Below are 162,784 nucleotides of genomic sequence, written 5' to 3' on the forward strand. Positions count from 1 at the left end.
AGACTCAAGTCATTCAATAGCCCAGCTTGCGACGCATCTGCTATTTTGGAACAAAGAGGAGCTGAATAAATTTAACGGCATAAAGAATCCGGATTTCAGTGGAAATAATGAAGAAACGTTTTCCAATCCCGATGAAACAAAATGGAAAGCGGCCATAAAAGAACTGGATGAGGTGTTAACAGGATGGGAAAAAGCAGTTACTGAAGCTGATGAGGCCAAGCTGCAGAAATGGTATAATATTATTGCGCATATCGGAACGCACAATGCTTATCACACAGGTCAAATTATTTATATAAGAAAACAACAGGGCTCATGGAATCCGGAAAAAGGGGTAAAATAGTGCTTTTGTAATTTTTCTCCTGACCGATTTTAATCTGTCAACTAATAGGGAATTAATGTCTGGTTATTATATTTGTTGTGCTAAACCTGAAAAGCAGAAAAAATAAGCCCGGGCCTTATTGCAGTCACAAACGTTCAAATTTCATTCTTCTGCCTCAATGGTTCAAACAAAAAAATAAAAACTAAACTTAGTTTATGAAACATTTAGCCCTATTACTGGTTGCTTTTTCAGCATCTGTTTGTCTTTTTACATCCTGTACCAAAACAACTACTCCTCCGGATGATAAGCATCTGACCAAGAAAGAAATTTTGGTTCAAAAACCCTGGCAGGTTGATGAACTTATTCACAACATTGGCGGTATAAACACGCAGTACATCCGCGGTGGAATAAATACGACAGGCATCGATTATAATCTGCTTCGTTTTGTTTTTAAAGCAGATGGTACAGGAAGTCACACAGACCAGTTCGGAAACACTTATTCCCTCACCTGGAAGTTTTTGACAGCTGCAGAGCAGGATCTGGAATTGACCGTTAACTTACCTACAACCACAACCTATCAGTGGAATCTTGTTGAAATTGCTGATAGTACACTTCACGCGACAGTAAAGATTAAGGATAAGTCCGGAGATATATTGGAGTCGTTTCGTATGACACAAGTGAAATAGAAGATAAAAAAGTAAAAATAAAAAAGACGTGCGGTTAAATATCACACGTCTTTTTTATTTCCCATTCGGATAGCCTGCTACCCCGGAAACTTAATGCTCGCTCCCAGCTGCACACCCCTGTTTGCACGCGTTCTGTGATCGTCCAAAGTAATGTCTGTAAGACCTATACCATATCTTACATAAAAGCCCAGCATTCTGTTGGCATCAATACCCATTCCTAAATTCAAAGCTACGTCAGCAGAAGAATAACCATCTTTAATGCCGATCTTATCGCCATCTGCATATTTGAGATTCGCGCCAACATTGAATCCCAGTTGTGGTCCGAATTCAAAATAAAATTGTTTCACGGGGTGAACCTGGAACATAAACGGAATTTGTATATAATCAAGCGCAATCGTTCTTTGATCCCCGTTAATGGTATAGTATCGTTGTCCCATACCTGCGTAAAGTATTTCGGGTTGAATGCTCCAGAACCTGTCAAGCCTTTTATTGAGAAAAACGCCCGCATGCCCTGTTACCCGGTTGTTTCCGCTTAAATTGCTGAGATCAGTAAAACTCATGCCCCCTTTAATGCCAAATTCTTGTGCTTTTGCAGTGTTTCCCAACAAAAAGAAACAAATAACAGCCACACTTAAAAACAAATGTTTCATAGATGATTTTTAATTCTGATTGCGCCTTAGGCAAACGGTGTGCCAGTTTGTCTACCTGTGTTGGTTATTTTTCGCACTTAATCATTATATTAAGGCATGAAAAAGCTTTTTGTATGTGCCGTGCTTTTATGTTTATCCTGCTGTAAAAACTTCGCACAACAATCCTCTGCCCGCTTTCATGTGCTGGCTATTGCTGAAAACGGAGGACATCATATAGAATATTCGAAAGCCGCTAAGATCTGGTTGAATAAGTTGGCTGCCGACAGCAGTTTTTCAATCGATTACCTGGAAAATGCGAATAGTATTGATGAGGACTTTCTGGCTAAATATCAGCTGTTTATCCAGTTGGACTATCCTCCGTATGGATGGCCTGCAAAAGCCGTTACTGCTTTCCAGGATTATATCGAAAAAGGAAAGGGCGGATGGATCGGATTTCATCATGCTTCGCTGTTGGGTGAATTTGACGGATATCCCATGTGGCAATGGTTTTCAGCATTTATGGGCGGCATTCGCTGGAAGAATTACATTGAAGGTTTTGCCAAAGCGACTGTAAATGTGGAAGACAGAAATCACCCCTGTATAAAGGATCTTCCCACTTCTTTCCCGATTGAAAAAGATGAATGGTACACCTATGATAAAAGTCCCCGCCAAAACGTGCATGTAATTGCCAGCGTGGATGAGAAAAGTTACCAACCAACCTCGGATATTGTGATGGGAGATCATCCGGTAATTTGGACAAACGAACGTGTTAAGGCCCGGAATATCTATATTTTTATGGGGCATTCCCCCGACTTGTTTAATAATGCAGCCTATACAACACTTTTTAAAAATGCGATTTTCTGGGCTGCAACAAAATAACGCTTATGGATGAGTATGATTTTAGCGGCGAATGGATTGGATATTATACGCTGTACTATGAAAACAACATATCTAAGGACTACGCCTTTAAAATAAATATGCAGCTGCAGGATGGTGTGTTAAAAGGCACTTGCGTTGATGATGAAAGCATCATTGTTTTTGACGAGCCCGCAACAATTGACGGCTTTATCGAAGACAATTTTATCAGCTTCATTAAAAAATATCCTTACGCATGGGCCATGGATGAAAATGGCAAGCCGCTGAAATTTAAAGATGTAGCCTCTTATGAAATTCATTATGCGGGCAATTTTGAGAACGGAATATTTTCCGGCTATTGGGAGCTGAGTATTGAGGAAGCAAATGAAAACGGGGAAATAAGCAATATCGATTCGCAGGGGACATGGCAAATGCGAAAAGTATAATACTGGTGCTTCTATTTCAGTAAAAGGATCGTATTACGCCGAGTGGCGCCAACAGGTTGGCGGGTGAAGATCCTCTCTTCGCAATGGTCTTAATGTTTTTGCAACAGTGCCAATAGCTTTCTGTCTAACTTATAACCATTCCAGTCTTCGTACGCAACATCTGCACGGCCTGAATTCAATATACCGAAATCACCAATAAAGTTCCAGATGGCAAAGCCAATGTTGTTTGAGGAAAGAATATCCAGTACATCGCCGAACCAGGCAATAAACACATCGTGCGGTGTTTTATTCCAGCAACCGCATTCTCCGCAATGAACGCCCACGCCTTTATTGGCAAGATCTATCCACGGCTGATAATACTTTTCAAGCATGGAACGTTGCAAGTATTGATCGCCAACCTGTCCCGGCCATTTTGGTTCCGGCAAATGCTCGGGATCTTTGTTGGCCCACGGTGCCTTATAGTGAGAGATTGCATGCGGATAATAACCACGGCAACTCTGCGCAATGGGTAAGTCTGTTATCTCGGTTATCACGGAATTGCCGACGTTGTTTCCATCAGCAATAACAAGGTGATCGGGATTTTCCTTCCGGATTGCCTCCAATGCTCCTTTGGCAACCTTTCTATATACATCGCCTGGTACGGCGCTGGATCTTGAATGTTGATCATTCATATCCTCACGCATACTTGGCTCATTCACCAGGTCGAAACTGATCTTCTTTGAAGAAACGTTTTTGTACTTTTTTGCCCACATGTTCCAATGGAAATAAAAAGCTTTTTGTGCTTCCTCGTCTTTCCACAAATTATATGGCTCATAAAAGCCCGCGTTAATACAATAACCAGGAGCACGATGCAGGTTAAGGCTAACATGAATGTTGTGCTTGTGCGCCAGCATAACAACATTGTCTATTTCATCAATTGCTTTTGGATTGATCTTGTAGACTTCTTCCGGAGTGATATTGCGTGAACGGTCAAAATCCAGGTAATAAGGATATGCAATTGGAAGCCTTACAAAGTCAAAACCCCAGTCGTTCATCCATTTAAAATGATCGTCAGTTGTGGGTTGTTTGGTGGGAACACCATTTGGGTTGAAAAAGTCAAGTAAATTAAAACCCTTCCATTTAGGAAGTTTGTTTGAGGTCAAAGGAGAAGGTGTGGCTAATACTTTTGCTGACAAGCCAAGGCCGGCTGCTGCCAGGCTCGTGTTCCTGATAAAGGTTCTTCGTTGCATGAACAGTTTGGTTGTATGGTTTCAAAAGCAATCATTAAACAGTTTGCGTTTGGCAAACATGTTTGCATTAGCTAAATATAACTAAAACTCCGTGGTTAAAGCTAAATTTAAGCTTATAAACAGATCGTTAGCATAAAATTTCGGGGTGATATTGTAAGTTTATAGAAAGGAGGTGAATCGTGAATAGTCAATAGTCAAAGGTTGAGATTTGCGCCAGGTATTTAAGCTTTCACATTGATTCATCAGACGTGAATCTGTGTAATAAAATTTCCGGGTGGTTATTGTAAGTTTATAGAAAGGAGGTGAATGAGGAAAAAGTAAATGGTGAATCCTGAATCAATGTCGTTTCCTTAAGAGTCTACAAAAAGCAAAACAAGCCTGAATCAGGTACTTCGTAAATCGTACTTGATCAATCTTAGTGTTTCTTACGGAAACGGTATTGAATCGTGAATAGTCATTCGATGTCATTTTCAAATAGAGCGTTTAAATGGCCGATTGTATTTGTTGCGATGATGAGCGTTGAACTTCACGTCGACGCCAGGAGGCATCTCCCGGTATTCAACATGTTGGTGTTTAGGAAACCTATCCTGTCATACCAATGACAGATTTTATAACAGGTGCAATTTTTCCCGTAGGGAATTAAGCTCAATAGAAATGATTGAATCGAGTGTCTCATAGTCCGTTAGGGATTTAACCAAATAAAATGGGTTAATGTCCTACGAACAATAAGGATCTCATATTTTGAGACTTCTATTGAGCTTAAAGCCCTACGGGCTACCAGCAGAAGCGTACTGTCATTTCTTTGATTGTGGCAAGTCAAATTCTCAAATGGAAGTGACGATGTGGGTGCGGCTTCTGGTTATCTTGTTACACATTTTTATTGTTGAAGCATACTCCTTGCGAACACAGTATCAATTCTTCTAACCTAAATCAGATATATATGAAAACGATAGATGCTATTACTAAACCAGTATTATTTGCCCTTCTGTTAACGCTAAGTTTTGTTGCATTGCATGCCCAGGATTCTACAAAAAAGAAGCCTTCCAAAGAAGATATGGTGAAAGAGCTGATCCAAAAGAAAGAATATGTTTTTATCGCACAAATGGCTTTGCCGATGAGCGGCGGATCAAGACAATTGACGACTTATTATGATTTTAAAGTGTATGGAGATACGTTGAAAAGCGATTTGCCTTATTTCGGCCGTTCCTTTTCTGCGCCAATTGATCCAAGCAAGATTGGGATAAATTTTACAACTACAGACTTTGATTACGTTGTTGCCGACCGCAAAAAAGGTGGCTGGGATATTACTATTACTCCACGCAATAATTCAGACTGGAGACAATTTCTCTTAACAGTTTTTACCAACGGATCAGCATCGATGCAGGCGTCGAGCAATAACCGGCAACCAATTTCTTTTAATGGCTATATAGAGGCGAGGAAGGCGAAGAAATAATTAGAGAAGGAATATGGTCGTCTTAAATTGACGGATATTTATTACATTCATCCAAACTAAACCACAGATGCTATTAAGGCTAAAAAGCGTTCTAAAAAAACTTTTGCCAATCGTATTGATTGTTTGTGTAGTTTCAAATGCCCTGGGAGTATTTTTTAAGTTAGGCCATCACGCCGGCGCAGAATTTTTGCTTTTACTCAGTTTGTATTTGTTCTACTTTGCACTAATACTTCTGATCATCAGGGTGTTTAAAATAATATAAGATAGAAGGGCCGGACTTGCCTTCCCGGATGTCCGGCCTTCTTAGCATTTAATTTTCTTCCAACAGCCTTTCTGTAATTTGTTTTGAAGTATTGGCGCCCATTTTTCTTAGCTCTTCAACACGATTGATGATATTTCCCCTGCCGGTTGATAATTGCTTAAAAGCAGTGTCATAAGCACCTGAAGCCTCGTTCAACTTCCTTCCTACTATTTCCAGGTTATCAATAAAACCAACAAACTTATCGTATAACGCCCCAGCTTTGTCGGCGACACTTAACGCATGCCTGTTTTGTTGCTCCACCTTCCACAGGTCAGCTACGATACGTAATACTGCAAATAAGTTGGTAGGACTTACCAACAGTATTTTTTTGTCGTATGCATATTTCCAAAGGGATATGTCGGATTTAACTGCTTCCAGAAATGCGGGCTCAATAGGAATAAATAGCAACACATAATCCAATGCCTGGGCATAACGTGGATAATTCTTTTTAGAAAGTCCGTCAATATGGTTCCGTAATGATCTTATATGCTGCTGAAGAAACTGCTGCTGCCCATCAACCTCTTCACAAGAGAGATATTGTTCCCATGCCACAAGCGACACTTTTGAATCAATGATCACTTTGCGGTTGTCAGGATAAAGAATGGTAATATCAGGTTGCAAACCTTTGCCCGTTTCATCTTTGATAATGTTGCCGGAATTGTCTTTAATAAATTCCTGCACAAAATATTCACGGCCTTTTGTTAATCCGCTGTTCTCCAGTAAACTTTCCAATATCATCTCGCCCCAATTGCCCTGCATTTTTGTGTTGCCTTTCAAAGCTGTTGTAAGATTGTTGGCTTCGAGGCTCACCTGTTGGCTCATTTCAATTAAGCGCTGTACTTCTTTGCCTAGTGAAAACCGTTCTTTGCTTTCTTTGTCATACGTTTCTTCCACTTTTTGCTTGAATTCTACTAATTGACTTTTCAGCGGAGTAATGAGCGCATTCATCTTCTCTTCATTCAGTTGCGTGAATTTCTCGGTTTTCTCTTCCAGAATATTTTGCGCCAGATTTTTGAACTCGAACTTGAAATGTTCCCCAAGTTGCTCTATTTCTTTTTTCTGGTTTTCCAGTTTTTCCTCGGCTGATCTGAATTTTTCTTTAAACATAGCTAACTGGCTCTGCAGCACCTGGTTCTCCATTTGAAACCTTTTGAGGGACTTATGTTCTTCTTCAAGTAACTGACTGCGGCTTTCTGCTTTTGAAACCTGCTGAATCAATAATTCTTTCTCGTTCTGAAGTGATTTGCTTTGAGCTTCAGCCTGTTCTGCAATACCAGTCTGTTGTTGAAGTCTTTCATTCAACACAGATAATTGCTTTATAAATGATGGTCGTTGAAAAAGCCAGGTAAGTAAAACGCCCATAATTAATGCCGCAATGGCAACCGTAACGGTGATTATCATGTCCATATTTCCTCCGGTTTTGTTGTAAACGGCTAAAATGTCATTATATTTTGATGGCATGTTAGTTGTGCTAAAAAATAAAAGCGGGTTGAAAATATGCACATGAGTGCCAAATTTCTTCCAGTCTTAAATAGTATATTATGGAAGCACAAAACAAACGTTTTTCAGAATTGATAAAGGGCGAAAAGCCAGTACTGGTTGATTTTACGGCTGAATGGTGCGGACCTTGTAAAACAATGGCTCCGGTCTTAAAAGATGTGAAACAGCAACTTGGCGAAGCGATCACGATCATCAAAGTTGATGTGGACAAGAATCCGCAAGTAGCGTCCTTTTACAAGATTCAGGGTGTGCCCACATTTATCTTATTTAAGAACGGCGAGATCAAGTGGCGGCAGAGCGGTGCAATGAGCCAGGCACAATTGAAGCAGGCGCTGCAACATTTTTCGTAAAAAGTGAGGGTTGAGGTATCAGGCGTCAGGTACCAGGTTTGAGGTATAAGGTGTAAAATGTAACTTACAGAATCAGTCAGTGTCTAACATTTGCACATTTACATATCCGCACATTCGCACATTAAGATATTCGCAAATTTTCAATTGTCACCTTTCAATTTTCCATTAACCCTGCGTCTCCATTTCCAAACTTCAACCCAAATAACAGAGATAAATGCAACCAACAGGCATATGCCCAGTTGTTGGATGTTGAGTTGCTGCACATGAAAAAAGTTTGCAACCGGAGGAACGTACAGTATGATTGCCGTTAGAAGAATGGTGATTAAAAGAATAATCCGCAGTAGTGCATTCCTGTTGGCAAAACTGCTGACGACTGAATAATAAAAGGATCTGTTAACCAGTGTGAGCCAGATATTCGCAAACAATAAAGTAGTAAATACCATTGCCCTCGTTTCATTTTCTTCGTGCCCCTGGTTTACGCTCAGCTGGTAAACAAACAATACCCCTGCTGTAATTGCAAGCCCTTGAATAAGGCTCAGCCCCATTTCCTTCAATGAGAGAAAGGTTGTTGTAAATGAACGCGGAGGTTGCTGCATTACATTCTTTTCGATTGGCTCATTCTCATAAACAATAGAACAGGTTGGTCCCATAATTACTTCCAGGAAAATAACATGCACTGGTGTAAATATATTTGGATACAGCCATCCAAAAAACAGCGGTAATGATACAGTGAGGATGATGGGAATGTGAATGGAAATGATGTATTGAACTGCACGTTTCAGGTTCGAATATATTTTCCTGCCCATAGCGATCGCATCAATCATTTTTGAAAGATCATCATCTGCCAAAACCAGTGCCGCTGCACCTTTCGCTATTTCAGTTCCCTTCTTTCCCATAGCTATACCAATGTGTGCTGCTTTTAAAGCGGGTCCGTCATTAACACCATCACCGGTCATTGCTACAATTTCATTTTGATCCTTAAGCGCATTAATAATTCGCAGCTTAGCTTCAGGAAACATGCGCGTAAAAATATTAACACGTTTAACTTCCTCTTTTAATTTCTTCTCGTCCATTTCCAACAGCGCTTCTCCATTCAAAATATTTTCCGGGCCACGCAGTCCTGCTTGTGCTGCAATGGCCGTGGTGGTAAATTCGTTATCTCCGGTAATTATTTTTACTTTAATGCCTGCATCATAAAACTGATTAAACACATCCGAAATATTCTTTTTAGGAGGATCATAAAATGCAACCATGCCAAGAAAGTGAAATGGCAGCGTTTGTTGTTTTGCCGGAAACTTGTCTTCCGGATAATCACTTAATGCAACGCCCAGGATCCGGTAGCCTTTCAGTGCTAATTCATTAATAATCTTTTTGATGCTTTTCTGCTCTTCTGGCATAAGATTACTAACAGCAAGGATTGCCTCCGGTGCACCTTTGGCGGCAATGATTCTTTTTCCTTTTGCATTTCGAAATACGTGCGTCATCATCGGTGGTCGGCCATCCAGCGGAAATTCGTGCACCAGCTGAAATGATTTTCGTTCATCAATGTCCGCGAAAGATTCATACACTTTGTGCAGCGCCTTTTCCATCGGGTCAAACGGAACCGGTTCGCTTGCCCACATTGCGACTGTAATTAGGTTTTTTGCTTCTTCAGATTGCCAGTCGTTTTTAAAATAGGTACGTTGTTGCGGCCAAACATGAATGGCTTCCAGTTCCATCCGGTTTTCTGTAATTGTTCCGGTTTTATCTGTGCAGATAACGGTCGCACTTCCCAGTGTTTCAACGGTTCTGATCTGTTTTACGATAATTCCCCTGCGCATTAACCGCCATGCTCCCAATGCCATAAATGTTGTAAAGGCGACAGGAATTTCTTCGGGGAGAATGGACATTGCCAGTGTCAGACCTTTCAGGAAACTATCCAGGATCTGCTTCGAACGGAGATAATTAACCAGCCAGACCAGGACAAAAATGGCGACACCTGCAATGGCCATCCTGGTTACGAAGCTTTTTATCTGTAACTGAAGCGGCGTATCTTCTTCTTTAATGCCGAGCAAAGACTGTCCAAGCTTATTTAATTCTGTTTGCCTGCCAATAGCTGTTACCCTGCATATAGCCATACCCGTTACCACCGCCGTTCCCTGGAATACTTTGCTTTCTTCTCCATTGTTTGATTTTATTACAGCAAATGCTTCACCCGTAAGAATGGATTCATTCACGGAGAAATCCGAAGAGAATACAACCTCGCCATCAGCAGGTATTGATCCTCCTTCTTCAACCAACATAAGGTCATTGAGCACAAGTTCTTCAAGCGCAATTTTTTTGATCAGGCCATTGCGGATAACTTTTACCTGGGGTTGGTTAAGGGTTTCCAGTGCTGCCAATGCTTTCCGGCTTCTGTTGTCCTGGTAGAATTCAATTCCCGAAACAACAATAATGGCCGCAAGCATAAAATAAGCTTCGCCGGTTTCGTGCAGCAAAAAGTAAATTATTGTTGTTGCAATTAACAACAACAGCATCGGTTCTTTTAATGTGTTGATCAGGGCTATCAACCAGTTACTTTCCTTTTCATGCTTCCATTCATTGCTCCCGTTTAATTTCCGGGAAGCAATAACTTCTTCTGTCGTTAAGCCTTTTAAACCTTCGGGAATATTCATCTTCGAATGAGATTATATAATAAAAAGTACTGCGTTTATACCATTTCAACAACTTCCGGCTTCTTATCCGTGTATTTAACGCGTGGCAACCTGAATGCAGGCATAAATGCAATCAAAATTAGAACAGATGACATCAGGAATGCATCCTGTATTGCATATTGTTCAGCCAGCGGCGCAGTATAATTTTTTGTGGTTGTGTAGTAGTTAAATAAATATTGATGCATAATCCCGCTAAGTGCAATGCCGGCAGAGCCGCTCAATTGTTGGGTAAGACTGTACATGGAAGAAGCCTGCGTAGCCTGATGTGGCAATACGGAGCTCATAGCGGTAGATGTAATTGGTGACACAAGCAGGCCCAATCCGCAACCTCTGACTGCCATGGTTAGTAAAATAAACCAGGCCAACGGCTCATTGATCCTGGAAAAGAGAAACATGGATAATGTGAGAATGCCCAGTCCTATCAGTACTTCTCTTCTTGGTCCAAACTTGTCTGACCATGCACCTGCCATCGGTGTAAAGATGGCCATGACAATAGAGTTGGGGAGAATCATTAAACCTGATTGCGTTTCTGAATAATTAAGCAAGCCCTGTAACAAAAAGGGCACGAGAAATAGCCCGCTATACAGTGCGATAGAGCGAACCATAGTTATAAGCATACAGTTGACGAATGTTTTGCTTGCGAAAATATTGAGATCAAAAAGCGGATCCTTACTTTTCCTACATGTTCTTATAAATAAGATCAGCACAACAACCGACAAAATAAAGGTTCCCCACACATAAGGGGATAATGCACCCAAATCGGCTGCCTTTGCCAATGCATATTGAATCAACAGAATGAACAAAGTGAACAGGATAAACCCTGACAAATGAAAATGGATAATTTTTCCTTTTCGCTTTTTTAGAAATCTTAATGAAATAGCTGCTATGATAATAGTTGCAATGCCGATCGGGAGGTTTACCATAAAAATAGAGGGCCATCCGAAGTATTGGGTAAGAATGCCGCCAAGTGTAGGGCCTAAAGCCGGACCCGTTATAGCACCCAATGACCACCAGCCCATTATTGCTCCTCTTTCTTTTTTAGGAAAGACGAGTGTAAGAATGGCCATGGCTGTTGGAGTAATTGCTCCGCCGCCAAACGCCTGGATGGCCCTCGATATAATAAGCATTTCAAGGCTGCGCGATAAGCCGCACAACAAAGAACCTATTACAAAAACAGTGAGACTTGCCAGGTACAACCGGTAAAACCCAAAATTTTGTTTTAGCCAATTGGTGAGTGGCATAAACACGCAAAACCCCAGCATGTAAGAAGTGATTACCCATTCTATATCATCTAAGCCACAATTAAATTCTCTCCGCATTACTGGTAGAGACACATTCACAATACTACTATCAATGCCGGCCATAAAAGTGCCAAGCATTAATGGTAATAGTATGGCGAACTTGTGTTTAACTACCATGCATCTTTTAGATGTTGTAAGTTTTACGTTTTACGTTATACGTTTCCCACCACGAAGGAAGCACAGACTTTATTCAATTCTTCGTGCTCCTTGCTGCCTTCGGGCCTTCGTGGCATACATAGCAACAACACTGTGTTTCGTTGTGTCGTGCTGTCTCTGTGTTTCAATCCTTTGTGCTCCTTTGCGCCTTTGCGTCTTTGTGGCAAAAAATCCGTGTTTCTATGTGTCACCCTGCCTCCGTGGTTACAAATCAATTTTCACACCAAGCACCTTCAGGAAAGCAGCAATAAAAGAAGGATGTCCCGGCCATGCAGGAGAAGTAACAAGATTACCATCCGTTACACTTTCAGATGGTGCTACTGAAACATAAGTGCCACCGGCAAGCTCAACTTCTGGTCCAACTGCGGGATAAGATGTTAACTTTCGTCCGTTTAGGACTTTGGCAGCAGCAAGGATTTGAGGGGCGTGGCAAATGGCTGCGAGGGGTTTGTTGTTGCTGGCAAAATATTGTACGATTTCGAGGACACGTTTGTTGAGACGCAGGTATTCAGGAGCTCTTCCGCCTGCAATTACCAATCCTTCATAATCGGCTTCTTTCACATCATCAAAAGTATAAGTGAGTTGAAAGTGATGGCCGGGCTTTTCTGAATAGGTTTGATCTCCTTCAAAATCATGGATCGCGGTTTTTACGGTGTCGCCTTTCTTTTTATCAGGACAAACAGCGTGTACTTCAAAGCCTACCATTTGTAGCATCTGGAAAGGAACCATTGTTTCGTAATCTTCAGCAAAATCGCCTGTAAGAAAGAGAATTTTTTTCATACTTCTATTTTTGTAGTTATCGAATGAAAGTAATGAAGGGAAGGTTAAAGTTAACTTGTTTAGACGGAAAACTCAACTCAGTTGACAATTGACATTTGAAAATTGACAATGATATGAGCGAAAAATAATCTGCGCCAATTTGTTTAGAGTTTTATTGCAGCTGGTGTAAGTTTGCAACCGCATCGTCACCTCGACGACAGGAGAGGTCTCCCGAATAATTGATCTGATCGTGAGATTTTATATGCATTTGATATTGATAGGTCTTGACTAAACGACATTACATTTTCAATTGTCAATTTTCAATTCTCAATTGAAAAAAATGTCAATTTTCAACTCTCCATTAAAAAAAAGAGCGCCGTTATTAAATAACAGCGCTTGCTCTAAACCAAAACCAATCTGTAAAACTATTTCACTACATCAGCTTTAAATCCGGCCTTTTGAAGTATACTAAGAATATCTTTCTCATGTACTCCTTCACTTTCTATAGTCAATAATTTAGCGGGATTTTGCGTATCCACTTTCCAGTTGCCGGCTCCTGCCGCTTCGTCCAAAAATGGGGTTGCTTTTTCTACGCAACCACTGCAATTAATATTTGTTTTGAATGTTATTGTTTTCATCGTCTTTCGTTTTTTGTGCGGGTTACCGCTCCGTTTAGTTATACAAATTTCGCTTATAGTGATCCCAGTTGCTTTATACAATTCTCCTATTCTGTTATACAATTTACAGGTTAGAGTTTTTTAGCTTTAAGCAGGAGGCTGTTTGCTACAACACTCACCGAGCTCATCGCCATGGCTGCACCTGCAATCATTGGATTTAACAGGAAGCCGTTAACCGGGTAAAGTATTCCCGCCGCGATGGGGATGCCAATTACATTATAAATGAACGCCCAGAACAAATTTTGCTTGATGCTTTGTACGGTCTGTCCGGACAAGCGAATGGCTTTATTTATTTTGGTAAGATCTGAAGATATGATCGTCATAGCCGCCACATCCATTGCAATGTCACTGCCTTTGCCCATTGCTATGCTCACATCAGCCTGCGCAAGCGCATTACTATCATTAATGCCATCACCAACCATGGCGACGGTGTGTCCTTTATGTTGAAGTTCTTTAATAAAAGACGCTTTGTCTGCAGGTAAAACTTCGGCTTTAAAATGTTGAATGCCTGCTTGCTCTGCAATTGCCTTTGCTGTTGCATGATTATCACCGGTAAGCATATACACTTCAATCCCGTTGTTTTGTAATTCTTTCACGGCTTCAGTAGATGACGTTTTTATTTTATCAGCGATAGCAACAATCGCCAGTGCCTCTTTTTCATTTGCAAAAAAGATCACGGTTTTTGCTTCCTTCAACCACAATTGTTCCGCTATAAGAAAATCATCATCTATCTGTATCTTATTTTTTCTAAGCAATTTTTTGTTACCTGCATAAAACTGCGCTCCGTTTACAACGGCTGTAGCCCCGTATCCGGTTACACTTTCAAAATTTGATACGTTGACTGTGGTATCAATATCAAGATGTTTTACTACTGCCTCGGCTAAAGGATGCTCTGATTGTTTTTCAACAGAAGAAAAGATCACAGCATTTGAATCATCATTGCGAAGCCACTTTATATCAGTAACAGCAGGTTTGCCTTCAGTGATCGTACCTGTTTTGTCCAATACGATCACGTCAACCTTTCTGGCGAGCTGCAAACTTTCCGCGTTTTTAATCAGTATTCCATTTTCTGCGCCCTTTCCTACTCCGACCATGATTGCAGTTGGTGTCGCGAGGCCGAGTGCACAAGGACAGGCAATCACCAATACAGTAACCATTGCAAGCAGTCCCTGCGTAAGACCATTTTCTCCGCCCAGCGTAATCCATGCAATAAAAGTCAATACTGCAATAATGATAACTATGGGGACAAAAATGCCGGCGATCTTGTCCACCAGCTTTTGAACCGGTGCCTTACTGCCCTGAGCGTCCTGCACCATTTTTATGATGTGTGCCAGCAATGTATCCGCGCCTACTTTTTCCGCACGGAACTGGAAACTATTCTTCTGATTGATCGTTCCGGCAAATACCTGCGATCCGGTAGTTTTTTCAACCGGCATTGATTCTCCGCTGATCATACTTTCATCTATAAAGGAGCTGCCACTTGCAACTACGCCATCAACAGGAATTTTATCACCCGGTTTTATCAGGATAATATCATCTTTCTTAACCTGGGCTATTGGTATTTCCATATGGTGAGAACCATGGTGAATAACCGTTACCGTTGTTGGTTGCAATCCCATTAATTTTTTTATTGCGGACGAAGTATTTCCTTTAGCTTTTTCTTCCAGCACTTTACCAAGAAGAATAAATGAAATCACCACAGCTGCTGCTTCAAAATAAACATGAGCGTGCAAACCGCGGCTATGCCAGTATTCAGGGAATAATGTATTAAAAACGCTGAACAAATAGGCCACGCCTGTGCTTAAAGCAACAAGTGTATCCATATTAGCTGAGCGGTGCTTAAGTTGCTTCCAGGCATTCACAAAAAAATGCCTTCCGAAAATCAGGATCACCGGCGTGGATAATATCCACGTAATGTAATTGGCGTAGGGTATGTTCATAAAGAACATACTTATCACAACAACAGGCAGCGTTAATGCAATAGCACCAATTGTTTTTTTCTTAAGTGTTGAGAAGCTTTTTTGCTGCAGGGTTTCTAACTCTTTTACTGCATCTGCACTTTCTTCAATCACAAGGTCATAACCGATGGATTGAATAGCTGCTTTCAGCTTTTCCGGCGTAACAATAGTAGGAATATAAGTAACCATTGCACTTGCGTTTGCATAGTTCACTGCGGCATCCACAACGCCTTCCTGGCTTTTTAAAATCGATTCGGTACTGTTTGCGCAGGATGCACAGGTCATGTGCAATACGGGAAAATTTTTCTTAACTGAGGGAACATCGTAGCCTAGATCCTTAATAGCAGAAACGGCGTCTGCAATAACTTCCGGCGTTTCCGCCGTAATTACTGCACGCTGGTTGTTTAATTCAACTTTATGAGAAGTAATTCCTTTAACTTTTGCGAGTCCTTTGTCTATGATCAGGGCACAGTGCTCACTTTCTGCGCCTTCAATCGGTATATATACTTCCGTTGCCATATTAATTAATGTTTGTTCTATGGCAAAGTTCCGAAAGCATATGGGCGGAACTGTTATACAATTATGGGAAAGGGTTACAACATTTTATGCCCGTGAGTCAAGAATACGGATCAATCTCGACGTCGTCTTATTACACTTCGTCAAGGGATTTCCGTTTGTTTTCTTTTATGTTGCGGAAATGTGTGGGTGTAAATCCTGTCACTTTTTTAAATTGACTGCTTAAATGTGCTACGCTGCTGTAGCCCATTTTATAGGCTATTTCAGAGAGCGTTAACTCATTATAAACGATGAGCTCTTTTACACGTTCAATTTTTTGCGCAATGAAATATTTTTCTATGGTAGTTCCTTCTACTTCGGAAAAAAGTGTACTTAAATAGTTGTACTCGTAATGGAGTTCTGCTGAAATTTGTGTGGAAAGATTAAATGGCTTGTCTTCTTCGGAATAATGTACCAGCTTGACAATCACATTTTTGATCTTTTCAATTATCCGGCTTTTTTTGTCGTCTATCACTTCAAAGCCGAGATGCTTTAGTTCATCACTTATTTTGATAAGTTTTTCATTTGATGGAACTTGCTTTACTTCTACTTCCCCAAGATCAACCGTTATGGGTTCAATGCCATTGTGCGCTAATACTTCTTTCACCGCCGTTTTACAACGGTTACAAACCATATTTTTTATATATAACTTCATGAATTTGCACTTGTTTTTACAAATCTATTCAGAATAATCAAACCATCCTTAACTACAGGTTGTTGTATATAAAATCAATAAATATATTACGTAAATCGCGAACATTCTCTTCTTAATTTTATGGTAATAAGCGCGATTAACCTTCTTTTCATTTCATAAAATGCTCATAATTCCTTTACTTTTGCAAATTGCTCTTTTCTGAACGGTTGATGTTTATTCATGGTTTTTTTGGAGAGACGTCACAAACAAATTATAACATCGAATGGCTTTACCGCACCTGGTTAAATACATATATAACAACGGAACTGATGAAGTAATACGCAGAGGGAAAAAAATACACGCGATCGGTAATGTTGAATTGGTTGAATTTGATGATCTTGTAGGCTCCGTTACGCTTCGGGTTAAAGATGATGCTTACTCTACCTACTATAAAGTTTACATAAGCAAATTTAAAGATCCCAAGACGCTGTCTGTGCGTTGCGGTTGTCCCTACAACCTGGGAGAAATATGCCGTCATGAGGCCGCAGCTCTTTTCCAATTACAGGAAATGCTCGATAAGAATTTATTGGGTGATAAAGAGCTCGAATACGATCAAAAACATACTGTAATAAAAATGAAACAGTTGGATCTTAAAATGATCAAACTGTTGACGGCTCAAAATGCACTGGCTGAAGCTGAAAACTATTTACGCAGTAATAAAGCAAATATCATTTCAGCCAAAGATGAGCGGGTGAATGCTGAACTGGAATATGAAGGTGAAATGTTCAGATTGCTCATTCAAAAAAATGAAGAGCGGAATTTTGATACGAGCTGTACCTGTCATTCAGATAGCAAACATCCCTTGTGTGTACACAAAGCAATTCTGCTGCTTCAGCTCTTGAACAGCTTTGGCCCGAATTATTTTGATACTATCCGCAACTGGGATAAAGAAAAAGATAAGCTACTTGGCCTGTATGGTTACTCGCTGGGTGATGATATTGAAGGGAAGTTTGAATTTACATACACCGACGGAAAGCCATTCCTGCGCGTACTCGATCCTACGATAAAACGTGTGGCACCTCCTTCACAGCCTTTACGACCCAAAACGATTATTGAGCCGGATGTAATGGTTGCTGAAACTGAGGTGCAGAAAATACAATACAAAGCTGGTATCGTGATCAGCTATAATGCGCATCAGTATCCTTATGTGCAGCTTGATCTGATACAGGGCGAGGCAAATGAGGACAATACTGGCTACGTTGGTAAGGTTGAAAAACTGGACCTGGCGAAATTTATCAATACTGAGATTTTCAATGAAGATGATAAGGGTGTTGTGCAGCAGTTGCGTAAGCTTTTGCCAGGGGAAGTGAGCAGGTATCTCAACAGGAATTCACCTTTTAGTGGTATCTGGGAAAATATTATCCAGCAACATGATGATGAACTTCCTGAAGAAACACGTCATCTCATCATCGAATATCTTCAGCCCAAATACAAAAAGATTTTTGCAGATATAACTGAAAGCAATTTTGTTTTCTTTTTACCGCAGCGAAAAGCTTTTCAAACTGCGAACCTGCAAAAAATTCAGATAGCAAAGGATTTCATCATACCTGAATTTTCGGTTTATTATACTGAAGGCAACTATGAAATAAAATGTAATGTTCGTTTGCCTGAAGGAGTTTATAGTGTTGGTGATAATGAAATTTCATCTTCACTGATCTATCGGTTCCAGGATACGGTTTATTTATGGCAAAGACCCGAGGATATTGCGGTTATTGAGAAATTTCTCCCCAGTGGAAAATTGATCATCAGCCAGCATGAATGGAATAAGCAGCTGGTTGATTTTATATTACCGCTTACCAAAGAGTATAACGTTCAGTTTGTAAATGTAGAACGTGAAGAAGTAAAAGATACAAAACCGGAAGTAAAGCTTCTTTTAAAAGAGAAGGGCGACTACTTGTTGCTACAACCGGTGTTTAATTATAACGGATACGATATACGGCCGACTGATAAGGAAAAAATCATTCTTCCTTTGATGGATAAGCTTTTGATCGTACACCGCAACACGCAGGCGGAAAATGACCTGTTTGATAAATTATCTAACCTGCATTCCCATTTCATCAGAACAGAGGAGGGCAATACACTTGCCTTAAAAGGTTCTGAAGTACTAAAGAATAATTGGTTCTTCCTGTTTGTTGATGCTGTTAAAGACATGAACATTCCGGTTTTTGGTTTTGAGTCGCTGAAAAACTTCCGCTTTAACACAGCCAAGCCATCAACGAAAATTTACATCAGCAGCCATACTGATTGGTTTGATGCCAAGATCGATATTCATTTCGGCGAACAGAAAGTGACTGTTGCTGATGTGAAAAAAGCGTTGGCTAATAAGCAGCAGTTCGTCCAGTTGCAGGATGGAACACTGGGTATTTTACCTGAAGAGTGGATTAAAAAATACTCGCTGTTGTTCCGCGTGGGTGAAGGAAAAGCATCTCACATCAAGCTGAGCAAATATCATTACAGTGTAATAGAGGAGTTGTATAATCAGCGTGATGAAGAGGAATTGTTCTTCCAGCTGGAGGCTAAGTATGAAAATCTGAAAAACTTCCAGTCAATCCAGGAAATAAGTGCACCGCAACATTTAAAAAATGTATTACGTCCTTACCAGGAGTCTGGCTTCCAGTGGCTGAATTATTTAAGCGGAGTACACTGGGGCGGTATTCTTGCAGATGATATGGGTTTGGGTAAAACGATCCAGGCGTTATCCTTCCTTTATCATTTGAAAGATGTAAATAAAACTTTGAAGGCGCTGGTTGTTTGTCCAACCACGCTGATGTATAACTGGGAAAATGAAATTAAGAAGTTTGCGCCCGGGTTGAAATATTACATTCACCATGGGGGTAGCAGGACTGCTGAATTGATTGTTCACCAGAACATAGATGTCATTATTACAACGTATGGCACGCTGCGTAGTGACATTAAACAATTTGTTGAAGTAGAGTTTGATTATGTTGTACTGGATGAAAGCCAGGCAATTAAAAACCCGGCAAGCAAGGTTACAAAGGCTGCGTGTTTGCTGAAGTCAAAAAACAAACTTTGTTTAAGTGGTACGCCGTTGCAGAACAACACATTTGATATTTATGCACAGATGAATTTCTTAAATCCGGGCATGCTCGGATCAATGGAATTCTTTAAGCAGGAGTTCGCTGTTCCGATCGACAAATTCGGAGAGAAAGAACAAAAGGAACATTTGCGCAAGCTGTTGTTCCCATTCATACTCCGCCGTACCAAAGAGCAGGTGGCGCAAGATCTTCCTGAAAAATCTGAGATGATCCTGTTCTGCGAAATGAGCAAGGAACAGAGAGATATTTATGACGCATTCCGAAACGATTACCGTGATAAGATCTTAGGCGTTGTGGATTCCCAGGGCGTTCAAAAATCTCAGCTCACCATTTTGCAGGGCTTAATGAAATTGCGACAGATCTGTGATAGTCCTGCCATCATGAAAGATGACGAGCAGTATCCAAATGCATCAGTTAAGCTGGAAGAGCTGGGAAGAGAGATCACGGAAAACATCAGTGATCACAAGGCACTCGTATTCTCTCAATTCCTTGGTATGCTTGGCCTGATAAAAGAAAAGCTGAAAGAGCTGGGCGTTGATTACGAATATTTTGATGGAAGCACTTCCGCTCCGGACAGAGAAAAAGCGATTCAGCGTTTCCAGAACGACGAGAATTGTCGCGTTTTTCTCATCTCACTTAAGGCGGGTGGTGTGGGTCTTAACCTTACGGCCGCCGACTATGTGTACATAGTTGATCCGTGGTGGAACCCAGCCGTTGAACAGCAAGCGATTGACCGTACACACCGTATTGGCCAGACAAAAAACATTTTTGCCTACCGCATGATCTGTAAGGATACTGTAGAAGACAAGATCCTGCAATTACAAGAGAAGAAACGTATGCTCGCCGCCGATCTCATTACCGATGATACCGGCTTTGTTAAGAGCCTTACCAGGGAAGATATTGAGTATCTGTTTAGTTAAGATGAGTGGGAAGTTTTACGTGGTACGTTTTACGTTGATCGAAGCGAAACCAAGGACAATTTTAGTTTCCAGAAGGAGTAATTCTAAAAAATTATAAAGTTTTTAAAGGTGCGAGATGATTATCCCGCACCTTTTATTTTATTATAGCCATTATTGTAAAAATAAGTAACTATCAAGCAGACATCATATTATTCCTGCCAGACCTTGCTTATGTCTGATCATTTCTTCGATTGATTGTTCCTTCGAATCAATAAACGTAAAACGTATCACGTAAAACTTACAACGTGCACTAAACAAAGCTTCCCCCCAATTGTTATCACTACAGTAACTTGCCGTTATAATTCGTTTGTCACACTGGTCAATAGTACTTCTGCGTGGTTTGTTGATAATATATTTCACTTCTCTGCTATGTGAAAATTTGAGTTGTTTATTGAAAAACGAATGTTATGAAAAAGTGGAGTTTTTCTAATGGTAACAGCATTTCTATAAGTCTCACATATATGAGTTTAATATGCATGTTTGCATTTACATCATGCGCTACTTCCGGGCCTGCATTTGACGGACCTAATAATGCAAAAAATATCCGGGCAACGGTTTATTTAGATGATAATTCGACTGTTTTTGGTTATCTGTCTTTTTCAAAAAAAAGCAATGCGCTTAACGTACGGATTCCGCAGCAACGAAAAACAATTTCAGTTCCGCTAACAGAAGTGCAGGGCTACAATATGGACGATAATTATTATGCGTATAAACTATTACATCCATCCGGAAAAAACAGGTTAAATAATGATCAGAAATCCTTCAGATCATTTGTAAAACGGCTCACTCCTGAACATTATTTTTTGCAGATATATGAGTACCAGGAAGCAGTTGTTGAGCAGAAAAGTAGACTGACAAAAAACATGATGCACTACTATGTTTCGTTGCCCAATGGAACTAATCCCGACGAAATTTGGGATTTGGAAGGGGAACAGTTCTTCCCCGACTTTCAATCGAAGATGGCGGGCATAGTAAACGAATGCCCTGAACTGGTTCTCAAAATTCAACAAAAGGAAATAGGTTACTATCCCAGGAAAATAAGTTTTAAGAGCAATAATAAATTAAAAGTATTGATGAATATTGCAAATTATTATCAGCAATTCATTGAAAAGAATGAACAGGCAGCGCTATAATTTTCTCCCCGAAAGACCATCCTTACATTCCCGTTGTTTCCCTGAAAGCCTGACAAGAACCGGTGACGTTTCACTTGAAAATTGCATGACACACCTCTCTGATATTTTGGCTCGCAGGCCTAAGGATATTCGATTATAATGTATATATCACTTCTTATAAATTCTACCGCTTAATTATTGAAGCTCACCGCTATTTCAATTACAGTATAGCAGAAAACCGGGAATTTGTCTAGTCAATTCAAGTGAACACCGATTATATTGTTTTAAGTTTAAACTTAATAATAGCTTCATCCATCAAAACAAGCTGTCTGGAGGACTCGACCCGAGGACATTTAAAAAAAGGACGGATGAAAAAAAGCTCTTCGCTCTTACTTCTTTTACTTTTTAGCAGTTTTATCCATGTAATGGCTCAGAGTGGATCTATTAAGGGCGTTTTGAAAGACACAACAGTAAAACAATCGTTGAAGGGCGCAACAGTGAGCGTTTTGGAAAAGACAGATTCCTCAGTTGTCATTTATGGGTTGGCAGAAGATAACGGCATTTTCCTGCTAAAAAATATTCCCGCAGGCCCACATATACTCAGCGTCAGTTTTCAGGGATATGAAACGCATTATAAACAGGTGAACATAGTTGCAGATTCAACTGTAAGTGCGGGTACAATTTATCTTCAGATGGCCGCAAATAATCTTGGTAATGTAACGGTAGAGGCGCCGCCAATTGTAGTAAAAAAAGATACTGTTGAATTTAATGCGTCCATGTTCAAAACAAAGCCTAATGCAAATGCAGAGGACTTGCTAAAAAAGCTGCCCGGTGTTGATGTTGGAACTGATGGAACCGTTAAGGCGCAGGGTGAACAGGTGCAGCGGATTCTTGTGGACGGGAAACGTTTTTTTGGTGATGATCCTAAAATGGCAACCAAAAATCTTCCTCCGGATGTTATTGACAAAATACAGGTTTTTGACGACCTGAGCGATCAAAGCAAGTTCACGGGATTTGACGATGGTAACCGTGTTAAGACCATCAACATTACTACAAAGAAGAACATGCGCAAAGGTTATTTCGGACGCGCAATTGCAGGCGTGGGCAATAAGGGATTGTATGACGAGGCTTTGAATCTTAGCCGGTTTCACGGTGATCAGCAGATCACAATTATCGGGCAGGCAAATAACACCAACAACCAAAACTTTACAACTCAGGATATTCTTGGTGCATCCGGTGGTGGTGGCAGAGGTTATGGCGGAGGTGGAAATAGTGGAGGAGGTGGTCGTGGTGGCGGCGGTGGAATACAACCTACGACCAACAATAACGGGATAACAAAAACTTTTGCCGGCGGGATTAATTACCGGGATGCATGGGGAAAGAATACTGACTTCTCCGGAAGTTATTTCTATAACAACATGCAGGTGCAGAAAGACCAGAACAGTGCAACTGAAAATCTGTACCCTGGAAAGCCCTCGCAGTTTGAGGATAAAGATCAGGCATCAAATAACAGGAACATCAATAACCGGCTTAATCTGAATCTTGAGACAAATTTTGACTCATCCAATTCAATGATCATAAGACCAAATGTAAGCTGGCAGCAATCTGATAATAGTGCACAATCCGTTTCGAATAAGGTTATGAGTGATAAAACGACACCAATAAATAGCTCAGTCGCCAATAGTAACTCATCGCGCAATGGCTATAACGGTAGTGCTGATGTGTTGTTCAGGCATAAATTCAAAAAGAAAGCACGGACTGTGTCGTTTGATTTGAATTTTGGTGGCAGTTCAAATGACGGAAGTGGCAGTAACTATTCATTGAACAAATTTTTTCTGCCAACCGGAGATTCTATAAATACGATCAATCAACAGTATGTAGGTAAATCAAATAGTCAGGGCTTCAGTTCAACAGTCTCCTACACCGAGCCGGTTACCAGGAACTCATTGCTGGAGTTGAATTACAACTATTCGTATAACAAAAACACATCCGACAAAACAACTTACGATTATAATCCCGATGAGCAGAAATATAGCATTATAGACAGCCTGCTGACCAATGCGTACGAAAACACTTATCATTCAAACAGGCTTACATTGAATTATCGCATTCAAAGCCAGAAAATGAATTTAAGCTTTGGATCAGGCGTGCAGTTTGGAGATCTTACAAGCATTAATCGTACAAAAAATCTTGACTTAACACAGCATTACACAAATATTTATCCAACAGCTAATTTCAACTACAGGTTCTCTAAAACATCTAACCTGAGGTTTAATTATTCAGGCAGAACAGCACAGCCGAATGTTCAGCAGTTACAACCTGTAATAGACAATAGTGATCCGATGAACATTCAAGTGGGTAATCCGTTGCTGAAGCAATCATTTACCAATTCGTTCAGATTATTGTATACATCATTTGACAATGTGAAGTTCAGAAATATGTTTGCTTCCGTTAATGCCAGCTTTATTGGCAACGCGATTGTAAATGCAACAATTACTGATTTGAAAACCGGTGTAGATACGTTAATACCGGTGAATATGAACGGCTCATACAATCTGTCTGCTTTTTTCAATTATGGGTTCCAATTGAAAAATCCTAAATCCAATCTCAATTTCACCACAAATTTCAGCGACTCAAGAAGCGTTGGGCTTGTGCGTACATTGGACAGCGTGGGCGTAGCATTGAATAAGCAAAATATCACTACGAATTATACGATCGGAGAATCTATCAAATGGACCACCAATCTGAAAGATAATTTCGATATGAATTTTGTAACGACTCCAACTTATAACATCGCTAAATACTCGATTCAGCCTTCTCAGAACGCCAATTATTTTTCACTCATTCTGGGCGTTGAGCCAACATATTATACCAAGAGTGGATGGGTATTGTCATCTAACTTTAATTATACTTATTACGGTGGCCGCGCAACAGGTTACAATACAAGTGTGCCATTATGGAACGCTTCTGTTGCCAAACAATTATTTAAAAAGAAACAAGGTGAGATCAAATTCACTGTATTTGATCTGTTAAACCAGAATGTAAGCGTAACCCGTAATATAACTGACAACTACGTACAGGACGTCCATACCAAGGTGCTGACAAGATATGCCTTGTTAACCTTTACCTATAACCTCCGCAGTTTTTCCGGAGCTGCTCCGCAGCAAAGAAACAGAATGGGCCCACCCTTCATGCGTGATGGCGGACCTGGCGGAAGACCACCGGGAGGAGGTATGATGATGCCACCGCCACCGCCGGGACAGTAAGCTGTGAGCTATTAGCTATCAGCTTTTAGCCAGCAATATGCCGCCGGGTTGTTTCAAAACCATTTTTAATAGGTAATAGTATTTCTCGTTGAGCATATTAGTTACCTGTTTTTTTTCAGGCGAGACGTTATTTGCGTGTTAAAGAAATAAGGACGGGATTCACCTGCGTATTTCGTACTTCGTAAATCGTACTTCCTAAATCGTACTTCTTTTCGAACCAACTTCTGCAGCAATTTGTTGATTATTTGTACCTTTTGCATGTAAATGCCATTAGAAAGGAGATGGGCTAACACGAATTATGAAAAAGTACCTGACCGGATTTTTCTACTCCATGCCTGTGCAAATGTTGTTTCTTCATTTTAAACGCTACCAGGTATTCCTGGTATTCTGGTACATTCTATTCGCAACAGTTGGTGGCGCATTCTTACAACCTTACGGAGCAAATTCACTATTCCTTGCGCCGGAATATCTTAGCCGCGTAAGTGCTGTAAGTACGGCCATTGTTGGTTTTGCTACGGGAATTTTTGTAATGAGCTGGAACATTACCACCTTTATTCTGCATAGCAGGCATTTTAAATTTCTTGCAACAACATCTCAGCCTTTTCTAAAATATTGTATAAACAATGCAGTCATTCCAATTGCATTTTTAATATACTATTTAATAGTTGCGTACAACTATACCAATAACCAGGAATTAATAGCCTTCGGCGAGTTTGCGGTTCTTTTTAGTGGCTTCACTGTGGGTTTTTTGTTTTCTGTCATTATTGCATTCAGTTATTTCTTCGGGACCGACAGAACCATTTATCATCAATACGCAAGTTTTATTGATACGGCCAACATGAGGTACGCGCTGGCAATTAAAGACAATCCGCTGCCGGCAGAAAAAAACGAAATGCGCATTGATTGGTTCTTTAGTGCGAAACTGCATTTACGTAAGCCAAGGGATGTAAGGCACTACAGTCAGCCGTTTCTTGATGCGATCTTTAAGCGCCATCACCTTGCAGCTGTCTTTGCAATTCTTCTGGCATTTATAATTCTGATAAGCATTGGCTTTTTGTCTGACAATCCTGTTTTCCAGGTGCCCGCGGCGGCCAGTATCATGGTGTTTTTTGCCATCCTTATTGCGTTTGCAGGTGCTGTGGCACTGTTTCTCAGGGGATGGAGTTTTCCTGCATTGCTTATTTTTTATGTGGTGATAAACTGGCTTTATCTTGAAGATATCATAGACCTGAGAAATAAAGCTTATGGACTGGATTATAAAAACAAAAAAGAAAGACCGGTATATGAACGTGAGCAAATTCTTGCTTTAGCGTCAGAAAAAAATGTAAATGATGATAAAGCATACTATGAACAGGTGTTAAACAATTGGAAAGCAAAACAACAGGAAGACAGTCCTGTTGCTGTTGTCATTAACGTGAGTGGCGGAGGAATAAGAAGTGCAGCGTTTACCATGAATGTGCTGCAACGCCTCGATAGTTTGACAAATGGAGAGTTGATGAACCATACAGTGCTTATTACAGGAGCTTCCGGCGGAATGTTAGGTGCTGCATATTTTCGTGAACTGTATCATGAAAAAATGATGGGTAAATCTATTGATCTGCGTGATAAATCTTATGTCGAAAATGTTTCCAGGGACTTGCTGAATCCTTTGTTCTCATCATTTGTTTCCCGCGATCTGGTTGGTCCTGCAAAAAAATTTAAGGTCAACGGTTATGAATATGTAAAAGACAGAGCTTACGCTTTCGAGCAGAAGCTTGATCAGAACACTGGGGGAATATTGAACAAGAAATTGTCTGATTACCTGCAACCTGAAGCGAGTGGACAGATACCGCTGATTTTTTTCAATTCAGTTGTAAGCCGTGATGCCCGTAAAGTAATTATTGCAACACACCCAGCCAGGTTTCTCATGCAGAACCATTCTGATACGGCAAACCTTGTAGCTAACGATCCGGATGCGCTGGATTTTACATCTATGTTTGCCAAACAAAACGCGGGTAACCTGCGTGTGCTTTCGGCATTGCGGATGAATGCAACGTTCCCCTATGCGCTGCCTAATGTATGGCTTCCAACGGATCCGATTATTGATGTTATGGATGCCGGGCTGCGCGATAATTTTGGACAGGAATCATCCATGCGTTTTTTGAATGTATTTGAAAACTGGTTTGAAAAGAATACAAGCAAAGTGCTGTTAATTCAGATTAGGGACAGGAGACTTGGCGATTGGGACAGGCCGTTCGATGCAAACAGCATTATGGGATTTGTAACAAAACCTTTGATGATGTTTCAAAACAACTGGCAACGCTTACAGGATTATTACCAGGGAGACCAGCTTCAATATTTCTACAATGGTTACGGCTCCAACTTTCATCGCATCAGCTTTCAATATGTTCCGCGCCGCAAAGATGCATCTGCATCCATTAGCTTCCACCTGACTGCAAGTGAAAAGGTAGATGTTGCTGCCGCTGTTGAAAATACTTATAACCAGGAGTCTTTTAACACGGTAGTGGGATTAATGAAGTGAGAAAAATTAAAAGTCCGCTTTTAACCAGCATTCTTCATAATTAGCTAAACTATAAAAGCAAAAGACTCACCCTGGGACGCTGTTCTTATGGGTAGCGTGGTGAGTACTGTTATGCAATGTTACATGTTTTTATTTTATATGTAATAGATATTTTGTTAATGAGATAAATTATTTTTTCAATTCTTCTCCGGCTGCTTCATCAATAAACCAATGCAATTCTCCCGGTTCTGGTTTTATCACCTGTGAGGGATAAACCTCGGGCCTGAATTCGCCCTCGATTACATTGTGCAGTACATGCGCCTTGTTTGCGCCTGTAACAAGAAATGCCACGGCTGCCGATTGGTTAACCACGGGTGCCGTCAGTGTTACACGAAACATATCCTGGGAATCAAGCCACAAACTGGTGGTCCATTTTTTTTGTTCATGAATAACATCTGTTTTTCCGGGGAACAGCGATAATGTATGACCGTCATCGCCCATGCCTAACAGAACAACATCAAAAGTGTGCGTTGAGTTGTGAAAATAGTCCGCAAGTATTTGTTCATATTCAATTGCAGATTCTTCATGCGGGATGTCTGTGCGCATGATATGGATATGTTCTTTAGGAACAGGGACATGATCGAGTAATGTATCAAATGCCATTTTTGCGTTGTTTCTTTCATCCGTAAAAGGCACATACCGTTCATCACCCCAGAATATATGCAGCTTGCTCCAGTCTATTTTGTTCTTATATGCATCACTTGCAAGTAACTCGTGTAATTTCTTAGGCGTGCTTCCGCCGGATAACGCAATGGTAAATTTATCCTGGTTTTTTAACGTATTGCTGATACGGTCTACCAACCAGTCGGCTACCTGTCTGCTAAGGTCTTCCGTGTTTTTTGAAATATGAAACTGCATAATGTTATTCTTTTCTTGTTACAAGATTACTTCTTTTTTAGCGTTTCGCCTTGACGTGTTGCGTTCAAAAATGCGTGTGACTGTTGGAGACACGCCTTTTACACTTTACATTTGCTGCAATGAATGAGCCAAATAAAAAACTAATCATCATAACAGCACCTTCCGGGGCTGGCAAAACCTCCATCACAAGATATTTACTTGCGAAATATTCAAACCTGTCCTTTTCTATTTCTGCCGCAACGCGTTTACCTCGGGGTGACGAGAAGAATGGTGTGGAATATTATTTTCTTTCTGTTGAAGAGTTCCAGGATAAAATACAAGAGAATGCTTTTGTTGAATGGGAAATGGTCTATGAAGGAAAATATTATGGTACTTTGAAAAGCGAGCTGGAAAGAATTTGGAGTCATGGTAAAACGCCTATGCTGGATATTGATGTAAAAGGGGCCATTCACGTTCAGCAACAGTTTCCGCATACTTCTCTATCTATCTTCATCGAACCGCCATCTGTAGATGAACTACGCAAGCGCCTCGACAGTCGCGGTACAGAAACCGCCGAAAGTCTTCAGACAAGGGTAAATAAGGCCTCTTACGAAATCTCATTCAAATATCATTTCGACAAAATCATCCTCAACGACAATCTCGATAAAGCCTGCAAGGAAACGGAAGAGGCGATTATGGAGTTTTTGAAGGGGTGAGGGGTGAAGGATAAGGCGTAAGGTATCAGGTATCAGGTATCAGGTTTCAGGCGATTTAAATTCAAAAGTAAAAAGTCTCAAAATTCAAAAACAAAGGTTTTGGCACCACACTTCGTCCACTAGCAACGTACATTAAGCATTATGCATAATAGGATTCTGCTGCACCTAAACATCGTACACCGTACATCTAACACCATTCATAAATAGCAGCCTGTTGCACCTGGGTACTTCGTACTTCGTACCTCGTACTTGATAACACCATCTGGCCGCTCACATCGTACACCGTACCCGCCCGAACGTACCGTCGGTGCGGGCGGGCATCTAACATCGTACATATTCATTATCTTTATCTTCAACCAATCCTCACTCCTCATGTCGTTTCAAAACAGAACGGTTTTTATTACAGGCGCCAGCCGCGGTATAGGTAAAGCGATAGGTTTAAGGCTTGCCGGTGAAGGCGCAAATATTGTGATTGCGGCAAAAAGTGTGAGTGAAGATTCCAGGCTCGGAGGAACCATTTACTCCGCGGCGGAAGAAATGGAAAAGGCCGGTGGAAAGGCGCTGCCTGTGCAGGTGGATATCCGCGATGAGGCTCAAATAGAGACGGCAGTGCAACAAGCCGCTGATGAATTTGGAGGAATAGACATACTGATCAATAACGCATCGGCAATCAATCTTTCCGGCACAGAAAAGCTGGAGACCAGGAAGTTTGATCTTATGCATGATATAAATGTTCGTGGTACTTTTCTCGTCACAAAACATTGCATACCTTATCTGAAAAAATCGCCGGGGGCCCATATATTAACACTTTCGCCGCCGGTTAATCTGAATCCCAAATGGCTTGGTCCGCATGTTGCCTATACACTAAGTAAATATAACATGACGATGATGGCAATGGGCTGGGCGCAGGAATTTGCACAGCACGGAATTGCATCGAACAGTTTATGGCCGAAAACAACCATTGATACTGCAGCAGTAAGAAACTTACTTGGTGGCGAGGCGCTTGCAAAAATGAGCCGCACCACAGATATCCTTGCTGATGCGGCTTATTATATTCTAAATAAAAAAAATCTTCAATACACCGGCCGTTCTTTTATTGATGAAGAAGTGCTTACTGCAGAAGGCATCACCAATTTTGACAAATACGCCGTAACCCCCGGCGGCAAGCTCTACACCGATCTCTTTCTATAGCATCTTTCCTCTTACTCTCTTACGATCTTACTGTCTTTCATCGCTGATGTCTGATTTTTTGATCGCTGATCTCTTCATCTGCGAGAACACAACCAATCATAGACAGCACTTATTCTTACTATCTTACTGTCTTACGATCTTACTGTCTTTCATCGCTGATGTCTGATTTTTTGATCGCTGATCTGTTCATGCGCGGTAACACAACCAATCATAGACAGCACTTATTCTTACTGTCTTACTATCTTACTGTCTTACTATCTTACTGTCTTTCATCGCTGATGTCTGATTTTTTGATCGCTGACCTGTTCATCTGCGAGAACACAACCAATCATAGACAGCACTTATTCTTACTATCTTACTGTCTTACGATCTTACTGTCTTTCATCGCTGATGTCTGATTTTTTGATCGCTGATCTGTTCATGCGCGAGAACACAACCAATCATAGACAGCACTTATTCTTACTGTCTTACTGTCTTACGATCTTACTGTCTTTCATCGCTGATGTCTGATTTTTTGATCGCTGATCTGTTCATGCGCGGTAACACAACCAATCATAGACAGCACTTCTTCTTACTATCTTACTCTCTTACGATCTTACTGTCTTTCATCGCTGATCTGTTCAACTGCGAGAACACAACCAATCATAGACAGCACTTCTTCTTACTATCTTACTGTCTTACGATCTTACGGTCTTACTGTCTTCTACGGCTGTATCAACTCAAAACAGTCCTTTATAATCTCAATATGATACTCATCATCAGCTTCGCGCGGCTCACCATCAATGTGAAACGGCGCATGTTTTAAGTTCCTGATCGTAAGCGAAGGTGTTTGAAAATAAAGCACGTTCTTTTGGGTAATATCGTCAACCAGTTGTTGAAGCTTGTTATTGCCCCTGATCTGTCTGAGAATAGCGAAAGGCAGCCTCGCCTTATTCATTTTTTGTACAACAACGATATCCAGCATGCCATCATTCAGATCAGCCAAAGGCGCTATGGTAAAGTTGTTACCAAATTGGTTGCCATTGGCAATGCTGATAAAAAATGCATCGGTAAAAAAGGAAAAGTTATCCAGTATAATTTCAAATTGATAAGGCTGCGCCTTAAAAAAGTTCAACAAACTTTGCTGCGTATAAGTGAGTAGGCCGCGGGAGGCTTTCATTGAAAAGTCGTGTGCCACCTTTGCGTCAAAGCCCAGGCCGCTTAGCATACACGAAAATTCATTATTGATAAGAAAGGCATCAACCATTTTTGATTTGCCTTTAAATATCAGCTCAAGTGCCTGCTGGGGTTTTTTAGGTATTCCTGCAGCAAAGGCAAGTCCGTTACCGCTACCGACAGGGATAATCCCAAAACGCACTTTCGTTTTGCGTAATGTGTTCAATACCTGGTTGACCGTGCCATCGCCACCAACAATAATCACATCAGTAATGCCTTCTTCATGAATCTTTTCTTTCAAAAAATCGTAGTTACCCACTGAATTCGTGGGAACGATGTCAAAATGTATTTTTTGCCCTTTACAGGTTTCTTCAATTTCTTTTTTAATGAGTTCCTTCTTCGATGTGCCTGACACCGGGTTAATAAGAAAGACAAACTTTCGTCCCACGCTAATAACATCAGCTTGTTTTCCCTTGTTGGGTTGCAATTTTTTTGGTGCCACTACCAGTTTACTTTTATCTTGATCTGCAACTACGTTCTCCATACTGCTACTGTTTTTCAATTTAAGTAATTTATAGATGATTGATAAATTTTTAGCCGGGCGCATTAATAGCCAATATCATTCCATTGTTTTGTGGCTGCAAGATGGACAATTATATCAGGATGACCTGCAACTTTATAAACTTCTTAACGATAATTTTAATTGCTTCAAATAATTATATATGCATGCAATTAATATGTGTGTATATTTCGTGCTTACCGATTTTTTGTTAAAAAAATGATGGTGTGGCACCTTTTTTGTTGAAAGAAAAATGTTCCCCGTTTTAAATATTTCGGTATCTGAAAAATCCTTCAACCTAAGGAATCCTTGAAAGGCAATGAAGCACATTTTGTTTAACGATTAGCTATTCGTTTGGCGCCATATTTTGTGTTTCCAACGGAAATTTGTGTCAATTCATCGGATGTTTTTGTTATATACAAACTCTTCCCCTATTTTTATGTCTGAAATACAAATTTCAGATACGCTAACGTACCCAGGTATTTCTCCTATGATCCTCCACCTTATCCAATTCCATTGATTTCATTTTTATTGGTTTTGCACAGGTAGAATTATTGTTCCGCCCACATACAATTTTTTGATGTGTTCATTTTGAATGCATCGGAAACTGTACTGGCAATATCATGTAATGATTCATTGGCAGGTTTATTATAGCAAGAGTTTTCTGTGTTGAAAAATGCAGCTGATCTTACTATGCCATGATTGCACACGTAATTCGTCCTATTTCTCTGTCATACAAATTCTTAGTCTGCTAAGAAAAAAGGGGAACGCAACTCCAGTATTTTTTGCACTGCATAACACCGGTGCGTAACCAAATATTGGAACATTATGAGGGGAGCTATACATTTCGCATGTACAATAGTGCTGATGTTCGTTGCGTCGGCTGCGTACACTAAACCTTTAACCGCTACTGCAACACCTGTAAATGGTATTTGCGCGTCTGACGGGCAAATTATCGTAAACGCAGAAAACACATCCGGCACTACTTTATACGAACTTGTAGCACCTGCACCGCTGGGCGTTGCAGCAAGCAAAAACAATATATTCACCAATCTTCCCGCAGGAACTTACACCGTAAAAGTTTATGACGCACAACATGCTACCTCCGCAACAGCTTTTGTTATCAGCAATATAATTGTATCCACTCAATATAAACAGCTATCCGGCCTGACTGTTACCCCCGGAATAACACTTAACAGCGCAGTAGCAGGCGCTAATGGACTTTGTGGGCCAGAAGGAACAATGCTTGTTAACGCTGCTAATGGCAGAAGTCCCATTACATACAAGCTCGCAAAGGGAACTGATACCGTTACATTAACTGGCAACAGTGGAGAGAATGTATTATTTAAGAATGTTTCCAAAGGCAATTATATAGTCACTGCTACAGATGCATGTGGTACATCACTTACCAGTACACCGGTTAAATTAACTAATGACTATGATTTATCGGCCGCAGGAATTGCAGGCGTGTCATTGCAAAATGCGCCGGTTATACCGGATCGAGTTGCAGGTGCACCAGATTCGCTGGCAATAAGAAACTTACGTTCTGCAGGTGTTATCGTTCTGAAAGATGCAGCAGGAAACACGGTTGGTTATGATTCACTTACATTACCTTACAAAATTGAGTTTACCACGAACGGCACTACATCCTCAAGTGGTTGGATTACTACCGGTGCAGATATAGCAAAGGTTGGTAAATATGTTCCCGGTGCTCAGGCATCATATGTAGTTGTGGTTAAGAATCCTTGTACAGGCCACGAATTTCGTTCTGCACCGGTAACCATTACAGGCCAGGTTTTTGGCGTGGCTGGCTCTAACGGCTTGTCTGATATGTGTAGCCCGGCTTCGCTTTACGCTTCTTACAACTCATCAAACAATCTCGCTCCATATTTTCCCGTTGCTATCCAGGTAAAAGACGCAAATACAGGAAAAACCTATTCTTTTACATGGACCAGCGGCAGCATGACTTTTCCGGGACTTCCGCTTGTGGAAGGCCATAAATATGAGTTTGCTTTTGAGGATGCGGCAGGGTTTAAAATGAACTATTCGCTTACTTATAAGAATACCTATTCCCAACTCACTTTTTTTGCTACAGATGCATGTGAACCCGGAAAAGTGAGAATCGGTGTAAAAGGTTTGTTTGGAAGTGGCCCCTGGCCGGTGAAAATATCAATTACTTCTGCTCCGTCAACCCTTACTCCGTTACCTAAACCGGTAGAAATAACATCGCCCGGAACAAACGTAAACCTGCGCTTTATGTTATGGGATAATCTTCCTGAAGGAAGTTATTCCTTTCTCGTGGAATATGGCGATGGAAACAATGGCATCTGTAGGATTGAAAATCATAATGGAGAAAAAATGGCTGGTGTTACCGCTTCTCTGGTTGTCGATTCTCTGAGTTTTCAACATGTTTCCTGCGACATCTTTAACATCATTGGTTCCGCAACGGCAAAAAGAAAAGATGGTTCCGTATTTAACTATGGAACCGGTGATGAGGCACTGGTAGCGAAAATTATCTCCGGTCCGGAAGGTACTGTTGGCCTTACTTCGACCGTTGCCAGTGCCGCATCCCCGTTATTCTCTTTCCGCAATGTGCCTGCAGGAGATTATGTTATCGGTATTTTCCTGAACGTTAATGCAGATTGTGCTTCTGGTTCAGATGTGAAAACTGTTTCTCTTCCTCATTACGAACCACTCTCTTTTAAAGCAGGCGGTATTGTGTGTAAGGGCAGTACTACCGGCATATTGGGAATTGAGGCAAAAGGTGCAGGCCCTTATAAGTACGGTGTTAAAGGCGTTAATGATGCGGATTACACATGGCAGACGGATAATCTGTTCTACAATATGCCAGCAGGCATTTATTCTGTAAAAGTGCGCAACGAATGTTCTGAAATTACGCAGGATGCTACTGTTTATGATGCATCAACACTGCAATTGCTGAATGCTTCTGCGACAGCTATTTGTAGAGGCGATTCATTGCAGATAGCTACAAAAGCAGTTGGTCCTGTTGCCAAAATAACCTGGATATACAACAACATGCCATTGACAACCGGCCTGAACATTTCCGGCGACACCCTTATCGTGCCCACGTTTGACAGCAGCTTGCATGCAGGCTGGTACAAAGTAACCCTTGAGTCGATAGCAGGTTGTTTTGTTAGTGATAGCGTTAAAATTGTGGCCAATGATACCGTTGGACTTACCGTGTCAGCTGAGCCATTGCATATCTGTGGTTCTGGTTCCCTGGATCTGAGCAGTGCGGAGGTAATTAAGAATGCAGTAAATGCAAGCGGATACACATTCTATTCAGATGCTGCCACTACAAAAACATTATCCGGTTATAATGCAATTACTGTTGCGGGAACATATTACGTGAAGGCAACGAGCAGCCAGGGTTGTGTAGTTGTAAGGCCGGTTACTGTTGTTAAAGATGCATCATGCAATGCGACAGATTTCAATACATGGAAAACGGTTAAAGATGCAAATGGCAATAACACGGCAGAAGCGGGCGAGTTGTTAACCTATAATATCTATGTAAGAAATACCGGAAGAGAAACGCTGAAAACTGTTACCATTACAGACAAAGTTCCTGCCCATACAACTTATGTAGATGGTGGTGCTGGAAATGGAACAGGTGGCAGAGGAACTTACAGTCTTACTGCTAACACAGTATCATTCACTGCAACAAATATTCCGTCAAATAGTGATCCCATTGAATTCAGCTTCCAGGTAAAAGTGGATGAGAACATTGCAGGCGTAAACACCATTTCGAATCAAGCTACCGTAACCGCGGATAATATTGATAAACCTACCTGCAGCGCTGAATCTGCAGATTGTAAGGGCGACAGTACTGTAATCGAAACTGCGCGTGTGAATCCCGGTGTATTCAACGCATGGAAAGCAGTTGCCGATGCCAGCGCAAACGGAAAGGCTGAAGCAGGCGAAGTATTAACATATACCATTCACGTTAAGAATACTGGCTTATCAACTATTTCAAGTGTTATCGTAAAAGATACCGTTCCACAGCATACTACTTATGTAAGCAGGAGCGGTGGTACGTACAATGATCAGGATAAATCAGTCGTGTTTAGCTGGAACGATCTTAAAGCTGGCGCTGATACATCTGTAAGCTTCCAGGTGAAAGTGGATGATCAGTTATCACATGTAACCCAAATAGCAAACCTTGCATTTGTAACGGGTGATAACGTAACCACGCCTACATGTACAACAGATGATCCATCCTGCACAGGCGATACTACATATATTCCGGTAGCAGGCACCACCGATATTAAAGTAGTAAAAACATCAGACAAAAACACTGTAACGGCTATTGGTGCAAACTATACTTATACAATCAAAGTAACCAACAAAAGTGACTATGTAGCACACAATGTAGTAGTGGTTGATACGCTGTCTCCAATGATCTCTTATGTTACCGCCACTGTAACGGTTGGTAAGATTTCAGGTTATGATATTATTTCACGCTCATTCAACTGGGAGATAGATGTAATGCAGGCCGGCGATGAAGCCACACTTACTTTAACAGTGCGTGCGGATAAAGCAGGCGTTGTAATAAACAAAGCTTATGCATCCAGCGATGAGCCGGATACAAATCCTGCCGACAATATTTCAGTAGATGAAAAAGACATCACTGTACTAAAAATTCCAAATGTTATTACGCCCAACGGTGACGGCTTTAACGACAAGTTCGTGATAAAGAACCTTGAAGCATACAAAGAAAACGAGTTGGTGATCTTTAATCGCTGGAATAACATCGTGTACAACAAAAAGAACTACACACAGGATTGGACAGGACAGAACCTGAATGCCGGTACCTACTTCTATATACTTAAAGTAAAAGATGCAGACAATAAATGGCACTCATATAATGGCTATGTAATGCTCATGCTGAATAAATAAATAAACCTGCAGGTGCTGGGTTTCTACCCGGCGCCTGCTTCCCCTGGCATAAAACATAAAAGCAAACTATGAATCGAATTGTACCAATACTCTTAATTGCCCTGGGCGCACTTCAGGCAAATGCGCAGCAGGACGCACAGTTTAGCCAGTATATGTTTAACGGGCTTTACATTAATCCGGCTTATGCAGGTTACCGCGAGCAGTGGAACGTAAATATGTTTTATCGCCGCCAGTGGGCCGGTTTTCCGGGTGCACCAAAAACTTTTTCAATTGCAGCAGATGGAACGGCTAATGATAACCGTATGGGGATTGGCATTCAGGTAATGAATGACAAGATCGGTGCACAAAATAATACGTCTTTTTACGGCAGCTATGCCTACCGTATACCAATGGACGATTTTGGTAGCAAAACGCTGGCAATAGGTTTTGGTGCCGGCTTTATTCAGCAACGCCTGGATGTGGGTGTGCTTGATCCTGCACAACAAGGTGATCCTATGTTAATCAATGCAAAGAAAACAGCCTTCATGCCTGATGCAAGAATGGGTATTTTTTATAACAGCGACCGCTTTTATGCTGGTCTTTCTGCAGACAACCTTACAACCAATCTATTTCAGAAATCTGACGCTCTTAAAAACTATCTACCCTTAAAGCCTCACATGTATTTTACTGTCGGCGGCCTGGTGCCATTGTCTGATGAATTACAACTCAAGCCTTCTGTGTTGGTAAAGGAAGACCTGGCCGGGCCGACGAGTGTGGACATTAATGCCTTTCTGTTGATTGAGCAAAAATTATGGATTGGTGGTTCTTATCGCAGTGCCATGTTCAATAAAAGCAACATCGATAAATCACTGACTAAGTCAGGGGCAATTGTAGGTATGATAGAAGTATTTGTGAACGATAAATTAAGGCTTGGATATGCTTATGATCAAACAGTAAATGGCACCGCAGCCAACAACTATACAACACATGAAATATCACTGAGCTACTTCTTTGCCAATCCAAAAGCAAGGATGTTGTCGCCAAGATATTTCTAGAATAAATCAACAAAATTTTGCGGATGAAAGGAAGTGATCGTAGTGAAGATAAAGCTTTCATCCAACCCAACATTGAATCTATGAATAAGCAAATCAACTTAGCAAAAATATGGCTGCCGATCATGCTGGTTTTCGTTGTATTCAATACAACTAACGCGCAGTATGTATTGAAAGAAGCGATGATGCAGGCTTCGTTGTTTAACTATGCACAGGCTAAACCGCTTTATGAAAAAGCTTATAAGAAGAAGCCCACAATAGAAGCCGCACGCGGCCTGGCGGAAGCATACAGGATGATGAATGATTACGAATTTGCGGAGTCCTGGTATACAAAAGTTGTTGCATATCCTGATCATACGCCGGATGATGAACTATACTTTGCTCAAATGCTGATGAATAACAGCAAGTATAGCGAAGCAAAAACCCAGCTGAATAATTATCTTTCAAAAAAAGCAGGAGACACCAAAGCTGTAAATATGCGTGCCGGCTGCGATTCTGCTTTAGTCTGGATGAAAAATCCTGTAAGAGGAACGCTTGCAAATTTGCAGGAAATAAATTCTAAGTACTCAGATTGGGGAACAACAATTTATAACAATAAAATAATTTTTGCGTCTGACAGGCCTTATGACTCATTAAGATCTGCTCCTTTCTTTGGTTCATCCAACATAAAGCGCAAATCATACGGTTGGACGGGCAACAGTTACCTTCATCTTTACGAAAGCAATGGAAAGGACAGTAGCTCCGTTCGTTTGTTAAACAGGAATATTAATGGAGATTTTCACAGTGCAACTGCAAGTTACAGTGCCGACGGCAGAAGTATGTTTTATGCAGCAACTGTTCTTGAAAAGAAAGGCAGAAGTTTTATAGGTAAAGAAAATCCGTACACGCTAAATGTGGAAATCCGTGAGACCGATCTTGATACCGCAACGGGAAGATGGCGCCAGCCTTATGCTTTTCCTTATAATGAAGTATTCAATTATTCTGTGGGAGATCCATATATAACTGCAGACGGGCAAACATTATACTTCGTAGCTGATTTTGGAAAACGCGGAGTGGGAGGCACTGATATTTATTACAGTAGGCGTGATGCAACTGGCAAATGGATGGAGCCAGTGAATATGGGTTCGCAGATTAATACAGAAGGGGATGAACGCACTCCGTTTTTTGATAAATCCGGAAACCTGTATTTCGCCAGCAATGGCAGACCGGGTATGGGCGGGTTGGATTTATTCGTTGCTGCTCCTGCTGATACTAATTGGATAATAAAGAATCTTGGTGTGCCGGTTAATAGTCCGCAGGATGATTTTGCTCCTTACAAAGAAGAAGATCAAACGTTGTTTTTCTCCTCTAATCGTTTGCAGGGTAAAGGCGACGACGATATTTACCGTTTTGAAATTACTAAAATACCTGTGTTTTCACTAACCGGAAAAGTTCTCGACAAGAAGACAAACGAGCCGATTACAAATAGTATAGTCACACTTTTCAATAATGAAACATCAACACCGCTGAAAGTTGTTACAAATAGTGATGGTGATTTTTCCTTTAAACTGGACAGCGCAAGCGATTATGCGCTTAGCGGTGTAAAAACAGGATATGCTTCAATAACTGCAATACCTGTAACAACAAAGGGTTTAAACGTTACTACCAATATTAAAAGGGATATTTATCTGGAGAGAGCTGAAGTGAACAAGCCTGTAAAACTGGAGAATATTTACTTCGATCTTGACAAATGGAATATCCGTTCCGATGCTGCACCAGAGTTGGATAAGATTGTGAAGTTGCTAAATGATAATCCAACATGGAAAATTGAGATGTCTTCACATACAGATTCACGCGCGAGCGATAAGTATAATCTGCAATTATCACAACGTCGCGCAGAGTCTACTGTTAAGTATTTGGAAAGTCGTGGTATTGCAGCAGACAGATTGACGGCAAAAGGTTACGGCGAAACAAGACTGGTGAACAAATGCGCGAACGGTGTAGCATGCAGTGAAGAAGAACATCAGCTAAACCGCAGAACTGAATTTACTATTCTTGATAAGTAAACTTTTTAACGAACCTGTTATTGAAACAGGAGCTTGAATATGGATTACCACATGTGATGATGGTAAGTACCCCCAATGTCATCGGGCAACTTTTCGCGGTTGCCCTTTGCTTTTTTCATTAGCGATCTGCGAATGTGTTTTTTGAGTTTCCTGCAAATTTTAATCTGCAAGCAACTTATCAGCGTTTGTCTACAACATTTTCTTTTCCGCGTTGTTAATCAAAAGGATAAATTGATTGGCAAGTACAATATCAGGCAAACTCAACCCACGAAAGGCTTTTATCAGCGTGATGACATGTAAATAACGTTGTAAATCAGGAACAAAAATTGTTATCTTTATTAGAACTGCAGACAACTGCGAAAGGGTAAGTCACGTACCCTTTATTTTACTCCCCCAATGGCTTTAATATCCTCATGTAAGCCGGCTAATTCATTTTAAACCCGAAACAGTAACAAAATGAAACGAGTGTCCTTATTTCTGTACTGTATGATTGCTGTACAGGTATTGTTTGCCCAAACGGGAATACTTAATCCTGCTGATCCGATTGTTGAGTATGATCCGGCTCATCCGCCTGCAATTCCTCCAAGCGGAACAATGGCAAAGTGGGTAAAAACTACCACAGTTAGCTGGAATACATCATCTTTCAAATGCTATTTTTACAAAGGCGTTGCCTTCCGTTTAAAATTTCCAAAGACATATTCCACCGTTGCCGATGGAAAGAAATATCCGGTATTTGTATTCTTTCATGGCGTTGGTGAATTAGGAACTATTTACAATAACGATTATCAGCTTTACCACGGCGGCCAGATCTTTATGAATGCGGTTGATAATGGTAAGTTTGATGGGTTTCTATTATATCCTCAAACACAAAATGAAACATGGACATTTGAACTGGGTGTAGTTAATGAGATCATTCAAAATTACCTGGTTCCGCAAGTGAAGGCTGATCCATTCCGCATAAGCGTTGATGGCTTATCAGCCGGTGGCAAGGCGTCCTGGAAAATGCTTACTGCTTACACAAAAACTGTTGCGGCATGTTTGCCTATCAGTGCAGCCCTTTCTCAAACAGATATCAAAAATAACGCGAGCAAATTTAAGTTTACGCCAACCTGGCAATTTCAGGGAGAGATTGACGACGACCCGAAGCTGGCAACTACAAACGCAGAAGCACAGTCCATCCTTGATTCTGGTGGAAATTTTAAGCTGTCGGTTTACATCGGTGTAGGTCACAATGCGTGGTATAAAGCATGGGCGGAGCCTGACTTTTGTCCTTTTATGTTGAGGGCTTATAAATCCAATCCCTGGGCGGTAGGCGGAAGAACCGAGTTCTGCCAGTCTGATGCGATTAATGTAACCATCGGCGTTACGCCGGGTTTTAATAAATATGAATGGACAAAAAATGACGTAGCTATACCTAATGCTACTTCCAATACAATTCAGGCCACATCCGTCGGAACATATAAGTGCAGAATACTAAGCGGAAGTACATGGTCCGATTGGTCCCGCATACCGCTTGTGATTAAATATAAAACGGCTACTACGCCACCTGTCATAAAATTGGCGCCAAATACCAGCGGTGTATTGCCTGTTTTGGATGGAAGCGCAGGCGTGATGCTTCAAACAGACCCAAACTATGCTACTTATGCATGGCAAAAAAATGGCACAGGTACAGTGCTTTCAACAACTAACCAATATACCGCAACAACCCCCGGAAATTATACGGTTACGGTTACTGAGCAGTTTGGCTGCGGAACCGGTAAGTCTGCACCATTTAATGTAATTGACGGCACCGCTCCCAATGCCCCTGATGCACCTACAAATGTTGTAGCAACAGGATTAAGTACTACATCAATCAAACTTACATGGAATCAGACATCCAATCCTGCATATAACGAAACAGGATTCGAAATTTACCAGGCAACCAAGTCGAGTGGGCCTTACAGTTTAATAAAGCTTACAGCTTCAAACGCTGCAAACTATACCGTCAATTCTTTAAATGCAGGAACTGCGTATTATTACATTTTAAGAGCGATTAACACCAATTCAGCTGCGCCGCCCACAAATCCTGTCATGGGTAAAACAGTGCGTGACTCAATTGCTCCTACTGCTCCGTCAAACTTAAGAGTAACTTCTTTCTCCCAAACACAAGTAAGTCTTGCATGGTCCAAGTCAACAGATGATATAGGCGTAACCCGTTACGATATATATGTTAACGGAGTAAAATCATATGCTACAACAGATACCACATTTTCAATCTTTTCACTTACTGCAGGAAATGTTTACAACTTTATCGTTAAGGCTGTTGACCAGGCCGGGAATGTATCATTACCCAGCAACCAGGCGACCGCCATTACTTATTTGCGTGGGTTAACCTATAAGTACTATGAAGGATCATGGAGTAATTTGCCAGATTTTAAGGCGCTTACATTTAATAAAACGGGTGTAGTTAAAAATATAGATATTAGTCCCAGGGCAGTATCCACCAACTTCGGATTTTTATTCGAGGGTTTCTTAAAGATCCCGGTTAATGGATCATACACCTTCCGCCTGAATTCTGATGATGGCAGTAACTTTTATTTTAACCAGGCGTACAGCACCAAGAACAAACCATTAATTAATAACGACGGAGTGCACAATATTACCCTCAATAAGGATACTACTGTTACATTAACAGCGGGCATTTATCCTGTTGCAATTGCCTACTTCCAGAAAAGCGGTTCGTTCGGTTGCAAATTATCATGGAAAATGGCTCAAACAAACGGGGCCTTTACAATTATACCTGACAGCGCTTATACAGATGGATATGTTGTAAATGGTAATCCGCCGGTGGCGCCGTCGGACCTGACAGCAATAGGGGTACTTTCAAATGAAATTGACCTTAAGTGGACAGATAACAGCAATAATGAGCAGGCATTCGAAATATGGCGCTCTACATCTCCTGACGGAACCTTTGCCAAAGTAGGCCAGGCACCTGCAAATGCAACAAGCTATGCCGATACTGCAGGCTTAAAAGTGTCTACAACTTATTATTACCGGGTAAAAGCGATAGGGGCGTTTGGTGAATCTGTATTTAATGACGATGCCACTTCTTCGCTGAAATATGCTTATTATGAAGGCTCGTTTACATCCTTGCCAAACTTCTCGGTACTTACGCCAATCAAGACGGGATCTATAGGCACTTTCGACCTTTCCTTTAAACAGTCAAATGTAAACTATGCTGCAAAATTTGACGGCGTGATTGATATTCCTACAGCGGGATCGTACACTTTCTATCTCTCAAGTGATGATGGATCTAAGTTATACCTCGATGACATTAACAATGGTGTGGTTGTGGATAATGATGGAATTCATGATGCAAGCGTAGAAAAGTCAGGAACAAAAACACTTACTGCGGGAATTCACAAGATAAGGGTTACTTATTTTGAAGCTGCTTCGCCGGACGTGTTACTTGTTTCTTACCAGGGTCCGGGAATTAGCAAACAGGCAATTCCTGCAAGCGTGCTCCGGGCAGACCCGGTTAGCGCAACAACAACAGCAGAAAACGTACGGACAATTGATGTGAATTTTACTACGACCAGTAGTACAACACCTGCGCCTTGGAATAACCTGAAAGGTATCACTGCTGCCGGTAGTGTGTTTTCTAATCTGAAAGACGAATTGGGAGCAAGCAGCGGAGTTAACCTGAAACTTGTTGAAAAGTGGACCGGCACCCTTACCTTGGGAGCTGTTGCAAGTGGCAAAGGTATTTATCCGGATGAGGTTATTAAATCTTTCTACTATGATTCCACATCACAGCCAAAGCATGTACAGTTAACGGGCCTGTCTTCATCCAAAAAATATGATCTGATATTCTTTATTAGCAGGGCTGGAAATGCTACATCAACAGACAACAGAATAACCACTTTTACGGTTAGAGGAACTACTGTTAAGCTGAGTGGATCTCCGTCAAATATTTCGAATACTGTTCAGATCAATAACATTTCTCCGGACAGTAACGGTGTAATAGAGATAACAGCCTTGAAAGATCCTGGCTCAATGTACACCCAGATCAATGCTATGGTCATAAAAGTGCATGGCAACGATGGTACATTGTATGCTCCGTCGAACCTAACCGCAACAAGCATAGCAAAAGATAAAATAAAACTTGACTGGCAGATAACAGCGTTGGATACTACCAATTTTGAAATATGGAGATCCACTTCTTCAGCTGGAACATACACGAAGATTGCGACGGTAGCGCCATTTACGACTACGTTTACAGATGCCGGGTTGGCTGTAAACAGCGTGTTCTTCTACAAGGTTAGAGCGGCTAAAAACGGACTGTTCTCGCCATTCAGCAACTTTGCCGGAGCAGCTACGGTTGCATACCAGGTTAACATCAACTTTAATGATGGTTCTGCAAGCAGCCCCGCACAACCGGGATGGAATAATACCAATCAGCCTCCTGAGCCAGGTCAAAGCTTAAATAACCTGATGGATGAACAAGGGGCCAATACCGGCATATCAATGGTCATTGTTGATAATTTTAGTGGCGGTAATGCTTTTGGCGCAGTAACCGGTAATAATTCGGGTATATATCCGGATAATGTAATGAAGAGCTTCTATTACCTTGACTTTACCGATACTGCCGTGTTTAAATTCACCAAGCTAAACCAGAGCATGATCTATAATCTGGTATTCTTTGCAAGTACAACATTCGATCCGAACACGCAAACCGCTTACAAGGTGGGTAACCAGACAGTTTTCGCTCCCGCATGGCAAAATACAAGCGTTACGCAGCAAATCAACAATGTGCAGCCTAACTCGTCAGGTGAAATATCTGTAACAGTTTATTCCACAACGGGATACGGATATTTGAATGCGATGACTTTACAGGCTGTTCCGTCAGTTGCTGCAGGCAACAGGCTTGCCAGGAAGTTAACAAGAGGTAACAATTCGGTTGAGGCCCTGGGAACAAATAACCTGGTTCCTTTAACTGAATCTCAGGTGAGCGTTTATCCAAATCCGTTCATAAATGACGTAAATCTTCGCCTGAGCATCCAAAAACCGGTTGCTGAGCTAACGGTTCAGGTAACTGATATGAATGGAAATATCATACACACCCAGAAGTTCAGCAATGTACCCGCAGGTGTTTGGAAACAATCCCTGGGATTGAAAGGTCGCAAATTAAGCAGTGGCATGTATATGGTTAGAATTAGCGACGGTACTTCCGCTAAGCCGGTTGTTCTAAAGATTGTAAAATAACCTATTAAGCAAGGGTCGCATAAAGCCGGGATCGTAATTGGTCCCGGCTTTTTTAATAAAAGTTGCAGGCATTTGTTTTTTGCATTAAAAAACAGCGTCTAATATTACCGCAAGATTGTTACATTCGGGTTTGCTTAAAACAATCTGACTATGAGTCTTCCCGGACAGCGATTTTTAGCCCTGGACGTTTTCAGAGGCATGACTATTTGCCTGATGATCATTGTAAACACCCCTGGTAACGAAGCTACTACATATGCACCTCTTCTACATGCATCATGGCATGGCTTTACACCAACAGATCTGGTATTTCCGTCTTTTATGTTTGCCGTGGGTAATGCATTGAGCTTTGTTATGCGCAAATGGGAGTTTATGAGTACCTCAAAAGTTGTAGGGAAGATCCTCAAGCGTTCCGCGCTTATTTTTCTGTTAGGTTTTTTAATGTACTGGTTCCCCTTCTTCAAGTATAATGAGCAGCACCAGCTAGTACTGTCACCTTTTAGCGAAACCAGGGTATTTGGCGTGCTTCAGCGCATTGCGATAGCTTACATGCTGGCGGCATTGATGCTGTACTTTTTTAAAACAAGAGCCACTGTAATAATTACTGCTATTATTTTACTCCTGTACAAGCCTGTACTTATGATGTTTGGCGATCTTACCTTAACGGGGAACGCCGTATTAAAGCTGGATACCTGGCTGCTGGGGGTAAAGCATCTTTACATGGGTGAAGGCTTGCCGTTTGATCCCGAAGGGTTACTGAGCACTCTTCCTTCGATAGGCAACGTTGTTGCCGGATTTGTAGCCGGAAAATACATTCAGGAACGCGGAAAGACTTATGAGGGCCTGGCTAAGCTGATGATAGCCGGATTTGGTCTGTTTATCGTCGCCTACTGGTGGAATCTGGGATTTCCCATCAACAAAAAGCTATGGACCAGCACTTTCGTTTTGCATACAGTGGGGCTGGACTGCATGATTTTGGCCTGCATTATCTATGTTGTTGATTTTCTTGGCAGAACGAAAGGAACATACTTTTTCCAGGTTTTTGGAAAAAATCCTTTGTTCATCTATCTGCTGAGCGAGATCGGCGTAATTATACTCTGGATGATTCCTGTAAATGGTGTTCCATTGTTCCAGTGGTTATATAAAAATATTTTCGAATATGCGGGCGCTTACTTTGGCTCCTTCCTCTTTGCAGTTTCCTGGATGTTATTCTGCTGGCTGGTCGGTTTAATACTTGATAAGAGAAAGATTTATGTAAGAGTTTAATATATAACGCTTTAATTAAATGTTGCGCCAATTTCGTCCATAACATAATATTCATTCGCGTTTTTATTGCGCACCCGTTGCAAATGCGTACTTTTGCGGCTTATCAACAGCTCCAGGCTGTAAGCTAAATTTTATGAATATTCGCAACATAGCAATTATTGCACACGTTGACCATGGAAAAACCACACTGGTCGACCGTATTTTGCAGGCAACAAAAGTCTTCAGAGATAACCAGGAAACAGGTGAGTTAATAATGGATAATAACGACCTGGAGAGAGAACGCGGTATCACCATATTTTCAAAAAATGCAGCAGTTGAATATAACGGTGTGAAAATTAACGTAATTGACACTCCGGGCCACGCCGATTTTGGTGGAGAGGTGGAAAGGGTGCTGAAAATGGCTGATGGCGTTATTCTTTTGGTAGATGCTTTTGAAGGTCCAATGCCCCAAACGCGTTTTGTGCTTCAAAAAGCGCTTCATCTTAACCTGAAGCCAATAGTAGTTATCAATAAGGTAGATAAACCAAACTGCCGTCCTGATGAAGTGCACGATGCGGTATTTGAGCTTTTCTTTAACCTCGATGCAACTGAAGAACAACTGAACTTCCCTACCTACTACGGTAGCGGTAAGAACGGCTGGTTTAATGACAGTCTTACTCCAACTGAAGATATTCTTCCCCTGATGGACGGTATATTGAAATATGTGCCGTCGCCGGTTGTAACAGAAGGTAACCTGCAGTTGCAGATCACCTCATTGGATTACTCTTCTTTCCTTGGCCGTATAGCCATCGGAAAAGTAACAAGAGGCACCATTAAAGAAAATATGCCTATCTCCCTGATGCAGACAGACGGTTCTATTAAGAAATCAAGGGTAAGAGAGCTGTACGTTTTTGAAGGAATGGGCAAAAAGAAAGTATCTGAAGTTGTTGCCGGAGATCTTTGTGCAGTTGTAGGTCTGGAAGATTTCAACATTGGTGATACAATCGCCGATTTTGAAAATCCTGAGGCGCTGCCTGTAATAAGTGTGGATGAACCAACCATGAATATGATGTTCAGCATCAACAACTCTCCTTTCTTTGGTAAGGACGGTAAATTCGTTACATCCCGTCACCTGCGCGACAGGCTGATGAAGGAAACGGAGAAAAACCTGGCTTTGCGTGTTGTTGATACTGATAGTGCAGATAGTTTCCTTGTTTATGGACGTGGCATTCTTCATTTAGGTGTATTGATCGAAACCATGCGTCGTGAAGGATACGAATTAACCGTAGGACAACCCCAGGTTATTGTGAAAGAAATTAACGGAGTTAAATCTGAACCATACGAAACACTGGTTGTAGATGTTCCGCAGGAATACGCAAGTAAAGTAATTGACCTGGTTACCAGACGTAAAGGTGAAATGCACGTGATGGAAACAAAAGGTGAAATGCAGCACCTGGAGTTTGAAATCCCTTCACGCGGTTTGATAGGCATGCGTACGCAAATGCTTACCCAAACAGCAGGTGAAGCAGTAATGGCGCACCGCTTTTTAGATTATAAACCATGGAAAGGCCCGATTCCGGGAAGAAACAACGGTGTATTGATCGTTAAAGAAGCCGGTACGACGACAGGTTACTCTTTGGATAAATTACAGGATAGAGGATTCTTCTTTGTAGATCCGGGAGAAGAAGTTTACAAGGGAATGATCATTGGTGAAAACAACAAACCGGGCGACCTGGTGGTTAATCCGAATGAAGGAAAAAAATTAACCAACATGCGTGCGAGCGGTAGTGATGCTGCAACAAGCATTGCACCAAAAACACTGATGACGCTGGAAGAATGTATGGAGTATATTCAGTTTGATGAGTGTATTGAGGTTACTCCGAACTTTATCCGTATGCGTAAAACAATTCTTGATGAGGAAGAACGCAAGCGCCAGCAAAAACGTTTGAGTGCTGAGGCTGTATAAAAGCCCCTTACAATATGCAAAAAGGCGCAACTAAATGTTGCGCTTTTTTTATAAAAGATATCGCCGTTAAATTTTGTTTTAAAAAAGTAGCACTTTCCGGTAACGAATTGCATTATATTTTGTTATTTTATTTGTGTATATTTTCTTGCTTTTGTGAATCATGATCCGAACCTTATGGTAACTAGCTCAACCAGCATGTTAGGCGAAGCTTATAATGCAGTTAAACTAACCTTTAGAATTTTATATGCCAATAGAACCATTTGTGAGATTATTTATTCCTAACCTTTTGAAGCGCTTCTGTTTGATCGTTATCCTGTTGGGCTCCGGGCTGTTTTCTTTTTGTCAGTCAAGTGAAATAAATAGAATAAAAGAACAACTGCCATTAATAGAGGATAGCACCAGATATGCAGACGCCATCAACCGGCTTTCAACAATCTATTATATTACCAATCTCGACAGTTGCTACTATCTGGCCTCCGATGCTTACCGGCTATCACTGAAGCTGAAATACAAAAAGGGAATGGCGGATGCCATGAATAACCTTGGCATTTATTATTCTCTTAGAACAAATACTTACCTGGCTACAAAATACTACAACCAGTCGCTTCAGATTTATAAACAGCTCAACGACCAGGAAAACATTGCCCAGCTTACACTAAATATTGGTTTGGAATTTTACTCAAGGGGTAAAACTGATGTTGCCGAGGAATACATGTGCCAGGCATTTGATATGGGCAGCCGCCTTAAAAACGATTCCATACAATCTATAATTATTGCCAACCTGCTTTATTACAGCAAAGGACTCTCAAAAGATTCCATAAAAACATTGATGAGCCAGGGCAAGGCTATCGCCACCAAATACAACGACAAGCGTGTGCTTGTGGAATACGCGATGATCCGATCGATGTATCTCCTGAATGAAGGAAGGAATGATTCTGCCGTGGATGTATTGAAATCCGTAGAGAAGGAAAGCATAGAAGAGCGATATAATTTCGAGCTTGTTGGCATTTACACGCTATTGGGACAAGCGTTAGCTGGAAAGAATCCCGAAAAATCTGTCGATTACTATAAATCTGCACTTACAATTGCCCGCGATAACGATTTTATTGATTTGTACCTGACCAGCGCGGAAACCTTGTATAAAATTTACACGCAAAATGAGGATTACCATGCTGCAGGCACTTATGCAGAAATAATTGCAAGTGCACTTAAAGAATACCGGCGCATGGTTGAGCAGAGCAGTGTAACGTATTTTGAATATGCAGATACTAAGCAACAGTTAGAAGCACAAAAAAAAGAAAGCCGTTACCGTGGGGTAGCAAACATATTGTTGTCAATCTTTATTGCAGCGGTAATCGTGTTGCTCGCTATATTATACAGGTCTTACCAAACCAACAAAAGATTTACGGTTGCATTAAAATCATTAAACAATCGCATCTACCGTAAAAACAGGCAACTGGAAGAAAACAACAGGTTTAAAGACAGGCTTATTTCCCTGCTTGCGCATGACTTCAGGCAGCCGTTTGTTTCCCTTACAAGCCTGATTACCGTACTACGTGACCATGAAGCGTTAACCAAGCAGGAAATGGAAAAAGTGCTTGAGTCTATCGAAAATTCATCGCGGTCGTCCGTAGAAATATTTGAGAATATCCTGTCCTGGATTAAGAAGCAGCTTTCTGGTTTTGTTTATGATCCTGTTGAACTAAATCTGAAGGACATGATTGATGAGGCCACTACGCCCTTTGACATGTTGATGAAAGAAAAAAATGTAGTACTGATAAACAACATAAATCACAATACTGTTGCGTTTGCAGATAAAGAGATGCTGCAGTTCATCAACAGGAACCTCATTCACAATGCCATAAAATTCTCTAAACCGGATAGCGAAATTCATGTCAATGCTACGAGGAATGAAAAAGAACTTATCGTGTCCATAAGAGATTTCGGTGCCGGAATGACGAAAGAGAAATTGGATAGCCTCTTTAATTTCTTCACTACAAAAACTTATAGCAACAATACCGAAAAGGGCGCCGGTGTTGCATTGATCATCTGTAAAGACTTCCTGGACAAAATGCAGGGCAGCATGTGGGCACAAAGCGAACTGGGTAAAGGCAGTACCTTCTATTTTTCATTTCCCGTTAAAGTAAACAAGCATGCAGTGGTCCAGTAAGGCTAACTGGTCGTGTATTCAACTCATCGATATTTCTTCGAACCTTCATCACGCGCTATTTTGTATCTTTGCAACCTGTTGGCCGCGGCAGTGGCAGTGTACCGGCAATATTGCCTTATTAACCGGGATTTAATAAAATATGCTGATGAAAAAGAGGTGGTTGAAATACGTATTATTTTTTGCAGTTCTATTAATGGCAGCAAGTGCAGTAAATGCCCAGTGTTCCATTTGTACAAAAACAGCATCCCAACTGGGAGAAAAGCCAGCAGCGGCCTTAAATTCAGGCATCCTTTACCTCATGTTCATGCCGATGGCTATTTGTATATTCATTGGTTATAGGTGGTATAAAGCTAATCGCTAACAGTTCGTTCCGCACTTAATTAATCCCCGGAAACATCACAACTGTCTCTGCAATTTGTTGCAAGAGTAAGTATGCATAATTGTTCATTGCTCATATTGTGGAAATTTCTGTACCATGTGGTTTTAAATATTCATGTACGCTCTTTTTCTTAACTCATCTGTGTATCTTTTTATTTAGCAGTATGTAATTTTTCTGTTATGGAATCTCTCCGTTTGTGTGTCCCATTGTAAAACAAACATATGGCAGAAATTCAACCAAACAACGGCCAAAAAAAGAAAGGAACAAAAGGCAAGAAACTTTCAACAAGGGTCGATCTTACTCCAATGGTAGACCTGGGTTTTCTCCTTATTACGTTCTTTATATTCACTACAACGCTGTCGTCTCAAACCGCTATGAAATTGGTAATCCCGGATGACAGGGGGATTGTTGACAGAACCCCTGTTCCGGAGGGAAAAACACTCAATTTATTACTCTCCGCAAAAGACAGAATCTATTATTACGAAGGAGAAAATGTGTCGCAGATGCAAGACGCCGACTATTCCCGCGACGGTTTACGCCAGATAATTCTTGCAAAAAAGAAAACGGTTGCAGCGCATTACGGTAATGACGCCGAAACAATTGTATTAATTAAACCTACCGATGAAGCCAGCTACAAAAATATTATTGACGCCCTTGATGAAATGAAAATTAACGACGTAAAAAAGTTTGTTCTTATGGATGCAACTGATAATGAAAGAGCGGTCGTTAGTAAGAAACAAACGTTGTAACATGCTTAAATATTGGAGAATTTAATTATCTGTGAAATTAGAATTGGCATCAATTTTGAATTTAATAGAAACGTAGCTGATGAAAAGCTACTTCTACAAATGTCATTTTTCATTGGGGGTATAAATAAGGCCTTGTAATTTCTTACGAGGCCATTTTTTTTGCTTCAATATTCTTTTCCTCTTCAGGTTAAAGTCATTTATTTTTAGCACCTGATTTTTTTCTGATATCTTAATTCCTGCATACTTACATCAATAAATGTGAACCGATGAAAAAAATTGTTTTTATCCTTGCTGCCGCGGTTGCCCTGGCAAGTTGTAAAAGCGGCGGAGAAAAATCCGGCGCTAGTGAGCCAAATGCCGGATTGGCCACTTTGTTGGATCAATACTATGAGGAAAGCTTGCAATTATTTCCCATCAATGCTACCTACCAGGGGGATAAAAGATACAATGATCTATTGCCGGCTGAATTCACTGACAGCTATCGGGCAAAACTGAAAGATTTCTATAAAAAATACCTGGACGGTCTTGCTAAGTTCGACAGGGCCGGGCTGAATGAAAACGACCAGGCGAGCTACGATATTCTTAAGCATGATGCAGAAATAGCGCTCGAAGGTTTGTCTTTCAACGATAATTACATTCCCTTCAACCAGTTTTACGGAACAACGCTCACAATGGGGCAGTTGGGGAGCGGCGACGGCGCCCAGCCGTTTAAAACCGTTGAAGACTATGATAAATGGCTCAAACGTGCAACTGCTTTCAACGCTTGGGCAGATAGCGCAATTCTTTATTTTAGAAAAGGAATGGCTGCAAACTTTGTATTGCCCAAATCCATTGTGGTTAAAATAATTCCGCAAATGACAGCAATGGTCATTGCAGATCCCACAAAAAGTCTTTTTTACGGTCCTGTTTCAAAATTCCCTTCAACATTCAGTGACGCAGATAAAAAACGTCTTACGGATTCCTTTGCTGCAGTTATAAAAACGCAATTGGTTCCGTCTTATAAAAAGCTTGGAGACTTTTTGCAAACCGAATACCTGCCAAAAGCACGTACAACTTCAGGTGTATCGGCATTGCCTGACGGGAAAAAATATTATGAATATCTTGTTCGCCAGCAAACCACTACCAACAAAACTCCTGAAGAGATCTATAATACCGGTCTGGCTGAAGTAAAACGCATACGTGGTATTATGGATAGCGTAAAAAATGCTGTGAACTTTAAAGGAGATCTGCCTGCATTCTTTGAATACATGCGTACCAATAAAATATTCATGCCGTATAAATCACCGGAGGAAGTATTGAATGCTTTCCGTGCAATACAGGCGAAAATTCAACCGCATCTTTCTGAGATGTTCAATAAAACACCTAAGACAAAATTTGAGATCAGGCAGACAGAAGCATTCAGAGCAGAAAGCGCCAGCGCAGAATACAACCAGGGAACACCCGATGGAAGCAGGCCAGGCATCTTCTACATTCCTATTCTTGATGCAACAAAATTCAACATCACAAGTGGTATGGAAAGCCTGTTTTTGCATGAAGCAATACCAGGCCATCATTACCAGATCTCCTTGCAGCAGGAAGATACATCATTGCCAAAATTCCGCAGATTTGGCGCTCATAATGCTTATGTGGAAGGCTGGGCATTGTATTGTGAAAGCCTTGGAAAAGAACTCGGACTTTATAAAGATCCTTATCAATACATGGGCGCATTGGGCGATGAAATTCACCGGGCAATTCGTCTTGTTGTAGATGTTGCCATTCACACAAAAGGCATGACCCGCGAAGAAGCGATTAAATACATGATGGATAATGAAGCGATAAGCGAACAGGGCGCCACTGCTGAAATAGAACGTTATATGGTTATTCCCGGACAGGCATTGGGTTACAAGATCGGTGCATTGAAAATACGCGAACTAAGGAACAAATATCAGCAGCAATTGGGAAGTAAATTTAATCTTGCCGCCTTTCATGACGAGTTTCTGTCAAGCGGAAGTATGCCGCTCGATCTCGTAGAAAAAAGAATGGATGTATGGGCCGCAAAACAAAAATAAAATGAGAAGACAAACCTGGGCTACCAACGCCGGATGTATTTAGAACAATGAAAATAAATACTTCCGGTTTTTTTATCGCTGATTGCTGATCTGTTGATCGCTGATTTCCCCAGCTACCCGAATAGCGCGTTCTTGCCAACAATGAGCAAGTTACACCTGAACAAATCAGAGATCAATAAATCAGCGATCAGTGTTACTTCAATTATCGTTTTACTACCCGGTTGTAAACGTAAAACGTATAACCTACAACTTATAACTCACTACATACTACCTTTGCCTTCCATGCGAATAGCCGTTATAAAACAGACCGGAGAAAGTGAAGATGTCAGCTATCAGAATTATGTGGCCGATATCATTGTTTCCATACAGCAGAAACATGGATACAAGCTTTTGAATTATTCTTCTCTCAATAAAAAGGAAGCACTTCCGGAGAACGCCATCGTTATGTTTGAGTGTGATCAGCAATCACAGATAACGTTACAATGGTGGTATGAAATAAGCCTTCCTTCCATTGTGAAAAAAACGGGAATAGATCTGCTCATTCACCTCAATGGCTGTTTAAGTCTTTCTGTAAAACAGCCGCAAATACTTTTTATTCCCGCTATTGATCTGCTTCTGCAACCGGCAGAAAAAAAAGCATTACCTCAACAGATTTACAGTAAAAAGAAGTTGAGGGATTTTGTTGAAAAAGCGGTTTCAGTAATAGTGTATTCCGAATTTGCAAGGAACATTGTAATGGAACATGCTGCGCCCGACACGCGTGTACATGTTCTGATACCATCTGCGTCAGCAGCATTTAAACCTGTAGAATGGGAAGAAAAGGAACAAGTCAAACATAAGCTGACGGAGGAAAACGAGTATTTTATTGCAATGAAGAAAATGAATAATGAAGAGGAGCTGATACTGTTATTGAAGGCTTTTTCAGTATTTAAAAAATGGCAGCAAAGCAGTATGAAACTTCTGCTTCAGTCAGGCGAATTGTTGGAAACAGATACCTGGAAAGAAAAGCTGGCCTCTTATAAATACCGTAAGGATGTGAAGGTGCTGAATGCTTATGACGGCGAGCTTTCTACAAACCTCGCATGTTCTTACGCAGGTATCCATTTGTCATCTCATGATGGGCATGTACAACCACTTGTGGAGGCAATGCAATGCGAAATTCCTGTTATAACTAATCCCTTAAATAGCTTTAAAGAAATTGCCGGAGAAAGTGCGCTTTACCAGGAAAATGATGATGCAGAAGTATTAGGTCATAACCTTGTGCGCATGTACAAAAATGAACAAATGCGCAATATGCTTATTTATAATGCCAGGCTTATGATAACGCATTATAATTACAATTCAGCCGTAAATGATATGACAAATATTATAGAAGCTTCATCAGGGCAAAAGTTGTAGGCGCGTTATAAATTGTTTCAAATAAGCAAGAGTATTAAGACGGCTTAGCTATGTGAAAAAATTATCATGCAAAAAAAGACGAAGACCCGGCCCTTAAGGTTAATGTCATTTAGTTCGGAGCATTTAAAGCTCCAGCGGAGCTTCCTGTTGTTTGTAAAGCCATTACAGGATTAATTAACCTATCTGTAAACTTTTTTGGGACGAGACATTACAGATAGGATGGTCCTATGGAGCAAGACCAATGAGTATGCTTAACTAATGACATTGTTCTTAAGATGATAACAAAAATGCTGCAACCCTGAGATTGGGTACTTAATACCTCGTAAATCGTACTTAAGAAAGCGGTATTGTTTTAACTGCTTACATTTGCATCCTTGTAAACGATATTTATAAAATTGAAATATGCATACTTCAACCATTACAATTGACGTACATTTAGATAAAGACAAAGTACCTGATCAGATTACCTGGAAAGCTACTGATAGCACGGCCGAAGAAGGACAAAAAGCAAGAGCAATGATGCTGGCTTTTTGGGACGGAGCTGATAAAAGTGCTTTACGTATTGACCTGTGGACCAAAGAAATGATGGTGGATGAAATGGCTGATTTTTTCTACCAGACCTTCATGACGATGGCCGATACCTACAACCGCGCAACACAACACCAGGAGCTTGTTGACGATATGAAGAAATTTGCCAAAGATTTTTATGCCAAGTTCCGTGAGCAGCAGCAAAAAGATCAGAAAGGAAACTGGTAATACAAGCCTCTGATAGAAGATCGGCTGAAAAGCAGCGGTTTTTACGTTCGTGACTAAAAAGATAAAGTATTCCTGAGCCAACAAATAATTTGTTTGTATATGAGTTTAGAACAACAAGTAATGACGGAAATGAAAGAAGCCATGAAAGCAAAAGATGAGGCTTCTTTGCGTTCATTGCGCGCAATAAAGGCCGAAATTATTAAGGCCAAAACAGAACCCGGTGCGAATGGAACGGTAACAGAAGAAGGTGAACTAAAGTTGTTGCAGAAGATGGTGAAGCAACGCCGCGATTCCCTGGAAATCTATCAACAGCAGAATCGTGCGGATCTTGCCCAGAAAGAACAGGAGGAGATATCTGTTATTGAAAAGTTTTTGCCGAAACAACTAAGTGAAGCGGAGTTAAAAGAAGCACTCGGCAAAATTATCGCCGAAGTTGGCGCCAGCTCTCCTGCAGATATGGGGAAAGTGATGGGAGCTGCAACAAAGCAACTTTCCGGGCAGGCGGATGGCAAAGCAATATCCGCAGCCGTTAAGGAGTTATTAAGCAAATAGCCCTTTCAAAATACTGATAACAGGCAACGGGAATTATATGGTAATAGATGTAATATGCGTAATTATATTATTGATGGCCATATTTAAAGGGTATACGCGCGGCTTTATTGTCGCTGTTTTTTCCTTTGTGGCCATTATTATAGGTCTGGCTGCAGCACTGAAACTTTCAGTAGTGGTAAGTGGCTGGCTTCAGCAGCATACATCTGTGGGCATATCCTGGTTGCCTTTTCTTTCATTCATTATTGTGATGATCGGAGTTATACTGATCATTCGCTGGGCCGCAGCGCTCATACAGGCGAGTGTGGAAACACTTATGCTTGGATGGCTCAATCGGCTGGGCGGCATTATTTTATACATTGCACTTTATATAACCGTGTTGAGCGTGCTGCTGTTCTACCTTACCCAAATGAACATTATAAAAGCAGATACGGTAGCATCGTCGAAATTATACAGCCTGATTGAACCTGTTGGACCAAAAGCGATAGATGCTTTTGGCAAGGTAATACCCCTGTTCAAAGATTTATTTGTACAGTTAGAGCAGTTTTTTGGACGAATTGCCCAAAAACACGGTTAACAGGAGTTAGATTTTTGCAATAAATCAGGTAATTTTACTATATAAGGCGGGCGAATTAATTGTTAATGAATGATTGATAAGGTTTTTTCGTCTGAATTGCGTTTATTTGTACCTAATGAATGGCTTAAAAGCCAAAGAATGTCCGATGAATTACGAGATTAAACAACAAGATAAATTCAGGTATATAGAAGAAGGTGAAGGCGAGCCCCTGGTATTGCTTCATGGACTTTTTGGTGCTTTAAGCAATTTTAAAGACCTGGTTGACCATTTCAGGCACCAATATAAAGTGGTGGTTCCGATGCTCCCATTGTTTGATCTGGATATATTTCATACAACGGTGGGCGGTCTGGAGAAATATGTGCAGAAGTTTATTGAAATGCGTGACTACAGGGATATCAATCTCCTGGGAAACTCTCTGGGCGGGCACGTAGCGTTGGTTCACATTCTTAAACATCCGGAACGCATTAAATCTCTTATTCTTACGGGAAGCTCCGGTTTGTTTGAAAACGGTATGGGGGATAGCTATCCAAAGCGTGGGGACTATGAATACATTCGCAAGAAAGTAGAGGTGACTTTCCATGATCCGGCAATGGCGACAAAGGACCTAGTTGATGAAGTATTTGAAATAACCAACAACAGGTTAAAAGTAATTAAGATCATTTCGCTCGCAAAAAGCGCAATCCGCAATAATCTCGGGGAAGAGTTAAGCCAGATCAAGCAGCCGACGTTGTTGATCTGGGGAAATAACGATACTGTTACTCCGCCATTTGTTGCGAAAGAGTTTAATAAATTAATTCCTCATAGCGAGTTGTACTTCATTGATAATTGCGGGCATGCACCAATGATGGAAGTTCCGGGTGAATTTAATCACATACTTGACCAATTTTTGCGCAAACAAAGGCAACCCGCTGCAACAGTTGCATAAATTTTGTTGTCTATTAAGTACAAGATTGTACAGATATGTTAGTACAGGAACTGATATATTCGACTTTTCCTTCAATTAGTTTTGAAGACACTGCCGGTTTTGCACTTCAATTAATGGATGAATACGAAGTGCAGCACCTGCCTGTGGTAAATGATGAAAAATATATAGGTCTCATTAGCAAAGATGAATTACTTGATGTAGACGAAAATTCCCCTGTTTCAGCATCAGCAGCTCATCTCATTAAAGTTTCCGTTCCCGCACGGGAACATTTTCTTACCGCAGTAAGAATTTGCAACGAGCAAAACCTTTCACTTGTCCCCATAATTAACGAGCAACTGGAATTACAGGGCTTGATTACTCCCAATGACCTCGTAAGAGCTACTGCTATTTTTAATAGCGTGGATGCCAGAGGCGGTTTCATTGTTCTTGAAATGGACAAAGCCAATTATTCTTTTGGCGAACTGAACAAACTGGTAGAAACCAATGATGCCAACATTGTGCAGTTAAATACTTACACAGACAACGTTTCCGGTGCTTTTATCGTTTCTATTAAGATAAATAAGTTTGAAGTGTCTGATATTGTAGCTACCTTCCAACGGTACGACTACACTATAAAATACTATTTCGGTGAAGAACTCTATGAAAATGAACTCAAAGAGAATTACGACCTTTTAATGAATTATCTTAAAATGTAATGCTTTTCTTCACTTACAGGTGTTTTTAAGTTAAAATTTTTGCGTAGCAATATGCAAAGCATACTTTTACAATCACTACCAACTGTAAGTACTGATGAATTATTTTTATCGGCAGATAATTTTATGGCTCTGTCTGTGTATAGGAATTTGTGCGTCTGCCCAAAAAGATTCTGCATTTAACATACAGGACTTACATCCCGTAACCCTGAGCGAAAGCGATACTTCTATCGTGATGGTGGGTGATATACAGATCAATGGTAATAAAAGAACCAAACCTTACATTATTCTTCGCGAAGTTCCTTTTAAACAAGGCGATTATCTTACAAAGGGCCAGTTAGCGGGCAAGCTTGTATTGGCGCGGCAACAAGTGATGAACACCAGCCTTTTTGTTGATGTTTTTGTGTATGTAGCCTCTATACAGGGCGAAATAGTTTTTGTAAACGTCCTGGTAAAAGAACGATGGTATCTTTTCCCTCTTCCCTATTTTAAATTGATCGACCGCAACTTCAACCAATGGTGGGTAGAACAAAAACGGAGTTTTGACCGTGTTGATTACGGCATCAAATTCATGCAAAACAACCTGAGCGGGCGCAATGACAATCTCCAGGTTTGGTTGATCACAGGCTACAATCAGCAGATTGCACTTCGATACGAACAGCCGTTTGCTGACAAATCCCTTAAAAGAGGTTTTAATATTGGAGTAGCATATTCGCGTCAACATGAATTAAACTACAAATCAGATTATAACAAGCAGGTATTCTTTAAAGACGAAGAAAACTTTGTACGAACGTACAGGCGTATTGACTTAAGCTACCTGTACCGGCCGGCTATCAAAACAAGACACAGTTTCCGCCTGGCTTATATTTCGGAAAGTGTATCGGATTCCATCGCCCATCTTAATCCCGATTATTTCGGCAAAGGCAGGGTTAAGGTAAGCTACCCTGAACTCAGTTATTCACTTCAGTATTTTAATGTTGATTATAACGCATACCCCAACCGGGGTTTCATGGGCGACTTTACGATCACAAAGCGTGGCTTCACTCCGGAGATGAATATGTGGAACCTGGAAGGGCATGCTATTTACACTTACCCGGTGTTTAAAAAGACACAGGTGCAGGGACAGGCCGCGTTTAGTATCAGGGCTCCATTTGATCAGCCTTACTACAATACCCAGCTTTTTGGATATGGTGCGCTTTATATGCGTGGTCTGGAGTACTACGTGGTTGATGGTGTTATAGGCGGCATGTTAAGAGGCACATTAAGGCAGGATGTACTTTCATTCAAGATCAAGACTTCTGCGAAGTCAAAAACCCATAGCGTAATACCCTTCCGTTTTTTACTCAAAACATATGGCGACCTTGGATACGCTTATACGCGTGATGCAGGGACAAGCATGCTTTCAAACAAACTTTTACATACCTACGGATTTGGACTTGATATTGTGACTGTCTACGATATTGTGTTGAAATTTGAGTATAGTTTCAATCAGTTGGGAGATAAAGCACTGTTCTTCCACACCAGGTCAGATTTTTAATGCCGGTTCAGCCAAATTGCAATTGGTTATCTTTGTATCTTACAAATACGCAAGCCGTAAAGTGCTGGAGATCCGGATCCAATAATAATTAAAGATGAAAGTAGCTATATATAGTCGCGGATTAGATGATGATCAGCAGACACAATTGCTGGTATTGTTACAGGAACTGTCCAGGCAGAAAATTACTGTTTACCTTTTTAGTGTTTTGGCCGAAAGCTATCCGCAATTGTTTCAATACGATTTTGACCTTCATGTATTCGCGGGTGCATACGATCTGGATGAATCAGTTGATTGCCTGATCAGTCTCGGCGGTGATGGGACCATTCTTGACGCCACCACGCTGGTTAGAAATAAGAACATCCCCATTCTCGGAATTAACTTCGGAAGACTCGGTTTTCTTGCCAGCATTGGTAAGGAAGAACTGACTTCTGCAGTAGACTCGCTGGTGAACAGCACTTTTGTGATCGACAGAAGAACCTTAGTTCATTTGGATGCGAACGTGCCTCTTTTTGGTGAAACGCCTTTTGCCCTCAATGAATTCGCCATTCATAAAAGAGACATTTCGCCGATGATAAAAGTTCACACATATTTAAACGGCGAGTTTTTAAATACATATTGGGCTGATGGGTTAATAGTATCCACGCCAACAGGCTCTACAGGATATAGCATGAGTTGTAACGGCCCCATCCTGTTTCCTGAATCCTCCAGCTTTTTAATAACTCCGGTGGCTCCTCATAATCTTAACGCCCGACCCATAATTGTGGCCGACAATAACGTTATTTCTTTCGAAGTCGAAGGACGCTTCGACCAGTTTATTTGCGCGCTGGATGCAAGACGCGAAATAGTGGATAAGACCATTCAGCTGGCCATCAAAAAGGAAGACTTTACCATCAGTCTCATACGGCTTAACGAGAATAGTTTCCTTTCTACGCTGCGAACTAAACTCACATGGGGATTGGATAAGCGAAATTAATTTTTTGCGCACACAAGAAATTATCTTGATTTTCGTTATTAGAACATTACTTACATTGCATTATGTTTAAAAAACTACTTTTTATCCTTTGTCTTCTGTTAACCACAGCCTCCCTTAGGGCTCAATTGTACGAGAGTTTTGTACAGGAAGGCGAATTCGGAGTGGCTGTAGGAACCGCCCATTATTTTGGCGATTTGAACACAAGGGCAGCTATAAACAGACCTAAATTCTCTGCAGGTGCTTTCTTCCGCAAACAAATCAGCAACTATATAGGCGTTAAAGTGGCGGCAAACTATGCAAGACTGGGTTATTCCGATGTATATAGTCAAAATGAAACTCAAAAACGCCGTAACCTCAGCTTCAATACCAATATCTGGGAATTTGCTGTAAGCGGTGACTTTAATTTCTTCAAGTTTATGCCCGGCGTAGAAGGATATAATTATACACCTTATGTGTCTCTTGGTGTAGGTGTTTTTTCTTATGACCCTTTTGCGTACCTGGACGGCAAAAAATATTTTCTTCGCCCATTGGGTACAGAAGGACAGGGATCTGCAGCTTATCCTAACAGAAAACAATACGGAACAATGGCGCTGTGCATTCCTTTATCATTCGGTTTCAAATACAGCATTAATGAGAATACCAACGTTTTTGCTGAAATCGGGTACCGCTTTACAAATACCGATTATATAGACGATGTTAGTACCACGTACGCTGGCCAGGAAGCTTTTATCATTCCTTCTACCGGTACTGTGAACCTTCCCGACGGATCTGTGAATCCTGCATATCTTTTACAGGACAGAAGTTACGAGACTGGTTCCCCAATAGGTGTTAAGGACAGGCAACGCGGAAACAGTTCGCAAAAAGACGGTTATGCCATTTTCCAGGTAGGCGTTTCTTTCAACATCACTTCTTACCGTTGTCCAAAAGTTAAGTAGTCGCTCCATAATTTAAATATGTCAAAAGCCGTAATGTTTACGGCTTTTGTCGTTTCAATAACTTCATAAATATGCTTTTAAAATTCAAACATTAATAGAGCGTTTTTTTAATTCCCAACATTATTGAGCAACCGCCATCAAGAATAAATTAAAATTTTGTGGAGAAACCCATCGTGTTCTCATTTTGTTACCTTTGTTGTTACGCATTAATGCGGAATTTTTTATATGTCGGACTTGAAAGAGCAAATTGATAAAAACCGTATACCTCGTCACATAGCCATAATAATGGATGGAAATGGCAGATGGGCAAAAGAAAAGGGACACGACCGGTTATATGGTCATTACCAGGGCGTTGAGAGTGTACGCAATATAGTGGAAGGAGCAGCAGAAATTGGTGTAGAATACCTTACATTATATGCTTTTAGCACAGAAAACTGGGATCGCCCGGAATACGAGGTTGTAGGTTTGATGGAGCTACTGGTTAACACGATCAGGAAGGAAATGCCTGTATTGCAGAAAAACAATATCCGCATGCATGTGATAGGTAATATTAAGATGATGCCCGAACATGCACAACAGGAATTAAAAGATGCTTTGGATGAAACTGCAGCTAACACCGGCCTTAACCTCGTACTCGCTCTTAGCTACAGCAGCCGCTGGGAACTTACCGAGGCGGTAAAAAACATTGCTTTAGCAGTTAAAGATGGTCATTTAAATCCGTCCGACATAACACAGGATACTTTGCAACAATATCTCACAACACATAATTTCCCCGATCCTGAATTAATGATCCGTACAAGCGGGGAACATAGAATAAGCAATTTTTTGCTTTATCAACTGGCCTACGCAGAATTGTATTTCACCAATACAAGATGGCCGGATTTTAGAAAAGAAAGCCTTTATGAAGCAATTATTGATTTCCAGGGCCGTGAACGGCGTTTTGGTAAAATAAGTGAACAATTGCAATCCGAAGCAGAAGTTCAATAAAAACAAGGGCTTTTAACAAACACTTTTAAATATTCCCGTTAATTTGCCGCACTTAAAATCAATTTACTAATGCTGCTGGAGAAATTTTGTCTCCTTGTAAGCACAGTAGCCCGGTATTAAAACAGCTTTTAATGTATAAACTGTGTAAAATTCTTGTACTTGCGAGTATAGCTAGCTTTGTTAGTTCTGCTGTATCCGCACAAGTACCCGGAAACCAATCTGACACCACTATCACTTCTATTAACGCAGACCTCCTAAATATTTTTAACCAAAAAGTTCCCAAAAAATACAAGATTGCAAAAGTTGTAGTTACGGGTAATAAATATTTTGATCAGGCTTTATTGCTTTCTGTAGCCGGACTACACAACGGCGACGAAATAGTAATACCGGGCGGTGATAACTTTTCAAAAGCAATTAATAAACTCTGGTCACAAAACTATTTTAGTGATGTAGAAATTTATTTAACCAGGCTTGAAGGGAATAATATTGATGTAGAAATTGCGGTTACCGAAAGACCAAGACTTGCAAAATATTATTTTAAAGGAGTTAAGAAAGGCGACCAGGAAGAACTGACAAAAAAAACCGGGTTGGTTTTAGGAAGGGTTGTTACGGAAAACATGAAGCGCACTGCCATTGATGGTATTGAAAAATACTATTATGAAAAAGGTTTTCGTGCAGTAAAAGTGCGTATTGACGAAAAAAGAGATACAACTTCAGCCAACTCTCTTGTGCTGAATTTCATGATCGATAAAGGAAGTAAAGTAAGGATCAACAATATCAATTTCGGTGGCAATACTGTAAACGAACAAAAGCTTAAAGCACAAATGAAGGGTACAAAAGAAATGTCCCGCCTTACATTGTTCCCAACTGATGACAAAGGTGGTTTGTTCGATCCGAAACACTACACGTTTCAGCAATACATTAAGGATAACGGCTATCTGACTTTTACCAAAACAAGAAGGGTGCTCGATCCATATATCAGGCTTAAGTTCTTTAGCTCAGCAAAATTCGACGATAAAAAATACGAAGAAGATAAAGAGAAGATCATTCAGTATTACAACTCTCTCGGTTACCGTGATGCCAATATTGAAAAAGACATGAAGTATTACAATTCCAAAGGCAACATGAACATTGACCTGAAGGTTAATGAGGGAGATAAATACTACTTCGGTAACATTACGTGGAGAGGAAATACAAAATATTCTGATTCTATTTTAACGGCGATACTTAATATCAAGAAAGGCGATATCTATAACCTGGATATCCTTAATAAGAAACTTGGTAAAAGTGTTACGCCGGAAGGTGGTGATATCAGCGGCCTTTATATGGATGATGGCTATCTTTTCTTCCAGACAAATCCCGTTGAAACGCGCGTCTATAATGACACCATCGATTACGAGATCCGTATGATGGAAGGTCCGCAGGCAACTATTAAGCACGTTACAATCAGTGGTAACGAAAAAACAAAAGAGTATGTTATCCGTCGTGAATTGAGAACAATGCCGGGTGAAAAATTCAGCCGTACAGATCTAATCCGTTCTCAGCGCGAACTGGCCAATCTTGGTTATTTCAACCAGGAGAAAATAAATCCGAACGTTGTTCCTGATCAGGCAGATGGAACGGTGGACATTAACTGGAGCCTTGAAGAAAAATCAAGCGATCAGTTGGAGCTCAGTGCCGGTTTCGGTGGTGGTATTGGGTTAACGGGTACACTGGGTGTTACATTCAATAACTTTTCCATTAGAAATATTCTTCACAAAGAAGCATGGGATCCGTTGCCAATGGGTGATGGTCAGAAACTGAGTGTGCGTGTACAAAGTAACGGACGTGCATATCGTTCGTACAACCTGTCCTTTACTGAACCATGGCTGGGTGGTAAGAGAAGAAACTCGTTGTCATTTAATATATATGACACTAAATTCTCAAACGCTTACGATCCTGTTACACGTACGTACACAAGGGTGAATGCCAATAACTCTTACTTTAAAACAACCGGTGCTTCAATCGGTTTGGGTAAGCAGTTGAAATGGCCTGATGACTATTTCTCCTTAACCTTTGCACTTAGTTATGTAAGGTATCACCTACACAACTATGTAATTGATTATACATTAAAACTTCCTGACGGCAGTATATTTAATAACGGTTATTCAAATAACCTGAGCTTGAAGGTTGCACTGCAACGTTCTTCAATCAGCTCTCCGATCTTCCCGACCAGTGGATCTAACTTCCTGGCAAGTTTGCAGTTAACTCCGCCTTATTCACTGATGGATCCATCGTTGACCAAGTCTGCGAATCCTTACCAATGGATCGAATACCATAAATGGAAGTTCACCGGTGAATGGTACGTACCAATTGGTAAACCTGGTGGGCCTGAAAGAAACAAGCAACTTGTGTTGAAGGCTGCGGCCAAATACGGCTTCCTGGGCAGGTACAACCCCGATCTGCAGGTTTCACCATTCGAGCGCTTCCAGGTGGGTGACGCAGGTATAAGTAACAGCTACGCATTATTAGGATACGACATCATTGCGCATAGAGGATATCCTGTGTACCAGACTTCAGATCCTACAGTAAACCCGGATCAAAGCGGTGCGTCTCAATACTTCACCATGTTTAACAAATACACGGTTGAGTTGCGTTATCCATTAAGCCTTAACCCAAGCAGTACCATTTATGGTCTTACGTTCTTCGAAGCTGCGAATGGTTGGTACTCATTTAAAGATTATAACCCGTTCAGGTTACGTCGGTCCGTGGGTGTTGGTATGCGTTTCTTCCTGCCAATGTTTGGTTTGCTTGGATTTGACTACGGTATCGGTTTAGACAGGATCACTCCTGGCGGAAGCCTTAAGGATGCTGCCAAGTTTACCTTCATGTTAGGCTTCGAACCCGAATAATATATTACCTTTCCAAAAACTATTGTATGAAACGTATAGTGTTTTTAATAGCAATGGCAACATTTGCTACCCTTAGCGTAAACGCACAGAAATATGCCATTATAGATACAAGGTATATTTTAGATAAAATGCCTGAATACAAGGATGCGGAAAAGAAGCTGCAAATGGTGAGTGAACAGTGGCAGAAAGAAATTGATCAGAAACAGGCAGACCTGGATAAAATGTATAAAGACTATGATGCTGAGCAATTTATGCTCAGTGATGAGTTGAAAAAGAAGCGTGAAGACGAACTTTTTAACAGAGAAAAAGAGGTGAGGGATCTGCAGAAAAAACGTTTTGGTTACGAAGGTGATCTGTTCAAAGAAAGACAAAAACTGGTAAAGCCCGTTCAGGATAAAGTTTACAACGCAGTTCAAAAAATAGCCGCGGCACGTGCATATGATTTTGTGCTTGACAAGAGTGAAGGAATTACGGTTATATTTGCCGATCCCAAACTGGACAAGAGCCAGGACGTGTTAAACGAATTGGGTATAAAAGCAACAAATTAAATTAAACTCAAATAGACAATCAACAAAACAAAAACACAATCACTACAACAATGAAAAAGGTTTTCTTTTCTATGCTGTTGCTGGCAGCTCTGTTTGTAACAGGAACTTCAGCAAAAGCTCAATCCTCACCCGTGAAAATCGGCGTTTTTGATATCGAAATGATGGTAAGAGCAATGCCGGGTGCGGCTAAGGTTGACACTTTGGTGGCATTATACGAGAGAGACTCGTTACAGGCGGAATATCAATTCTACTACAAAGAATTTCAGCGTTTAGATAGCACATGGAAGGCTGATTCAGCTACCAACAAACCAAAAACCGTATTGGACCTGGTTGCTCAGCAGCGTCAACAGGTGGGAATGAACATTGCTTACTGGCAACAGATCGCTCAACAGAAATCTGAGCAAAAAAGAGCAGTTTTGTCTCAACCAATGACAGAACAGGTAATCAATGCTTATAAAAAAGTGCTTGATACAAGAAAATACGCTTTGGTATTGAAACCAGGAAGCTACGAAGTTGGTGTATCTACTATTGAAAACGTGTTCCAATACGTGGCAAAAGAGCTGAAGATTAAACTGCCTGATGAATTAGGCGGAGATCTGCAGGAAGAAAGCAAAGCTGCACCTGCAGCCGGTGGCGCAGCAAAACAGCCTGCAGGCGGTGCAAAAACCAAATAAATAAAACTTAATATTATAAAAACCACGCAATAGCATTGCGTGGTTTTTTATTTTTGCGCCCTGAATAAGCGCTTGGAGAGTAATTTGCCAGGAACGGTGTCTAAACAAAGTTAAAAGTTGATTGTAAATTTTATTAAAAGTCGTTGAAGCGCGCGAATTTCCTATATTCACAAATCAAGATTTAAACTCACAAAGAGAAACAACAAACAAACAACACAATCACAAGTACAATGAAAAAGGTTTTCTTTTCTATGCTGTTGCTGGCAGCGCTGTTTGTAACAGGAACATCAGCAAAAGCTCAATCTTCACCAGTGAGAATTGGCGTTTTTGATATTGATATGATGGTGAGAGCTATGCCTGGTGCGCCACATGTTGATACTTTGGTTGCGCTTTACGAAAGAGATTCTTTGCAAGCTGAATATCAGTTTTATTACAGGGAATTTCAACGTTTGGACAGCACTTTCAAGGGCGACTCTGCAGCAGGAAAACCAAAAAGTGTTTTGGACCTGGTAGCACAACAGCGCCAGCAGGTGGGAATGAATATTGCTTACTGGCAGCAGATCGCACAACAAAAATCTGAGCAAAAAAGAGCAGTATTGTCTCAGTCTATGTACGAGCAGGTAGTAAACGCTTACAAGAAAGTTCTTGATGCAAGAAAATATACACTGGTATTAAAACCAGGAGCATATGAAGTGGGCCTTTCAACCATAGAAAACGTGTTTCAGTATGTAGCAAAAGAATTGAAGATAAAACTGCCTGACGAACTTGGTGGCGATCTTCAGGACGAAAAACCAGCAACTGGCGGAAGCACAGGAGCCGGAGCAGCGAAACCAGCAACCGGTGCAAAACCTAAATAAATTACATCTGTTAATTATAAAAACCACGCAAAACACACTGCGTGGTTTTTTATTTTTGAAGAATGGAAAAAGGACCAATAGGCGTATTTGATTCGGGCTACGGCGGCCTGACTGTTTTAAAGGAGATTGTGCATCTGCTGCCACAGTATGATTATATTTATTTGGGTGACAATGCGAGGGCTCCATACGGACCACGTTCTTTTGAAACTGTTTATCAGTACACGCTCCAGTGTGTAAAATGGTTTTTTAAACAAGGCTGTCCTTTGGTTGTATTGGCTTGCAACACGGCCTCCGCGAAGGCTTTGCGGACCATTCAGCAAAATGATCTCGCCAAAATAGATCCCTCTAAGAGAGTGCTCGGGGTTATCAGACCTACAACTGAAATTATTGGACAATATTCTCCCGCAAAAAAAGTCGGGATCATGGCGACTAACGGTACGGTTCAATCAAAGTCTTACCAGATTGAAATTGAAAAGTTTTATCCGGACTTAGAAGTTTATCAGCAGGCTTGCCCTGTTTTGGTTCCATTGATTGAAAACGGAGAATATGATAACTCCGGAACAGATTTTTTCATAAAAAAATATACCAATGCCCTAATGATGCAGGATAAAAACATCGATACTGTTTTGCTTGCCTGCACACATTATCCGCTGATAAAAGAAAAAATACAGGCTTCATTGCCTGACAATGTCCAGGTAATCGCGCAGGGGTCAATTGTCGCTAATAGCTTGCTGGATTATTTGCAGCGCCATCCTGAAATGGAAGAACGACTTACTAAAAACAACGCTCTCAATTTTTATACAACAGACTCCACAGATGACTTTGACCAAAACGGCAGCGTTTTCTTTGGACAAACGGTGCGTTCGAAACATCTGGATCTGAATTCAATTAGCTGCTAGCCAATATTACTTCTTTAAGACGAACTATGTTGCTTCAAGTACGATCTACGAAGTACGAAGTACTCAAACTTAAGCATCTTCATTTTACTCTACATCTTTTGAAAATGAGATGAATTATCTATAAATGCTGCCGGATTATCTTATTAATAAAAAGCCCCGGCGAGATTTTTTCGCAAGGTCTGCAAGCTTAAATAAAAGGTCGGTTGCTAGTATTTTACTGTTACGCTCAAGTGCATTGTACATCTTACATCAAACACTATACATCTTACATCAAACACTATACTAAGTACATTAAACATCGTACACCGTACACCGTACATCTAAAATCGTACATCTAAAATCGTACATCGTACATACACCTCAAAGTTCTCCAATCTTCTTATACATCTCTCTAAAGCAATCCCAGGGCGTATTGGTACCTGCGTTTGCAGATTGCTGATTTTTGTTTCTGCCATAAAAGCCATCAAGAAAAGATTCAGCACCGGACCATACGGTCTGCATCATTCCTTTGTATCTGTCTTTCATTTCGCGTGTTGCCTGCTTCCTGAAATTCGCCATGTCCTCGGTTTGCAGCACAGCCAATTCAGGTTTGCGCCAGGGGCATGTAACTACGTTCAATCCTTTCATTGCAAAATAAACAGGCGTTTTGTCTACTCTTTCATAATGCCAGTCGCAGATCATTACATCCTTCGGTATCATATCAACTGCCCGGTGTGTATTGTTATAACTGGCTTCCCACATACCCATACCGGTAGTTTTACCATCCAATAGTCTGTCGCCCCAAATCCAGAGCTGCCTGTTCTTTTGCGCAAGATGATCGCGGATCTTGCGTACTTCTCCTGCAAAAAGTTCGGCTTTATCTCTTCCCTGGCAACGCGGACATTTGTCGTCACCAATGTAAAACACTTCATCCATACCTGCATGAAAGGCATTTGTTTCAAATGCATCGCACATTTCATCTACCACATCAAACACTACTTTATGAACTTCAGGATGCAACGGGCAGTAACTCTTGCAATACAAACCATCTGCATTCGGCCATTCATATTTTTCCGGCATTTTTACCAGCGGCGTTTCATCATACTGCGGATAAACCGCCAGCAGTTTGCCGGTGTGATTTGCCCAGGATTGGTGCCCCAGTAAATTCACCTGAGGTATAATTTGTATGTTGTTCTTTTTTGCGGCAGCAACAAGCTTTTTAATGTCAGCTTTGGATAAGCCAGCAGTATCCCGCAATTCAGGGTGACTTTCAAATTGATAATTATAATCAACTCTAAGAATAAGCACATTGACCTTTCTGGGGCCGAGCTCTTCATTAATGAATTTCACAAAATCATCCACCCCTTTTGGTGTTGGTGCAGCAATACAAAATCCACGTACCGGCATGACGGAGTCCAGTGAATTTTGAGCATTTGCAAAAAGAACGTTGAACATTAATGCTAACAGAAGAATGGCTTTTATTGGTTTCATAAGCAATAATTTATATAGTAGTGCGAAAAAAGCCGTAATTGTAACCACCGGAAATTTATAACAGTTAATTTCGGCCCCGTAAAACAAATTGATCGTTGAATTTAATTGTTTTACAGATTATTATCCCTTTTGCAGCCTTAAATTCCAGCGTTAAGGGCATAAAAAGTTCATTTTTTTGAGATTGGAATAAATTTTTTTTCTACCTTTGCCGTCCTTTCACCGGGTGGCAGTATGGTGACTGTAACCTGTATGTTGAAATTTATTTTGGGTTAGTAAAAAAATTATAGCAATGAAACGTACATTTCAACCACATAATCGTCGCCGTAAAAGCGTTCATGGTTTTCGTAAGCGTATGGAAACCGCTAATGGCCGTAAGGTATTAGCCAGCCGCAGAGCGAAAGGCCGTCATAAGCTGACAGTTTCTGACGAGAGAAAATTAAAATAAGCGTTTGATCCCGATAGCGTAGCTGTCGGGATTACAAATAAATTATTAAAGCCTCACCAAACTTTGGTGAGGCTTTTTACTTTTGAATATGCCTTTATCAAATTCATACGGACGGGAAGAGAAGCTAAAAAGTCGAAAACAAATAGATCTCCTTTTTGCAAAAGGGAAGTCTGTTAATCAGTTTCCGGTTAAGCTTATTTACCTGGAAGTTCCCGACGAAATGGATTTTCCGGTAAAGGCCGGTGTAATTGCTCCCTCAAGATTGTTTAAAAAGGCCGTCCAGCGAAACAGGGTTAAAAGGTTGCTTCGCGAAGCTTACAGAACCGAAAAGGCCCCACTAATTGAGTATGCCCAAAATCAAAATCGTAAACTGATTTTGTTTTTACTGTTTGTTGACCGTCAGATTCCTTCTTACGCACTCGTCAAAGAAAAGATTAGCATGGCTATTCCACGATTGATTAAGGAGTTGGAGAAAACTAAAATAACAGCAGCAAATGAAAATTCTTAAGCAAATACTGAGCTTTCCGTTCATACTGCTGATAAAGTTTTACCAGTACGTGATCTCTCCAGCGTTAGGGCCAAAGTGCAGGTTCACGCCAAGTTGTTCGCAATATGCCCTGGAAGCATTAAAGAAATATGGCTTATTTAAAGGAGGCTGGCTGGCTATAAAAAGAATATCCCGTTGTCACCCGGGCGGAGGAAGCGGCTATGATCCGGTGCCGTAGAAAAGTCAAAAGTAAAAATTCAAAAGTCAAAAGCGGCGGGAGCGTGAATTGTCCAAATCATGCAGTAAAAGCCAGCAAGGTAACATACTTTGAATGCATGCCAAGGTCCATTACGTTGCTGACTTTATGTGAGAGATATTAAAAGAAAGCCTTTGTGCCTCTTTCTGTCTTCGAGCCGTTGTGGCAAAACCCCTTGTTTCTTTAATGTCGCACATGCCACCGTGGTTCTTCCTTATTTCTTTTTTTCAGGCGTAGCCGAAGCATCCGCTGGTTTAGTCATCGCATCCAGCTTATCAATTTTTTCCCTAACTTCTTTTATGCTATAGAAGCGGTAAACCTCAGGTGTTTTACCTTCTTTCGCTTCAACAGAGGTCATGCGGTGATAAGGTCCTACAATAAAAGCATCCAGGTTATCCGTGATCTTCACGGCCTGGTTGGGCAGGATAAAAAAGTTATGGTTCGCTGCGCTAACATTTTGATTGCTGACTAGCAACTTCAGTGAATCAAGGTTCTTCTTTACATCCTCTTGCGTAAATTCAGTCTTTCTGTCTTCAACCGCTCCGTAGTTCTGCAAGCCACCTACAACTGTATCGTTTTTCGCATTCACTATGTAATAACCGTTTGTAGGAAATTCTACTGAGCCTTCTCCAGCCTGCGATTTAACTGAGTAAACCACTTTATCGCCGGAGTTTACATCGAAGGTTTGTTCTTCGTGTCCGCTGCTTTCATCAACAGTGATGCTTTTCGCTTCTTTGTTGATCTTAGCTGTACCCTTTGAAAGAACAAGCACTTTCTTGATGTTTTCTTTGCAGGATGCAAGTGAAACGATGGCAAGTATGCCGAATGCTATTTTTTTCATGTTAAAGATTTAGTCAAATAAAAAATCCCGCACACCAATCTGGGGCGGGATTGAAGGTAAGACATTACTAAAAATGAACCATTGAATTATTTAGCTTTTGCATAATGCTCAGCAACCTTGTTCCAGTTGATCACATTCCAGATAGCCGCTAAATAATCAGGTCTTTTGTTTTGATATTTTAAGTAGTAAGCGTGCTCCCACACATCGATACCCAGGATAGGAGTGCCTTTTACTTCTGCTACATCCATTAAAGGATTGTCCTGGTTAGGTGTAGAAGTAACTTCAAGTTTGCCGTCTTTTACAATTAACCAGGCCCATCCACTACCGAAACGCGTGGCACCGGCTGTATTGATTTTTGTTTTCAGCTCATCAAAAGATCCGAAAGTGCTGTTGATAGCGTCTGCAAGTTCACCTGTTGGTGCACCGCCTGCATTAGGGCCAAGAATTTCCCAGAAGAAGCTGTGGTTCCAGTGACCGCCGCCATTGTTGCGAACTGCAGGAGATATTTTACCAGCGTTTGCAACAAGTTCTTCCAGGCTTTTATTTTCATGCTCCGTTCCGGCAATAGCTTTATTCAGGTTGTCAACATACGCCTGGTGATGTTTACCATGGTGTATTTGCATGGTAGTAGCATCAATATGCGGTTCTAAAGCTTCATGCGCGTAAGGCAGAGCAGGTAATGTAAATGCCATAATTATCTTTTTTTATAAGTGAACAATTAAAAGGGAACCTCTAAGTTCAACAAATTTATTGCCATAGGATTAATGTTGGTAATAAGTTATCATAATTTGTTTCTTAAATCGAAAATAAAAGGCTGGCAATTAGAAACAAGCGCTGGTTGAAATGACCACCTGCAAGACAACCGGGAAATAAGTTCGGTGCACGGGAAGTTTTTTGCTAATGCTTGTTGGTGATATCTTCCAACAATATTTTGATATTGTTAAGCCTAGATCAAACCGGTTTTTACTGAAAACGAACATTGCATTTGCGTAACTTCCTGCTATATTTTTCTAACGACAATATTGTTTTATGTTACTTAAACCAACCATGCGCGCAGCAATATGCTGCGGAATCTTAATTACGGGCTTATCCGCTTTTTCACCGAAGGAAGCCGATAACACATTAACTGCAAAGGAAAAGAAAGAAGGCTGGCAGCTTTTATTTGACGGAAAGGATACCAAAGGCTGGCATAATTACCAGGGTAAGCAAATGGATAGCTGGGAAATAATTGACGGTCAGCTTCACTGCAAGTCGGAAGGTGTAACCAAGCGGGCGGATCTTACCACTGACGGAGAATATGGAGATTTTGAACTGGCTGTGGACTGGAAAGTTGATCCCAAATCGAACAGCGGCATTATTTATAGAGCGAACGAAAATCACGATCACTCTTACGAATCCGGGCCGGAATACCAGTTGATTGATGATAAAGGCTATCCCGGCAAAGTAGAGGACAACCAGAAAAGCGGTTCCGATTACGCAATGCACGCCGCTTCATCCCTGGTAACCAAACCGGTGGGTGAATACAATCACACTGTGATTAAAGTTAAAGGCGCACATGTTGAGCATTATTTGAATGGCGTGAAGGTGGTTGAGTTTGACTATTGGACCGATGATTGGAAAAAACTCAAAGACGCAAGCAAATGGAAGGACAAACCTGAATACGGCATGTTAAAAGCCGGCCATATCTGCCTACAGGACCATGGCGGCGGAGCGTGGTTTAAAAATATCAAGATCAGGAAAATATAAGACGGAACGCTGATCGCTGATTTGAGGATCGCTGATTTCGCTAGGTGCGGGAACGCAAGCGTAGGCAGACAGGTTGCCTGGAAAATCGCTGATGTCTGATTTGAGGATCGCTGATTTCGTTAGGTGCGAGAACGCAAGTGTGGGCAAGCATCCTCAAATCAGATATCCTCAAATCAAGCATCCCAAATCAGAAATCAGCGATCCTCAACATCTAGATGCCTGGGTATAATCGTGCTGTGGCACTTAAAGAAATCAGCGATCTTCAAATCAGCGATCATCGATCCTCAACATCTACAGGCCTGAGTATAATCACGCTGCGGCACTTAAAGAAATCAGCGATCTTCAAATCAGACATCATCGATCCTCAACATCTACAGGCCTGAGTATAATCACGCTGCGGCACTTAAAGAAATCAGCGATCTTCAAATCAGACATCAGCGATCCTCAACATCTAGAGGCCTGAGTAAAATCACGTTGCCGCACCTGAAGAAATCAGCGATCCTCAAATCCGACATCAGAGATCACCTTTTGCTTTTAAAAAAGCTTTTCATCAATGCCGCACATTCTTCCTCCAAAACGCCTGTAACTAATTCTGTTTTGGGATGAAAAGGCCAATTTTCTTTTGTGATTCTTTTGTAACCATTCTTTTCGTCGGCTGCGCCAAAAACAACCCGGCCTATCTTACTCCAATACAAGGCGCCAGAACACATCAGGCAAGGTTCTATCGTAACATACAGGCACGCATCGGGCAGATATTTTGCTCCAAGATAATTGAACGCGGAGGTCAGGGCGATCATTTCAGCATGGGCCGTAGCGTCTTTCAATCGTTCAGTTTGGTTGTATCCCCTTGCAATTATCTTATTATTAAGGACTACAATAGCTCCGATAGGTACTTCATCATCATGGTAAGCGTTCATTGCTTCTTTTAAAGCCAGACGCATATATTGTTCATCATTCAGTGGCAACACCATCTCTCAAAAAATTTCGGAAGCAAAATACGGTTTTATAGCGGTCGGGAATGTCTTCTCGCAATTATATTCCCAATTATGGACCAGTCGTTTCTAAATGGGAATTTCCTGTTGCCGATGAAAGATTAAATATCTGATTATCAATTATATGAATAAATTTTGATGTTTGGCACATGAATTGAAAATCTATCTGTAGAGTTTAAGTAAAATAATGCTACCTATTGATTCTTACGGAATATTGTAATAGATAAGGTTAAGGTTTCCACATGTAACTGATCTGTTTGTAAAATGTAAGAAGCACCAAGGGCCTCGCTCTTGCAGTGAGGTCTTTTTTTTCGAATATATTTTTTTTTACTTCTTATTAAAATCGGATAAGTGGTACATTATTTGCTGCTTAAAATGCATTCCTATTATTACTAAAATAAAGTTTCTTTATATCTCCTTAACCCAGGTAAAAGAGCTTAACTGAATGCTTCTGGTTGAATAAACAGAAGCATTTTGTTTTTTATATGGTTAAAGGTTTATCGGAGAGCCAAGCTTGAAAGTCATAAAAAAACCGCTGATTATCAGCGGTTTTAATTTTTTTTATGTTTAAATACTTAAAGCTTTCTGATAGAAATATTCCTGTACCACACCTCGTTGCCATGATCTTGCAATGCCAGATGGCCTTCTTTAAAGGTTCCCCATCCCGGCATATTTTTGAATTTGCTTCCGGCGATCAGTTTGTTCCAGTTGTCATCCCATAAAGTTGTTGATACAACTTTGGTTCCGTTTAAAAACAGATCTAACTGACCTTTCTTTGAAACAATTTCTACCTGGTTCCACTCTCCCGGACCTTTTGCAGTTTCAGGATTTGCTGCTATCAGATCGTACAAATTGCCGGCTCTGTGCTTTGGTATTTTGCCATCCGGGTGACCGTTGTTGTCTAGTACCTGCATTTCAAGGCCGGTATTCCAGGTTTCCTTGTATTTTGTAGTATCATCCTGCACATAAAAAAGAATACCACTGTTGCCATTCTTTGAGATCATCCATTCAAGTTTCAGGTCAAAGTCGCCATAAACGCCATCGGAAACGATATCACCTCCGCCCTGGGTCTGGTAGCCTTTTGAACCTTTTGGTTTCAAATGGATCGTGCCACTGTCGGCGCTCCATGCAGCACCAACTGATGTTTGGCCAAATGTATGCCATCCTTTTAGTGTCTGTCCGTCAAAAAGAGATACCCATCCTGTGTCCGCGGTAACTGCTGTGTTAGCTGGTGTGGTAGTGGCAGAATCTGTTGCTTCGGTTGTTTTTTGTTCTGATGATTGGCAAGACAACAGGCTTAACGAAATGCCTGCCGTTAGAAATAACAATTTCATGTAAGTGTATTTTGGTTGTGGAATAAATGGCAAAAATTGTGCAGGGAAAAAAATACCGCATAGTTAATTGGACTATGCGGATTTATAAAAAGAAGTGTTATTCGACTATTTTGTTTTAAGCAACAGGATGTATTTAACCATCTGTTCTGCATCTGCCTGAGAAAGTGCTGGATGCGGAGTCATCGGAACTGTGCCCCAAACACCCTGTCCGCCGGCAATAACTTTGTGGCTCAAATGAGCAACGGCTGTATCAACACCGGCATATTTATTTGCAACATCCTGGTAAGCCGGGCCAATTTTCTTTTCGGCAACGTCGTGGCAGGTAAGACAGTCATTCTTTCCAATCAATTCCAAACCTTTCTGATAGTCGGGGTTGGAAGAGATGTCGGTTGCTTCTGCTGCCGGTTTTTCTTCTTTTGGAGCCGCTGCAGAATCATTTTTGTTTTCAGTGGAAGCACCGCCTCCGCATGCTGCTAAAAATGCCAGGCAAGCTGAGGTAATTAGAAGCTTTTTCAAAATCATTACTTTTTAAAGTGTGAAATAAAATGCGGCTTAAAGTTATAGATGAATTCCCAATCTCGAAAAAGAATTTGAGGAAGCTTAAAGCCTAAAGCTCAAAGCCTAAAGCTTCGCGCTGTCTTAGGTGGTAAACTTTCCTTTATTCAATGCAATAGCTAGCGCAAAAAGCTTCTTCAATCGGCATCGCTCAGTTTTAGGCTTTAAGCTTGAAACTTCACACTGTATCGGGTGGTAAACTTTCCCTTTTTTCAAAGTAAGAACTAGCGCAAAAAGGACTGTCTTAAGTTGGCATCGACAGGTTTTAGGCTTTGAGCTTTAGGCTTTAAGCTTATCCCTTCGGCTTTAAGCTCAAGATATACCGCACCATTTCCTCTGCATCAGGCACTGTAATATTGGGATGTGGTGTCATCGCTTTATTTCCCCAGGCGCCTGTTGCGCCGGTGATGATCTTATGTGCAAGGTTGTCCACATTACCACTCACATTGGAATATCTGTTGGCGATACTCATATAAGAAGGTCCTATGCTTGTATCATTTAGTTTGTGGCAGGTTAAACAATCGTATTTGGAGATCAGGCTGGCTCCTCTACGATATTCACTGTCAACCATGTTGGCAGGATTGTTTACCAGGCTATCCGTCATCGGCGTTTTGCCGGAAGTATTTTTGGTTGTGGATGTTTGCTTGCAGGAGAGAATCATCAAGGTGGCGCATAAAAAAAAGGCAACGTATTTCATACACACCTATTTATGTTGAATAAATGGTTACGAATAAGTTGCCTTTCTTTAAAAGTTCTACAGGGCAACCTATAGAACTTAGATAACATAAATTATTCCAATCCGAGTACAGAACGGTTAAAAGCTTCATTGCTGCCAGTGTTGGCAAAATCATCAAAAGCTTTTTCTGTTACGCGGATAATATGATCTTTAATAAATACAGAACCTTCTTTAGCGCCATCTTCAGGATGTTTCAATGCACATTCCCACTCCATAACTGCCCAGCCTTTGTAATCATAAGCGGTTAATTTGCTGAATACTGATTTAAAATCAACCTGCCCGTCGCCAAGAGAGCGGAAACGGCCAGCTCTTTCAACCCATCCGGAATAACCGCCGTATACACCTTGTTTACCAGTTGGATTAAATTCTGCATCTTTTACGTGGAACATCTTTATACGCTCGTGGTAGAAATCGATGTAAGTAAGATAATCCAGGCACTGCAATACAAAGTGAGATGGATCGTACAGCAAACATGCACGTGCGTGATTATCTACTTTTTCAAGGAAACGCTCGTAGCTAACGCCATCGTGCAGATCTTCACCCGGGTGTATCTCGTAGCAAAGATCAATGCCATTCTCGTCGAATGTATTTAAAATTGGAAGCCAGCGTTTTGCCAGTTCATTAAATCCGGTTTCCACCAGGCCTGCAGGTCGCTGGGGCCATGGATAAACAGTATGCCACAATAGTGCACCGCTGAATGTTGCGCATGCATTCAATCCAAGATTTTGTGAAGCCTTCGCAGCATACTTTAGTTGCTGAACGGCCCACTCGGTTCTTGCTTTGGGATTGTTATGATATTCGGCTGGCGCAAATCCATCAAACATAACATCATATGCAGGATGAACAGCCACCAACTGACCCTGGAGGTGCGTAGATAATTCGGTGATTTCAAGACCTGCTTCATTCACGATACCCTTTAGCTCATCTGCATAAGTTTTGCTCTCTGCAGCTTTTTGAAGATCAATCATTCTTGGATCCCAGGAAGGGATCTGAACACCTTTAAATCCAATGCTTTTAGACCATTCGCAAATGGATTTTAAAGAATTAAACGGAGCGGTATCTCCTAAAAACTGTGCAAGGAAAATACCCGGACCTTTTATTGTAGTCATTGTGTTGAGCTTTCAGCTATCAGCTATCAGCTGTCAGCAATTTTCTGACGTACCGGTAGCTACAGCCATTGTTAACAAAATAATTCTCTTTTGAAAATACAACGCAGGTGTGCCGTCAACGTCCAGCTAAAAGCTGATAGCTGACAGCTCATAGCTAAATCTCAAATTTTGTCCACTTAACATCGCTCTTAGAAGATTCAACTACTTTATCAATGAAAGCCATTCCGAAAATGCCATCTTCAACGCGTGGGAAGTCAAGCATTTCTTCAGTTGGTTCACTGTTGGAAAGTTTTGCAGATAAAGTCTGAGCGAAGTTGTGATAGATATTGCCGAACGCTTCCAGGTATCCTTCAGGGTGTCCGCCCGGAGTGCGACAGTTTTTGGTTGCGAAAGGGCTCAGGTAGCTGTAACCGCCACCTGCGCGGAAGATTTGCGTTGGTTGATCAAGCCATTTAACCAATAAGGTATTGGGTTCCTGTTGAGCCCATTCCAATCCGCCTTTCTCACCATAGATGCGGATTTTCAGTGCGTTCTCTTCACCGGCTGCAACCTGGGATGCCATTAAGCAACCAGCTGCACCGTTGTCATATTTTAATAATACGTTCCCGTCATCATCCAGGTGTCTGCCTTCAACAAGTATATTAAGGTCAGCACAGATATGCGTAAGATTTAATCCTGTAATATATTTTGCAAGATGCGCTGCGTGAGTGCCTATATCGCCCATACAACCGCTTTTACCGCTCTTTTTGGGGTCTGTTCTCCATGCCGCCTGGGCGTTGCCTTCTCTTTCAGAAAGTTTGCTTAACCATCCTTGTGGGTATTCAACCCATATTTTTCTTACTTTTCCGATCGCTCCTTCTTTTACCATTTGTCTGGCCTGTTTAACCATTGGATAGCCGGAGTAGGTATGCGTAAGGCAAAGTGTAAGACCGGTTTCGTTTACTTTTTGTTGCAGTTGTTTTGCTTCATCAAGCGTAAATGTGATCGGTTTTTCAATCACTACATTAAAACCATGCTCAAGCGCCATCATTGCGGGAGCAAAGTGTGCAAAGTTTGGAGTTACAATGGTTACAAAATCAATACGCTTGTCTTCAGGTAAAGCGCTTTCTTTTTTTATCATGTCCTCGTAGTTGGTATATGTTCTGTCTTCAGGAAGAAACAACATCTTACCCGAGTCGGCCGCAATTTCAGGGTTAATACTGAGAGCGCCGCAGCAAAGTTCAATAAGGCCATCCATGTTGGCAGCAAACCGGTGAATGGCACCAATAAAGGCGTCTTTCCCACCACCTATCATGCCCATTCGCAATTTTCTGTTAAGCATCTTTGTAAATTTTTTTTTCAATAAGTGAAACTAAAAGTAAAAAAAAATTACATTTACCCTCACTTGTCATCATAACAATTATTTTTAAAACAGCTAACCACTAACGTATGAACGCCATTAACCGTAACCAGCTATTCGTTGCTAGTTGCCTAGCCTTGCTGGTAACATCTCTATCCTTCGGCATCAGGGCCGGATTATTAAGTACCTGGGGACAACAGTTTTCCTTAACACAAGAACAAATAGGTATTATAACAAGTACAGCCTTCTGGGGTTTCCCTTTGGCTATTGTTGTAGGAGGTATGGTTGTTGACGTAATTGGTATGAAAAGACTATTAGTAGCTGCCGGTGTATTTCACCTGCTGGGTATTATTCTTACAATTACCGCTTCGGGCTTCTGGTCTTTATTCATTTCAACATTGTTGATCGGTTTGGGTAACGGAACGGTTGAAGCAGCTTGTAATCCTTTGGTAGCAAGCCTGTATCCTGAAAACAAAACTACCAAGCTCAATCACTTTCACCTGTGGTTCCCCGGTGGTATTGTAATTGGTACGCTGATCGTAAAATTCTTCGGCGCAGAAAACCTTACCAACTGGCAGGTACTTGTAGGTTTAATGCTTATTCCAACGGTATTATACTTATACTTGTTCAGTAAACTTACATTCCCTGTAACTGAAAGGGTTTCCAGTGGTGTTTCTACTTCTGAAATGTATAAAGCTTTATTGAGTCCATTATTTATAGTAATGATCATTCTGATGTTGGGTACTGCTATTACAGAGTTGTTTACCGGACAATGGATTGATGTGTTGTTGAAAAATGTAACCGACAATGCTATCTTATTATTAACAATTGAAACTGGTGTAATGGTGCTTGGGCGTGCATTCGCAGAACCTATTGTGCACAGGTTTTCACCAGCTGGTGTATTGTTAATGTCTGCAATATTTGCTGCATTGGGGCTGTATCTTTTAGGTCATTCTACCGGCAATACTTTATTTGTAGGTGCATTGGTGTTCGGTATCGGCGTTTGTTATTTCTGGCCAACGATGCTCGGCTTTGTGTCTGAAAATCTGCCTAAAACCGGTGCCGTCGGTATGAACTTTATGGGTGGTGCAGGTATGTTCGCCGTATCTATTTATATGATCTTCATGGGAGGTTATTATGACAAATTAATTGCCGGCAAACTTCCTTCAGGTGCAAGCATGGCTGAATACAATAGCGCTTCTGCAACGCCGGAAATGGCCAAAACATTAAATGAAGCAAGAGCTGCAGCTGGCCCGGAGATCATTAATGTAACACTTATTATTCCAATTGTATTAATAGTTGCATTTACATTCCTGTTCTTTTACATGAGAGGCAGAAAGAAAACATCTTTGTCTGCCGCTGCCATAGCTAATGCAGAACAATCTATGCTATAAGATTTAGTGTTGCACCTATCGGACAAAAGAAAATAATTTTAATAAAATTTAAAGGCAAGGCTTTATTGCATAACATTAGTTGTTATCTTTAAAGCCTTGCTTAAGGTATAATATGACGACCTATAAAAAAAACAGGCGTACTGTTCTGAAAAATTTGCTTGCCGGCTCAGCCATCGTTTCAACGTCTGGCGCATTGAGTGCATTTACCACTTTAAATACAAATAACTTGGCACTGAAAGGAAATATTAATCATTCCGTTTGCAGATGGTGTTATGGTGATATTGCATTGGATGATCTGTGTAAAGCAGTAAAAGAAATTGGCTTTTCTGCGATTGACCTAGTTGGTCCCAAAGATTGGCCAACATTACAGAAATATGATATTTACAGCTCTATGTGTAATGGTGCTGAAATAAGCATTCCTGATGGGTTTAACCGTACGGAACATCATTCAACATTGATAAAAAATTATACCGATATAATTCCTTTGATGGTAAAGGCTGGTTACAAAGATGTGATTTGTTTCAGCGGCAACCGTAAAGGAATGGACGAAGAAACAGGTTTGAAAAATTGTGCAGAAGGTTTGAAAAAACTAATGCCGCTGGCTGAAAAAAATGGCATAACCATTCACATGGAATTGCTGAACAGCCGTGTGGATCATGGTGATTATATGTGCGATAAATCTGCATGGGGAATAGAATTGGTTAAACACGTAGGTAGTGAGAATTTCAAATTGTTGTACGACATCTACCATATGCAGATTGACGAAGGAGATGTAATCAGAACTATTAAAAATAACCACCAGTATTTTGGTCATTACCATACAGGTGGTGTGCCCGGAAGAAATGAAATAGATGAAAGCCAGGAATTGTTCTATCCCGCTATAATGAAAGCCATTGTTGCCACTGGCTTTAAAGGTTATGTTGCCCAGGAATTTATCCCCGCTGCAAAAGATAAACTGGCATCACTTAAGAAAGCGGTTGAATTGTGTGATGTATAAGCTGTTTGTAATTCAAGTTCATTTTAGTAAGAAGTTATATTTAAATCAAGACTGCGGCTAACTGCTTATTTTTTGAAGCAGTCTGTTTGAATGCTGGCTTTTTAAGTTGAATTAGTAATCATCCGGTCTTAACACACTTTCGCAACGGTTTTTATTTGCCCGAAAAACAGGATTTTAAAAATGAAATACCTGATCGGTATTTTAAGGATATTTATATAGCTGTAAGGTTGCTAAACGCTATCAGGCACCTTGAATCCGGTTGCGCCGGAAGCTATTTTTTATTTATAACTAGCTTGTAACAAAAAACACCACTTATGGCAGACAATGTTTTTGATGCTATTGTAATTGGCTCAGGTATCAGTGGCGGTTGGGCCGCTAAAGAGCTAACCGAAAAGGGCCTTAAAGTAATCATGCTGGAGCGTGGCCGTAACATTGAACACGTAAAAGACTATGTAAACGCCAACAAAGCTCCCTGGGAGTTTCCGCACAGAGGATCTAAAACACAGGAAATGATCAAGGACTATCCTGTGCTGAACAGGGATTACCCGCTTAATGAAACCAACCTTGATTACTGGGTTAATGAAAAAGAATCTCCTTATACTGAAGTAAAACGTTTCGACTGGTTCCGTGGTTATCATGTTGGTGGACGCTCCCTGATGTGGGGCCGCCAGAGCTACCGTTGGAGCGATCACGACTTTGAAGCAAACGCCAAAGATGGTATTGCAATTGACTGGCCTGTGCGTTATGCTGAAATTGCTCCGTGGTATGATTATGCGGAGAAATTCGCAGGCATCAGCGGTAACCGGGATGGGCTGGAAGTATTGCCTGACGGACAGTTTCTGCCAGCTATGGAAATGAACTGCGTTGAAAAAGATGTTGCTGCACGCCTGAAAGATTTTTACAAAGGACAGCGTCACGTTATAATGGGACGTACTGCAAACATCACACAGCCAAAACCAGAGCAAGGCAGAACAAACTGCCAGTATAGAAATAAATGCTGGTTAGGTTGTCCTTTTGGTGCTTATTTCAGCACACAATCCGCAACATTACCTGCGGCTATGAAGACAGGTAATTTAACGCTTCGCCCATGGAGTATTGTTACAAAAATCCTTTACGATAAAAACACCAAAAAGGCTACCGGTGTTGAAGTGCTGGATGCAGAAACCAACAAAACATACGAATACAAAGCCAAGATCATATTCCTGAATGCTTCTTCTTTAAACAGTGCGTGGATCCTAATGAACTCAGCAACTGATGTATGGCCTGACGGCTTAGGTAGCAGCAGCGGAGAATTGGGACACAACGTAATGGATCATCACCTGGGTGTTGGTGCATCTGGTCATGTAGAAGGTTATGAGGATAAATATTATTTCGGCCGCCGTGCTAATGGTATTTATATCCCACGTTACCGCAACTTTGGAAGTGATAAAAGAGATTATATCCGTGGTTTTGGATACCAGGGCGGCGCGAGCAGACAGGGCTATAACCGCTCATTGGAAGAATTGAGCATTGGTGCAGAGTATAAAGACGCGCTGAGCGAACCAGGAAGATGGACAATGAACATCGGCGGTTTCGGCGAAATCTTGCCTTACCACGAAAACAAGGTTACGCTGGATAAGAACAAGAAAGATAAATGGGGATTGAACGTACTTTCTTTTGACGCTGAGTGGAAAGAAAATGAGAAGAAAATGCGCGTTGACATGTTGAATGACGCTATTGAAATGTTAACCAGCGCGGGTGTTAAAGATGTAAAAGGCCGTGATGGCGATGGTACGATCGGTCGTGGTATTCACGAAATGGGTACTGCACGTATGGGTAAAGATCCTAAGACTTCTGTTGTAAATAAATATAACCAGATCTGGGATGCACCTAACGTGTTTGTAACTGATGGTTCTTTCATGACTTCAGCAAGCTGCGTGAATCCGTCATTAACTTATATGGCGTTCACTGCACGTGCTGCAGACTATGCAGTTAGTGAATTGAAAAAAGGAAATCTATAAAAGCTGTGAGCTGTCAGCTATCAGCTATGAGCTGTTGGCTGACAGCAATATTTATTATTTCTTAAGCACAGGAATTACTTAGAAGAAACACAGAACCAAAACTAACTGCAACTTTAAAATAAGGATTGCCGGAAATTAATCAGCCTATTTAAAATTAAAAGGCTCAAAGCTGAAAGCTAATAGCTGACAGCTGATAGCTCCCATGCCACAAGACTCAGTACATATCAATATTAATTCAGGAGGTGTTGAAAAAAACACTTTCGATGCAATTGTTATCGGTTCCGGTATCAGTGGCGGTTGGGCTGCAAAAGAGTTGTGTGATAAAGGATTAAAAACGCTTATAGTAGAGCGCGGTCGCGATGTAGTTCATTTAAAAGATTATCCCACAGCAACAAAAGCACCCTGGGATTTTCCGCATCGCGGAAGAGAGAAGTTAAGTGTGCTCGATGAAAATCCTGTTGTAAAAAAATGCTACGCTTTTTCAGAAGCTACAGAACACTTCTTTGTAAAAGATAAGGAACATCCTTACATACAGGAAAAGCCATTTGACTGGATCAGAGGTTACCAGGTAGGCGGTAAATCATTGTTATGGGCAAGGCAAACCCAACGCTGGAGCAGGTATGATTTTGAAGGTCCGGCGCGCGATGGCTTTGCTGTAGACTGGCCCATACGTTACCAGGATCTCGCACCATGGTACTCGCATGTTGAATCATTTGCAGGCATCAGCGGTAACAGGGATGGCGTGGATACATTACCGGATGGAGAGTTTTTACCGGCCTGGGAAATGAATTGTGTGGAGAAGGAGATCAGTAATAGAATAATGGCCCACTACAAAGATCGACATGTTGTACAGGGAAGGTGCGCTCATTTAACAAAGCCCAATCCCATACATCTGCAACAGGGCCGCAACCAATGCCAGGCAAGAAGCTTATGCGAAAGAGGATGTCCGTTTGGAGGCTATTTCAGTTCAAACTCATCCACTGTTCAATGGGCCCAAAAAACTGGCCGACTAACGCTTAAAACAAACGCAGTGGTGCACTCCGTTATCTACGATGATAAGAAAGGAAAAGCAACCGGCGTAAGAATAATTGATGCGGATACAAAAAAGGCAACAGAATATTTTGCCAACATCATTTTTGTAAATGCAGCCTGCTTAAACAGCAATCTTATTTTGCTTAATTCCGTTTCATCACGTTTTCCAAACGGGTTAGGTAATGATAATGGACTATTGGGAAAATATGTGGCCTTTCATAACTACAGAGGAAGTGTGAGTGCATCATACGATGGCCCCATGGACAAATACTATTACGGCAGAAGGCCAACACAGCCAATGATGCCGAATTTCAGGAACGTGACCAAACAGGAAACAGATTTTCTGCGCGGATACATGGTTTTCTTTGGTGCAGGCCGGGGAAGAGGTCGTGCAGCAGATGATGGAAGTGAGATAGGAGCATCATACAAAGAAGCGATCAGTGAGGTTGGTGACTGGGGCGTGCACGCGATTATGCAGGGAGAGACAATTCCCAAAGAGTCAAATCATGTCCGGTTAAGCTCCGACAAAAAAGACGCCTGGGGGATACCTCAATTGGTGGTTTCGGTTGACTATGATGACAATGATGAAAAGTCTTTCAAAGATTTTTTACAACAGGCAAGTGAAATGCTGGATAAAGCCGGATGTAAGAATATTAATCAAGGAGATAGTAAACAAGCACCAGGACTGGATATTCATGAGATGGGTGGCGTAAGAATGGGAAGAGACCCGAAGACATCATTGCTAAATGGATGGAACCAGTTTCACAATTGTAAAAATGTTTTTGTAACGGATGGAGCATGCATGACAAGTACCAGCACGCAAAACCCATCCCTTACATTTATGGCGCTTACAGCACGCGCAGCAAGTTATGCAGCGGAAGAGCTGAAGAAAGGAAATTTATAGCTGTGAGCTTTTAGCTTTCAGCTATCAGCCGGGCTTAGTTTTTTGGCAGATTGATTTTAGTCAGAAAGTGATCAAAATGAAACTTGTACTTTGGAACGCAGTATAAAATAATTATAAAAGGGCGAAATGCTCAGTATATCAGATTTGAGACAATTGTCGCGGGTAAAGATGCACAAATGCTGATAGCTGAAAGCTGATAGCTCACAGCCATATGCCGCAAGACACATCACATATAAACATTAATTCAGGAGGCGTTGACCAAAACACTTTCGATGCAATAGTTATAGGGTCAGGCATCAGTGGTGGCTGGGCCGCGAAAGAATTGTGCGAGCATGGATTAAAAACGCTTGTGCTGGAAAGGGGACGAAATGTTGAACATTTAAAAGACTACCCCACAGCAACAAAAGCCCCATGGGAGTTTAAGCATAGAGGCAGCATGACAAAGGAGTTTCTCGATGAGAATCCTTTGATCAGTAAAGCAGCAGGATTTGGTGACGATACGGCGCATTTTTTTATAAAGGATAAAGATCATCCTTATGTGCAGGAAAAGCCTTTCGACTGGATCCGTGGTTACCAGGTTGGTGGCAAATCGCTTACATGGGGAAGAGCCTGCCAGCGTTGGAGTAACTATGAGTTTATCAATCCTGCGCGTTATGGCTACGGAATTGAATGGCCGATAGGTTATAATGATGTTGCTTCCTGGTATTCACATGTGGAGCAATTCATTGGGGTTTGCGGAAACAAAGATGGTATTGATGCAATGCCTGACGGAGATTTTCTGCCGCCTTTTGAATTGAATTGTATTGAAGGTGATATCAGACAAAAAATAAAGAGTAATTATCCCGACAGGCACGTGGTTCATGCACGTTGGGCACATCTTACCCAACCAAATGAAATTCATCTGAAGCAGGGCCGTGGCAAATGCCAGGCGAGGAATATGTGTATGAGGGGTTGTCCGTTTGGTGGTTATTTTAGTTCTGTAAGTTGTACGTTGCCCTGGGCGAAGAGTACAGGAAATTTAACTGTAAGGCCATTTTCTGTTGTGCACTCGGTTATATACGATGAACAAAAAGGAAAGGCAACAGGTGTAAGAATAATTGATGCAAATACAAAAAAAGTAACGGAATATTTTGCGAAGATCATTTTTGTAAATGCATCGGCTTTGAACAGCAATCTGGTATTGTTAAATTCAACGTCAAAACGATTTCCGAACGGCTTAGGCAATGACAGCGGCGTGTTGGGAAAATATGTGTGTTTTCATAATTATAGAGGTTATGTTCATGGTGATGTAGATGGTTATGAGGACAAATATTATTTCGGAAGAAATCCAACAGAGCCCATTCTTGCTAACTACAGAAATCTCTACAAGCATGAAATGGATTATGTAGGAGGCTTTACAACTTTCATGGGGGCTTACCGCTCAAGAGGAAATGAAAATGCGGTGCCGGAAGGAATTGGAGCAGCTTATAAAGAAGCAATGAGTGAACCGGGCGGATGGCATGCTTACATGTATTTGCAAGGTGAAACCATTCCGAAAGAAAGTAATCATGTAAGATTGAGTACTGATAAAAAAGATCAATGGGGAATTCCTTTACTGGTGACATCTGTTGGTTATGATGATAATGATGAGAAGTTGCTGAAGGATTTTCTTGCACAAAGCACGGAAATGCTGGAAAAGGCAGGTGTAAAAAATATAGAATCACATGATAGCAAACAGGCGCCGGGATTGGACATTCATGAAATGGGCGGATGCAGAATGGGTAAAGATCCCAAAACATCGATGCTCAATGAGTGGAACCAGTTGCATCATTGTAAGAATGTTTTTGTAACAGACGGAGCGTGCATGACAAGTACAGGAAATCAAAGTCCGTCTATTCTGTACATGGCATTAACTGCAAGAGCGGCAAATCATGCAGTGGAGGAGTTGAGGAAGGGAAGTATCTAGCTTTCAGCTATCAGCAGTCAGCTTTCAGCTAGAACTGTCGCAGTTGAAAAGAATAACGCAAATAGAGGAAGTGAATAAAAGGATGAGTTTGAAATAATAAAAGCTTTCAGCTATCAGCAGCCAGCTTTCAGCTAGAACTGACGCAGTTGAAAAGTGTAGTGCAAATAGAGAAACCAATTAAAACGGATGAGTTCGAAATAAATTGACCTATTTAAAATTAAACAGAGCTGAAAGCTGATAGCTGACAGCTCATAGCTTAACATGGCCGGAGATACATTAAACGTAAACAACAAAGCAGTTCAGCAGAACACCTACGATGCGATCGTGGTTGGTTCTGGTATTAGTGGCGGATGGGCCGCAAATAAGCAGTTAGCTATTAGCAGTCAGCTTTCAGCTAGAACTGTCGCAGCTGAAAAGTATAGCGCAAATAAATGAACTGATTAAAACGGATCGGTTCGAAATAAATTAACCTATTTAAAATTAAACAAAGCTGAAAGCTGATAGCTGACAGCTCATAGCTTAATATGGCCGGAGATACATTAAACGTAAACAACAAAGCAGTTCAGCAGAACACCTACGATGCAATCGTGGTTGGTTCTGGTATTAGTGGCGGATGGGCCGCAAATAAGCGGTTAGCTATTAGCAGTCAGCTTTCAGCTAGAACTGTCGCAGTTGAAAAGTGTAGTGCAAATAGAGAAACCAATTAAAACGGATGAGTTCGAAATAAATTAACCTATTTAAAATTAAACAGAGCTGAAAGCTGATAGCTGACAGCTCATAGCTTAACATGGCCGGAGATACATTAAACGTAAACAACAAAGCAGTTCAGCAGAACACCTACGATGCGATCGTGGTTGGTTCTGGTATTAGTGGCGGATGGGCCGCAAAAGAACTGTGTGAAAAAGGGTTGAAGACACTTGTACTCGAAAGAGGAAGAGATGTAAGGCACATTACAGATTACACTGATACAACAAAAGATCCGTGGCAATTGAAGCACCACGGAAGCAATGATAATACTGATAAAGAAAACAGTCCAATTCAAAGTAAGTGCTATGCTTATAATGAAGTATCTGGACATTTCTTTGTGAATGACAAGGAGAATCCTTACAACCAGGTAAAGCCATTTGACTGGATTCGTGGTTACCATGTTGGCGGTCGCTCCTTAACCTGGGGAAGACAATGTTACCGCTGGAGTGATATTGACTTTGGAGCGAATGCAAAAGACGGTCACGGTGTGGATTGGCCCATTCGTTATAAGGATATCGCACCATGGTACGATTATGTAGAACCTTTTGTCGGAATAAGCGGGTCAATAGAACATCTGCCACAACTACCGGATGGTAAATTTCTTCCTCCAATGGAGATGAATTGCCTGGAGAAACACGTTGCAGAAAGGATCAACAAATCTTTTGCTGATGGCAGAAGAATGATCATTGGTCGCTCTGCCAATCATACCGTAAAAGTGGGTGACAGAGGTCCGTGTCAATATAGAAACAAATGCCACGAGGGATGTCCGTTCGGCGGTTATTTCAGCAGTAACTCAGCAACATTACCTGCAGCGGTAAAGACAGGTAATCTTACGCTTCGTCCGTTTTCAACAGTGCAGGAAGTGATCTATGATAAGGATACAAAAAAGGCGAAGGGTGTACGAATCATTGATACAGAAACAATGAAGTCCTATGAGTATTACGCAAAGATCATTTTCCTGAATGCGTCGACGCTAGGTACTACACATATTTTGCTTAATTCAACTTCGGAAGTATTTCCGAACGGATTAGGAAACAGCAGTGGCCAGGTTGGTCATAACCTGATGGATCATCATTACGGCGTAGGTGCTTATGGTGATTACGACGGATTTGAAGATCAATATTATTTTGGCCGCAGGGCAAACGGTATTTACATTCCTCGTTTCAGAAACATCAGCGATGCTACTAAACGCAGTGATTATGTAAGAGGATTTGGTTACCAGGGAGGCGGTGACCGCGACAGGGTCAGCTATGCGGATGGTGTAGGCGTTGAATTAAAGGAACAACTGACAGAGCCCGGAAAATGGAGCTTTGGCATCGGAAGCTGGGGTGAACATCTGCCTTATTATGAAAATAAAGTTACATTGAACCATGATAAGAAAGATAAATGGGGCTTGCCCACACTTGACATAGATTGTGAGTTTAAAGAGAATGAAAAAGCCATGCGAAAGGATATGATGAATAGTGCGGCTGAAATGCTGGAAAAAGCAGGATTGAAAAATATCGGCACTTACGACAGCGCACCTGCACCAGGATTCTGCATTCATGAAATGGGAACAGCTAGGATGGGTAAAGACCCTAAAACTTCTGTTTTGAACGGCAACAACCAGTTGCACGAAGTAAGCAATGTATTTATCACAGACGGTGCCTGCATGGCCTCCAGTGCCTGCCAAAACCCATCCGTCACTTATATGGCGTTGACAGCAAGAGCTTGCGATTTTGCAGTGAAGGAATTGAAGAAAGGAAATATTTAAGCTTAAAGCTCAAAGCCTAAAGCTTAGAACTTTGTGTATAATATAAAATATTAGATTGGACTTCAGATTGAGTGTTTCGTAACTGATACCTCACACCTGAAACCCGAATTTAATAAGCTCAGAGCCTAAAGCTTAGAGCTTAAAACCGGGGCGTAAAAAATAAGATAATAGTCAGCGCTCAGATTGAGTGTATCGCTACCTGATACCTTACGCCTGAAACCTGACACCTAACTAAAATTTATGGGCTGATAGCTCACAGCTGATAGCTGATAGCTGCACGCCGCTAACCAACATTATAAACTTCAACATTATGAACAGGAGAGACGCCTTATCACGTGTAGCGCTTTTATTGGGCGGTACTATTATTGGCGCTGAAGCCTTTTTAAGCGGATGTAAAAACACCGAAACAAAAGCCGGCGTACTTGATTTTTCTGCAAACAATATTGCTTTTTTGGATGAAGTGGGTGAAACCATTCTGCCTACAACAGCTTCTTCGCCGGGCGCCAAAGCTGCTAAGATTGGTGAGTTTATGAAGACAATTGTTACAGATTGTTATCCGGAAAAGGATCAGAAAGTTTTTGCAGATACAGTTAACAAAATAAACGACGCGGCAAAGAAAAAATACAATAAAGACTTTATGTCTTTGGCCGCCAACGAAAAGCACGACCTGCTGGTTGAGTTGGATAAGGAAGCAAAAGATTACAACAAGAATAAGAAAGAAGGTGATCCCAATCATTATTTCGCGATGGTAAAACAGTTAACGCTGTGGGGCTACTTCACTTCTGAAGTAGGTGCTACAAAGGCATTGCGTTATGTACCGGTTCCCGGTAAATACGAAGGCTGTATCCCTTACAAAAAAGGTGATAAGGCCTGGGCGCTGTAATTTTGCCACTAAGACGCAGAGGCGCAAAGAAGCACAAAGATTTTATAGGCCACAGAGGCACTGAAGCACTGAGATTTTTTCTGTGCTTCAGTGCTTCTGTGGCTATTTCTTTTGCATGATGATTTTTTTGACCACAGAGTTAAAGGAGTTTTTTTCACTGAGTTTCACAGTTGCTTAATCTCCTGTGCCCTCTGTGAAAAAAACTCTTTTAACTCTGTGGTTTGTATTTCTCTTTCTCATTTCGACTCCGGCGTCGTCATGATTTCTTCATTTCAATTTTCCCCGCCTGAATGAAGTTAGTCGGGCAGGAAATGTCAATTGTCAATTAATTCCCATCTCTTTGTGCCCCTTCGAGTCCTTGGTGTCTTCGTGTTTTCTTCCTTTTTGGGGTTTTCAAATTAAACTCCTACTTTTATTCCTCAAACCTATATGTAAAACGTTTTAACAGGCGTTTTATGCATGAGGAAGAATCACATTGTTTGTCACAGATTCTCCTCCTCTCACCTATCTGAAACATCACCAGAAATCTTAGTGCGATTGAACGAGCGTGAACGCATGCGTCGTCTATGCGGCTGCATGTCTGTTTGATGATATTTTTTTGATTAAGCAGTTTAATTAACCCTAATAAGAAAATTTAAAGTAAACGTTATGGCAAAAAAATCATCCCGTAGAAATTTCATTAGAAATACGGCTATGGCAGGCATGGGCTTAACCATCGTCCCGGGCCTGGTAATGGGCAAGAAGTTCGGTTATACAGCACCGAGTGATAAGTTGAACATTGCCGGCATAGGCATCGGAGGAATGGGCTTCGCGAATTTGAAGAATATGGAATCGGAGAACATTGTTGGCCTCTGCGATGTGGACTGGAAATACAGCGCCCGCGTATTTGATCATTTTCCCAATGCAAAGAAGTACAAAGATTACAGGAGAATGTACGATGAGTTGGGTAAGTCAATCGATGCAGTGGTTGTTGCCACTGCAGATCATGCGCATGCAATGATTGCTGCAGATGCAATTACGCTTGGTAAACATACTTATGTTCAAAAACCACTTACGCATTCTGTATACGAATCACGCCTGTTGAATAAGCTCGCTGCGAAATATAACGTCGCTACGTCCATGGGAAACCAGGGTTCATCCGGCGAAGGTGTGAGACAAATATGTGAGTACATCTGGAACGGCGGCATAGGAGTAGTAAAGAGAGTTGATTGTTTTACTGACAGACCTATCTGGCCGCAGGGATTATCGAGACCTGAAGGAAATGGTACTGTGCCAGCAGATCTGGATTGGGATCTGTTTATCGGACCAGCAGCGATGCGGCCTTATAATCCACTTTATACGCCATGGAACTGGCGCGGCTGGTGGGATTTTGGAACCGGCGCATTGGGTGATATGGCTTGTCATATTCTTCATCCTGTTTTTAAAGCATTGGAATTGGGGCATCCAACCAAAGTACAGGGAAGTTCTACGATGTTATTGACAGAATGTGCGCCGAATGCAGAAATGGTACGTTATGTATTTCCTCAGCGTAAGTCTTCTCACAAAGTAAAATTGCCGGAAGTTGAAGTATTCTGGTATGATGGTGGAATTAAACCCGTACGTCCTGAAGGAATGCCAACAGGAAAAGATCTGAATGACAATGGCGGTGCATGTATTTTTTATGGCAGCAAGGACACATTGATTTGCGGATGCTATGGCATGAATCCCTGGCTTATTTCGGGCAAATCGTTAGACGCGCCAAAAACATTGCGCCGTGTTACAACAAGTCATGAAATGGATTGGGTAAGAGCTTGTAAAGAAAGCGCGGCCAATCGCGTTCCGACTGCATCTCCGTTCAGCGAGGCGGGTCCGTTGAATGAAATGGTGGTTATGGGCGTATTGGCTGTTCGTTTGCAGGAGCTAAACCGCGAATTGTTATGGGATGGAGAAAACATGCAGTTTACCAATATCTCTGATGATGATAAAATTCAGATCATTATCAAGGATGGATTTAAAATTCATGATGGGCACCCCACTTTTGATAAATCAAAAACTGATCCCATCTCAGCCAAACAGTTTGCTCAGGAACTGATTAAACATACTTACCGTTCCGGATGGACACTACCCGAAATGCCTCGTTAGTTTTAACCTTACAAATAAGTAAAGCAATGAAAAAAATTATTAGATCGTTCGCATTATTTGCAACCGCCGGTACTTTGTTTGCTTCATGTGAAGGCGGATTTCTTTCTGGCGGAAAAAAAGATTCAACAGACGTAAAAAAAGATACTATGTCAAATACCTCATCAGTGCAATCTGATAGCGGCTGGATTACCCTGTTCGATGGAACCTCACTCAAGGGTTGGCGTGGTTATGGCCGGCAGGATGTTCCCAAAGCATGGTCAATTGACAATGGCGCCATTAAAATCAGCGGTTCCGGTGCCGGAGAAGCAGGCAGTAAAGATGGCGGTGACCTGATCTTCGATCGCAAATTCAAAAACTTTGAATTGACATTCGAATATAAGGTTGCGAAGGGCGGCAACAGTGGTGTATTTTACCTGGCGCAGGAAGTTCCCAATGAGCCCATCTGGAAGTCCTCTCCGGAATACCAGGTGCTGGACAATGACAACCATCCCGACGCAAAACTTGGAAAGAACGGCAACCGCAAATCTGCATCGTTATATGATTTGATCCCGGCCAATCCACAAAATGCAAAACCAGCAGGAGAATGGAACACCGGCGGAATTATGGTGTACAAAGGCACCGTGGTTCATAAACAGAATGATGCAAATGTGGTGGAATATCATTTGTGGACGCCCGATTGGGAAAAAATGATCGAAAACAGCAAATTCAAAGGCTGGCCCAATTTCATCAAAGCCGGCGGCGATGCACACGAGGGCTACATCGGATTACAGGACCATGGAGATGATATCTGGTTTAGAAATATTAAGATCAAAGTATTGGATTAGTTTGTGCATGTTTAAATAAGGCCGTTTCGCCGAGGCGGGGCGGCTTTTTTAGTCTGTAGGACGACCTATTTCAATTAATTCATTTTTTAACCGATCGAACGAGTTGGTTGGTTAATGTCCTACGGACAATGAAAAACATATCATCGGATTTTCTATTGAGCTTAATGCCCTACGGGCAGGGCTGTTCTAATTCAAGCAGATTTAGTTAGTTCAAGCGGATATGGGTTTCATCAATGTGATGAGAGAAAATAAATGTGCGAAAATCAAATTTTTAGTCTTTGCAATGAATGCACAGAGAGCTAATATCCCAGGGAATTTAGTCCGTAGGACTTCAAGCTCAATAGAAAAATCCAGCAACGGCAACTTTTGCCCGTAGGGCATTAACCTGCTTACCATGGTAAGGGCATGCATCACGACTTATTTTAAATAATTCATTTTTTAATTGATAGAACAAATTTGCTGGTTAATGTCCTACGGACAAAGGAAGACCATATGGGCTGGTTTTCTATTGAGCTTAATGCCCTACGGGCAAGGCTGTTCAAATTCAAGCAGTTTTAGTCAGTTCAAGCGGATATGGGTTTCATAAATGTGATGAGAGAAAATAAATGTGCGAAAATCAAATTGTTAGTCTTTGCAATGAATGCACAGAGAGCTTGTATCCCAGGGAATTTAGACCGAGGACTTCAAGCTCAATAGAAAAATCCGGCAACGGCAATTTATGCCCGTAGGGCATTAACCCTAAAAACTTTATATGGCAAACACCTACACTCAGATTTATGTTCATTTTGTATTTGCTGTTCAATGCAGGACGAATTGCATAGGCAATCATTGGAAGAAAGATTTATACCAGTATATCGCCGCAATAATCCAGCAACACAAACACATTTTATATGTGATAAATGGCATGCCTGATCATGTTCATATTTTGGTAAGTATGCATGCCTCGCAATCTCCATCTGAATTAATATATCACATAAAGCGCAGCTCTTCTTTATGGATTAACGAAAACAAACTTGTCCCTGGGAAATTTTCCTGGCAGGATGGGTTTGGCGCGTTTACTTACGGGAAGTCACAAATTCCGAATGTTATTTCTTATATCGAAAACCAGGAGGCGCATCATAAGAAACTCAATTTTAAACAGGAGTATATAGCGTTTTTGAAGGCTTTTGGAATAGATTATGACGAGCGTTATATATTTAAAATGGACGAGTAAATAGGTTAATGTCCTACGGACAACGGATCGTTTCGGTGTTTGGGTTCTATTGAGCTTAATGCCCTACGGGCAATGCTATTCAAATTCTAACAGTTGTAAATGATTCAAACGGTAATAAATTTTATTTAATCTGACAAAGGTAGATTTGACACTAAAAATTTCACAGGTCGGAATAAATATAGAAAAAGCCAGTATTGTTAGCGACTTAGTCCGTAGGACTTTAAGCTCAATAGAAACTTGCGACGGCCGCTCTCTCGTTGCCCATAGGCATTAACCTTTAAGACTAATTCATTTTTAAATCGACAAAGTGGGGTTGGCAGGTTAATGTCCTACGGACAACGAAAAGCCTTATCAACGGTCCTTCTATTGAGCTTAATGCCCTACGGGCAATGCTATTCAAATTCTAACAGTTGTAAATGATTCAAACGGTAATAAATTTTATTTAATCTGACAAAGGTAGATTTGACACTAAAAATTTCACAGGTCGGAATAAATATAGAAAAAGCCAGTATTGTTAGCGACTTAGTCCGTAGGACTTTAAGCTCAATAGAAACTTGCGAGGGCCGCTCTCTCGTTGCCCGTAGGGCATTAACCTTTAAGACTAATTCATTTTTAAATCGACAAAGAGAGGTGGCAGGTTAATGTTCTACGGAAATGGAAAGCCTTTTATTCCACATCAATTTTGTAGATGTTGTCACTTGTTTAGAATACGAAATTTACTGTGTGAGGTAATACTTACATTTTCTTATATGTCTTATATGGTTCGGTTTTATTAAACATCATTTTTCTTGAATGTTTTTTAAATTCAGGTCAGGTGTCTTCACCTTTTTGTTTCAAAACATCACCCAATCTCAATCACATAAAAAATGTACTTTTAACCTTTATAAAACACCAAACATTATTTTGCATTGTTTGCCACCGGCATGATTTGCCGTTGTTCATCAATAATCAGAGATCAAATAAAAAATAACCAACTATGTCATCATTTAACAGAAGGCAATTTTTGCAAGCTACCGGTTTGTTCGCGGCTGGTGCAGCACTATCAAAAAACGTATTGGCGGCATCGCCCAAAAAATTGAAAGATTTCGGTTTACAGCTGTATACATTGAGAGATGTATTGCCTAAAGATCCAAAAGGTATTTTAAAACAAGTTGCTGAATTTGGCTACACACAAGCTGAAGGTTATGAAGGTCCGCAGGGAATGTTCTGGGGAATGACTCCTTCAGACTTCAAAAAATATATGGATGATCTGAATTTGAAATTTGTTTCAAGCCATTGCGACATCAGCAAAGATTTTGAAAAGAAAGCAGCAGATGCAGCTTCAATAGGTATGAAATACCTGATCTGTCCTTACAAAGGCCCTCAGAAAGGCATTGATGATTTCAAACGCTTTGCAGATGAATTCAATGCAAAAGGCGAAATCTGTAAAAAGAATGGCATCCGCTTCGCTTATCACAACCACGGATATTCTTTCCAGACGTTAGACGGTCAAATTCCACAGGATGTTATGATGGATAACACAAACCCGGACACCGTTGATTTTGAAATGGACATGTACTGGGTAATTACAGGCGGCGCAGATATTAATGCCTACCTGAAAAAATACGGCAAACGCTGGAGACTCTGCCACGTAAAAGACAGGAAGAAAGGTGCTGATCCTAAAGATGCAGATGCATCATGCATATTAGGGCAGGGACAAATTGATTACCCAACTATTCTTACTGCTGCTAAAAAGTCTGGCGTTGAATATTTTATTGTTGAACAGGAACGCTATGACAACAGCACGTCTTTAGAAAGTGCTAAGGCTGATGCAGCTTATATGAAGAATCTAAGCATCTAAAAAATTATAGCAATAAAAAAGCTGCCTCGTTCTGTATGAGGCAGCTTTTTTTGTATGCGCTTACTCCCTTCACTACTGTCTCCAATATCTCTAAAATCGTAAACCGCCTAAAATACTTTCGGTATTGACAACAGGGTACGTACATCGTACATCGTATATCGTACATCATACATCATATTCGGTTTATCTTTGCGGTATGGATGAAACAAAAAAGCTCAGGGATTTTCTTAACAAAAAAGTGGAGGAATACGACAGGCCGCAGTTCATCAAGGATGATCCTATTTGCATCCCGCACATGTTTACGAAAAAGCAGGATATTGAGGTCGCAGGTTTTTTTGCATCCATTTTCGCCTGGGGAAATCGCACCATCATTATCAATAAGTCAAAAGAATTAATGAGGCTGATGGATAATGCGCCACACGATTTTATACTTCAGCATACGGAGTCGGATTTAAAGAAATTATTACATTTCAAACATCGCACTTTCAACACGACAGATCTTTTATATTTTGTCGAGTTTTTAGCGCATCATTACCAACAACATGAAAGCCTGGAATCTGCCTTCTTAATGTATGCGGACAAAATTGCACCTCAAAAAGGTGGCGGGATGGCGGAAGCAATGCTTATTTCATTTCATCATTATTTCTTTTCGCTTGAATTTGTGCCGCCCAGAACGCGAAAACATATTGCAACTCCGGAGAAGAACAGTAACTGTAAAAGGCTGAATATGTTTTTACGGTGGATGGTTCGACGTGACAATAATGGCGTGGATTTTGGTATCTGGGAGAATATAGATCCTTCAGTTTTGATTTGCCCGGTAGATCTGCATGTGGCGCGTGTGGCAAAAAGATTTAATTTATTACAGCAAAAACAAATCAACTGGCCCGCCGCAGTGGAATTAACACAATACCTGAGACAGCTTGATCCTTTGGATCCCGTAAAATATGATTTTGCTTTATTCGGATTGGGTGTGATTGAGAAGTATGTTTAATTACTGTAAAATTGAAAATGGAGAATTGAAAATGCACATAGTGTACACTTTACTTTTTCTATATTTAAACTTTATTGTATGAAAATTTCTGAAGCCATTGCACAACATATATTGGAGCTTTATTTTGGTAATAACTGGACTGATGTAAACGTTCGGGAAACTTTGCAGGATGTAACATTGAAAGAGGCAATTACGAAGACAAAAGCATCGCCTAATACCATAGCTTCCCTTGTGCATCATATAACATTTTATAACAAGATCATATTGGATCGGCTGCATGGAAAAAATCCTTCAATCGACGAAATAAACGGGTATAATCTTCCTCCATTGGAAAATGACGCAGCATGGGAACTGTTGAAAGAAAATAATCTTGAAAGCGCGCAGGAACTGGCCGATGCAGTAAGACTAATTGCAGACGATACACTGCAGGAACCTATCGTTGAAGATAATTCATCAAAATATAAAAGTCTGCACGGCGTAACAGAACATGGCTATTATCATCTTGGCCAGATTGTTATTCTAAAGAAATTGATCCGCTCAGGCAACTAAACAGCCAATTTCGATAAAAGATAACCAGGATTATTGCTTCACAGAATTCGTATGAAACAGGAAGAAATAGAAATCCAGCATATTATTGTTGAGAAAGTTGCTGACAAGCAGTTATTGCCACAGTCAAGCTTTCAGCAATTTGTTGAATCGCTCGCGCAATATATCCATCAGCTGATCAATCATGATTTTAGCCGGTTGGTGCAATTGCTGTACAGGATGGATATCAGCGAGAAAAAATTGAAGCAAACATTGGCTACTTCACAAACGGACGCCGGCTTGCTGATCGCCAATATGATGATTGAGCGTGAGCTGCAAAAAATACAAAGCAGAAAGCAATTCAAAAATCATTCAGATATACCAGACGATGAAAAATGGTGACGGCCAAACAAGTTAATTAATTCATCTATTTTTTTGAACTCGTAACCTCGCTCTTTCGCCCAGTTGATCAATTCTTCGAGATGGTTATAAAATTTGTCTGTTCTTTTTGCGTCGGTGCCGGCATGCAATAAAAGAATAAAGCCATTCATTCCGTTATCTGCTTCATATCTTTTTATAGAATACAATATTGTTTCACTACTTCTGTAGTTTGGCAATTGTGGCCAGGTGTAGTCAGCATTGCTAAAAGTTCCGGGAGAAAAGTTAAATAGTTGAATGTTCCGTTGTTTGCTCCAGTCAGCAATTGCCTGGTTATACCACTCATATGGTGGAATGAATAAATGAACCTTACTGGTATCAATGCCGGCCGCATGCATGGCAATGTAATTGCGATCAAGATCTGCATTGAAAGCCTTTTTTGTGATAAGCAGGCTATCGCGCTTTTTCCAATCGCAGTATAAGGGATGCATATCGGAATGCGGACCAAGATAATCGCCTCGTTTCAGTAATTGGTTTATATGTGGCTGAAACTGTTTGTTACGATAAAATCTTCCTGTAAAGAAAAACGAGGCTTTAATATTTTGTTTGTCCAGCGCTTTAATAATCGCCGGCAAACCTTCGCCCGTTTCATCTGCAGTAAATACAAGTGAAATAACTTTCTTGTCAGTTTTTACTCTTGTTATCGCGCCGGCATCTTTGATGAATTTACTGTGTGCTTCAGCTTCCTTCGCCGCTAAAAGGTAGATAAGCGAAGCTGTTCCATCCATCGTAGGTTCATTTGTACTGAAGTCGCCAAAGTCATCATGGTAAACAGCAAGACTACTTTGGAAATCCTTATATTCATCTTCGTGTCCGAGATGAATACCCAGCAAGCTGTTGAAGATATTTGTATATACCGGTCCATCAACCAGGCCTCCATTGATGGGATATTGATAAAGATGCGTGAAAGATGAATGAGGATCAACCGGTGTATCTCCCCATGAAGGCAATCCGTATACCATACTTGTTCCCCACGGATTACATCCAAATAACCAATCAAAGTTTGCCTGCTCCAGTTCGGTATATGTGTTATCTCCGGAGAGCATGCGGTACCAAACACACTGAATGGCAAATGATGTAGTAAGGTTATTGCTGCACCAGATAAAGGGAATGCCGCGATAGAATGCATTGTGTTGTGCCTTGTTCCATACCCGGTCGATGCCATTCCCGTAGAAGTTAATGATCGTATCTTTCTTTGCGCCGGTTAATTGTTTGGCCAACTCATAATGGCCTACATTAATAAACGGATACCATTGGTAATGTTTAGCAGTATCTTTTCCAAGCCAGGGCGTAACTGGTTCTTTAAGCGCCATATTATATGCATCGTCAAGCGTTGCATTTTTATTTGTTTTTGCCAACGCGGCTGCAGCAAGTTCCATATCATCCGTCCAATTATCTTCTTCATAAAAATAAGGAGCACTGCCAGGTGCTGTCTGACAGGCGCCGGGCTTTTGAATACCCAGCTGGTAAGCTGTAATGGCTTTGCCGGACAGCAACGAAGCATATTGTTGATTGATGGAGCCAAACAGTTCACTGCCTAACACGAAGGCACTCGCAAACTTGCCTGCTGTAGACGCAACACCCGTTGCCCTGTTCTTATATTTTAAGAGACCCTGGGGTTGACCTGTACAGAAATAAACAGGTCGCTCAAAGCCCCTTCCATAAAAATTGGTATCCAATCCTGGTAGCCGCATGCCTTTGTGGTCGCGGTCGTCTCCCAACTGGTTGAAGAGCCAGTCATCTTTCGGATGCATTTTTAACAACCAGTCCAATCCCCATTTAGCTTCATCCATTACATCTGCAATTCCATTTTTGCCATCGCGTCCGTTCGCCTGCTTCTGATCAGCAAATACAGAAGGAAAATCGCGATAGGCTGCGAGCAGATGATAGGTAGCATTGGCTGATGTTGTTGCGTATTGCAAATAATCTGTAGCATCGTGCCACCCGCCAACTACGTCAATGTGGGTTCCGTCCGGTACCGGTGCATAAACGGTAAAGCCATCATATGTATGACAACTGTCTTTCAAAAACGGATTAAAGCCGCTACGCTGCTGGCGCATGTATTGCAAGCAAAAATCTGCTGCACCGTTGTATACATCATCGCCTATTTTAAATTGAGGTGAAACTGCATTGCCTGCTTTTATAACATATGTTCCCGGCTTGTTGAATGTACTGAAACGTAACCGGTACGTTTGAACAAATGGGCCATAAGCGCCAAATGGGTCACCGGCTGTACCTGCAAATACTTTCTTTTGTGAAGTTGCATCCACCACATAAAACGAATCTATCTGATCCGCTTCTTTACTGCACCACACAGCCGTCTTACTACCAAATATTGTATAGCCAAGCTGATTAATGCGTATAACGGAGCTTGCCTTGTTGATTTTTGCCTGAACAGAGCAGCAAACGATACAACAAAGTATTATGTAAAAGACCTTATGCATGAGATGATGCTTGAGATTTTATTGTTTGATGGCTTTTTTTACTTCTTCGTCCATGGGGGACACTGCAGGCTCGAAATAGTGTGTTAGTATGCCTTCTTCATTTACCAGGTATTTAGAAAAATTCCATGATGGGTCCTTATCGTTCCATCCATTTTTGTCTTTGTTTGTTAGCCATTCAAAAATTTCATTCTGCCCGGCACCTTTTAAAACACTGGACTTTTTCATGATCGGAAAAGTAATACCATAGTTCATTTTGCAGAAACGCTCAATCTCTTCGTCCGTTCCTTTCTCCTGTTCTTTAAAATCATTGGTAGGGAAGGCGATTATCTCCAGTATATTATTAAACTGTCTGTTTAATTGTTCCAGTTCTGCATATTGCGCGGTATAACCGCAATCACTTGCCGTGTTGACTAATAAAACTTTGCGACCTTTTAGTTGGTCAAATGCAAATGACCTTCCGTTATTGGCCAGTGTTTGCAGCGAGTGAAATGAAATAACCGGAATTTGCCGGCCCGTGTTCTCCAGGATACGTCTGCGGGATGCCGAAAGCCGCATAAGCAGGGGATAAAACAGTCGCAATAGCTTTTGTTTAAAGGTCATCTTTCCAGGATTTTTGAATTTAGTGTATATACTTAAAGTTAATTATCATTCGGTTATCAATGCATTTGTTTCGGTGACATTTATTTGTGAGAACATTCCTACATCAGGGTACATGATGGAAATATTAAAATTTAAGTTTTATTTCATTCCGGACCTCTTTCTTTATCAGAATTCTTTAAATTCACGTCCTTAATTCCTTTTAATAATCGCTAACGATAGTTTTTTATGGAAAACAGCAAACAACCAACAAAAAAAACCGACAACTCCCGGAGAAAGTTTATCCGAAATTCTGCAGCAGCATTTGCAGGTATGTATATCGTTCCAAGACACGTTTTGGGACGAGGCTTTGTTGCCCCCAGCGATAAACTGGTGATTGCCGGTATTGGTGTGGGTGGTAAAGGAGAAAGCGATCTTGCCAACTTTTACAAAAGCGGAAAAGCTGAAATAGCTGTACTGTGCGATGTGGATGACAGACAGGCTGCAAAAAGCAAAGCACGTTTTCCCAAAGCAAAGTATTATAAGGATTTCAGGGAAATGCTGGAAAAAGAGCACAAGTCAATTGATGCCTGCTCGGTTTCCACTCCCGACCATACACACGCTGTAGCTGCTATTGCCGCTATGCAATTGGGCAAACACGTATATGTGCAAAAACCAATTACACACGATATTTACGAAGCCCGCGTATTAACAAAAGCTGCAAAAAAATATAAAGTGGTTACGCAAATGGGTAACCAGGGTGCAAGCGGTGACGGTGTTCGTCAGCTAATGGACTGGTACAAAGCTGGTTTAATTGGAGACGTTCATACAGTTTATTGCTACACTGACAGGCCGGTTTGGCCACAAGGTGTTGGCAGACCCGCTACACCGGGCAAAATTCCCGCTGAAGTTGATTTCGATCTTTGGTTGGGAACTGCTCCGCAAAAAGATTATTTTGACGGATTGCTGCCATTTAACTGGCGCGGCTGGTGGGATTACGGTACAGGTGCGTTAGGCGATATGGGTTGTCATATCATAGCTCCTCCGTTCCAGGTGCTTGAGCTTGGCTATCCTATTTCTGCTGAGTGTAGCGTTTCTACAAGATACATAGAGCCATGGCACAAAGCGTTTTATCCTGAAAGTGGTCCGATTTCTTCTCACATCATCCTTACATTCGAACAAAAAGGAAAACCAAACCTGGAATTCCATTGGATGGATGGTGGAATTCAGCCGGCACGTCTTCCTGAATTAGGTCCTAATGAAGAAATGGGCGATGGTGGAAACGGTGCGCTGTTTATCGGTACCAAAGGAAAGATGATGTGCGGTACATATGGTGTTAACCCACAATTGTTGCCTACATCAAAAACCGCTCAAACAAAAGTACCGCAGACCATCGCACGGGTTCCGGGCGGTGAAGGCGGACACTATGCTGCATGGGTTGAAGCAGCAATTGCCGGCTACGGAAGCGAAAAAGCAAATAACCTGAGCTCTCGCTTCGATGTTGCTGGTCCTTTGACAGAAACTGTCCTGATGGGTAACTTGGCTATCCGCAGCTACGACATTCAGAAAAAAGTAGGTGAAAAAACTGAATATCCTGGTCGTTACATCAAATTATTGTGGGATGGTCCTAATATGAAGATTACTAACTTTGATGAGGCAAACCAGTTTGTAAAACGCCAATACAGAGGTGGTTGGAGCCTGAACGAAACCATCTAAGAATAAAAAATAAGCTATATCCGGAGCCATTGAATCATCGGTGGCTCCGGATTTTTTTTGTGCCTGGCCAGAATGGAGCATTATTTGCTAGTTGCAAGCAAGACTTACGGTAAATGAATTTTCCCGTGAAAACGGGTGTTAGTTTGCAAAATGGGTTAATCATAAAAAAATAAAGCCGGAATGGTTTGTATCATTTAACCGGTTGCGTAACATTGTATTACCTTTCATTTCTCCAAAGTCTCATATCCTTGTTGATTATACCAAATCGATTGATTCAGGCACCCAAAATCACAAACACGCATGAAGTTATCTTCAATTACACGTTACCTGTTCATTGGTATACTATTCCCGTTGCTGATACAATACGTAATGTATTACAGGTTTACCAGTAACTATCAGCCTAATATTTTTTCTGAAAGCGGATTTCGCACGTTCTACGAAAATTCAGTTTTCAAATACCGCGTGTTGGGGAGGGAACTGCATTTGTGGCTGTATCATAAACTGAAGGAGAAGAAATCACTTCAGAATATGAAGGAAGGCAAGATCTATGAGAAAAGATTGTTTGCGCTGGATCCAAATGCCGACCCGCTTTTTTACATGGTGTATTACATCATCAACGGTGTGTTTTCTGTTTTGCTGGCACTTGGCTTATTGTACTTGTTTGATCATACCTCGTGGTTTAACATGAATGAAACGGACAAGATCTTTACAACGGTGATCTTAACACTGATTATTGCGATTACGCAGTTTGTGCCTACGCCATATGATATACCTGCATATTTTTTTGAGGTGATTACATTTACCGTTTTTCTGAAATATTTAAGAAGTAATAACAATCTGCTGTTAGTGATCGCTACCTGTGCGCTGATATTTATAGCGACATTAATAAGAGAATCTGCAGTACTGATTTTGAGCCTGATGGCAGCAATTTATTTTACAATAAACGGACTTGACTGGAGTTGGATCAAAAAAATGATTTTACCCGTGATCAGTTTTTTTGTGGCTTATGTTGGACTAAGAATGTATGTAAACAGTACAACGGTTCAGATCTCTGAGAATTCGAAACTGTCACAAAATCTTTCGTTGCGTCCATCTGCGATGCTGGGAATTTTTATTGCGATCATCATCTTTTACTTGCTGTTCAAGGCCGCGACAAAAGCGGAAAACAAGAAGCTTGTACGCAATTTTATCTTATTTACATTGCCTTACGTGGTAATGATATTTTTTATAGGACTACTGATCGAGTTTCGTTTGTGGGTTCCGCTGATGCTTGGCACTGCGATGCTATACAAGCTGAATCTCAATGCGTTTGATAGTAGTCATTCTATTGATGAAAAGAGATCGGTTCTATCCGCGAATACTTAATTGCAAAAAAGCCGCGCGAGCGGCTTTTTTCTTTTTATAAGGCAGAACTCTGTATGGTTTACTTTAAAGGTTGCGATCAAAGCTGAATATTCTTTTTTACATCCCAACCTCCTTTAATCGGCGTTCCTATATTTCCCTTGATATCCTGCATTGAATATGACCATTCTATACGTGCGTAATTAAGTGAAAGCGTTTCTCTTGGTTTTTCCACTCCCTCATTAGCACTACTGCCTACACCTGTGATGATTACATCGTACAGTTTTACCTGATAGAGAGGTTCAGGATAATTTCCGTACAACACGATATCCAGTATAGCATTAGGGATCCTTTTTGCAGATGCACAATGAATACGAATGGGGATGCTTGACGAGTCAAGGATTTTTGTCAGGGCGACATCAGAAAACACTGCTTTGCCCGCTACTGCTGTACCACCGGTGTTCGTAGCAAGCAGTTCTTCACGAATACCCCAGGAATAAGTAAGGATCTCGATCCAATTTTCATGGCCTTTGGCCATGCTTTCACCGTTTATTCCATCAAGTTTTAAAAAAATTTCTACTGACATAGTTGTTAAGTTTAAGGGTGTGTCTGAAAAGCTATTGCGGAGATCTTGCTGCTGAATTGACCTTACTAATACAGTAACAAATTACAAATAGTTTATAGTAATTCAAACAGTTTTGTTGAAACTGAGACTTGGTACGAATACCAACAACGGAGGGCTGTTTTTGTATGGTAATGACACGTTTGCATATTGAATTATTACCAGATTGCAATTTGTAGGAGTCTGGGGGCTTTCTCTGTGACACTCCGGGTATTCTCTGTGGAACTCTGTATAACTGTATTTTTTCACCAGGGGCGTTCACATAAATTGTGACATTATTATGCTGATAATAGCGTCAATGATTAGTTGTTGGTACACCGCGGGCATGTGCTATGCGGCATACCAACAACGACGGTCATCTTGATTTTATTAGAAGAAATTATTATGTTGATTAAAAGACACTGCAATCTTCTAAAGAGTTGATTTATTGCTTCACCCTTATAAAATACCTGGCTCCGGCCTTTGTAGCAAACGAAACAATTCCATTGCCTTTTTGCTCCAGCGTAACTGCTTTGCCATTTACATCTTCCACTGATCCACCCGCTGGTAAAAGAATATTGCATTGCTGACCTCCTTTTGAAAACACTTCGGCATAGAACACTTTACCATTCTTCCAGTTAAAGGAGACTTCAAATCCGTTCCGTGCGCATAGTCCTTTCACGTTGCCTGTTTGTAAAGAAGAATCACCCGGCAACGCTGGTAACAACCTGATCACATTGTCTTTTCCATGACTTTGCAACAGCATTTCTGCAATACCTGCGGTTGCCCCCAGATTTCCATCAATCTGGTACGGAGGTCCCGCGCAAAACAGATTGGGATAAGTACCGGCACCCTGGCTGTATTCAACAGATGTAACAGTAGAAGGAGTGAGGAACGCCCGTAAAAATGACATTGCCTTATCACCATCCTGCATTCTCGCCCACATATTAATGCGCCATGCCCAGGCCCAGCCAATACCACCTTTGTTGCGTCTTTCCAAAGTGGTTTTAACAGCATTGACAAGATCCGGTGTGTCCCACGGCGTAATCTCATCTAATGGATATAATCCCATCAAATGAGACGTATGGCGATGTTCAGGTTCCGGTTCTTTATAATCAACCAGCCATTCCTGCAATGCTCCGGTAGAAGGACTGATAATGTTTGGAGGCAGTCGTTTCGCGATCATGCCAAGCGTATCTGCCCAGCCTTTGTCGACATTTAAAATGGCTGCAGCCTTCATTGCTTCACCCAAAATTTCCCGTCCCAATTGATTGTCGATGGTTGGTCCCATGCAATTCGCTACAATATGGCTGCTGTCATCAGGCATGTAGAAAGAATTTTCCGGCGAATTAGATGGTGCGGTAACCAGCCATTTGTGCGAAGGCTCTGCAATCAAAATGTCTGTATAAAATTGTGCGGCGCCTTTAAGGATAGGGTATACAGAAGCCAGGAATTTTTTATCAAGTGTATATTGATAATGCTGCCATAAATGCGTGGCTGCCCAAATGCCGCCTGTAACTGTTGAACCCCAATTGGAGCTCTCTCCCGGAGATGTGTATCCCCACGGATTGGTGATGGGATGTGTTACCCAGCCATCTGCATTGTAATATGCTTTTGCAGTTTTTTTTCCATACTTAGCCATCTGGCGCAGCAATGTGAATAATGGCTTATGGCAATCGCTAAGATTGGTGAGTTCTGCCGGCCAGTAATTCATTTGTACATTAATGTCGGTATGATAGTCACCATTCCAGGGTGTTTGATATTCATCAGCCCAAAGCCCTTGAAGATTGGCTGGTAAACCTCCTGGCCGTGATGATGAAATGAGCAGATATCTGCCGAAGTTGAAATACATGCTCACCAGGTCCGCATCTTCCTCGCCTTTTCCAAATCGTTTCAATCTTTGTTCTACATCCAGGTAATTACCGGGATTGTCAGTTTTTTCAAACTGAAGGCGACAACGATTGAAATAAGATTGAAAATCATTGGTATGGGCAGTTACCAGCTGGTACCATGAGATTTGAGATGCTTTTTGCAAGGTGCTTTGTACAATAACCAATGGATCTTTTCCGCGCGCTTCTACATTGGGCCAGTTCATGTCCGTTGCTGCACCAACAAGCAGGATACATTCGTTTGCATTAGAGATAACGAGGCTGGTATCTGTTGTTGTAAGCTTTCCACCTGACGGGATGGCCTTCAGTACACTGGCATAGCGAACGCCTTCATCGCCTTCGCTGTTCAATGCGCCTCGCATAACCATCTGCTTATTATTGAATGTGTATGCAACGCGTTCTTTTCTGTAGAGCCTTGTGGAAAACGAAAGACCGCCGGGCTTTGAAGATCTTAATCTTACAGCGATCACCTGCTGCGGCGCGGATACAAAAGCTTCTTCAGTATATATAACGCCATCACGTTCCCATTCTGTTTTTGTAATAGCATTATCAAGTTGAAGTGTACGGCGATAGTCTGTGACAGGTTTGTCTCCGTTCGCCCAGTTGATAAACAGGTCGCCTAATGTTTGATAGCATCCAAATTTGACGTTTGCCCCATTGCCGGAACCGGAACCCGGTCCTTTGCAGATAAAGTGCTTCTGCATCAATTCCTGTGCTTCGTAGTTCTTGCCTTGTACCAAAAGCTTTCTTATCAACGGGAGATAATTACTGGCACTCTTATCGTCAGCGTCTTGCACACCTCCGCTCCACATGGAAATCTCGTTAAGCACGATCCGTTCTCTGTCCGCACGGCCAAATACCATTGCACCCAGCCTGCCATTTCCAAGGGGTGAAGATGACATATAGTTGGATGCAGGTTCGTTAAAAAGCATGCGCACATCACTTTGAGCCTGCGAGACGGATGTGGTTATTCCGGCAAGAAACGCGAAGAAAATTTTTTTCATGTTGATGATGGTTGAGCTATCAGCTGTTAGCAATCAGCTGATAGCAAACAAAGTTCTTTTTGACAGATTAAAAAATATATCAAGCATCTTTTCCATGGTATTCTGTGTAGAGTTTTAAAATACAGTTACACAGAGTGACACGGAAACGACACAGCGACACACCGAGGCGTATGCCATTTGCACATCCGCACATTTGCACATTCGCACATTCGCACATCCGCACATTCTCAAATTCGCACATTTTCCATTCAACTAATGTGCCACAACAATTCCTTCCAGCTCTTCCAGCGTTTTTCCTTTTGTTTCTTTCACTTTTGTCCAGATAAATACTAAACCGAGGAAACAAATCGTTGAGTAGATATAGAAAGTTCCATCTTTCAACCTGTCAAATAAAATGGGGAATGTAAACACCAATACAAAGTAGGCTGCCCATAATGCTATTACTGCTATTGAAGTTGCTTTGCCACGAACTTTATTGGGAAATACTTCAGATATCAACACCCAGGTAACCGGCGCCAGGGACATAGCATACACGCCGATAGATGACAACAGAAACCAGGAGACATTTACTGAACCTGCAGCCAGCATTCTCACTACCACGATATATAAGATCGCAAGTCCGCCTGCACCCAGTAACATCAATGGTTTTCTTCCCAGTTTATCAATTAGCATCATGGCAAGCAGTGTGAATACAAGGTTAACGCCGCCGATGAAAACTGTTTGTAACAACTGTCCATCTTGCGCAACACCAATGCTTTCAAATATTTTTGGTGTATAGTTGAATACAACGTTTATGCCGCACAATTGCTGAAACATTGCCAGGCCAATACCTACAATTACGGCAGGAAAAACTGCCTTGTTGAATATGGAAGGTGTGATGTGCTTATCATTACCGTTTAAGGATTTTGAAATTGTTGCAAGTGATTCCTGCGCAAATTCAACTCCACCTATTTTTTCAAATACTTTTACCGCTTTGTCTTTGAATCCTGCACTGACTAACCAACGCGGACTTTCAGGCAACCATAATGCGCCCGCAAAGAATAAAAAAGAAGGAATGCATCCCAAACCAAACATCCAGCGCCACGCGTCGTCACCATTATTTCTCAGGCTATAATTCACAATGTTTGTAATTAGTATTCCAAGAACTATTGTAAGCTGATTAATGGCAACCATGCGACCGCGTAAATGTGCAGGTGATATTTCCGCAATGTACATAGGAGATAGCATCGAGGCCAACCCAACACCTATTCCTGCAACGAAGCGTGCGCCAATAAAGAGATCGCGACCAGGCGCAAAAGCCATTGCAAGAGAGGAAACACCGAAAATAGCAGCAGCCAGTAACAAGCCTTTTCTCCGGCCGTATTTATCAGAAACAGCACCGCCTATCATGCATCCGATGATGGCGCCTAATGCCAATACACCAGTTGCAAAGCCTTCCCAATAGGCGTCCAGGCCAAATTGTTTTTGTAAAAAAGGTAGTGCTCCGGAGATCACAGCAAAATCAAACCCAAACAAGTATCCGCCCAAAGCAGAAATAAATGAAACGCCCAGAATGTAGGCTCGGTTAAAGGATGTGTGTGACATAATTTTCATTAGTTCCCATTACCACCGGGAAGGGGTTAAGCATGCTGCCTTTGTTATGTGTTGTTGTGGATGATCCGCATAGTGTACGGAAGAAAACAACACCAGCCTGAATGAAGTAAGCTTGCAGGCAACCGTAGGTGATTGTAGTATTTTATCCGACCACCAAGGTATGTATTTCAACAAAAGGAACGATTATTTTTTTTGATGAAAACATGTTGCAATTATTCATTAACAGAAAATGCGTAAATAGTTTTTGCCTTGTATTTATCGCCTGGCGATAAAATGGTGTTTGGAAACGCAGGCTGATTGGGACTATCAGGAAAAAATTGTGTTTCCAGTGCCACCGCGCCATGTTGTTTGTATGGTTTATTGTGATAACCAATTAATGAACCATCCCACCAATTAGCCGTATATAATTGTAAGCCCGGTTGATCAGTAATTACGCTGAGTTGCCTGCCGGATGCAGTGTGTTTCAACACTGCGACTTTCTGCATGTCTTCTGTTGGTATGATCTTGACAACAAAATTGTGGTCATAACCTTTGTCGTCGGCTAATAAATCAATATCCTTTCCCAATGATTTTTTTTCAGTAAAGTCCAGTGGTGTTCCGCGTACCGGCAACAAATTGCCTGTTGGCAGATTGTTCGTGCCTTTTTCACTAAACGCAGATGAATATATTTCCAGCAAATGATCAGTAATATCATCGTTCTCAAAACCTGAAAGATTGAAATAAGAATGATTGGTAATATTAACAGGTGTTTTCTGATCAGTCTTGGCTGTATACAGCATGCTTAGCTCATTGTTGCTGTTAAGCAGGTATTCAACCCGCATAACCAACTTGCCCGGATAGCCTTCTTCTCCGTCTGCGCTGTTATACTCAAAAATCACTCCTGCTTCTGAATCCGTTTGTGTTAACGAAACCACCTCCCATTTCTTTTTGTTGAAGCCATCAAATCCACCGTGCAAATGATTGGGCGGATTATTAACTGAAAGCCTGTACTCTGTTCCATTAATGGAAAATTTACCTTTACTTATCCGGTTAGCATATCGTCCTATCACGCTCCCGAAATAATAAGGATTGTCGAGATATTTGGAAGACTCCGTAAAGCCCGCTACAATATTTGCATTTTTGCCGGCTTTATCAGGCATGTGAATAGCTTTTATTGAACACCCGATATTGGTTATTTCTATTGTTAACGCTCCGTTTTGAAGTGTGATGTTGTGAATGTTATCACCGGCACTTTTAAGCTTAGCAGAAAATGTTTTAGTGGTGTTTGCCGCTTCTATCATCCTATTATACTTTTTGCCTGTTCAAAAAATGGAATCATCTGTAAGTGAATAGCAGCGCCCTGGTGATTGACATCAAGACGTAATACTTCAGAAAGATAGCTTCCTGCTTTTTGCTCGTCACCCAATCCCATATAACCAAGTCCGATCAGGTATTTGCAGTGAATGATATTTCTCTGGTTGATATCAATATCAAATACGAGCATGTCAGGAAGTGATACAGCGAAGTAGTCGATGGTGATCGAATCATTCAAATGCTGTTCGCCAAATTGTATAAAACGTTCAAAGATCTGTTTTGCTTTCTCCGGCTCGTTCAGTTGCCGCCATGCAAGCGCCTGGTAGATGATCTTATCCGGCTGGGGATCGTTATAGTATATTGCCTGTGCAGGTTCACTGATGCCAACCGTTGCTGCCCTGAAAGCAGCTAAAGCTTCTTCTTTTCTTCCAAGACCTTCATAAACCAGGCCAAGTAAATAGTTGCGGTCATTTTCCTGGGAGCCGTATAATTTACCTTCGCCAAGATTGTGCGGATAGTTTTCTGTTGCCTTCAATAAGTCAAGTGCCTGTTGATATTTGCCGTTCAGGATGGCTTGTTTGGCAAGCTCCATATGACACAATAAATACTGACCAACTACTTTGCCTTCTCCACCTTCCCATGGGTGAAATTGACGGCCTGCTAAAAGTTCTTTGGCTTTTCCGTATTGCTTAAGGTTGTTGTATAATGTAACGCGCTCAAGGTATAGATCATCACGCTCTTCAACCAGGTGAAGGTGTTTTTCCAACAGATCAAGACGGCTATCAAAAGATCTTCCCATGATCTTGTACAACTGATCCAGTTCCATTAAAATACGTGCATCTTTCACGTTCAGTGCAAAAGCTTTTTCCAGGAAGGTCAGCGCTTTTTCTTTTTGCTGAAGTTTATTGAAATAAGCCAATGAAAGATTTCTGTAAGCTGTTGGGAACGCAGGGTTTAACACCACAGATTTTTCCCAGCACCCGATGGCTTCAGCATATTGTCTTTTGTCATACCAAAAATTGCCCAGGAGGTAAGAGGCTTGCGCATCACCAGGGTTTAATTTGCTTGCGGACTGCAGAATTAATACTTCTTCAATCTTGTTAGGGAAGCAAAGCGCTGAGCTTTGCTGTGCCGCTTGCTTACACCATTCAACGGCTTGTTGTTGATTGTTATTTTTGAAAGCGAACCAGCCCATGTAATAATGAACCAATGGGCTTATTGTTTTCTTGCCTTCTGCGTAAATGGAAAGCAATTCAATGGCTTCATCATATAAACCAGCGTGAGCATAATCAAGCGATAATTCCAGGTAGTTGTTAAGCGCATCACGCATGAGTGATTGCATTTGTGCGAGTGCACCGTCTGCCTTAGTCCTGTTAAAGTTTTTGAGCAATAAGTATTGTTCGAAAAGACAACCGAAATTAAACGGATCTATTACAAGCGATTCTTGTATGAATGAAAGGGTTTGTTGTGTGGTGCCTGCCTTTCTTTGCAAAGCTGTTTTAAGATGCCTTGCTGTATGACTATGATAATTTCTTATCAATGATTTTTCCAACAATTGCAACGCGTCGTTCCAGCGTTGTTGCGCGGATGCAATACGTGCGAGCTGCAGGAAGCCATTGTGTTGCCATGCATCATTCCATGTAGCCTTATAAAAGGCATCGTATGCATCGTTCAGTTTGCCTTGTAATTTTAATGACCATCCAAGATTGTAGTAAGGCTCACCGTCATATGGATTGGGATTTCGCTTGGTAAGTGTTTCAATTGCCTTACGGAAGTACGGCTCAGCTTTTTCAAATTGCCCCCGTCTTAACAATAACAAGCCCAGTGCGTTATTACAACGAACATCTCCGGGGCTTCTTCTTAATCCTTCTTCATAATAATCAACCGGGTTAAAAGTTGCATGGCGGTATTGTTCCAGGTGCAGCCCGTTCAGATACAGATCTTCAATCTGTTCAATATCTTTTGGATGTTTAGCGGCGGTTGCAGCAGCAGGAATTTCTTTTTCTTCCTGAAATTCGGGCTGATAGGACACCAGCTCATGGCCATATTGATCTGTTATTGCTACTTTCCAGTCTTCGGGCTTGCCAACGGTGCCGGCTTTATGTGCTGCTTCAAAAATATTATCAGGCGCTATATCTGTTACCCATTCTTGTTGCAATTCATCTTTGTAATAGATCTGCACAGTTGTTGATGGATATTTGGCAGTGGTGTAAGCTTTAATATGCAAGGTATTTCCCTGCCACTCCATGTTAAGCAAGGCGTTTTTGGTGGCATTTTTTATATATCCTATTTCTGCATAAGGCATGAAATACTGCGTGAATGTTTTTTCTTCGTTGGGTTGAAGCCAGGTAAAATCAGGCTGATTATCTGTGAAAACGCCTGTCATCAGCTCAATGTATGGGCCATCCTCATCTGTTAGATTTCTGTCCCATGCCTGTCCGAAATCACCATTGCCCCATGTCCATTGTTTTTTTCCGGGAGAAAAATGATGATCTGCTACGTGCAGCATGCCCGCCTTTGTATCATTCTCATAGCAACCGATAAAATCATATTTGGAACGGATAGCCATGTAGGACGTAGGCACAGGAATGGTTGAGTATTTGGAAATATCGGTCCCCGGTGCGTAGTTTACTTTGTAGTATGTGCCTGTCGCGATAGGAAAGTCGGAAACATCTCTTTTGCCATGATCGAAAACAGCATACACATCCGGCGGGAATACGGATTGATAATGATCATTCACTTTCACTGCCGGATTGGCCCACCAGAGAAAAGTCTGCGGAAACGCGGAGCGGTTAAATAACTTACCCTGTATTTCCAGGTATGCTTTTCCCGGATATAAAGTAAAGCCGGCCAAACCTTTTGTGCGGAACATGACTTCAACCTCATTCATCCAAACCGTTTTGCTGCCGTCGGGGTTTGATTGTAGTGCAAAATCAACAGGTTGAAAAGTAGATGGACGGTGATGCTGCGGCCAGTTAAATTCAATGCCACCTGAGATCCACGGGCCGGCAAGACCAACCAATGCGGGCTTAATCACCTGGTTATAGTATACAAAATCACGATTCTTCACCTTATCAAAGGCGCGCTGTATCCTTCCACCCAATTCAGGTAAAAGCATGATCTTGAGATATTCGTTTTCAAGGAAAACAGCTGTGTATTCTTGTTCTGTCTTTTCATCCGAAATTTTTTCAATTACAGGATGCGGATAAACCACACCGCTGCTGCCCTGGTACACTCTTTTTTCCATGAACATGGGGTTCTTCTCAGGTTCTCCTGCTTTATAGGTTGGTATGGAAACCTTTTCTATCCACGCTTTTACTTCCATATAAATTTGTGTTTTTTTACCACAGAGGCCACAGAGTTTTTTTCACAGAGTAACACTGTCGGTTATTTTTTCTAAAAATCTCGGTGCAACTCAGTGAAATAACTCCTTTAACTCTGTGGTTTGGTTTTTAATTTCTTCAATTTATCGTTGAACAATTTTTACCAAGACCGCATTTTCCACCGGAACATTTAAAGAAAAACTGGATTGTTCTTTTTTAATTTGCGCCAGCGTTTGGCCGGTTAAAAAATCCTTCAGTTCGTAATTACCTTGCTTAATTCCGAGTTCTTTTATTGAAAATTGTTTCGTGTATGGTTGTTTGTTGCTGAAGTTGAACATGGCAAGCATATTGGTGTCAGCTTTTAAATAGAATGCCATTTGTTGATCTATGCTATCACCATCGGCAAACTGCAGCGGAGTAAAAACTTTTGGATGGGCGAAATAATCACAGAGTGCTTTATTGTCGAGGTACTTTTTTGCCCTTTCGGCTGCAATTTCCTGCCTGAAATCAGAGCCATCTCCAAGTATGCTGCCCATCACCATCATCGCGTAAAGGCGTACCTTAATTTCCTTCTCAGTAAGATCCGGATTTTTTTGGAAACTTTTCATAATTGCCACGTCCAGATTTGTGTATGGCCAAAGCGTTCCCTGCATCCACCACATGAAAGATCCGGTGGCCAGAGATGCTTCTGTGCTCCCATAATGCGGAAATCCTTTTTGATCATCGCGCAAATGTGAATACACATCTGTTGAGACAAAACGCGTATGCGCGTATTGATGCGGAAACATGGGCGAAATAGCCTGGGTGATAAAAATATCCGGCCCCATAATGGAATCGATCAGGTGCTTAACCATCTTCATGCCCCTATTATAGGCTTGCATGCCCGATTTTACAGAACTGTCATAACGGGTAGTAGATTCTAGCGCTCCCGCAGAAAGAAAGTCAATCTTTAGGAATTTAGCCTTGATGGCTTTAGCCTTCAATAGAGATTGAATAACAGAAAGCCTTACTGCAGGATGTGTGGGGTCGATAGCATAGGCACCGAAATCGCCCTGCTTATAAAAAATTGGTCTGCCTTCTTTATCATGCAGCACCACATCGCGAAGAACGGCATCAGAGCCCTTGATTTTGGAGTCCATGGCGTCGCGCCAGGTCCACACTGCGAAGGGAATAAAGTAAAAACCCATTTGCTGATTGTTCTTTGCGCCATGCTCTCCGATTGATTTTAAGACTTCTGTACTATAAATCTTCTGATCATAAGAGTCGATACTGAGTACAGGTTTATGGCTATTTAAATTGGTTAATGATGCAATGAAGTCGGAGATCTTCAATACATCACCCGGTTGCATAATATTTCTCGCTCCTAAAACATCTTCCACGCCAAAACTGTTCCAGTACATAGGCGCTTCGCCTTTCCATTGCAGACTTCCATTGAATTGTACGTTGGCTTCGCCGTAACCGCGGAACGCTGTACGCACATCCTTATTGCTGCAGATGTAGATAGTTGGTGATGAAACAGTAGGGCCCTGCATCATACCATGCGGTACAAGATCATGGGTGCCGTCGTAGCCGCCGTATAGGGGCGGAAGTGATTTATTGTCAGCCGTTGCTGCACCGCCATAAATCAACAAAGAGTCAAGCGTTCCGGCGGCAGTGCCTGTTTTGTATACAATGCCTGTTTTCCAGAAATCATGTTCAATGCTTCCGGCTACTATGCCGTTCATGTTGTTGTTGTCATACACCGCAAACAGTTCGTAGCCAGTGCCGGATGCGTTGGGCCATTTTCTTGAGACAGAACCAACCCAATTATCATTATCGAACGGCACATCCAATAAACGGGGATCTGTGCTTTGAATTTGAAATTTTCCAACGTGTGATGGCAATATTGCTACAGGCGAAATATTGCGCGTTGCTATATAGTGGTCTTTGCCGGCTTTAGCTTCTACACTGACCAGCAGCATTGGACTATTTTCAAATACCTTAATGTGTTGAATTAGACTGATGTTGTCTTTACTTCCGTTGTGTGTTATGTCTATATGTAATCCCTTTCCGTTCTTTTCATTTACCTCTTGTGAACTAACGGTATGCTTTGGGAAGTTGTCAGAAAAAAGCATTCCTTTTACACTGTCTTCAACATACGCGACAGTATTATGCAGATTGATGTTGTTATCAAAACGATAACTGATCTTACCGTTTTTCGTATTGACAATAATCTTTGCGGATCCATTCGAAATAACGGTGCTGTCTTTATACTGCTTTATTGATTGAGCATGTAGCGTACACTGCGACAGCGCAGCAAACGCAACAAAGACAAATTTTTTGTATGCCATCTTCTTTGTTTAAGCTGAATTATTGTTGTGTGAGTTCTATTACTGCGCTTTCAAATTCATTGTACATGTTGAATGCGAGACCGTGCGTCATCAGAAAATCACCTGAAAAAGATTTTCCTTCATAGTCATTGAGTCTACTGAAGCTGCCTTTGTTTAGTTCTGCAATCTTATACATGGCATCTTTTTTCAAACCTTTCAGGTATAAAACAGATTTATCGCCATAGATACTTTTGTGCAGCAGATAAGAAAATACTATGGCCTTATCCTGTTTTTCTGTTACATACATCTGGGCAGTTCTGTCTGAAGTATATGGCGACAATAAACGGTACAAATCCCCATGTAGCACAACGTCGCGAATACTGTTTTTGTAAGTTTGAATTGCCTTCTTTGAAAATATTTTTTCATCTTCCGTCATTTGCATCGGCTGAAGATCCATTCCCAACTTGCCTGTCATGGCAACATCAAACCGGAACTTCAGCGGCGTTGTTCTTCCGGTAATATGATTCGGTGTGACAGATACGTGTGAAGCAAGTCCAACCGCCGGGAAGAAATGCAATAATCCCCATTGGATCTTTATTCTATCTAATGCATCTGTATTATCGCTTGGCCAGTATTCCTGGAAGTAAGGCATTGTTGCATAATCCATTCTGCCGCCACCGCCTGAACACACCATCATTGTAACAGAAGGGAAATTCTTTCTTACTTTTTCCATGATGCGGATGATGGCGCGGGAGTAATCGATAAATAGATGCGATTGTTTATCCTTGCCGAGATATGCAGAGCCAGGATTTGTAACATAGCGGTTGCAATCCCATTTAATATAACTAATGCCTTTGTTTTCACGTAAAAGGTTATCAATGCAGCCATATACATATGCTTCTACTTTTGGATTGGCTAAGTCAAGAATTAGCTGATTGCGTTGCGGATCGATAACCCTGTTTGGTGCACTAATCGCCCAGTCGGGATGCTTTTCATATAATTCGCTTTTAGGGTTTACCATTTCGGGTTCTATCCAGATGCCGAATTTTAAATTATTCTTTTGGCATTGTTCTGTAAGATATGAAATGCCATGTGGCAATTTCTTTTTGTTTACTTCCCAATCTCCAAGCCCTGCATCATCATTGTTGCGTGGGTATTTGTTGCCGAACCAGCCATCGTCAAGCAGAAAAAGATCGAATCCCATGTTGCCTGCTTCTTTGATGATGTCTGTAAGTTTTTGTTCATCGAAATTAAAATAGGTTGCTTCCCAATTATTCAATAATACGTCACGGCTACCATAACCATCGGTAATGCCATACTTTCTTGCCCACCTGTGAAAGCGCCTGGTTATTTCCCCCGCTCCGTTCATTGTATATGTGTGCAGGAATGATGCGGTTTTAAAAGTATCATTTGTAGCAATTGTGTATTGTGAAGCGTAAGGATTTATTCCGCTTACAACATGCAGTTTTTTATCCTGATCGACATCAAACTTCAATTGCCAGCTGCCTGGCCAGGCGAGCGTTCCGCCAATTGCTTCTCCGGTTTCCTCAGCCAGTTGCTGATTAAGAGAAAGCAAAAAAGATGGATTAGAATGCTGGTTGCTGCGTACACCAAGTTTGGAATCAATAATCTTTGTTCCTTCATGCAACGGCTCTTCAATCATATTAAACTCTTTCGCCCAATCGCCATAATAATAAGAGAGATAATATGATTGAGATTGGAACGAAAGATCTGCAGAAGCAAAATCGAACAACGTTACCGGTGCTTTTTCTTTGTTGATGATTTCAGTCCATTGCTCGATGATATTTTCATCTAGGTATGCCTTGTAGTTGAGCACAACATTGGTAGCATAGTAGCTGTCGCTCAAAATAATCTTAGTAAGTGTTGTATTGGCGCCGGATTGCGAAATTGCATGTGATTTATAAACCAGGTTAGTTGTTGTGTTGCCATCATTGTGAGTAAGCCTCAATGCTACATTTTCAGCATACCGGCCGTAACTCGTGTAGGCATCGTTGCCTGAGGCTGTTAAGTCTTTCAGAAAATCTGTATTGATCTGTTTGCCGTAGTAAACTTGTTTGAGATGGCCATCTTTATCTACGCCCAGAAGCAGCATATTTTCCTTCGTGTCAATCTTAATAGTCTGTACATACTGTGCAAAAAGACTATTTATGCTAAAAACAATACAAGCAAGAACAAAGGGCAACCGGTAAGGCATAACAATCGTTTTAATGTTAGTTAAACTTATTGTCAAATGTCGCCGATGTACACAGAATAAAGAATGGGTTATTTTACGAAAAGGATGGATTATTTTATTCTTTTTTAAATTGCATTAAAACCGGCGTTAAATGAAAAGAACGGCGCTAAGAAAACGAGAAGGATTCGAAGGACAGCTTCTGATTGTGCTTCCAAAGAAAATTGTATCCGACTTTCTAACAAAAGATCCAATTACCAGGCAGGTGTATATTACAGATATAGGATATTACCCAAAGGCCTATGGGCACTACGTTGAACGGCCGGCCGGGGTAGGACAGAACATCCTGATCTATTGTGTGGAGGGGAATGGTTGGGTAGAGATTAATAAAAAGAAAGTGGAAATAGCTCCTTCACAGTTTACTGTTATTCCGGCAAATATGTCGCACAAGTATGGTGCGAGTGAAAATGAACCATGGACAATATACTGGATACATTTTAAAGGGGATGTTTCAGCTGCCATAGTAGATCTTATTATGGAAGGATCGAAAAAATTAAGGCCGAGACTATCTTATAATGAAAATCGCATCAAGCTTTTCCAGGAGATCTATAGCAATTTGGAGAATGGTTATAGTGATGATAACCTGCGTTATGTGAATATGATCTTCTATCATTTTCTTTCATCCATTGCTTATGAGGATAAATTTAATAATGCTGCAAAAACAGAAGAAGATGATATTATAGCAAATACTATTCAGCTCATGCAAAAGAAGCTGCATACAGTTTTTGCACTGGACGATTTCGCGCGTATGGCCAATCTTTCCACGTCGCATTTTTCCGCTGTATTCCGCAAAAAGACTGGCTATGCGCCGATTGAATACTACAATCATTTGAAGGTGCAGAAGGCTTGCCAGTACTTATCATTTTCTACTAGTAGTGTTAAGGAGATTGCGTATAATCTCGGCATAGATGATCCTTATTATTTTTCGAGAATGTTTACGAAGTTGATGGGCGTATCGCCGAGTGAGTATAGAAATAAAACAACGTAGGATGTAAGATGTCAGATGTACGATGTTAGATGTTGTGCTGTCTTACAATTTGTAATGCTATCACATCATGCATAACTTGTCCTACATCTTGAAGATGTAGGACAAGTTATGCATACGGTTTGTTCCGCTTCCGGCAAGCCTTGCAGAGATTGATAGATTCGCAAAAACATCGCACTGTTACACCTGAGTACTTCGTAACTCATACTTTGTACTTGCAATCACATCGTACATCTAACATCGTACACCGTACATTTCTATCATAAAATAATCCATCCTATTCATAAGATTATCTATTTTTTGAAGACTGCATGCAATCTAATTTGCATCATAATAATTACTCTTTAACAGGAAGGTAATTAGCATGATTGCCATATGATATTGCTGAGCCAATTCAATTATATCCCGTCATCTAAATAACTATCCTGCTGAGCTATCATGTAATTGTCCATCAAAAACCAGATGTTGTTATGATGTAATCATCTGTGCCTGATCCTTCTTTTAAAAATCATAACCAGTCATTATGAAAAGTAGATTATTGCTTATGCTATTGTTGTGCCTGCCATCGATGTACCTGATGGCACAGACCACAACTACCATCAATGGAAAAATCATTGACAAAAAAAATGGAGCACCTGTTCCGGGTGCAATGATTTCACTGAAATCAAATCCCAAAAAAATTACCACATCCAATGAAGCTGGACAGTTCACAATTGACGTCCCTTCACAGTCAGAAACATTATTGATTCATTCAATCGGCTACAAAGACCAGGAAGTTCCTGCAGGTGATGGCTCCGCACTTACTGTTAGTCTTGAACCGGGCGACAACGGCAGTCTTGAAGAAGTTGTTGTTGTGGGTGTTGTAATGAAGAAAAAGGACTTGACCGGTGCAGTTTCTTCTATCAATTCAGATAAGATTGCGCAAACACCTACCACAAGTATCAACCAGGCTATGCAAGGCAAAATGCCTGGGGCACGCATCGTGTCTAATCCTACTCCTGGTGCAGATGCATCTATTAAAATCCGCGGTAACAACTCCATCCAGTTTGGCACTAATCCAATATTTGTTGTGGACGGAACAATCATTGATGGCAACTTCAATACATTAAATCCTGACGACATTGCTTCTGTGGAAGTATTAAAAGACGCTTCCGCGACAGCTATTTACGGTTCAAGAGGTGCCAATGGTGTTGTACTTGTAACAACAAAAAAAGGAAAGAAGGGCGTTGGGAACATTTCATTTAACAGTTGGGTTGGATGGCAGTGGTTCAGCAAAAAGATGGACCTGATGAATGCACACGATTTGTATAATCTACGTGTTGATGCTTATGCCAATAAATACATGGAAGAAAATCCGAATGGCGACAGACAGAAATATATTGATGCAATTACCAGCGATACCGGAAATGTTTTTGCTGCGTATGAACAACAAACTTATAAAGAAGGCAAATCATATGATTGGTTAAAGCCTGTAACGCAGAGTGGTGTACAGCAAAATTATACACTTAGTTTCTCTGGTGGTTCCGATAAAGGAACTTACCTGGTAAGCCTTAATTACACTGATCAGAAAGGGTTGATAAAAACATCCGACTACAAACGTTTTGGTGGAAGGGTAAACGTTGAACAGAATGTAAAGTCATGGCTAAAGATTGGTACAAACACAAGCTTTATCCGTTCTACGAATGATGTACCAAGTGGCGATGTGTTTAACATGGCCATCAATGCAAACCCGTTGTTACCGATAAACGATACGATGCAATACCTGAAGTGGGCGGACATCACTGATCAGGGTTGGTATAATCCTATCAAGAGTCTTTCGCTTATCAGCAACAACAATATGAACAGGCTGATCTCGTCTAACTATATCAGCCTTAATCCTGTTAAGTATCTGACTATCCGTTCTACTTTGTCCGCAGATATAATGGATCAGCAGAACTATTCTTATGTGCCTATCGGAACAGGACAGGATACACGCGGAAGCAACCACGGTAGTGCAACGCATTACAAGGCTGAAACGTATAGCTGGCAATGGGATAACACAGCATCTTATAGCAGGTATTTCGGAAGGAGCTCTGTAAATGCGATGGTGGGTGCATCTCTGCAACAGAAGAATTCTAACTACAACCAGGTAAATGCATATGGATTTCCCAGCAATGATTTCACTTACATGAATCTTGGTGCGGCTTATTCAAGGGATAAATTTAGTCTGGGTTCTGGCTTTGTAACGAACACTTTGGCTTCTTATCTTGGCCGTGTTGATTACTCTTTCGATAACAAATATTTCGCGACAGCTACATTGCGTTATGATGGTTCTTCAAGGTTTGCGCCGGGCAACCAATGGGGTGCATTCCCATCACTGGCTCTTGGTTGGGATATGTCACGCGAAAACTTCATGAAAGATATCTCATGGATCAACAGGCTTAAATGGCGTGCAGGATATGGTATTGCAGGTAATCAGAACATTCCTGACTATGCATTTGTCAGCCAGTATTCACCGGTATATTCCAATGGTCAGGTTACATATAATTCAGATGGCAGGAAAGGCAATCCAAATCTTTCATGGGAAAAACAAAAACAACTTGACATCGGCCTCGAACTTGTATTGCTGAAAAATCGCCTGAACATTACAGCAGATTACTTCAATATCGTTAACAAAGACCTGTTGATGGTGCAGACGCTCAATACTACATCAGGATTTAGCAACCAGGTGTCTAACGTTGGAGCACTTAAAAACACAGGTGTTGAAGTGAATGTGAACTATGCCGTAATTCAGAAGAAGGATCTCCAGTGGAATGTAATGGTGAACTTTTCATCAGATAAGAACAGGATCACTAAACTTTACGGACAAACGCAAGCCATTTATAACAAAGGCGGATTTACTGGCGTAGAAATTCAACGCACAGGCAACTTATTTGTAGGGGAATCATTAAACAACATTTATACTTACAAATTTGATAAGATTGCCCAGGAAGGTGATAAGGACGCTTTGAACGGCTACAATTTTGCAGGGCGAATGGTGCATCCTGGTGATATAGTTCCTGTTGACAGAAATGGCGATAAAGTGATTGATGATAAGGATCGTTATGTTGTTGGTAAACTTGATCCCAAATTTTATGGTGGCTTTGGAACTGATCTCACTTACAAAGCTTTTTCATTAAATCTTTTCTTCAATTACTCTTCAGGTCTTAAGCGTATCTCCAGCTTTTATGAAAGTATGTTGAGTTCCGGTGGTATGCTGGCTGTATCTCATGTAGATATGCTTAACCGTTGGACACCCACAAATACAAACACAAACATCCCTCGTGCGATGTACGGTATTGCGAGGTTTAATCCGGGTGAAACAGATCTGGCCATTCAGAATGCTTCATTCATCAGGCTTTCTACTGCAACGCTTTCGTATACTCTCCCAAAAAGTGCAGCAGGCCATATGTTCCTGGATAATGCAAGAATTTATGTTACAGGAACTAACCTCTTATTGTTTACAAAAGATAAGGGTTTTGATCCGGAAACCGGTGACGGCTTTCCTAACAACAGGTCTATCGTTGTTGGTTTAAATCTCAACTTATAATTAATACGCCTTAAAAGAAATTTTTATGAAATACAAACTGTTTCTATTCATTATAATTGGATTTGGACTGGCTACCCAGATCTCCTGCAAAAAATTCCTGGATCAGCAGCCTAAAACAACGCTGACCGAAGAGGAAGTTTTCAGTAAGCTGGAAAACATAGAGCCATTGATCAGCGGTCTCTACACCAAATGGCGCGATTCCCGAAAAGACAGGGGCGGATTTATGTTTCAGTTAGGTGGCGATGAATCTCAACAGGGTGCGTACCAGGTAATGACAGATCCTGATCAGTCAGGCCTTGACAAATACAACGGATTTCTTGCGCCGACAAATAACGCACTTACTGCACAATGGGATCTCCGTTGGCCGATTGTTAGTGCCGCAGCTCAGGTGATCAACAAGTTGGGTTACATAACAGAAGATACAGCCAAAGGGAATTTTTTAAAGGGCGAAGCCAGTTTTATCAGGGCTGCTGTTTCCTTCGAATTAACGCAGTACTGGGGCGAAATTCCGATTATTGACCAGGCGAATCAGGACAAACTGGGCTATGGCAGGCAGCCATTGAATAAAGTATACGAATTCCTTATCAACGATCTCCAGTTTGCTGTCGCTCATTTACCAGAAACGCAGGATGATAAAAAACGTGTGACAAAATATGCTGCGATGGCACTGCTTGGTAAAGTATATATGTATGCACCACAGGAATCTACATACAAAGATTTTCAGAAGGCTGCGGATATGTTTAACGGGATCATCACATCCGGTAAGTATAGTCTTGTAAACAATTTTGCAGACCTGTATGATCCATCCAAACCAAATAGTTCAGAGTCGCTATACGAATTCCAATTCAATAATACATGGCCTGATAATAATCAAACGCAATGGCAGATGGGTTCAAGAGCTTTAGCTAATATCGATGGTAACTGTTACTTTGGTGGATATGATTTAATGGTGCCGACAAAGTACTGTTACAGCGATGTTGCGCAAGGCGGCATTTGGGAAACAGGCGACGTTCGTAAAGCTCAAAGCATACGCTACGATTTTAAGTACAAGGACAAAATGCCGACAATCCCTTCCGGCTTTGGTGGCGACGAGCTTGATCCGCACGTTAAGAAATATGAAGATCTCCGCACAGATGGCGTCATGAGTTTCTGGTTGTCAGGAAAGAACATTCTTTACATACGCTATGCAGATGTGTTGTTGTGTTATGCAGAGTGTCTGAATGAATTGACACGCACTGCTGAAGGTGTGGATATCGTCAACAGCCAGATTAGAAAAAGAGCATTTGGCGGAACACTGCCGGCAAATATGCAATGGAGCCAGGGGATGAGCCAGGATGAGTTCCGCACAAAGATCCTTGACGAGCGTATGCGTGAATTGTGTTTTGAAGGATGGCGTCGCATGGATCTGATCCGCACAAACAAATTTGTTACCCTGATAAAATCCCGCAACAAATGGTCTGCAGAAAGTGGATCTGTCCAGGATTTCCACAAACGTTATCCTATTCCGGACACGGAAATAAAACAGAATCCGGATATACCGGCAAGTGCACAGAACCCGGGATATTAATTTTGGTCTGTCAATATTCGTAGAGGCGCGATGCATCGCGCCTCTTTTATTTCACGCATCGTCCTCCTTTTATTTTTTATTTGATGCATTGCCCTTCCATTATTTGCATTGCGTCGGTATTATTATATTCAAATATTATTACATTTGAATCCGTTTCACAACCCTTAAAAAATTTTATGTCCCAGTTATTCAGAAACAAATACCGCATTACATCCACGCGGCTACAATCATGGAATTATGCAAACCCCGGTATGTATTTCATAACAATTTGTACGAAAAATCACGCGCACTATTTTGGGGAAATTGTTGTGGCAGACGCGCAATGCAATGCGTATCTACGGCAATCCGCCATTGGCCAAATCGCCCATTCCGAATGGTTAAAAACACCCGAAATACGCCCCGATATGAATTTGCAGTTAGGTGAATTTGTGATAATGCCAGATCATATGCATGGGATCGTGATTATTGGCGATAATCATCATCGTAGAGACGCGATGCATCGCGTCTCTGATTCAAATCCGGACGAAACGCAATTTAGAGACGCAATGCATTGCGTCTCTACCATCGCACCGCAATCCAAAAACCTGGCATCCATCATCCGCGGATACAAATCCGCAGTTACCACGTTTGCCCGGAAAAACGGCATCCTATTTGATTGGCAACCGCGGTATTATGATCATATCATCAGATCGATGGACGAATACGAACGCATTTCCGAATATATCGTCAACAATGCCTATAAATGGGCTCAAAAGAACAATAAAATCTAGGTAAATTAGTAGAGACGCGATGCATCGCGTCTCTACTTTAATCAATTTTCATGGCCAAATCTGTCAAACCATCCGATGCTGAACAGGTTGCTGATCATATCTCCAAACTGGAGCCCGAAATAAAAGAAGTTGTACAATCGGTCCGTGAGATTATTTTAAGCGTTGATAAAGAAATAGGAGAGCGAATCAAATGGAACAACCCGAGCTTTTATTATACAGGTAAGATGCAACCTTTTGATCCGAAAGAATACAAAAGGGAAATAGCTGTTTTTAATCTTTTTAAAGGAAGAATAATGCTTGTGCTGCCCAGCGGCGCCAAGGTAAATGATCAATCGGGTCTGCTGGAAGGTGATTACAAAGATGGAAGAAGAACGATTGTATTTACCGATGTAAAGGATGTTCAATCTAAAAAAGAAAGGTTGAAGGGTGTTATAAAGGAATGGTTGAAAATGGTTGAAAAATGATTTGTAATCGGTCCATTTATTTACCCCCGCAAACAAAGATCCCCGGCTTTCGCCAGGGACCTTTGTATAATCAAAAAAAATCCGCGTTTTAATGGTAGAGACGTAGCACTGCTACGTCTCTACGAATTTTACGAACAACCCATGCTGTTGCCGCAATTCAAACATTTGTAACAGGTACCGCTGCGAATGGTGATGTGACCGCACACATTACATGTTGGGGCATCACTCTGCATGTTTTTCGCTGCAGCATTCACTGCATCTAATCCAACTTCTGCTTTTACGGCAGCCTTCTGTGCTTTCTGAGGCTGTGCGGCAGCATTGTTGGCAGAACCAACCACACGTACACTGCTTAATTCAGGTTTGCCTAACAATGTAACGTCACCTTCGTCGTCTCCATTGTTCTCAACCGTAGGTTTATCTATAACATGCACCAGATCTGTTCTGTTCAGGTAATCATACGCCAGTGAACGGAACACAAAATCTACAAGCGATGTTGTTGTTTTGATATTCGGATGGTCTACCATTCCGGCTGGTTCAAACTTGGTGAACACAAATTTTTCTACAAACTCTTCTAACGGAACACCGTACTGTAAACCAACAGATACAGCTATCGCAAAACAGTTCATCAGGCTGCGTAAGGTAGATCCTTCTTTTGCAAGGTCAATAAAGATTTCGCCTAAGGTTCCGTCGCTATATTCACCCGTGTGCAGGAAGATCACCTGTCCGCCAACTTTTGCTTTTTGTGTAAAGCCTTTACGTTTGCGTGGAAGCGTCTTTCTTTCAACGATGCGTGAAAGCTCTCTTTTTAATTTAGTATCTGTAGAAGCCTGCATGCGTTTGGTTACTTCTTCAAGCAACTCTTCAACGGACAATTTGCTCAGGTCTACAATATTTGATTCCGGTTGTGCTGCTGCTTTTTCTGTTTCCTCTTCTTCTTTGCCTTCGCCGGTTTTCTTTTTCTTGTCAGATTTATTGCTCAGCGGCTGGCTCAGTTTAGAACCATCGCGGTACAAAGCACAGGCTTTAAGACCCAACTGCCAGCTCAACATGTAAGAATCAGCTATTTCTTCAACAGTAGCCTCGTGTGGAAGATTGATTGTTTTTGAAATAGCTCCACTCAGGAATGGTTGACAAGCAGCCATCATTTTGATGTGACCGTGCGCATGGATAAAGCGCTGACCTTTTTTGCCGCATTTATTTGCGCAATCAAACACCGGTAAGTGTTCTTTTTTCAGGAACGGAGCACCTTCGACAGTCATAGTACCGCATACATAATCGTTTGCAGCGTCTATCTGTTCGTCAGTAAATCCTAAAGCTTCAAGAAGATTAAAGCTCCAATCGTTGTATTGTTCAGCGGTAAAGCCCAATCTTTCCAGGCAGGCTTCACCTAAAGTGAATTTATTGAATACAAAACCGATTTCAAAAGCGCTCTTAGCTGCATCATTCAGTTTTTTAACTTCATCAGCAATAAAGCCTTTCTCACTTAATGTCTGTGGATTAATAAATGGAGCGCCTTCAAAAGAAGCGGCACCTACTGCATATTTAACTATGCCGTCGATTTCTTTTTCAGAATAACCCAGGTTTTTCAGCGCTGTAGGAACACTCTGGTTAATGATCTTAAAATAACCGCCACCAGCTAATTTTTTGAATTTAACCAGTGCAAAGTCAGGTTCAACACCCGTTGTATCACAATCCATTACAAGACCTATAGTTCCTGTTGGAGCGATCACAGTTGTCTGTGCGTTGCGGTAACCGAATTTTTCACCAAGCTGAACTGCGTCATCCCATGCTTTTGTTGCAGCCTTCAGAAGATCTTCAGGACAATATTTTGCGTTGATACCAACAGGTTTAACGCTCAATCCTTCATAAGCTTCGCTTGCATCATAAGCCGCAGCACGGTGGTTGCGCATTACACGCAGCATGTCTTCTTTGTTCTCTTCATATTTAGAGAAGGCACCCAGTATTTCAGCCATTTCAGCTGAAGTCTTGTACGCAACACCAGTCATTACCGCACTGATTGCGCCGGCAATACCTCTTGCTTCTTCGCTGTCATAAGGAATACCGCTCACCATTAATACAGTGCCCAGGTTGGCAAAACCTAAGCCAAGCGTTCTGTAATCATATGATAATTGAGCAACGTCCTGGGAAGGGAACTGAGCCATCAACACAGAGATTTCCAATACTACTGTCCATAAGCGGCAGGTGTATTCAAAACCTTCAATATCAAATACATTTTTCTCAGTATCGAAGAATTTCATCAGGTTGGCACTTGCCAGGTTACATGCCGTGTTGTCCAGGAACATGTACTCGCTACAAGGGTTAGATGCGTTAATGCGTCCACCCTGGGGACAAGTGTGCCATTCATTGATGGTAGTGTCGTATTGCGTTCCGGGATCTGCACAACGCCATGCAGCGTATGCAATCTGGTTCCATACTTCGCGGGCCGGAATTTTCTTCATTACATGTCCGTCAGTACGGGCAGTTAATTCCCAATCTTCATTATTCTGAAGTTTGTCGAAGAATTTATTCGGAATACGAACAGAGTTATTAGAATTCTGACCGGAAACAGTCAGGTAAGCTTCACCTTCATAATGGCTATCATAGCCAGCATTGATCAATGCACCAACTTTCTTCTCTTCTTCGACTTTCCAATTGATGAATTTCATGATCTCCGGGTGATCCAGATCCAGGCACACCATTTTAGCAGCGCGACGGGTAGTTCCGCCTGATTTTATAGCGCCGGCAGAACGGTCACCAATTTTAAGGAAGCTCATCAATCCGCTGGATGTTCCACCTCCACTTAGTCTTTCACCTTCACCGCGAATCTGAGAAAAGTTTGTTCCAACGCCAGATCCATATTTGAAAATCCTCGCTTCACGAACCCAAAGGTCCATAATACCACCTTCATTTACCAGATCATCACCGACACTTAATATGAAGCAAGCATGCGGCTGAGGGCGCTCGTACGCATTTTGAGATTTTTTCAGCTGACCATCTATGGGATCAACATAATAGTGACCCTGAGGTTTTCCTGTTATGCCGTAGCTGGAGTGCAACCCTGTGTTAAACCATTGTGGGCTGTTGGGAACGCAAGCCTGGTTAAGAATGCTGTAAACAAGCTCATCGTAAAAAACAGTAGCATCTTTTTCAGATGCAAAATAATTATAACGTTGTCCCCATTCTTTCCAGCAATTAGCCATACGGTGTGCTACCTGCTTAACGGAAGTTTCACGTCCAAGGCTACCATCCGGCTGGGGAACGCCAGCCTTGCGGAAGTACTTTTGAGCAAGAATATCAGTTGCAATCTGGCTCCATTGAGCTGGAACCTCCACATTTTTCATTTCAAATACAACTTCTCCGTTAGGATTTCTGATCACACTGGTGCGGTAATCATAGACAAATAAGTCAAATGGGCTGGTACCCTCTTTTGTAAACCGACGTTGAAAGGTCAGGCCTTTCCTGGGTTGTTGCTTCGCCATATGAGGAAAATGTTTATGTTGTGATTGGATTTTTTTATTAAAATTCCACCCCCTTTAGTTGGTACGGTTGACGAAAATATCTTGCCTTTTCGAAAAAACAAATGTTGAAATATGCACAAACTGTGGATAAGGAATTTGAACTTTCTGTGAGACCAAACTAGTACTGCTTTTCAGTCAATATTCACAGAATGAGGATAAGATTTTTTTAAAATAAAGGTTGAAAACCTAATATTTATGTACGGTGTAAATATACGGAATTACCAGCGCGCAACAACCGGGCCATTGCAACAATTGCATGAATTTTGATGTTTAAATAATGCATGTTTATAGTCTTTCAAATTGCTGCCGTAACAATATAACTGCCTGTGAGTTTTAACCCGGTAGGAAAGATTTTATAACATATTAAAAAATAAACGTCTGAAACAGAAAACTTTTTTGCATTTTTGCAAATAACAGGCACCCATCCATTAAGCATGAAGAACGCGTTATATCAAGAACTTACGGAAAGAAAAAAGCTGGGACGAAAATCGTTTGCGGTGTTAATTGATCCTGATAAGGTAAATTCCTCTTCAATAGAACAATTGGCTTCGCTTTCTGTGGCAGCCAATGTGGATTACTTATTTGTGGGCGGAAGTCTTGTTATTGCAGATAATCTTGATGAATGCATACAGCAGCTGAAAGCCAGCTGCAATATTCCGGTTATACTTTTCCCCGGCGCCCCTTCCCAGGTTAGCAAATATGCTGACGCGCTGCTATATTTATCATTGATCTCCGGCCGCAATCCGGAATTGTTGATCGGGCAGCATGTGATCAGTGCGCCTTTTGTAAGGCAAAGCGGACTGGAAATTATGCCAACCGGCTACATGGTTATTGATGGTGGAGCACCAACTACGGTTTCCTATATTTCAAATGCATCTCCTATACCTTCTGACAAAAACGATATCGCAATGTGCACGGCCATGGCCGGTGAAATGCTGGGCATGAAGCTGATTTACATGGACGCAGGCAGTGGCGCCAAAAAGCCGATCTCTGAAGGAATGATTGAACGCGTAGCCAAACACATTGAAGCTCCTTTAATTGTAGGTGGCGGTATTACAGACCCGGAAAAGGCTTACCGCAACGGAAAAGCCGGTGCCGATGTAATTGTGATAGGCAACGCAATCGAGAAAGATCTTTCTCTCATTAAAGAAATGAGTGATGCGATCCATTCTGTGCCAGTGTCTTTGTAAGCTTAAAGCCTTATTGAGTAAAGCTTAAAGCCTAAAGCCCAAAGCTTAAAGCTTGTTTCATCGAACATTATTGATTTTCGTCTTTTTGCTGAGGTTCTATTTAGTGTCCTTAAGGTAATAGCAATGGAGATCTTTAGGAAGGAATAAATTCATCTTTGCCCGAAAACCATTGGGCCAGACAAATGAGTTTTAAGCTTTAGGCTTTAAGCGCTCAGCTTGTTTCATCGAACATTGTTGATTTTCGTCTTTTTGTTGGTTAATATTCATCCTACTTAGGCTTGAGTGCAACCACTTTCAATGCAAGGAAAACCTATTGGTACGATAATTTATTATCGATTCACTTAAATCACCAGGTAAGATGGTTGAGTTTTAAGCTTTGGGCTTTAGGCTTTATGCTTTCCAAGATGTTATTAACCTTCTCTCCCTCCATTAAATTTCAACAAAAAATTTTAAATGTCTGGCAGGCTTTATGTTTGTACAATCGCCAATTTTGTAAATAAGATAAAACAGTCTTAGTATCTAACATGTCTGTGTACAATCAATCCCGTAGCAGGGTTATTCAGATCATATTTATCACCATTTTGCTGGTAATTATCGGGCAATTATTGAATCTCCAGGTTTTTTCTTCCAAATATAAACTCCAGGCAGAAAGCAATGCATTGTTCCGCAAAGTCATGTATCCTGATCGTGGAATTATCTACGACAGGCAGGGACGTGCAATTCTTGAAAATACGATCATGTATGATCTTGTGATCACACCTTCGGAGATAAAACAAACAGATACACTTGCGTTATGCAGTATTTTAGGAATTGATACGTCTGAATTCAGGAAAAGGGTGTTAACTGCCATCATTAAAAATTCCCGCTATAAATCCAGCGTTTTTGAACCCCTGTTAACGCCGGAGTTATATGCCCGCCTTAATGAGAATATGTATAAATTTCCCGGTTTTGTTCTTGCAGAACGTCCTGTCCGTAATTATCCTTTCAACACAGCAGCTAATGTGCTTGGTTATCTTGCCGAAGTTGACACTGGCTTTCTGCGTAAGCACAGGGAGGAAGGCTATGAAATGGGCGATTATACCGGCATGACCGGCCTTGAACGGCAGTACGAAAAAGTGCTGATGGGAACACGTGGTGTGAAACAGTATTTAAGAGATAATAAAGGAAGGATACAGGGATCTTTCCAGGGCGGACAATATGATACGATGGCCACGGCCGGTAAAAGTCTTCACCTGAGCCTGGATGTTGAGTTGCAGCAATTAGGTGAGGAGTTGATGACAAATAAAGTGGGCACCATAGTTGCTATTGACCCAAGAACCGGTGGCATTCTCTGCATGATAAGCAGTCCGACTTATAATCCGAATTATTTGACAGGGCCTGACAGAAGAAAGCACTTTTCCTCATTATATGTAGATCCCCGTACGCCATTGGTAAATCGCGCGTTGGGTTCAACTTATTCGCCTGGTTCAACCTTTAAAACAGTGGTTGGTGTAATCGGTTTGGCTGAAGGTGTTATCGACAAGAATTTTACCATTACCTGTAATGGCTACTTCCCTGGTTGCGGAAACGGCAAACCCAAATGCCTTGATAAAGGAACATTCAACTTAACAAGTGCCATCGCTCATAGTGATAACAGTTATTTTGCTACGGTTTATAAAAGATTACTGGATCAGGGACGTTATGGTAACGCAGACAGTGCACTAAAAGTGTTTAATAAATATGCGTATTCGTTTGGGCTGGGTAATCGTCTGGGAATAGATATGCCCTCTGAACGAAAAGGTAATATTCCGCTTTCGTCCCTGTATGAAAAAAGATATGGTTCACGATGGGTGAGTTGCAATTGTATTTCTAACGCGATCGGACAGGGTGAGGTTTTAACTACCATTACACAGCTGGCGAACGTGATGGCGACTATTGCAAATAAGGGTTGGTATTACACACCGCATCTTGTAGATAGTATTGAAGGTGGAGATAAGTTTGATATGTTGTCTCCTTACAGAGTGAAGCACCAAACGGAGAATATTTCGCCCTCTTATTTTGAAGCCGTACACAACGGCATGCAGGGTGTAATGGAATATGGTACCGGCGCTGCGGCCCAGGTGCCGGGTATTGTGGTTTGCGGCAAAACGGGTACGGTTGAAAACTATGATCACGGTGTAAAACAGAAAGATCACGCCTTCTTTGGCGCTTTTGCTCCACGCGATAACCCGCGTATTGCCATAGCGGTGATGTGTGAAAATGCAGGTTTTGGCGCTAGTTCTGCGGCCCCGATAGCCAGCCTGTTGATTGAAAAATATCTGAAAGATTCAATTACGGATCCGGCAAGAAAAGCGGAAGTTGATCGTGTAACAAAGCTGAATCTCATTCCGGCAAAAATGCTGAGGGCGATGGCTACACAGGATTCTCTCAAAAAAGTAAAAGAGGCTTTACGATTGTTGCAGGAGCAGGAAGCTGTAAAAGATTCTGCCGGCACCGGCGAGAGCGAGCCTTCCGAATTTGAAGCAAATCCGGCTCCAGTGAAACCGGATACTGCTCCGCCTGCTAAGACAACAACTCCTAAAAAGAGTTCAACACCGGTAAAAAAGGCGCCCAGGAAGCAAAATACACTAAAACAGGAGGCTGTTCTGCCTAATAATGAGGAGCGAAATAACAACCGTAACTACAAAAGAGTTTAATGGCGACGTATCAGAATAAATCTATATCAGAGGGAATTGACTGGCTTATCGTAGGCATATATGCTATACTGGTTTCTATTGGCATAATGTGCATTTTCATGGTGGAATACAAACCTGATACAGACTGGCTGTCTTCATTTTTCAGCGGAAAGACAAACTACAGCAAGCAGTTGATATTTGCTGGCGTGTGTGTCGTAGTGGCAACTTTTATATTGTTAAGCGACAGCAAGTTATACACGGCTTTTGCCAATTTGTTATATGCGTTTGGCATATTGCTGATGCTGGCAACTTTTGTAATAGGGAAAAATATCAATGGTTCTAAAAGCTGGATTCCATTAGGCGGAGGCTTTAACCTGCAACCTGCTGAACTGTGTAAGATTTTTACTGCGCTTGCACTTGGTAAGTATCTGTCGCAATTAGATACTGATTTTACCAAGCTTAAATCTCATGCAATAGCTACAGCTATTGCGCTTAGTCCTGCACTTTTGTCCATTTTACAAAATGAAACCGGCCTTGCGTTGGTATACGCCAGTTTTTTTATTGTAATGTATCGCGAAGGATTGCCCGGAACCATACTGGTTGTAGGGTTTTCGTTCGGTGTGCTGGTAGTAGCAACACTGGTTATGGAGCCTAACCTTCTTGCCATTATTCTTACTTTAATAGCGGGTGCGGTTATATACTTTTTACGACGTAGTATAAAGCGGGATAAGGGTGTGTTAATAGTTGTACTGCTGTTGTGGGTAGGCTGCGTGGGCATTCAGCGTTTCGCAGTTCCGTATATTTTTAACAACGTGCTACACTGCTACCAAAGTCAACGTATCTATAGCATGGTGGGTAAAGATTATGACTGCAGCCTGAACAAAAGTGCGCAGAAGATGAGTGAGCGGGATAAAGTAGCCAAGAAGCCAGATGATTATAATGTGCGCCAAAGTAAAATTGCTATCGGCTCAGGCGGTATTATGGGCAGGGGTTTTTTAAAGGGCACCCAAACAAGAGGTAAATACGTGCCGGAGCAACATACTGACTTTATTTTTACATCACTTGGTGAAGCGTTCGGATTTACCGGATGCGTGATCTTTCTTGGTATCTATGCGTTGTTGCTGTTGCGGATTGTAGTTATTGCAGAACGACAGCGAAGTACATTCAGCCGCGTATATGCCTACAGCGTTGCCAGCATTATCTTCCTTCATATCGCGATAAATGTATGTATGACGATCGGTTTATTCCCGATTATTGGTATTCCGCTGCCGCTGATCAGTTACGGCGGCTCATCCTTGCTGACCTTTACAATTTTAATATTTATAATGGTAAGATTGGATGCGGACCGGCAGATGGTGTTGAGATAATGTACGATAAAAGGTATCAGGTATCAGGTGTCAGGTGTCAGGTAGGGAATTTGTGAAACAAAAGATTTGCAAAGAGAAAATACTATCCTTAACAATATTGTTTCACTAGTTGGGTTCCCCTTACGCCTTACGCCTTACGCCTTACGCTTTACGCCTTACGCCTGAAACCTGAAACCTGAAACCTGACACCTTCACTCTCAAACCTCACCCCCGATACCCTATCTTTGCGCCATGCAAATAATTCCTCTGTCCGAAGGTTCTTTTACGGTAGATAAGTCTAAAGTTTTTGTTCCCTTTGATACTGATAACGATCATTTACAGGCAAGATCCACCGGCAGTTTGCTGGTAGAAGTACAGCCTTTTGTGGTGAAAACGGAAAAAGATGTGTTGCTGATTGATGCGGGACTAGGTTTCTCAAAGAACGGGAAACTGCAACTGTTCACTAACCTGCTGGCGAATGGCATTGATCCACAGTCTGTTACAAAAGTGCTGATGAGCCATTTGCATAAGGATCACGCGGGTGGGGTTAGTAAAAAAGATAACCTGGGTAACTATCATCTTTCTTTTCCCGATGCAACTTATTATGTTCAAAAAAGAGAACTGGATTCTGCCTTAGAAATTGGTTTCCCATCTTATATGGCGGAAGAACTGTCTGTATTGGAAGGTAGTCCAAATGTTGTTTTTCTTACAGAAGATAAAGGGACGATAGATGATTACATTACGTATGAACTGACAGCTGCACATAGCCGTTTTCACCAGGTTTTCTGGATAAGGGAAGGGAATGAGACGATTTTCTTTGGTGGTGACGATGCTCCCCAATTACAGCAAATGAAAAGCAAGTTCGTTGCTAAGTATGATTACGACGGCAAAAAATGCATGCATTTGCGCCAGCAGTGGTGGGAAGAAGGGAAAAAAGAAGGCTGGAAGTTTTTGTTCTATCATGATGTAAAGACGCCGATGGCTGTTAACCAGTAAAAATATAACCACTTTCCGGGAGAATCATCAATTTCAAGCCGCATAACTTGTTGTTGGTATGCTCCGCTCAAGCCATCCCTAGACACGCAACAACGGCGGACAGTGTGAACTTGCATGCATAAAGTCGACTTGCCGCAGGCAAGTCAATTTAATTCGCCGAAAATTAAAAGGATTGCCGGTTGGTATGCCGCATGGCTTTGCGCGGAGCGTACCAACAACACGTAGACGCTACCGAATGGAAGCAGAAGTTTCAAACAGCATGACTGGTTGCTGGTGTACCCCACTCAATTCCATCCTTACACACGCAACAACGGCGGACAACGTGACGATCCAAGATAAACTTTGCAGAATATAGTGCCCATTAATAAAAGCGAAATGAAAAATCGAAAGAGTGAGTGATAAAACATTCACCGCGGATAATTCTGCAGATGAATTGCTGGCAAAATCGGATTATATAAAGGCCTTAAAAAACAGGGCCCGCCCTAGACAGGGCTGGCCGTTGCTAACCTATGAAAAACACCGAGTTTAAAATAAGTTTAGATAAATATGTTTATTAGATCACGGTTTTTTCTGCCGTTGTTGCAGTTCTTTTCGTAAAAAGTCTCTAAAACTTTTTTCCATCGTAAAAGTTTTATTAACCCGGTCATCATCCTTCAGTATTGTCTTAAAATCCGGACGATACCTCTTCTTGATATTAACAACTTCTTCTTCAAAAGCTATCTCATCATTAGAATGATCATGTCTGGCCTTTTTCAATTCCTCAATATACTTGTTGTAAACCGGCCAAAATTGCTTGGCCTCCTCCGCGGTAAGATTAAGCTCCTTCGTTATGTATGCTATTTTAAGGGACTGAAGGCGTTCATCCTTACTTTGGGCTTGGGTCTGTGCGTCACAAAGGTAATAAGCAAAGCATAATAAATAAGCAAGAATTAATAATTTTTTCATCTTTTTTTTAAAATTTATATATCCGTCACTACCGTCTCGCCTGGTTCTTTGTTATTATCAAGGTATTCCATTATCTCCTGGTTGCTCATGTTATTGATGACTTCGTTTACATCCGGCTCATGAAATTCTTCCATGGAAGCGGCGCCCTGTTCGGGCATAACAACCTGGTGGTCCAGAAAATGGGAGATTTCTGCATCACTTATTGTAGATACAGCTGCCTGCATATCCGTATTCTTTACCTTGTTAAACTGGTGGTGATAATTGTTGTCCTTTAGCCATGCAAAACCTCCTAATAAAATTAATCCGCTTATTATTGCCGCAGAGGCATATGTATACCAATTTCGTCTTTTTAGAGGAACAATCCTCGCTTGCGGCTCATCTACGTCTTTATTATAAGGGGTGATATCCAGAGCGCTGAAAAAATTGTCCGGTACTGAAAATACATTTTTTCTACCGATCGTTACCAGCGTGGGTGCGATTTCGCTCAACTCCTCTTCGCTACTAACAGCACTTGTTTCAGCTATTTTTTTCATGATTATGCCGGGCAAATCATCGAAATATCCGTGAGGAGCGGCATATGGTACTCTGGTATTTGAAAATTGCAGTGTATGGGTTTTTTCTGAAATCAGGGAAGGAAGCTCAGTGAAATATCCACCAGGCACTCTAAAAACATTCGTTTTTGGAGTGTTTTGCAGCAAGGGAGCGATTTCCCTTAATTCTTCCTGTATGTTTTTTCGATCTTCCATATGAAATTTTGACCTCAATTGTTAAGAAAGGTTTAATTATTTTTGATGAAGTCTTCAATTTTGCGGGCTGCATGGTGATAGCTCGCTTTTAATGCTCCTTCACTCGTATCAAGAATTTTGCTCATTTCTTCGTAAGGCATTTCATCGTAGTAGCGCAGGTTAAATACTACTCTTTGCTTTTCGGGCAGTTGTTGTATGGCTAGTTGTAATTTCCATTCCAGTCTTGCGGAATCAAAATTCGTATCCGCCTTTATTTTTTCAGAAAGACCAGCTTCTACATCGCTTAAGCTTACTGAACTGCGCTTTTTCTGCTGGTCTAAAAACGTGAGGGCTTCATTGGTGGCAATCCGGTATAACCATGTATACAATTGACTATCCTCCCTGAAGTTTTCCAGTCCGTTCCAAACTTTGATGAACATGTTTTGCAGAACATCATTTGCATCGTCATGATCCACAACCATCCTCCTTATGTGCCAGTACAATTTTTCCTGGTATTTTTTTACGATGGAAGTAAACGCCTGCTCCTTTGTTTCAGCTTGCCGGAATAAATACAACAATTCTTTATCGTCTGGTTGCATGCAGGATGTTTAATCAGTAAAAATAAAAAAACCCATACAATGATGGGTTTTTCACAAATAGGTTTAAACTAGTTAAAAGTATTAACTTTTCTTTCTTGCAATTGCTTTTTCAGCAGCCTCAACAATGTTAGGTGTATCGAGGCCATATTTTTTAAGCAACTCAGAAGGCGTTCCGCTTTCGCCAAAAGTGTCTTTTGTGCCGATGTATTCAATAGGCACATTCACATTTTGTGAAGCCACATGCGCAACGCTATCACCCAAGCCACCAAGAATGTTATGCTCTTCGCATGTTACTGCACAGCCTGTTTTTTTGAGTGACTTGATAATTGCTTCGCTATCCAGCGGTTTAATAGTATGAATATTGATCAGTTCAACACTATAGCCTTTCTCTTCAAGGATCCTTCCGGCTTCAATCGCCTTCCAAACAAGGTGACCACATGCGAAAATGGAAATATCAGTTCCTTCGCTCAACACTTGCGCTTTACCAATCTGGAAATCGCTACCATCTTCTTTGGTGAAATTTGGCCATTTTGGTCTGCCGAAACGCAGGTAAACAGGTCCTTCGTATTCTGCGATAGCTATAGTAGCCGCTTTAGTCTGGTTAAAATCGCAAGGAACAATAACAGTCATGCCTGGCAGCATTCTCATCATTCCAATATCTTCCAGGATCTGGTGGGTTGCACCATCTTCACCCAAAGTAAGACCTGCGTGGCTGGCGCAGATTTTTACATTTTTACCGCTATACGCCACACTCTGGCGAATTTGATCATATACACGACCAGTGCTGAAGTTCGCGAAAGTTGTTGTATAAGGAATTTTACCACCAATGGTAAGACCAGCCGCAATGCCGATCATATTTGCTTCAGCAATGCCAACCTGTACAAAGCGTTCAGGAAATTCCTTGATAAAGGGTCCCAGTTTCATAGAACCCGCTAAATCTGCGGTAAGAACTACTACATCAGAATTTTTTTTACCTATTTCGTATATACCCTCACCAAAACCGCCACGGGTTTCCTTCTCATTTTGTACTTGAATATCTTTTAGCATTACCGTTTGGTTGTTTTAATTTTTTTAAAATGGTACGCAAAATAAGTAATGATTCTTGATAATTGAAAATGTAAAATTGACAATTATAGATGTACAAACGGGTAAATGTGCAAATATGCGAATGAAAAATGCTTTTAGCCTATGGAAAATAGTTATTGCATATTTCGGGAAAGTCCGGATCACACATTCGGCGTATTTCTTTAATATTGCCGTCTCAATAATAAGAATGGAAGATTTGATGCAACCTGATGGCAATAGCCTGATTCAGTTAACCACAATGAAGATGCCTTTCGGAAAATACAAGGATACTATCATCTGCAATCTGCCTGTCTCATACCTCGAGTGGTTTCAACGCAAAGGCTTTCCAAAGGGAAAACTGGGCATGTTGTTACAGACTATGTATGAGATCAAATTAAATGGTTTGGAAGATTTGCTGAAGCCGTTGAAAGGAAGGTATTAGCTCAAAAATCAAAATTAAAAAGTCAAAAATTTCTGAACTATTGTTTTGGTTGCTGACAGCTAATAGCTGATAGCTCACAGCTTTTAACTACCACGTCATCGCGTAAACAATAATATTCACACCAAATTTTGTGTTGTCTTCAGCCAGGAAGCGTTTGTTCCTGAAATCATAGTCCCACTCACAGCCATAATCTTTATTACTATAAAGCACACCAATGCGGCCATTTATTTCTATAGCTTTTAAATAATCATGCACCAGGTCATCTCCCCATCCGTTGAGTTCAAATCCAGTGTTAGGCGGGCCTTTTTCGAAAGTAAAGAAGGAATGATAAATGGGGTGATTGTTCGGAATTTTCTTTAAAGCTTTGGGACCGAAGAGCGCATCCATTTGCGATTCAAATGATTTCGCGAACAATCCGTCAATATCATGATTACAGTCGTCAACAAAAACAAATCCACCATTTTGAACATACTTTTTGAAGTTGGCGGCTTCTTTTGAATCAAACTGGACCAGGCGGTGTCCACTCAGATAACAGAACGGATAAGAAAAAATTTCATCTGAGGAAAGATCAATCACATTCTCTTGTGTATTTATAGGGATTGTTGTGTATTCCAGCAAAGAATTAAGAATATTTGCGGGCATGCGCTGATCTGTATCCCAGTCGCCGGAACGGTATCTTAATCTTGTGAATGTAAATTTTGCTGCACTCATTGTCTGTTGGATAAAGATAAGCGGATAAAACTATACATCTTCACAAAGGCACGACCGTTAATCTTCATATGAAATCATTTTTTATATAAAGAGATGGCCGCTTACAAACCTTATTTTACCTACCGGTTGTGTAATTTTTTTTAAGATGTTATGTTTATTTTTAATTTTCTGGCTTGAAAATCAGGCGTTGTCTATTTAATGACCTGTTTGTAATGAGAAAAATTAATAACACACAAACCGCTTATCTTGATCACAAACGAAACATCCTTACAGGAACTGTTGCAAAAACTAACTCGGTTAAAAAAAGAGATACAGAAAGTTATTGTGGGGCAGGATCACATAGTGGAGGAAATACTGGTGAGCCTTTTGGCTGGTGGTCATTGTTTGCTGGAGGGAGTTCCGGGGCTTGCAAAAACGCTTTTAGTGAGAACAATGGCTCAGGCGCTTCATTTATCCTTTAGAAGGGTACAATTTACGCCGGACCTGATGCCTACCGACATTCTCGGTACTGAGATCCTGGAGGAGGATCACGCAACCGGTAAGCGTTTTTTTAAATTCAACAAAGGTCCCCTGTTCGCCAACATTATCCTCGCTGATGAAATTAACAGAACGCCGCCTAAAACACAATCAGCTTTGCTGGAAGCGATGCAGGAATTTGAGATAACATACGGCGGCAAGACATATCCGTTAGACAGACCTTTCTTCATTCTCGCAACACAAAATCCTATCGAACAGGCTGGTACCTATCCATTACCAGAGGCACAATTGGACCGTTTTCTGCTGTATGTGAAAATTGGTTATCCAACAGCAGAAGAGGAAACTGCGATCTTATCCAATACGACTGGTAATAAGAAAGCTGTTGTGGAAGCTGTTTTAGGCGCCGCGGAAATTCAGCAATTGCAAAGTCTTGTCAGGGATGTGAACATCAGTGATGAATTGGTTCAATACGTTGCCAATGTAATCCGCGCAACCCGACCTGATACAACCGAGGTAGCGTATGTAAAAGAATGGGTAAGATGGGGTGCGGGACCGCGTGCCGGACAAGCGTTGATACTTACAGCAAAAGCGCGTGCATTGTTCAAAGGACGTTATTCTGTTACAATGGATGACATTAAAGCGATGGCCTATCCCGTATTAAGACATCGTATATTGATGAATTTTAAAGCGGATGCAGAGGGAATAAGCTCGGATAATGTGACGGAGAAACTGCTTACGACGATTAGGATAAACCCGGGATTGTCTTGACCGGAGGTCTTGACCAGGATTTATGGGATCAGTGGATTGACAGGATTGAAAACAATTTGATCAATGGATCAAAAGAGGAAACAAATTAATAACCAGTATATAACGCAAAAAGCTGAAAGCTAATAGCCGACAGCCAATAGCTCCCAGCCATGAGTAACTTGCTACAACCGAAAGTATTAATGTCCATCAAGGATCTGCAGTTGGCGGCGAAGACCACCATTGATGGATTTATGGCGGGTATTAACAAAAGCAATGTAAAAGGTACGGGGCTTGAATTTAGTCAGTACAGAAGTTATCAGCCCGGTGATGATTTGCGTTGGCTGGACTGGAAGATGTTTGCGCGGTCCGATAGGTACTATATCCGTGAATCAGAAATTGAGACAAGTATTTCTGTAAAGATCCTGATCGATGCAAGCAATTCAATGAAGCATTCTTGTGATGGCGTTAGCAAAATAGATTATGCACGCTATGCAGCAGCAGCTTTGGGCTACCTTGCAAATTTACAGGGCGATGCTATTGGCTTGTATGTCTTCCATGAAAATGACCTGTTTTCCTTAGCATCGCGAAAAGACCCTCAGCACATCACCCGGTTTTATCATGAACTGGAAAACCTGCAGCCTGCGGGAAAGTTCACGAGGGCCATCCATTACAAACACCTGTTTGCCGGCGAGCAAAAAAAGGAGTTGCTGATATTTATGACCGATTTTTACGAGCGTGATGGAGAAATATCAAAATTGCTCGATGTATTGTCTGCACTGCATCATGAAATAATTGTGTTTCACCTGGCTGCGGAAAATGAATTGAATTTTGATTTTGGCGGATATACAACATTACAGGATCTTGAGACAGGAGAAACAATCAATATTAATAGTGCCCGCCAGAAAAATGAATACATTGAAAAAATGAACAACCATCTTGCTGATTTGAGAATGCAGCAATTGGAAAAACATATATACTACAGCCTCATCAATATTAACCAGCCGATGGAAAAAGTATTGAGGGATTTTTTACAACAACGACAAAAAATGTTCATATAACTTGCTTCAGTTTGCACAACCGATATGGCTCTATGCAATTAGCGGAATTGCTGTTCCTATCGCGATACATTTATGGAATGTAAAGCAGGGCAAAACATTGCGTGTAGGAAGTATTGCACTGATTGAAGAAAGCTCCCGGCAAACGTCCCGTAATCTGAAGCTCACCGAACTTTTGTTGCTCGCACTGAGATGTTTATTAATCATTTTTTTGTCGCTACTGCTTGCTGGCCCGTTCTGGACCACATCAGGCAATAAACATGGAAAGGGCTGGTTGTTGATTGAGCAAGATAACATGCAGCTGGCTTATCAACAATATCCGAATCTTATTGACTCGCTTATACGTGAAGGTTATGATTTTCATTTTCTCGATCATTCATTCAAAAAAGAAAAGTGGCCTGCAGCATTAAAGGAAGAATCAAGGACAGCTGCTATAAAGCACAATTACTGGACCTTACTGCAAATGCTTGATGCAAATTTACCCGCCGGGGCGCAAGCATACATATTTGCGCCTAACCTGTTAAGGAATTTGGAAGGTCGCCGGCCAACACTAACACACGAAGTAAACTGGTTTCCTGTCCGGGGCAATCCGATTGATTCATTGCAGCTAATTGATGCCTGGACGAATGATGATAGTGTGCACGTTATTATTGCAAGAAGCGGTGATTCTGCTCTAACATACAACCAAACAGTATTAGCTAATGATGAAGCTTCCGCGGAAGGGATACAAGTGCAAAAGAATAATAATGCTATTGGTGTTTCACATCGCGAAAAGCATCTGATTGCAGATACTTCATCCATGATTATCACAGTATTTACGGATAAAAACAGAAGCGATGCCAATTATATCATAGCCGCGTTGAAAGCCATTCAGTCATTTTCAAAAAAGAATATAAAGATTGAACTGGTAAGTGATGCCCGTAACCTTCCCGCATTTCAGCATTGGTTGTTTTGGTTATCTGAAGCACCTGTGCCAAATACAAAAGCATTCGGTACTTTATTCCGGTACATATACGGAAACGAACAGTCCTTGCATTCCTGGATTGAAACGGGAAACTACGATGCGGGAGATATTCAGTTACAAAAGAGGATTTTATTTGACGATGGGCAAAATGGAAACAGGGTAGTTTGGAAAGATGGTTATGGTACGCCTTTACTTGTTGAAAGAAAGAACGGTGACGTCAATGCTTACGAATTTTATAGCAGATTCAATCCATCATGGAATAATCTTGGATGGAGCAATACCTTTCCCGCTTTATTGATGGATCTACTTCTGGAAAAAGATATTATTAACACAAAGAACAAAACGGTTGATAACCGTGAAGTCGATCCGTCATTGTTGCAGTTTAGAGCTGTAAAAAATGAGGGCAATAAAAGTAGTGTGATGACAGAATCAGCAGATCTTTCAAAACTGGCATGGCTGATTATTAGTGTATTGTTTTTATTGGAAAGATGGTTTTCATTACGCACTAAAAAAGTTGTTGTTGGTTAATGAGCAGAGCTGTAAACCATATCATCCCCTCATTGCAAAAAAGGTGGAAAGCATCCGGGCTTATTCTGAATGCGTTTATTAGCCTCACGATTGCGGTGGTAATTATTGCGATCGTATTTGTTTTTAAACATCTTTCATTGTGGTGGTTGCTTCCTGCATGGATTGCCTGCTTTGCAGGCAGTTTATTTTTGCACAGGAAATGGCAGGTAAGTGAAACAGACGTAGTGGTTCATTTAAATACGATCTATCCGCAATTAGAAGCAAGTGTAAACCTTTTGCTGAAGCCGGAAAACGAGCGCAATGTTTTAGAGAACTTCCAGGTTGAAAAGCTGAACAGTGCATTGGGAAATGTTGATATTAAAAATCCTTTTCTCAAAAAAATCCGTTCTGCTATTGTTGCTTTGATTGCTGCGTTGATTGCTTTTTTTCTCATTGTATACATAAAGCCATTACGACCTGGAGCCAAAGTAAATCATACTATAAAAAATCAGCCTGCAGAAGGCGAAAGGTCATTGCCTGCCATTCGTGATGTGCATGTGATGATCACGCCACCATCCTATACTAAAAAAGCGAATACTAACCAGGCATCATGGAACATTGTTGCTGAACAGAATGCAGCCGTAGAATGGAACATAAAAACAAATCTTCCGGTTGAAAAAGTTCAATTGATTTTTGATGATTCAGCGGTGTTTAATTTGTCATCTGCAGTCAATGATAAACTCACCTGGAAGGGAAGCAAAACAATCACAAGGCCGGGATTTTACCAGGTTAAGCTGAACGGTCAGCTATCTGATCTGTACAAAATTGAAATGGTAAAAGATCAACCGCCGGTTATTGTTGTTAAATCACCCAAACCGTCTACCGTAATTGATTATGGCGAACCGGCGAAAATAGAAGTGAATGCATCAATTACCGATGACTATGGTATTCAGCAGCGATATATAATGGCAACGGTTGCAAGTGGTAGTGGTGAAGCCGTAAAATTTAAAGAGCAGAAGATTGGGTTGCAGTATGTATCAGGTGCAAAAGCAAATGACATAAAGCTGCCTGTTACATTGCCATCATTAGGTATGCAGCCTGGTGATGAGTTGTATTTCTACATAGCAGCAACTGATAATAATAACCAGGAGAGCCGTTCGGATGTTTATATCATAACACTTGCCGACACCGCGCAGCTGATGAGTTTGGATATAACGATCAACGCTTCTGATGTAAAGCCCGAATTTTTCAGAAGTGAAAGGCAGATCATTATTGAGACGGAACAATTGCTTCGTGAAAGAGATACGATTAGTGAAACAGCATTTAAAAACAGAAGTAATGATCTTGGTATTGATCAAAAATTACTTCGTTTGCGATACGGAAAATTTTTGGGTGAAGAATCCGAAGGAAATATCGGAGAGGCCCACGACGACCATGATGAGCATGACCATGCTGAGACTGGGCAGTTTGGTAATGCCGCGGAAATACTGGATCAATTCTCACACAAACATGATATAGCGGAAGATGCGACATTTTTTGATCCCGAAACAAAAAAACAGTTGAAGGCAACGCTTGCAGAAATGTGGAACGCAGAGTTAAGGTTGCGTACATTCAAGCCTGCAGAAGCATTGCCATTCGCCTATAAGGCACTGCGATTGCTGAAAGATCTTCAACAGAAATCAAGAGTATATGTGGGGAAAACAAATATTAAAACACCGCCGCTGCAAAAGGAAAAACGACTGTCCGGAGATCTCAGTGGCATTGCGTCCCCTGAACTTCAAAGAAATAATGAGAAGCTAGTTAGTGAAGCGGATGTTTTCAAAGAGTCATTAGGCGTGCTGGAGCAACTAAAGACAGATCTTGTGGTATCTACCGGCGAGTTGGAATTATTACTTAGAGCAAGTGCAGGTTTGAGTAGGCATGCTGCGTCTAACCCTACCGGGTTTATGCATGCCCTGCAGTCAATGAAAAATATTACGATCAGTCTTGAAACAGGCAAAGCAATATCTAACAATGACATTGTTGTGGTGCAGAAGACATTGTATGAAATTATTCCTGCTCCGGCGAGGCGCCCGCGACAGGCGGGCAAAGGCGCAGACTTTTCACTCTCGGATACATATTTTAATAACCTGCAAAAACAACAGCATTAATGATGCAATGGAAATATATCGTGCTGGTGATCTGCTTATTATCTGCATCGTTTCTTTTTTGGAAAGAACTGCGCAGGGATAATAAGGCAAGATTATTTTGGCGGTTATTAGCATCAGCCGTTGCTGTAAGTAGTTTATACTTTCTAGCTGTTCCGTTAAAAACGCGGTCCGCCCGGACCGGACATAAAGAGGAGGCCGTTATACTCACCAACGGTTTCAGTAAGGATAGTTTAAACGCCTTTCTTCAACAAAAGAAGACAATTCCCGTATACCCCGTTAGAGAATACCTGGCAGGAAATCACCCGGCTGGAAAACTGTTTGTTTTTGGCGATGGCTTGTTAAAAGAAGAATGGCAACAGCTTAGTGCTTCATCTGTCGAGTTTCATCCATCTCCAGTGCCCTTTGGTATTATCGATGCCCACTGGAACAAAAACGTCACAAATGGAAGCCCGTTAGTTATTCAGGGCACATTCAATAACAATTCATCACAAACTGTGCGCATCGCGCTCGAAGGTTTTGGAAAGGTGCTGGATACAGTTGAGTTATCTCCCCAAAAAAGAGCAACGTTTGAATTAAAGACTGTTCCTCTTCAACGGGGAAAAGCTGTTTTAGCTTTGCGTTTTGTGAATGGAAAAGATACAGTTCGCGAGCCAGTGCCATTTGAGGTTATCGGGTCCGGCAGATTACGCGTATTAGTGCTGGCATCTGCCCCCGGTTTTGAAAATCGCTTTCTTACCAACTGGCTGATTGATAATGGTTATACCGCCGTTACACGGACAACTATCAGTAAGAATAAATTTCAACAAAGCTTTCTGGATACTAACAAGATAAACTTGAACTCGATTACCAGCAGCCTGCTCAATGGCTTTGATATCTTATTAGCTGATGGAACAGCCCTCGAAAATCTTACTTCGAGTGAGTTAAACGCTGTCAAACAACACGTTGCTGAAAATGGGATGGGGTTGATTATTCAGGCTGACACGTTAACCAATAAGGATGCTTTTTATAAGACAGCTTTCTCTTTTGCTGCATCTAACAATCACAATAAACAGTCAGTTATTTTGCGAGGACCTGATATGGAATTTTTGCCTGCGCTTTCTATTGAACAACCATTACATCTCAAGCCGGTTGCCAATGTGCAGACCCTTATATCGGATAAGGATAATAATATATTTTCTGCCGCAAGCTTGTATGGAGAAGGTAAAATTTTATTCAGCACGGTGCCTGGCACATATAACTGGATGCTGTCAGGCAATGCAAGCGATTATGCCCGCTATTGGTCCGTACTGCTGGAAAATGCTGTAGGAAGAAAAACTGAAACTATTTCGTATAACATAAATGGTCTTCCGTTAGTGAATGAACCGGTCAACATCCGTGCCTTTTCGGAGGATCAACCACAGCCACGGTCTGCAGGACAATTTATTGCATGGCGGCAGGATCCTGTTGCCTTATTCAAATGGGATGGCAATTACTGGCCATTAAAAGCAGGCTGGCAAAATGTAGATGGTTTTAAATGGTATGCATATGACAGCGCAGATTGGAAGAACGTTCAAAGACAAAGACGAATGAATGAAAGCTATGAATACCTCTCTTCATTTAAGGAACAATCAATAACACCAGAGAACAATGAGGAAGAAAGAGATGCAATACCGGCTCTTTTTATCTGGAGCCTGTTTGTTGTATGTTGCATATTTCTTTGGATTGAGGGCAAGCTTTTCTAAGGGTTGGTAATTCAATGCCGTTTAGTTAAGCATACATCGTCAACTTTGGGAGATGTCTCCTCTCGTGCCAATGACAGATTTGTCTGTAGGCGGGCATTTGGAGCCTTTTTATCTGCGTTGTGCCGCGCTGAGTAACTGGTTGTTGCCAGTACTTAATGGCAATTATTATTACACTGAGAAACAGCCGGAGAAGAAGCATAGTTACACAGAGACTTTGCGATGGAGATCTGTCATCTCATTTTGATTGTGTATAGTACATGTTTTAGTCGACATGACGATGATTGCTCATCAGCAAAAGAAATTGAAGCAGTACTAATGACCAGTAACAAATAGTGGTAGAAACTGCACTCGCATCGTCACCTCGACGCAGGAGAGGTCTCCCGAACATGATTCTGTTAAATTTTGTATTGGGCTATAAAACTTAGGCCTGTTTAGTTATTCAATCCCACTGAAACAACGCATGATGAGGTGCTCAGTGGGATTGAATATTGTTGAACATTATTTCCCGTAAAATCTCCAGTTGGTTTTGAAATCTTTTTGGAGTGGAATGTTCAACAGTCCTGCGCGTACCATTTCAACAGGCATCATGTTGTTTTCAAGAATGGCATCGTGGTATTGTTTGTAAGTCATTTTACCGCTATCAACAACCTCTTTTTTCAGTGCCATAAATTGAAGACCACCCAACATATAAGCTATCTGGTAAAGCGGGCCGTAATTTCCGGTAAACGAACGGCGCACTTCACCTTCCGCGTTTGCACGCTCGTGGCCCACTCTGTCAACCAAAAAGTCAATGCATTGTTGTGGGGTCCATTTGTTCAAATGATAATTCATAGAGAATATAATTCTTGCACAACGATGCATGCGCCAGAAAAGCATCCCAATTTTATCTTCAGGTGTTTGAGGAAAGCCCATATCCCATAACAAAAATTCCCAGTACAAGGCCCAACCTTCGATGTAAAATGGAGTTTGGAAATTTCTATAAGGTCTGTAGCGGTCACTCATAAACATTTGCAGACGATGACCGGCGATTAATTCATGGTGCACTGTTGAGCGCGAGAAATAAGGGTTGTTGCCGCGCATACTCATCATCTTATCTTCATGATTCATCGTGTTGGTTGGATATGAAATGATGATCTCTTCGCCACCCAAAAAGAAAGGATTGATCAATTGTCTTTCCGGACTCATCATATTCATTCGCCAGGTTTCTTCTGCTATCGGCGGAATGGTAACCAGGTCATGCTTTTTCAGGAAGTCAACGCTCTCATTATATAGACGCAAAATCAATTCCGGCTGTCTGCCTTCAGGTACATAACTATTCTTTACATTCTCCTGTGCCCGACGCCAATCAGTACCAAAGCCCTTTTCTTTTGTTGCCTTCATCAGTTCATTATCACACCATGCAAATTCTTTATTGGCGATATCGATTATTTCCTCAGGTGTGTAGGGAATCATTTCATAATCCAGCTGCCTGATCAGTTCCTCTCTTCCAATTGGTTTGCCCACAATGCCGCTGCTATCTGCACGCTGAGAAGTAGTGAGTTTGGTCCTGTTTTTCACCAGCGTTTTGTATGCACGGAGCAGACTGTCTGTAACTTTTGCGGGTCTTTCCGTCCACCAGGAGAATGAAGGATCATAGCCATCATAAAATTCCGTTACGCTGGTCATGGCTTCAATCAAACCACCCAGCGCCATCTGGCATCGGGTTGATAAATTTCTTTCGAGCGAATCTGCTTTCTCAAACTTTTTAATTTGTTGCACAAGTTGTTTATTCCAGTTATTCATCTCTGCGGCGAGGGAATCAGCTTTCAACACCGGCCCGCGTCTTCTGGCTTTTTCCAGCGTATAAATGCCGGTGGCGAAAGGGAGGTAAGAGGCTATTTGGTTGTATTCCTTTTCTTCAAGGTCAAGTTTTGCGATTTCATTTTTCAGCTTCCTGTCAAAAAGTATGTAATCAATTTTGCCCTGCTGAGAGATGCTGTTAAAGTCAATCGCATTCAATCTTTTCAGGTAGTCATTATAAAACTGTTTAAAGCGGATTCTTCTTTCAGGTGAGCTATCAATAAAATAGAACCTGGAAAGACTGCCCTTGTCAGCTTCATATTGAACCAGCACATTGGCTACTTCGCTGCTTTGCAGGTAGAGGTCCGTGTCCGGATTCTTTTGGGCGGATAGCCTGGCTTGGAAAATAATGCAACCTGAAAAGGCGAGAATAAGCGCAAACAGGTCTTTAAAGTTTATAGCCTGATACTTCATGCAGGTAAATTTTAGTATCTATGAAATTACTGATAGCTCTGATATGTTGATAAACACATTTTGACTAATAAAGGAAGAGAATTGACAAGGGCTGGCAGCCGAAGGAGTTTAAAATTGGGTCAGGGTAGATCTTTCATTGCCGTCTGCTTCAGCTGACGGAGAAATGCCACATCTTTATTTCTGGCTTTAGCCAAATAAATTGTTGGGCTAAAGCCACGCCTGGGAAGAATGATCTAGTCCGTCGGCTGAAGCAGACGGCAATGAATTGTGTGTAACAACATAAGCAGAAGCATAGCTTGTGCAATTCCTGCATCCCATTTTTTACATAAGAATTTTTTCTCGCTGATCGAAATGATAATGGCTATGTGAAACGCTGCATTATAGCCATTGGCCCTATTGCCCGTAGGGCATAAATTTCAGTAGAATAAAACTCGAATACAATTCTTTTGTCCGTAGGACATTAACCAATCCTATCAAATAAAAAGAGCCGTTGCTTTCAACAACGGCTCTCATAGTACTTACCAAATTAATATTTCTCCCATCTCCATCATGGCTCAAAGCTAATAGCTGACAGCTATACAGCATCTGACAATGATGTAAACGTAAAGTCCCTGATTTTCATTGGTGGAATCATGGCATGAATACCTGATTCGCCACTTACTGTTCTTTCCGGCTTGCCCATTGCTTCCAGGTTGTTGAGCATGATTATCGGGCTCTCATTAAACCTGAAATTTTTGATCGGGAATTTGATCTGGCCGTTTTCAATATAAAAAGTACCGTCACGTGTGAGACCTGTATAGAGCAAGGTCTGCGGATCCACTTCGCGGATGTACCACAAGCGTGTTACCAATATACCTTTTTCTGTGCTTTTAATCAGGTCTTCGGTGGTTCCATCACCACCTAACATAATAAATGCATCAGGTGAAGGAACTGCTTTTGCTTTCTTTTTATCAGCCCAATATCTTGAGTAATAAAAGTTCTTAAATACGCCTTTGTCGATCCAGGTTATTTTTTCCTGTGGCCTTCCGTCGCCGTTCCATGCGCTTGTCGGCAGATCTGCATTCTGCGGATCGGAATAAATTGTTACGCGCTCATCAACCAGCTTGTCGCCCAGCTTGGTTTTGCCATCCCCTTTGCTTAGAAAACTACGTCCTTCATCGGCGCTACGTGCATCCATATTAAAGAAAATACCTTCCAGCAAAACGATAGCCGCAGTTGGCTCAAGAATAACTGTGTATTTGCCAGGCTCAATTGCTTTGGTGTTGACAGAATTTTTTGCTTTCTCCGCTGCAACCTTTGTAGACGAACTTACATCCAGCTTGCTCACATCCGTATAGCCTTTTGAAGCATATCCGGATCCCTTTCCGTCTTTTGTTCGTAGCGTTACATTGAAGTTTACGTTGGTTGATGTATTATAAGCAAAGAGCCCTTTGCTGTTCATCATTGCTGAAAACCCCGCGCTGTTTTCCAGGAAACCAGCGGCTATCAAATCACTGTCTTTGGAAATTTGCAGGCTTTGACCCACTGCATTACTTCTGTAAGCAGGATCAATCGCTGCTGTTGCAGGTTCAAATGTTTTAGATGCCGATGAATATTCCTGAGGTCCCAGGAATGGCATAAATTCCGGATTCTCCGGCGCCAGTTGTGCCAGCTCTTCAGCGCGGCGGATAACCTTTTCCAATGATGCATCATCAAATTCATTGATAGTTGCTGTTCCTAACTTCTTTCCATAAGCAGATGAAACAACCAGTTGGTTTTGCGAAATACCGCCACTGGTAGAAACTGCATTGCGGGCATACCTGATATTTCCATTGTCAGAACCGGAAAGGTTTACCTCGCATTCATCAGCTTTGGAAAAACTAAGCACTTTTTTCAGCAGTGCTTCGGCTTCTTGTTTATTTAAAATAGCCATAGTGTTTGGTTTAATTCAAAAGTCCCCGCCTGACCAGTCGGGCAGGAAAATTCAAAAGTCAAAAGGGCTGTTCATGTCAGAGATCTTATATCAATTTGAAGGGGCTAACAAGTTATTTGACTGATAGAAATAATAACTTACTGTCGCACCTGAGCTTTTTACTTTTGAATTTTTACTTTTTACTTTTTTAAATTTTTCTTGCTGTATTGATCACATTTATTCCCTTGAAATGTGCCGTGGATGAACCGTGTGATACGGCGCTTACCTGCATAGGCTGACCTTTCCCATCAAAGAAAGAACCGCCCAGGCGATAGTCGCTTTCATCAGCTACACCAACACATGCGTTCCAGAATTCCTGCGTGTTTGCCTGGTAGGCAACATCTTTCAGCATGCCTACTATTTTACCATTTTTGATCTCATAAAATAACTGGCCGCCAAACTGGAAATTGTAACGTTGCTGATCAATGGAGAAAGATCCGTCGCCGATTATATAAATGCCTTTTTCAACATTTTTGATCAGATCCTGCGGAGAGGCCTTCGTTTTTCCTGGCTGCAATGATACGTTGGGCATGCGCTGAAACTGCACGTCGCTCCAGCTATCTGCATAACAACAGCCCTGCGATGCATTCAGTCCGAGAATGTGGGCCTGATCGCGAATGGTCTGATAATTAACAAGTATACCATCTTTGATCAGATCCCACTTGCCTGTTCCCACGCCCTCATCATCATAACCAACAGCTCCAAGAGATCCGGGTTGCGTTTTATCGGCCATGATATTTACCAGCTTGCTACCGAAATTAAATTTCTTAGATTCCCATTTATCCAGCGTAAGAAAGCTCGTTCCTGCAAAGTTCGCTTCATAACCCAGTACGCGATCCAGTTCTGAAGGGTGCCCTACCGATTCGTGAATAGTGAGCCATAAGTGGGAAGGATCCAAAATAAGATCATATTTGCCCGCTTCTACGGACTTAGCTGTAAGCTTGTCACCGGCCTGTTTTGCTCCCAATTGAGCATCTTCAAGAATGTCGTAGCGCTTTTTGTATAGCGTGGTTGGCCCGGCAATTTTTTCTGAAGCTTTTGGTATCAGGTATTCGTAGCCCATTCCAACCGGAGCACTTAGTGCATTCCTCGTTTCGAATTTACCCGTCTTGGCATCTATTCGTGTAATTGTAAATGTGGGCCAGATCCGGTGAACATCCTGATCTATATAAGAACCATCGCTTGAGGCAAAGTACTTCTGCTCATTCACGAGGAACATGTACGAGTTGATGTAATTCGCTCCTGCTTTCATTGCCGCAGCATTAGCGGAAAGTAGTAGTTCCGCTTTTTCTTTAACCGGTACATCAAAAGCATTCTTTTCAATAGGCGCTTTCCATGATACCTCGCCATAACCTTTTTGCGGGGCCAGTTGAACAGGTTCTGTCAGCAATTTAGCATTTTCCTTCGCAATAGCTACTGCTAACTGAGCTGTTTTGGCAATGCTATCCTTGTCCATTTTATCTGTCGCCGCAAATCCCCAACTGCCATTGGCTATTACGCGAATACCAATGCCATATGATTCAGTATTTACAATGTTCTGCACTTTATCTTCACGCGTAATAACATACTGGTTCAGGTAACGGCCAATTCTAACATCTGTATAGGTGGCGCCTTTGGCACGGGCTTCGTTTAGCGCAACATCAGCCAACTCTTTTTTAATGGCTGTATCAACGGAATACCAGGGCGCGTCGAGTGGAACGTCTTTCCCCAGCAATCCCGCCTTGGGGAGAATGGTGGCGCCAAGCCCCATGCCCGTCATGTACAGGAAATCTCTTCTTTTCAAAGTAGTATAATTTTGATGTGAACTGATATATACCGCATTCAGCAACTTTTGGTGTGCAGCAGTCAGTAACGCTATATGCCGGCATAATGATCTGTCAAGTTAAGAAAACTAATGTAATGGAAAGGTGTTTTTATATGAACGGCGGAGGGGAATGTGTAAATGAGGAAATGTGCGAATGTGCAAATGCAATTGAAAATTGACAATGGACAATTGAAATGATGGAAGCGAGACATACATATATTAGTAAGACAGGTGATTGATTGTTGAATATGTATGACCCCGACGGTAGTGCTACTATTGAACGTCCCTTGCGTCGCACACTTCAGCGTGTTGATTCGCTATTCTGCAATGCAAATCAGCCAGGCTAAATGAATCGCTCCCGCATTCGCATATTTGCAAATTCGCACATTTGCACATTCACCGTCATTTTCAATTTTCAATTGTCAACTTTCAATTATATAGCTTTGTGCGATGGAAAAGAATCAATGGGATTTTACAAGTGAAGAAAGAACTGATCTGTTTGCTTATGTGATGCAGTTGATTAATGATTATTACACACAACTGCCGGAATCAGCGGTGGCGCCGCCATTGGACTTAGCAACGATTCAGAAACATGTATCCAAGTTCGATTTCAGCAATCCGGTTAATTTAAAGTATGCTGTTGATCATGTTGCTTATGGACTAAGTAATTACCAGGTGCATACAACACATCCCATGTATTTTGGCCTGTTTAATCCACGGCCTGTGTTTCCCGGTATATTGGCCGATTTGTTGACGGCCTCTTTTAATCCGCAGTTGGCAGCATGGAGCCATAGTCCGTTTGCTGTATTGGCCGAGCAATATGTTATTACTGAAACAGGAAAACGCTTCGGCTATAAAGAAACTGATGTTGATGGGAATTTTACAAGCGGTGGCGCGGAAGCTAATCTTACTGCGGTGCTCACGGCGTTGATTGCACATTTTCCGGAATATTCAAAAGAAGGTTTGAGAAGTCTGCCTAAGCAACCGGTCTTTTATGTATCCAAAGAAAGCCATCATTCATTTGTCAAAGCTGCGCGAGTTTGCGGTCTGGGTACTAATGCGGTGAGAGAAGTTGAAGCGCTTCCAAATCTACAAATGAATACAGAAGTATTAGAGAGAAAGATTGCTGAAGATATCCGGGCTGGCTACGCTCCATTTATGGTGGTTGCGACCGCAGGTACAACTGGTGCGGGCATTATGGATCCTGTTCAGGAAATCGCCGGCATTGCTCAAAAGCATCAGTTATGGTTTCATATTGATGGCGCCTGGGGTGGCGCGGCCGTGTTCAGCGATGAAGTAAAGCTATTGATCCAAGGCTGTGAACAAGCCGACTCCATTACATTTGACGCACATAAATGGTTCTCCGTTCCCATGGGCGCTGGTCTTTATCTGACTCGTCATAAACAGATCCTTCACGAGACTTTCCGCATAGCTACGGATTACATGCCGAAGGAAGGATTGGAGCTGCAGGTAACAGATCCTTTCACGCATTCTATTCAGTGGTCGCGCAGGTTTATCGGGTTGAAGTTGTACCTGAGCTTACTGGTATACGGATGGCAGGGATACAGCAATATGATAGATGAAACCATCAGGATCTGCAAACAGCTTAAAGAGCTTTTGGTAGCCAATCAATGGAAAGTAGTTAATGATACCATCCTGCCGGTGATCTGCTTTACAGATCCTGAGCGTGAAGATGATGATGTGTTTATTCAGAAAGTTTGCAACCTGCTAATTCAATCCGGAGGCACATGGTTGAGTACATATCGCGTGAATGGAAAGCTGACAATACGCGCCTGCGTTATTAATTATACTACTTCTGAGGATGATATCAAGAGGCTGGTGAAGTTGTTGGGGGAAGCGAGAGGCAAGGCATAAGGAATAAGGGGTGAGGCATGAGGAGGACGGCATAAAAAATATGTCCTACACTTTCGAAAGTGTAGGACATATTTTTTATGCTGATAGCTCAAAGCTGATAGCTCAAAGCTTCTACACCGCATCCGAAAGCGAAGTAAATGTAAAATCTCTCAACTTCATTGGCGGAATCAAATAGCTTCTGTAAGACTCTACGCTGATCGTTCTTTCCGGTTTGCCTAATGCCTCTACGTTATTCAACATAATAACCGGACTTTCATTAAAGCGCATGTTCTTTATCGGGAATTTTATCTGGCCGTTTTCAATGTAAAAAGTTCCGTCACGTGTAAGTCCTGTCAATAGTAATGTCTGCGGATCAACCATACGTATGTACCACAAACGCGAAACAAGAATTCCTTTTTCTGTGCTCTTGATCAGTTCATCTAAAGACGCTGTGCCGCCTTCCATAATAATGTTTGACGGACCGGGAACAGGCTTAACACCTTTTTGCTTGGCCCAATATTGCGAGTAGCTGAGGTTCTTTACAACACCTTTTTCCACCCAATTCATTTTCTCCAGTGGAAACCCTTCTCTTGTCCACGTACCGCCCGGCAGTTCTGTATTAAACGGATCGGAATAAATGGTTACTTTTTCATCCATTAACTGTTCGCCTAAACGGTTGCCGCCGCCGGGTTTGCTCATAAAGCTGCGGCCTTCATCAGCGTTGCGGGCATCAAAACCGCGGAACATGTTTTCCATCATGTAAGCCGCTGCAACCGGTTCCAGTATTACCGTATATTTTCCCGGCTCTATTGCTTTTGCGCCTACTGAACCATTGGCTTTTGAAGCAGCAATTTTGGTGGCAGTGTATGTATCCAGTTTGGTTACATCATTAAAGCCTCTTGCTGCGTAACCACTTCCGGTACCTTGTTGGTTGCGCATGGTGATCGAGAAAATTACATCAGTATCGGTATCGTATGCAAACAATCCTTTTGAATTCATAACAGCGTTGAAGCCTGTTGTATTCTCCAGGAATCCTGCAGCTTCCAGTTTTTCCTGTTTAGCTACCTGGATACTTTTAGCCACAGCTTCGGCCCGTGTGTCCGGCGTAATAGCAGCTGTGGATTTTATATACGCGATTGAGTCTTTAAAAGTGGAAGGTCCGAGCAATGGCATGTATTCAGGATTCTCCGGCGCCAGTTGTGCCAGCTCTTCTGAACGCCTTACAACTTTTTCCAGCGAAGCATCATCAAACTCATTGATGGTAGCGGTTCCTGTTTTTTTACCAAATGTGGAGCTGACTGCGAGGCTAATAGTGCTGATATCTCCGGCAGTACTTACGGAGTTCCGCGCATAGCGAATATTGCCGCCTTCAGAGCCGCTGAGCGAAACCTCGCATTCATCGGCCTTCGAAAAGCCAAGCACTTTTTTTAATAGTGTTTCTGCTTCTTGTTTATTTAAAATAGCCATAGATGTTTGTTTGGGTTAAGTCAAAATTCAAAAGTCAAAATTCAAAAAGCTGTTTAGTTTTAATCAGATTTTGCCAAATTGGAACATCATATAAAGATTATCTCTTTGAACTGACAGTGATTAATCAGGTTGCTCGACTTAAGGTTTTGAATTTTGAATTTTTACTTTTGACTTTTTTAGATTTTTCTTGCTGTGTTAATAACATTTACGCCGTTAAACCTGGTTGTTGAACTTCCATGAGATACGGCGTTGGATTGGCCCGGTTGGCCCTTGCCATCATTGAAGGCACCCCCCAAACGGTAGTCGCTTTCATCTGCGATTGCGACACATGAGTTCCAGAATTCCTGGGTGTTTGCCTGGTAGGCAACATCTTTCAACATTCCTACAATTTTTCCGTTCTTCACTTCATAGAAAGTCTGTCCGCCGAACTGGAAGTTATACCGTTGCTGGTCGATTGAGAAAGAACCATCACCAATAATGTAAATTCCTTTCTCAACATTCTTGATCATGTCATCAACGCTCAGCTTAGTCTTCCCGGGACGTAATGAAACATTCGGCATACGCTGGAACTGAACATCTGCCCAGCTTTGCGCGTAGCAACAACCCTGAGATTCACTCAGTCCTAAAATATGCGCCTGATCACGAATAGCCTGGAAGTTAACAAGCACGCCATTCTTAATAATATCCCACTCTTTACATTTCACACCTTCATCATCATAACCAACAGCGCCAAGTGAGCCGGTTTGCAATTTGTCAGCCACAATATTTACAAGATCACTACCGAATTTGAAATTTCCGGAGTGGAGTTTATCTAAAGTAAGGAAGCTGGTACCCGCATAATTAGCTTCGTAACCCAACACACGGTCAAGTTCTGTCGGGTGAGCGACTGACTCGTGAATGGTAAGCCAAAGGTGAGAAGGGTCAAGGATAAGATCGTATTTGCCTGGCTCAACGGATTTGGCCTTTATTTTTTCAGCAACATTGGAAGTTGCGTTCTTAACATCTTCCAGTATGTCGTACCTGTTTTTATAGCGGGTAACAATTCCTGCTACTTTACTGTCAGCGGTTGGCGTTAAATATTCATACCCCATCCCAACAGGAGAGCTGAGCGATCTTCTTGTTTCAAACTTACCGGAAGCCTTATCAATCTTTGTAACCACAAAGTTGGGATAAAGCCTGTGGACATCCTGATCTATGTAAGAGCCATCGGTTGATGCGAAATACTTTTGCTCATTGACTGCGAGGATAACTGAGTTGACAAAACTTGCACCACCGTCCATGGCAGTTGAGTTAACATTCAACAGTAAATCAACTTTATCTTTTACCGGAACGGTGAAAGGGTTTACTTCAATAGGCGTTTTCCAGCTTACTTCACCAAAACCTTTCTGTGGCGCCAATTGCACGGGTGCATCAATAATTTTGGCGTTGGCTTTTGCAACGGCAACAGCTCTTTCAGCAGTTTTTACGATATCGTCTTTAGTTACCCGGTTGGAGCAGGCAAATCCCCAGCTACCATTGGCAATAACACGAATACCCACACCAAACGATTCTGTGTTGGCAATGTTTTGAACCTTTTTTTCCCTGGTAACAACAAACTGATTTAAATACCGGCCGATGCGAACGTCCGCATAGGTTGCGCCCTTTGCTTTAGCAGCATTAAGTCCCGCGTCTGCCAGTTGCTTTTTCATGCTTACGTCCATTCCTTCATTCAATGCTTCTAATGGATCGATGGGATTTCCCAGCAGCATCGATTTTGGAATGAACAAGGCACCCAGCCCCAGGGTAGACATTTGTAGAAAGTCTTTTCTTTTCACAGTGTATTTTCCTCCCGAAGTTTTAAGTGAGTAAATTTTGGTTCACTAATATAGGTAAAAATAGGGATGGGGAGAGGATGATAGGGCTACAAGTTATTAAAATGCGGTGAGGGGTTGAAGGTGTTCGGTATAATGGTTAACTAAGGTTCCATAAAGAGTACTTATCATATTTCTCATTGACGGTGGCATGAATCCTGCTCGTTTCTTACCAATGTTTAATTTCTTTTTCCCACAGATCAGTCCATGTTGGATTTGTTGAATTGATCAGCGCCTCTTTCTTTTCCCTTCTCCATTTTTTTATTTGTTTTTCTCTGCTTATTGCTTCAATAATCGTGGGAAAGCATTCATAGTAAACGCACAGTTCCAAATTGTATTTGTCTGTAAAACTGCCAATAAAGTAGTGTGTTTTGTGTTGTTGAATTCTAGCGATTAAATCGCTGGAAACACCAATGTACAACGTCGTCCGGAGTTTATTGGTCATTATATAGACGGCGCCGCCTCTTTGCATGTGGTTTAGGATGATGGACAAATATAAAAAAATCGAATAAATGATTGGACGGTAAATTTTCTAACGAACTATGAAACTCATATACGTTCAACTTTGGGAGATGTCTCCTATCGTCGACATGACGATGATTGCTCATAGCGAAAGAGATTGAAGCAGTGCTAGTGACTGATAGCAAACAATTTTAGTGACTGCGTCCGAATCGTCACCTCGACGCAGGAGAGGTCTCCCGAACAGGACGCTGTTAAATTTTCTAACGAACTATGAAACTCATATACGTTCAACTTTGGGAGATGTCTCCTATCGTCGACATGACGATGACTGCTCATAGCGAAAGAAACAGAAGCAGCACTAACGGCAAGTTTAAGCACTTTGAAGTACTGCGTCGGCATCGTCACCTCGACGCAGGAGAAGTCTCCCGAACAGGATGCTGTTAAATTTTGTACTGAATTATAAAACTCAGGTTTGTTTAATGTTAGGAGATGTCTCCTATCGTCGACATGACGATGAGTGCTCATAGCGAAAGAGATTAAAGCAGTACTAGTGACTGATAGCAAACAATTTTAGTAACTGCGTCCGAATCGTCACCTCGACGATAGGAGAGGTCTCCCGAACAGGATGGTGTTAAATTTTGTAATGAATTATAAAACTCATGCTTGTTTAATGTTGGGAGGTGTCTCCTGTCGTCGACATGACGATGAGTGCTCATCAGCAAAAGAAAATGAAGCAGCGCTAATAGCAAGTTAAACATAATGGTAAAGACTGAGGCAGCATCGTCACCTCGACGATAGGAGAGGTCTCCCGAACAGGATGCTGTTAAATTTTGTACTGAATTGTAAAACTCAGGTTTGTTTAATGTTGGGAGATGTCTCCTATCGTCGACATGACGATGAGTGCTCATCAGTAAAGAAAATGAAGCAGCGCTAATAGCAAGTTAAACATAATGGTAAAGACTGAGGCCGCATCGTCACCTCGACGATAGGAGAGGTCTCCCGAACAGGATGCTGTTAAATTTTGTAATGAATTATAAAACTCAGGCTTGTTTAATGTTGGGAGGTGTCTCCTATCGTCGACATGACGATGACTGCTCATTAGCGAAAGAGATTGAAGCAGTATTAGTGACTGATAGCAAATGATTTTAGTGACTGCGTCGGCATCGTCACCTCGACGATAGGAGAGGTCTCCCGAACAGGATGTTGTTAAATTTTGTAATGAATTATAAAACTCAGGCTTGTTTAATGTTGGGAAGTGTCTCCTACCGTCGACATGACGATGATTGCTCATAGCGAAAGAGATTGAAGCAGTACTAGTGACTGATAGCAAACAATTTTAGTGACTGCGTCCGAATCGTCACCTCGACGCAGGAGAGGTCTCCCGAACAGGATGTTGTTAAATTTTGTAATGAATTATAAAACTCATGCTTGTTTAATGTTGGGAGGTGTCTCCTGTCGTCGACATGACGATGACTGCTCATAGCGAAAGAGATTGAAGCAGTACTAGTGACTGATAGCAAACAATTTTAGTAACTGCGTCCGAATCGTCACCTCGACGCAGGAGGGGTCTCCCGAACAGGATGTTGTTAAATTTTGTAATGAATTATAAAACTCATGCTTGTTTAATGTTGGGAGGTGTCTCCTATCGTCGACATGACGATGAGTGCTCATCAGTAAAAGAAAATGAAGCAGCGCTAATAGCAAGTTAAACATAATGGTAAAGACTGAGGCCGCATCGTCACCTTCAATGATAGGAGAG

The 162,784-nt window shown here is 41.4% G+C and carries 116 protein-coding genes (1 of these 116 running past the window's edge); 75 read left to right on the forward strand and 41 right to left on the reverse strand.

Translation table 11 applies throughout. The features are described 5' to 3' along the window. Both QTN47_RS24690 and QTN47_RS24695 read left to right on the forward strand, forming a co-directional pair. On the forward strand, nt 1-340 hold the 3' portion of the coding sequence (locus QTN47_RS24690) for a DinB family protein (protein ID WP_369332119.1). 200 nt of this gene lie to the left of the window's left edge; the window shows 340 of its 540 coding nt (coding positions 201-540); the start codon falls outside the window, past its left edge; its stop codon occupies nt 338-340. Nucleotides 341-534: 194 nt separating this feature from the next. Then, the gene (locus QTN47_RS24695; RefSeq protein WP_369332120.1) at nt 535-1,005 is read left to right on the forward strand and encodes a hypothetical protein; all 471 of its coding nucleotides are present in this window, start codon (nt 535-537) and stop codon (nt 1,003-1,005) included. Nucleotides 1,006-1,082: 77 nt separating this feature from the next. Here the strand turns inward: QTN47_RS24695 and QTN47_RS24700 are convergent, their stop codons facing one another. Beyond that, a complete protein-coding gene (locus QTN47_RS24700; RefSeq protein WP_369332121.1) occupies nt 1,083-1,655 on the reverse strand; it encodes a porin family protein in 573 nt (190 codons plus the stop codon). 96 nt (nt 1,656-1,751) lie between these two features. Here QTN47_RS24700 and QTN47_RS24705 point away from each other — a divergent pair, with 96 nt between their 5' ends. Then, nucleotides 1,752-2,513, forward strand: a complete 762-nt coding sequence (locus QTN47_RS24705; RefSeq protein WP_369332122.1) for a ThuA domain-containing protein — start codon at nt 1,752-1,754, stop codon at nt 2,511-2,513. A 5-nt stretch (nt 2,514-2,518) separates the two neighbouring features. Next, nucleotides 2,519-2,935, forward strand: a complete 417-nt coding sequence (locus QTN47_RS24710; RefSeq protein ID WP_369332123.1) for a hypothetical protein — start codon at nt 2,519-2,521, stop codon at nt 2,933-2,935. A gap of 89 nt (nt 2,936-3,024) precedes the next feature. Here the strand turns inward: QTN47_RS24710 and QTN47_RS24715 are convergent, their stop codons facing one another. Further along, nucleotides 3,025-4,164 carry a glycoside hydrolase family 5 protein gene (locus tag QTN47_RS24715; RefSeq protein ID WP_369332124.1) on the reverse strand — a complete coding sequence of 380 codons (1,140 nt, stop codon included), beginning with the start codon at nt 4,162-4,164 and terminating at the stop codon, nt 3,025-3,027. A 940-nt stretch (nt 4,165-5,104) separates the two neighbouring features. On the opposite strand from QTN47_RS24715, the gene QTN47_RS24720 reads away from it, so the two are divergent. Next, nucleotides 5,105-5,617, forward strand: coding sequence for a DUF4251 domain-containing protein (locus QTN47_RS24720; protein ID WP_369332125.1), 513 nt, complete (start codon nt 5,105-5,107; stop codon nt 5,615-5,617). Nucleotides 5,618-5,927: 310 nt separating this feature from the next. On the opposite strand, the gene QTN47_RS24725 is transcribed toward QTN47_RS24720, so the two are convergent. After that, nucleotides 5,928-7,379, reverse strand: coding sequence for a DNA recombination protein RmuC (locus tag QTN47_RS24725; protein WP_369332126.1), 1,452 nt, complete (start codon nt 7,377-7,379; stop codon nt 5,928-5,930). A gap of 80 nt (nt 7,380-7,459) precedes the next feature. On the opposite strand from QTN47_RS24725, the gene trxA reads away from it, so the two are divergent. Continuing rightward, a complete protein-coding gene (gene trxA, locus QTN47_RS24730; protein ID WP_369332127.1) occupies nt 7,460-7,768 on the forward strand; it encodes a thioredoxin in 309 nt (102 codons plus the stop codon). Nucleotides 7,769-7,908: 140 nt separating this feature from the next. Here trxA and QTN47_RS24735 read toward each other — a convergent pair whose 3' ends face one another. The 6 genes from QTN47_RS24735 to QTN47_RS24760 form a co-directional block, all read right to left on the reverse strand. Continuing rightward, nucleotides 7,909-10,422: a cation-translocating P-type ATPase gene (locus QTN47_RS24735; RefSeq protein WP_369332128.1), complete on the reverse strand. Its 2,514-nt coding sequence runs from the start codon at nt 10,420-10,422 to the stop codon at nt 7,909-7,911. Between the two features lie 35 nt (nt 10,423-10,457). Next, nucleotides 10,458-11,879: an MDR family MFS transporter gene (locus QTN47_RS24740; RefSeq protein ID WP_369332129.1), complete on the reverse strand. Its 1,422-nt coding sequence runs from the start codon at nt 11,877-11,879 to the stop codon at nt 10,458-10,460. Between the two features lie 243 nt (nt 11,880-12,122). Then, complete coding sequence (locus tag QTN47_RS24745; RefSeq protein WP_369332130.1) at nt 12,123-12,698, reverse strand: DJ-1/PfpI family protein; 576 nt, start codon at nt 12,696-12,698, stop codon at nt 12,123-12,125. 404 nt (nt 12,699-13,102) lie between these two features. Next, nucleotides 13,103-13,315 (reverse strand): heavy-metal-associated domain-containing protein, encoded by a 213-nt coding sequence (locus QTN47_RS24750; protein ID WP_369332131.1) that lies wholly within the window; start codon nt 13,313-13,315, stop codon nt 13,103-13,105. Between the two features lie 110 nt (nt 13,316-13,425). Continuing rightward, nucleotides 13,426-15,831: a heavy metal translocating P-type ATPase gene (locus QTN47_RS24755; protein WP_369332132.1), complete on the reverse strand. Its 2,406-nt coding sequence runs from the start codon at nt 15,829-15,831 to the stop codon at nt 13,426-13,428. Between the two features lie 130 nt (nt 15,832-15,961). Beyond that, nucleotides 15,962-16,522, reverse strand: coding sequence for a helix-turn-helix domain-containing protein (locus QTN47_RS24760; RefSeq protein ID WP_369332134.1), 561 nt, complete (start codon nt 16,520-16,522; stop codon nt 15,962-15,964). Between the two features lie 262 nt (nt 16,523-16,784). On the opposite strand from QTN47_RS24760, the gene QTN47_RS24765 reads away from it, so the two are divergent. The 4 genes from QTN47_RS24765 to QTN47_RS24780 all read left to right on the forward strand — a co-directional run bounded on the left by QTN47_RS24765 (nt 16,785) and on the right by QTN47_RS24780 (nt 27,475). Next, the gene (locus QTN47_RS24765; RefSeq protein WP_369332135.1) at nt 16,785-20,537 is read left to right on the forward strand and encodes a DEAD/DEAH box helicase; all 3,753 of its coding nucleotides are present in this window, start codon (nt 16,785-16,787) and stop codon (nt 20,535-20,537) included. A 446-nt stretch (nt 20,538-20,983) separates the two neighbouring features. Continuing rightward, nucleotides 20,984-21,709 (forward strand): hypothetical protein, encoded by a 726-nt coding sequence (locus QTN47_RS24770; protein ID WP_369332136.1) that lies wholly within the window; start codon nt 20,984-20,986, stop codon nt 21,707-21,709. Nucleotides 21,710-22,056: 347 nt separating this feature from the next. After that, on the forward strand, nt 22,057-24,954 hold the full coding sequence (locus QTN47_RS24775) for an outer membrane beta-barrel protein (RefSeq protein WP_369332137.1): 2,898 nt from the start codon (nt 22,057-22,059) through the stop codon (nt 24,952-24,954). A 298-nt stretch (nt 24,955-25,252) separates the two neighbouring features. Continuing rightward, complete coding sequence (locus QTN47_RS24780; RefSeq protein ID WP_369332138.1) at nt 25,253-27,475, forward strand: patatin-like phospholipase family protein; 2,223 nt, start codon at nt 25,253-25,255, stop codon at nt 27,473-27,475. A gap of 168 nt (nt 27,476-27,643) precedes the next feature. Here QTN47_RS24780 and pgl read toward each other — a convergent pair whose 3' ends face one another. Next, the gene (gene pgl / locus QTN47_RS24785; RefSeq protein WP_369332139.1) at nt 27,644-28,372 is read right to left on the reverse strand and encodes a 6-phosphogluconolactonase; all 729 of its coding nucleotides are present in this window, start codon (nt 28,370-28,372) and stop codon (nt 27,644-27,646) included. Between the two features lie 119 nt (nt 28,373-28,491). Here pgl and gmk point away from each other — a divergent pair, with 119 nt between their 5' ends. Both gmk and QTN47_RS24795 read left to right on the forward strand, forming a co-directional pair. After that, nucleotides 28,492-29,067 carry a guanylate kinase gene (gene gmk, locus QTN47_RS24790; RefSeq protein ID WP_369332140.1) on the forward strand — a complete coding sequence of 192 codons (576 nt, stop codon included), beginning with the start codon at nt 28,492-28,494 and terminating at the stop codon, nt 29,065-29,067. Between the two features lie 372 nt (nt 29,068-29,439). Further along, a complete protein-coding gene (locus QTN47_RS24795; RefSeq protein ID WP_369332141.1) occupies nt 29,440-30,258 on the forward strand; it encodes an SDR family oxidoreductase in 819 nt (272 codons plus the stop codon). A gap of 703 nt (nt 30,259-30,961) precedes the next feature. Here QTN47_RS24795 and QTN47_RS24800 read toward each other — a convergent pair. Then, nucleotides 30,962-31,957 (reverse strand): diacylglycerol/lipid kinase family protein, encoded by a 996-nt coding sequence (locus tag QTN47_RS24800; protein WP_369332142.1) that lies wholly within the window; start codon nt 31,955-31,957, stop codon nt 30,962-30,964. A gap of 843 nt (nt 31,958-32,800) precedes the next feature. On the opposite strand from QTN47_RS24800, the gene QTN47_RS24805 reads away from it, so the two are divergent. The 24 genes from QTN47_RS24805 (at nt 32,801) to murI (ending at nt 68,961) form a co-directional block, all read left to right on the forward strand. Further along, the gene (locus tag QTN47_RS24805) at nt 32,801-36,889 is read left to right on the forward strand and encodes a T9SS type B sorting domain-containing protein (protein ID WP_369332143.1); all 4,089 of its coding nucleotides are present in this window, start codon (nt 32,801-32,803) and stop codon (nt 36,887-36,889) included. Nucleotides 36,890-36,957: 68 nt separating this feature from the next. Continuing rightward, the gene (locus tag QTN47_RS24810) at nt 36,958-37,923 is read left to right on the forward strand and encodes a PorP/SprF family type IX secretion system membrane protein (protein WP_369332144.1); all 966 of its coding nucleotides are present in this window, start codon (nt 36,958-36,960) and stop codon (nt 37,921-37,923) included. 80 nt (nt 37,924-38,003) lie between these two features. Continuing rightward, complete coding sequence (locus QTN47_RS24815; protein WP_369332145.1) at nt 38,004-39,965, forward strand: OmpA family protein; 1,962 nt, start codon at nt 38,004-38,006, stop codon at nt 39,963-39,965. Nucleotides 39,966-40,421: 456 nt separating this feature from the next. Next, a complete protein-coding gene (locus QTN47_RS24820) occupies nt 40,422-45,209 on the forward strand; it encodes a PA14 domain-containing protein (RefSeq protein ID WP_369332146.1) in 4,788 nt (1,595 codons plus the stop codon). A gap of 150 nt (nt 45,210-45,359) precedes the next feature. Continuing rightward, nucleotides 45,360-46,472, forward strand: coding sequence for an acyltransferase family protein (locus QTN47_RS24825; protein WP_369332147.1), 1,113 nt, complete (start codon nt 45,360-45,362; stop codon nt 46,470-46,472). Between the two features lie 133 nt (nt 46,473-46,605). Further along, nucleotides 46,606-48,417, forward strand: coding sequence for a translational GTPase TypA (typA, locus tag QTN47_RS24830; protein WP_369332148.1), 1,812 nt, complete (start codon nt 46,606-46,608; stop codon nt 48,415-48,417). Between the two features lie 244 nt (nt 48,418-48,661). Further along, complete coding sequence (locus tag QTN47_RS24835) at nt 48,662-50,587, forward strand: tetratricopeptide repeat-containing sensor histidine kinase (RefSeq protein ID WP_369332149.1); 1,926 nt, start codon at nt 48,662-48,664, stop codon at nt 50,585-50,587. Between the two features lie 600 nt (nt 50,588-51,187). Next, the gene (locus tag QTN47_RS24840; protein WP_369332150.1) at nt 51,188-51,715 is read left to right on the forward strand and encodes an ExbD/TolR family protein; all 528 of its coding nucleotides are present in this window, start codon (nt 51,188-51,190) and stop codon (nt 51,713-51,715) included. 266 nt (nt 51,716-51,981) lie between these two features. Next, nucleotides 51,982-53,763, forward strand: coding sequence for a DUF885 domain-containing protein (locus QTN47_RS24845; RefSeq protein ID WP_369332151.1), 1,782 nt, complete (start codon nt 51,982-51,984; stop codon nt 53,761-53,763). A gap of 141 nt (nt 53,764-53,904) precedes the next feature. Further along, nucleotides 53,905-55,161 (forward strand): glycosyltransferase, encoded by a 1,257-nt coding sequence (locus QTN47_RS24850; protein ID WP_369332152.1) that lies wholly within the window; start codon nt 53,905-53,907, stop codon nt 55,159-55,161. Nucleotides 55,162-55,563: 402 nt separating this feature from the next. After that, a complete protein-coding gene (gene gldC / locus QTN47_RS24855) occupies nt 55,564-55,917 on the forward strand; it encodes a gliding motility protein GldC (RefSeq protein ID WP_369332153.1) in 354 nt (117 codons plus the stop codon). Between the two features lie 99 nt (nt 55,918-56,016). Continuing rightward, a complete protein-coding gene (locus tag QTN47_RS24860) occupies nt 56,017-56,469 on the forward strand; it encodes a GatB/YqeY domain-containing protein (RefSeq protein ID WP_369332154.1) in 453 nt (150 codons plus the stop codon). 37 nt (nt 56,470-56,506) lie between these two features. Further along, on the forward strand, nt 56,507-57,043 hold the full coding sequence (locus QTN47_RS24865) for a CvpA family protein (protein ID WP_369332155.1): 537 nt from the start codon (nt 56,507-56,509) through the stop codon (nt 57,041-57,043). Between the two features lie 145 nt (nt 57,044-57,188). Beyond that, nucleotides 57,189-57,968, forward strand: coding sequence for an alpha/beta fold hydrolase (locus QTN47_RS24870; RefSeq protein ID WP_369332156.1), 780 nt, complete (start codon nt 57,189-57,191; stop codon nt 57,966-57,968). Between the two features lie 35 nt (nt 57,969-58,003). Then, nucleotides 58,004-58,663, forward strand: a complete 660-nt coding sequence (locus QTN47_RS24875; protein WP_369332157.1) for a CBS domain-containing protein — start codon at nt 58,004-58,006, stop codon at nt 58,661-58,663. 94 nt (nt 58,664-58,757) lie between these two features. Beyond that, nucleotides 58,758-60,197 (forward strand): POTRA domain-containing protein, encoded by a 1,440-nt coding sequence (locus QTN47_RS24880; RefSeq protein ID WP_369332158.1) that lies wholly within the window; start codon nt 58,758-58,760, stop codon nt 60,195-60,197. Nucleotides 60,198-60,291: 94 nt separating this feature from the next. Further along, complete coding sequence (locus QTN47_RS24885) at nt 60,292-61,170, forward strand: NAD kinase (protein WP_369332159.1); 879 nt, start codon at nt 60,292-60,294, stop codon at nt 61,168-61,170. Between the two features lie 62 nt (nt 61,171-61,232). Continuing rightward, on the forward strand, nt 61,233-62,105 hold the full coding sequence (locus QTN47_RS24890; RefSeq protein ID WP_369332160.1) for a DUF6089 family protein: 873 nt from the start codon (nt 61,233-61,235) through the stop codon (nt 62,103-62,105). 225 nt (nt 62,106-62,330) lie between these two features. Beyond that, on the forward strand, nt 62,331-63,092 hold the full coding sequence (gene uppS, locus QTN47_RS24895) for an undecaprenyl pyrophosphate synthase (RefSeq protein ID WP_369332161.1): 762 nt from the start codon (nt 62,331-62,333) through the stop codon (nt 63,090-63,092). A gap of 131 nt (nt 63,093-63,223) precedes the next feature. Then, nucleotides 63,224-65,983: a BamA/OMP85 family outer membrane protein gene (locus tag QTN47_RS24900; RefSeq protein WP_369332162.1), complete on the forward strand. Its 2,760-nt coding sequence runs from the start codon at nt 63,224-63,226 to the stop codon at nt 65,981-65,983. Nucleotides 65,984-66,009: 26 nt separating this feature from the next. Beyond that, nucleotides 66,010-66,531 (forward strand): OmpH/Skp family outer membrane protein, encoded by a 522-nt coding sequence (locus QTN47_RS24905; RefSeq protein ID WP_369332163.1) that lies wholly within the window; start codon nt 66,010-66,012, stop codon nt 66,529-66,531. A gap of 50 nt (nt 66,532-66,581) precedes the next feature. Further along, on the forward strand, nt 66,582-67,205 hold the full coding sequence (locus QTN47_RS24910; RefSeq protein ID WP_369332164.1) for an OmpH/Skp family outer membrane protein: 624 nt from the start codon (nt 66,582-66,584) through the stop codon (nt 67,203-67,205). A 230-nt stretch (nt 67,206-67,435) separates the two neighbouring features. After that, a complete protein-coding gene (locus QTN47_RS24915; protein ID WP_369332165.1) occupies nt 67,436-68,062 on the forward strand; it encodes an OmpH/Skp family outer membrane protein in 627 nt (208 codons plus the stop codon). 62 nt (nt 68,063-68,124) lie between these two features. Continuing rightward, nucleotides 68,125-68,961 carry a glutamate racemase gene (gene murI / locus QTN47_RS24920; protein WP_369332166.1) on the forward strand — a complete coding sequence of 279 codons (837 nt, stop codon included), beginning with the start codon at nt 68,125-68,127 and terminating at the stop codon, nt 68,959-68,961. A gap of 360 nt (nt 68,962-69,321) precedes the next feature. On the opposite strand, the gene QTN47_RS24925 is transcribed toward murI, so the two are convergent. Beyond that, nucleotides 69,322-70,431, reverse strand: a complete 1,110-nt coding sequence (locus tag QTN47_RS24925; protein WP_369332167.1) for a family 20 glycosylhydrolase — start codon at nt 70,429-70,431, stop codon at nt 69,322-69,324. Between the two features lie 289 nt (nt 70,432-70,720). Between QTN47_RS24925 and rpmH the strand changes: the two genes are divergently transcribed. The 3 genes from rpmH (at nt 70,721) to yidD (ending at nt 71,601) form a co-directional block, all read left to right on the forward strand. Next, on the forward strand, nt 70,721-70,876 hold the full coding sequence (rpmH, locus tag QTN47_RS24930) for a 50S ribosomal protein L34 (RefSeq protein WP_153800587.1): 156 nt from the start codon (nt 70,721-70,723) through the stop codon (nt 70,874-70,876). An 88-nt stretch (nt 70,877-70,964) separates the two neighbouring features. Beyond that, nucleotides 70,965-71,384: a ribonuclease P protein component gene (locus QTN47_RS24935; RefSeq protein ID WP_369332168.1), complete on the forward strand. Its 420-nt coding sequence runs from the start codon at nt 70,965-70,967 to the stop codon at nt 71,382-71,384. Next, nucleotides 71,371-71,601, forward strand: coding sequence for a membrane protein insertion efficiency factor YidD (gene yidD, locus QTN47_RS24940; RefSeq protein ID WP_369332169.1), 231 nt, complete (start codon nt 71,371-71,373; stop codon nt 71,599-71,601). The genes QTN47_RS24935 and yidD overlap by 14 nt, the downstream gene beginning before the upstream one ends. 232 nt (nt 71,602-71,833) lie before the next feature. Here the strand turns inward: yidD and QTN47_RS24945 are convergent, their stop codons facing one another. Next, nucleotides 71,834-72,460: a hypothetical protein gene (locus QTN47_RS24945; protein ID WP_369332170.1), complete on the reverse strand. Its 627-nt coding sequence runs from the start codon at nt 72,458-72,460 to the stop codon at nt 71,834-71,836. 86 nt (nt 72,461-72,546) lie between these two features. Next, nucleotides 72,547-73,152: a superoxide dismutase gene (locus QTN47_RS24950; protein ID WP_369332171.1), complete on the reverse strand. Its 606-nt coding sequence runs from the start codon at nt 73,150-73,152 to the stop codon at nt 72,547-72,549. A gap of 337 nt (nt 73,153-73,489) precedes the next feature. Between QTN47_RS24950 and QTN47_RS24955 the strand changes: the two genes are divergently transcribed. After that, a complete protein-coding gene (locus QTN47_RS24955; RefSeq protein ID WP_369332172.1) occupies nt 73,490-74,206 on the forward strand; it encodes a 3-keto-disaccharide hydrolase in 717 nt (238 codons plus the stop codon). A gap of 521 nt (nt 74,207-74,727) precedes the next feature. On the opposite strand, the gene QTN47_RS24960 is transcribed toward QTN47_RS24955, so the two are convergent. The 6 genes from QTN47_RS24960 to QTN47_RS24985 form a co-directional block, all read right to left on the reverse strand. Further along, nucleotides 74,728-75,177 carry a nucleoside deaminase gene (locus QTN47_RS24960; protein WP_369332173.1) on the reverse strand — a complete coding sequence of 150 codons (450 nt, stop codon included), beginning with the start codon at nt 75,175-75,177 and terminating at the stop codon, nt 74,728-74,730. A gap of 596 nt (nt 75,178-75,773) precedes the next feature. Beyond that, nucleotides 75,774-76,532 carry a 3-keto-disaccharide hydrolase gene (locus QTN47_RS24965; RefSeq protein WP_369332174.1) on the reverse strand — a complete coding sequence of 253 codons (759 nt, stop codon included), beginning with the start codon at nt 76,530-76,532 and terminating at the stop codon, nt 75,774-75,776. 105 nt (nt 76,533-76,637) lie between these two features. After that, nucleotides 76,638-77,048 carry a c-type cytochrome gene (locus QTN47_RS24970; protein WP_369332175.1) on the reverse strand — a complete coding sequence of 137 codons (411 nt, stop codon included), beginning with the start codon at nt 77,046-77,048 and terminating at the stop codon, nt 76,638-76,640. Nucleotides 77,049-77,379: 331 nt separating this feature from the next. Then, a complete protein-coding gene (locus QTN47_RS24975) occupies nt 77,380-77,784 on the reverse strand; it encodes a c-type cytochrome (protein ID WP_369332176.1) in 405 nt (134 codons plus the stop codon). Between the two features lie 92 nt (nt 77,785-77,876). Continuing rightward, nucleotides 77,877-78,932 (reverse strand): sugar phosphate isomerase/epimerase family protein, encoded by a 1,056-nt coding sequence (locus QTN47_RS24980; protein WP_369332177.1) that lies wholly within the window; start codon nt 78,930-78,932, stop codon nt 77,877-77,879. Between the two features lie 154 nt (nt 78,933-79,086). Then, the gene (locus tag QTN47_RS24985; protein ID WP_369332178.1) at nt 79,087-80,253 is read right to left on the reverse strand and encodes a Gfo/Idh/MocA family protein; all 1,167 of its coding nucleotides are present in this window, start codon (nt 80,251-80,253) and stop codon (nt 79,087-79,089) included. A gap of 107 nt (nt 80,254-80,360) precedes the next feature. Here QTN47_RS24985 and QTN47_RS24990 point away from each other — a divergent pair, with 107 nt between their 5' ends. From QTN47_RS24990 to QTN47_RS25065, 16 genes are all read left to right on the forward strand, one after another. After that, the gene (locus tag QTN47_RS24990) at nt 80,361-81,665 is read left to right on the forward strand and encodes an MFS transporter (RefSeq protein WP_369332179.1); all 1,305 of its coding nucleotides are present in this window, start codon (nt 80,361-80,363) and stop codon (nt 81,663-81,665) included. Nucleotides 81,666-81,777: 112 nt separating this feature from the next. After that, complete coding sequence (locus tag QTN47_RS24995; RefSeq protein ID WP_369332180.1) at nt 81,778-82,662, forward strand: hydroxypyruvate isomerase family protein; 885 nt, start codon at nt 81,778-81,780, stop codon at nt 82,660-82,662. Between the two features lie 314 nt (nt 82,663-82,976). After that, on the forward strand, nt 82,977-84,662 hold the full coding sequence (locus QTN47_RS25000) for a GMC oxidoreductase (protein WP_369332181.1): 1,686 nt from the start codon (nt 82,977-82,979) through the stop codon (nt 84,660-84,662). Between the two features lie 202 nt (nt 84,663-84,864). Continuing rightward, nucleotides 84,865-86,598 (forward strand): GMC oxidoreductase, encoded by a 1,734-nt coding sequence (locus QTN47_RS25005; protein ID WP_369332182.1) that lies wholly within the window; start codon nt 84,865-84,867, stop codon nt 86,596-86,598. A gap of 211 nt (nt 86,599-86,809) precedes the next feature. Next, entirely contained in the window at nt 86,810-88,543 is a 1,734-nt protein-coding gene (locus tag QTN47_RS25010) for a GMC oxidoreductase (RefSeq protein WP_369332183.1), read from the forward strand. 261 nt (nt 88,544-88,804) lie between these two features. Further along, nucleotides 88,805-88,978 carry a hypothetical protein gene (locus tag QTN47_RS25015; protein ID WP_369332184.1) on the forward strand — a complete coding sequence of 58 codons (174 nt, stop codon included), beginning with the start codon at nt 88,805-88,807 and terminating at the stop codon, nt 88,976-88,978. An 89-nt stretch (nt 88,979-89,067) separates the two neighbouring features. Further along, complete coding sequence (locus QTN47_RS25020) at nt 89,068-89,250, forward strand: hypothetical protein (RefSeq protein ID WP_369332185.1); 183 nt, start codon at nt 89,068-89,070, stop codon at nt 89,248-89,250. 80 nt (nt 89,251-89,330) lie between these two features. Beyond that, a complete protein-coding gene (locus tag QTN47_RS25025) occupies nt 89,331-91,043 on the forward strand; it encodes a GMC oxidoreductase (RefSeq protein ID WP_369332186.1) in 1,713 nt (570 codons plus the stop codon). A gap of 310 nt (nt 91,044-91,353) precedes the next feature. After that, a complete protein-coding gene (locus tag QTN47_RS25030) occupies nt 91,354-91,926 on the forward strand; it encodes a gluconate 2-dehydrogenase subunit 3 family protein (protein ID WP_369332187.1) in 573 nt (190 codons plus the stop codon). Nucleotides 91,927-92,574: 648 nt separating this feature from the next. After that, a complete protein-coding gene (locus tag QTN47_RS25035; protein ID WP_369332188.1) occupies nt 92,575-94,047 on the forward strand; it encodes a glycoside 3-dehydrogenase in 1,473 nt (490 codons plus the stop codon). Between the two features lie 26 nt (nt 94,048-94,073). Then, nucleotides 94,074-94,871, forward strand: coding sequence for a 3-keto-disaccharide hydrolase (locus tag QTN47_RS25040; RefSeq protein ID WP_369332189.1), 798 nt, complete (start codon nt 94,074-94,076; stop codon nt 94,869-94,871). A gap of 751 nt (nt 94,872-95,622) precedes the next feature. Beyond that, nucleotides 95,623-96,084 carry an IS200/IS605 family transposase gene (gene tnpA / locus QTN47_RS25045; RefSeq protein ID WP_369332190.1) on the forward strand — a complete coding sequence of 154 codons (462 nt, stop codon included), beginning with the start codon at nt 95,623-95,625 and terminating at the stop codon, nt 96,082-96,084. A 976-nt stretch (nt 96,085-97,060) separates the two neighbouring features. Then, the gene (locus QTN47_RS25050; protein ID WP_369332191.1) at nt 97,061-97,924 is read left to right on the forward strand and encodes a sugar phosphate isomerase/epimerase family protein; all 864 of its coding nucleotides are present in this window, start codon (nt 97,061-97,063) and stop codon (nt 97,922-97,924) included. A 196-nt stretch (nt 97,925-98,120) separates the two neighbouring features. Next, nucleotides 98,121-98,915: a TIGR02757 family protein gene (locus QTN47_RS25055; RefSeq protein WP_369332192.1), complete on the forward strand. Its 795-nt coding sequence runs from the start codon at nt 98,121-98,123 to the stop codon at nt 98,913-98,915. Between the two features lie 78 nt (nt 98,916-98,993). Then, on the forward strand, nt 98,994-99,464 hold the full coding sequence (locus QTN47_RS25060) for a DinB family protein (RefSeq protein ID WP_369332193.1): 471 nt from the start codon (nt 98,994-98,996) through the stop codon (nt 99,462-99,464). Nucleotides 99,465-99,515: 51 nt separating this feature from the next. Beyond that, nucleotides 99,516-99,842 (forward strand): hypothetical protein, encoded by a 327-nt coding sequence (locus tag QTN47_RS25065; protein WP_369332194.1) that lies wholly within the window; start codon nt 99,516-99,518, stop codon nt 99,840-99,842. Here the strand turns inward: QTN47_RS25065 and QTN47_RS25070 are convergent. After that, on the reverse strand, nt 99,809-102,322 hold the full coding sequence (locus tag QTN47_RS25070; protein ID WP_369332195.1) for a bifunctional glycoside hydrolase family 9 protein/polysaccharide deacetylase: 2,514 nt from the start codon (nt 102,320-102,322) through the stop codon (nt 99,809-99,811). The genes QTN47_RS25065 and QTN47_RS25070 overlap by 34 nt on opposite strands. Nucleotides 102,323-102,340: 18 nt before the next feature. Continuing rightward, nucleotides 102,341-102,922 (reverse strand): glutathione peroxidase, encoded by a 582-nt coding sequence (locus tag QTN47_RS25075; RefSeq protein ID WP_369332196.1) that lies wholly within the window; start codon nt 102,920-102,922, stop codon nt 102,341-102,343. 225 nt (nt 102,923-103,147) lie between these two features. On the opposite strand from QTN47_RS25075, the gene QTN47_RS25080 reads away from it, so the two are divergent. Together QTN47_RS25080 and QTN47_RS25085 are read left to right on the forward strand one after the other, a co-directional pair. Beyond that, on the forward strand, nt 103,148-104,614 hold the full coding sequence (locus QTN47_RS25080) for a Gfo/Idh/MocA family protein (protein ID WP_369332197.1): 1,467 nt from the start codon (nt 103,148-103,150) through the stop codon (nt 104,612-104,614). A 300-nt stretch (nt 104,615-104,914) separates the two neighbouring features. Further along, nucleotides 104,915-105,979 (forward strand): hypothetical protein, encoded by a 1,065-nt coding sequence (locus QTN47_RS25085; protein ID WP_369332198.1) that lies wholly within the window; start codon nt 104,915-104,917, stop codon nt 105,977-105,979. A gap of 76 nt (nt 105,980-106,055) precedes the next feature. On the opposite strand, the gene QTN47_RS25090 is transcribed toward QTN47_RS25085, so the two are convergent. The 7 genes from QTN47_RS25090 to QTN47_RS25120 all read right to left on the reverse strand — a co-directional run bounded on the left by QTN47_RS25090 (nt 106,056) and on the right by QTN47_RS25120 (nt 120,182). Further along, a complete protein-coding gene (locus QTN47_RS25090; RefSeq protein ID WP_369332199.1) occupies nt 106,056-106,541 on the reverse strand; it encodes an Hcp family type VI secretion system effector in 486 nt (161 codons plus the stop codon). 460 nt (nt 106,542-107,001) lie between these two features. Continuing rightward, nucleotides 107,002-109,449: a glycoside hydrolase family 95 protein gene (locus QTN47_RS25095; protein WP_369332200.1), complete on the reverse strand. Its 2,448-nt coding sequence runs from the start codon at nt 109,447-109,449 to the stop codon at nt 107,002-107,004. A gap of 252 nt (nt 109,450-109,701) precedes the next feature. Further along, nucleotides 109,702-111,033 (reverse strand): sugar porter family MFS transporter, encoded by a 1,332-nt coding sequence (locus QTN47_RS25100; protein ID WP_369332201.1) that lies wholly within the window; start codon nt 111,031-111,033, stop codon nt 109,702-109,704. Nucleotides 111,034-111,254: 221 nt separating this feature from the next. Continuing rightward, nucleotides 111,255-112,322 carry an aldose epimerase family protein gene (locus QTN47_RS25105; protein WP_369332202.1) on the reverse strand — a complete coding sequence of 356 codons (1,068 nt, stop codon included), beginning with the start codon at nt 112,320-112,322 and terminating at the stop codon, nt 111,255-111,257. Then, nucleotides 112,319-115,660 carry a DUF5107 domain-containing protein gene (locus QTN47_RS25110; protein WP_369332203.1) on the reverse strand — a complete coding sequence of 1,114 codons (3,342 nt, stop codon included), beginning with the start codon at nt 115,658-115,660 and terminating at the stop codon, nt 112,319-112,321. Before QTN47_RS25110 ends, QTN47_RS25105 begins: the two co-directional genes overlap by 4 nt. Before the next feature lie 141 nt (nt 115,661-115,801). After that, the gene (locus tag QTN47_RS25115; RefSeq protein ID WP_369332204.1) at nt 115,802-117,988 is read right to left on the reverse strand and encodes an alpha-amylase family protein; all 2,187 of its coding nucleotides are present in this window, start codon (nt 117,986-117,988) and stop codon (nt 115,802-115,804) included. Between the two features lie 19 nt (nt 117,989-118,007). Beyond that, nucleotides 118,008-120,182 (reverse strand): alpha-galactosidase, encoded by a 2,175-nt coding sequence (locus QTN47_RS25120; protein WP_369332205.1) that lies wholly within the window; start codon nt 120,180-120,182, stop codon nt 118,008-118,010. Between the two features lie 130 nt (nt 120,183-120,312). On the opposite strand from QTN47_RS25120, the gene QTN47_RS25125 reads away from it, so the two are divergent. The 5 genes from QTN47_RS25125 (at nt 120,313) to QTN47_RS25145 (ending at nt 127,572) form a co-directional block, all read left to right on the forward strand. Further along, on the forward strand, nt 120,313-121,206 hold the full coding sequence (locus QTN47_RS25125) for an AraC family transcriptional regulator (RefSeq protein ID WP_369332206.1): 894 nt from the start codon (nt 120,313-120,315) through the stop codon (nt 121,204-121,206). 520 nt (nt 121,207-121,726) lie between these two features. Further along, the gene (locus QTN47_RS25130; protein WP_369332207.1) at nt 121,727-124,771 is read left to right on the forward strand and encodes a SusC/RagA family TonB-linked outer membrane protein; all 3,045 of its coding nucleotides are present in this window, start codon (nt 121,727-121,729) and stop codon (nt 124,769-124,771) included. A 25-nt stretch (nt 124,772-124,796) separates the two neighbouring features. Then, the gene (locus QTN47_RS25135; protein WP_369332208.1) at nt 124,797-126,338 is read left to right on the forward strand and encodes a RagB/SusD family nutrient uptake outer membrane protein; all 1,542 of its coding nucleotides are present in this window, start codon (nt 124,797-124,799) and stop codon (nt 126,336-126,338) included. Between the two features lie 176 nt (nt 126,339-126,514). Then, complete coding sequence (locus tag QTN47_RS25140; protein WP_369332209.1) at nt 126,515-127,108, forward strand: transposase; 594 nt, start codon at nt 126,515-126,517, stop codon at nt 127,106-127,108. Between the two features lie 50 nt (nt 127,109-127,158). Next, nucleotides 127,159-127,572: a DUF1801 domain-containing protein gene (locus tag QTN47_RS25145; RefSeq protein ID WP_369332210.1), complete on the forward strand. Its 414-nt coding sequence runs from the start codon at nt 127,159-127,161 to the stop codon at nt 127,570-127,572. Nucleotides 127,573-127,700: 128 nt separating this feature from the next. Here QTN47_RS25145 and QTN47_RS25150 read toward each other — a convergent pair whose 3' ends face one another. Continuing rightward, nucleotides 127,701-131,051 (reverse strand): vitamin B12-dependent ribonucleotide reductase, encoded by a 3,351-nt coding sequence (locus QTN47_RS25150; RefSeq protein WP_439100198.1) that lies wholly within the window; start codon nt 131,049-131,051, stop codon nt 127,701-127,703. A gap of 473 nt (nt 131,052-131,524) precedes the next feature. Between QTN47_RS25150 and QTN47_RS25155 the strand changes: the two genes are divergently transcribed. From QTN47_RS25155 to QTN47_RS25170, 4 genes are all read left to right on the forward strand, one after another. Beyond that, nucleotides 131,525-132,280: a phosphoglycerol geranylgeranyltransferase gene (locus QTN47_RS25155; protein WP_369332211.1), complete on the forward strand. Its 756-nt coding sequence runs from the start codon at nt 131,525-131,527 to the stop codon at nt 132,278-132,280. Between the two features lie 524 nt (nt 132,281-132,804). Then, on the forward strand, nt 132,805-134,955 hold the full coding sequence (mrdA, locus tag QTN47_RS25160; protein ID WP_369332212.1) for a penicillin-binding protein 2: 2,151 nt from the start codon (nt 132,805-132,807) through the stop codon (nt 134,953-134,955). Next, on the forward strand, nt 134,955-136,301 hold the full coding sequence (gene rodA / locus QTN47_RS25165) for a rod shape-determining protein RodA (RefSeq protein WP_369332213.1): 1,347 nt from the start codon (nt 134,955-134,957) through the stop codon (nt 136,299-136,301). Before mrdA ends, rodA begins: the two co-directional genes overlap by 1 nt. Before the next feature lie 231 nt (nt 136,302-136,532). Further along, complete coding sequence (locus QTN47_RS25170; protein WP_369332214.1) at nt 136,533-137,276, forward strand: MBL fold metallo-hydrolase; 744 nt, start codon at nt 136,533-136,535, stop codon at nt 137,274-137,276. Nucleotides 137,277-137,834: 558 nt separating this feature from the next. Here QTN47_RS25170 and QTN47_RS25175 read toward each other — a convergent pair. The 4 genes from QTN47_RS25175 to QTN47_RS25190 all read right to left on the reverse strand — a co-directional run bounded on the left by QTN47_RS25175 (nt 137,835) and on the right by QTN47_RS25190 (nt 140,592). Beyond that, the gene (locus tag QTN47_RS25175) at nt 137,835-138,221 is read right to left on the reverse strand and encodes a hypothetical protein (protein ID WP_369332215.1); all 387 of its coding nucleotides are present in this window, start codon (nt 138,219-138,221) and stop codon (nt 137,835-137,837) included. A 14-nt stretch (nt 138,222-138,235) separates the two neighbouring features. Further along, complete coding sequence (locus QTN47_RS25180; protein ID WP_369332216.1) at nt 138,236-138,967, reverse strand: hypothetical protein; 732 nt, start codon at nt 138,965-138,967, stop codon at nt 138,236-138,238. 32 nt (nt 138,968-138,999) lie between these two features. Further along, nucleotides 139,000-139,545 carry an RNA polymerase sigma factor gene (locus QTN47_RS25185; protein ID WP_369332217.1) on the reverse strand — a complete coding sequence of 182 codons (546 nt, stop codon included), beginning with the start codon at nt 139,543-139,545 and terminating at the stop codon, nt 139,000-139,002. Nucleotides 139,546-139,626: 81 nt separating this feature from the next. Continuing rightward, nucleotides 139,627-140,592 (reverse strand): transketolase family protein, encoded by a 966-nt coding sequence (locus tag QTN47_RS25190; protein ID WP_369332218.1) that lies wholly within the window; start codon nt 140,590-140,592, stop codon nt 139,627-139,629. Between the two features lie 115 nt (nt 140,593-140,707). Here QTN47_RS25190 and QTN47_RS25195 point away from each other — a divergent pair, with 115 nt between their 5' ends. After that, complete coding sequence (locus tag QTN47_RS25195; RefSeq protein ID WP_369332219.1) at nt 140,708-141,052, forward strand: DUF3820 family protein; 345 nt, start codon at nt 140,708-140,710, stop codon at nt 141,050-141,052. Nucleotides 141,053-141,139: 87 nt separating this feature from the next. On the opposite strand, the gene QTN47_RS25200 is transcribed toward QTN47_RS25195, so the two are convergent. Then, nucleotides 141,140-141,763, reverse strand: a complete 624-nt coding sequence (locus QTN47_RS25200) for a DUF4159 domain-containing protein (protein ID WP_369332220.1) — start codon at nt 141,761-141,763, stop codon at nt 141,140-141,142. A 246-nt stretch (nt 141,764-142,009) separates the two neighbouring features. Here QTN47_RS25200 and QTN47_RS25205 point away from each other — a divergent pair, with 246 nt between their 5' ends. The 5 genes from QTN47_RS25205 to QTN47_RS25225 all read left to right on the forward strand — a co-directional run bounded on the left by QTN47_RS25205 (nt 142,010) and on the right by QTN47_RS25225 (nt 149,384). Beyond that, a complete protein-coding gene (locus QTN47_RS25205) occupies nt 142,010-143,008 on the forward strand; it encodes an AAA family ATPase (RefSeq protein ID WP_369332221.1) in 999 nt (332 codons plus the stop codon). Nucleotides 143,009-143,157: 149 nt separating this feature from the next. Next, nucleotides 143,158-144,045, forward strand: a complete 888-nt coding sequence (locus tag QTN47_RS25210) for a DUF58 domain-containing protein (RefSeq protein ID WP_369332222.1) — start codon at nt 143,158-143,160, stop codon at nt 144,043-144,045. Nucleotide 144,046: 1 nt separating this feature from the next. Then, a complete protein-coding gene (locus tag QTN47_RS25215; RefSeq protein ID WP_369332223.1) occupies nt 144,047-145,534 on the forward strand; it encodes a BatA domain-containing protein in 1,488 nt (495 codons plus the stop codon). Beyond that, nucleotides 145,534-147,663, forward strand: a complete 2,130-nt coding sequence (locus QTN47_RS25220; protein WP_369332224.1) for a DUF4175 family protein — start codon at nt 145,534-145,536, stop codon at nt 147,661-147,663. The genes QTN47_RS25215 and QTN47_RS25220 overlap by 1 nt, the downstream gene beginning before the upstream one ends. Next, on the forward strand, nt 147,663-149,384 hold the full coding sequence (locus QTN47_RS25225) for a hypothetical protein (RefSeq protein WP_369332225.1): 1,722 nt from the start codon (nt 147,663-147,665) through the stop codon (nt 149,382-149,384). Before QTN47_RS25220 ends, QTN47_RS25225 begins: the two co-directional genes overlap by 1 nt. A gap of 498 nt (nt 149,385-149,882) precedes the next feature. Here the strand turns inward: QTN47_RS25225 and QTN47_RS25230 are convergent, their stop codons facing one another. The 3 genes from QTN47_RS25230 to QTN47_RS25240 form a co-directional block, all read right to left on the reverse strand. After that, nucleotides 149,883-151,637, reverse strand: coding sequence for a DUF885 family protein (locus QTN47_RS25230; protein WP_369332226.1), 1,755 nt, complete (start codon nt 151,635-151,637; stop codon nt 149,883-149,885). A 574-nt stretch (nt 151,638-152,211) separates the two neighbouring features. After that, entirely contained in the window at nt 152,212-153,549 is a 1,338-nt protein-coding gene (locus tag QTN47_RS25235; RefSeq protein WP_369332227.1) for a TldD/PmbA family protein, read from the reverse strand. Nucleotides 153,550-153,736: 187 nt separating this feature from the next. Continuing rightward, nucleotides 153,737-155,371, reverse strand: coding sequence for a TldD/PmbA family protein (locus QTN47_RS25240; protein WP_369332228.1), 1,635 nt, complete (start codon nt 155,369-155,371; stop codon nt 153,737-153,739). Between the two features lie 471 nt (nt 155,372-155,842). Here QTN47_RS25240 and QTN47_RS25245 point away from each other — a divergent pair, with 471 nt between their 5' ends. Then, nucleotides 155,843-157,267, forward strand: coding sequence for a pyridoxal phosphate-dependent decarboxylase family protein (locus QTN47_RS25245; protein ID WP_369332229.1), 1,425 nt, complete (start codon nt 155,843-155,845; stop codon nt 157,265-157,267). A gap of 111 nt (nt 157,268-157,378) precedes the next feature. Here the strand turns inward: QTN47_RS25245 and QTN47_RS25250 are convergent, their stop codons facing one another. The 3 genes from QTN47_RS25250 to QTN47_RS25260 all read right to left on the reverse strand — a co-directional run bounded on the left by QTN47_RS25250 (nt 157,379) and on the right by QTN47_RS25260 (nt 161,035). Next, nucleotides 157,379-158,713: a TldD/PmbA family protein gene (locus QTN47_RS25250; protein WP_369332230.1), complete on the reverse strand. Its 1,335-nt coding sequence runs from the start codon at nt 158,711-158,713 to the stop codon at nt 157,379-157,381. Between the two features lie 176 nt (nt 158,714-158,889). After that, nucleotides 158,890-160,527: a TldD/PmbA family protein gene (locus tag QTN47_RS25255; RefSeq protein WP_369332231.1), complete on the reverse strand. Its 1,638-nt coding sequence runs from the start codon at nt 160,525-160,527 to the stop codon at nt 158,890-158,892. A gap of 205 nt (nt 160,528-160,732) precedes the next feature. Next, complete coding sequence (locus tag QTN47_RS25260) at nt 160,733-161,035, reverse strand: GIY-YIG nuclease family protein (protein ID WP_369332232.1); 303 nt, start codon at nt 161,033-161,035, stop codon at nt 160,733-160,735. 260 nt (nt 161,036-161,295) lie between these two features. Between QTN47_RS25260 and QTN47_RS25265 the strand changes: the two genes are divergently transcribed. Further along, nucleotides 161,296-161,469, forward strand: a complete 174-nt coding sequence (locus tag QTN47_RS25265) for a hypothetical protein (RefSeq protein WP_369332233.1) — start codon at nt 161,296-161,298, stop codon at nt 161,467-161,469. Nucleotides 161,470-162,784: the final 1,315 nt, after the last annotated feature.

Origin of the sequence: Danxiaibacter flavus (genome assembly GCF_041060425.1) — a bacterium.
GTDB lineage: Bacteria > Bacteroidota > Bacteroidia > Chitinophagales > Chitinophagaceae > Danxiaibacter > Danxiaibacter flavus.

Bases quoted from the DNA above. Each gene is read 5' to 3' on its own strand.
- QTN47_RS25170 (WP_369332214.1), top strand. From the start codon at position 136,533: ATGCAAATAATTCCTCTGTCCGAAGGTTCTTTTACGGTAGATAAGTCT.
- QTN47_RS24700 (WP_369332121.1), bottom strand. From the start codon at position 1,655: ATGAAACATTTGTTTTTAAGTGTGGCTGTTATTTGTTTCTTTTTGTTG.
- QTN47_RS24990 (WP_369332179.1), top strand. From the start codon at position 80,361: ATGAACGCCATTAACCGTAACCAGCTATTCGTTGCTAGTTGCCTAGCC.
- QTN47_RS25040 (WP_369332189.1), top strand. From the start codon at position 94,074: ATGAAAAAAATTATTAGATCGTTCGCATTATTTGCAACCGCCGGTACT.
- QTN47_RS24915 (WP_369332165.1), top strand. From the start codon at position 67,436: ATGAAAAAGGTTTTCTTTTCTATGCTGTTGCTGGCAGCGCTGTTTGTA.
- QTN47_RS24890 (WP_369332160.1), top strand. From the start codon at position 61,233: ATGTTTAAAAAACTACTTTTTATCCTTTGTCTTCTGTTAACCACAGCC.
- QTN47_RS25015 (WP_369332184.1), top strand. From the start codon at position 88,805: ATGGCCGGAGATACATTAAACGTAAACAACAAAGCAGTTCAGCAGAAC.
- QTN47_RS24880 (WP_369332158.1), top strand. From the start codon at position 58,758: ATGAATTATTTTTATCGGCAGATAATTTTATGGCTCTGTCTGTGTATA.
- QTN47_RS25025 (WP_369332186.1), top strand. From the start codon at position 89,331: ATGGCCGGAGATACATTAAACGTAAACAACAAAGCAGTTCAGCAGAAC.
- gldC (WP_369332153.1), top strand. From the start codon at position 55,564: ATGCATACTTCAACCATTACAATTGACGTACATTTAGATAAAGACAAA.
- QTN47_RS25125 (WP_369332206.1), top strand. From the start codon at position 120,313: ATGAAAAGAACGGCGCTAAGAAAACGAGAAGGATTCGAAGGACAGCTT.
- yidD (WP_369332169.1), top strand. From the start codon at position 71,371: ATGAAAATTCTTAAGCAAATACTGAGCTTTCCGTTCATACTGCTGATA.
- QTN47_RS25010 (WP_369332183.1), top strand. From the start codon at position 86,810: ATGCCGCAAGACACATCACATATAAACATTAATTCAGGAGGCGTTGAC.
- QTN47_RS24850 (WP_369332152.1), top strand. From the start codon at position 53,905: ATGAGCAAGTTACACCTGAACAAATCAGAGATCAATAAATCAGCGATC.
- QTN47_RS24780 (WP_369332138.1), top strand. From the start codon at position 25,253: ATGAAAAAGTACCTGACCGGATTTTTCTACTCCATGCCTGTGCAAATG.
- QTN47_RS24910 (WP_369332164.1), top strand. From the start codon at position 66,582: ATGAAAAAGGTTTTCTTTTCTATGCTGTTGCTGGCAGCTCTGTTTGTA.
- QTN47_RS24950 (WP_369332171.1), bottom strand. From the start codon at position 73,152: ATGGCATTTACATTACCTGCTCTGCCTTACGCGCATGAAGCTTTAGAA.
- QTN47_RS24905 (WP_369332163.1), top strand. From the start codon at position 66,010: ATGAAACGTATAGTGTTTTTAATAGCAATGGCAACATTTGCTACCCTT.
- QTN47_RS24845 (WP_369332151.1), top strand. From the start codon at position 51,982: ATGAAAAAAATTGTTTTTATCCTTGCTGCCGCGGTTGCCCTGGCAAGT.
- QTN47_RS25230 (WP_369332226.1), bottom strand. From the start codon at position 151,637: ATGAAGTATCAGGCTATAAACTTTAAAGACCTGTTTGCGCTTATTCTC.
- QTN47_RS25130 (WP_369332207.1), top strand. From the start codon at position 121,727: ATGAAAAGTAGATTATTGCTTATGCTATTGTTGTGCCTGCCATCGATG.
- QTN47_RS24945 (WP_369332170.1), bottom strand. From the start codon at position 72,460: ATGAAAAAAATAGCATTCGGCATACTTGCCATCGTTTCACTTGCATCC.
- QTN47_RS25145 (WP_369332210.1), top strand. From the start codon at position 127,159: ATGGCCAAATCTGTCAAACCATCCGATGCTGAACAGGTTGCTGATCAT.
- QTN47_RS24750 (WP_369332131.1), bottom strand. From the start codon at position 13,315: ATGAAAACAATAACATTCAAAACAAATATTAATTGCAGTGGTTGCGTA.
- trxA (WP_369332127.1), top strand. From the start codon at position 7,460: ATGGAAGCACAAAACAAACGTTTTTCAGAATTGATAAAGGGCGAAAAG.
- QTN47_RS24900 (WP_369332162.1), top strand. From the start codon at position 63,224: ATGTATAAACTGTGTAAAATTCTTGTACTTGCGAGTATAGCTAGCTTT.
- QTN47_RS25075 (WP_369332196.1), bottom strand. From the start codon at position 102,922: ATGACCTTTAAACAAAAGCTATTGCGACTGTTTTATCCCCTGCTTATG.
- QTN47_RS24810 (WP_369332144.1), top strand. From the start codon at position 36,958: ATGAATCGAATTGTACCAATACTCTTAATTGCCCTGGGCGCACTTCAG.
- pgl (WP_369332139.1), bottom strand. From the start codon at position 28,372: ATGCAGTTTCATATTTCAAAAAACACGGAAGACCTTAGCAGACAGGTA.
- QTN47_RS25065 (WP_369332194.1), top strand. From the start codon at position 99,516: ATGAAACAGGAAGAAATAGAAATCCAGCATATTATTGTTGAGAAAGTT.
- murI (WP_369332166.1), top strand. From the start codon at position 68,125: ATGGAAAAAGGACCAATAGGCGTATTTGATTCGGGCTACGGCGGCCTG.
- rpmH (WP_153800587.1), top strand. From the start codon at position 70,721: ATGAAACGTACATTTCAACCACATAATCGTCGCCGTAAAAGCGTTCAT.
- QTN47_RS25140 (WP_369332209.1), top strand. From the start codon at position 126,515: ATGTCCCAGTTATTCAGAAACAAATACCGCATTACATCCACGCGGCTA.
- QTN47_RS24725 (WP_369332126.1), bottom strand. From the start codon at position 7,379: ATGCCATCAAAATATAATGACATTTTAGCCGTTTACAACAAAACCGGA.
- QTN47_RS24720 (WP_369332125.1), top strand. From the start codon at position 5,105: ATGAAAACGATAGATGCTATTACTAAACCAGTATTATTTGCCCTTCTG.
- QTN47_RS24705 (WP_369332122.1), top strand. From the start codon at position 1,752: ATGAAAAAGCTTTTTGTATGTGCCGTGCTTTTATGTTTATCCTGCTGT.
- QTN47_RS24975 (WP_369332176.1), bottom strand. From the start codon at position 77,784: ATGAAATACGTTGCCTTTTTTTTATGCGCCACCTTGATGATTCTCTCC.
- QTN47_RS25080 (WP_369332197.1), top strand. From the start codon at position 103,148: ATGGAAAACAGCAAACAACCAACAAAAAAAACCGACAACTCCCGGAGA.
- QTN47_RS25005 (WP_369332182.1), top strand. From the start codon at position 84,865: ATGCCACAAGACTCAGTACATATCAATATTAATTCAGGAGGTGTTGAA.
- QTN47_RS25000 (WP_369332181.1), top strand. From the start codon at position 82,977: ATGGCAGACAATGTTTTTGATGCTATTGTAATTGGCTCAGGTATCAGT.
- QTN47_RS25245 (WP_369332229.1), top strand. From the start codon at position 155,843: ATGGAAAAGAATCAATGGGATTTTACAAGTGAAGAAAGAACTGATCTG.
- QTN47_RS25185 (WP_369332217.1), bottom strand. From the start codon at position 139,545: ATGCAACCAGACGATAAAGAATTGTTGTATTTATTCCGGCAAGCTGAA.
- QTN47_RS24935 (WP_369332168.1), top strand. From the start codon at position 70,965: ATGCCTTTATCAAATTCATACGGACGGGAAGAGAAGCTAAAAAGTCGA.
- QTN47_RS24795 (WP_369332141.1), top strand. From the start codon at position 29,440: ATGTCGTTTCAAAACAGAACGGTTTTTATTACAGGCGCCAGCCGCGGT.
- QTN47_RS25060 (WP_369332193.1), top strand. From the start codon at position 98,994: ATGAAAATTTCTGAAGCCATTGCACAACATATATTGGAGCTTTATTTT.
- QTN47_RS25105 (WP_369332202.1), bottom strand. From the start codon at position 112,322: ATGATAGAAGCGGCAAACACCACTAAAACATTTTCTGCTAAGCTTAAA.
- QTN47_RS25195 (WP_369332219.1), top strand. From the start codon at position 140,708: ATGCGAATGAAAAATGCTTTTAGCCTATGGAAAATAGTTATTGCATAT.
- QTN47_RS25180 (WP_369332216.1), bottom strand. From the start codon at position 138,967: ATGGAAGATCGAAAAAACATACAGGAAGAATTAAGGGAAATCGCTCCC.
- QTN47_RS24815 (WP_369332145.1), top strand. From the start codon at position 38,004: ATGAATAAGCAAATCAACTTAGCAAAAATATGGCTGCCGATCATGCTG.
- QTN47_RS25155 (WP_369332211.1), top strand. From the start codon at position 131,525: ATGAAGAACGCGTTATATCAAGAACTTACGGAAAGAAAAAAGCTGGGA.
- QTN47_RS25055 (WP_369332192.1), top strand. From the start codon at position 98,121: ATGGATGAAACAAAAAAGCTCAGGGATTTTCTTAACAAAAAAGTGGAG.
- QTN47_RS25085 (WP_369332198.1), top strand. From the start codon at position 104,915: ATGAAGTTATCTTCAATTACACGTTACCTGTTCATTGGTATACTATTC.
- QTN47_RS24995 (WP_369332180.1), top strand. From the start codon at position 81,778: ATGACGACCTATAAAAAAAACAGGCGTACTGTTCTGAAAAATTTGCTT.
- QTN47_RS24965 (WP_369332174.1), bottom strand. From the start codon at position 76,532: ATGAAATTGTTATTTCTAACGGCAGGCATTTCGTTAAGCCTGTTGTCT.
- QTN47_RS24770 (WP_369332136.1), top strand. From the start codon at position 20,984: ATGAAAAAGTGGAGTTTTTCTAATGGTAACAGCATTTCTATAAGTCTC.
- QTN47_RS24745 (WP_369332130.1), bottom strand. From the start codon at position 12,698: ATGAAAAAAATTCTCTTTCTTACAGGCGATTTTGCTGAAGATTACGAA.
- QTN47_RS25220 (WP_369332224.1), top strand. From the start codon at position 145,534: ATGAGCAGAGCTGTAAACCATATCATCCCCTCATTGCAAAAAAGGTGG.
- QTN47_RS24755 (WP_369332132.1), bottom strand. From the start codon at position 15,831: ATGGCAACGGAAGTATATATACCGATTGAAGGCGCAGAAAGTGAGCAC.
- QTN47_RS25265 (WP_369332233.1), top strand. From the start codon at position 161,296: ATGAAACTCATATACGTTCAACTTTGGGAGATGTCTCCTATCGTCGAC.
- QTN47_RS24885 (WP_369332159.1), top strand. From the start codon at position 60,292: ATGAAAGTAGCTATATATAGTCGCGGATTAGATGATGATCAGCAGACA.
- QTN47_RS24775 (WP_369332137.1), top strand. From the start codon at position 22,057: ATGAAAAAAAGCTCTTCGCTCTTACTTCTTTTACTTTTTAGCAGTTTT.
- QTN47_RS25225 (WP_369332225.1), top strand. From the start codon at position 147,663: ATGATGCAATGGAAATATATCGTGCTGGTGATCTGCTTATTATCTGCA.
- QTN47_RS24695 (WP_369332120.1), top strand. From the start codon at position 535: ATGAAACATTTAGCCCTATTACTGGTTGCTTTTTCAGCATCTGTTTGT.
- QTN47_RS24765 (WP_369332135.1), top strand. From the start codon at position 16,785: ATGGCTTTACCGCACCTGGTTAAATACATATATAACAACGGAACTGAT.
- QTN47_RS24760 (WP_369332134.1), bottom strand. From the start codon at position 16,522: ATGAAGTTATATATAAAAAATATGGTTTGTAACCGTTGTAAAACGGCG.
- QTN47_RS24955 (WP_369332172.1), top strand. From the start codon at position 73,490: ATGTTACTTAAACCAACCATGCGCGCAGCAATATGCTGCGGAATCTTA.
- QTN47_RS25150 (WP_439100198.1), bottom strand. From the start codon at position 131,051: ATGGCGAAGCAACAACCCAGGAAAGGCCTGACCTTTCAACGTCGGTTT.
- rodA (WP_369332213.1), top strand. From the start codon at position 134,955: ATGGCGACGTATCAGAATAAATCTATATCAGAGGGAATTGACTGGCTT.
- QTN47_RS25090 (WP_369332199.1), bottom strand. From the start codon at position 106,541: ATGTCAGTAGAAATTTTTTTAAAACTTGATGGAATAAACGGTGAAAGC.
- QTN47_RS24825 (WP_369332147.1), top strand. From the start codon at position 45,360: ATGAGTCTTCCCGGACAGCGATTTTTAGCCCTGGACGTTTTCAGAGGC.
- QTN47_RS25050 (WP_369332191.1), top strand. From the start codon at position 97,061: ATGTCATCATTTAACAGAAGGCAATTTTTGCAAGCTACCGGTTTGTTC.
- gmk (WP_369332140.1), top strand. From the start codon at position 28,492: ATGAATGAGCCAAATAAAAAACTAATCATCATAACAGCACCTTCCGGG.
- QTN47_RS24715 (WP_369332124.1), bottom strand. From the start codon at position 4,164: ATGCAACGAAGAACCTTTATCAGGAACACGAGCCTGGCAGCAGCCGGC.
- QTN47_RS24985 (WP_369332178.1), bottom strand. From the start codon at position 80,253: ATGCTTAACAGAAAATTGCGAATGGGCATGATAGGTGGTGGGAAAGAC.
- QTN47_RS25250 (WP_369332230.1), bottom strand. From the start codon at position 158,713: ATGGCTATTTTAAATAAACAAGAAGCAGAAACACTATTAAAAAAAGTG.
- QTN47_RS24870 (WP_369332156.1), top strand. From the start codon at position 57,189: ATGAATTACGAGATTAAACAACAAGATAAATTCAGGTATATAGAAGAA.
- QTN47_RS24800 (WP_369332142.1), bottom strand. From the start codon at position 31,957: ATGGAGAACGTAGTTGCAGATCAAGATAAAAGTAAACTGGTAGTGGCA.
- QTN47_RS25135 (WP_369332208.1), top strand. From the start codon at position 124,797: ATGAAATACAAACTGTTTCTATTCATTATAATTGGATTTGGACTGGCT.
- QTN47_RS25035 (WP_369332188.1), top strand. From the start codon at position 92,575: ATGGCAAAAAAATCATCCCGTAGAAATTTCATTAGAAATACGGCTATG.
- QTN47_RS25115 (WP_369332204.1), bottom strand. From the start codon at position 117,988: ATGGCATACAAAAAATTTGTCTTTGTTGCGTTTGCTGCGCTGTCGCAG.
- QTN47_RS25190 (WP_369332218.1), bottom strand. From the start codon at position 140,592: ATGCTAAAAGATATTCAAGTACAAAATGAGAAGGAAACCCGTGGCGGT.
- QTN47_RS24865 (WP_369332155.1), top strand. From the start codon at position 56,507: ATGGTAATAGATGTAATATGCGTAATTATATTATTGATGGCCATATTT.
- QTN47_RS25030 (WP_369332187.1), top strand. From the start codon at position 91,354: ATGAACAGGAGAGACGCCTTATCACGTGTAGCGCTTTTATTGGGCGGT.
- QTN47_RS25095 (WP_369332200.1), bottom strand. From the start codon at position 109,449: ATGAAAAAAATTTTCTTCGCGTTTCTTGCCGGAATAACCACATCCGTC.
- QTN47_RS25175 (WP_369332215.1), bottom strand. From the start codon at position 138,221: ATGAAAAAATTATTAATTCTTGCTTATTTATTATGCTTTGCTTATTAC.
- QTN47_RS25210 (WP_369332222.1), top strand. From the start codon at position 143,158: ATGAGTAACTTGCTACAACCGAAAGTATTAATGTCCATCAAGGATCTG.
- QTN47_RS24740 (WP_369332129.1), bottom strand. From the start codon at position 11,879: ATGGTAGTTAAACACAAGTTCGCCATACTATTACCATTAATGCTTGGC.
- QTN47_RS25120 (WP_369332205.1), bottom strand. From the start codon at position 120,182: ATGCCTTACCGGTTGCCCTTTGTTCTTGCTTGTATTGTTTTTAGCATA.
- QTN47_RS25200 (WP_369332220.1), bottom strand. From the start codon at position 141,763: ATGAGTGCAGCAAAATTTACATTCACAAGATTAAGATACCGTTCCGGC.
- QTN47_RS24820 (WP_369332146.1), top strand. From the start codon at position 40,422: ATGAAACGAGTGTCCTTATTTCTGTACTGTATGATTGCTGTACAGGTA.
- QTN47_RS25110 (WP_369332203.1), bottom strand. From the start codon at position 115,660: ATGGAAGTAAAAGCGTGGATAGAAAAGGTTTCCATACCAACCTATAAA.
- QTN47_RS24735 (WP_369332128.1), bottom strand. From the start codon at position 10,422: ATGAATATTCCCGAAGGTTTAAAAGGCTTAACGACAGAAGAAGTTATT.
- QTN47_RS24980 (WP_369332177.1), bottom strand. From the start codon at position 78,932: ATGACTACAATAAAAGGTCCGGGTATTTTCCTTGCACAGTTTTTAGGA.
- mrdA (WP_369332212.1), top strand. From the start codon at position 132,805: ATGTCTGTGTACAATCAATCCCGTAGCAGGGTTATTCAGATCATATTT.
- QTN47_RS25260 (WP_369332232.1), bottom strand. From the start codon at position 161,035: ATGCAAAGAGGCGGCGCCGTCTATATAATGACCAATAAACTCCGGACG.
- QTN47_RS24805 (WP_369332143.1), top strand. From the start codon at position 32,801: ATGAGGGGAGCTATACATTTCGCATGTACAATAGTGCTGATGTTCGTT.
- typA (WP_369332148.1), top strand. From the start codon at position 46,606: ATGAATATTCGCAACATAGCAATTATTGCACACGTTGACCATGGAAAA.
- tnpA (WP_369332190.1), top strand. From the start codon at position 95,623: ATGGCAAACACCTACACTCAGATTTATGTTCATTTTGTATTTGCTGTT.
- QTN47_RS25070 (WP_369332195.1), bottom strand. From the start codon at position 102,322: ATGCATAAGGTCTTTTACATAATACTTTGTTGTATCGTTTGCTGCTCT.
- QTN47_RS25235 (WP_369332227.1), bottom strand. From the start codon at position 153,549: ATGGCTATTTTAAATAAACAAGAAGCCGAAGCACTGCTGAAAAAAGTG.
- QTN47_RS25020 (WP_369332185.1), top strand. From the start codon at position 89,068: ATGGCCGGAGATACATTAAACGTAAACAACAAAGCAGTTCAGCAGAAC.
- QTN47_RS24835 (WP_369332149.1), top strand. From the start codon at position 48,662: ATGCCAATAGAACCATTTGTGAGATTATTTATTCCTAACCTTTTGAAG.
- QTN47_RS24925 (WP_369332167.1), bottom strand. From the start codon at position 70,431: ATGAAACCAATAAAAGCCATTCTTCTGTTAGCATTAATGTTCAACGTT.
- QTN47_RS24875 (WP_369332157.1), top strand. From the start codon at position 58,004: ATGTTAGTACAGGAACTGATATATTCGACTTTTCCTTCAATTAGTTTT.
- QTN47_RS24860 (WP_369332154.1), top strand. From the start codon at position 56,017: ATGAGTTTAGAACAACAAGTAATGACGGAAATGAAAGAAGCCATGAAA.
- QTN47_RS25100 (WP_369332201.1), bottom strand. From the start codon at position 111,033: ATGTCACACACATCCTTTAACCGAGCCTACATTCTGGGCGTTTCATTT.
- QTN47_RS24840 (WP_369332150.1), top strand. From the start codon at position 51,188: ATGGCAGAAATTCAACCAAACAACGGCCAAAAAAAGAAAGGAACAAAA.
- QTN47_RS24960 (WP_369332173.1), bottom strand. From the start codon at position 75,177: ATGGTGTTGCCACTGAATGATGAACAATATATGCGTCTGGCTTTAAAA.
- QTN47_RS24710 (WP_369332123.1), top strand. From the start codon at position 2,519: ATGGATGAGTATGATTTTAGCGGCGAATGGATTGGATATTATACGCTG.
- uppS (WP_369332161.1), top strand. From the start codon at position 62,331: ATGTCGGACTTGAAAGAGCAAATTGATAAAAACCGTATACCTCGTCAC.